The 230,686-nt window shown below is 55.0% G+C and carries 188 protein-coding genes, 3 tRNA genes and 5 pseudogenes (2 of these 196 only partly in view); 89 read left to right on the top strand and 107 right to left on the bottom strand.

Annotated features, from left to right (window positions below):
• Positions 1-1,053, bottom strand: the 5' portion of a protein-coding gene (locus AAGD24_RS03595) for a patatin-like phospholipase family protein (protein WP_199446909.1). The gene continues 1,152 nt to the left of window position 1, outside the view; 1,053 of the gene's 2,205 nt are visible here — the first part of the coding sequence; the start codon lies at positions 1,051-1,053; its stop codon lies beyond the left edge, outside the window.
• A 12-nt stretch (positions 1,054-1,065) separates the two neighbouring features.
• Positions 1,066-1,677 (bottom strand): hypothetical protein, encoded by a 612-nt coding sequence (locus AAGD24_RS03590; RefSeq protein ID WP_036205590.1) that lies wholly within the window; start codon positions 1,675-1,677, stop codon positions 1,066-1,068.
• A gap of 219 nt (positions 1,678-1,896) precedes the next feature.
• Between AAGD24_RS03590 and AAGD24_RS03585 the strand changes: the two genes are divergently transcribed.
• The gene (locus AAGD24_RS03585; protein ID WP_036203070.1) at positions 1,897-2,259 is read left to right on the top strand and encodes a hypothetical protein; all 363 of its coding nucleotides are present in this window, start codon (positions 1,897-1,899) and stop codon (positions 2,257-2,259) included.
• Positions 2,260-2,269: 10 nt separating this feature from the next.
• On the opposite strand, the gene AAGD24_RS03580 is transcribed toward AAGD24_RS03585, so the two are convergent.
• On the bottom strand, positions 2,270-5,098 hold the full coding sequence (locus tag AAGD24_RS03580) for a transporter substrate-binding domain-containing protein (protein WP_091642220.1): 2,829 nt from the start codon (positions 5,096-5,098) through the stop codon (positions 2,270-2,272).
• Between the two features lie 141 nt (positions 5,099-5,239).
• On the opposite strand from AAGD24_RS03580, the gene AAGD24_RS03575 reads away from it, so the two are divergent.
• Entirely contained in the window at positions 5,240-5,473 is a 234-nt protein-coding gene (locus tag AAGD24_RS03575; protein ID WP_036203064.1) for a DUF2789 domain-containing protein, read from the top strand.
• A 1-nt stretch (position 5,474) separates the two neighbouring features.
• On the opposite strand, the gene AAGD24_RS03570 is transcribed toward AAGD24_RS03575, so the two are convergent.
• The 7 genes from AAGD24_RS03570 to AAGD24_RS03540 all read right to left on the bottom strand — a co-directional run bounded on the left by AAGD24_RS03570 (position 5,475) and on the right by AAGD24_RS03540 (position 14,325).
• Entirely contained in the window at positions 5,475-7,151 is a 1,677-nt protein-coding gene (locus tag AAGD24_RS03570; protein ID WP_041332620.1) for a GGDEF domain-containing protein, read from the bottom strand.
• A 48-nt stretch (positions 7,152-7,199) separates the two neighbouring features.
• Complete coding sequence (gene xerC / locus AAGD24_RS03565; protein WP_052479374.1) at positions 7,200-8,153, bottom strand: tyrosine recombinase XerC; 954 nt, start codon at positions 8,151-8,153, stop codon at positions 7,200-7,202.
• Between the two features lie 2 nt (positions 8,154-8,155).
• Positions 8,156-8,902, bottom strand: a complete 747-nt coding sequence (locus AAGD24_RS03560) for a DUF484 family protein (protein ID WP_036203058.1) — start codon at positions 8,900-8,902, stop codon at positions 8,156-8,158.
• Positions 8,903-8,918: 16 nt separating this feature from the next.
• Complete coding sequence (dapF, locus tag AAGD24_RS03555; RefSeq protein ID WP_052479657.1) at positions 8,919-9,884, bottom strand: diaminopimelate epimerase; 966 nt, start codon at positions 9,882-9,884, stop codon at positions 8,919-8,921.
• A gap of 14 nt (positions 9,885-9,898) precedes the next feature.
• Positions 9,899-11,149, bottom strand: coding sequence for a diaminopimelate decarboxylase (gene lysA / locus AAGD24_RS03550; protein ID WP_036203055.1), 1,251 nt, complete (start codon positions 11,147-11,149; stop codon positions 9,899-9,901).
• 38 nt (positions 11,150-11,187) lie between these two features.
• A complete protein-coding gene (locus AAGD24_RS03545) occupies positions 11,188-11,367 on the bottom strand; it encodes a lipoprotein (RefSeq protein WP_041332617.1) in 180 nt (59 codons plus the stop codon).
• Positions 11,368-11,454: 87 nt separating this feature from the next.
• The gene (locus AAGD24_RS03540; RefSeq protein WP_199480619.1) at positions 11,455-14,325 is read right to left on the bottom strand and encodes a class I adenylate cyclase; all 2,871 of its coding nucleotides are present in this window, start codon (positions 14,323-14,325) and stop codon (positions 11,455-11,457) included.
• 134 nt (positions 14,326-14,459) lie between these two features.
• Here AAGD24_RS03540 and AAGD24_RS03535 point away from each other — a divergent pair, with 134 nt between their 5' ends.
• Positions 14,460-16,904 carry an EAL domain-containing protein gene (locus AAGD24_RS03535; RefSeq protein WP_136634172.1) on the top strand — a complete coding sequence of 815 codons (2,445 nt, stop codon included), beginning with the start codon at positions 14,460-14,462 and terminating at the stop codon, positions 16,902-16,904.
• On the opposite strand, the gene argH is transcribed toward AAGD24_RS03535, so the two are convergent.
• Positions 16,905-18,296 (bottom strand): argininosuccinate lyase, encoded by a 1,392-nt coding sequence (gene argH, locus AAGD24_RS03530; protein ID WP_036203046.1) that lies wholly within the window; start codon positions 18,294-18,296, stop codon positions 16,905-16,907.
• A 131-nt stretch (positions 18,297-18,427) separates the two neighbouring features.
• On the opposite strand from argH, the gene AAGD24_RS03525 reads away from it, so the two are divergent.
• The 6 genes from AAGD24_RS03525 to AAGD24_RS03500 all read left to right on the top strand — a co-directional run bounded on the left by AAGD24_RS03525 (position 18,428) and on the right by AAGD24_RS03500 (position 24,460).
• Complete coding sequence (locus tag AAGD24_RS03525) at positions 18,428-19,522, top strand: sensor histidine kinase (RefSeq protein ID WP_051946537.1); 1,095 nt, start codon at positions 18,428-18,430, stop codon at positions 19,520-19,522.
• Positions 19,523-19,528: 6 nt separating this feature from the next.
• Positions 19,529-20,284 carry a LytTR family DNA-binding domain-containing protein gene (locus tag AAGD24_RS03520; protein WP_085681696.1) on the top strand — a complete coding sequence of 252 codons (756 nt, stop codon included), beginning with the start codon at positions 19,529-19,531 and terminating at the stop codon, positions 20,282-20,284.
• Between the two features lie 85 nt (positions 20,285-20,369).
• Positions 20,370-21,311 carry a hydroxymethylbilane synthase gene (hemC, locus tag AAGD24_RS03515; RefSeq protein WP_126810665.1) on the top strand — a complete coding sequence of 314 codons (942 nt, stop codon included), beginning with the start codon at positions 20,370-20,372 and terminating at the stop codon, positions 21,309-21,311.
• Positions 21,292-22,104 (top strand): uroporphyrinogen-III synthase, encoded by an 813-nt coding sequence (locus AAGD24_RS03510; RefSeq protein ID WP_075195005.1) that lies wholly within the window; start codon positions 21,292-21,294, stop codon positions 22,102-22,104. Before hemC ends, AAGD24_RS03510 begins: the two co-directional genes overlap by 20 nt.
• A gap of 2 nt (positions 22,105-22,106) precedes the next feature.
• Complete coding sequence (locus AAGD24_RS03505; protein WP_085681698.1) at positions 22,107-23,225, top strand: uroporphyrinogen-III C-methyltransferase; 1,119 nt, start codon at positions 22,107-22,109, stop codon at positions 23,223-23,225.
• Positions 23,222-24,460: a heme biosynthesis HemY N-terminal domain-containing protein gene (locus AAGD24_RS03500; protein WP_036203032.1), complete on the top strand. Its 1,239-nt coding sequence runs from the start codon at positions 23,222-23,224 to the stop codon at positions 24,458-24,460. Before AAGD24_RS03505 ends, AAGD24_RS03500 begins: the two co-directional genes overlap by 4 nt.
• Positions 24,461-24,477: 17 nt before the next feature.
• On the opposite strand, the gene AAGD24_RS03495 is transcribed toward AAGD24_RS03500, so the two are convergent.
• The 3 genes from AAGD24_RS03495 to rho all read right to left on the bottom strand — a co-directional run bounded on the left by AAGD24_RS03495 (position 24,478) and on the right by rho (position 28,513).
• Complete coding sequence (locus tag AAGD24_RS03495; RefSeq protein ID WP_151983149.1) at positions 24,478-25,482, bottom strand: 2Fe-2S iron-sulfur cluster-binding protein; 1,005 nt, start codon at positions 25,480-25,482, stop codon at positions 24,478-24,480.
• A gap of 1 nt (position 25,483) precedes the next feature.
• Positions 25,484-26,971, bottom strand: a complete 1,488-nt coding sequence (ubiD, locus tag AAGD24_RS03490) for a 4-hydroxy-3-polyprenylbenzoate decarboxylase (protein ID WP_036203027.1) — start codon at positions 26,969-26,971, stop codon at positions 25,484-25,486.
• 279 nt (positions 26,972-27,250) lie between these two features.
• Complete coding sequence (gene rho, locus AAGD24_RS03485; protein WP_036203025.1) at positions 27,251-28,513, bottom strand: transcription termination factor Rho; 1,263 nt, start codon at positions 28,511-28,513, stop codon at positions 27,251-27,253.
• Between the two features lie 367 nt (positions 28,514-28,880).
• Between rho and moaB the strand changes: the two genes are divergently transcribed.
• From moaB to AAGD24_RS03465, 4 genes are read left to right on the top strand one after another with little or no spacing between them, the layout of a single operon-like run.
• The gene (gene moaB / locus AAGD24_RS03480) at positions 28,881-29,453 is read left to right on the top strand and encodes a molybdenum cofactor biosynthesis protein B (RefSeq protein WP_036203020.1); all 573 of its coding nucleotides are present in this window, start codon (positions 28,881-28,883) and stop codon (positions 29,451-29,453) included.
• A 3-nt stretch (positions 29,454-29,456) separates the two neighbouring features.
• Positions 29,457-30,671, top strand: coding sequence for a gephyrin-like molybdotransferase Glp (gene glp, locus AAGD24_RS03475; protein WP_085681704.1), 1,215 nt, complete (start codon positions 29,457-29,459; stop codon positions 30,669-30,671).
• Entirely contained in the window at positions 30,668-30,937 is a 270-nt protein-coding gene (gene moaD, locus AAGD24_RS03470; protein ID WP_051946533.1) for a molybdopterin converting factor subunit 1, read from the top strand. The genes glp and moaD overlap by 4 nt, the downstream gene beginning before the upstream one ends.
• A gap of 1 nt (position 30,938) precedes the next feature.
• Positions 30,939-31,385, top strand: coding sequence for a molybdenum cofactor biosynthesis protein MoaE (locus AAGD24_RS03465; protein ID WP_036203014.1), 447 nt, complete (start codon positions 30,939-30,941; stop codon positions 31,383-31,385).
• Between the two features lie 216 nt (positions 31,386-31,601).
• Here AAGD24_RS03465 and trxA read toward each other — a convergent pair whose 3' ends face one another.
• On the bottom strand, positions 31,602-31,928 hold the full coding sequence (gene trxA / locus AAGD24_RS03460) for a thioredoxin TrxA (protein WP_007153552.1): 327 nt from the start codon (positions 31,926-31,928) through the stop codon (positions 31,602-31,604).
• 424 nt (positions 31,929-32,352) lie between these two features.
• On the opposite strand from trxA, the gene ppx reads away from it, so the two are divergent.
• The gene (gene ppx / locus AAGD24_RS03455; RefSeq protein ID WP_226910024.1) at positions 32,353-33,813 is read left to right on the top strand and encodes an exopolyphosphatase; all 1,461 of its coding nucleotides are present in this window, start codon (positions 32,353-32,355) and stop codon (positions 33,811-33,813) included.
• Here ppx and AAGD24_RS03450 read toward each other — a convergent pair.
• Positions 33,810-35,765 carry an ATP-binding cassette domain-containing protein gene (locus AAGD24_RS03450; RefSeq protein ID WP_379866590.1) on the bottom strand — a complete coding sequence of 652 codons (1,956 nt, stop codon included), beginning with the start codon at positions 35,763-35,765 and terminating at the stop codon, positions 33,810-33,812. The two genes, ppx and AAGD24_RS03450, sit on opposite strands and share 4 nt — an antisense overlap.
• Positions 35,766-35,813: 48 nt before the next feature.
• Between AAGD24_RS03450 and AAGD24_RS03445 the strand changes: the two genes are divergently transcribed.
• The 3 genes from AAGD24_RS03445 to AAGD24_RS03435 all read left to right on the top strand — a co-directional run bounded on the left by AAGD24_RS03445 (position 35,814) and on the right by AAGD24_RS03435 (position 37,540).
• A complete protein-coding gene (locus tag AAGD24_RS03445; RefSeq protein WP_091642217.1) occupies positions 35,814-36,344 on the top strand; it encodes a DUF2390 domain-containing protein in 531 nt (176 codons plus the stop codon).
• Entirely contained in the window at positions 36,338-36,724 is a 387-nt protein-coding gene (locus tag AAGD24_RS03440) for a hypothetical protein (protein WP_036203003.1), read from the top strand. Before AAGD24_RS03445 ends, AAGD24_RS03440 begins: the two co-directional genes overlap by 7 nt.
• A 105-nt stretch (positions 36,725-36,829) precedes the next feature.
• Positions 36,830-37,540, top strand: a complete 711-nt coding sequence (locus AAGD24_RS03435; RefSeq protein ID WP_036203000.1) for an FKBP-type peptidyl-prolyl cis-trans isomerase — start codon at positions 36,830-36,832, stop codon at positions 37,538-37,540.
• 73 nt (positions 37,541-37,613) lie between these two features.
• Here AAGD24_RS03435 and AAGD24_RS03430 read toward each other — a convergent pair whose 3' ends face one another.
• On the bottom strand, positions 37,614-38,096 hold the full coding sequence (locus AAGD24_RS03430; protein WP_041332608.1) for an Rsd/AlgQ family anti-sigma factor: 483 nt from the start codon (positions 38,094-38,096) through the stop codon (positions 37,614-37,616).
• 105 nt (positions 38,097-38,201) lie between these two features.
• Positions 38,202-38,708, bottom strand: coding sequence for a disulfide bond formation protein B (locus tag AAGD24_RS03425; RefSeq protein ID WP_036202995.1), 507 nt, complete (start codon positions 38,706-38,708; stop codon positions 38,202-38,204).
• Positions 38,709-38,869: 161 nt separating this feature from the next.
• Here AAGD24_RS03425 and fliL point away from each other — a divergent pair, with 161 nt between their 5' ends.
• Positions 38,870-39,322 (top strand): flagellar basal body-associated protein FliL, encoded by a 453-nt coding sequence (gene fliL, locus AAGD24_RS03420; protein ID WP_085681708.1) that lies wholly within the window; start codon positions 38,870-38,872, stop codon positions 39,320-39,322.
• 36 nt (positions 39,323-39,358) lie between these two features.
• Here the strand turns inward: fliL and rmf are convergent, their stop codons facing one another.
• From rmf to AAGD24_RS03400, 4 genes are all read right to left on the bottom strand, one after another.
• Complete coding sequence (gene rmf / locus AAGD24_RS03415) at positions 39,359-39,571, bottom strand: ribosome modulation factor (RefSeq protein WP_036202988.1); 213 nt, start codon at positions 39,569-39,571, stop codon at positions 39,359-39,361.
• A 153-nt stretch (positions 39,572-39,724) separates the two neighbouring features.
• Positions 39,725-41,278: a glutamate--cysteine ligase gene (gene gshA, locus AAGD24_RS03410; RefSeq protein ID WP_379866587.1), complete on the bottom strand. Its 1,554-nt coding sequence runs from the start codon at positions 41,276-41,278 to the stop codon at positions 39,725-39,727.
• Positions 41,279-41,346: 68 nt separating this feature from the next.
• On the bottom strand, positions 41,347-43,677 hold the full coding sequence (locus AAGD24_RS03405; RefSeq protein ID WP_091642212.1) for a Tex family protein: 2,331 nt from the start codon (positions 43,675-43,677) through the stop codon (positions 41,347-41,349).
• Between the two features lie 47 nt (positions 43,678-43,724).
• Entirely contained in the window at positions 43,725-45,461 is a 1,737-nt protein-coding gene (locus tag AAGD24_RS03400; protein WP_075194994.1) for a GGDEF domain-containing response regulator, read from the bottom strand.
• A gap of 143 nt (positions 45,462-45,604) precedes the next feature.
• On the opposite strand from AAGD24_RS03400, the gene rep reads away from it, so the two are divergent.
• From rep to AAGD24_RS03385, 3 genes are all read left to right on the top strand, one after another.
• Positions 45,605-47,623 (top strand): DNA helicase Rep, encoded by a 2,019-nt coding sequence (rep, locus tag AAGD24_RS03395; RefSeq protein WP_075194993.1) that lies wholly within the window; start codon positions 45,605-45,607, stop codon positions 47,621-47,623.
• 105 nt (positions 47,624-47,728) lie between these two features.
• Positions 47,729-49,993, top strand: coding sequence for a galactose oxidase-like domain-containing protein (locus tag AAGD24_RS03390; RefSeq protein WP_041332604.1), 2,265 nt, complete (start codon positions 47,729-47,731; stop codon positions 49,991-49,993).
• Between the two features lie 17 nt (positions 49,994-50,010).
• Positions 50,011-50,541 (top strand): hypothetical protein, encoded by a 531-nt coding sequence (locus AAGD24_RS03385; protein ID WP_286811076.1) that lies wholly within the window; start codon positions 50,011-50,013, stop codon positions 50,539-50,541.
• Positions 50,542-50,622: 81 nt separating this feature from the next.
• Here AAGD24_RS03385 and AAGD24_RS03380 read toward each other — a convergent pair whose 3' ends face one another.
• Positions 50,623-51,036: a cytochrome c5 family protein gene (locus AAGD24_RS03380; protein ID WP_036205573.1), complete on the bottom strand. Its 414-nt coding sequence runs from the start codon at positions 51,034-51,036 to the stop codon at positions 50,623-50,625.
• A 195-nt stretch (positions 51,037-51,231) separates the two neighbouring features.
• Here AAGD24_RS03380 and AAGD24_RS03375 point away from each other — a divergent pair, with 195 nt between their 5' ends.
• Together AAGD24_RS03375 and AAGD24_RS03370 are read left to right on the top strand one after the other, a co-directional pair.
• Positions 51,232-51,564, top strand: a complete 333-nt coding sequence (locus AAGD24_RS03375) for a hypothetical protein (RefSeq protein ID WP_036202970.1) — start codon at positions 51,232-51,234, stop codon at positions 51,562-51,564.
• A gap of 10 nt (positions 51,565-51,574) precedes the next feature.
• Positions 51,575-52,744: a phospholipase A gene (locus tag AAGD24_RS03370; protein ID WP_036202968.1), complete on the top strand. Its 1,170-nt coding sequence runs from the start codon at positions 51,575-51,577 to the stop codon at positions 52,742-52,744.
• 162 nt (positions 52,745-52,906) lie between these two features.
• Here AAGD24_RS03370 and AAGD24_RS03365 read toward each other — a convergent pair whose 3' ends face one another.
• From AAGD24_RS03365 to AAGD24_RS03310, 12 genes are all read right to left on the bottom strand, one after another.
• Positions 52,907-54,265 (bottom strand): phosphomannomutase, encoded by a 1,359-nt coding sequence (locus AAGD24_RS03365; protein WP_379867388.1) that lies wholly within the window; start codon positions 54,263-54,265, stop codon positions 52,907-52,909.
• A 12-nt stretch (positions 54,266-54,277) separates the two neighbouring features.
• Positions 54,278-54,754, bottom strand: a complete 477-nt coding sequence (gene bfr, locus AAGD24_RS03360) for a bacterioferritin (protein ID WP_007153572.1) — start codon at positions 54,752-54,754, stop codon at positions 54,278-54,280.
• Between the two features lie 129 nt (positions 54,755-54,883).
• Complete coding sequence (locus AAGD24_RS03355) at positions 54,884-55,090, bottom strand: bacterioferritin-associated ferredoxin (RefSeq protein WP_007153573.1); 207 nt, start codon at positions 55,088-55,090, stop codon at positions 54,884-54,886.
• Between the two features lie 96 nt (positions 55,091-55,186).
• On the bottom strand, positions 55,187-56,479 hold the full coding sequence (pepQ, locus tag AAGD24_RS03350) for a Xaa-Pro dipeptidase (RefSeq protein ID WP_228210342.1): 1,293 nt from the start codon (positions 56,477-56,479) through the stop codon (positions 55,187-55,189).
• The gene (locus AAGD24_RS03345) at positions 56,472-57,386 is read right to left on the bottom strand and encodes a LysR family transcriptional regulator (protein WP_151982903.1); all 915 of its coding nucleotides are present in this window, start codon (positions 57,384-57,386) and stop codon (positions 56,472-56,474) included. Before AAGD24_RS03345 ends, pepQ begins: the two co-directional genes overlap by 8 nt.
• Positions 57,387-57,443: 57 nt before the next feature.
• Complete coding sequence (locus tag AAGD24_RS03340; RefSeq protein WP_036202954.1) at positions 57,444-58,463, bottom strand: ABC transporter ATP-binding protein; 1,020 nt, start codon at positions 58,461-58,463, stop codon at positions 57,444-57,446.
• Positions 58,460-59,458 carry an ABC transporter ATP-binding protein gene (locus tag AAGD24_RS03335; protein ID WP_085681715.1) on the bottom strand — a complete coding sequence of 333 codons (999 nt, stop codon included), beginning with the start codon at positions 59,456-59,458 and terminating at the stop codon, positions 58,460-58,462. Before AAGD24_RS03335 ends, AAGD24_RS03340 begins: the two co-directional genes overlap by 4 nt.
• Before the next feature lie 4 nt (positions 59,459-59,462).
• The gene (locus AAGD24_RS03330) at positions 59,463-60,395 is read right to left on the bottom strand and encodes an ABC transporter permease (RefSeq protein ID WP_036202948.1); all 933 of its coding nucleotides are present in this window, start codon (positions 60,393-60,395) and stop codon (positions 59,463-59,465) included.
• The gene (locus AAGD24_RS03325; RefSeq protein ID WP_075194986.1) at positions 60,392-61,441 is read right to left on the bottom strand and encodes an ABC transporter permease; all 1,050 of its coding nucleotides are present in this window, start codon (positions 61,439-61,441) and stop codon (positions 60,392-60,394) included. Before AAGD24_RS03325 ends, AAGD24_RS03330 begins: the two co-directional genes overlap by 4 nt.
• Positions 61,442-61,516: 75 nt before the next feature.
• Positions 61,517-63,079, bottom strand: a complete 1,563-nt coding sequence (locus tag AAGD24_RS03320) for an ABC transporter substrate-binding protein (protein ID WP_305937431.1) — start codon at positions 63,077-63,079, stop codon at positions 61,517-61,519.
• A gap of 154 nt (positions 63,080-63,233) precedes the next feature.
• Positions 63,234-63,959, bottom strand: a complete 726-nt coding sequence (locus tag AAGD24_RS03315; RefSeq protein WP_151982907.1) for an LrgB family protein — start codon at positions 63,957-63,959, stop codon at positions 63,234-63,236.
• Entirely contained in the window at positions 63,952-64,317 is a 366-nt protein-coding gene (locus tag AAGD24_RS03310; protein ID WP_075194983.1) for a CidA/LrgA family protein, read from the bottom strand. The genes AAGD24_RS03315 and AAGD24_RS03310 overlap by 8 nt, the downstream gene beginning before the upstream one ends.
• A gap of 75 nt (positions 64,318-64,392) precedes the next feature.
• Between AAGD24_RS03310 and AAGD24_RS03305 the strand changes: the two genes are divergently transcribed.
• From AAGD24_RS03305 to AAGD24_RS03270, 8 genes are all read left to right on the top strand, one after another.
• On the top strand, positions 64,393-64,935 hold the full coding sequence (locus AAGD24_RS03305; protein WP_036202925.1) for a YaeQ family protein: 543 nt from the start codon (positions 64,393-64,395) through the stop codon (positions 64,933-64,935).
• Between the two features lie 172 nt (positions 64,936-65,107).
• A complete protein-coding gene (locus AAGD24_RS03300) occupies positions 65,108-66,292 on the top strand; it encodes a thiamine pyrophosphate-dependent dehydrogenase E1 component subunit alpha (protein WP_036202922.1) in 1,185 nt (394 codons plus the stop codon).
• 1 nt (position 66,293) lies between these two features.
• Complete coding sequence (locus AAGD24_RS03295) at positions 66,294-67,271, top strand: alpha-ketoacid dehydrogenase subunit beta (protein WP_036202919.1); 978 nt, start codon at positions 66,294-66,296, stop codon at positions 67,269-67,271.
• A gap of 26 nt (positions 67,272-67,297) precedes the next feature.
• On the top strand, positions 67,298-68,908 hold the full coding sequence (locus AAGD24_RS03290; RefSeq protein WP_036202916.1) for a dihydrolipoyllysine-residue acetyltransferase: 1,611 nt from the start codon (positions 67,298-67,300) through the stop codon (positions 68,906-68,908).
• Between the two features lie 9 nt (positions 68,909-68,917).
• Positions 68,918-70,756, top strand: coding sequence for a protein kinase (locus AAGD24_RS03285; protein ID WP_036202912.1), 1,839 nt, complete (start codon positions 68,918-68,920; stop codon positions 70,754-70,756).
• 302 nt (positions 70,757-71,058) lie between these two features.
• Positions 71,059-71,135, top strand: a tRNA-Arg gene (locus AAGD24_RS03280).
• A 412-nt stretch (positions 71,136-71,547) separates the two neighbouring features.
• Positions 71,548-74,631: a DISARM system SNF2-like helicase DrmD gene (drmD, locus tag AAGD24_RS03275; protein ID WP_379866581.1), complete on the top strand. Its 3,084-nt coding sequence runs from the start codon at positions 71,548-71,550 to the stop codon at positions 74,629-74,631.
• Positions 74,631-78,599, top strand: coding sequence for an Eco57I restriction-modification methylase domain-containing protein (locus tag AAGD24_RS03270; RefSeq protein WP_379866580.1), 3,969 nt, complete (start codon positions 74,631-74,633; stop codon positions 78,597-78,599). Before drmD ends, AAGD24_RS03270 begins: the two co-directional genes overlap by 1 nt.
• Here AAGD24_RS03270 and drmC read toward each other — a convergent pair whose 3' ends face one another.
• From drmC to AAGD24_RS03245, 5 genes are all read right to left on the bottom strand, one after another.
• Entirely contained in the window at positions 78,600-79,370 is a 771-nt protein-coding gene (drmC, locus tag AAGD24_RS03265; protein ID WP_379866578.1) for a DISARM system phospholipase D-like protein DrmC, read from the bottom strand.
• 54 nt (positions 79,371-79,424) lie between these two features.
• Positions 79,425-81,224, bottom strand: coding sequence for a DrmB family protein (gene drmB / locus AAGD24_RS03260; RefSeq protein WP_379866577.1), 1,800 nt, complete (start codon positions 81,222-81,224; stop codon positions 79,425-79,427).
• A 5-nt stretch (positions 81,225-81,229) separates the two neighbouring features.
• The gene (drmA, locus tag AAGD24_RS03255; RefSeq protein ID WP_379866575.1) at positions 81,230-84,661 is read right to left on the bottom strand and encodes a DISARM system helicase DrmA; all 3,432 of its coding nucleotides are present in this window, start codon (positions 84,659-84,661) and stop codon (positions 81,230-81,232) included.
• A complete protein-coding gene (locus AAGD24_RS03250) occupies positions 84,654-85,901 on the bottom strand; it encodes a DNA cytosine methyltransferase (RefSeq protein WP_379866574.1) in 1,248 nt (415 codons plus the stop codon). Before AAGD24_RS03250 ends, drmA begins: the two co-directional genes overlap by 8 nt.
• A gap of 221 nt (positions 85,902-86,122) precedes the next feature.
• Positions 86,123-86,368, bottom strand: a complete 246-nt coding sequence (locus AAGD24_RS03245) for a helix-turn-helix domain-containing protein (RefSeq protein WP_379866572.1) — start codon at positions 86,366-86,368, stop codon at positions 86,123-86,125.
• Positions 86,369-86,518: 150 nt separating this feature from the next.
• On the opposite strand from AAGD24_RS03245, the gene AAGD24_RS03240 reads away from it, so the two are divergent.
• The 5 genes from AAGD24_RS03240 to AAGD24_RS03220 all read left to right on the top strand — a co-directional run bounded on the left by AAGD24_RS03240 (position 86,519) and on the right by AAGD24_RS03220 (position 90,397).
• Positions 86,519-86,758, top strand: coding sequence for a hypothetical protein (locus AAGD24_RS03240; protein WP_379866571.1), 240 nt, complete (start codon positions 86,519-86,521; stop codon positions 86,756-86,758).
• Entirely contained in the window at positions 86,751-87,947 is a 1,197-nt protein-coding gene (locus AAGD24_RS03235; protein WP_379866569.1) for a tyrosine-type recombinase/integrase, read from the top strand. The genes AAGD24_RS03240 and AAGD24_RS03235 overlap by 8 nt, the downstream gene beginning before the upstream one ends.
• The gene (locus tag AAGD24_RS03230) at positions 87,937-88,224 is read left to right on the top strand and encodes a hypothetical protein (RefSeq protein WP_379866567.1); all 288 of its coding nucleotides are present in this window, start codon (positions 87,937-87,939) and stop codon (positions 88,222-88,224) included. The genes AAGD24_RS03235 and AAGD24_RS03230 overlap by 11 nt, the downstream gene beginning before the upstream one ends.
• A 582-nt stretch (positions 88,225-88,806) precedes the next feature.
• Positions 88,807-89,163, top strand: a complete 357-nt coding sequence (locus tag AAGD24_RS03225; protein ID WP_379866565.1) for a multiprotein-bridging factor 1 family protein — start codon at positions 88,807-88,809, stop codon at positions 89,161-89,163.
• A complete protein-coding gene (locus AAGD24_RS03220; RefSeq protein ID WP_379866564.1) occupies positions 89,153-90,397 on the top strand; it encodes a type II toxin-antitoxin system HipA family toxin in 1,245 nt (414 codons plus the stop codon). The genes AAGD24_RS03225 and AAGD24_RS03220 overlap by 11 nt, the downstream gene beginning before the upstream one ends.
• A 210-nt stretch (positions 90,398-90,607) precedes the next feature.
• Here the strand turns inward: AAGD24_RS03220 and AAGD24_RS03215 are convergent, their stop codons facing one another.
• The 5 genes and pseudogenes from AAGD24_RS03215 to AAGD24_RS03195 all read right to left on the bottom strand — a co-directional run bounded on the left by AAGD24_RS03215 (position 90,608) and on the right by AAGD24_RS03195 (position 99,602).
• The gene (locus AAGD24_RS03215; protein WP_379866562.1) at positions 90,608-93,679 is read right to left on the bottom strand and encodes a hypothetical protein; all 3,072 of its coding nucleotides are present in this window, start codon (positions 93,677-93,679) and stop codon (positions 90,608-90,610) included.
• Positions 93,676-96,096, bottom strand: coding sequence for a hypothetical protein (locus AAGD24_RS03210; protein ID WP_379866560.1), 2,421 nt, complete (start codon positions 96,094-96,096; stop codon positions 93,676-93,678). The genes AAGD24_RS03215 and AAGD24_RS03210 overlap by 4 nt, the downstream gene beginning before the upstream one ends.
• The gene (locus AAGD24_RS03205) at positions 96,089-96,568 is read right to left on the bottom strand and encodes a hypothetical protein (protein WP_379866558.1); all 480 of its coding nucleotides are present in this window, start codon (positions 96,566-96,568) and stop codon (positions 96,089-96,091) included. The genes AAGD24_RS03210 and AAGD24_RS03205 overlap by 8 nt, the downstream gene beginning before the upstream one ends.
• 826 nt (positions 96,569-97,394) lie before the next feature.
• Positions 97,395-98,437 (bottom strand): annotated as a pseudogene (locus AAGD24_RS03200) (IS3 family transposase); the annotation flags it as partial.
• Positions 98,438-98,576: 139 nt separating this feature from the next.
• Positions 98,577-99,602 (bottom strand): permease, encoded by a 1,026-nt coding sequence (locus tag AAGD24_RS03195; RefSeq protein ID WP_379866556.1) that lies wholly within the window; start codon positions 99,600-99,602, stop codon positions 98,577-98,579.
• Between the two features lie 71 nt (positions 99,603-99,673).
• Here AAGD24_RS03195 and AAGD24_RS03190 point away from each other — a divergent pair, with 71 nt between their 5' ends.
• On the top strand, positions 99,674-100,567 hold the full coding sequence (locus AAGD24_RS03190) for a LysR family transcriptional regulator (protein WP_379866554.1): 894 nt from the start codon (positions 99,674-99,676) through the stop codon (positions 100,565-100,567).
• A gap of 170 nt (positions 100,568-100,737) precedes the next feature.
• Here the strand turns inward: AAGD24_RS03190 and aceF are convergent, their stop codons facing one another.
• The 4 genes from aceF to pobA form a co-directional block, all read right to left on the bottom strand.
• Positions 100,738-102,423: a dihydrolipoyllysine-residue acetyltransferase gene (gene aceF / locus AAGD24_RS03185; RefSeq protein ID WP_379866553.1), complete on the bottom strand. Its 1,686-nt coding sequence runs from the start codon at positions 102,421-102,423 to the stop codon at positions 100,738-100,740.
• 10 nt (positions 102,424-102,433) lie between these two features.
• On the bottom strand, positions 102,434-105,112 hold the full coding sequence (aceE, locus tag AAGD24_RS03180; RefSeq protein ID WP_379866551.1) for a pyruvate dehydrogenase (acetyl-transferring), homodimeric type: 2,679 nt from the start codon (positions 105,110-105,112) through the stop codon (positions 102,434-102,436).
• Positions 105,113-105,418: 306 nt separating this feature from the next.
• The gene (locus tag AAGD24_RS03175) at positions 105,419-106,858 is read right to left on the bottom strand and encodes an aldehyde dehydrogenase family protein (protein WP_379866549.1); all 1,440 of its coding nucleotides are present in this window, start codon (positions 106,856-106,858) and stop codon (positions 105,419-105,421) included.
• Between the two features lie 104 nt (positions 106,859-106,962).
• A complete protein-coding gene (gene pobA / locus AAGD24_RS03170; protein ID WP_379866547.1) occupies positions 106,963-108,132 on the bottom strand; it encodes a 4-hydroxybenzoate 3-monooxygenase in 1,170 nt (389 codons plus the stop codon).
• 434 nt (positions 108,133-108,566) lie between these two features.
• Here pobA and AAGD24_RS03165 point away from each other — a divergent pair, with 434 nt between their 5' ends.
• Together AAGD24_RS03165 and AAGD24_RS03160 are read left to right on the top strand one after the other, a co-directional pair.
• A complete protein-coding gene (locus tag AAGD24_RS03165) occupies positions 108,567-109,340 on the top strand; it encodes a sulfite exporter TauE/SafE family protein (protein ID WP_379866545.1) in 774 nt (257 codons plus the stop codon).
• Positions 109,341-109,594: 254 nt separating this feature from the next.
• A pseudogene (locus AAGD24_RS03160) lies at positions 109,595-109,756 on the top strand (IS256 family transposase); the annotation flags it as partial.
• Between the two features lie 21 nt (positions 109,757-109,777).
• On the opposite strand, the pseudogene AAGD24_RS03155 reads toward AAGD24_RS03160, so the two are convergent.
• The 7 genes and pseudogenes from AAGD24_RS03155 to AAGD24_RS03125 all read right to left on the bottom strand — a co-directional run.
• A pseudogene (locus AAGD24_RS03155) lies at positions 109,778-110,924 on the bottom strand (IS3 family transposase); the annotation flags it as partial.
• A gap of 378 nt (positions 110,925-111,302) precedes the next feature.
• Positions 111,303-112,547, bottom strand: a complete 1,245-nt coding sequence (locus AAGD24_RS03150; RefSeq protein WP_379866543.1) for a DcaP family trimeric outer membrane transporter — start codon at positions 112,545-112,547, stop codon at positions 111,303-111,305.
• A 100-nt stretch (positions 112,548-112,647) separates the two neighbouring features.
• On the bottom strand, positions 112,648-113,616 hold the full coding sequence (locus AAGD24_RS03145) for a PDR/VanB family oxidoreductase (protein WP_379866541.1): 969 nt from the start codon (positions 113,614-113,616) through the stop codon (positions 112,648-112,650).
• Positions 113,617-113,677: 61 nt separating this feature from the next.
• A complete protein-coding gene (locus AAGD24_RS03140; RefSeq protein ID WP_379866539.1) occupies positions 113,678-114,985 on the bottom strand; it encodes a TRAP transporter large permease in 1,308 nt (435 codons plus the stop codon).
• The gene (locus tag AAGD24_RS03135) at positions 114,985-115,497 is read right to left on the bottom strand and encodes a TRAP transporter small permease (RefSeq protein WP_379866537.1); all 513 of its coding nucleotides are present in this window, start codon (positions 115,495-115,497) and stop codon (positions 114,985-114,987) included. Before AAGD24_RS03135 ends, AAGD24_RS03140 begins: the two co-directional genes overlap by 1 nt.
• On the bottom strand, positions 115,497-116,543 hold the full coding sequence (locus AAGD24_RS03130) for a TRAP transporter substrate-binding protein (protein ID WP_379866535.1): 1,047 nt from the start codon (positions 116,541-116,543) through the stop codon (positions 115,497-115,499). The genes AAGD24_RS03135 and AAGD24_RS03130 overlap by 1 nt, the downstream gene beginning before the upstream one ends.
• 347 nt (positions 116,544-116,890) lie before the next feature.
• A complete protein-coding gene (locus AAGD24_RS03125) occupies positions 116,891-118,147 on the bottom strand; it encodes a LysR family transcriptional regulator (protein WP_379866533.1) in 1,257 nt (418 codons plus the stop codon).
• 246 nt (positions 118,148-118,393) lie between these two features.
• Between AAGD24_RS03125 and AAGD24_RS03120 the strand changes: the two genes are divergently transcribed.
• The 8 genes from AAGD24_RS03120 to AAGD24_RS03085 all read left to right on the top strand — a co-directional run bounded on the left by AAGD24_RS03120 (position 118,394) and on the right by AAGD24_RS03085 (position 125,474).
• On the top strand, positions 118,394-119,509 hold the full coding sequence (locus AAGD24_RS03120; RefSeq protein WP_379866531.1) for a 4-oxalomesaconate tautomerase: 1,116 nt from the start codon (positions 118,394-118,396) through the stop codon (positions 119,507-119,509).
• 37 nt (positions 119,510-119,546) lie between these two features.
• Positions 119,547-119,906, top strand: a complete 360-nt coding sequence (locus AAGD24_RS03115) for a hypothetical protein (protein ID WP_379866529.1) — start codon at positions 119,547-119,549, stop codon at positions 119,904-119,906.
• Positions 119,907-119,908: 2 nt separating this feature from the next.
• Positions 119,909-120,748, top strand: a complete 840-nt coding sequence (locus AAGD24_RS03110; protein ID WP_379866527.1) for a class III extradiol dioxygenase family protein — start codon at positions 119,909-119,911, stop codon at positions 120,746-120,748.
• A gap of 73 nt (positions 120,749-120,821) precedes the next feature.
• Entirely contained in the window at positions 120,822-121,850 is a 1,029-nt protein-coding gene (locus AAGD24_RS03105) for a Rieske 2Fe-2S domain-containing protein (protein WP_379866525.1), read from the top strand.
• A 21-nt stretch (positions 121,851-121,871) separates the two neighbouring features.
• Positions 121,872-122,831 carry a D-2-hydroxyacid dehydrogenase family protein gene (locus AAGD24_RS03100; protein WP_379866523.1) on the top strand — a complete coding sequence of 320 codons (960 nt, stop codon included), beginning with the start codon at positions 121,872-121,874 and terminating at the stop codon, positions 122,829-122,831.
• 47 nt (positions 122,832-122,878) lie between these two features.
• A complete protein-coding gene (locus AAGD24_RS03095) occupies positions 122,879-123,904 on the top strand; it encodes an amidohydrolase family protein (protein ID WP_379866521.1) in 1,026 nt (341 codons plus the stop codon).
• On the top strand, positions 123,901-124,608 hold the full coding sequence (locus AAGD24_RS03090) for a 4-carboxy-4-hydroxy-2-oxoadipate aldolase/oxaloacetate decarboxylase (RefSeq protein WP_379866519.1): 708 nt from the start codon (positions 123,901-123,903) through the stop codon (positions 124,606-124,608). The genes AAGD24_RS03095 and AAGD24_RS03090 overlap by 4 nt, the downstream gene beginning before the upstream one ends.
• Complete coding sequence (locus tag AAGD24_RS03085) at positions 124,605-125,474, top strand: amidohydrolase family protein (protein WP_379866517.1); 870 nt, start codon at positions 124,605-124,607, stop codon at positions 125,472-125,474. The genes AAGD24_RS03090 and AAGD24_RS03085 overlap by 4 nt, the downstream gene beginning before the upstream one ends.
• A 77-nt stretch (positions 125,475-125,551) precedes the next feature.
• Here AAGD24_RS03085 and AAGD24_RS03080 read toward each other — a convergent pair whose 3' ends face one another.
• Positions 125,552-125,911 (bottom strand): hypothetical protein, encoded by a 360-nt coding sequence (locus tag AAGD24_RS03080; protein WP_379866516.1) that lies wholly within the window; start codon positions 125,909-125,911, stop codon positions 125,552-125,554.
• A gap of 350 nt (positions 125,912-126,261) precedes the next feature.
• Between AAGD24_RS03080 and AAGD24_RS03075 the strand changes: the two genes are divergently transcribed.
• Complete coding sequence (locus tag AAGD24_RS03075; RefSeq protein WP_379866514.1) at positions 126,262-127,455, top strand: multidrug effflux MFS transporter; 1,194 nt, start codon at positions 126,262-126,264, stop codon at positions 127,453-127,455.
• 413 nt (positions 127,456-127,868) lie between these two features.
• Here the strand turns inward: AAGD24_RS03075 and AAGD24_RS03070 are convergent, their stop codons facing one another.
• From AAGD24_RS03070 to AAGD24_RS03040, 7 genes are all read right to left on the bottom strand, one after another.
• Entirely contained in the window at positions 127,869-128,267 is a 399-nt protein-coding gene (locus AAGD24_RS03070) for a VOC family protein (RefSeq protein WP_379866512.1), read from the bottom strand.
• A gap of 272 nt (positions 128,268-128,539) precedes the next feature.
• Positions 128,540-128,977, bottom strand: a complete 438-nt coding sequence (locus AAGD24_RS03065; protein ID WP_379866510.1) for a hypothetical protein — start codon at positions 128,975-128,977, stop codon at positions 128,540-128,542.
• 571 nt (positions 128,978-129,548) lie between these two features.
• A complete protein-coding gene (locus AAGD24_RS03060) occupies positions 129,549-130,085 on the bottom strand; it encodes a metallophosphatase domain-containing protein (RefSeq protein WP_379866508.1) in 537 nt (178 codons plus the stop codon).
• Between the two features lie 109 nt (positions 130,086-130,194).
• The gene (gene ovoA, locus AAGD24_RS03055) at positions 130,195-132,423 is read right to left on the bottom strand and encodes a 5-histidylcysteine sulfoxide synthase (protein ID WP_379866506.1); all 2,229 of its coding nucleotides are present in this window, start codon (positions 132,421-132,423) and stop codon (positions 130,195-130,197) included.
• A 34-nt stretch (positions 132,424-132,457) separates the two neighbouring features.
• Positions 132,458-133,174, bottom strand: coding sequence for an RNA polymerase sigma factor (locus tag AAGD24_RS03050; protein ID WP_379866504.1), 717 nt, complete (start codon positions 133,172-133,174; stop codon positions 132,458-132,460).
• 12 nt (positions 133,175-133,186) lie between these two features.
• On the bottom strand, positions 133,187-133,630 hold the full coding sequence (locus AAGD24_RS03045) for a plastocyanin/azurin family copper-binding protein (protein WP_379866502.1): 444 nt from the start codon (positions 133,628-133,630) through the stop codon (positions 133,187-133,189).
• Between the two features lie 375 nt (positions 133,631-134,005).
• A complete protein-coding gene (locus tag AAGD24_RS03040; RefSeq protein ID WP_379866500.1) occupies positions 134,006-134,419 on the bottom strand; it encodes a hypothetical protein in 414 nt (137 codons plus the stop codon).
• A gap of 241 nt (positions 134,420-134,660) precedes the next feature.
• Between AAGD24_RS03040 and AAGD24_RS03035 the strand changes: the two genes are divergently transcribed.
• A complete protein-coding gene (locus tag AAGD24_RS03035) occupies positions 134,661-136,187 on the top strand; it encodes an Ig-like domain-containing protein (RefSeq protein WP_379866498.1) in 1,527 nt (508 codons plus the stop codon).
• Between the two features lie 136 nt (positions 136,188-136,323).
• On the top strand, positions 136,324-137,763 hold the full coding sequence (locus AAGD24_RS03030) for a PepSY-associated TM helix domain-containing protein (protein WP_379866496.1): 1,440 nt from the start codon (positions 136,324-136,326) through the stop codon (positions 137,761-137,763).
• A 196-nt stretch (positions 137,764-137,959) separates the two neighbouring features.
• Here the strand turns inward: AAGD24_RS03030 and AAGD24_RS03025 are convergent, their stop codons facing one another.
• Positions 137,960-138,148 (bottom strand): hypothetical protein, encoded by a 189-nt coding sequence (locus AAGD24_RS03025; protein WP_379866494.1) that lies wholly within the window; start codon positions 138,146-138,148, stop codon positions 137,960-137,962.
• Positions 138,149-138,792: 644 nt separating this feature from the next.
• Between AAGD24_RS03025 and AAGD24_RS03020 the strand changes: the two genes are divergently transcribed.
• The 4 genes from AAGD24_RS03020 to AAGD24_RS03005 all read left to right on the top strand — a co-directional run bounded on the left by AAGD24_RS03020 (position 138,793) and on the right by AAGD24_RS03005 (position 142,605).
• A tRNA-Arg gene (locus tag AAGD24_RS03020) sits at positions 138,793-138,869 on the top strand.
• 319 nt (positions 138,870-139,188) lie between these two features.
• Entirely contained in the window at positions 139,189-140,175 is a 987-nt protein-coding gene (locus AAGD24_RS03015) for a hypothetical protein (protein ID WP_305937432.1), read from the top strand.
• Entirely contained in the window at positions 140,172-142,211 is a 2,040-nt protein-coding gene (locus tag AAGD24_RS03010) for an ATP-dependent helicase (RefSeq protein ID WP_379866492.1), read from the top strand. The genes AAGD24_RS03015 and AAGD24_RS03010 overlap by 4 nt, the downstream gene beginning before the upstream one ends.
• A gap of 130 nt (positions 142,212-142,341) precedes the next feature.
• On the top strand, positions 142,342-142,605 hold the full coding sequence (locus AAGD24_RS03005) for a hypothetical protein (protein WP_379866490.1): 264 nt from the start codon (positions 142,342-142,344) through the stop codon (positions 142,603-142,605).
• On the opposite strand, the gene AAGD24_RS03000 is transcribed toward AAGD24_RS03005, so the two are convergent.
• The 6 genes and pseudogenes from AAGD24_RS03000 to AAGD24_RS02975 all read right to left on the bottom strand — a co-directional run bounded on the left by AAGD24_RS03000 (position 142,594) and on the right by AAGD24_RS02975 (position 156,249).
• The gene (locus AAGD24_RS03000; protein ID WP_379866488.1) at positions 142,594-146,001 is read right to left on the bottom strand and encodes a DEAD/DEAH box helicase family protein; all 3,408 of its coding nucleotides are present in this window, start codon (positions 145,999-146,001) and stop codon (positions 142,594-142,596) included. The two genes, AAGD24_RS03005 and AAGD24_RS03000, sit on opposite strands and share 12 nt — an antisense overlap.
• Before the next feature lie 6 nt (positions 146,002-146,007).
• Positions 146,008-147,192 carry a restriction endonuclease subunit S gene (locus tag AAGD24_RS02995; RefSeq protein ID WP_379866486.1) on the bottom strand — a complete coding sequence of 395 codons (1,185 nt, stop codon included), beginning with the start codon at positions 147,190-147,192 and terminating at the stop codon, positions 146,008-146,010.
• On the bottom strand, positions 147,189-148,673 hold the full coding sequence (locus AAGD24_RS02990; RefSeq protein ID WP_379866484.1) for an N-6 DNA methylase: 1,485 nt from the start codon (positions 148,671-148,673) through the stop codon (positions 147,189-147,191). Before AAGD24_RS02990 ends, AAGD24_RS02995 begins: the two co-directional genes overlap by 4 nt.
• A gap of 47 nt (positions 148,674-148,720) precedes the next feature.
• Positions 148,721-154,225, bottom strand: a complete 5,505-nt coding sequence (hhe, locus tag AAGD24_RS02985) for a DUF4011 domain-containing anti-phage protein Hhe (protein ID WP_379866482.1) — start codon at positions 154,223-154,225, stop codon at positions 148,721-148,723.
• A gap of 616 nt (positions 154,226-154,841) precedes the next feature.
• Positions 154,842-155,975 (bottom strand): annotated as a pseudogene (locus tag AAGD24_RS02980) (IS3 family transposase).
• A gap of 67 nt (positions 155,976-156,042) precedes the next feature.
• Positions 156,043-156,249 carry a helix-turn-helix transcriptional regulator gene (locus AAGD24_RS02975; protein WP_285391513.1) on the bottom strand — a complete coding sequence of 69 codons (207 nt, stop codon included), beginning with the start codon at positions 156,247-156,249 and terminating at the stop codon, positions 156,043-156,045.
• Positions 156,250-156,399: 150 nt separating this feature from the next.
• Here AAGD24_RS02975 and AAGD24_RS02970 point away from each other — a divergent pair, with 150 nt between their 5' ends.
• The 5 genes and pseudogenes from AAGD24_RS02970 to AAGD24_RS02950 all read left to right on the top strand — a co-directional run bounded on the left by AAGD24_RS02970 (position 156,400) and on the right by AAGD24_RS02950 (position 159,133).
• Positions 156,400-156,636 (top strand): hypothetical protein, encoded by a 237-nt coding sequence (locus AAGD24_RS02970; protein WP_379866480.1) that lies wholly within the window; start codon positions 156,400-156,402, stop codon positions 156,634-156,636.
• Positions 156,629-157,855, top strand: a pseudogene (locus AAGD24_RS02965) (Arm DNA-binding domain-containing protein). Before AAGD24_RS02970 ends, AAGD24_RS02965 begins: the two are co-directional and overlap by 8 nt.
• Positions 157,845-158,159 (top strand): hypothetical protein, encoded by a 315-nt coding sequence (locus AAGD24_RS02960; RefSeq protein WP_379866478.1) that lies wholly within the window; start codon positions 157,845-157,847, stop codon positions 158,157-158,159. The pseudogene AAGD24_RS02965 and the gene AAGD24_RS02960 overlap by 11 nt, the downstream one beginning before the upstream one ends.
• Positions 158,160-158,225: 66 nt before the next feature.
• Complete coding sequence (locus AAGD24_RS02955; protein ID WP_379866476.1) at positions 158,226-158,597, top strand: hypothetical protein; 372 nt, start codon at positions 158,226-158,228, stop codon at positions 158,595-158,597.
• Between the two features lie 125 nt (positions 158,598-158,722).
• Positions 158,723-159,133, top strand: coding sequence for a hypothetical protein (locus AAGD24_RS02950; RefSeq protein WP_379866474.1), 411 nt, complete (start codon positions 158,723-158,725; stop codon positions 159,131-159,133).
• 50 nt (positions 159,134-159,183) lie between these two features.
• Here AAGD24_RS02950 and AAGD24_RS02945 read toward each other — a convergent pair whose 3' ends face one another.
• The 4 genes from AAGD24_RS02945 to AAGD24_RS02930 form a co-directional block, all read right to left on the bottom strand.
• The gene (locus AAGD24_RS02945) at positions 159,184-162,249 is read right to left on the bottom strand and encodes a tyrosine-type recombinase/integrase (protein ID WP_379866472.1); all 3,066 of its coding nucleotides are present in this window, start codon (positions 162,247-162,249) and stop codon (positions 159,184-159,186) included.
• A complete protein-coding gene (locus AAGD24_RS02940; RefSeq protein WP_379866470.1) occupies positions 162,246-164,846 on the bottom strand; it encodes a hypothetical protein in 2,601 nt (866 codons plus the stop codon). The genes AAGD24_RS02945 and AAGD24_RS02940 overlap by 4 nt, the downstream gene beginning before the upstream one ends.
• Complete coding sequence (locus AAGD24_RS02935; protein WP_379866468.1) at positions 164,839-165,345, bottom strand: hypothetical protein; 507 nt, start codon at positions 165,343-165,345, stop codon at positions 164,839-164,841. Before AAGD24_RS02935 ends, AAGD24_RS02940 begins: the two co-directional genes overlap by 8 nt.
• Positions 165,346-165,491: 146 nt before the next feature.
• On the bottom strand, positions 165,492-165,731 hold the full coding sequence (locus tag AAGD24_RS02930; RefSeq protein WP_379866466.1) for a hypothetical protein: 240 nt from the start codon (positions 165,729-165,731) through the stop codon (positions 165,492-165,494).
• A 285-nt stretch (positions 165,732-166,016) separates the two neighbouring features.
• Between AAGD24_RS02930 and yhhA the strand changes: the two genes are divergently transcribed.
• The 4 genes from yhhA to AAGD24_RS02910 all read left to right on the top strand — a co-directional run bounded on the left by yhhA (position 166,017) and on the right by AAGD24_RS02910 (position 170,543).
• Entirely contained in the window at positions 166,017-166,196 is a 180-nt protein-coding gene (yhhA, locus tag AAGD24_RS02925) for a YhhA family cyclophane-containing RiPP (RefSeq protein ID WP_379866464.1), read from the top strand.
• Between the two features lie 10 nt (positions 166,197-166,206).
• The gene (gene yhhB / locus AAGD24_RS02920) at positions 166,207-168,384 is read left to right on the top strand and encodes a cyclophane-forming radical SAM/SPASM peptide maturase YhhB (RefSeq protein ID WP_379866462.1); all 2,178 of its coding nucleotides are present in this window, start codon (positions 166,207-166,209) and stop codon (positions 168,382-168,384) included.
• A complete protein-coding gene (locus AAGD24_RS02915; protein WP_379866460.1) occupies positions 168,338-169,360 on the top strand; it encodes a hypothetical protein in 1,023 nt (340 codons plus the stop codon). The genes yhhB and AAGD24_RS02915 overlap by 47 nt, the downstream gene beginning before the upstream one ends.
• 592 nt (positions 169,361-169,952) lie before the next feature.
• Positions 169,953-170,543 (top strand): hypothetical protein, encoded by a 591-nt coding sequence (locus AAGD24_RS02910; RefSeq protein WP_379866458.1) that lies wholly within the window; start codon positions 169,953-169,955, stop codon positions 170,541-170,543.
• 158 nt (positions 170,544-170,701) lie between these two features.
• Here the strand turns inward: AAGD24_RS02910 and AAGD24_RS02905 are convergent, their stop codons facing one another.
• From AAGD24_RS02905 to AAGD24_RS02880, 6 genes are all read right to left on the bottom strand, one after another.
• Entirely contained in the window at positions 170,702-171,163 is a 462-nt protein-coding gene (locus AAGD24_RS02905) for an antitoxin Xre/MbcA/ParS toxin-binding domain-containing protein (RefSeq protein WP_379866456.1), read from the bottom strand.
• A 63-nt stretch (positions 171,164-171,226) separates the two neighbouring features.
• On the bottom strand, positions 171,227-172,663 hold the full coding sequence (locus AAGD24_RS02900; protein WP_379866454.1) for a sigma-54-dependent transcriptional regulator: 1,437 nt from the start codon (positions 172,661-172,663) through the stop codon (positions 171,227-171,229).
• On the bottom strand, positions 172,653-174,182 hold the full coding sequence (locus AAGD24_RS02895) for a phosphatidylserine/phosphatidylglycerophosphate/cardiolipin synthase family protein (RefSeq protein ID WP_379866452.1): 1,530 nt from the start codon (positions 174,180-174,182) through the stop codon (positions 172,653-172,655). Before AAGD24_RS02895 ends, AAGD24_RS02900 begins: the two co-directional genes overlap by 11 nt.
• Positions 174,182-175,300: a hypothetical protein gene (locus tag AAGD24_RS02890; RefSeq protein ID WP_379866450.1), complete on the bottom strand. Its 1,119-nt coding sequence runs from the start codon at positions 175,298-175,300 to the stop codon at positions 174,182-174,184. The genes AAGD24_RS02895 and AAGD24_RS02890 overlap by 1 nt, the downstream gene beginning before the upstream one ends.
• A complete protein-coding gene (locus tag AAGD24_RS02885; RefSeq protein ID WP_379866448.1) occupies positions 175,297-177,885 on the bottom strand; it encodes an AAA domain-containing protein in 2,589 nt (862 codons plus the stop codon). Before AAGD24_RS02885 ends, AAGD24_RS02890 begins: the two co-directional genes overlap by 4 nt.
• A gap of 1,465 nt (positions 177,886-179,350) precedes the next feature.
• Positions 179,351-179,776, bottom strand: coding sequence for an NIF family HAD-type phosphatase (locus AAGD24_RS02880; protein ID WP_379866446.1), 426 nt, complete (start codon positions 179,774-179,776; stop codon positions 179,351-179,353).
• A gap of 864 nt (positions 179,777-180,640) precedes the next feature.
• On the opposite strand from AAGD24_RS02880, the gene AAGD24_RS02875 reads away from it, so the two are divergent.
• The 3 genes from AAGD24_RS02875 to AAGD24_RS02865 all read left to right on the top strand — a co-directional run bounded on the left by AAGD24_RS02875 (position 180,641) and on the right by AAGD24_RS02865 (position 182,280).
• A tRNA-Arg gene (locus AAGD24_RS02875) sits at positions 180,641-180,716 on the top strand.
• Between the two features lie 514 nt (positions 180,717-181,230).
• Positions 181,231-181,497 (top strand): hypothetical protein, encoded by a 267-nt coding sequence (locus tag AAGD24_RS02870; RefSeq protein ID WP_127402251.1) that lies wholly within the window; start codon positions 181,231-181,233, stop codon positions 181,495-181,497.
• A 411-nt stretch (positions 181,498-181,908) separates the two neighbouring features.
• Positions 181,909-182,280, top strand: a complete 372-nt coding sequence (locus AAGD24_RS02865; RefSeq protein ID WP_126810677.1) for a GreA/GreB family elongation factor — start codon at positions 181,909-181,911, stop codon at positions 182,278-182,280.
• 28 nt (positions 182,281-182,308) lie between these two features.
• Here the strand turns inward: AAGD24_RS02865 and gdhA are convergent, their stop codons facing one another.
• From gdhA to AAGD24_RS02845, 4 genes are all read right to left on the bottom strand, one after another.
• A complete protein-coding gene (gdhA, locus tag AAGD24_RS02860) occupies positions 182,309-183,655 on the bottom strand; it encodes an NADP-specific glutamate dehydrogenase (protein WP_126810678.1) in 1,347 nt (448 codons plus the stop codon).
• A gap of 13 nt (positions 183,656-183,668) precedes the next feature.
• Entirely contained in the window at positions 183,669-184,061 is a 393-nt protein-coding gene (gene rnk, locus AAGD24_RS02855; protein WP_127402254.1) for a nucleoside diphosphate kinase regulator, read from the bottom strand.
• 618 nt (positions 184,062-184,679) lie between these two features.
• Complete coding sequence (locus AAGD24_RS02850) at positions 184,680-185,048, bottom strand: VOC family protein (protein WP_075196083.1); 369 nt, start codon at positions 185,046-185,048, stop codon at positions 184,680-184,682.
• Positions 185,049-185,163: 115 nt separating this feature from the next.
• Entirely contained in the window at positions 185,164-185,616 is a 453-nt protein-coding gene (locus tag AAGD24_RS02845) for a hypothetical protein (protein WP_075196084.1), read from the bottom strand.
• A gap of 233 nt (positions 185,617-185,849) precedes the next feature.
• Here AAGD24_RS02845 and AAGD24_RS02840 point away from each other — a divergent pair, with 233 nt between their 5' ends.
• Positions 185,850-186,008 carry a hypothetical protein gene (locus AAGD24_RS02840; protein WP_164732082.1) on the top strand — a complete coding sequence of 53 codons (159 nt, stop codon included), beginning with the start codon at positions 185,850-185,852 and terminating at the stop codon, positions 186,006-186,008.
• A 353-nt stretch (positions 186,009-186,361) separates the two neighbouring features.
• On the opposite strand, the gene AAGD24_RS02835 is transcribed toward AAGD24_RS02840, so the two are convergent.
• The 3 genes from AAGD24_RS02835 to AAGD24_RS02825 form a co-directional block, all read right to left on the bottom strand.
• Positions 186,362-187,078 carry an RNA polymerase sigma factor gene (locus tag AAGD24_RS02835; protein ID WP_075196086.1) on the bottom strand — a complete coding sequence of 239 codons (717 nt, stop codon included), beginning with the start codon at positions 187,076-187,078 and terminating at the stop codon, positions 186,362-186,364.
• A gap of 12 nt (positions 187,079-187,090) precedes the next feature.
• Positions 187,091-187,534: a plastocyanin/azurin family copper-binding protein gene (locus AAGD24_RS02830; RefSeq protein ID WP_379866442.1), complete on the bottom strand. Its 444-nt coding sequence runs from the start codon at positions 187,532-187,534 to the stop codon at positions 187,091-187,093.
• Between the two features lie 375 nt (positions 187,535-187,909).
• Positions 187,910-188,323 carry a hypothetical protein gene (locus AAGD24_RS02825; protein WP_075196088.1) on the bottom strand — a complete coding sequence of 138 codons (414 nt, stop codon included), beginning with the start codon at positions 188,321-188,323 and terminating at the stop codon, positions 187,910-187,912.
• A gap of 241 nt (positions 188,324-188,564) precedes the next feature.
• Between AAGD24_RS02825 and AAGD24_RS02820 the strand changes: the two genes are divergently transcribed.
• The 3 genes from AAGD24_RS02820 to AAGD24_RS02810 all read left to right on the top strand — a co-directional run bounded on the left by AAGD24_RS02820 (position 188,565) and on the right by AAGD24_RS02810 (position 191,703).
• Positions 188,565-190,091, top strand: coding sequence for an Ig-like domain-containing protein (locus tag AAGD24_RS02820; protein ID WP_083637234.1), 1,527 nt, complete (start codon positions 188,565-188,567; stop codon positions 190,089-190,091).
• An 810-nt stretch (positions 190,092-190,901) separates the two neighbouring features.
• Positions 190,902-191,117 (top strand): hypothetical protein, encoded by a 216-nt coding sequence (locus AAGD24_RS02815; protein ID WP_036202898.1) that lies wholly within the window; start codon positions 190,902-190,904, stop codon positions 191,115-191,117.
• Positions 191,118-191,265: 148 nt separating this feature from the next.
• Positions 191,266-191,703 carry an RrF2 family transcriptional regulator gene (locus AAGD24_RS02810; RefSeq protein WP_379866439.1) on the top strand — a complete coding sequence of 146 codons (438 nt, stop codon included), beginning with the start codon at positions 191,266-191,268 and terminating at the stop codon, positions 191,701-191,703.
• Positions 191,704-191,710: 7 nt separating this feature from the next.
• On the opposite strand, the gene AAGD24_RS02805 is transcribed toward AAGD24_RS02810, so the two are convergent.
• Positions 191,711-192,889 carry an NnrS family protein gene (locus AAGD24_RS02805; protein WP_126813037.1) on the bottom strand — a complete coding sequence of 393 codons (1,179 nt, stop codon included), beginning with the start codon at positions 192,887-192,889 and terminating at the stop codon, positions 191,711-191,713.
• A gap of 198 nt (positions 192,890-193,087) precedes the next feature.
• On the opposite strand from AAGD24_RS02805, the gene AAGD24_RS02800 reads away from it, so the two are divergent.
• Entirely contained in the window at positions 193,088-193,462 is a 375-nt protein-coding gene (locus AAGD24_RS02800) for a SirB2 family protein (RefSeq protein ID WP_075195309.1), read from the top strand.
• Between the two features lie 155 nt (positions 193,463-193,617).
• Here the strand turns inward: AAGD24_RS02800 and AAGD24_RS02795 are convergent, their stop codons facing one another.
• The 3 genes from AAGD24_RS02795 to AAGD24_RS02785 are packed head-to-tail and all read right to left on the bottom strand — an operon-like array spanning position 193,618 to position 195,885.
• On the bottom strand, positions 193,618-193,827 hold the full coding sequence (locus AAGD24_RS02795) for a DUF3565 domain-containing protein (protein ID WP_075195551.1): 210 nt from the start codon (positions 193,825-193,827) through the stop codon (positions 193,618-193,620).
• Positions 193,828-193,836: 9 nt separating this feature from the next.
• The gene (locus AAGD24_RS02790) at positions 193,837-194,949 is read right to left on the bottom strand and encodes a putative sulfate/molybdate transporter (protein WP_228210339.1); all 1,113 of its coding nucleotides are present in this window, start codon (positions 194,947-194,949) and stop codon (positions 193,837-193,839) included.
• 51 nt (positions 194,950-195,000) lie between these two features.
• The gene (locus AAGD24_RS02785; protein WP_213479948.1) at positions 195,001-195,885 is read right to left on the bottom strand and encodes a helix-turn-helix transcriptional regulator; all 885 of its coding nucleotides are present in this window, start codon (positions 195,883-195,885) and stop codon (positions 195,001-195,003) included.
• Positions 195,886-196,001: 116 nt separating this feature from the next.
• On the opposite strand from AAGD24_RS02785, the gene AAGD24_RS02780 reads away from it, so the two are divergent.
• The 7 genes from AAGD24_RS02780 (at position 196,002) to AAGD24_RS02750 (ending at position 201,589) form a co-directional block, all read left to right on the top strand.
• On the top strand, positions 196,002-196,700 hold the full coding sequence (locus AAGD24_RS02780; RefSeq protein WP_036202883.1) for an ABC transporter permease: 699 nt from the start codon (positions 196,002-196,004) through the stop codon (positions 196,698-196,700).
• Positions 196,697-197,440, top strand: a complete 744-nt coding sequence (locus tag AAGD24_RS02775) for an ATP-binding cassette domain-containing protein (protein WP_036202880.1) — start codon at positions 196,697-196,699, stop codon at positions 197,438-197,440. Before AAGD24_RS02780 ends, AAGD24_RS02775 begins: the two co-directional genes overlap by 4 nt.
• Positions 197,441-197,508: 68 nt before the next feature.
• Positions 197,509-198,315: a substrate-binding domain-containing protein gene (locus AAGD24_RS02770; RefSeq protein ID WP_085681740.1), complete on the top strand. Its 807-nt coding sequence runs from the start codon at positions 197,509-197,511 to the stop codon at positions 198,313-198,315.
• Between the two features lie 65 nt (positions 198,316-198,380).
• The gene (locus AAGD24_RS02765) at positions 198,381-199,250 is read left to right on the top strand and encodes a formate dehydrogenase accessory sulfurtransferase FdhD (protein WP_036202874.1); all 870 of its coding nucleotides are present in this window, start codon (positions 198,381-198,383) and stop codon (positions 199,248-199,250) included.
• A complete protein-coding gene (gene mobA / locus AAGD24_RS02760; RefSeq protein ID WP_036202872.1) occupies positions 199,243-199,830 on the top strand; it encodes a molybdenum cofactor guanylyltransferase MobA in 588 nt (195 codons plus the stop codon). The genes AAGD24_RS02765 and mobA overlap by 8 nt, the downstream gene beginning before the upstream one ends.
• Entirely contained in the window at positions 199,827-200,330 is a 504-nt protein-coding gene (mobB, locus tag AAGD24_RS02755) for a molybdopterin-guanine dinucleotide biosynthesis protein B (protein WP_379866435.1), read from the top strand. The genes mobA and mobB overlap by 4 nt, the downstream gene beginning before the upstream one ends.
• Complete coding sequence (locus AAGD24_RS02750; RefSeq protein ID WP_228210337.1) at positions 200,327-201,589, top strand: molybdopterin-binding protein; 1,263 nt, start codon at positions 200,327-200,329, stop codon at positions 201,587-201,589. Before mobB ends, AAGD24_RS02750 begins: the two co-directional genes overlap by 4 nt.
• On the opposite strand, the gene AAGD24_RS02745 is transcribed toward AAGD24_RS02750, so the two are convergent.
• The 4 genes from AAGD24_RS02745 to AAGD24_RS02730 are packed head-to-tail and all read right to left on the bottom strand — an operon-like array spanning position 201,590 to position 205,608.
• Positions 201,590-202,066 (bottom strand): DUF6505 family protein, encoded by a 477-nt coding sequence (locus AAGD24_RS02745; protein WP_091644564.1) that lies wholly within the window; start codon positions 202,064-202,066, stop codon positions 201,590-201,592. It abuts the gene before it with no gap.
• Positions 202,063-202,722: a biotin/lipoate--protein ligase family protein gene (locus AAGD24_RS02740; protein WP_379866433.1), complete on the bottom strand. Its 660-nt coding sequence runs from the start codon at positions 202,720-202,722 to the stop codon at positions 202,063-202,065. Before AAGD24_RS02740 ends, AAGD24_RS02745 begins: the two co-directional genes overlap by 4 nt.
• A 41-nt stretch (positions 202,723-202,763) precedes the next feature.
• Complete coding sequence (locus tag AAGD24_RS02735; RefSeq protein ID WP_151982932.1) at positions 202,764-203,609, bottom strand: Mrp/NBP35 family ATP-binding protein; 846 nt, start codon at positions 203,607-203,609, stop codon at positions 202,764-202,766.
• 19 nt (positions 203,610-203,628) lie between these two features.
• Positions 203,629-205,608: a 4Fe-4S binding protein gene (locus AAGD24_RS02730; protein ID WP_075195320.1), complete on the bottom strand. Its 1,980-nt coding sequence runs from the start codon at positions 205,606-205,608 to the stop codon at positions 203,629-203,631.
• 149 nt (positions 205,609-205,757) lie between these two features.
• Between AAGD24_RS02730 and AAGD24_RS02725 the strand changes: the two genes are divergently transcribed.
• The 9 genes from AAGD24_RS02725 to AAGD24_RS02685 all read left to right on the top strand — a co-directional run bounded on the left by AAGD24_RS02725 (position 205,758) and on the right by AAGD24_RS02685 (position 213,140).
• Positions 205,758-206,336 carry a DUF3305 domain-containing protein gene (locus AAGD24_RS02725; RefSeq protein WP_379866430.1) on the top strand — a complete coding sequence of 193 codons (579 nt, stop codon included), beginning with the start codon at positions 205,758-205,760 and terminating at the stop codon, positions 206,334-206,336.
• Positions 206,336-206,968, top strand: coding sequence for a DUF3306 domain-containing protein (locus AAGD24_RS02720; protein ID WP_075195322.1), 633 nt, complete (start codon positions 206,336-206,338; stop codon positions 206,966-206,968). Before AAGD24_RS02725 ends, AAGD24_RS02720 begins: the two co-directional genes overlap by 1 nt.
• 107 nt (positions 206,969-207,075) lie before the next feature.
• Positions 207,076-207,687, top strand: a complete 612-nt coding sequence (locus AAGD24_RS02715; protein ID WP_085681747.1) for a molecular chaperone — start codon at positions 207,076-207,078, stop codon at positions 207,685-207,687.
• A gap of 41 nt (positions 207,688-207,728) precedes the next feature.
• Complete coding sequence (locus AAGD24_RS02710; RefSeq protein WP_075195323.1) at positions 207,729-207,917, top strand: twin-arginine translocation signal domain-containing protein; 189 nt, start codon at positions 207,729-207,731, stop codon at positions 207,915-207,917.
• 86 nt (positions 207,918-208,003) lie between these two features.
• The gene (locus tag AAGD24_RS02705) at positions 208,004-210,889 is read left to right on the top strand and encodes a formate dehydrogenase subunit alpha (protein WP_075195324.1); all 2,886 of its coding nucleotides are present in this window, start codon (positions 208,004-208,006) and stop codon (positions 210,887-210,889) included.
• A 15-nt stretch (positions 210,890-210,904) separates the two neighbouring features.
• Positions 210,905-211,513 (top strand): formate dehydrogenase FDH3 subunit beta, encoded by a 609-nt coding sequence (gene fdh3B, locus AAGD24_RS02700; RefSeq protein ID WP_007153241.1) that lies wholly within the window; start codon positions 210,905-210,907, stop codon positions 211,511-211,513.
• Between the two features lie 85 nt (positions 211,514-211,598).
• Entirely contained in the window at positions 211,599-212,771 is a 1,173-nt protein-coding gene (locus AAGD24_RS02695) for a formate dehydrogenase subunit gamma (RefSeq protein WP_126810689.1), read from the top strand.
• Positions 212,768-212,893 (top strand): hypothetical protein, encoded by a 126-nt coding sequence (locus AAGD24_RS02690; RefSeq protein ID WP_379867392.1) that lies wholly within the window; start codon positions 212,768-212,770, stop codon positions 212,891-212,893. Before AAGD24_RS02695 ends, AAGD24_RS02690 begins: the two co-directional genes overlap by 4 nt.
• On the top strand, positions 212,886-213,140 hold the full coding sequence (locus AAGD24_RS02685; protein ID WP_379866426.1) for a sulfurtransferase TusA family protein: 255 nt from the start codon (positions 212,886-212,888) through the stop codon (positions 213,138-213,140). Before AAGD24_RS02690 ends, AAGD24_RS02685 begins: the two co-directional genes overlap by 8 nt.
• Positions 213,141-213,183: 43 nt before the next feature.
• Here the strand turns inward: AAGD24_RS02685 and AAGD24_RS02680 are convergent, their stop codons facing one another.
• On the bottom strand, positions 213,184-213,723 hold the full coding sequence (locus tag AAGD24_RS02680; protein ID WP_036202834.1) for a cytochrome b: 540 nt from the start codon (positions 213,721-213,723) through the stop codon (positions 213,184-213,186).
• Positions 213,724-213,941: 218 nt separating this feature from the next.
• Here AAGD24_RS02680 and AAGD24_RS02675 point away from each other — a divergent pair, with 218 nt between their 5' ends.
• On the top strand, positions 213,942-215,627 hold the full coding sequence (locus AAGD24_RS02675) for a SulP family inorganic anion transporter (RefSeq protein ID WP_041336686.1): 1,686 nt from the start codon (positions 213,942-213,944) through the stop codon (positions 215,625-215,627).
• Positions 215,628-215,654: 27 nt separating this feature from the next.
• Here AAGD24_RS02675 and AAGD24_RS02670 read toward each other — a convergent pair whose 3' ends face one another.
• From AAGD24_RS02670 to uraD, 4 genes are all read right to left on the bottom strand, one after another.
• Positions 215,655-217,811, bottom strand: a complete 2,157-nt coding sequence (locus tag AAGD24_RS02670; RefSeq protein ID WP_379866424.1) for an EAL domain-containing protein — start codon at positions 217,809-217,811, stop codon at positions 215,655-215,657.
• Between the two features lie 40 nt (positions 217,812-217,851).
• Positions 217,852-218,763, bottom strand: coding sequence for a diguanylate cyclase (locus AAGD24_RS02665; protein ID WP_036202825.1), 912 nt, complete (start codon positions 218,761-218,763; stop codon positions 217,852-217,854).
• Positions 218,764-218,771: 8 nt separating this feature from the next.
• Complete coding sequence (locus AAGD24_RS02660; protein ID WP_379866422.1) at positions 218,772-222,383, bottom strand: CHASE domain-containing protein; 3,612 nt, start codon at positions 222,381-222,383, stop codon at positions 218,772-218,774.
• Between the two features lie 139 nt (positions 222,384-222,522).
• On the bottom strand, positions 222,523-223,038 hold the full coding sequence (gene uraD / locus AAGD24_RS02655) for a 2-oxo-4-hydroxy-4-carboxy-5-ureidoimidazoline decarboxylase (RefSeq protein WP_041334489.1): 516 nt from the start codon (positions 223,036-223,038) through the stop codon (positions 222,523-222,525).
• 524 nt (positions 223,039-223,562) lie between these two features.
• Here uraD and AAGD24_RS02650 point away from each other — a divergent pair.
• Positions 223,563-224,318 carry a GntR family transcriptional regulator gene (locus AAGD24_RS02650; RefSeq protein ID WP_041334486.1) on the top strand — a complete coding sequence of 252 codons (756 nt, stop codon included), beginning with the start codon at positions 223,563-223,565 and terminating at the stop codon, positions 224,316-224,318.
• 53 nt (positions 224,319-224,371) lie between these two features.
• On the opposite strand, the gene AAGD24_RS02645 is transcribed toward AAGD24_RS02650, so the two are convergent.
• The 6 genes from AAGD24_RS02645 to AAGD24_RS02620 form a co-directional block, all read right to left on the bottom strand.
• Positions 224,372-225,685: a glycerate kinase gene (locus AAGD24_RS02645; RefSeq protein WP_085681753.1), complete on the bottom strand. Its 1,314-nt coding sequence runs from the start codon at positions 225,683-225,685 to the stop codon at positions 224,372-224,374.
• Between the two features lie 129 nt (positions 225,686-225,814).
• Positions 225,815-226,702 carry a 2-hydroxy-3-oxopropionate reductase gene (locus AAGD24_RS02640; RefSeq protein WP_085681754.1) on the bottom strand — a complete coding sequence of 296 codons (888 nt, stop codon included), beginning with the start codon at positions 226,700-226,702 and terminating at the stop codon, positions 225,815-225,817.
• A gap of 35 nt (positions 226,703-226,737) precedes the next feature.
• On the bottom strand, positions 226,738-227,514 hold the full coding sequence (gene hyi / locus AAGD24_RS02635) for a hydroxypyruvate isomerase (protein ID WP_085681755.1): 777 nt from the start codon (positions 227,512-227,514) through the stop codon (positions 226,738-226,740).
• An 88-nt stretch (positions 227,515-227,602) separates the two neighbouring features.
• Positions 227,603-229,378, bottom strand: coding sequence for a glyoxylate carboligase (gene gcl / locus AAGD24_RS02630; RefSeq protein ID WP_213479961.1), 1,776 nt, complete (start codon positions 229,376-229,378; stop codon positions 227,603-227,605).
• Positions 229,379-229,488: 110 nt separating this feature from the next.
• Entirely contained in the window at positions 229,489-229,986 is a 498-nt protein-coding gene (locus tag AAGD24_RS02625; RefSeq protein WP_041334478.1) for an ureidoglycolate lyase, read from the bottom strand.
• A 20-nt stretch (positions 229,987-230,006) separates the two neighbouring features.
• Positions 230,007-230,686: the 3' portion of a bifunctional allantoicase/(S)-ureidoglycine aminohydrolase gene (locus AAGD24_RS02620; protein ID WP_227517975.1), read on the bottom strand. 157 nt of this gene lie beyond the right edge of the window; 680 of the gene's 837 nt are visible here — the last part of the coding sequence; its start codon lies off the right edge, out of view; it ends in the stop codon at positions 230,007-230,009.

Raw genomic sequence — 230,686 nt, 5'->3', positions numbered from 1 at the left:
CCCCGCCAGGCGAGAACGGTCGTCAATGCGAATATCGGTGATAACGCCCGGGTTGAACGAGTGCGCCTTCAGGCGACCGCGAAATCGATCCCACTCATCATCACTGACGCTCAGATGACGAAGTTCCCCTGCGTGACCACGAGCACTGCTGGCGCCCAGCTCAAACAGCGCCGGAGCCTCATAGAAATCTGCTGAGGACAAGCCCTGCAGATCCGGTCGCATCAGGATGTCCTGATCATCCAGCAACTTGAGCTGCCGCTCGGTGTTTTGCCGCGTCATCATGGTGGTCAACTGACCAACCACAGAGAACGCCTCGCGTATGTCCTCCCGCTCCAACAGGGGATCGGTGATGTCCACGGCAATGACAATGTCGGCCCCAAGCTCATGGGCCACGCTGACCGGCAGGTTATTGGCCACACCTCCATCCACCAGCAAACGCCCATTCAGTGTGACCGGCGCATAGACGCCGGGAATACTCATGCTGGCGCGGATCGCTTCCGACAGGTTGCCACTGCCGATCACCACTTCCTCGCCGGTTTCCAGGTCCGTGGCGACGGCCCTGAACGGGATGGCCAGTTCATCAAAATCTTCAACCAGGGCTGCATCACGGGTGAGCTCATTGAGGATAAAACCGAGGTTCTGACCGGCGATGATACCGCCCCCCAAATGCAGGCCGTCCATGCGCACACCGATGCCGGGCGAGACCGGGTAGCGCCAGTCCTGACGCTTGCGCCTGACAGGCTTGTAGGCACGGCCCGGGTCGTCACGAAAACTGGACACCCAGTCCATCTCGATAAAGCGCTCTTCAATCTCCTGGACCTCCATACCAGAGGCATAGAGTGCCCCAACCGCGGAGCCGGCACTGGTGCCCACCACAATGTCCACGGGCACCTTCAATTCTTCCAGCACTCGCAGCACACCCACATGGGCCATGCCCTTGGCCCCTCCGCCGCTTAGCACCAGGCCCACTTTCGGCCGCCCTACGTCGGCCATAAGGGGCATAGCTGCGAGCACGGCAAGCAGGAGGGCGGTCAATCTGGCTGTTAACATCATCCCGTCCGACTGTCAGGCATCGTCTGTGGGATCCTCGTCCGCCAGGGACAGGTGAGAGACATCAGGTACAACCGGTGGTGGAACCTCACGCTTCACGCCCAGGTCACTGCCCGGAGGCGCCAGTGTCCAGTCGTCCAAATGCTGGAACATGGGAGCGGGAGCCTCCCGGTGTTCCTCAAGCGTGACGCCAACGGGGTCAAGTGTCAGCCCGGACCCGGAAAGAATGCTGTCGACTTTATCGCCCGCCACTGGCAAGCGGTCGCCCGGCTCCACGGCAACGGCGCTCCCGGACCCGGCATCAGTACCCGCTGCCCCTGCTGGGGGTGTTGCAGGGGCAGGTTTTGGCTCAGCCTGTGGTTGAGCGGCGGGCGCCGCGCGCTCGGCTGCAGAGGCAACGGCGCCCTCCATGGGCTGCACATAAGCCACCATGCCGTGCTTTTGCAGCACCGCGCGGTACTTTTCCGCCTGGACTTCCTCCAGTTTGTTGCGGATAACGACTGGCTGACCGCTGAACATACGCTCAATCTGGTCCACCGTTGCCTTGAACAGGGTTCTGGCATTACTGCGGGCGGTTGCCGGGTCGGTTCCCGGTGTGCATTCACCTTTGAAGACGAGTTGGAACATCATCCTGCCTCTATGCGCTTCTGTTTTTATCCATAGTAGTTGATCCTGGCAGGCTGCGGAAATCCACACCCAGCCGATGGATTCTCTGAACATTGCAAACAATTGAAAAATTCGTGCAAAAAATACGCAAACCTGTTCGCACTCTGCGATAATCATCAGTAACTAAACGTTACATATGTTTACATTGATCGACGAACCGATTCCAAAGGAGCGGCTCTCATGGCCATCAAACGCATCACCGGCGCTCTCAGCCTGTTACTGGCACTGGCCTCGCAACCGGTCATGGCAGGCAACCTGGACGTGTTGCTAAGTGGAATCTTCCCCGATAAACAAGCTACTTACATTGGCTATGAAAGCATTGAGCGTGAAGACATTCCCGCCACATCGGCCGTCGAGCGTAAATACCTGATCGTCGATTTCAGATTCGAGTCCGAGCCCCCTCAGGAACAGCTTCAGGCCAACGTACACCGGGTCTGCATGGCTCTGCTGAAAGATCGCGAGCTGATTCGCTCGCTGTCCGACTCGGGCTACGACATGGTCGCTGTCGCCTTTGACCGCAAGTCGCAGTTCGACTGCCTCTGACACTGTCCAGTCACTGATCCCGTCCCAGAAGGCGCGGAAAGGATTCGAGAGCACTGTTCACGGAATCCAGGTTAAACGCCTCCACGTCCGCCAGCAGTTTCTCTCCATATCGGGTAACCGAGGGCGAACGGAACCGCTTACCCCATTCCAGCACCCGGTTGGCAAAATCCTTCATCTGTTCCGGATCGCCGCTTTCACGTACCGTCTCCCACTCGTCGCCAAAATCCCGTGCAAGTTGCTCCTGCAACCATCCACGCTCCTGCATGCTGAGCGTCTGTGCCAGCAGTCGTTCCGACTCCTGGGGCGTACCATCTTCTTCGGCCTGGGCACCGGTTGCCTCAACCCGAGGAAGCTTGACCGTAAAGGTGGAGCCCGAGCCAGGCTCACTCTCAACCTGCAGTTCACCGCCCATCATGCGCACCAGCTTGCGGCTGATGGCCAGGCCCAGCCCCGTGCCCCCATAACGCCGCGTGTTCTGCCCTTCCTGCTGCTCAAAGGCGTCGAAGATCTGCTCCTGCTGGCCGGGAGGAATGCCGATGCCGGTATCGGACACCGTCACAACCAACCGGTAAAAGCAGCGACGATCTGCCTCACTGGCCACCTCTTCGACCGGCTGCTTCTCCGATGACTTCCGCGGTGTGGCCGTGGCGCGGACCGTCACACCACCTTCATGGGTAAACTTGATGGCATTGCCAACAAGATTGAAAAGCACCTGCCGCAGTCGTGTTTCATCCAGCATCATCGCCGCCGGCATCTTGGAGTCAACGCTGACTTCCAGCGAGATACCCTGCTCGGTGGCGCGCAGGTCGAATATGTGGCGTACATCACTGAGCAGCCGCCGCACCGACACCGCCGAATACTCCAGCCGCATCTTTCCTGCTTCGATGCGGGACAGGTCCAGGATGTCGTTGATCAGCATCAACAGGCTGCGGCTGCCCGCGCGAATGGCATCCAGGTAATTCCGCTGCTGGGGATCCTTGACGGTATTACTGAGCAAGTCGCTGTAGCCAATCACCGCGTTCATCGGCGTGCGGATCTCATGGGACATATTGGCGAGGAATTCGCTTTTCGTCAGGCTGGCCGCCTCAGCTTCCCGCGCCAGGCGTTCCGCCTCCAGCTTGGCCGCCCGAAGTTCGTCTTCGCTGCGGCGTAGTGCGTTTTCAGATCGGATTCGCTCGTCCACCTCCCGTGACAGTTTGCGGTTCCAGTATAGGAAGATCAGCACCACCACTAAGGCGATAAGCACGATCCGGCGCACCACGGTGTAGTCCGTTTCCTGCTCGATATCCAGGTGGATCCAGCGATTGTAGATCGACTCGGTCTCGGCCGCGTCCAGACTGCCCAACGCTTTATTGAGGATACGCTGCAGTTCGGGCCGCTCCTTGCTGACGGCAAACCTCAGCTCATACTGGTAAGGCGTAATGCTCGTTATCCGAAGGTTGGACAACCCCAGGCGGGCAACGGTATAGCTGACTGCCGGAATATGAGTCACCATGACGTCGAGGTCGCCGTTGGACAGGGCCAGCAGCCCTTCCTCGATGGACGTCATCGGATACAGATCGAGATTGGGGTGGTTGATCAATAGGTAGTCATGCCCCGCCTGGCGGTTAACCACACCCACCTTTTCGTCTCTCAGCTCCCTCAATTCGCCGATAAAGCGACCGTCGTCACGGATGGCAAGGGCAATGGGAACGGTCAAATAGGCACGGCTGAACAGGAAAGATTCCTCGACCCTTGGGGTTCGGGACATTGCGGGCAGTATATCCACCTCCCCCGAACGCAAAGCGTTTTCCTCATCGGCGCTGTTGTCCATCACCTGACGGCTGAAGCGAATGTTCAGTTGTTCTTCCAGGCGTTTGACCAGATCCGGCACGAGCCCGGCAGACTGACCATTCTGGGTATACTCGAACGGCGGCCAATCCGGCCGGAAGGCCACTCGAAGATTCGGGTTTTGATTGAGAAATGCCCTCTCGTCAACCGACAGGGAAATGGCGGAGGGATCCAGTTCCGGCAACTCGGTCTGCAACCACGACTGGCGGATCGACCGGTGCTCACCGTGGTCAATCGCCAGAACTGCCTGGTTGAGCACCCGATACAACTGGTCGCGCTCCTGGTCATTCTCCTGGTGACTCTCCGCTGCCATTTCCAGCACCACGTCGACCGATTGCTGGTTCAGCAGCGTGGCCACCCCAACCCCATTGACCATGGCAGACTGCAGATAGTCCGACACCACCGGAACCGGGCCCAGAAACGCATCCGCCTGTCCTGACAACACCCTGCCAACGGCTTCGCTGATACTGGAAACCGGCACGGGTGAAAAGCTATCGACAGGGTCAAGCAATGCGAACTGGTTGGGATCGTTGGTGATCAGGGCAATGTTCGCGTCCTCAAGGTCCGAGAGCGTGCGAATGCCTGCATCATCGGCACCAACGAATATGCCATAGGTCAAACTCATCAGCGGCGAGGAAAGCACTACATTGGAAGGAGGGGAACGATGGGCCAGATGGGTACTCAACCGGGCATCCAGGGTCCCATCCTGCAACCATTCACCGAGTTGTTCTTCCGGAGCCGACACCGGCTCAATAGGCACACCAAGCTTCTCTGACAGCCGATTGAGGTAATCAATGAAGATGCCCGCCAGCTCCCCCTCGCCGGTATCAAACACCAGCGGCACCTGACCACTTCGCACCCCGACCCGGAACGATTCTCTCTCCGCCAGCCAGCGCAGATCCTCGCTACCCAGCACCGGCGCCGGAGAGGGTTGCGGCGGCTCAGCAGCGGGCACGCCGGGCACCAGAATAGCGGTCAGCAACAGCACAAAATGAAAAACGGACCTCACTGGATATCCTCACCGGTTCGGCTACAGTTCAGGGAACCATACCCGTAAATTCTTCCGATTGCATTCAGCGGGTTACCCGATCTACTCTGATCGTGCCCACAGCGTTTTAAAGCACCGGCTACCTTGGGGAGAACCATAACCATGGATACCAGCAAACACGATTTCAGCACGCTTTTTGAACAACTCGGTATGCCATCCGACAGCGTCAGCATTGAGAGTTTTATCGCCCAGCACTCGCCACTGCCCCCGGAAATTGCGTTGCAGGATGCCCCTTTCTGGTCGGAAAGCCAGTCACATTTCCTCGAAGAGGGCCTCGAGGACGACTCTGACTGGGCGGAAATTATCGATGAGCTCGATGCCCTGATGCGGCACTGAGTCAGACATCACGTCCTGCAATAAGCACCTGGTCGCGGCCGGAGTCCTTGGCGAGGTACAGAGCCTTGTCGGCCCGGTCGAACACATCGTCCTCGTCATCGTCCCCATCAAATTCCGCTAGCCCTGCCGAAAACGTCACCGACACCGGTTCTCCCCGGAAATGGAACGGCAGCTCCGCGATATGCCCGCGCATGCTATCCAATACCGACCGGGCGTTGTCCACATTGGTTTCCGGCAACAGGATCACGAACTCTTCCCCGCCAAAACGGGCGATGAAGTCGGTTGCCCTCAGCCGCTCACGGAGGGCACGGGCAACCAGTTGCAACACGCGATCACCCGCCTTGTGGCCATAGGAATCGTTCACACGCTTGAAAAAATCAATATCAAGCACACAGACCGACAGTGAATGACGATAACGCTGCCAGCGCTGATACTCGAACGACAGTCGCTCCTGCCAGGCTTCCCGGTTGGGTAATTGGGTCAGGACATCGGTAAGGGCTTTTTCGCGTTCCTCCCGGAGTTTTTCCCGGACCTGTTCCGACTGGGCCTCCATCGTCACCAGTTTTTCCTGCATGAGCTCCAGTTGCAGCGACAGGTTGCGCTCGCGCTCGGACTCCTGCTCCCGAAACCGCTCGACGGCCCCACTGATCGTCTCGAGGTGCTGGCTCACTGAGTCTTTCAGCCCGTCGAAGTCAACGCTGCTTTCCACTTGCTGGCCGAACGACCATAGCTCCTGGCGGATATCGCGATCCAATTCCTGCGAGGCATCCAGTCGCCCGGCCTGGGCATTCGCCTGCTCAGTAAAACACTGGCGCAACGCGTCCAGCCGTTCATCGAGACGCCGAAGGAAGGCCTCAAACTCCCTTTGCCCCCGGGTAACCGCGGCGATTACCAGTTCCGCCACGCTGCTCAGCCCCTCCCGCAGCTCATCCCAGTTATCGCTGCTCAACAGCGATTCCTGTAGCCGTCGGGCTCTTGCCTCCGACGCAGCCTCCAGTGTCACCTGATCCAGCATATGCCCCAGCAGTTCACCAACCCGCCGTGCAATCTTCAGGCGTTCGCTATCTTCTGTGCCAGGCATCGCCAGTTCAACGGCAGGCGAAGCCAGCGTGTTCTCGGCGGCTTCCGCCAACATCGGCTGGTCGGACGGCTCCTGGCTTCCCCGGCCACCAAACAGCCGGCCAAACCGACTTCGTTTGCGATCCTGCCCGTCACCGCTGCCCAGCCCAGTTTCCAACACCAATGCCAGATCGACCAACCATCCGGTCGCATCGAGCTGAAGGGTTTCCGGTTTCCGGAGTCGCTTCTCCAGGTCTCGAATACGGTCCTTGCCGGATTTGAACATAGGATGGGAGCGCAGTTCCGACAGCAACTGCTCGAATGTGGTTCTCAGCCGGTCCGTGGATTCAGACTTGCGGTCGTCCAGGGCCGCCACCTGACGGTCAATTCTCTCCTGCAAATCCCGCCAGCTGTCTGCGTTGAGAGGGGGCTTTCGTAACTCGTCACGAACCCGTTCCAGCAAACGGTCCAGCTCCGCAGTCTGTCCTTCGGACGCCAGACTGGTACGCACCAGCATACGCTGAAGCAGGTTTCTTTCAGCTTCCCAATGCGATTCACGCTGTTCTGAAGATTCAAGTGCCTGGAGGTACTTATCCTTCCAGGATGGGTCCGATGACATTTAGCGCTCCTGGCCCTTTTACTGGACGCCTGTTCCGTGACTGATGCCTCAACGATGCTCCGTTTCCTGCCTGTTACCGCGACGGCGAGCCCTGGGATGGCTCTGATCGTAGACCTTTGCCAGATGCTGGAAATCCAGATGAGTATAGACCTGGGTCGTCACGATGTCCGCATGGCCCAGCAACTCCTGCACCGCTCGCAGGTCACCACTGGACTCCAGCATATGGCTGGCGAAGGAATGCCGAAGCAGGTGGGGATGCAGTCTTTGGTCCGCCCCTTTCGACATTCCCCACCGGCTGAGGCGGGACTGGATACTGCGAGTACTGAGCCGATCACCTCGCCGGCTCACATACAGGGCATTCTCTCCGTCTGGCGCCATCGCTCCGCGCACGTCAAGCCACCGAGCCAGCGCCTCCAACGCCCTTCGACCAACCGGCAGGAGGCGTTCCTTGCGCCCCTTACCCAGCACCCGGACCTCCCCACCTCGGACGTCTACGGATTGGAGATCCAGCCCCGCCAGTTCCGACAACCGCAGCCCTGAGGAATACATCAGCTCGAACATGCTCAGGTCGCGAATTTCCAGCGGATCATCGGGCGTTGCGTCCAACAGGTGATTGAGCTGGTCCACATCCGCCACCTTCGGTAGACGCCTACCGGACTTCGGAGCCCGGATGTCCAACGCCGGATTGTCGACAGCCAGGTGTTCCCGTAACAGGTATTCGTAGAACCGGCGGATGGCAGACAGGTGACGAGCGATACTCCGACCGCCCAAACCTTCACGGCTGAGCTGGGCAACGTATCGTCGCAAGTCGTGGCTGGTGACCGACCGCCAGGCCGGTGACGGTAGATGCTCAACCCACGCAGCAAAGCGGTTCAGGTCATCGCGATAACTGCCGCAGGTGCGTGGTGAGTGTCGCTTCTCCGACGCCAGATAACGCAGGAACGCGGCCACAGGCTCTGCCAGTGTGGCAGCCGGGCCGGTTTCCTCGTCAGCCAGCGACATGGTCAGCGGGACTCCGCGACCACATCGGTGACAGGCAACGTGGCGGCATGCCTTTGCAGGATAGGCGGCAACAGACGGCTCAGGGTGTCGCTGATGTAGGTCAGGAAGAGTGATCCCATACTCTGGTCGAAGTACCCGGGTTCGCAACTACCCACGGCAAACACCCCGACCAATTCGTTGTTACGCAGTGGCACTAACGCCACGGAGGCAATGGGTTCCTCCCGGTCCGGGAACAGGAAACTGCGCTCGCTCTCACGGAACTGGCCACAAACGGCGCGATCCCCTTCCAGCAAGCCACCCAGGCGCGCTTTCGCCTCATCCGGCGACACCACGTGTAGGGCGCCTTGCGCCGCTGCCGGCAACTCGCTGTCGGTGAAGAGAATCACCGAGGCCGCGTCCAGACCGAAATCACCACGGATACTGTCATCAATCGCGGCGGCCATATCATTCAGGTTGCGGGCCTCGATCACCTGCATCAGCAGGCGCTTGCTCTTTTCGAACAGACGGTCGTTGTGGCGTGCAATGGACACCAGCTCTACCAACTCGCGACGCAAGGTGTCGCGCTGTTCGCGAAACAGGTGCACCTGGCGCTCTACCAGCGAGATCGCCCGGCCGCTGTCGTGGGGCAGGGTCAGGCTGCGCAGGAGCTCGTCCTGATCAATAAAGAAATCGGGGTTATTCCGCAGATAATCTGCGACGGCTTCCCGGGTGAGCCCTTCGGCCTTCTTGTGGGCCGTTTGTTCTGTCATGCTGCTCTCCTGATGGTCAGGGCCTTGATGTGGCCGGCTGGCGATGGCGATTGTTCTGTCGGTTGGTACCTGATTTTGCATCGCTGTGCCGCGTGCTCTTACGTCGTTTCGGGGGCTGGTCTGCCGGCAGGCGAAGCTGACCCTCGAAAACGCTGGCCGTCGGGCCTTCCATCATAACAGGGGCCCCCTCACCCTGCCATTCGATGACCAGGCGCCCGCCTTTCAGCTCGACGTCCACCCGGCTGTCCAGCAGCCCTCGCAGGCAGCCGGCGACCACCGCCGCACAGGCGCCACTGCCGCAGGCCATGGTTTCGCCGGAACCACGCTCGAACACCCTCAGGCGAACGCGGGTCCGGTCAATAATCTGCAGGAACCCGATGTTGGCCCGCGCCGGGAACCGCGGATGGCTCTCAAGCCTGGGGCCAAACTCGCCTACCGGGGCGGTATCCACGTCATCCACCAATAGCACCCCATGGGGATTGCCCATGGAGACGGCACTGAGTTCCACGGTATCACCGCCGAGTTCCACCGTGTACACGTCCTTGCGGCGGTCGGCAGCGAACGGGATGGCCGGAGGATTGAGTTCAGGAACCCCCATATCGACGGTGACCATGCCTGCACGTCCGACTCTCAATTCGATAACGCCCTTGGCGGTCTGAACCCGGATCACCTTCTTGTTGGTCAGGCGCTGGTCGCGGACAAAGCGGGCAAAACAGCGGGCCCCGTTGCCGCACTGCTCGACTTCCGAGCCATCGCTGTTGAATATCCGGTAGCGGAAGTCCACATCGGGAAGCCCCGGGGGTTCAACCACCAGCAGCTGATCAAAGCCAATGCCGAAATTCCGGTCGGCCAGTTCGCGGATCATCTCCGGGCGCAGGCGAAAGGGCTGGCTGATGGCGTCCACCACCATGAAGTCGTTCCCAAGACCGTGCATCTTGGTGAAGTTAAGCATTGGGCCCTGATTGCGCCGGGACTGACTCATCTCCGCCTCTCCACTCATTCCGGCAAACAGCTTTCTGGGCCAAGCTGTTCTTCCAGGGTTTCCCGCCGACGCACAATGTGCACCTGTTCACCATCAACCATCAGTTCCGGTGGACGGTTACGGGTGTTGTAGTTGGAGCTCATCACAAAACCATAGGCCCCGGCGGACCGAACCGCCAGCAAATCGCCCGCCTGGAGTCTCAGCTTGCGATCCTTGCCGAGGAAATCACCGGTCTCACACACCGGCCCAACCAGGTCCCACGCTTTCTCGTCACCGTCGTTGCGGGGCGTTACCGGGACAATGGATTGCCACGCGCTGTAGAGCGCGGGACGAATCAGGTCGTTCATTGCCGCATCTATGATGGCGAAGTTGCGATGTTCAGTGCACTTGAGGAATTCCACCCGCGTCAGCAAGATGCCGGCGTTGGCGGCAATGGACCGCCCCGGCTCCATGATCAGCTCCAGCGACCGATCGCCCAGGCGTTCCGCCAGCGCGGTCACATAATCCGACGGTTGCGGCGGCTGCTCCTGATCGTAGGTGACCCCCAGGCCACCGCCCATGTCCAGATGCCGGATATTAATATTCTTTTGCGCCAGGGCATCGATCAGTTCCAACACACGGTCCAGCGCATCGAGGAAAGGTGACACCGACGTGAGCTGCGAGCCGATGTGACAATCCACACCTTGTATGTCCAGGTTTGGCATGGCAGCGGCACGCTCATAGACGGCCGGAGCTTCCGCAATGTCGATGCCGAACTTGTTCTCTTTCAGCCCCGTGGAAATATAGGGGTGGGTACCGGCGTCCACGTCCGGATTCACACGCAGGGAAACCGGCGCCCTGACACCGAGCTCACCCGCCACTTCGTTCAGGCGATCCAGTTCGGTGTCGGACTCCACATTGAAACAGCGAACACCGGCCTCGAGGGCGCGGCGCATTTCCCAGCGCTGTTTGCCGACCCCGGAAAAGACGGTTTTCGCAGGATCCCCGCCAGCACGGATCACCCGCTCCAGTTCTCCGGCAGACACAATATCAAAACCGGCGCCGAGCCTTGCCAACACGTTCAGCACGGCGATATTACTGTTGGCCTTGACGGCGTAGCACACCAGGTGTGGCCGACCGGCAAGCGCATCATCATAGGCGCGGTAATGGCGCTCGAGGGTGGCGCGGGAATAGACATAGGCTGGCGTACCAAAACGCCGGGCAATGTCCTCAACCGCCACGTTCTCAGCGAACAATTCACCGCTGCGGTAATTGAAGTGATCCATGGATTTCCTGAGCCTGTTATCGGGGCAGCCTGCCGAACCTAGTGGTCTTCAGCCGGTTCGCTGCTGTCGTGTTCGCTGGATTTCTGACTGGGTGCGGCCTGCTCGGTTGCGGCATCGTCACTGGCAGGTGCCTGACGATACAACGGCCCCTTCTGGCCACACCCAACCAGAAACACGACCATCACCAGCAGGAACGTAAGTGTCTGTCCTGGCTTCATGGGTAGCTGCCCCCGTTGTCTGTATGCACGCAGTATACCTGAGTGAGGCCGCGCCCGGCGAGATGCTACCACCCACGATTCCGGATACTACAGATGCCGGTTCAGCAAATCTTCCAACTCGGTACGGTAGTAGAGATACTGGATGGTCTGGATATGCTGCTGGTATATCTGTGGATCCAGGTCATGGGGTAGGTGAACATCCGTCAGGTAGACCGGGTAGCGCTCGTCACTTTGGCGGAGCGAACGAATATAGTGGGCCACCGCGGGTATCAGCTGGTCTCCATACTCCTGGACGGTAAATTCCTGGTCGCCACAGAAAATATCGAAACGCACCTGAGAGTCACCCTCCTGAATACCGATAGCCTGTACATCCAGCCCGGGCAGGCGCACGTTGCTGTCGGCGTCCGGCCGCCTCTCCGCACGCCACTGACTGTCGCGAAGCACCATCTCATAGCACTGGACACCTGCAACATCGGTCACGGCGTCCAGTTGTCGCAACTGCCGGCGTTCAATCAGGTTCTCCAGGAATCGCAGCAAGGGCACCAGCAGGAAGCGACGATTGGTGTAACCCTGCTGCCAGCAGAACACCGATCCCAGTTCATCCACGACCCACACCTTCGCGGTCTCTCCTGTGACCCGGTAGAACACCTGAATGTTATCCGGCTCGCTGGCATGGCACACGGCGCGTAATGGCAGGTCATCCAGCAAGGCGTATTGGTCAAACACCACTGGCACGTAGGATTCCTGCGGTTTGGACAGATACGCCATCAGTGCTTCGTTGCTGTCCAGGGCCACGAATCCGGGCTCAGCGCCACTGAATTGAAGCAGGAAGTATCGCCGATCCATCTCGATGACGTAACGCAGGGGATGAGGGCCAACACCGCCGGCGAAGAAATAACGCATCACGTCCATGAACAGCTCGCGTACGCGCCGGGCTATGGCGGCTCCGTGGCCTGTGCTGTGGCTATGAACCATGATATCCGGCAACCGGTCCGGAGCGTTGGCGACTGATGCCAGCACGTTTTTGAGGCACTGCACCAGCGTGTCTCCGGCAGCGTAGTGCTGCAAACTCACCTCGTGCCAGCTATTGAAGGTGACCTGGTCAATGGTATTCACAAGGTTTTCCCGTCCACCGCTGAAGCCCAGTGAATCGTGACGGGCGCTAAGCTTGTGCAAGCCCCGCTCGGTCAGATAGGCCTGAGGGTCGACCCCGACATTGACAAACAGCAGGTTGCGCAGCGGGTGCACACCCCGGGAAAGCGCCTCCCGGCCAGCCGGCTCCACCGGGAATGGCAGGAACGCACCAAGTGCATCCAGCATTTCCCGCAGTTCTGCCACCGAGGCAATGCTGCTGCCGGCTCGCACATTCAACCGTGTGGCCCGGGTCAGCAAGCCGTTGTAATAGCCCCACACCAACAGTTCACTGAGATTGCCCGAACGGCGTATGACCGGTTGCCAGAGCGCATCTGACGGGTCCTCAAGATCACGGTATAGCAACCAGCCGTCGTGACCAGCCGAACCACCCTGTTCCGACTGGTGATGGAACGCAAGATTCTCTTCTGCCAGGGAGGGGGCTAGCCCGGGGTTGATCTGCTCTACCTTCCCGGCCTTACGCTGAAACGCCGCATACAACTTACGCCCCAGCAGGTTCATGTCATTGCTGGTGATGGCCGCACGGGTGCCATGATCCCGAGCCAGCCGAGACAACAGCCGGTAGCTGTGGGTCAACTCGGCCACCACGGCCCGCCGAAGGGTGACCACGTCCTCTGCGCGCCAGCGGATCCGGTTGTCCAGGTTTTTCAACTCAGCAGCCGACCAGCCCCAGGAGTCCACCAGGGCCTGCAACAGCCTGGCTCTCCAGCCTGAGAGGGTCTGTGCCGAACGGGTAAGCGGCAGGCCTGCCTTGAGATAAAGGCTCTGACGCACCAGGACCAGGCGTTGGGGGGCATCTTCTTCAAGCAGCCACTGCTCAAGGCGTTCGTAAAGCAGTACGTAGGGATCGAGCCGGTCAGGGTTGGTTTCACCGGAATACACCGCCGCCTTGAAGACCCGGGACAGCAGTGGTTTCTCATCGCTCTCTTGGCTCTCATTACTACGGGCATAACACTCGATCAGCAGCAGCTTGAGGATCGACTTCCAGGGCATGTCGATGCCTTTGTACAACTGCCAGACTCCAGCCCCCAGAAACTCTTCCTGCGGTATCGAGGACACGGGGCCGAAATCAATGTACTCATCACCCCGGATAAAACGGCAGTCAATCAGCTGCCGGGCGCACTCGTCATAGCGTCGCTCATCCTCCACGGGGACCAGCCACCACAATGGATAACGGCCGCCAAGATGAATGCTCGTGCGGTAGAATTCGTCCAGCAGCAAATAATGCTGTGAACTGCCGCAGTTTTCCCCGGTCACTTCCGCTCGCTGCCTTCCGGCACGCCAGTCAGCGGCGGAAAACACAAACACATGAAGCTCAACCCCCAGGCTTTCGGCCCAGATGGACAGACTTTGAGCCTTACGTTCCAGGCAACGCACGCCCCGCTCCGAGAGATCCGGGCGATGACACAGCCAGATATCCAGATCACTGGCCACCGAATGGCCCAGGGTCCCGGGGCTGCCCATCAGGAAGAGGGCTTCCAGGTCTGGTTTTCTGCGCCCCTCGTCCTTGAGTGAAAAGGTTCTTGCCAGGCGCCGGGCAGCGTTCAGCGTGGACTCAGGGGGCCGATAGTGGCTCAGTCCGTAAGGGCAGTCGCTGTCGAGATAGCCGGGCAAAGCCGGGTGATTAAGATGGAACACCAGTGGCAACACTTCAAGGACAGCCTGTTGCCGATAGGTCAGGGCCGAATGGGCACGATCCCAGCGCTCCCGGTTGACAGCCATGAACCGGTCCCGCAGCCGGCGCAGCGTTTTTCGGTCTATACCCTCATCAAAGTCCAGGGCAATAGGAGCGGTTTGGATGGTCAAGGCGACTCCGCGGGAGAGGTTCTTTCCGATACCATTATCAGTATGATGACCGAATCGTGGCAAAATCGGCAAAAAAATAAAAGCGGGAGAACATTAGCACGCTCCTGCCACAACCTGGCTGAGGCTTTTCCGTCGTGAAAGAATTCTTTATCCGTCGAGACCGTTCCGACACCCCCCAGGGTGCCGAACGTCGAACCCTGATCCGCATCAACGACGACGGCGTGATCCTGTTCGCTGATCATCACGCCGAGGCAGTGTTGGGCTACGACGCCAGCGAACTGGAGGGTCGCAAGGTTCAGTGCATCCTGGCCGCACGCCAGGACGATCCCTTTGCACCGGCCCATCGCCACCGAATTGATAATGGCGAGTCGATACTGATCACCTTCCGCCACAAAGAAGGCTTTTTCTTCACAGCGGGTCTCAGCCTGCGCATGGACATTCGCGATTCCGACCAGGCCGCCAGCGCATTTATAAGCCAGCGGGACCATTCCCCCATCGACCACCGCCTGATTCGGCTGACTGAAACTTCGGCCGGCGTTGGCATCTGGGAGCTGGACCTCCACAGCAATGAGCTGATCTGGACGGACGGCATGTATCATTTGCTGGAATTAAGACCCGGTAGCGAAATCACGCCCGAACAGGCACTTTTCTACTGCCAGTCCAGCCAGGGCAGGATACGCGCCCTGTTCCGTCGCTGCATCCGCACCGGGCAGCCCTTCTCCCTGACGCTGGATCTGATAACCGCGCGACAGAACGTTCGCCAAGTGACGTTGACGGGCCGGGCCCTGAAAGCCGGCGAACGGATACAGCGACTGGGCGGAACGCTGGTTGACCACACGCCTGAGCGCAATCACACCCTCGCCCGCCAGCAGGCGGAGCAAATGCTTGGCGCCACGATCAACGCCACCAACGACCTGGTGGTCGCCGTTGATCGCCAGCTAAACCTGTTGCATTTCAACCGCGCCTTCAGTCGCCAGTTCGAGATTACCTTCGGCCTCCGGCCGGAATCCGGAAGCAACCTGAGCGCCGTATTGCAGGGCTTCCCCAACGAACGACGGCTTATCGAGCGACTCTGGCACCGCGCCTTCGAACGCGACAGCTTCGTGGTGGAAATGCCCATGGCGCAGCAGCACCGGGAGCTGCCCCTGTACGAGATCCACTATCAACGCCTGACTAATGACCAGGGCGACGTGATTGGCGCCGTTCATGTGGCCCGGGACATCAGCGACCGCCTGCAGAATTCCTCCAGCAGCGAATACCGCGTCCAGCATGATCCGGTCACCGGCCTGATGAACCGCAAAGCCTTCCTGGGCCGCCTGCAACGAACACTGGAGCAGAAGCCACGGCGGGAGAGCAGTGACAGCCTGCTCTATCTCGACCTGGATGGGTTTGACCACTTCAACGACATCGCCGGCAGCGGCACCTGCGACCGTTACCTGCGTGAGCTGGCCGGCAATCTCGGGGTCAAGATCCGACAGCGGGATGCGCTGGCACGACTGGCCGGCGACACCTTCGCCCTGCTGATCGAAAACTGCCCCGAAGCGCGCGCCCGCAAGATTGCCGACAGCATTCTCGAGCTGATCGGCGGCTTCGTGTTCCACTGGCAGGACAAGCAGTTACAGACAACGGCCAGTGGCGGCCTGCTGTTTCTGGACGACGACGCGCCCACCGATTCCGAACAACTGCTGACCCAGGCGGCTGACCTGTGCCACACCGCAAAAACGTCCGGTCGCAACCGGATTCATGCCGCCCGGGCCATGTCCCTGTCGCTGGACGAGGGCACGGCCAACGAGGTGCTGGCACAAATCCAGCAGGCACTCGACAGCGGCTACCTGAAGCTTGAATACCAATCGCTGCGCCCCGTGGCCAGCGTTACGTGGGGCGACCACATCGAAATACTGACCCGGATTCCCGGTGAGACGCCTGACAGCCCTCCCCTGACCCCGGACGCTTTCCTGCCCGTTGCCGAACGATTTGACCTGGCCAAGCGCCTGGATCGCCAGGTGATCCGTCAGACCCTGGCCTGGCTCGAACAGCACCGTCTGCTGGAGCCGCGCCTCAAGTACTGCGGCTTCAACCTGTCCCTGGCGAGCGTACTGGATGACTCGTTTGCGGACTTTATGGAAGCCGCACTGAAAGGATCACCCTTTGCCCCGGAATGCTTCTGCCTGGAGATAAGGGAAGCCCACGCCACCCAATACCCGGACGATGTCGCGGTGCTGTGCGACAGCCTGCACCGCATTGGCTGCCGGGTAGCGCTGGATGGTGCGGGAGCGTCGGTGGAAAGTTATGGCCTGGCGGCAAAGCTGCCGGTGGACATCATCAAGCTGGACCACAAGATCATGCAGCACCTGAACGACGATCCAGTGCAGCAGGTAATGGTAGAGGCGCTTCATAAAATAGCGGAAGCCTCGGGCAAGGTGACGGTCGCCACCTTCATTGAGAACGACGACACCCTCCGAAAGGTACGAACCCTTGGAATTCACTACGGCCAGGGCTTCCGCCTCTACCGGCCACGCCCACTGGAGGAGCTGAAACCGGTGGAGGTTACCCTGACCACGGGGAAGATCGGCGGCTAGCTAGAGTGCCTGGCGCGCGCGTGCGACTGCAGCGCGCACCTGCTTCGGCGCAGTGCCGCCAAGGTGATCACGCGCCTGCACGGAGCCTTCCAGCGTCAGCACATCGAACACGTCTTCGCCGATGACGTCGGAGAAGCGGGTGAGTTCTTCCGTGGTCATCTCCGAGAGGTCACGCCCTTCGGCAACGCCAAACGCAACCGCTTTGCCCACAATTTCATGGGCATCGCGGAAAGCCACGCCCTTCTTGACCAGATAGTCCGCCAGATCAGTTGCGGTGGAGAATCCCCGCTTGGCCGCCACGCGCATGTTGTCGGCCCGCGCTTCGATGGCCGGGATCATATCCGCGTAAGCCTTGAGGCAGCCTTTCACGGTGTCCACGGTATCGAACAACGGCTCCTTGTCCTCCTGATTGTCCTTGTTATAGGCCAGCGGCTGGCTCTTCATCAGGGTCAGCAAACTGATCAGGTGGCCGTTCACCCGGCCGGTCTTGCCACGTACCAGTTCGGGCACGTCCGGATTTTTCTTCTGGGGCATGATCGACGACCCGGTGCAGAAACGGTCCGGCAGGTCGATGAAATCAAACTGGGCAGAGGTCCACAACACCAGTTCTTCGCTGAAGCGCGACAGGTGGGTCATCAACAGGGCGGCAAAGCTGCAAAATTCGATGGCAAAATCCCGGTCACTCACGGAATCCAGGGAATTCTCACTGGCCCGATCAAAGCCCAGCAATTTTGCAGTGATGCCGCGATCAATCGGATAGGTTGTGCCCGCCAGCGCCGCAGCACCCAAGGGCATCACATTCACACGCTTGCGGCAGTCCTGCAGGCGCTCGGCATCCCGCACCAGCATTTCGTACCAGGCCAACAGGTGATGACCGAAGGTAACCGGCTGAGCGGTCTGCAGGTGGGTAAATCCCGGCATGATAGTCTCGGCTTCGCGCTCGGCCAGATCCAGCAGGCCGGCTTGCAGGCGCCGAAGCTCTTCGGCGATGACGTCGATTTCGTCGCGCAGGTAGAGGCGAATATCTGTGGCCACCTGATCGTTGCGGCTGCGACCGGTGTGCAACTTCTTGCCCGTGATGCCAATCCGATCCGTCAGTCGCGCTTCAATGTTCATGTGCACGTCTTCCAGACTGACCGACCACTCAAAGGTGCCGGCCTCAATGTCCGCCTTGACGGCTTTCAGGCCGTCAATAATAGTGTCACGCTCTTCCACAGTCAGCACACCCACTTCCGCCAGCATGGTGGCATGGGCAATGGACCCGGTAATATCGTGATGGTATAGGCGCTGATCAAAGCCCACGGAAGCGGTGAAACGCTCCACAAAGGCATCGGTGGGTTCGGTGAAACGACCGCCCCAGGGTTTCTCGGCGCTCTTGTTCTGATCCGTCATGGTCTATCTTTCCTGCTGACAGCCCGGCATCATTCTGCGGGAATGGGTAAATGGAATATCGCAGGATTATAGCATTCCGCGGCGCCCAGTTGCCCTCCCCTAATCAGGAACAGGAATCAGGAACAGGTCCAATGGCCGCAAGACACAACAGGGAACGCCCAGCCCAGGCAGTCGCGGACAGCGACGCCGATTTCTATGTGCCGGACCTGTGCCGGGTCAGGGCCGTTTTCCTGCTGGTGGTCACCAGTGAACTGCTGGTGCTGGTGCTGTCCATCGTTCAGGCCGAAAGCCACTGGATTGACTGGAACTACTTCGGCCTGCTGTCCCTGTTCGTGCAATGGACGGTGCTGACCAGCGCCGCCCTGATCTGCCCCATGCGGCGCTGGCTCTCACGGCTGACGGTTACCCGTGCCACAACGGTGATTGTTACCATCGTGATGCTGGATGTGCTGGCCTTCAGCCTCTTCGCAGACAGCGTGCTACACCCGCAACCCGGCCTCGAAGCCTGGCAGGGCGTGGCCAAGAAACTGCTGCTGGCGCTGTTGATCACACTGATGGTGCTGCGATACTTCTACCTGCAGTTCCAGTGGCAACAACAGCGGGAGTCAGAAATGCAGGCCCGGCTGACCGCCCTGCAGGCACGAATCCATCCACACTTCCTGTTCAACAGCATGAACACCATTGCCAGCCTGATTGTCGTTAACCCGGAACGGGCCGAAGACGCCGTGCTGGATCTGTCCGAACTGTTCCGCGCCAGCCTGCGCACCGGTGACCGCCTGATTCCTCTGAGCGCCGAACTGGACCTGTGCAAACGCTACCTGGCCATTGAAAAGCTTCGTCTTGAAGACCGGCTGACACTGGAATGGCATATCGAAGATGGACTGGAACAACAGGCCATCCCTCCCCTGACCCTCCAGCCACTGGTCGAAAACGCCATTTATCATGGCATTCAGCCCCGTCCGAACGGAGGTACCGTAAAGGTTGAGGCCTACCGCAAGGGCCCCTCGGTCTACCTGATGGTGCAGAACCCGCGCCCGGATTCTGACCAGGGTAGCCACGAAGGCAACCGAATGGCGCTGGCCAACATTCAGTCCCGCCTGCACGCTCTGTTCGGTGAGCCCGCCGTGCTGAAACACAGCCACCAGAATGATATCTATACTGTCACTCTCCGGCTGCCATGGCAGACAGCGAGTGGCAACGGAAAACCGGCAACAGGGAGCAAGTAGGCAAGCATGGGCGACAACAATCACCGCAGCGTACTGATTGCCGACGACGAACCTCTCGCCAGGGAGCGGATACGCCGACTGGTGGAGGCGTTGCCTGGCTACAATGTCTGTGACGAGGCTGGCGACGGCGACGAAGCACTGGAGAAAACCGCGCGCCTGGCGCCGGACATCCTGCTGCTCGATATCCGCATGCCGGGTACCGATGGCATGGAAGCCGCCCGACGGATGGCTTCGTTGGAGGCCCCTCCGGCCATCATCTTCTGCACCGCTTATGATCATTACGCCATCCAGGCGTTCGATGTACACGCGGTGGCCTACCTGCTCAAACCGGTACGTCGTGAAGCGCTGGCTGACGCCCTCAATCGGGCTGGCCGAGTCAACCGGGTGCAATTGCAGGCGCTGACTGAAAAGCAATCGGGTACGGATGAACAGCTGGCCATCCGCACCCACCGCGGGACTGAACTGATCGACATCCAGGGCATTCTGTACTGCGAAGCCGATCAGAAATACGTCACCATCCATCACCTGCGCGGCGAAACCGTCACCGATTACACCCTGAAAGAACTGGAAAGCACCTACTCGCAATACCTGCTGCGAATTCACCGACACACCCTGGTAGGCGTGCGCTATATCCGAGCGCTGCTGAAACAACGGGATGGCCAGAACCTGATTGATCTGACAGACCAGCACGGGCAACTGCCCGTGAGCCGGAGACACGCCGCCTCTGTACGGCAATGGCTAAAGGAGCATCGCCCCGGGTAGCCTGGGCGCACAACATTCGGCTCCACAATTTGCCTCACAAAGAGTACCCTTGGCGTACCATTTTTCAGATCCGGCAACGTACACCATGTCAAAACGAACCCTTCGCATTGCAACCCGCAGCAGCGCACTGGCGTTGTGGCAGGCGGAATTTATCAAGTCTGAACTCGAGCGGCTCCACGACAACGTGATCGTGGAACTGGTCAAGATCAAAACCCAGGGCGACAAGATCCTGGATGTGCCGCTGGCCAAGATTGGCGGCAAGGGTCTGTTCGTCAAGGAACTGGAAGAGGCCATGCTGGCAGGCAGTGCCGACCTGGCGGTGCACTCCATGAAAGATGTGCCGATGGAGTTTCCGGAAGGGCTGGGGCTGGTGGCCATCTGTGAGCGGGAAGACCCCACCGATGCGTTCGTCAGCAATGACTACGATAACGTGGACGCCCTGCCCCACGGCGCCGTAGTCGGCACTGCCAGCCTGCGCCGGGAAGCCCAGTTGCGTGCCTACCGGCCCGACCTGGAAATCCGCACCTTGCGTGGCAACGTCAACACCCGCCTGGCAAAGCTGGATGCCGGCGATTACCAGGCCATCGTCCTGGCCAGCTCCGGGCTCAAACGCCTCGGTTTCCATGACCGTATCCGCTACTGCCTGCCAGACAGTATATCCCTGCCTGCCGTGGGCCAGGGTGCGCTTGGCATCGAATGCCGCCTCGATGATGCCGAACTGATCGCCATGCTGGAGCCCCTGGATCATCGCGACAGCTCGGACCGAGTGAAAGCGGAACGGGCCCTGAACCGGCGATTGCAGGGCGGCTGCCAGGTACCCATCGCGGCCTACGCGTTGCTGGAAGACGATGACATGCTCTGGCTTCGGGGACTCGTGGGCGCCGTCGACGGCACCCAGGTATTCCGCGTTGAAGGCCGCGCGCCCCGCAGCGAAGGCGAGCGCCTTGGACGCGAACTGGCGGAAGACCTACTCGCACTGGGTGCAGACAAGGTACTGGCTGACATCTATGGCCACACCCCAACCTGATTCGCTACCCCTTGAGGGCCGGCGGATACTCATCTGCCGGCCACAACCGGAAGCCGACCGGCTGGCCTCGCGCTTTTGCGATGCCGGCGCCGATGCGCGGGTCATGCCGCTTATCGCCCGCGAGCCGCTCCCGGAAGACCCCGCAACCCGCACGCTGATCCTCAACTTGGACGAGTTCGCCCACGTCATTGCCGTCAGCCCCTATGCCGCCGCCTTGCTGCTCGACTGGCTGGACGAGTGGTGGCCCCAGACACCCACCGACATCCACTGGTACGGCGTCGGGGCAGGAACCGCCACGGTGCTGAGCAACTATGGCCTGGAAACGCGGCAACCGGAAACCGGCCACACCAGCGAAGATTTGCTACAGTTGCCGGAGCTGGCCACACTGGAGCACGAAAAGGTTCTGGTGGTGCGCGGACAGGAAGGCCGGGAACTGATCCCGCAAACCCTGGAACGCAGAGGCGCGCGAGTCACCGTGCTGCCCCTTTATCGTCGCTTCTGTCCCGACTATGATAAAGCGACGCTGAACGCGATGCTGAACGACTTTTCCCCCGAGGCCATCGTCACACTGTCGGGAGAAACATTGAACAATCTCATCGCACTCAGTGACAATACCGGCCATAATCTTGAAAACACTTTACTGGTTGTCCCCGTTGAGCGGATTGCCGAACAAGCACGTCTGGCCGGCCTCCGGCGAACGTGTATACCAGGAAGCCTTGCCGATAGCTCGATTGTGGCTGCAGTTGCAGAACAACTTGCCAGCCTGGACGGAGGCTCCGGAAACACCAAGTAAGGATGCCCGTGACAGAATCAAACGCACAACTGCCTGCCCCGATCGAAAAGCATCAGCAAACACGGCAAAAACTGTGGCCCCTCTGGATCATTACACTACTGGCGCTCGCCCTGGCCGTTGCCCTGGCTCTTTGGAGCTGGCAGCAATGGAACAACTACCAGGCACTGCAACAGTCCATCACCGATCTGGAGAGTGACACCGAGCAACTGGACCGGATGTACGGCCAGACCGGCAGCGAGCAGAGCCGTCGCCTGCAGGCGCTGGAAGACAAGCTGTCTGAACAGCGTGAACTGATCGCGACCCAGCAACGGCAGATCGACCACAACGCCCGTGAACTGCTGGAGGCCGGAAACCGCACTCGTACTGACTGGCTGCTGGCCGAGGCGGAATATCTGCTGAGGGTGGCCAACCAGAGGCTCATGATCGAAAAGGACATTCGCGGGGCCTTGGCGGCACTGGAATCCGGTGATGAAGTTCTGGCGGAATCAGACGATATCGGCGTTTACCCGGTTCGCCAGCAACTGGCCAAGGAAATCCTGGCGCTCAAGGGCATTGTCGATGTCGACCGCACCGGGCTCTACCTGAAACTGGAAGCGGCCATCGACAGCATCCACCAACTGACAGACAGTGCACTGATTCATGATCGCGCCCCAGGATTTGTCAGTAGCGGCGAGAACCCGGAAGCCGATGCTTCCGGGCAGGGCCTGGTTGCCGAGGGATGGCACAAGGTCAAGCAAACCCTGTCTCAGGTGGTTGTGGTCCGCAGGCTCGATGAGCCGGTCAAACCCCTGCTGTCTCCGGAGCAAAGCGCCTATGCACGGCTCAATCTGCAGTTGATGCTGGAAGAAGCCGAGCTGGCCGTACTTCGCGGTCATCAACAGCTCTACTCACGCTCCCTGACCAAAGCCAGCAATGCCATCAATAATTGGTACGACAGCAGCAACACCCGCATCATCGCGCTCTCGCAGACCCTGGAGGAACTCTCACAAAAGAACGTTGACCCGGAACTGCCAGACATCAGCCGCTCACTGGAACTGCTCAAGGCGCGACTGGCCGGTCGACTGGACAACGGAGAGGCCGAAAAGAATGGCAGCAACGGTGAACAGGGAGACGCATCATGATCCGCATTTTGCTGATCATCCTGGTCGCCTTACTGCTGGGCACCGGGCTTGCGCTGGGGTTGCAGTACGACCTTGGCTACATCCGCATCAGCCTGGGCAACTATCTGATTGAAACCAATTTCTGGATTGGTCTGGCGTTGCTGGTACTGCTGGTGGCAGCCTCCGTGCTAACCATCAATCTGTTCCGTCGACTGCGCCATGGCACCGGCATGGTCGCCGGCTGGCTGGCCCGCAGCAATGAACGCCGGGCCCGGCGCCGAACCACTCAGGGGCTGCTGGCCCTGGCGGAGGGTAACTGGCCACGTGCCCGCAAGCTGCTCACTTCTTCAGCAGAGCACGCGGACACGCCACTGATCAACTACCTGGCAGCGGCCCAGGCCTCGTTTGAATCCGGCGATCACGAGGCCGTTGACGAACTGTTGCGCAAGGCCTTTGAAAGCACCCCGGGCTCCGACATGGCCGTGGGCATTACTCAGGCCCAACTGCAACTGGCAGGTAACCGACTGGAGCAGGCCCTGGCAACCCTGGTGCGGCTGCGCAAGCAGGCGCCCCACCATCCGTTTGTACTCAAGTTGCTGAAAAACACCTATGTGCGCCTGGAAGACTGGCGTGAGCTGTCCCGCCTGTTGCCGGAAATCCGCAAGCGCAACCTGATGGAGAGTGAAGAACAGGGCGACCTGGAACGCCTGGTTTGGCAAAACCTTCTGCAGCGTGCCGCAGAGGAGTGCCGCCGCCACTCGGGTGAGCCTTCAGCGTCCCTTGAGCCTCTCACCAAACTTTGGGATGAGCTGCCAGGGTTTCTCCGCCGTGACGAACACACCATTCGGGAGTATGCCCGGCTGCTTGCCGATCTGGGCGACGAAGCCCAGGCTGAAACCCTGCTGAGGAAAGTCCTGCGCAATCACTGGGGTGATGAACTGGTCAATCTTTATGGCCGCGTAAAAGGCCTGAAGCCGGATGAGCAGTTGCTGGTAGCGGAGCAGTGGCTGAAGGATCGTCCCAACAATGCAGAGCTGCTGTTGGCACTCGGCCGTCTGAGCCTGCGCAACGAGCTCTGGGGCAAGGCGCGGGAGTATTTCGAAACCAGCCTTCGGCTACGCCGCAGCCGTGAAACCATGGCCGAGCTGAGCCGCCTGAATGCTCACATGGGCGAGGGTGAGAACAGTGTGAAGCTGTTGATGCAGGGATTGGTTAACGATAGTGGGTTGCCGGATTTGCCGATGCCCAAGGCCTGAGGGGCTGGCCCCGGGTCTCAACCTCTCGGGGCGTATTCCAGTACATCGGAGAAAAATGCTTCCTGCGGCAACCCCACCTCCAGTAACGCATCCATCAAGGTATAGACCATCGTCGGCGAGCCGCTGGCGTGAACTTCCACGTTGCTCCAGTCCATGCCCGACGCCAGCACGGTTCGCACCAACTGGTCGTGGTGGCCACTCCACTCGTTGTCTTCGTCATCCCCTACCACGGGCAGGAAGGTAAAGGGCGGCCATTCTTCCTGCCACTGCTGGGCCAGGGATCGCAGGTACATATCCTCGTGGCGGCGAACGCCCCAGTAGAACTTCACAGGCTTGTCGTAAGACGTGTTCTGCAGGTAGTCCACCAGGCTCTTCATTTGGGCAAACCCCGTTCCGGCGGCGACCAGCAACAGCGGTTTGTCCGGCGCGGACGCCAGGCACGCGCGGCCGTGGGGTAATTCAACGGTCACCTCTCCGCCAGAGGTCAATGCATCAATCACTTTCTGTGCAGACACCCACTCCGGTGTCGCCTGAATGTGCAGCTCAATCAATTCTTCAGACGGACTGCTGGCGATGGAAAAATAACAGGGGTCTGTATCCGGCAGATTCACGGACAGGTACTGGCCGGCGTGAAACGACAGTTCCCGGCGACGGGGCAGTTGCAGTTCCACACGGTAAACATCGTGGCTGATGGAACGAACGTCCACCACCTTTGCCTGGAACTTGCGAGGCTGGTTGTCTCCGGCTGCCATAACGGCGTCTATCTCCAGTTCAAGGTCACTGAGCGCCAGGGTGCGACACATCATCAGTCGCCCGGTGACCGGAATTGTGTGTTGATTGCGGGTATTCAGGGCCTCGCCACTGACCAGGCGAGCCTCACAGAGCTCGCACACGCCATTGCGACAGGCGGCGGGAACCGCAATGCCCGCCCTGCCGGCTGCCGTAAGCAGCGTCTCGTCGGCGGCTGCGGTAAAGGACAATACCGCCGGCACGAGTTGAATACGACATTCACGGCTGGCCATATCAATCGGGGCGATCGGATGAAACTTCAATCCCCAGGCTGTCCCAGATGTCGTCCACACGCCTTTTGACGTCGTCGGACATGGTGATGGGCGTGCCCCACTCCCGATCAGTTTCGCCCGGCCACTTGCTGGTGGCGTCCATCCCCATTTTCGAGCCCAGCCCGGACACCGGCGAAGCGAAGTCCAGGTAGTCGATGGGAGTGCTCTCAACCAGCGTGGTATCCCTGGATGGGTCCATGCGAGTGGTCATGGCCCAGATCACGTCTTTCCAGTCCCGTGCGTTTACGTCGTCGTCGGTAACGATCACAAACTTGGTGTACATGAACTGCCGCAGGAATGACCATACTCCCATCATCACCCGTTTGGCATGGCCGGGGTACTGTTTCTTCATGGTCACCACTGCAAGACGGTAGGAGCACCCCTCGGGAGGCAGGTAAAAATCCACAATCTCGGGGAACTGCTTCTGCAGGATGGGAATGAAGACTTCGTTCAGTGCCACACCCAGAATGGCGGGCTCATCGGGTGGGCGGCCAGTGTAGGTACTGTGGTAAATCGGGTCCTTGCGGTGCGTCACCCGCTCCACGGTGAACACCGGGAATTCATCCACTTCGTTGTAATAACCGGTATGGTCCCCGAACGGGCCTTCCGGCGCTACGTCGTCCGGATAGATGAACCCTTCCAGCACAATCTCGGCACTGGCCGGCACCTGCAGATCGCTGAGACCACACTGCACCAATTCGGTTCTTCCGCCGCGAAGCAGGCCAGCAAAGGCGTATTCCGATAACGAATCCGGCACCGGCGTCACCGCACCCAGGATGGTCGCCGGGTCCGCCCCAAGGGCGACGGCCACAGGATAGGGTTTACCCGGGTTGGCCTTCTGGAACTCCTGAAAATCCAGCGCACCTCCACGATGGCTCAGCCAGCGCATGATCAGCCGGTTACGGCCAATGACCTGTTGCCGGTAAATACCAAGATTCTGGCGTTCTTTATGGGGCCCACGGGTTATCACCAACGGCCAGGTCACCAAAGGCCCTGCGTCCCCGGGCCAGCAGTGCTGAACCGGTATCTGGTACAGATCCACCTGGTCCTTTTCGATCACCACGTCCTGGCAGGGCGCCGAGCGAAGCACTTTGGGGCTCATACGCATCACCTGCCTGAACAGCGGCAGTTTCTCGATGGCGTCTTTGAAGCCCTTGGGAGGATCGGGCTCTTTCAGGAAGGCGAGCAGCTTGCCGATGTCCCGCAGCGCGGTCACGCTGTCTTGCCCCATGCCCATGGCCACGCGTTTCGGCGTACCAAACAGGTTGGCCAGCACGGGCATGTCGTAGCCTTTGGGGTTCTCGAACAACAACGCGGGGCCACCTGCCCGCAGCGTGCGGTCGCAGATCTCGGTCATTTCCAGGTGGGGATCGACTTCCACTGAAATACGCTTCAGCTCTCCCAACTTTTCAAGCTGGCCTATGAAGTCTCTCAGGTCGTTGTATTTCATCGGCTACTCCGGTTGATTCCGGCATTGTACGCGAATTCTGGTTATTTGGTTCGGCTCTGGCCTAGGTTTCAGCTTTGGTGCAGGAACAGGAGATGGGGAGACGTGCGCGCGAGAAGTCTGGTCGGTAACGCCGGGGATCGTCTCCCCGGACCGTGCATTGCCAAGGATGGCAATGCCGAGCCCCCATGGATGGGTTCACGGCGTGTCCGGGGAGACGATCCCCGGCGTTACCAGCCCCCAAGCTCAGTGCGCAAAGAGGGCCCGAACCGAAACCAAAACTTAACGACGCTTCATCGACTGGAAGAATTCGTCGTTGGTCTTGGTTTCACGCAGCTTGTCCAGCAGGAACTCAATGGCACCGGTATCGTCGTCCATGGAGTGCAGCAGCTTGCGCAGAATCCAGATGCGCTGGATATCCGCCTCGCTCATCAGCAGGTCCTCACGGCGGGTGCCAGAGCTGCGAATATTGATGGCGGGATAGGTGCGCTTCTCGGCAATCTTGCGATCCAGATGGATCTCCATGTTACCGGTTCCCTTGAACTCCTCATAGATGACTTCATCCATCTTGGAGCCAGTGTTGACCAGCGCGGTGGCAAGAATGGTCAGGCTGCCGCCCTCTTCCACGTTACGGGCCGCACCAAAGAAACGCTTGGGCTTCTCAAGGGCGTGGGCGTCCACACCACCGGTCAGTACCTTGCCGGAGGACGGAATCACCGTGTTGTAGGCACGGGCCAGACGGGTGATGGAATCCAGCAGAATCACCACGTCTTTCTTGTGCTCGACCAAACGCTTGGCCTTTTCGATGACCATCTCGGCCACCTGCACATGACGGGCCGGGGGCTCATCGAAGGTGGAGGCGATCACTTCACCACGCACGGTGCGCTGCATCTCGGTTACTTCTTCCGGACGCTCGTCAATCAGCAGCACCATCACATGGCACTCTGGATTGTTACGGGTGATGGACTGGGCGATGCTTTGCATCAGCAGCGTCTTACCGGCTTTGGGCGGAGACACGATAAGGCCGCGCTGGCCCTTGCCGATGGGCGCTACCAGATCCAGTACCCGTGAGGACAGATCCTCGGTGCTACCATTACCGGCTTCAAGCATCAGACGCTCGTCCGGGAACAGCGGTGTCAGGTTCTCGAACAGGATCTTGTTTCGGGCGTTGTCCGGCTTGTCGAAGTTAATCTCGTTAACTTTCAGCAGGGCAAAGTAACGCTCGCCGTCTTTCGGCGGGCGTATCTTGCCGGCAACGGTGTCACCGGTTCGCAGGTTAAAACGGCGAATCTGGCTTGGCGACACGTAGATGTCGTCAGGACCGGCAAGGTATGAGGCGTCGGCGGAACGGAGGAAGCCGAAACCGTCCTGCAGAATTTCCAGTACGCCGTCACCATAAATGTCTTCGCCGCTTTTAGCATGCTTCTTCAGGATCGTGAAGATGACATCCTGCTTGCGCGAGCGAGCCAGGTTATCGAGGCCCATCTCTTGCGCAATATCGAGCAATTCGGGCATGGAGTTCTGCTTGAGTTCAGTAAGGTTCATAGGTTGTTAGATAGTCAGGAATGGAAGTAAACGAATATTGAAATGAAAGGGGTGCCCCTAAACGGATTGATCGGATATACGTTGAACTTGGTGCTGGCCAGATGGAGCAACCGGTGTAGATGGAGTCCGGAAAGGTACTGAAGCCAGAGACAGGAAGAACAACCGTTCGCCGGGCAAGAGCGATCATCAGCCACCTTGCGTACCAATGTCAAGTAATGTCGCGCATTTTTGAACCAATTTCTCCTTAAGGGGTCGCCCACAGCCTCCGAAAATGCCCCGTATCCCTCTGATGAATGTCTCCCCTTCCATTCATCATTCCCAATAGAGATACTGTTAGACAGACCTATAAAAACTTTGGAGAGCATCCATGAGTATCGACGCCACCGTCGAACTGAAACCCCTGAGTATCGCCCTGCTGACGGTGTCCGACAGCCGGGGTGAAGCGGAAGACTCATCAGGAAAGTTCCTGGAGAACAGCATCATTGAAGCGGGCCACCGACTGGTTGCCCGACGCATCCTGCCGGACGATGTCTATCTCATACGGGCGCTGATGTCCGGCTGGATCGCCGACCCGGAGATCAATGTGGTGATCATCACCGGCGGCACCGGCTTCCATGAGCGCGATAGTACGCCAGAAGCGGTCTCCCCATTGCTGGACAAGGCCATCGACGGCTTCGGTGAGGAGTTCCGCCGGCTTTCCGCCAGCGAGATTGGCTCTTCCACGATTCAGTCCCGAGCCTTTGGCGGATTGGCCAATCACACGGTGATTTTCTGCCTGCCCGGTTCAACAAGTGCCTGCCGCACCGGCTGGAACGGCATTCTCGTCAGTCAGTTGGACAGTCGCCACGGCCCCTGCAACTTCTCAGACCTGGCCCTCGGCAAACCGGACAAGCCTCTCAGCCGGATCGACCAGGTTATTGGCGAGCGCTCGGAGCGGTAATCCATGGCAAGCTCTGACCTGACTCCCGTTGAAGAAGCCATTGACCATCTGGTTGCCCGGGCGCGCCCGATCACGCGCTCGCAAACCGTGGCACTGACAAACAGTCTGGACCGGGTTCTGGCCCGGGACTACACAGTTCCGGCGGATGTACCACCAGCGGATAACAGCGCCGTCGACGGTTACGCCGTGCGTGCCGGGGATCTTGCTGGCGGGGAACCACTACCGGTGTCCGGGCGCACAGCTGCTGGTGAAGAACGCCTGACCCTCAAGCCTGGAACGGCCGTGCGTCTTTTCACCGGTTCGGAAATCCCCTCAGGCGCGGACGCGGTCATCATGCAGGAACGGGTCAGCGTTTGCGGCGACGGTATCACCGTCAATGGGCCTGTCAGCGAAGGCCAGAATATCCGTCGCCGTGGCCAGGATCTGGCTCAGGGCGAGCTGGCATTGGCGGCGGGCACCAGGATCCGCCCCCAGGAAATGGGCCTGCTGGGCTCCATTGGTACGGCAGACGTTGCCGTGTACGCAAAACTGAAAGTCGCCGTTCTCACAACCGGTGACGAGTTGGTGGATCCCGGACAACCACTGGGGCCTGGACAGATCTATAACAGCAATCGCTACACCCTGCTGGGATTGCTGGCGAAAGCAGGCTGCGAGGTGGTGCTCTGTGAGGCCCTGAAGGACGCTCGGGAAGCGACCCGCAAGACTCTTGAGCGGGCCGCAGCCGAGGCCGACCTGATCATCACCAGCGGCGGCGTGTCGGTGGGCGAGGAAGACCATGTTCGGGCGGTGCTGGAGGAATCTGGCAACCTGTCCCTGTGGCGGCTTGCCAGCAAACCTGGCAAACCAATGGCCTTCGGTACGATTGGCGACACGCCGGTGCTGGGCCTGCCCGGCAACCCGGTGGCCGTGCTGGTCAGCTTTATGGTGATGGGCATGCCGTTTATTCGCGCCTGCCAGGGCCGAACGGGGGTTACTGGTGGCGGAGAACAGATCCCGGCCGGATTTTCGACGGAGAAGCCCTCAATTCGTCGACAATACGTCCGTGCCCGCAAGAGCATTGGCGATGACGGCCTTATGATCACGGCCTATCCCAACCAGAGCTCCGGCGTCCTGAGCTCTGCCTGCTGGGCTGAGGGATTGGCTGTGGTACCTGAGAACACGACCATTAACCTCGGTGACCCTGTTACCTATTACTCGTTTGCGGAGCTGCTGGAATGACCATGGCTACGGATAATTCTATTACGGTGAAGTTCTTTGCCCGCCTGAGGGAGGAACTGGATACAAGCACGCTGACGGTTGAGGCCCAACCCGGGCTGACTGCCGGTCAACTGCTGCACAGCCTTGCTTCTAAAGGGGGGAACTGGGCCCAGCTGGACGGCGCGCAACCGGTGATGATTGCGGTCAATCAGGTAATGACCAAGCCTGACAGGGCGCTACAGCCCGGTGATGAAGTGGCCTTTTTTCCGCCAGTGACAGGAGGTTGATGTGATCCGCGTCCAGCAACAGGATTTTGACCCGGCTGAAGAGTACCGTGCCCTTCGAAACAGCGGTTCCGGCACCGGGGCCATCGCGACGTTTACCGGACTCGTTCGGGACAGTGGTGACCTGAGCGGTGTGACGGGGCTGTTTCTGGAGCACTATCCAGGGATGACGGAGCAGGTTATCGAGGGACTGGTTCATGAAGCCTCACAACGCTGGGATGTGCGGGACGCGCGGATTATTCATCGGGTGGGATCGCTGGCATTGTCTGATCAGATTGTGTTTGTGGGGGTGTGCAGCGCCCATCGTGGTGATGCATTTGCGGCCTGTGAGTTCATCATGGATGCACTAAAGACGTCGGCGCCGTTCTGGAAGAAGGAGATCACGGGCGACACGGAGCACTGGGTTGAGCAGAAGGCTGCTGATCTGGACCGGACTCAGAGTTGGGATTAACTCCGAGACTTTGTGGCCAGACGGCGAGCAATTCCGAACACCCCTTCCGAAAAACGCTTTGAATACGTCCGTGTACGCTTGGGCTCCGCCATCCTTGGCTCCGCACATTTTCGGAAGGGGTGTTCGGAACTACTCGCCTGACTGGTTGTTTGCCTGGCAATAAAAAACCGCCCGTGAGCGTTTGCTCAGGGGCGGCTTTTGGCCAACTCGCAGCAATCAGAGGTTGCTGTCGAGGAACGCAGCCAGCTGTGACTTGGACAGTGCGCCTACTTTGGTGGCGTCCACGTTGCCGTTCTTGAACAGCATCAGGGTGGGGATGCCGCGGATGTTGAATTTGGGCGGGGTCTGCTCGTTTTCGTCGATGTTCAGTTTGCAGACTTTCAGCTTGCCTTCGTACTCTTCAGCCATCTCTTCCAGGACTGGCGCGATCATCTTGCATGGGCCGCACCATTCTGCCCAGTAGTCGACCAGTACCGGTACGTCTGACTGCAGTACATCCTGCTCAAAAGAGGCATCTGTAACGTTTACAATATTTCCGCTCATTTCAGTTTCCCGATTCGTGCACCCACCAGCGGCTCTGGCCGCCTGAATGATGCTGTTGACTGTTCTGACAGTTGCCGCAAAAGGCTTGGGGCAACCGATTTCCTAAATTATTGTAAGCCTTACTTTACGCGATTGGTCAGGCGTATGTGAAGCGCTTCGTTCCACCCCGGCACTTCGGATTACCCTCATCCTGAGCAATACCGCCCCATTGCGTTACACCGCATATCGCTTATAGTAATCCCCAGGCATGGTGGTTAAACGTCCACTTTCGCCCTGATAACAATGGTTACATGAACGCTGCCGAGTTTCCGGCATGCAGTCTTTCAAGCTCCCTTCCCTCTATTTAGGGCCTGGCAGAAGGAATTCATTACACGTGACGGCCAACTCTTCCGCCACCCCGCCAGAACTGCTCGCTGCAATCGATATGGGCTCCAACAGTTTCCACATGGTGGTCGCCCGCCTGGTTCACGGTGAGATCCGCACCCTGGAGAAGATGGGGGAGAAGGTACAGCTCGGTGCCGGGCTGGACAGTCATAACCGTCTGACCGAAGACGCCCAGGAACGTGCCCTGGCCTGCCTTAGTCGTTTTGCCCAGAGGCTTCAGGGCATGCCACCGGAGGCGGTTCAGGTGGTGGGCACCAACGCGTTGCGGGTGGCGCGCAACGCCCATGAATTCATGACCCGGGCGGAAGAGGTGCTGGGATACCCGGTGGAGATCATTGCCGGCCGGGAGGAGGCCCGTCTGATTTACCTGGGCGTATCACACACCCTGTCGGATGACAGTGGCCGGCGACTGGTGATTGACATCGGGGGCGGTAGTACCGAGTTTATCATCGGGGAACGCTTCGAACCCCAGGAGCTCGAAAGTCTGCACATGGGCTGCGTGTCGTTCCGCAACCGATACTTTCCGGACGGCAAGATCACCCGCAAGCAAATGGATAAGGCCGTTACCCACGCCGAACAGGAACTGCTCAACATCCGTCAGCATTTCCGCAACAAGGGTTGGCAAAGCGCTGTAGGGTCATCCGGCTCAATCAAGGCGATTGCCAGCGTGTTGACCAGCCTCAGGATCACGGACGGCACCATCACCCTGGACGCGATGATGGAACTCAGGACCCGGCTGGTCGACATGGGCAAGGCTGAGAAACTCGGGGACCTGGGCGTCCGCGCCGATCGCCAAAGTATCTTCCCCGCGGGGTTTGCGATTTTGATGGGCGCGTTCCAGTCGCTGCGGATAACCGAAATGACGTTCGCTGATGGCGCCCTGAGGGAAGGCCTGCTGTACGACATCGCCGGCCGGATTCAGCACGAGGATGTAAGGGTACGAACAATTCAGGCCCTGCAGGAACGCTACCACGTAGACCAGGAACACGGCAGCGCGGTGGAACACACCGCCATCGCGGCCTGGAGACAGGTGGCGAGCACTTGGGAGCTGAACACAGCAGTTGATGAAGAAGTGCTGCGCTGGGCCTGCCGGCTGCATGAAATCGGCCTGACCATTTCACACAGCCAGTACCACAAGCACGGCGCCTACCTGTTGCGGTATTCCGACCTACCCGGCTTCAGTCAACAGTTTCAGCGCGATCTGGCAACCCTGGTTCGTGGGCACCGGCGCAAGTTCTCTTCCGCCATTTTCGACGGGCTGAACCCCGAGGACATTCCCCGTCTACGCTACCTGTGCGTGCTGGTTCGACTGGCAGTGCTATTGCAGCATCCGCGGAATCATGAGCAGCCGCCCGAATTCCGCCTGCACCCGTCCACCAATGGTCTGGCCGTGGAATTCACTGAAGGGTGGCTGGATGAACGCCCGCTAACCCTGGCCGATCTTGAAAACGAACGGGATTACCTGGCCAAACAGGATTTCACCCTGGAGGTGAAATCCTAGGGCGTTAGCTCTGCCTCAAGGCTCTCGACCGTTTCGCTGATTTCAAGCCACTCGGCTTCTACCTCTGCCAGACGACTCTTTGCTGCGGCCTGTTGACCCAAAAGCTCCTTTAGCTTCTGCTTACCCTGATCGGCATAGAGCTCCGGCTCTGAAAGGCTCTGCTCCAGTGTCACCAACGTGGACTGGAGCAGATCCATCTCTTTCTCCAGAGCCCCCTGTTGCTTGCGATAGGGGCTAAGTTTCTGGCGAATGGCCGCCTCCGCCCGCTTGCGGGCCTTGCGATCTTCGGCGTTCTCACCCGCACCACTATCCGCAGCCAATGCGTTACCGCCTGCAGCGTGGACCTCACTACTTTCCCGGCGTGGAGCTTCGGTTTCGTCCTTGCGACGGTCCGCCAGCCAGCGCTCATAGTCTTCCAGGTCGCCTTCGTATTCCGTAACCCGCCCCTCGTTCACCAGCCAGAAGTCATCAACCGTGTTACGCAGCAGGTGACGATCATGGGAAACCACCACAATCGCCCCCTCAAAGTTTTGCAGCGCCATGGTCAGGGCCTGACGCATTTCCAGGTCCAGATGGTTGGTGGGCTCGTCCAGCAGCAACAGGTTGGGCTTTTGCCAGGCAATCACCGCCAGCGCCACACGGGCCTTTTCACCACCGGAGAATGAGCGAATAGCACTCAAGGCCTCGTCGCCGTGGAAGTCAAAGCCGCCCAAAAAATTACGGACACTTTGCTCGGAGGCTTTCGGAGCCAGCCGCTGCAGGTGCAGGAACGGGCTTGCGTCCAGGTCCAGCGACTCCAACTGATGCTGGGCAAAATAACCGATCGCCACATGTTCTCCCGTGGTCCGCTCACCCCGCAACAGGGTGCTTTGCCCCCGCAGGGCATCCATCAACGTGGACTTGCCCGCACCATTGGGGCCCAAGAGACCAATACGACTGCCCGGCAGCAGTGACAAGTTGATACCTTCGAGTACAACGGCGTCGCCATAACCCGCCGCGCCGTTACGAATCGACATCAGCGGATTGGACACTTTATCGGCTACCGGAAACTCGAAACTGAACGGGGAATCCACATGGGCCGGAGCAATCTTTTCCATGCGCTCCAGCGCTTTGACCCGGCTCTGGGCCTGGCGGGCTTTGGTGGCTTTTGCTTTAAAACGATCGATGAAACGCTGGATCTCGGCGATTCTTGCCTGCTGGCGCTCATACCCGGCCTGCTGCTGGGCAATGCGCTCACTGCGCTGGGTCTCAAATGATGAGTAATTACCCGTATACAGGTCCAGCCGCCGCTGGTCGAAATGCACCAGGTGAGTCGCCACACGGTCCATGAAGTCCCGGTCGTGGGAAATGAACAGCAGGGTGCCCTCGTACCGCCGCAGCCAGTTCTCAAGCCAAAGACAGGCGTCCAGGTCCAGGTGGTTGGTGGGCTCGTCCAACAACAACAGGTCGGACGGGCGCATCAACGCCTGGGCCAGGTTGAGGCGTATCCGCCAGCCGCCGGAAAACGAAGACACTGGCCGATCAGCGTCGGCATCCGAAAACCCCAAACCTCTCAGCAACGCTTCCGCGCGGCGAGGCGCAGACCAGGCTTCATGGATGTCGAGCTCGCCATGAATACGGGCAATGCGGTGATCGTCACCCCGCTCTTCGGCGTCAGCCAACTCTGACTCCATGCGTCGCAGATCATAGTCGCCATCCAGCACAAAATCCCGGGCCGTGCGGGACGAGGCGGCCACTTCCTGAGCCATGTGAGCGATTCGGCACCCTCCGGGCAAAGACGCACTGCCCTGCTCCGGCGCCAGCTGCCCCAGCAATAACTGGAACAAACTGGACTTGCCAGCGCCATTGGCACCCACTATCGCTACCCGTTGGCCGGGCTGGATGGTCAGGTTGACGGCTTCTAGCAACCAGACGCCACCTCGTTGTAAACTGAGATCGGTTATCGTAAGCATAACGTAATGGTATCAAGGAACGTTTGATAAGGAACCGGCCTGGCCCCTATGGCGTGTAGCGGTAGCAAGATACCTGAGGATGCAGATCCGGAAAACCCATTGTGGCGGTTTGCCTGCCGTTTCTGGGAGTCCTCTGCAGCACGGGATGCGTGCCTCGGCCTGCAAGACCGAGGCTGGAGCGTTACCCGGATTCTCTGCGCAGCGTGGCTGGCCACCTCAGGCAACGTGCTTCCGGGCACTGAGAGCGCGCAGGTAACCGCATGGCGGCGCCAAGTCACGGAGCCGCTTCGATCAGCGAAGAAAACCATTACGAAGAATGACCCCGGCACTGCTATTGTAAGAGAGTGCATCGCCCGTAGCGAACTTGAAGCGGAACGGGTGGAGTTGGCCTTGGCCTATCAGGCTCTGGTTTCAAACAAACATACAGGCAGCGGTGAGGCAACAATGGCCAATCTGGCCCTCAGCAACTTGCTCGCCGCAGCACCAGAGAAGACAATGGATAACGAGACCGGCAGCTTGCTGGACATTTTGACCAGAGAACTGTCGACCCTCGTTGAAGGAGATAACAAGCCATGTTGATGAAATGGCTAATCCGGCTGGCGTTTCCCGCTCTCGGCGTCCTGGTGGCACTGATGTTTTTCGGCCTGAATGACCCCGCCGAAACCACCAGCAAACCCGCAAAGGCCGAAACCAACGCCGAAATTCCCGCGTTTGAGGGCCTGGTTCCCTCACCGGTTCCAACTGAAGGGCCCGACATCGTCTTCAAATGGAAGGATAGCGACGGCAGCTGGCACTACGCTGACAAGCCACCCGCGCAAGGGCCCTGGAACGCGCTGGCAATAGAGCGATCTGAAAGCAAGAGCGTACGCCCGCCCGTGTCCGACTCGGAAACCGATTGGCAATCGCCCTATCGCGCACCTTTTTCGCTCGGCCCTGACACTGCCAATAACGGTAGTTGAGATTACTCCCTTCCTTAACACATGTTCAGTGGCATCTGGCGACAGAACCCGTTACCTTTTGTGCGTTCCCGATCATTCAACGCAAGCTTAACTAAGGACGATGTAATGAGAAAAACCCTGATCGCACTGTCTGTGGCCGGTGTCATGGCAGGCTGTTCTTCTTCCCAGGAAGCGGTTCCGGAAGATCCGGCGCTGGAATCCACGGATGAGAAAGTCAGCTACGGCATGGGCCTGGTCATGGGCCAGAGAATGAGCAACGACCTGCCGAACCTTAAGATGGAGCAATTCCTCCAAGGCATTCAGCACGGCCACGACGGCGATGAAGAACAGACGCGAATGAGCCGTGAGGAAATCCAGGAAGCCCTGATGGCCTACCAGACTCAGCTCCAGGAGCAGGAGTCGGCCCAGGCGGAAGAACTGGCGAAGAAAAATCAGGAAGCCGGGGAACAGTTCCTCGCGGAGAACGCCAAACGCGACGGCGTCAAAACCACGGAATCCGGCCTGCAATATGAAATCCTGGAAGAAGGCGATGGTGAAAAGCCGACGGCCGAAGACCGCGTGCAGGTGCACTACACCGGCGAGTTAATCTCAGGCGAAGTGTTCGACAGCTCCCGCGAGCGCGGCGAGCCGGTCACCTTTGGACTGAACCAGGTCATACCGGGCTGGACCGAAGGACTGCAACTGATGTCTGAAGGCAGCAGGGCGAAACTCTACATTCCTTCGGAACTGGCTTATGGGCCTGGAGGAAACCAGCGGATCGGGCCCAACGAAACCCTGGTCTTCGACGTGGAACTTCTGGAAATCAATCCGGAATAAATAAGCCGCTTGGCAACAACGGCCACTCCCCCCATCTCCTTTTGGAATCGGGGGGAGGTTTCAAGCCTTCACCTCAAGCCGACGACATTACCTTGTCAGCATGAGCATTGTGCAGATGCTCAATCAGGAAATCTTCCATCTCAAACCGGCTTTCCAGAGTTTCACCGAGCTCTGATAGCTGCTGGAACAAATCGCGAACTTCGCTCTCCGTCAGCGACTGCCCGTTAAGGCGATCGTTGAAATTGAGTGCCGTTTCCGTGGTCTGCTCAATTTTCGGGTACAGCTTTGCCGCCAGCTCCAGTCCACCGTCGTTAAATTCACGGGCTTCCTGAACCAATTGCTCGTAAATTTCGAAGTGCCCTGCCGACACGTAATCCACCAGCACCTCACACAGCTTTATAAATTTCGTGCGCAGTGCCTCTGTCTGGGAATAGTCCGTCGTACCGGACAAATCGCAGTAGTGTACCAGCAGTTCCTGCCTTTCTTTCAGCCAGCGATCAATCAGCTCGCTGACGCCACCCCAACGCTCCCTGGCATTACGGCAATTATCCAACATGACGCCTATCTCCGGTTACCGCGTTCTGGTTTGATTTCTGTTGTATCGAAACTCAAGTGTATCGAAACTCAAGTTACCCCATGCCAGCGGTCGGTCGCAACCGTTTCATCCCTGTATCCATTCCGGCTTTCTTGGGGGCCGAAACAGCATCACCAGGCCGACAATCACCAGCAACAAGAAAAAGATGGCCGTCCAGCCAGGAATACTGAGCCCCAGGAAACGCCAGGTCACTTCGGCGCAATCGCCCGTGCCTTTCAGCGCCGTGGTCAACACCTCCATCCAGGGCAACACATCCAGCATGTAATCCACCGATGGCCCGCAGGCCGGCACCTGATCCGCCGGCAGGCTTTGAAGCCACAGTTGTCGGCCCGCCATCGCCAGGCCAGCACCGGCGCTGACAGACAACAATAACCCATAGACCCTTGCACCGAACCCATGGGGGCCATGGAGCGCTGCCAGGAGGCTGACGATGCCAGCGGCCATAAAACCGAATCGCTGCAGCCAACACAGAGGACAGGGCTCCAACCCCATAACGTGCTCCATGTAGAAGGCCACGCCAAGCAGCCCGGCGCATAGCAGGAATATCAGAAAGAAAACGGCTCTGGAGTTCAAAGGGGTACCTCGGGTTAACGTTCAGGTCAGTCTGTCGCCCGCCTTGGGCGGTAAAGCATCGGATGCTGCAACCGCGCATCGAGCCTGCTATTCTCCCAGCATCAGGTGGCGGCTGCGTGCGCCCAGCCACTTAACCTTAAACCAATACGAACTTCAAGCCTATGACACTTAAGCCAAAGTACCTTCTGCTGGCCCTGTTTTTTGCCTTTCCCCTGGCTCCAACCGCCTTTGCCCAAGAGGAAGAAGGGGGAGACGAGACACAGGAAGAGCAGGAAAAGGAACCAGCCATCACGGACTACATCGAAATGGATCCGCCCTTTGTCACCCACGTGGGGGACCCGGGCACCAAACTGACCTATCTCAAGGCAGCGGTTACCATCAGGGCGTCGAAGGAAACCACCCGTCCGGCGGTGGAGGCACACATGCCCAGGCTACGTCATGAGCTGGTGATGCTGTTCGGGGAGCAGACTGACGCGGAACAGCTGTCCTCGACAGAGGGACAGCAGTCGCTGCGTGAAGAGGCCACGAAGAGAATAAACACGGCCCTGGAAGAGCAACAGACCGGTGAGAGCATTACCGGTGTGCTGTTTACGGAGTTCGTTGTACAGAAGTAATACAACGGCCGGGTGAGCAGGCGGCAAGCACAGGTATCAGGCGATGCGGGAGAACAGGTCGTCGACCGGCCGCGCCTCATTGGTAACCTGTTCAGCGTCTTCCCATCCTGCTTCCCAGGCGGCAACAACAACTTCTCCGCGATAGGGACAGCGGCTGCGTTCCATGCCCATAGAGGCGGCCATATAGCCCTGGCGATAGGCTTTATTCAGGGACTCAACATCCCACCCTAACTTGATGTCTCTGGCCATACCGGTTCTCCCTTTACCTGTAGCCACCATCAGATGCTGTCACTCTGCTTACAGAAATTAACAGCGCTAACCGAAGCTGACAAACGTTAATTACGTTTCTGTGCGACAGGTCCGGGGAGAGTGTGACGCCCGACCGGGAGGGGCACTCCCGGTTCAGGATTGCAGGTATTGCTCCAGGAATTCTCCGAATGGCTGGTTTTCGGCTTGCTCCATTTCATCCTGCTCGGAAAGCGAATCAGCGGTCATCTTTTCAAACGCCGCCATCACATCCGGTGACAGACCTTCCCCTCGCAGCGTTTGCTGGTGCTGCCTGGACATTTCCAGCCCCCATTCCCGGTGACCCATGCCGGAAGCCTCCATGGCTTCAAGCACCTTCGCTGAAGGTAACTCACGCGGATCGTCGAGCTTGGCACGCTGGTCATCCAGCGCTCGCTGATAGGTGGAATCTCCGTTCAAGCTGTCCAGCTGTTCTGCAAGGGGGGCAAGACGGTCCATCAGGGCAATGGCAGCGTCACCGACCCGGCCGCGTTCACCGGAGCGACAGATCGTCAGGTCCGGATTCCGGCCCCTAGCCACCACATCCTGGTAATTGTCATCCAGGCGATCGCATTCGTCATCGTCAATTCGGGGGCCGTCTGACAGCAGGCAATCCAGCAGGAACAGGTCAAGAAAATCGATCTGGCTTTCGTTAACGCCAACCGGGGAGAACGGATCCAGGTCCAGGCAACGCACCTCAATGTACTCCACGCCCCGTGACTCCAGGGCCTGTATCGGCTTTTCCCCACGCTCGGTGGTGCGCTTTGGCCGCACGGCGCTGTAGTACTCGTTCTCAATCTGCAGCACGCTGGTGTTGATCTGGATGAATTCGCCGTCGCGCCGGGTTCCGATCTTTTCGTAAGCTGGCCACGGGGTATGAATCGCCCTGAACAGAGTGTCGGTATAGGTCTTCAGTTCATTGAAACAGATGTTCAGCGATGCCTGAGCGTTGTTGTGATAGCCCAGGTCGCCCATGCGCAGCGATGTGGCCTCGCGGCCATACCAGGTATCATCGCTGAACCTGCTCAGGTCATGACGTACACCCGCCACAAAGCTGGCATCCAGCGCCGGAGAAGCGCCGAACAGCAGCATCAGCATCCAGCTGCGACGACGGAAATTGCGGATCAGCCAGAAATACTGGTCCGACTTGAAGTCCTGCAGGCTTTGTTGGTTACCAAGGGCGTCCTGCCAAAGCCTCCAGAAACTGTCAGGCAGCGACAGGTTGTAGTGGGCGCCAGCAATGCTTTGCATCATGCGACCGTAACGCACGGCCAGCCCCTGGCGATACACATGCTTCAAGCGACCGATATTGGCAGTGCCATACTCGGCAATGGGAATGCTCGCGTCGCCGTCCAGCTCACACGGCATACTCGCGGCCCAGAACACCTCATCCCCAAGATTGCACTGAACGAAGCGATGGGTATCCCGGAGCGAATCGAGCATCCCTCGCGTGGTATCGAACACCGGGGTAATCAGCTCCAACAAAGCTTCGGAGTAATCCGTGGTGATACGGGGATGGGTCAGTGTGGAACCCAGCGAGCGGGGGTGCGGAGTCTGTGCGATAAAGCCGTTGCGATCGACCCGCAGGCCTTCTTTCTCAACGCCTTTTCGAAATCCGGCCCATTGGTTGGCCGTGAACTGCTGAAAAAGCTGATGGCGGGATTCACCCATGAATGACTCCTGCTTGAATGGCCGCCGGGAACACCGGCGGCCATTACGGTAGTGTGTAGCGGCGCGGGTTAACGGCCGTCTTTGCGGGCCGACGCCAGAGCCTGTGCCAGCGCTCCGGCCATGGCACCCTTTTGCCCGCTGTCTGCGCCCTTGTGGCGGTCATTTCTTGCGGAAGGTTTGCCACCTTTACTGCTGGAGCCGGCGCGGTTGTCGGATTTCTCCCCGGGCTGGTCATCCATACGCATGGAAAGCGCAATCCGCTTTCTCGGGATATCCACGTCCATCACTTTCACCTTGACGATATCCCCTGCCTTGACCACTTCCCTCGGATCTTTCACGAAGGTATTCGACAACGCAGAGATATGCACAAGGCCATCCTGATGGACGCCGATGTCCACGAACGCGCCGAAGTTGGTCACGTTGGTGACCGACCCTTCCAGCACCATACCCGGCTTCAGGTCATTGAGGGTTTCCACTCCCTCCTCGAAGCTGGCAAAGCGGAACTCCGGCCGGGGGTCACGGCCCGGCTTTTCCAATTCCGTAATAATATCCTTTATGGTCGGCAGACCAAACTGTTCGGTGACATAGTCCTGCGGGTTCAACGAGCGCAGGAAATCGGCGTCGCCGACGATACCTTCAATCTTGCGATTGTTCTGGCGGGCAATAGCCTCAACCACACCATAGGCTTCCGGGTGCACCGACGAGCGGTCCAGCGGATTGTCGCCCCCCGCAATGCGAAGGAAACCGGCCGACTGCTCAAAGGTACGATCACCAAGGCGGGACACTTTAAGCAACTGCCTGCGATCACGGAACACGCCATTCTGGTTACGAAAATCGACGATGTTCTGGGCAATACTCTGGTTCAGGCCGGACACCCGTGCCAGCAGGGGGATGGATGCGGTGTTGAGATCCACACCAACACCGTTAACACAGTCCTCCACCACGGCATCCAGGCTGCGGGCCAACTGAACCTGAGACACGTCGTGCTGGTACTGCCCCACACCGATGGACTTGGGTTCGATCTTCACCATTTCCGCCAATGGGTCCTGCAACCGGCGGGCGATGGAGACCGCCCCGCGAATGGTCACGTCCAGGTCCGGCAGTTCGCGGGAGGCGAATTCAGAGGCGGAATAGATCGAAGCACCGGATTCGCTGACCACAATCCGCGCCAGCTTCAGCTCCGGGTAACGCTTGCTCAGGTCCGCGACCAGCTTTTCGGTTTCGCGGGAGGCCGTACCGTTACCAATGGCCACCAGTTCAATGCGGTACTGCCGACACCAGCTCGCCAACTGTTCAATGGACTGATCCCACTGGTTGCGGGGCGCGTGCGGGAAAATACCACCGTGCCCCACCACCTGGCCGGTGCCGTCGATGATGGCCACCTTCACACCGGTGCGCAGGCCGGGGTCCAGCCCCAGTGTGGCGCGGGGGCCCGCCGGCGCCAGTAACAGCAGATCCTTGAGGTTGGCGGCAAACACATTGATGGCCTCGGTTTCTGCCGCTTCCCGCACCTGGGCCATAAGGTCGGTTTCGATCTGGGTCGACAGCTTTACGCGCCAGGTCCAGCGCACCACTTCCGACAACCAGCGGTCGGCCGCACGGCCGTTGTCACGGATATGCCAGCGCGCGGCAATACGCTGTTCCGCCGGATGGGGCTGGCGACGGTCGTCTTCCGCATCGCCAACCACAATGGAGTAGGTAAGCACGCCTTCATTGCGCCCCCGGAGGATGGCAAGCGCACGATGGGATGGCACCTTTTTCAGCGGCTCGACATGGTCGAAGTAGTCGCGGAACTTGGCACCTTCATTTTCCTTGCCGTCCACCACGGTGACCTTGAGCTGCCCCTGCTGCCAGATAAAATCACGCAGCTCACCCAGGAGTTCCGCATCCTCGGCAAAGCGTTCCATCAGAATGTAGCGGGCACCATCAAGCGCGGCCTTGGTGTCGGTAACACCGGCCTCATCATTGACATAGCCTTCCGCTGTGCTCTCTGGCTCCAGCGTGGGGTCGTCATACAGGGCGTCGGCCAGGGGCTCCAGACCGGCTTCACGGGCAATCTGCGCTTTGGTTCGGCGCTTGGGCTTATACGGCAGGTAGAGGTCTTCCAGGCGATTCTTGGTGTCCGCCGAATCGATGCTGGCACGTAGTTCATCGGTCAGCTTGCCCTGCTCCTCAATGCTGTTGAGGATCGTGGAACGACGGTCTTCCAGCTCACGCAGATAACGCAGGCGGTCTTCCAGGGACCGTAACTGGCTGTCATCGAGCGAACCGGTGACTTCCTTGCGATAACGGGCAATAAAAGGAACGGTGGCGCCACCGTCCAGCATTTCAACGGTGGCATTCACCTGCTGTTCACGAACACCCAGTTCGTCAGCAATGCGCCTGATGATACTGTTCATGCAACCTCATCTGATGCTTACGAGTCAAAGCGCAAAGGTACAGCGGCTTATTGCTGCAGGCAAGCAGCGCGGCTACGGTTGTCCAGGAATTGCACAAGATCTGCCCATGGCATGGGGCGCGCGTAGTAGTAACCCTGAATTTCATCACAGTGTTGCTGGCGCAGGAATTCCAGTTGTCCTTCCGTCTCCACCCCTTCCGCCACCACGCTGATTTGCAGGCTGTGAGCCAGGCTGATAATGGCACGGATGATATGCTCGGCGTCGGCAGACTGCCCCAACTCCTGAACGAAAGACTTGTCGATTTTTACGAGGGATATAGGCAGGTGCTGAAGATTGCTGAGTGAGGAGAACCCGGTTCCGAAGTCATCCAGGGCAAAACTGATACCCAGTTGATTGAGCTCCCGCAGACATCGCTGGGCATATTCCGGGTCATGCATCATGGCGCTTTCCGTAAGCTCCAACTCCAACAGACTGGTGTCGATATTGGCATTGAAGATAATGCGGAAAATGGTTTCGGTCATCTTGCGATCATGGAACTGACGGAACGAAAGGTTCACGGCAAACACCAGCCCCGGGTGCCCGAGATCTGAACACTCCTGAAGACGCTTGCAGGCCTGCTCGATCACCCAGTAGCCGATAGGAACGATCAACCCGCTGCGCTCTGCCACTGGAATGAATTCGTCCGGCCCCACCAACCCCCTTTCCGGATGATTCCACCGGAGCAGGCACTCCACCCCCCGAACTTCTTCCGACGCGAGGTCGATACGCGGCTGATAATACACTTCCAGCTCATTGCCCCGCAGAGCGTTACGGAGATCCGCCTCCAGGCGCAGTTGGTATCCGGCCGTTATGTGCAACTGACGATCGTAAAACCGGTAACTGGTACCTGGGTCGCGCTTGGCTTCAAACATGGCTCGGTTGGCACGTCGCAGAAGGTTTTCCGGGCTGTCACCCGCTTCCGGGTAGGTGGCCACACCGAGGCTGGCGCTGACGACGACATTCTGGCCGTCAAGGCTGAATGGTTCACCCATCGCAGTCACGAGCTTGCGGATGATCTGGGTAATATCCAGGGAGTCTTCCACTTTCTCGACAATGATCGCAAACTCGTCGCCGCCAATGCGCATCAGCGAATCCACTCGCCGCAAATTCTGTCGCAGCCGTTCCGCCAGCTTCAGCATGATCTGGTCACTCTTCTGGTAACCGAAGGATTCATTGAAGCTGCGGAAATCATCCAGGTTGATGTGCAACAACGCCAGCCGCTGGCTGGCACGCTCGGCCCTCAGCAATGCCTGTTGCAGGCGATCGAAGAACAGGTCACGGTTGATAAAACCACTGGCCACTTCCCGGCCCAACTGGCCGTGAGCGGACTCCGAAAGCTGCTGCCGATACCAAAGACAGCGTACCGCGCGGCGCAGCCCCCACTCTTCCAATGACTGGCGACTCAGGTAGTCCGAAGCGCCATTGGCAAGCAGGTCAACAGCGCGCTCGGAGGCTGGCTCGGCACTCAGTGCCAGCACCGGTTTTTCGTTGCTGGACACGGACAGGTACTGCAGGAAAGCGTCTTCGGAACCGCCATGAAACACACAGTCCCAGAGGATAACGTCAAAATGGGTATTGCGAATCAGATCATCGCAGTCGATAAGATCCGGGCACCAGGTCAGGTCCGGTTCCATTTCACAATCACGTGACAGGAGCGCACCCAGCCAGAGAAAATCCGCATACTCCGGCGTCAGCACCAGCAGCCGTACATGGCTGGGATTGGGTTGTTTTACTGCCAGGGTCATTAAGAAGCGTCCCGTTCCTCGTGATCAAACATCTCCGTTCCCTCAAGAATAGCTGATAGATCGTCAAGGTACAGCATGTCTGCCTAGTGTAGAATGTTTGCTTCCCAGGTTATCTCGGAATTTCCCGGATTGGCGCAATTATTGTGAACAAGCTCAACCCCCGACAGAGTGAAGCCGTCCGCTATGCGGAGGGTCCTATGCTGGTACTGGCTGGTGCTGGCAGCGGTAAGACCAGCGTGATCACCCGCAAAGTGGCTTATCTGATCGAACACCTTGGCATTCCAGGGCGTCATATCGCCGCCGTGACCTTCACCAACAAGGCCGCGCGCGAAATGAAAGAACGTGTCGGACGCCTGGTGGATCGCAAACTGACCCGGGGATTGATTGTTTCCACCTTCCATAACCTCGGGCTGAACATGATCCGCGAGGAGCACGAGCACCTGGGCTATCACCCCGGTTTTTCGATCTTCGATGCGGAAGATGCCAAGGCCCTGCTGCAGGACCTGATGATGCGCGAGGCCAGCGCGGATGCCGGCGATGAACTGTCTGACGTGCAGATGACCATCTCGTCCTGGAAGAATGCCATGCGCAGCCCCCAAGACGCCTGGAGCCGGGCCGCTGATGAGCGGGAGCAGCGTATTGCCATCATTTACCGCCACTACAACGAATACCTGAAGGCCTATAACGCGGTGGATTTCGATGATCTGATCCTGCTGCCGGTACAGCTGTTCCGCGACAACCCCGAGGTGTTGCAGAAATGGCGGCGAAAAATCCGCTACATGCTGGTGGACGAATACCAGGACACCAACCTGTGCCAGTACGAACTGGTCAAGCTGTTGGTGGCAGAACGGGCCGCCTTTACCGTCGTTGGTGATGACGACCAGTCGATCTATGCCTGGCGCGGCGCCCGGCCCGAAAACCTTGCTCAGCTCAAGGAAGACTTCCCTAGCCTCAAAATCGTCAAGCTGGAGCAGAACTACCGTTCCACGGTTCGCATCCTTCGTTGTGCCAACACGGTCATTGCCAATAATCCCCACGTGTTCGAGAAAGCCCTGTGGAGTGATCATACGGTCGGGGACGAGCTAAGAATCGTCCGCTGCCGCAGCGAAGACGCGGAAGCCGAACGGGTGGCCACGGAAATTCTCGACCAGAAACTCAAGAAAGGCCTGGCTTTCCGGGACTTCGCCGTTCTCTATCGGGGCAACCACCAGGCACGGCTGCTGGAAATGAAACTGCAGGCTTACCAGATCCCCTATCACATCTCCGGTGGCCAGTCGTTTTTCTCCAAGAACGAGATCAAGGACGCCATGTCCTATCTGCGTCTGTTGGTGAACCCGGATGACGACGCGGCATTCCTGCGCGTCGTGAACGTGCCCCGCCGGGAGATCGGCCCCCGCACGCTGGAACAGCTCAGCCATTACGCCCGCTCCCGCAACGTCAGCCTGTTTCGTGCCCTGGGCGATATGGGTGCCGAAACCCACGTTACCGAGAAGGGGCTGGACCGTCTGCGGCGCTTCGCTCACTGGGTGGACAACACCTGCGAGCGCCTGCACAGCGAAGATCCGATTCCGGTGATCAAGCAGTTGTTCACCGATATCGAATACGAGGAATGGCTGCACCTGCATTCCGGCTCGCCAAAACAGGCGGAACGGCGAATGGAGAACATCTGGTATCTGGTGGAGTCCATCCAGCGCATGCTGGACGACGGCAAGGGTACGGCCGACGAAATGGGCATTGAAGACGCCATCAGCCGGCTAATCCTGCGCGACATGATGGAGCAGCGCGAAGAAGAGGACGACAGCGACAAGGTCCAGCTACTGACCCTCCACGCCTCAAAAGGCCTGGAATTCCCCCACGTGTTCATCATGGGTCTGGAAGAGGAAATACTGCCCCACCGCTCCAGCATTGAGGAAGGCAATGTCGAGGAAGAACGGCGACTGATGTACGTGGGTATCACCCGAGCCCGGGAAACCCTGACCCTTACGTTTGCCGCCCAGCGAAAACAGTACGGCGAAAAGCTGGAAACTATTCCAAGCCGGTTTCTTGATGAGCTGCCCGAGGACGACCTGAGATGGGAAGGCACCGGCGACCTGGACGTGGAAGCCAACCAGCAAAAAGGTAAGGCCACCCTCAGTGCATTACTCGGCGACCTCGGAAGCTGAATTTCACGTTTTTTCACAATCCCTGCAACCTTATGACCTCCTGATCCGTAACAGCCTAGGGAGCTTTGCTTCCGGCAAACACAAAAACAAGATCAGGAGAACACCATGTCCCGTCGATTCAATCGATTATCAAGCGTCACCGGTTCGCTGATTCTGCTCATCGCAGGATCAGGCACCGCCAACGCGGGCCTTCTCGGCAGCCTGCTGGGCGGCTCATCCGAGGACTCAACGACCCAGACTGAGGAACCGGCAGCTCCTGACAGTTACAACAGCAAGGGCACGTTCAGTGAGCCCTTTGCGGAACCCACCATTATTGTGGATGGTGAAGCTGTCGAAACGGACGAAAAATGCATTACCCGGGCTGATGGCATGGATGAGTGCAAACCCGCGGCCGGCACCATGGCACTTCTCAAAGACGGTCGCCTGCTTTACCTGAACGCCCTGGAAGGCACTGAGAACGTTGAGTTATCCATTGTTGCGGAATTTGGCGAAGTGTCCGTCAACGATCAGACCCGCGTTCTGTCGCTGGATGAAAACGACAATCCATCCTGGATCAAACCCTCTCCCCTGGACGCCGGCGCCAACCCGGATGGCAACGACAGTGAAACACTGCTGAATGGCACCGAGCTGGATGGCCTGCTCGATACCGCCGACAACACCAGCGCCAACGACGGCGCCCTGTTCTGCTCCGACGTCATCGGCCTGGCCAACGGTGATGTGATGGCCGTTGGCGGCACCGACTACTATTCCGAGCCAGGCATTGATGGCCTGCCTCTTGGGGTGGCGGAACTGGAAGGTATCAAGAATTCGAGAATATTCGACGAGGAGACCAACACCTGGCGCCAAAGTGGCGATATGACCTACGGGCGCTGGTATCCATCACTCGTAACCATGGGCAACGGCAACGTCTTCGTCGCCAGTGGTGTCACCAAGCTGCTGAAGCCAGTGTACCCGGATGAGCCACTGAACAGCGGACGCAACGTGGTGCAAACGGAGACCTACGACCCCTGCGCCGGCGCCTGGACGCAGAATCCGTCCACCGCTGATCGCTCCTTACCGCTCTATCCACGCATGCATCTGCTGCCGAATGGACACATCTTCTACAACGCTGGTGGCCAGGCCTTCAACCCATTCGGCCAGGGTTACGACCAGGCATTGTGGAACATTGTCGCCAGTTTCAACCCAGATACCCAGCGCTGGAACGACATTGGCTATGCCGGCCTCCCACTAAGGCTGGATGAAGCCGGGCTGGGTCAGTTGAGCAGCACCCTGAACATCACCAACCTGTCGCTTGATCAGGTCGGCTCACTGCTTGGCGATGTTCTCGACTCGCCCACGGATTTGCTGACCAGCGCAGCCGATCTTGGGGTATCTGAAGAAGATCTGCGCATGGCGATCGCCGGTGGTATGCGGGGCTCCACGTCGTCCACCATGTTGCCGCTGAAACCAGACGCCAGCGGTAACTACAATGAAGTGGAACTGCTGACCGCGGGCGGCGTACCCAGTTATGCAGTACTGACGAACCCCGGCGGCTACCTGCCCACCGACCAGACCCGCATCGATACTGTCACCACCAACGGCGACGAAATCGGCTACGAGTCGCGTTTGGCCGGCCCACTGAATCAGCCTCGCTGGTACGGCACAAACGTTGTGATGCCCGACGGCACCGTGATGGTGTTCAGCGGCGGCAATCGTGACGGTGTGGTAGCGCCCGGCCTGGAAGGCCCGATCCGCACCGCCGAGCAGTTCAACCCGGAAACCGGAGAATGGACGGAAATGGCTACCGGCCACCGCGCCCGCACCTACCACAACACTGCGGTACTGATGGAGGACGGCCGCGTTATGGTTGCCGGCCACTCACCAATCAACACCGCTTACCTGACATTCGTGGATCTTCAGGATTTCGGACTCGCACCCTATGACGGCCGCGATCCGAGTTTCGAAATCTACACTCCGCCCTACGCCATGCGGGACGACCGCCCCAAAATTAAAAGTGCACCCAGCAATCTGACCATTGGCGACCGATTCAACATCAAGGTCGACCAGGTGGATCAGATCGACAAGGCCCTGCTGATTCGCCGTACAGTCATGACCCACGTCATTGACGGTGACCAGCGTGCCATTGAACTGGTCATGGAGCGGGGCCCTGGCAACAAGCTGACTCTGACCATGCCCGACAACCACAACGTGGTGCCCGCCGGCGAATACATGCTGTTCGTCAGCAAGGACACCCCAGATGGCCGCGTACCCTCGGTGTCCGCGCCGATCACTGTGGTGAATGAGAATCTCGCCTGCATGGCGCCCACGCAGGTGGCCAGCGATACCACCACCAGCGGTGGCATCATTGAGTCAACCCTCGAGCTGCTGTGACCGTCAGGAGGATTGTTATGAAACACATCGAACAGGTCGGAGCTCGCCTGGCGGCCCCGGTGTTGTTCGGCCTGGTGTCCCTGTCAGCCTCCGGGCAGGCAGGGGCCCACGGTGCACTGGAGACAGAGGACGTTCCGGACGGCATCGTAAAGGCTCGAATAGCCCATCAACCCGACATTCCCGGACTCAGTGCAATCATTCTGGATGCACCGCGCCCGGGCATATTGCTTCGATATCAAGGTGAAGAACCTCTGACCGTATTGGGCACGGACGGGGAGGCGTTTATACGATTTACCCGAACCGAAGTCACCGTTAATACGGAGAGCCCCAGTTGGAAAGCGCTACCAAACCAGTCGGCGGAAACGAGCCAGACGTCCTGGGTGACAATGTCTCAATCCGGCGCTTTTGGCTGGCTGGACTCCCGGCTCAATGTTCTGCATGACAGCAACAGCGCAGATGGACCCAAAACCTGGTCAATTGCAGTGACAACGCCCAAAAACGGCACTGAGCGAATCGAAGGGCAACTGACCTATATGCCCATTCACTAACGGGCGAACATTCCGCTAACCAATAAAAAGCCCCCGTAATATCGGGGGCTTTTTGATCTACCGTGGGCCGGAGTACAGTTGCTACTGGCTGGCCTCAACCATGTGCTCGACGGCGCTCTCGATTTCCTCATCAGAGCACCCGGAACAACCGCCCTTGGCCGGCATGGCATTGAAGCCGTTGATCGCGTGATTGACCAGTGTGTCCAGTCCTTTTTCAATACGGGGTGACCATGCGGCTGTGTCGCCCTTCTTGGGAGCGCCTGCCGCGCCAGTGCTGTGGCAAGCGGTACAGGCTGCATCGTAAACGTCACTTCCAGAACGAGGGCCCGAGCTTGCGCTTGCAGATGGAGCAGCTGCCTGCCCACAGTCTTCACCCTGGACGCACACTTCGCCAACCGGGGCAATGCGAGCACGAATTTCATCTTCAACATTGGCCATTACGGCACCTGCGGTCAGGCCGAAACCAAGCAATACGGCAGCCAGGACTCTCTTCATCATCACAATGCACCTCACAATTGGGCGTTATAATCGTTAGTGCACGCATTATAGCGACTGCGGCAGGCCAAAAAAACCAAACTGCAAAATGAACCCCCGATTTCAATCAATTTTCGTTGCCATTTCGTAAGTCAGAGGGCTCCGGAAGCACTTTCCGGGTACCATGCACCAAACAGATACCGAAGGTTCGAATGTATGCCTGATACCAACCAGCCACACCCCTGGCGAAAGCCATTACTGATCACCGAGTTTACCGCGGTAGCCATACTGCTGGCGTCCATGGGCTGGTTTTCCAGCCGCGCGGCAGAGGGTGCCGCACTGAGCCCTGTGTGGTTATTGATTCCCGCCGCCGCAAGTCTTGCGGTATTCATCAGTTTTATCGGGCTGATGTACCTGCGCTGGGTGGTTGCAGCAGCTGCTGAACGCAAACCCCGGCATAAAATCGTATTTTCCCTGCTGGTGATGACGCTGCTCGGAGTATGGGCTTACGGCGTCGCCAACACCTGGATCAGTGTTTCCAACGCATAAGGACTGGACCATGCCCATCGTTCGCCGCCCTGAACTTTTGAGGTTTACTGGCTTGCTGTTGTCTCTGAATCTGTTCCTTCCCGGAACGGCCACCGCGCAGGACGAGCCCCCCGGGAACCGGAATTTTGAGGGAGTGAAGCCGGAAGACTGTGCCCTGATCAAGGATGGCGTTCAGCGTCTCGCATGTTACGACGCCATCAATGACCCGGCCAGCGCTCGCAATGGTGCCTCTGATGAGAGCCTGGACGCCATCGACAAGTCGACGGAGGCGCTGCAGTACGAAGAGGCAGCGAATGCGGAAAACGGCGATGCAACACTGGGGCCCGCGGAAGAAAGCACGACAGGAGAGGACGGAGAAGATACCGGCGTGATGTCGGCGATCCTGAACCGTTATGTCGCCGCAGAGAAGGCTATTTTCTCGTTTTCCGGCAGTTTTGTTGGCCATCGGCCGATGTATATCCTGCCGTTCAGCTATATGAAGAATGCCAATCGTGAACCCACAAATCCGAGACTGGGCGCAACCGATTACGACTATGGCATCGACAACCAGGAAGCCAAGTACCAGATCAGTTTCAAGGTACCCTTGTTGACTGGCTGGCTGGATGACCGCACGACGCTCTGGTTCGGCTACACCCAGAAATCGTTTTGGCAGGTGTATAACACGGATGACTCAGCGCCATTCCGGGAAACCAATTATGAGCCGGAAGTCTTTGTACGCTATGAGACGAATTATGACCTGGGCCCTGGCAGGCTGAATGGTGTCACGCTGGGCTTTAATCATGAGTCCAATGGCCAGTCGGAACCCCGTTCCCGCAGTTGGAACCGGATCGTGGGGTCGGCAGCCTACAGCTATGATCGCTGGCTGTTCATCCTTCAGCCCTGGTATCGACTGCCGGAGGATGACAGCGAGGACGACAATGAGGATATTGAGCGCTATCTGGGCTATGCGAACTACATGGCGATCTACAAGTGGAGTGAGGATCGAACGCTGTCGATGAAGCTGATGAACAACTTGCGGTCAGACAACAAGACGTCGATTGAGTTGGGTTATAGCTTTCCGATGGGGGATACGATCAAGGGGTATGTCCATTATTACAATGGCTATGGTGAGAGCCTGATTGACTACAATGAGCGGATTCAGCGGATCGGCATCGGGATTATGTTGAACGACTGGCTTTGAGTGGTTCCCGGCTTTTGCCATTGGTGCAAGACAGTCCGGCATGGTTCCCTCTCCCGAAACACGCTCCTTGCGGCACATCCATGTGACGCTTGGGCTTCGCCATCCATGGCTCCGCACAGTTTCGGGAGAGGGAACCATGCCGGCCTGCCCCAAAATTCGGAGTTAGCCTTCCTTGTTCAACCTTTGCATTTCTGCCAGCAGTTCTGCCGTTTTTTCCTTCATCAACGCAATATCCCCCCTCGATTCCACGTTCAGGCGAACCACCGGTTCGGTGTTGGACATTCGCAGGTTGAACCGCCAGTCGTCGAATTCGATGCTGGCACCGTCGACGTGGCTGACACTTTTGGCGCCCGGGCTGTATTTGGCCTCGATGGCGGCAATGACCTTGGGGGGATCATCGATCGTGCGGTTGATTTCGCCGCTGGCCGGATAGGCCTCGATTCGGGCGTCTATCAGGGAGGACAGCGTCTGGCCGGACTGGCACAGGCGTTCGGCGACGAGCAACCAGGGGATCATGCCGCTGTCGCAGTAGGCGAAATCGCGGAAGTAGTGGTGGGCGCTCATTTCGCCGCCGTAGACTGCATCTTCGTCGCGCATGCGTTGTTTGATGAAGGCGTGGCCGGTTTTGCTTTCGATGGCTTCGCCGCCAACGGCGTTGACGAGGTCGATGGTGTTCCAGGTCAGTCTTGGGTCGTGGATGACTTTACCGCCGCCGGTTTTGCGGAGGAACTGGTCTGCCAGCAGGCCGACAATGTAATAGCCCTCGATGAAGCGGCCGTTTTCGTCGAAGAAGAAGCAGCGATCGTAGTCGCCGTCCCAGGCAATGCCCATGGCAGCGCCATACTCCACAACCGCATCCGCGGTGGCGGCGCGGTTTTCTTCCAGAATGGGGTTGGGAACACCGTTCGGGAAATGACCATTGGCCTGGTGGTGCACTTTGACGAAATCGAACGGCAGGTGTTGTTCCAGCTCGTCGACAATCAACCCCGCCCCGCCGTTACCAGCATTGACCACGATGGTTTTGGGCTTGAGCGATCCTGCCGCTATATAACCCAACAGGTGATCGATATAGGCGGTAACCACTTCCAGCGGCTCATATCGTCCCTGTTCCGGCGCATCACCGAAGGGCTCAGGCACCCGGTCACGGATGTCATTCAGGCCGTTGTCGGAACTGATAGGGCGCGAGTCCGGCCCCACCATCTTCATGCCATTGTGATCACGCGGGTTGTGGCTGGCGGTGACCATGATGCCGCCGTCCATTTTGTAATGGCTGGTGGCGAAGTAGACCAGCTCGGTACCACACAGGCCGATATCGAAAACGTCGGCACCGGCGGCCATAAGGCCGGAGCAGAGGGCGTCGGCGATTTCACGGCTGGACAGCCGGATGTCGTAGCCGACGATGACTCTTTTCGCCCCCGTCACTTCCACATAGGCGCGACCGATGCGTTCGGCCAGCTCTGGGTTAAGCTGGTCCGGCACTCGGCCACGAAGGTCATAGGCTTTAAAACAGGACAGATCCATTGTCACTGATGTTTACTCCGCGGCGGACGACTGAAGCTGGATGTAGTTCTGGATACCCATCTTGCCGATCATGTCGAGCTGGGTTTCGAGCCAATCAATGTGCTCTTCTTCGCTGTCGAGGATGCCACGGAACAGTTCACGACTGGTGTAGTCCTTCACCTGCTCACAATGAACAACCGCATCTTTCAGGTCCTGATGGGCGATCATTTCCAGTTTGAGGTCACAGGACAGCATTTCCTCGACGTTTTCACCGATCAGCAGCTTGTTTAGGTCCTGGAGGTTAGGTAGCCCTTCCAGAAACAGGATGCGTTCGATCAGCAGATCCGCATGCTTCATTTCGTCGATGGACTCTTCGTATTCCTTGTCCGCCAGTTTGGTGATACCCCAATCCTTGTACATGCGGGAATGGAGGAAGTACTGGTTGATGGCGGTCAGCTCGTTGGCGAGTACTTTATTCAGGAACTGGATGACTTTCTTGTCGCCTTTCATGACGGATCTCCTTTCGTGAGTGTGCGATCCTTACAAGGATAGTCTTTCACGCGGGGAGAAAAAATCACATTTAGGAATCAGGTGCAGGCAAGAACGGATTCCGCACTCTCCCTATCACTACCCTATCCGTCAGGCGGGCTGGGCTAGCATGTCAGCCATGGCCAGGTAATCGGGGGTGCGGCTTTCGCGGAGAATCTCCCGTGCTGTACAGGCACAACGACCGCATTGCGTGCCAACACCGAGCTCCTTGCCAAGCTGGCGCATGGAACTGACGCCATTGTCGGCGGCTTCACGGATTTCTCGGTCTGTTACACCATGGCAGAGGCATACATACATAGGAGCATCTCACTAACGATAACAAAGCTAGTGATAATTATTGTCATTTGCATGCAGCTTTGCAAGCCCAAAGAGCGATTTTTGTGCAAATTCTTTTTAACCGCCCGCCTCACGGGTCAGGTTTCTGGCGCCATCGTGTGTAACGACCACATTATCCTCAATGCGAATACCGCCGCACCCTCGTAATTCATCGATCACTGAACGGTTAAAGTTCTTCCCCAGTGGCCCATCCAATACCGGGTCCAGCAATGAAGGAATGATATAAAGCCCCGGCTCTATGGTGACGACCATGCCTGCCTCCAGGGTCCGGGTCAGGCGTAGGAATGGGGCGTCTGACGGCGGCGGTTCTTTCTTGCCAGAGACGTCATGCACCTGAACTCCCAGGAAATGACCAATACCGTGCGGAAAGAACGCCCTGGTAACGCCCTGCTCCACCAGGGTTTCGTCATCCACCCCCTGAACCACTCCGGCGGCATTCAACAGTGCCGCAATGCCTTGGTGGGTCTTGCGATGGATCGCCACATACTCCACGCCGGGTGCAACCATCCCGCACAGCCGTTGCTGCAATTGTTCCAGCCCCTGAATCAACGCGGCAAAACGTCTTTCCCCTGCCCCGGGCGTGGTGCGGGTAATGTCGGAACAGTAACCGCGAAAACGGACACCGGCGTCGATCAGAAGGCTGCGGGGACGCGCAGGGGCTTCGGTGTCATAGTATTGGTAATGCAGGGTGCCGGCGTGTTCATTCACGCCGATAATACTGTGATACGGCGCTTGGGCTTCACGCTGCCCGGTCGTCTGCTGGTAGGCCAGGTTTATTTCAAACTCACTGCCTCCGTCCAGAAACGTCTTTCGGGCCGCCCAGTGGCCCTGCATGGCAATGTGGTTGGCACGAGCCAGGCAGGCTATTTCATACGGGGTCTTATGCACCCGGGTTTCGTCCAGAGCAGACAACAGGCCCTCCGGATTATGCTCCCCATCAACCCCGGACAACTGGGACGGGTCGCCCACAACGGCAAGCCTGCCATTGACGTTCATTACCGGCGCTTCCCGACGATCACTGGAACGCACCTCCATCGACTGCAGCCAGGGCTCGTCCGGCAATTCCGGAGTGGCATGCCAGAAGTCCACGGGGTGATAAAGACTGAGCAGCGGCTTATGCCCGGGCCGGATAAGTAACCAGCTGTGTTCCTGCCCGGTCAGCCCGGTCCAGTGCAGGAAGGGGCCATAGCCCTGAAAATGCCATGCCTGGTCGTCACCATAACGCACGGGTGCGGCGCCGGAACTGATCAGCAGGCCGTCATAACCCTGCTCGGCGATGGCGTGCTCGTAACGCTGCTGGAGCGTGCGAATATGATCCGTCTGCAGTGACAGTAACTCGGTGTCAGACATGCTTGTTTTCCAGTGTTTTCCAGAGGGTTAGCAGATCGTCGGAACGGGGCTCACGCAGGCGAATCAAGCGGATCTCCAATGGCACATCGCAACGCTTGTCCCCGGCCCGGGTAAGGCTGCCAAAACGCTCGCTCTTTTCCGTCATTCGTTGTGGCAGCCACCCCATGCCAAAGCCCTGTTTTACCAGCGCCTTGATACCGGCCGATTGGGTATTTTCATTCAGTGGCAACAGGTTGGCTGGCAGCTTGCGCCTGTTCAGGTGCCCCTCGATGGCAGACTGCAGGAACCCCCGGGAGTGATAAGCAATCAGCGGGACGGGCTGTTCCGGCGTGCCCGGCAGCGCAAATCGTGGTTGCCCGTTTTCATCGGCCACACTTACAGGCACCAGAAATTCCCTCGCCAGCGTCACCCATTCGTAGCGGTCCTCGCTCAGATGATCCTTCCAGGGCAGATCCTCATGCCAGTAGCACAGCACCAGGTCACATTCGCCGCTATCCAGCGCATCCAGAAACTGCTCCCCCACCCAGTTGGTGGCTTTCAGGTTCAGTTGTAGCCGCTCGGCCAATCCCTCCTGCCGGGCCCACCCCTGATAAAAGTGGGAAAACAGCCCCTGGGTTGATCCCACACTGATCCGGGCAGACGCCTCGGACTCCATGTCGCTGATCCGGTCTTTGGTTTCACGAACGTCCCGCGTTACGCGCTCGCACAGCTCAACGAAAGCCTCCCCCGCCGGTGTCAGCGACAATGGCAGGGTCTGGCGGTTGATCAGTGTTGCCCCCATGGCTTCCTCGAGAAGCTTGATGCGGCGGCTGAACGTCGGCTGGCTCACATGCTGCAGTTCAGCGGCACGTGAGAAATGACGCGTTCGGGCCAGCGCCATGAAGTCTTCAAGCCAGCGTATTTCCATGGTGTTACCAGCGTCGGGAATGGTTGTCAGGCATCATAGCCCATCGTGGGGAACTGGCTATAGCCGCCCTTCCTCCACCGCATGACACGCAACCTGGGCGCCGCCATCCGTCGCTATCAACTGAGGTATTTCCTGCCGGCATCGGTCGTCGGCATACGGGCAGCGACCATGGAAGACGCAACCTGACGGCAACTGCACCGGTGTCGGAACCTCGCCCTGTAACCGGATATGGTTGGGCCGGTCGTCCTCCAGCTTTGGAATAGCCGACAGCAACGCCTGGGTATATGGATGCCTCGGGGTATTGAACAGCGTTCTGGTATCTGCCAACTCGCATACCCGGCCAAGGTACATGACCGCGACCCGGGTACCAAAATGCTCTACCACGGCCAGATCATGAGTAATAAAAAGATAGGTCAGGTTGCGGCTTTCCTGAGCTTCCATCAGCAGGTTGAGCACCTGCGCCTGAATAGAGACGTCCAGCGCCGAAATCGGTTCGTCCGCAACGATGAACTCGGGGTCGACCGCCAGCGCCCGGGCAATGGCAATGCGCTGGCGCTGACCGCCGGAAAATTCATGACCAAAACGGCTACCCCAGTCCGGGTCGATCCCCACCGACTCCATAACATCCTGCACCTTGTCACGGATCTGGGACTCCGAGGCATCCGGCTGATGAAAGCGAATTGGCTCTTCCAGGGTTTGCTGGATGGTCATCCTCGGGTTCAGCGAGGCGTAGGGGTTCTGGAAGATCATCTGCATCTTGCGGCGGTACGGCAGCACCTCTTTACCGTCAAGATTGTCGATACGCTGGCCGTCGTAGTGGATCTCACCAGCGCTGGGAGACAACAACCCCATAACGGTACGGGCCACGGTCGATTTACCACAGCCGGACTCACCCACAACACACAACGCTTCGCCTTTCTGGACCTGCAGATCAACGCCATTGATCGCATGCACGGCTTCCTGTTTGCGGTGGAAACGACCGCCTTTGAATGAGATCTGCTCCAGCAGGCCACCGGAAAGATCAAACTTCTTCTCCAGGCCGCGTATATCGACCAGCGTGGATGACGGGGAGGTCACGATTCCACCTCCTGCATGCGTTTCTCCTGCTCAATAAGGTTGCTGACTTCGTAACAGGCCACATCCACATTACCCGACCGAACATACTCCGGCATCCGACGCTTGCACTGATCAGTGGCGAAGGAACAGCGTGGGTGGAAGGGACAGCCTGTGGGCACATTCTTCAGGGACGGCATGGAACCCGGGATCTGGAACAGCCGCTCGCCGGGCTCACCCATCTGGGGCAGCGCGTTGATCAGCCCCTGGGTATAGGGATGCTGGGCATCATTGATGATTTCGCGGGTGGGCCCTTGCTCAATGATTCGGCCGGAATACATCACCAGCATGCGCTGGGTGACCTGAGACACCACACCGAGATCGTGAGTGATCAGCATCAGCGCCACGTTGTCCTGCTCGCACAGCTCCAACAGCAACGCCATGATCTCAGCCTGAATCGTCACATCCAGGGCCGTCGTCGGCTCATCCGCGATGATGATTTCCGGGTCCAGCAGCAATGCGATGGCGATGATAACGCGCTGGCGCATGCCGCCAGACAGTTCATGGGGGTATTGATCCAGGCGCTTGTCCGGCGACGGAATCTGTACTTTGCGCAGCTTGTTCAGGGCGATATCCCGGGCCGCCCTGGTGCTGATCCGGCGGTGCGCCTTGAGCGCTTCCACCATCTGGGTGCCAATGGTCAGCACCGGGTTCAGGGTCATCATCGGGTCCTGGAAAATCATGGCGATGCGGTTGCCGCGAATCTTGCGCAGTTCCCGCTCGCTCATGGCTGCCAGGTCCTTACCCTCGAACAGGATCTGGCCAGCGGCAATGTAGCCGGGCCGGGCGATCAGGTTGAGAATGGAGAAAGCCGCTACGGATTTACCCGCGCCGGATTCCCCTACCAGCCCCAGGCGCTCGCCCTTGTCGAGGCTGAAACTGATGCCACGCAGAGCGGTAAGGTCCCCGCCACGGACAGCGAAGCGGGCCTCAAGATCTTTTACTTCCAGCAATGGCATGGCGTTACCCCTTGTACAGCCGTGGGTTCATGACATCCCGCAACCAGTCACCCAGCAGGTTGATGACCAATACGAGTACCACCAGCACCAGACCGGGGATCAGGGTGATCCACCAGGAACCACTCTGGATGTAGTCAAAACCGGATTTGATCAGCGAGCCCAGCGACGGCTGGGTTTCCGGCATGCCCAGGCCCAGGAACGACAACGCCGCCTCGGAAATGATCGCGTTGGCGATCTGTACCGTGGCAATGACGAAAATCGGTGACAGGGTATTGGGCAGGATGTGGCGGAACATGATCCGGCGGGTGCGAAACCCCATCACCTTGGCCGCATCCACGTATTCCTTTTTCTTCTCCGCCAGTACCGAGGCCCTCACTGTACGGGCAATCTGAGGCCACTCTGCCACACCAATGATGAAGATCAGCATGTAGATAGCGACTTCGCCGAACATCAGATTGCCAAAGCTGGCCTTAAACACGGCACCGACAATGATCGCGACCATCAGGGTAGAGAACGACAGCTGCACATCGGCAATCCGCATCAGGATGGAGTCGACCCGACCGCCCAGATAGCCCGCCAGCAGGCCAAACAGGATGCCCAGCGCCGCTTGCAGGACAACCGCGCCAAACCCGATCAACAACGACACCCGGGTGCCGTACAGAATGGTGGAGAGCAAATCCCTGCCCTGGGCGTCGGTGCCCAGCGGGAAGGCCGGATCGGAGCCATCCAGGCCGACCGGTGGCAGCTCGGAGTTCATGATGTTGATCTGGGCCAGGTCGTAGGGGTCGGCCGGCGCCAGCAAAGGCGCAAAGACGGCCGCCAGCACCATGGACAACAGCACGATAAAGCTGGCAATCGCCACCTTGTCGCGCTTGAAGCTGTACCAGAGGAAGGACTCGCGAAAGCGATCCCAGCGTGAAAGAGTCGCCGTCGTCATGCTTTCTTACCTGTCAGTTTTACGGTGGGATTCACCAGACCGTAGATCAGATCCACCACGGTATTGGTAATCACGAATATCAGGCCTACCACCATCAGGTACGCCACGATCAGGGGAATGTCGCTGCGGGTGATGGCCTCCAGGAACATCAGCCCGACACCGGGCCACTGGAACACGGTTTCCGTAAGAATGGTGTAGGCCACCATGATGCCGATCTGCACACCGCCCACGGTAATCACCGGCAGCATGGTGTTCTTGAGCGCGTGCAGGAAATAGACCCGGGAAGAGCTCAGGCCCTTGGCGCGGGCGTACCGGATGTAGTCACTCTGCAGCACTTCCATCATCTCTGCACGGATCAGGCGGATGAACAGCGGCAGCATGATGGACGCCAGCGATACCGACGGCAGGATCAGGTGCAGGAGGCCGCCCTGGGAGAAAAAGCCGGATTCCCAGGTGCCGAACAGCGGCGTCAGGTCATCACCCCGACCGTAGGACGGCAAACCGCCTTCAGTGGATAGTGCGGCGTTCAGCCACTGCCCCCAGCCTGCATCCTGCGGGAACCAGTCGACGGTGATACCGATCGAGAAAATCTGAATCAGTACGATGGCGGTCAGGAACACCGGAATGGAAATCCCGACGGTACTGACCCCCATGAAGAATTTGGATAGCCATGCCTGAGGGCGAATCGCGGCGAACACCCCGATGGGCACCGAGAACACAATAATAATCAGGCTGGCGCCGATCACCAGCTCGAGGGTGGCCGGCAGGTGCTCGAGGATTACGTCCATGGTGGGCTTTCCGTAAAAATAGGAAATACCCAGGTCACCCTGCAGGGCGTTACCGGCAAACCGGACGTATTGCACAACCAATGGGTCATTCAGTCCCATTTCCTCACGGATCGCTTCCCGCTCATCCTGCGAGACGGACATGCCCACCATCTGTTGAAGCGGGTCGCCCAGGCCATCCTGAATGGCGAAAGCAATCACACTGATCACGAACATGACCAGTACGGCCTGGGAAATTCGCTGAACCAAAAACGCTAACATGAAAAATTCCGGGTCAAGCTGCAAACAAAAGGCCGGCTCCAGGCTGATCCGAAGCCGGCCCGCCCATAAAGGCTGTTACTCCACGACCAGGTCGCCCAAGTACGGGAAGTTCATCACGTTGAGGATCGGTTCGATCTTCACGTTCTTCTTGCTGGCCCAGGCCAGGTCCTGCCAGTGCAGGGGAACGAACGCTGCGTCGTCATACAGGCGCTGCTCCACCTCTTTCAGCATGGCGGTGCGCTTGTCCAGATCCGTCTCGACGTTGGCCTTGTTGACCAGCTCGTCGATCTCCGGGTTGCAGTAGTTACCGGCGTTGTACTGGCCCGAACCGCTGTGCGCATCCGGGCAGAAGGTCAGGAACTCGTAGAAGTTGGCGGAGTCCTCGGTGTCTGCGTGCCAGCCGATCATCATCATGTCGGCGGCGCGGGCGTCATACTCCGGCCAGTATTGGGCTTTCGGCAGCGTTTTCAGATCCACCTTGATGTTGATACGCGCCAGCATGGCGGCAACCGCCTGGGCGATCTTGTCGTCATTCACGTAACGGTTATTGGGCGCCATCATGGAGATGGTGAAACCGTCTTCATAACCGGCTTCTTTCATCAACTGCTGGGCTTTTTCGACATCAAACCGCGTTGCCAGGGATTCATTGTGGCCCTGGTAACCTTCCGGCGACATCTGAGCGGCCGGGGTAGCGAAGCCCTTCATGATCTTGGCGGCAATGCCTTCCTGGTTGATGGCATAGGCAATGGCCTCGCGCACTTTCGGGTTCTTGAACGCTTCCACCCGGTCCTGATTCATGTGGAACAGGATGATGCGGGTACCGCTCATGGTCACCAGATCGGCGTTCTTGTCACGGCGAATACGCTCCAGATCGGTCGGCGGCACCGGTGCAATGAAATCCACACCGCCAGACAGCAGCGCGGAGACACGGGTGTTGTTTTCCTTGATCGGAGTCAGCACGATCTTGCCGACGTTACCCGGTGACTCGGTATCCCAGTAATCGTCGAAGCGTTCAAACTCGACACGCACGCCCTGCTGACGACCGGTAATGACATAAGGGCCTGTGCCGGACAGATTCTCGGAAGCAAAAGAATTGCCGTGCTTGGTGATGGCGCTCTTGTCTTTCCCGCTTTCGGTCTTACCGGTGTAAAACTCGCTGTCCAGCGGGAAGATGTAAGTCGCGGTGTTCAGCAGCAGCGGGTATGGCTCGTTGGTCACCAGCTCAAAGGTGTAGTCATCAATCACCTTGAGTTCGCTGAACGGTTTGAAGATGGCTTTGTAGTCCTGGCTCTGCTTCAGGCGATTAAAGGTGAACTTGACGTCTTTGGCGGTCAGCTCGTTGCCAGAATGAAAATTCACACCTTCACGCAACTCGAAGCGCATGGTGTTCTCGTCAATACGCTCCCAGCTTTTCGCCAGACGCGGCTCGAAGCCGAGATCCTTGGTCCAGCGGATCAAGGGATCAAAGGTCATGTGGCTTAACTGCAACATGCCGCCGGAGAGCTGTTCGTGAATGTCCAGGCTTACAGGGTCGGCGTCGTACGCCATTTTCAGTTCCTTGTTCGCCTCGGCAGACATCGCCATCGGGGCTGTTGCCAGGGCCATGGAACCAACAAAAGCAGTCAGTAGTGTTTTCATCGCGTTTTCCGTCGCTGTTTTAAGAATTTTTGCGGCACATCGGCGCAACTTCACGCCAGATGTCTGCGCTAAAAACTAGTCGTGGAAAACCCGAACAGCAATCGAAATTGCGACTTGGCGTTATTCGTGAAGTGAATGACCCTGTTTGGGGCGCTTACCAAAGGCGAAACGCCAGCGGCAGAATCAATGCGGTGAACACCCCTGTAAGCCCCATTCCCAGGGAGGCAAAGGCACCGGCTGTGCGACTGATCTCGAACGCTCGCGCCGTTCCCACCGCATGGCCGTTCAGCCCGAGCGCAAAACCCAGAATGCGGTCGTCGGTGATCGACAGCGCCCTGGAAAGCAGGTCGACAAAGAGCGTTGCGACAACACCGGTCACCAGAAGCCCGCCCATCATCAGCGGCACCGAACCGCCCAGTTGTTCGGTAATACCAATGGCAATGGGCGCGGTCACCGACTTCGGCGCCAGGGACGCCAGCACCAGAGGTGTCGCCCCGAGAGCCCAGGCGATCACGACCGCATATACGGCCGCCAGGGTGGCCGCTATTGGCAGGGTGCACAGAATCGGACGCCACAACGCCCGCACGTGGTGCATCTGCTGGTACAACGGTATACCGAGCGCGACGGTGGCCGGCCCGAGCAACAGCATCAGCCACTGGGCACCCTGCTGATACCGGGTGTAGTCCAGCGACAATAGCGCGATGGTGGCCGACAACAGGAAGGCCGAAAGCACCACCGGTGGCAACCAAAGCGGGCGCCCCATCCTCCGGAAAAGCCAGTTGCCCGCAAAGAAAGCGCCCAGGGTTAACCCAATCGCCAGTATCGGGCTCGCAGACAGGGTATTGGGAAGCGCGAGAAAACGCTCCAGGAGATCAGTCATCCGACGCTCTCCGCTGCCCTGCCTTGACCAGAGACGCCATCAGCAGCAGCGTGGTCAGCACACTCAAAAAGGTGCCCACCAAGAGCGCCCCCGCCACCGCCAGCCACTGGCCGCTGAACTGATCAGCAGAGAAGAACACACCCACCACGCCCGGCATGATCAGCAGCACCAGCACCGAAATCAGTCCCTGGCTCGCCGTGGCCAGGTCATCACTGACACTGCCCTTAAGCATCAGCGTGATTGTCATCAGAATCATGCCCAGCACACCGCCGCTGACCGGAATCAGGAAAACCAGTCGCAAGGCTTCGCCAAGCATGAAACATAAAACCAGAGTCAGGAAACCCCGCAACATCGACATATTGTCATGCTCATCAAGTAACGAATTGCTCTACACTAGCCCATACCCAAAGTTTGACACCAGTTCGGATACCCCATGGCGCTCAAGGCAACCATCTTTAAAGCAACACTGAACATCGCGGATATGGACCGGCACTATTACGGTGACCACCACCTCACCATCGCCCGCCACCCGTCCGAGACCGACGAGCGCATGATGATACGCCTGCTGGCTTTCATACTGAACGCCAGCGAGAGCCTGGAATTCACCAAAGGGATCAGCACGGACGACGAGCCGGATCTGTGGCAAAAAAGCCTGAGCGACGAGATCGAACTGTGGATCGAGCTCGGCCTGCCCGACGAGAGCCGCCTGCGCAAGGCCTGCAACCGGGCGGATCAGGTTATCCTGTACACCTACGGTGGCCGCGCCGTGCCGCTGTGGTGGGAGAAACACCAGGGCAAACTGACTCGCTTCGACAACCTCACCATCATCGACCTGCCGACAGACGACACCGAGTCTCTGGCTGCCCTGGCTGAGCGCGGCATGAACCTGCAATGCACCGTCCAGGACGGCACCGTCAATATTGGCAATGACGACACGCTCGTCAGTGTGACACCCCTGCCGCTCTACCCTGAGTAAAAAATCCCCCGCCGGGGTCTACCAGAACGATCCAGTTTACGTTAAGGTAAACTTTAGCCGATATTGACCCGGGCCGCACCAGGTTCCGTCAGTTTGGCTATACTCAAAGCAAGCATCGACACCCTCACAAGGGGTGTTTTGTTCCTCAGGCCACTACCCCAGGAAGAGGATTATGACAACAACAAAATCCAAAGTTGTTTATAACCCGGTTTTTACCGACGGTGCGGAGTTCCGAATTCCCACCTTCAAGTTACTCAAGCAGGACGGCTCGCTCTACAAAGGCGCCAAGGCTCCTGAGCTCGACAAAGACAAAGCCCTGCGCATCTACCGGGCGATGGTCACCACCCGGATTCTCGACGAACGCATGCTCGCGGCCCAACGGCAGGGGCGCCTGAGCTTTTACATGCAGTGCACCGGCGAGGAAGCCGCGGTTATTGGCAGTACCGCCGCACTGGATGACGCCGACATGATCATGGCTCAGTACCGTGAACAGGGCTCTCTGACCTATCGCGGTTTTTCTATTGATGAGTTCATGAACCAGCTGTTCGGCAACGAACTGGACTATGGCAAAGGTCGCCAGATGCCAGTTCATTACGGTTCCCGCAAGCTGAACTACATGACCATTTCCTCGCCACTGGCCACGCAAATCCCTCAGGCCACGGGCTACGCCTACGGTCAGAAACTGGCGGGCGAAGGCCACTGCACCATCACCTACTTTGGCGAAGGCGCCGCTTCGGAAGGAGACTTCCACGCTGCCCTGAACATGGCCGCCGTCCACCGCGTTCCGGTTATTTTCCTGTGCCGGAACAACGGCTACGCCATTTCCACCCCCGCCGCCGAGCAGTTCGCCGCTGACGGCGTGGCACCCAGGGCCTACGGCTATAAGATGGACGTGATCCGTGTTGACGGCAACGACATCCTGGCCGTGCACGAGGCCACCAAGGAAGCCCGCAAGCTGGCGGTGGAACACAACCGGCCGGTGCTGATTGAAACCATGACCTACCGCCTGGCGGCACACTCTTCTTCTGACGACCCCTCCGGCTATCGTAGCAAGGACGAGGAAGCGGTATGGCGCGAGAAAGACCCTATCCTGCGCATGCGTCTCTGGCTCGAACGCAAGAAGTGGTGGAGCGAGGACGATGAGAAACAGCTGCAGGAAAACATGCGCCGGGAAGTGCTCGAAACCATGAAACGGGCACAGAAGCGGCCGCCACCCGCGCTCGACACCCTGGTGAGCGACGTCTACGACGAGGTACCGCCGGGGCTGGCCGAGCAATTCGACAAACTCAAGGCGCACATCCGCCGGCATCCGGACGAATATCCGAAAACCGCAGAACAAGCAAAGGGAGGTGCGTGAGATGACCCAGATGAATATGCTCCAGGCCATCAACAACGCCCTCGACACTGCCATGGCCGCCAACGAGCGGGTGCTGTGTTTCGGTGAAGACGTGGGCATTTTCGGTGGTGTATTCCGCGCCACCAGCAACCTGCAACAAAAATACGGCAAGGACCGCTGTTTCAACACGCCGCTGGTCGAGCAGGGCATCGTCGGTTTTGCCAACGGCCTGGCCGCACAGGGTTCCGTGCCCGTGGCCGAGATTCAGTTTGCCGATTACATTTTCCCGGCCTTCGACCAGATCGTGAACGAGTCGGCCAAGTTCCGTTATCGCTCGGGCAGTCTGTTCGACGTGGGCGGGCTAACGATTCGTGCGCCCTACGGCGGCGGCATCGCCGGCGGGCTTTACCACTCACAGTCGCCGGAAGCCTACTTTGCCCACACACCGGGCCTGAAAATCGTGGTGCCACGCAACCCGCATCAGGCCAAGGGCCTGCTACTGGGCGCCATCCACGACCCCAACCCAACCCTGTTCTTTGAACCCAAGCGTCTCTATCGCGCCTCCGTCGGGGAAGTGCCCGACGAAGATTACCGGCTACCGCTGGGCGAAGCCGAAGTGATCAAGGAAGGCACCGATATCACCGTGTTGGGCTGGGGTGCGCAGATGGAAGTGATTGAGCACGCCGTCGAACGGGCGGAGAAAGAAGGCATTTCCTGTGAAGTCATCGACCTGAGAACCATCCTGCCCTGGGATGTGGAAACCGTAGCCAAGTCGGTGCTCAAGACCGGGCGCCTGGTCGTCACCCACGAAGCGCCACTGACCGGTGGTTTTGCCGGTGAAATCGCGGCGACCATACAGGAGCGCTGCTTCCTGTACCTGGAATCCCCGATCGCTCGCGTGACCGGGATGGACACCCCCTTCCCGCTGGTGCTGGAAAAAGAGCACCTGCCCAACCACCTGAAGGTCTACGAGGCCATCAGGTCGAGCGTGGATTTCTAGGTTGATATCAGGACAGGAGAGCAATCATGAGTGATTTTATACTGCCCGATATCGGCGAAGGTATCGTGGAGTGCGAACTGGTCAAGTGGCTGGTCAGCGAAGGCGACATCATCGAAGAAGACCAGCCGGTGGCCGAAGTCATGACCGACAAGGCGCTGGTGGAGATCCCGGCGCCCTATAAAGGCAAGGTGACGCGCCTCTATCACAAGGAAGGGGACATCGCGAAAGTGCACGCCCCGTTGTTTGAACTGGTGGAGGAAGGCGGCGACAGCCAGCAAGATTCAACGCCTGAGCCCAAAGCCCCGGAAACGGCCAGCGAAACGCCGGCAACCCAGGCACAAGCCAGCTCCGGCGAAGCAGATGGCGACGACCCAACGGAAGACTTCATCCTTCCGGACATCGGCGAAGGCATCGTCGAATGCGAAGTGGTGGAATGGCGCGTGGCCGAGGGCGACGAGATCGAAGAAGACCAGCCGGTGGTGGACGTCATGACCGACAAGGCCATGGTCGAGATCACCGCCCCCAAGGCCGGCCGTGTCACGAAGCTTTACCATAAGCAGCAGGAAATGGCGCGGGTGCATTCTCCGCTGTTTGAGTTCGTTCCCCGTGAGCGTGACGAGCCGGCCCAGGCCCAGAAAACGTCACACGCAGCCCCGGAAGCAGAATCGAAACCAACGCCAACCACCGCGCAACCCGTCGTATCCCGCAACCAACCGCGGACGCCGGCCAGCCCGGCTGTACGCCGCATTGTTCGCGAACACGACCTGGACCTGGCGGACATCGCAGGTTCCGGCAAGGATGGCCGGGTACTGAAGGCCGATGTACTGGCTCATCTCGACAAACCCGCCACAACCTCACCGGCACAGGACAGCTCCGGCGAGTCGAAACCGGCAAGCTCAGGCGGTGAGCGCCGTCGGCCATCCCGGGAACAGGAAGTGCGCGTTGAGCCCATCCGCGGCATGAAAGCCGCTATGGCCCGCAGCATGGTTACCTCGGCGACCACCATTCCCCACTTCATCTACAGTGAGGACATCGATGTCACCGACCTGCTCAAACTACGGGAGCAACTGAAACCAGAAGCCGAAGCCAACGGATCAAGGCTGACTCTGATGCCCTTCTTCATGAAGGCCATGGCCCTGGCGGTGCAGGAGTACCCGGTACTCAACAGCCGCCTCAACGACGACGTCACCGAGATCCACTACCAGCCGCAGTGCAATATCGGCATGGCCGTGGACGGCAAAGCCGGGCTGATGGTTCCCAACATCAAGGGTGTGGAAGACCTGACTCTGCTGGGCATTGCCGACGAGGTAGCTCGCCTGACCGAGGCTGCCCGCTCGGGCCGTGTCAGCCAGGAGGATCTCAAGGGTGGCACCATCACCATTTCCAATATTGGCGCTTTGGGTGGCACCTACGCCGCCCCGATCATCAACCCACCGGAAGTGGCGATTGTGGCCCTTGGCCGTACCCAGAAACTGCCGCGCTTTGACAGCAATGGCCAAGTGGTCGAGCGGTCCATCATGACCGTGAGCTGGGCAGGCGACCATCGCATTATTGATGGCGGCACCATTGCACGCTTCTGCAATCGCTGGAAAGGCTACCTGGAATCGCCGCAGTCGATGCTGCTGCATCTGGGCTGACGGAGTATCATGGCGCAGAAGACGCAACTGCAGCAGTTCTACATCCCAGAAGAGCAGTCGATCTATCTGCTCAGCCATGACGATGCCAAGAAGCTCAAGGACTGGGTGGCGCTCTGCGCCGCCCAGCTTCGCCAACTGGGTTACCAGGACATCGAACTGATCGGCAAAGGCGCCTACGGCTTTGTATTCGCGGGCCGCCTGCCACACCAGGACAGCGCCGGCCCCGAACACGTCTTCAAATTCACCCGCATCAACCTTCCCCAACACCTGCAGGACCGCCTGGAAGATGAAGCTTATATCCTCGAGCAGGTCCGGCATCCGAGGGTGCCTCGCCTGGTTGCCTATCAACGAGCCCACAACCAACCCATCCTGGTGATGGAACGCGCGGCAGGCCTGAACCTGGAAGAGGTGTCCCTGCGGGAGGGCCGGCTGAAACCCAGACTGGTCATGCGGATTGCCGACCAGATTGCGGATATCCTGCGCAACCTGCGCCGCGAGAATGGCCCCTCGGGGCGCCCCATCGTGCACGGTGACATCAAACCCTCGAACCTGGTGTTTGACGCCAGCACCGAAAACATTGCCCTGATCGACTGGGGCTCGTCGGTGTTCGCCCAGCTGGACGCCAACCAGCAGTTCCTCACCACCAACGTGATGGAATTGATGTCCGATAACCTGCAACAGACCAACGCCCGGCTGGGGGATGTCTACTTCATCGGTGAGGAACAACTGAACGGTGGGCTGTCTTCCCCTCGCTTTGATGAACAGGGCGCTGCGGGCACACTGTATGCGCTGGCATCCGGCCAGTCTTGCCGGTTCGGGCACCAGGCCATTCCCGCCGCGTCCCTCGGGCTGCCGATGGAGTTCGCCCGCATGCTCGACGGAATGCTGTCCCCGGACCCACAGACCCGGCGAAAAGCCGGTGACTACTACCTGAACGAAATGTCGCGAATGGCACGCACGGTGATGATCGATCTCACGGAACCACCGCTGGCCCCCATGGTGCCGGTGTGGACCCGCGCCTCCGATCATGAAATCGACACGGTCGTTTACAGCTCCCGGAAGTCTTTCCTCCGCCAGGAAGGCGCCCCGGAAACCCTCAATGATGTGAACGATGTGCAGCTGGACCGCTACTATAAAAATTTCATGCAAGGCATGGGAGAAACCGAAAAAGCCTTCCTGGCCGCCGTCAGCCGACTGGGGCGGTATCCCGTCGAAGGAGGACTCGCCGTGCGCTGGGAAACCGATGGCGTTTATATCGACACGTCCCTGAACCTGCACGACCCGACACTGAAAACCGCGTTTATCCGCGCCGTCAACAACATGGTGTACCTGGCCCAGGCCATCTACCGCCAGGGGATTTTCAAGAGTTGCCTGTTCAACGCCCGCAACACCCTGCACATCGACCGCGCCGAACCCGACCAGCCTTTCGTGCCCGAGCCCGGCATGCAATTGAAATACGAAGTCAGTGCCGCGCCGGAGGTGGAAGACGAGTCACGGGTTCATTCCTACTTCGAAGACGGCCCCGACCCGGAGGAATTCCTGGTGCTGCCGCAAACCATCATCACCGCGCTGGAATCCCTCAACGACATCCACCACACCGGCATGATCATCTTCGAGGCCCTGCCCCGACACCTCAAGATCCACAGCCATTACCGCCTGCTGGACCCGGACCGGGAAAGTGAATTCAGCCGCCTGCTGGATGAGATACTGTCCGCGGTCGGCCAGATCACTGGTCTGGGCGTTTCCGGCTTTATGAAAATGCCCTACAAGGACACCCGCTTCTTCCCTCATATCGAACGGCTGCCGGAGCGTTACTACCCCAAAAACCCCCGGACAACGAATGGTTGATTCAAGGCCCTTGACTGAACTCTTTGATACCAACAGGGCTGGACAGAGAACACCATCACACGTAAGATTGCGCACTCGAAATTGACGCCAAAGCGTTAGATTTCATCCGCCCGTAGCTTTTATGCTGGGAGCGAAGCGAGACAGTACAGCTGAGTCATGCGCAGCATGACCTCTAGACTTCTCGAACAAAGTGTTAATCCGCCCGTAGCTCAGCTGGATAGAGCGTTGCCCTCCGGAGGCAAGGGTCACTGAAAAAATCTGGAACCGAAGGCAACGGTCAAACTTGCCAACTTTGTTGATAACCGCCCGTAGCTCAGCTGGATAGAGCGCCGCCCTCCGGAGGCGGAGGTCAGAGGTTCGAATCCTCTCGGGCGGGCCATTAACTTGGCAATTCAATGAGTTATTACCCCCCCCCTCTTTTTATCCTGTGTCATCCGCACCTGAGTCCTTGAAAATTCTCCGCACTAATCCCCTGACTTTTGCACGAACAGCTCCAAAGACCGATTTTTTCTCTATTTTTTCGTGTGTGCCCAAATGGTGCCCTGGCAGTGCCCTTCGTTTTCCAACCAACAAAGAAAACCCTAACGTCGTGACCTTTGCCCCTTATTTGCGGTAACTTCCTAAGGCACATGAAAAAGCAGACCTCATCAATGGCGCTTTCAGATTAAATGGGAGTGACAGGTTGCATCTGCGCGCCCGCTTTATTGCTCGGGCGATGATCTTACTTTGTTGCGCCGCAAGCCCCCGCACCAGGGTTGTCCAAATTATCAAATCACTGAAATCGGGAAGATATGCAGAAGCTAGATGCAGCTCCAGAACAGGGACAAATAGTCAGATTGCGCCACAAAATCTGGGCGGTCACGGCAGTCAACAGAACGAAAACGAAGACGGATCAGGCTATCCACAGGGTCACGCTTGAATGCCTCAGCGACGACGCCCTTGGAGAGAATATCCACGTTATTTGGGAACGAGAGGTTGCACCATCTTTTGTTGAGTCGACGTCTCTCCCCAGCATCACCTCAAACGACGACCCCAAACTTTTTGATGCGTTCATTCGATCCCTCCAGTGGGGCGCCAGCTCCTTAGCAGTTGGTGATATGCTCCAGGCACCTTTCAGAGGCGGGGTACAAATGGAGGAGTATCAGTTGGCACCGGTAATCCGTGCCACCAATATGCCCCGAGTTCGTCTTTTGCTAGCCGATGATGTTGGTTTAGGTAAAACCATCGAAGCCGGACTCGTCACCCAGGAGCTTATACACAGCCACAGAGCAAGCCATGTCTTGATAGTCTGCCCGGCCCACCTCAAGATAAAATGGGTTGACGAAATGGCAGAGAAATTTGGCCTAGAGTTCAAAATCATTGACCGCGACTCCGTACTAAAAATGAGAAAAGAGTACGGACCGAGCATAAACCCCTGGGCTAGCTTTCCTCGCCTTGTGACTTCGATTGATTACTTGAAGACTGAACATCCTCGCCGCTTGTTCGATGAGTTAACTCAGCGACGAGTTGATGAAAACCCTAACCGTCGTCCCTGGGATCTACTGATACTGGACGAAGCTCATAATGCTGCTCCGTCTGGAAAAAAACAGTATGTTCGTGATTCAGAGCGCACGCAGCTCCTCCGATCAATTTCCGAGCGGTTCGAACACAAGATGTTTCTCACAGCCACCCCACACAATGGCTACCGCGAGAGCTTCACCGGGTTGTTGGAGATCCTGGATAATCTTCGTTTCTCGCGGGGGACAGACCTCGACAAGACCCAACTCTCCGCCGTCACCATCCGGCGGCTCAAACAGGAAATCTCTAATCCAGATGGGACACGTCGCTTCCCTCAACGAGTAATTCTGCCGCGCGACGAATCCAATGACCCCCAGCTCTATGTGACTTTGAAGGGCGAGGAGCAAAGGCTTTTCAATTTGCTCAAGACTTATACGGAAAGTCGCTTAGAGTCTGCGAACAAACGATCTGAACGACCACTTCAGTTCATTCTCACTCTCCTCAAAAAACGAGCGCTGTCGTCACCCTTAGCCCTTCGAGAAAGTCTTGTCGTCCATACACAGAACGCTGGTGTAAAGGGAGAACTCCAGATCGGTGAATCTTTGTTCACGAATTTGGAGCAGAAAGAATCTGAGGACTGGAGCGATGACGAAGACAAAGAAGACAACCTAGAAGCTGCTACCGATGCCGCATCAAAGCTAATCGGCGAATTAACCACCGATGAAAAAGGCATGCTGGCGAGTATGTTTGAAATTGTCGACCGTCAGGTTTCACATTTCTCCACTCAGGAGGACAGCAAAGCAGCCGCGCTTGTCGCCTGGATCAATGAGAATTTGCGCCACGACAATCAATGGAATGGTGAGCGAGTCATCATCTTTACCGAGTACAAGCACACCCTCAATTACCTTGAGCGCATCTTGGAAAAACATGGCTTTCGTGATGCGACCAGAACCATTATTGGTGGCATGAATGACGGTGATCGAAAACTAATTAACGATGAATTTCAGGCGCCCGATAGTGAAACCAATGTGCGAATATTGCTGGCCACGGACGCCGCTTCTGAAGGTGCAGACTTCCAAAAGCACTGCCGCAACCTCATCCACTATGAAATTCCTTGGAATCCCATTCGCTTGGAGCAGAGAAACGGCCGTGTTGACCGACACGGACAAAAAGCAGATGAGGTTAGAATTCATCACTTTGTCTACAAAAACCAGGAAGACTCTGAGTTCCTTAAACACATCGTCGATAAAGTCGAAACCATCAGAAGCGATCTCGGGAGCGTCGGAGCGCTAATCGCGGACAACGTAAAGAAAAAAGCTCTTGGCCAAGCCGTCAATCTTACTGCTGTAGATGATGATGCGCGCCGACGAATCGCACGAGAAGAAATGGCCATTGAAGCGCATGAAAATGAAGGCGTTTCACAGATGGTCGAGGCATTGAACAAGGCCAGAAGCGCACTTGATATATCTGACGATAATCAGCTCGAATTACTGCGCCAGGCGTTAAGTCTTGAGGGCTGTGAAGAGGCTATCGATCACTTGGGTAGTGATGAGTTCGTCTTAACTCAGGTTCCGACATCCTGGACAGAATGCAAAGCTTACGTCAGCAGAGATTTCCTGCAAAAGCGCCTTTCTTTCAACCGCAACAAAGCAAGAGAAGACGATGCGGTTGGAATCGTACACCTTGACCACCCACTGATGCGGAGGGCAACTTCTACGTTCAGAGTCCAAATGTGGGGCGCGTTAAGCTCACACAGTCGATTAAACAGAGTAGTCGTATCTGAATCCAGCGAGGTCACTACTCCGGCAGTCATTGCATGGGGCCGACTGGTTCTGCTGGGGCCGGAACACAATCGACTGCATGAAGGCGTGGTTCGTTGCGACCTCGCCCTCCGCGAGGACACGGTCGTAAGGCAGGAAGTCCGTCGTCCGGACGATGCCAAACGCTTTTCCGGTGACATCGGAACTGTTGAAACGCTAATAGCACCGCACATTGAAGCGATAACGGAACAACTATCTTTCAAGGCAGAAGAGGAAGCCAGCAGGCTGATTGGCACCCTTAATGATCGGGGAGAACTCGCTCGGAAACATGCACAAAGTCTTGCGACTGAGCGCATATCCTCGATCAGAAAAGCCATCAAAGAATGGGACAAGCGGCAGAAAGAGTTGAACCTGCAGTATGGATTCGAAGGCGAAGATTGGAGCACTGAAGCCTTGGAAGAAAGAGAAAGACACTTTGACCAGCTAAAGATACGCCTTGAGGAACTCGTGAAAGAGCGAGAAACAGAACCAAAACGTCAGAAAGATCTATACAAAGTAACAGATCAAAGAATGTACCCGGTTGCCTTGGAAGTCATCCTTCCTGGGGATGGCCATTGATGCCCACGAACAAGCGAGTCGCCAGCCGCCAGCATCGTTGGCTTTCCAGTGTCGAAATTTCAGGCGTGGTCTTGAGTGAGCCAGTGTTGGCAGACGCCGGCAACTTCAGATCGCTCGACAAAGCCGAAATTGCAGCTTTCAGGAAACAACGCGAAATTTGGAATCTTCCGAAAGGCATGGTTGAGGGTAACGGCCAGCCTGCCTGGATTAACTTCATCCTCAAAGATTTCCTCGGTCTCAACGATCAAAACTACTGGCAGGTCGGTGCGTCCATTCCTGCTGACAAGGTAGTCAACCTGCACGAGCAGCAAGAAGTACTGCGTCCCAGCCGCGTTCTCTTGGACGAAGACAGCGCCATCATGCTGGTCATTGAAGTGCCACGAGAGCAATCACTGGACAAACCATGGCTCCATGAGAGAGGCCGCTGGAAAGCATCGCCCACCACCAAACTCGATCGTTTGCTGCGTGAAACTGGCGTAGAAATCGGCTTGCTGACAAACGGTGAATCCTGGCGCCTTGTTGTTGCTTCACCGTCGGAAACAACGTCCTGGATGACCTGGACCACGCAGACATGGAACGACGACCCTCTTACGCTGGCCGCCTTTAAGGATCTACTTGGTGAATCACGATTTTTCGCTGGGCCTCGGGATCAAACAATTCTTGAACTAATAAAGCAGAGTCGAGAACGGCAACTGGATGTCGCAGACCAGCTTGGTAATCAGGTTCGAACCGCGCTTCAAATCCTCGTTCATGAGTTCGACAGAGTCGATGCTGAACTCGATGGCCGTTTTCTGCGAAATTATAGCGAAGCGGAGATTTTTGAGTCTGGGGTCGCCTTTATCATGCGCCTCATTTTCACATTGTACGCCGAAGAGAATGGCTTGCTTCCCCACGGCAATGTGGCTTACGACCGATCTTACGGGGTGCTCCATCTGCTAACCGAGCTGGAGGATACCAAACGCCTTGCCCCGGAAAAGCTCAAGCGCTCTTACGCTGCCTATGCTCGCTTGCTCGCCAGTTCGAGACTTTTACATGATGGTAGTGTCGATGCGGATATTCGCGTCGCCGCTCACGGAGGTCAGCTATTCGATCCCGCGCGTTATCCCTTGTTAGAAGGGATGACGAAAGACGGTGGGTGGCCAACGGAAATCCCGGAACCTCCCAAGGTCAAAGATGAGGCAATACGCGACATCCTCCGCAGTCTTAAATACGCAAACGCGGACGGCGTGCGTCAGCTCGTTAGCTACCGGATGTTAGCGGTCGAACAAATTGGGCATATGTACGAAGGCCTGCTAGATCGCCGCGTAGCCAGAGCGCCTGCCGACCAAACGCTCCTATTACTGCAGGGCAGCACGAAGATTCCCGAACCAGAGCCAGCGAACTCGGACGATTTTTGGAATAAAGAACGCGAAGACTTAATCAAAGCTGTCAGCCGTCATACCGGCAAAACGTCAGGATCGGTCAAAAAGGTTCTAGATCGAAATCCTGACAGGCACACGTTGGTGAACTTCGGCACTGATGATTCTGAACTTCTAGAGCGAGCCAAGCCGGTGGAGCGCTTTTTGAAACCGCTGGGCATCATCCGACCGTGTGGGCTCTACGTCACTTTCGGCCAGAACCGAAGATCGAGTGGCGCCCACTACACGCCGCCTACACTCACCGAGCCCGTAGTTCGCAGAACTCTGGAACATCAAGTTTATGTCAATGAAGAGGGCAAGCCTGGCCTGTTGGTTGAGCCCAAATTGATCAAAGCGCCCACAGAAATATTGGGTCTCAAGGTTTGCGACCCTGCCATGGGTTCTGGCGCATTCCTTGTGCAGGCAACACGCTATCTCGCCGAAAGGTTAGTGGACTCTTGGGAACGAATGGCAGCCAATCAGCCTGACGCAGTTCTTACTATGCCATTTGCCAAACCCTCGCAGGGGAAGCCTGGTGAAAGCCTTATGCCGGATTCGCGGGAGGAACGCTTGGTATTCGCTCGTCGTTATGTGGCAGAGCGCTGTATCTATGGTGTAGACATGAACCGGCTCGCCGTAGAGATGGCCAAACTGTCGCTATGGCTCACTACGTTGTCAACTGATCGACCGTTTACCTTTGTCGACCATGCTCTCAAGCAAGGCAACTCATTGGTTGGACTATCACCTGAGCAGATACGAAATTTTACCTGGAAACCAGTCGGCAACGATTTTGGCCCATTGTTCGCCGATCAGACTGACCAAGGTCTTGACGCAGCGGAACAACATCGGGAAGCAATTCACGCCATACCCGATCACGAATTTATCAAAAAAGAGAGAGAAAACCGCATTGCGGAAGAATCTCTCACAAGCGCACGTAAAAAAGCCACGCTCGCTATAGCAGCCTTCTTCAACGGTTCTAGCAAGAAGCAGCGCGAGGCAAAACTGATCGAATATCAGTACTGGCTAGACCGGCTAGGTGATGATGAATCAGCCGCCGAGGAAATTGAGAAAATCCTGAAGGGCCTTACTTCTGGTGACAAGCCAATTCAGCCCTTCTGTTGGCATATAGAGTTCCCCGAAGTTTTTCATCGAGAAAATGGTGGCTTTGATGCCTTTGTGGGAAACCCTCCTTTTGCCGGGAAGAATACCACCATCGAGGGGAGCCGCGACTTCTTTATTGAATGGCTTAAGCTTCTACATGAGGAGTCCCATGGGAACTCAGATTTGGTTGCACATTTCTTCCGTCGTGCCTTTAATCTGCTCCGACGTAGTGGAAGCTTTGGCTTAATAGCAACCAAAACCATCCGGCAAGGTGATACCCGTAGCACGGGGCTTAGATGGATAATCAATCACGGCGGTCTTATCTACAACGCTCAAAGACGGGTGCCATGGCCAGGAAAGGCGGCCGTGATCGTTAGCCTCATTTTTGTCAACAAAGGCAGAGTCGAACGCCCAATTTATCTCGACAAAAAAAGAGTAGAGCAGATAACAGCCTATCTGTTTGACAAGGGAGATAGTGAAGATCCGTTCGTTCTTTACGCCAATTCCGAAAAAAGCTTTCAAGGCAGTATTCCTCTGGGCTTAGGTTTTACCTTCGACGATTCGGACAAAAAAGGGGCTGCTAACTCCATTTCGGAAATGAATCGACTTGTTGAGAAAACCCCGAAAAATGAGGAGCGAATTTATCCCTATATTGGTGGGGCTGAGGTCAATGACTCCCCAACTCATCAACATCATCGGTATATAATTGACTTTTCTGATTTGGATGAAGAGCAGGCTAAGCGTTGGCCTGATCTGTATGAAATCGTGAAGCTGAAGGTTAAACCTGCAAGAGACAAGCAAAAAGACAAAGGTGGTAAGGAGTTTTGGTGGAAATTTCTTCGATCCCGACCAGCTCTTTACAATGCGATAAAAGATCTCTCCAGGGTTCTTGTAGCTGGGCAAACAAGTAAATACCGAACATTTACTTACCTACCTAGCGGCATGGTCTACGATCAAAAACTCATCATTTTTGCAGTAGAATCTATGGCTGACTTCTGTGTCATGCAGTCACGCTTTCATGAAGAATGGGCATTATTTTTTGGCTCTTCCATGAAAGATGATCCTGTCTATACCCCATCAGATTGCTTTGAAACGTTCCCATTCCCTCCGTATAACGGACAGGAACTATCCCTCAAATCGGCAGCTGATGATTATTTTGGTTTTCGCAAAGAGTTAATGGTGCAAAACAACCAAGGACTAACCAAAACGTACAACAGGTTCCATGATCCTGACGAATGTTCGTTGGAAATAACGGAGCTTAGGCGCTTGCATCAAAATATGGATGAATCGGTATTAAAGGCATATGGCTGGGAGGACCTCAAACTTAGTTATGTCTTCGAGCCAGATTATGAAGTTGAGGAAGGCAAAGCTGTTCCCTGGCGCTACCGCTGGCCGGATGAACTTCGTGATGAAGTGATTGCGCGACTATTAGCGCTCAATAAAGAGCGTCACGAACAGGAAAGGCATTAATCATCCATACGGCACAAGAACTTGCTTGTGCCGTAGCAGCTCAAAATGCTGAGCAATTCGTTCACTTGGTTGCCCCTGCGCTCGGACCCCCATCTCCATGTTGCGATCCAAGGCATACATTGTGAGGTTGGCAGAGGTCACTAGTGCGTCGTTACGATCGGCCACAAGTACTTTAGCGTGCAGCTTGAGGTGCTTGTCGCCGGGCGGGATTCTCCAGGTTAGCAGCTTCGGCTCCTCAACACCTTTGGGCCACAAGGCCACCAAGGTATCGCGATTGTTTTTACCGTAACCTTTTTCCCTCTCATCCAGCACCATGGTGACCTTCACCCCTCGCGCAACCGCGTCGGCCATTAAATCAATGATGTCATTGATAATGCCCTCGCAATCTTCCTTGCCAGCCAGCCAATACCCCACTACTAACAGCTCTGACCTAGCCGCCAAAATAATATCCTGCACCACTTGACGGGTCGCTCGGAGATAGGAACCTTCCACTTTGGGGCCAGTCCACACTACTTCGGTTTGAGTAGCCTCCCTGTCTGTAAGTGCTACGGCTTCTTTTATCGTCTCTAACTGGAGGGCGAAATCAGAGTTGCCGAGGGCAACGAAGTGACTCGCCCAGTTAAAGACCAAACCGCGAAGGGCCCTATCTACTGCTCCTCGCCCAGCGGCCAACTTGGCAATGCTAGCCGCACCGGACTCTGAGGTTAGGGCTCCCGAATCCAAAGCTCTTATGACTTCGTCGAAGGCACCAGCATTGATTAGCTGACGCACACTCTCCGCCGTTGTATGTGCCGACTTGCCTCGGGGACTGGACATAGCGAGGCCCTATTTGAAATAAGCCATATCGTTGTACGCCATCGTGGGCACGAGGAAATTGCGGTCCAGGAAGCGGTTGAACGCTTCGCAGGAAGTTTCTGGAGCCAATACACAGGCATGGCAGGCCGCTCCGTTGATGGTGGCGTGAACGTCTGGTTGATGGTCAGCACAGAGCGGATCCGATGAGCACCGCTTGGCATTTTTCAGTGCGCTATGAATCAAATTTGGAAACCGCTCCTTCGTCCCCAAATCGACCAAGCCGCCGAGACTACCCTCAGAGTCAGCGCTTGCGGTGTATAGCAGAATTCCAGCCATCTTGCGTTCAGGGTCAGTACTACTATAAATCCGCTCACGCACAGACGACTCGGAGTAGCCGCAATCCAGCGCGAGCTGGCGCATTAATACGTGGGCCAAGCTGTGCAGCAACAGATAGCGCGCGCCAGGGAAGTCATCCGCATCTACTCCGCGCTCTTTGGCCCATTCCCCATATTTTTGCTCGATGGCCGCTGCCCGTTTTTTTACTGCGGACCGGTCTTCCCAATTAGCCAAAGTTTCTTCTTTTAATTCAATGAAGATACCTTCACCCCGTACCTCTACTGCAGGCAGCCAGTCCTGACGTTCCTTGTAAATCGGTGCACGCGACGCACCCATGCCGTCGTCATCCATGCCAGAGGCGTAGTCAATACGAGTAAAACTTGTAAGGGCCCGCACTTCCAATAGTTTGCGGGCCAATACAATCCGCTCGATTTCTTGGGACAAGAAATCGGGTACCTCGCCCGCCTCCAAGAAGAAATCTGATCGGTCGCCCTGATTGCTCCCCTCTATGTCGCGAAATGCATTCCACTCTGGCAAGCGAAGATCAATTTCATCTGTCTCGATCTCGCCACGCTCTTTCAGTAGCGTCTGCCATATATCTTCCGCCTTAAATTCTGCAAGGGCCGGAAACATATCCATGTCGAGGAGCGTTTGCAGCTTCTCTGACGAGTCGATTTTTTCAACCTGATGCTGCGGGCACTTCTTCAATGCCTGACCAATCGGGCTGGCGGCCTCTTTGATGGCCAAGGCGCTGCGAACGAGTGGAAACCAGCCATTGGTAGCGCCACGCTGTATGGCTCTCAATTGACCAGCGTGTTTGCACTCTTTTGGATCCTTATTTTTTATACCAAGCCATGGTCGCTTCCGAGTGCACTCTCCCAATGCCATGCCCCGATTTTCACCAAAAGCATCACTCACGCTTCGTTTGGCATCACATGCGCAATAGACCCAAATGTCAGACACGGATCCCGTGGTGCCCGAGTAGACGAGCCGCATACGCTTTTTACATGTGCTTTCCGCATCTCTGTGGACATAGGCCCGCCATGGGAAATCGTCGATATGCCCACTAGGACAGGCGACGACAAATGGTGCAGGAGTTGTAGGAGCGCGGAATCTTCCCCTACCTTTGCAGTTAGGTGCTTTGCATTCCATTTCCTGTGTTTTTTCATTGTACTCAACTAGCTCTTCACCAGGCTCTGACAGAGTCGCGCATTCCGGATGAGTGCATACTTGAAATCGCGGAAACAGAAACGTTGGCACGGTTCCACGCTTGGTAAAGTAATTGCCGCTCGCGGGTTCCGCCGAAAAAAAACGTTTAACCTTAAGGGCACGCTGCAAACGAGGCTCGTGAATCGCCAGATCTTCATCAAGTCGCCAACCGTCAATGCCAGCGACGATGACTGAAAGAGTCTGCAAATCCACGATCGCGCCTGGACCAAAAGTTGTGATTACCTGACTGGGGCGAACGTCACCAATAGCTCTTTTACTCGACATCCTTGTTACTCCTCGTCACTCAAATAGAACGCAGCCGTTGGCTCGACTTCGCGCAAAGACCCGGGAGTTGGCCACTGCCCTTCATTATCTGTCCCAGATGTCCTCAGCAATACGCGTGAGTTATTCGGTGGCCGCTCATCACTTTTTAGCCAGGAGTAGCGCAATAAATCATCCGCATAGTGGGCCCAATCATCACGACTGGACATGAGCCGCTCGTTTACAAGCTTTGCGTTTTTCTTTCCAACGAGATCTGCCGCCCTAGTTGTGACATCGGTAATCATTAGATCCGTGTCGGTCGAAGCAGGATCAAAGTTCTGAGCATGGACTTCTCTGGCCATGTTCTGCCCACCCAAACGCTGCATTGCCGCAAATGCACCACGCAAGCCCCGGTCTAGCGCACGTGAGGAGAATGGGGTCACACTGATGGCTTCAACATGGCGATAAAGCGCCGCGTGATAGGCACGAAAATGTTCGTAATGAGAGAGGTCCCGAGCACCCAGCCAGTTGTACATAGTAATAACCAAGCCTGGGTGTTTTCGCCCTACTCGACTGGTTGCCTGGATGTACTCAGCGGTGCTTTTAGGTTGACCGGTAACAACCATCAGGCCCAACCGATCAATATCCACACCCACGGAAATCATATTGGTGGCAAGCAAAACATCGACGGGGTACTGCTTGCCTTTCTCGCGAGGGAATCGATTATCCAAACGTTTCAACAACCCTGGAATGCGCCATGAGTCGAGGCGACTTGTTAGTTCGTCTGGATCATTGATGTAACGCTGCGGAAACCCTCTCTGTTGGGCCAGGTACCGGAGGCGCTTTTTGATATCATCTTCAACCAGCCTACGGGCACCGCCGAGGGCACGCAGACTATTGAAGTAACCCACAACAGTGGCGTACGGGTCTGCTGCCTCGTGGTCGCGAGTGATTTCTGCCTCACCCGCTGCAAGCAACGCCGCATAGACTCGCACAAGCAGAGTTTTTGTACTGGAGCCGGGCGCATTTAAGCCCACATATAGACGACCCGCCGTTTTGTCGTCGTCATTTTTAATTGTCTGTTCTTTGGCAAAAAAGGAATCCTTGGACGACAAGCCACTGGGTGGAAATATCGCAAGATCACGATTATATAGCTGACGGATTTGCTCGCGAGCTCGCCGTATGGTGGCTGTTGATGCAATGATTTTTGCCGGTAGAGCGACCCCAGTTTCAACTTCTACGCGTGTCAGGAAATCAACGGCGGTTTCGTAAAGCCCCACCATTGTTCCCAGCGGGCCAGAGATAAGGTGCAGCTCGTCCTGAATGATTAATTCTGGGGGCATTAATCGACGTGCAGTTTGCTCGTCTTTTACCACTCTCTGGTTAGGTCTGTCGCCATGGCCCGGTGTTAGGTGGCCATATGTTGGACTGTATCGATCTCGCAAACCAAATAGCGCCTGAGTTTCGCCTTTGAATGGCATGCGGGCAAACTTATCCACAGTAGCGATGACCAGTGACGGACATTCCCGATAGATCTCATCATCAACAACCACCACTGGTAGGCCCTGGTCATTGGACTTACGGGCACAAAACTCACACTTCGGATTAGGGCACCGGACGAGGGTTCGCAGACGAGTGTTATCAAAATCATAGGTCTGATTTTCCGGCTTTCCTTGGGGAGTTACCAAAGAGGTGCCACAACGAGGACATGAAACCAATTGAATCGGGCTTCCGTCTCTCGGTTTCTTGCCCTCATCCAAGAACTCAAGAGCCTTGCCGGAAGCTTTGGCGTCGTTTGGAGTCGTGGCCTTACCAACCCAAAGCCCAATCTTGAAGGGCTCTTCTCCCCACTTCTCCGGATCGCTCTGACGTAGCAGCTCACAGGAACAGATCAGTGCCGTTGCGCGCTGGAACTGTTGGACCGTCAACAACCTCAGGGTGTAACGCATGATAATAGCTACACCGGCGCTGGAATCGAGTCCGTTGACGTCACCGCGGAGTCGCCGATGAGCCAAAGTGAATGCTGCAAGGCCAAGGTAGGCTTCGGTCTTACCGCCACCGGTAGGAAACCAGAGAAGATCAACGAGTTTGCGATCTGCAGCGATCTTTTCTCCCGCCTTGGGCTTATTCACCATGCTCGCGATATTCAGCAGAATGAAGCCCATCTGGAATGGTCGCCAAGACCGGTTGCCTGGCTCGTCGAAGTCCCCCGGCTTGCCAACCAATTCTCCGTTGTCTCGATTTCGACTCGCCCAACTAGCGTGAATACGCTGGTCCCACATCACATGGTTGGCAAACAGAAATGCGTCAAAGGCTTTCGGCTCATCTCTAATGAGCTCTAGACCTTCGCGCATCCGGCGGGCTGCATCATCACACGCCTCTATTAGAACCTTTGTCGTATCCTGGTTCTCCTTCGTGGAGACAAACGGAGCACCCTTTGCCTCTTTCTTTCTATTTGAAACCCACTGCTCGTAGGCCAAAATTAAAGGCTCGACAGCATCGAATGCCTCTCCTGGAGTGGAGCAATTACTATGCTTCCACATATCCAAGTTCAAACCGGCAATGTCGCCGCTTTGAGCAATCAAACTCGGAACTTCAAAATTGGGGATAAAATCAGTGTAAAGGAGGCTCGCTCGATCACTTTCCGCACTAACGCCTTCCCACCCTGCTGCAACTCCGTGGCCCGTGGCGAATTCTTTCGCATCTCGATATAGCAGATTGGCTGTGGCGATTTCCGGATCCTTAGAAATATCTTTGTCGAAGCCCTTTGCTATAAAGATCGGGGCTTCATCAGCTGAAAATACTTTCAGCTTCGGCTGCATCAGCCATTGCTCGTCCTTAGCCCTATCGGAATCCTCGCCTTTAGGGCGCCTATTGACGAGGAAAAGGCTTATTGCTTTGGCCCCATCAATGTGATGAACAACCCCTTCTAGAAATACCTGCCCATCACCATCTCCATCCTCACCTGCTCTTCTGAAGCCTTGCGGCGTAACACTCACATGCTTAGGAGCATTAGACTTAGATAAGGGAATTGGTTTGAGCTTGCCGATAGCATCGACTGGTATATCTTCAACTAAGACTGACCGCTCGTACCGCTGCCAGTGAGTTCTGCCTTCGGACTCGTCCTTTTCACGGCGATAGTCGCCCCACGACACATTGGCATTAATGGTGTTTGTATCATTTGGAACAAGGAAGGAGAGCCCCATGGAGGAAGGGCTAAAGCCAACAATCAGCGGAGGCTGAGCCTCAAACTCGCCTCCTTCATCATCATCGTTCCCGGCCGCGATTTCCTCGTTTTCCAGCTCTGAAATTTCTGATTCTAAAGGGGCTAGTCGTCCAGCTATGTATCGAGTGGTCGGGAATTCAGTAATTGCCTCATCTGCAGAAGTGGGCCCCATTAACTCACGCTCAAGCGCCTCAAGAATTCGTGAGCGCGACTCTCGTTTGCTGCTATCAGGCATAAACGTCTTCCTTAGGTTCGCGTTTTTGTGCTCCTGGACCTTTCCCTGTTCCGGGGTGGGCATCGTAAGAGCCACAGAGGGACAAATATTTCTCGGGTACAGCTTTGGCTTTTTCCGGTAGAGGGCAGTCGACTCTTCTCTCTGGGATAAGCCTTAACCTTTTTCGTACACGCTCACCAAAGAACTGACGCCGAATCTCTAACCCCAACAATTCCCCAATCGCAGGCGGGACGGCATTGCCAATCTGCTTGTGAGCCGCTCGCCGATCTCCGGAAAACTGATAATCGTCTGGAAACGTTTGGATTCTGGCGAGTTCTCGGATCGACAACAAACGCCCTTTCCAATGAAATGGTCCAGTTGCAGGACCGGGCTGAGCTTGGATCGTCCAACTCGGTTTATTTTTGGCTAGCTTAAGAAGAAATGACCAAAATCTAGTTCGCCAGCCAAACAGCGGGACCCCTCCCATCCTCTCTGTGTGCCAGAGATAGTTTTGCCCTTCAGGAATCGTCGGAAGCAAGTCGGCCCACTTGCCTGAGGGTTTGACCTCCTCAGGCCAGATATCGACATCCAAATCACCAATGGCATCCCACGCAGCTGAGTGGAGATTTCCCTTGCCCTCAAATTTCTCGGGACTGAAATGGGTGGGTTCAGGCAGATTAAAGTCGGAACCGTCTCGGCTGGCAATAATGAAAACCCGCTCTCTTAATTGAGGAACTCCGTAGTCAGCCGCATTCAACGCTATAACGTGAGGTATGTACTTCGTTTTCTTCAAACTGTTGATTTTATCTAGCTCATCCACCAACAGCTGAAGCCCTTCATCCTTCTTTGAAAAAGCTATGCCTTTGACGTTCTCAAGCAAAAGTACCTTTGGTTGCGCTTCTCGGACTAAATCTAAGTATGCTCGCAGGGTTTTTGCTCGGGGGTCAGTTAGTCGACTCGTGTCTCCTGTTACCCAGTACCCTGATTTTGAGAATGGTTGGCATGGTGGTCCGCCAGCCAGAAGCGTGAGTTCTGTAGGCTCCACCCCAGCCTGCTGCATCACTTCAGCGGGTGTAAGTTCGTGAATATCCCCTGGAGTAGCCAATTTCCATGTGGGATGGTTCGCAAGAAGTGTCTCCCGGGAGGCATCGTCAATTTCAACGCAGAGCTTATTCCGAAACCCAGCAGCCACGAGTCCAAGGTCCAGTCCTCCCGCGCCACTAAAAAGGGAAATCATTGTTTTAATCGGCTTACTGCTCACGCATTGACTCACTTATAGTTTGTTTTATGAAAAGTAGCCCTTTCCGGTCTCACTCTCATGGGAGTGATGCAGTCAAACCGGAATTGCCTAGAAACATTGGAAAAATGTCAGGTAATGGAAGTTGAATTCTCAACTCCGACGAAAAAGTCCAAAGGCCTATCAACAGGCTTGAACGAGGGCCCCGGGAACTCTCCCCTTCTATTGTTCGACATAAGCCAATACTAGTGTTCTTTACTCTCCACATCGTCAACGTCTACGAACTGGGCAACCACTTGGAGGTCTACTTCAAAGTACTTGCAAAGCTTGTCCAGAATGTCGGTTGTGGTGTTGTAGCCACGCTGGTTCGCTATTTTTGAAAGGGTGGTTCTATGGATTCCAGTCTCTTTCGAAACCTCATCCAATGTAACCCTACGATTTTCTTGAAATCCTTTCTCTGCAATCAGCTCTTTCAGGCGGAATCTAATCATTGGGGCGTCCTTAGCTAATCACTGAATTCTACCGAATGAGCTGCCCAGTTTCATCCAACGTTGAACAAAATCTACAAACGACGCTTGACAGCGTCGACCTTTCGCATACTATGTAGCGTGTACGCATCATAAAGCGCAAAGGAGCTACATATGAAAAGTACAGAATACCTTACAACTGAGGAGCTTGCGGAACGCATTCGTTACGACGCTCGGACCATCCGGGAGCGTCTGAAAGATTCTGTTCTGCTTGAGGGTGTGCACTACATCAGGCCGTTTGGCGGCCGGAAAATTTTATATCTGTGGGAGCCGATTGAGAGGGACATGTTCGAACACTCTGGCCACCACTCCCTTGCAATTCCTATGGCTAATGGAGGGCGCCTGAATGGGTAGCGTTCGAGCGCGTGAATCTACGCAAAAGTTGTTTTTCGACTTCACGTACCGCGGAAAGCGTTGCCGAGAGCAGACCGCTCTCGACGACACGCCTGCGAACAGAAAGAAACTTCTGGCGATTCTGAAAAGAATCGAGGCGGAAATCACTCTGGGGATTTTCGAATACAACAAGTATTTCCCCGATAGCCCGAGAGCGCAGGAATTTACGCGGCAGGCTGAGTTGCGGCGGGCTCGGGCGGCTCACGACACGCCGCTTTTCAGTGAGTTTTCACAAACGTGGCTGGACGAGATGCGAATTCAGTGGCGTCGCTCCTACATCACGACGATTGAGGGAACACTGGAGAACTATCTGATTCCAGAGTTCGGAGAGTCGGAGGTTGGCCACATCACCAGGCAGGAAATTCTTTCGTTCCGGGCGTCACTCGCCAAAGTAGAAACCCGGAGCAAAAAGCCACTTTCCGCCAGCCGTATCAACCGCATCATGACGCCTTTGCGCATGATTCTGGGAGAGGCGGCCAACCGGTATGAGTTTACTTCACCTTATCAGGGGATCAAATCACTGAAAGTGCCACGGTCGGATGTGGAACCCTTTTCGTTGGAAGAGGTACGGCTGATTCTGCAGACGGTCCGGGAAGATTTCAGGAATTACTACACCATACGTTTCTTCACTGGACTCCGGACTGGTGAGATCGATGGCTTGCAGTGGGACTGTGTCGATTTTCAGCGGCGGCAGATTCTGGTTCGCCAAGCACTGGTCAACGGAGAAATTGAGCAGACGAAAACCGATGGCAGCTACCGTCACATTGAGATGTCTCAGCTGGTGTTCGACGCCTTAAAGGATCAGCAAAAAGCGACCGGCGACAATATCTTTGTGTTCTGTAACCGCGAAGGCAATCCCCTCAACCATAACAACGTGACTAAACGCATTTGGTACCCACTGCTCCGCCATCTCGGGCTACGTAGACGCCGTCCTTATCAGACCCGTCACACCGCTGCCACATTGTGGCTTGCTGCGGGCGAAAATCCGGAGTGGATCGCTAGGCAGATGGGGCATACCACAACGGAGATGCTCTTCAGAGTGTATTCGCGATATGTGCCAAACCTTACTCGGAAGGACGGCTCAGCCTTCGAAAGACTTCTTATTACCGAATTCGACAGTAACCCCCGGGAGGCTGGCAGTGACGCCTAATCTTAAACTAATCCAAAATAGCAACAGCTATTCAGTTCCCGATCAGCAGTCAGTTGAAAAGCTTGCAGAAGCCTTGAATAGAGCCCTCCAAATCCAAAATGGATGTGGGCTTATCTATTGGTTAGGTACTGGGGAAGAGGAATCCAATGCGCAGGCCCTTCGGACATGGGTACGCGCTCAGTTGCTCGATCATAGTCTAGTTCCGACCCGTCAGACGCTGGTATTTCTGATGATGGAGCTGGAAAAATCGCTGAATCGCTGGGAGGCAGACCGATGAATCGCTTCGCCAAGCTCATTTGCAAGTCATCACACGAAGTTGGGACTTACCTCGTTGTTACAATCGCTATCGGGGGCAGTCAAACCAAAGCGCCGATTGTCCAACTTCGTCTTCACTCGGAATTTGGAGATATCCGAGCATTTCTGTTTCCTTACGAGCCAGGGAGTCCTCTTCCACGAACGAACCAAAGGATCTTCGCACTCTTACTGATTCTGCATTTCGGGCAACCACCATATGGGTTCATCCAAGAGTTCGTTCCTTTACCCGAGATATTCTAAAGTTAAACGTAGCGGCCCGTGATTCCACGAATACCACGGGCCTTTTATTCGACAATTGCTGTGATGAATTTCTAGAAACACTGATTACGCCATTGCCCAGTGACTCCCTCCGTCGGTCGTGGTCATTCCCCATCGAAGTAGGTTGGAGTAGCTCTCGCCAGAAAAAGCACAAAAACATTCATCAATGAACGATGAACCAGTCTTAACATTCAACAATGAATGGAAGTTGCTATCAAAAGAAATAGAGACTAAAATCATTCAACAATGAATGATAAGCTCCGCTCACACGCCATAGGTGAATGGAATGCCCCGAAAAAAAGTCAGAAATTATAGCCTTTATACGAAAGAAGCCTGCCGCCTGCTGGGCATACTCATTAGGAACGCACGAAAAGAAAAACGCATGTCCATCGAAGAGCTGGCTGAACGAGCAAGCACCTCGCCCAACTTTGTCCGCCGTGTCGAAAAAGGGGGATTAACTGGTGAAATCGGGGTGGCGTTCGAACTCGCATTTATCGTTGGAGTGCCACTTTTCCAGCCAGAGAATACAGACACTCCAAACCCCAAGTATCTGAACTACAAGATCAGTGAAGCCCTTCAAAAAGAGGCTCTTCTTCCCCAATCAGCCCGAAAGCCCAAGGAGACTGTGAAAGATGACTTCTAAGGACTCGCGAGATGAGCTCTACGTTTGGATCTGGCTACCCGGAGAAGTCGACCCCGTAGCGGCTGGCCGAATCTATCGGACTAAACAGGGCAACCTCTATTTCAATTATGGCAACAGCTATTTGCAAAATCAGAAGGCAATATCTCTGAACCCAGACGAATTGCCCTTGCGAAAAGGCTCACACCGCCCAGTGAACGATATGACTATGCCAAGTTGCCTCAGAGATGGCTCACCGGACGCCTGGGGACGCAGGGTCATCATTCACCGGATGATGGGTGGTGATGTCGACACTGCTGAATTGGATGAACTGACTTACTTAATTGAATCCGGCAGTGATCGAATCGGCGCTCTGGATTTCCAAGAATCTCCACATACGTACGTAGCGCGAGAGACTGACAACGCGTCGATCGCTGAACTACTTGAGGCTTCTGATCGCGTACAAAAAGGCCTCCCTTTAACGCCAGAGCTGGACCGGGCACTGAACCACGGCACGTCGATTGGCGGTGCCCGCCCGAAAGCTTTGGTGCAAGATGGCAAGAAGAAATACGTCGCTAAGTTTTCATCAACCACGGACACCCAGAATGTCGTGAAGGCCGAATATGTAGCTATGCGACTGGCGGAGCTGGCCGGAATCAACGTCGCTCCAGTGCGGATGGAGTCGGCTGCTGGTCGGGATGTGCTGCTGGTTGAACGCTTCGACCGCGTCCCCAAGGGTGATCAGTTTCAACGAAAGCTCATGCTCTCTGCCCTGACCCTTTTTCAGTTAGACGAAATGTACGCCCGCTATGCCAGTTATGAGGAGCTTACAGATCTGATCCGCCAGAAGTTCCACAACCCAACGCAGACCCTGCAGGAGCTGTACCGTCGCATGGTGTTCAATATACTTTGCGGCAATACGGACGACCATGCTCGAAATCACGCGGCATTCTATGATGGCAATGCCCTAGAACTCACACCCGCATACGACATCTGTCCGCAGAATCGATCAACAGGCATTGCCAGTCAGGCTATGGCACTCATTGATGGCAATAACCAAAGCACGTTAGCTCTGAGCAAGAAGGCAGCTCACAAGTTCAATCTCACCGAGGTTCAGGCCAATGAGAACATAGAATCATTGCAAGTGACGATTAGAAACTACTGGGATCAGGCTTGTGAAGAAGCAAAAATGACCGACGTGGAAAAGAAATTCTTCTGGAAGAGGCAATTCCTGAATCCTTCTATCTATGAAGAGTGAGGCCATAGCGAAAACGCTGTTGATAAGCTTGGCGCGTCAAAAATATAAACCTAATAAGAGCCACTCAGCGTCCGTCCAGATGGAGCATCACACGTCAGCCCGAATGTCATATAAGGCCTTATATGACATTCCTCAGTACCCAACACTCCGCACGAGCGCTGCAAGTAAATACTGTCTGGGGTGCGTTCTCTTCGGGACAAGTGGGCGGACCTAGATATGCTCGAACTCGCCTTCCTCTCCCCACCCAAGAGCAATTGCAATCAAATATAGCCCAAGTCTGACCCCCCAATCGCCTGGCCTGCTGTTTATTCTTTTAGTGTCGCTCCTTGCAGGCGATCTGCCCTTGAAAGCCAATATAGAGAGTTCTATTCGCCCCATCTGTCCGAGCGCCGCGGCCACCTCGTCTTTCATTTGGAACGGATAGCAAGAAAACCCTCTTAGCCAAAAATCCCAAGCTGCTTTTCGTTCAGCAGAATCCACAGATGACGGCATAACCAGTTTCAATCGAAAACGTGGAATTTGCTTGACGTCATTTCCTGACCGAACGGTTGCCTGAACATCAAGGATCTCGAGCGCCCGAGCAAACTTTCGTAGAGATGTCTTATCACGGAATGTGATTTGAGCCCTACCCGAGCTGCCATGATCCAAGAAGTACTTGACCGCCCAGCGAGCAACCCTTTTTTGGCGCTTAGGCAACCCCTCATAGGACCTAACCAATGTTAATGCCGACCGTAAATCTTTCTGTTTTGCAGGAAAATCAAATATAACTGGTGCCGGATTCGGCTCAGCCCAGGATGTAGGACGATGGCGATAGTAATCGTGACCCGCGGTACCGTATTTAATGCTAAAAATCTGTTTTGCACGCAGGAGACTTCGTTCTATCGTCTCAGGGCGTAAATTGAACCTCTCCGCCAAATCATTTATCGAAGAACCTCGACTTTGATAAATTTGAAGCGCACTCCAAAGGTCCAAGACCCATTCCCGTTCGCGGAAGGCCTTTCTGCCCCGAATTTGAATCCTCTTATGCTCTGGTGCGCACCAATTCGAGATATCAATTTCGGGTGTAATACGACTGAGTTTTCTTTGGGCAACCCCTTGCAGAGAAACCGCTCTCAGCGACAAGTCTTTGGATAATCTCTGGATTTGCCGCTCGGTCAGTCCGAGTAGGTGGGACAATTCTATAACGGAGAGATGAGGGCTTATCAAATGCAATCGTTCAAACATGACCCACTCTGCACTATGCACGTAGTGAGTCAGCGACATCTCGACAGTCGCATGTCCCACCATGACATGTAGCGCCTTGGCGACCTTCTTCGATTCTCCAGTTCCGTTTCTGGCATTGAGGATGTCCCGCCTTTGCCTCAGCACCCATTCCCGAGAACTGGGCTCGACAGCATTGGGACACATCCAAGCTGTGAAGCTGTGCGTGGCGAAACTATGGCGCAAATGGTGAAAGCGAGCATGACAATTGCCGGTAATGACTTGCAGGACCGATTGCAGCGGGTCAAATATGTCACTGGCGTCAATCAACATTCGCTGGGGATTCTTTGTTGAGAAAAGGTGTGAGTCATCGGCATTGCCCGAATCAAGCTTCCAACGAATCCAATCTTTGATGACGAATAACTCCCAAGGCTTCATTAGGAGGTATATCGGGCTTCTCCGGTTGGCCGCATTAGTTTTCAGCGCCACTGCCCTCTTCCCTGCCAGCAATATCTCCGCTTGCGATCCCAGCTCGATGTCATCTAGCCTCAGCCAGTAAACTTCACTTCGTCTCAGGCCGCATCGAAACCCGAGGATGAGTGCAATCAGTTGGCACGTTGCGAGTTCCCACGAGTCGCTATTCTTTGACCTACTGCGCTGATCATCAAAATACCTATACGCAGCCTGGTACTCTGGCTCGAGCAAAATATTCGAATCTACTTGAGGTAATCCTCGTGCACTGCTGCTAACAACCAGGTTCACCCCGTCTGTTTCATTTGCACCATGTATCTCCATCAGAAATCGATGAAACTCGGCAAGACTTTTTTGCACCATCCTCTGCGAACCAAGAGACTCCTTGGCATCAAGCAGTTGCGAATAAATCTCTCCCCACTCAGAGCCCAGAAAATGCAAGCATTCGCTACTTCCGATACTGCTCCGCAATCCGTTGAGTATCGAAGAGAGTTCAAGACCAATGGAACTCGGTTTTAAGCGATTGCCCCACTGGTTTTCAGTCGTCAGCAGATGACTCACCCACTCTGCAAGTAATTGAGCTATCGGTGATAGCGTTCGCGTACTTGCCTCTAGCAGCGCGCCTACACGATCCCTCGCAACCGCTCTCTTTGATTCTGTGCGCAAAATTCTTCGCACATGCGCCCAGAACTGGCTCTCGCTCTGCGGATTCCCGGTGACTGGTTTTACGGACGCGGCAAAACCCCGACGCTGTTCTCTTCGTGGTTTCCTTGAGGCCTGCTGATCCAATTCGGAAAAGGAGCACCTCGGTGCTTTGCCGGTGAGGTATCGGCGAAATGCGATAGGTGACAACGTACGATTGTCGATAACGCCCCTCGCGCAGTCTGCCAGTATGGGAGATATATCCGAACTCAGTTTTGCCGACACGGTGTCCAGCAACCGAGTAATTGGCATTCCGTGGCGGGCCCAAACCTTCCGCTTTCTGAAAAAACTTGCGATAACTCGGTGCGGGTTGGGTGCGAGAGGTAAGTCGGACGCCCATTGGAGGTGGAATTCTTTAGTGTACCAAGTCACCAAGAGCACCAGCGTTAGCGGGTCAGGACGCCAAATCTGCTCGACCCCGCTTGCGTGCTCAAGCTCGAACCAATAGTGGTTCTGGTAACGGTTTGGTAGTTCTCTAAGGCCCATCATCAAGGCGTGAAGTTTGCCCGCATTGATACATCCTCCGAAACGCATGGCAGAGAAGAGTACCAGCGCCAAAACATCATCCATGTGTAGAGAATCCACGGCGGCCACCGTATTTAAAAAGCACTGGTCCAGCTCCGCTAGATCGACCAAATCTCTGCGGATCTGCTCGTTGAGTCGAGCGGCTGGTCGCTTCAGCCTAGACAGGATGGGGTTGGGAAGATTAATGGGTTCTCGTTGGCAGGCTTGCCTCAGGTACACCATGATTTTCGGCAAAATTCGGCTGGCTTCAGCCAAGCCACACTGGGCGACGAGTGGACTGATCAGAGCCTTGCTCCCGACATTCTCAATCCGCTTGAATTGTTCCAACCAATCCAAACCGTACAGTTGTTCACAGAACGCTGGAATTTCAGCCGCCGAAATCAAGAGGACAACCCCGGAAGGAGCCTCAGGCCTAGCTCCTTGATGATGCTATCTAACCCTCGCCTCTGTTCCCGATACAGCTCAGCTGAGGTCACGCAGGAGAACTTCCCCCAAGCTTGCTCGCCAAAGCTAGCATGACCCAGTAGCGCATCAACCGCCTCAGGAGCCACTTCGAGTTCAATCAGTCGAGTCCGCAGATACTTGCGGAAAGAATTAAAAGGCAGGTTTGTTGACTCTTGCAGATAAGGACTGATTGTGGATGGCCGGACTTCGACCAAGCCTCCGTGAGGGTCTAGAAAAAAGGACCAAAAAGACTTTTCAAACCCCAACAAAGAGAAGGTTTCGTAGTTTACGAGAGCCAATCGTGCAAGAATCCTCTGGCGATGACGCTCATACCTCTTCGTCACTTCCCACGCCATTGGATGCAACTGAATAGAGCGCGTATGAAACTGATCGGAGCCATCCTTATCGCGGAATATGGCAATTCCATCCGATGTTATTTTCTCTGGAGATAACAACGGCTCAGTGACTCCTCTCGCTCCAACGAGTATCGCCTGGATTACCGAGCAAAAAACGGTAAACCAATTGTGAAGCTCAACCCAGGCTTCCTTTTTCAGACCTAAACTTGCTCGCCAAAACTCAACTTTTGCACCAATTTCCTCAACGACCTGCTTGAGTGCATCGGACGTTGGGCAGTATCTGGCTCCCAAAAAGTGATCCTCGTTATTTGCTGTAAACGCCGCTGGTCGCAACGTTCTATTCAATCCTTCCAGAACATCATCGCAAACCAAGGCGTAGACCTTTCTGTAATAGTCCAGAGCCAAAGAGGTGTAGAACGTTCTGGCCGAAGCCGAGTTAATGGGATTCCCAAACAGATAACTTGCCTGGACCGGCTCGTAGCGTCCGGCCGTTCTGTAGAGTAGGTATCGCTCGACCCGCTCTAGGGTGTGTCGCGGTGAAATCGACTTGAGGAATCGTTTTGTTCTTTCCCCTAGGTTCCGCCTATTGTTAAATAGTGCTGCTCCTGTCCCACTGGCAAAGACTCTTTCCAGAATCTGTTTAAAGCCAAACCGATCTGGAATCTCAACGAAATCACAGCGGACCCACCGTGACGATGCTTCGGCCGCCTTGTCGGTCGAAGTCCGATATTCGGGCGCCAATGCCGGAATCAACCATGTCGATGAGGAGAGGTTAAAATACAGAATCTCTGATTCCCCCCTCACAATTTTCTCTTCCGAAGTCACTAGAGTCAGATTCTGAGCTCGCCCCATCCAACTACTAGTCGCAAACATCGCTGCCACCAGAACCTTTTCAATGCCATACTTCTTATCGGTCGAAACGTCGTCCAAAGCTCTGAACAAATGCTTGAGCTCACGTTGAGTAAACTGGCTGATGCTGAATGGCAGGAATTGACTGTGTGTTTCAATTCGTTGCGCCATACCCCGCATCCGTATTCGGTTTTTGAACTCCCTTGCGTACAGTGGGAGAGTATCGCTATCTGACAACAGATACTCTTCCTGAGACTCCAATTCACTCGGCTCCATATCGAGGATTGCAAGCTCACTGAGGTTATCCGCCTCATTGCTTTCTCGCCTAACCAAATGGATTGAGTTCTCCGGATTTAAGAAGTCACCGAAAGCGGGGACGCAGCACTGAATCCAATTATCAGCGAGCTGTTGCGGGCCGCGGACGGACCAGCTGCGATTACGTACGATGATACTTCCTCGCTTCTTTGTAACCGCTCCGACCGAATGAGCACCGCGCGCGACATCAATCGAGAGGATCGCCTTTCGTGCAAGCTTTGAGATTTCCAAACCGCGTCGGCGATCTCCGACCTCAAGATTTTTTTCGTATCTGGCGTAATACCCAATGCGATTTTCCATTTCGACAAAACTCTTTCGAACGTCTCGTAATGAGCAGAGTTCTGCCGGATTAATGCCTCCCAGCCAGTTGCGGCCCAAATTCGATTCCAACATCGTTCGAACTGCAAACTGATATTGATAAAGGATTTGCTTACGCCTTTTCGCATCCAAGTGGGGCGAACTCCAAATAACAATGCCGGCTTGCTGCAGTCGACGAAGGGTTGCGCCAGTGCTGTCCTCAAGAGAAAAGAAGAGCAAACAATAGAGGGGCGCCTTGGTCAGGAGACCTCGAAGCGAGATGGCGAACCCCGTTCCCGCTGAGCAAAGCAACAATCTTTGATGATCCGGACTGCCCTCAATAGCTCGTTTGAGAGAGAGGCAGAGCGGTTCGAGCCGATTCATCTGCTCATAGGGGAACCCTTCGAAGCCACCTATCTTGCTAACTCTGAGTACGACGGAGAGAACGTTGTACAGCGCCTTGGGGTTGTCCGGAATATCGAAAAGCGCAACCAGCTCTTCCAACTGATCGGATTCTACCCCCATGAGATCTTTAAGCATCACTGCGTCCTTGGAGGAGACGTTTGACGCCCCGAGAAGAGTTCAAATCCGGATGGATCTCATCAAGCCTACAATGATTGAACGCTTCACAAAGGCGTTCGATCTGTTTCTGGGGCTTGGAGCCTAGGCCCAGCAGTAATGGCGATCCCAGGATATCGATAAGGGCAAGCTGACGAATCTCATCTCCATCCAGTCCTGAAACGACACATACTCGAATGGCCTGTTCAGGTTTAAGGTGAGCGATAGCAAGTTGATAGGACCTAAACCCTGCGACGATTCGGTATCCCTTTTTTTCATTCTGCTGCACAACTGGTGGATGCAGCATCAGTAACGAGTCGACAGAAGATTCTGAAAAATTGCGAATACACCAGGAATGAAGACACCCTGCGAGTTCGGGCGTGAGTTCCAACGCTTTAGGATGAGGGCCCGCGATCTCTCCTATTTTCACCTTCAATAACCGTCTCTTTAGCATGGCGATTCTCCAATTTCTGAAAACCTTCAAGTAAGAGACAATTCAAGATGCTGTTATCCGTTAAAAGCTCAGGCTTAAACTGGAAAGAGGTTTCCACAGTCGGGCCTCAAAACTAGGGGCGGGGACGTACTTCAGGCTGTTGCTATGTATCGGACGCCCAGTGAAAGCCTTGTTCGATTCAAGCTCTGAGACGCGCTATTTAAGCTGGTCTCGGTGAACCAGCCAAAGAATTCGGCCATCAAAAAGTCTTCCATTCATTCCGAAGTTCGCAGAACAACCTGCAATATTTTTACCTTCGATTATCCGAGATTCCGGCAGCACCCGATAAACTAAACCTAGTATTCGCGGGAATCGCCACTCACCTGAGTTTTCGGATCAAACTGCTTTTGTTGTCGAGGGTAGTTTCGGATGGATTGTTCTTCTTATTTATCAGACGCCCACTGGACCCGCTACTCAAACCCGCCTTCTCCCTGTACAGCTGGTAATTTTTTCGGTTTTCGGACGCCCAGTGAAAGCCTTGTTCCGTTCAAGCTCTGAAACGCGCTATTTCAGCTGGCGTCGGTGTGCCAGCCAAGGAATTCGGCCATCAAAAAGTCTTCCATTCATTCCGAAGTTCGCAAAACAGCCTGCAATATTTTTACCTTCGATTATCCGAGATTCCCGCTGACCTGCCCCCAGTCTTTAATCCAACTGCTCCCTAGTAATGTCCGTTACTGACCCTGACCCCGTTTCAGTACCGCTTATTGTCAGAAAAATCCGGCTCTAATTGCTGCTTCAAACCACCTGAAACAGCGTGTTTTCGGGCGTAGTCAGAAGGTGTGGGTCACCCCAATGCGGAGTGGGGTCTGACTTGATTGTAGAACGTTCTCCAGGCCTCAATCTTCTGCTCGGCATCGGCTAGTGACAAAAACCAATTCTCGTTCAGGCACTCCTGGCGCAGTCGGCCATTGAATGATTCCACGATGGCGTTATCAGTAGGTTTCCCGGGCCGTGAGAAATCGATTTCTATTTGCCTCTCATAAGCCCAGCGGTCCATGACCTTGCCAGCAAATTCGGATCCATTGTCTGCCTTCAATATCTTCGGATTCCCCCGGAAGCGAGCGATCCGCGTCAGTGCTTCTTTGACGTCTTCGCCTTTCAGGCTTTGTCCGACGATGATGCCAAGACACTCCCTGGTGAATAGGTCAATGATGGTCAGCAACCGCAGCCGGCGGCCGTCAAACAGGGCATCCGATACGAAGTCCATGCCCCAGATGTGGTTCGGAAACTCGCCCAGCGGTATCGGCTGCCTATTCTTTGCGGCCTTGTTTCGTCTGGGCCGCTTCAGGCGCAGTGACAGGCCTTGTTCGCGGTACAACCGGTAGACGCGTTTGTGGTTGTCCTGCCACCCCTCCCGCTGCAACAACACATGCACACGGCGATAGCCATAGTGGACTCGCACCTGAGTGATTTCCCTGATCCGCATCGACAGAGCGGAGGCATCCCGCGCCACCGATTTGTAGTGGTAGGAGGCCCTGGAGAGCCCCAGGACCGCACAAGCCTGCCGCTGGCTGACCCCGAACCGCTTCTGGAGATCATCGACCAGCTGACGCTTGCGAGGCGGACTCAGATCTTTTTTGACAGCACATCCTGAAGCATGGCCTTGTCCAGGCTCAGGTCGGCCACCACCCGCTTGAGGCGCTGGTTCTCCTCTTCCAGCTGCTTCAAACGTCGAAGCTCGGAAGGCCCCAGGCCGCCAAACTTCTTGCGCCAGGTGTCAAAGGTCGCGTCCGAGATGTTGTACTTTCGGCACAACTCTTTGCCCGGCAGGCCAGCCTCGGCTTCCTTTAGAATGGGAATGATTTGTTCTTCGGTGAATCGCTTCTTCATGTTCATCGTCCTCTCTGGTGATGAACATTACTGAGATCACGATGGATTAGAAAGTTGGGTGCAGGTCAGCAAAGCGAACATTCAGAAACCGACCCCAGCCGATCATTTTTTTAACTTCGCCAATGATACAGACCTCAAATCAAGTCATTCCGTCGTATGACCAACCGACGGCTAACGACCCGACTAAAGCCAGGAACATATAAAACAGAAATGGCTTTAATTTCAGTACCGGGAAAATTGCTATTGCTCCCCAGATGCTGACCACACTACCTGAAACCAGAAAAGCCATTGCGGCACCAGGCGACATGCCGTGATCGATTAAGCCCCGTGTAAGAGGGAGCGCCGCGTAACCATCAAGATAAGCCGGAGCCCCAACAAGAACCGCCAACGGTATCGCCCAGCTTGATTGTTTGCCGACATAATCTGCCAGAGCCGCTTGGTCCAAATGCATTTGCATCTGAAATTCGGCGGCAAATGCCAGACCCAGGCATATCACGATAAGTATAGTCATTGCCAAAACTTCGGTGTTGAATTGCTGGATTCTTGCTGGGTCTTTCCAAATGGCATATTCAGTTCCGGTAGACGCACAATGTGCTTTTTCTCCGAGGCGCAGAGCAAGACTCACCTCTCGTAAGGGAGCTTGTATCCAGAGTCGGTTGGATATAGCGGTACTCGCGAGACCTCCAAAGACACCAAGCAGAAACGCGGCGATGGTCTTGGCGATAGCGAACTGAACTCCAAGAGTTGCTGCCGTTACCGAAAACATTGCTGGGTCTGTCACTGGTGAAGATAGCCAGAAGGCCATCACCGGAGCTAGAGGTACACCAGAGGCGAGCAATCCTCCCATTAAGGGCAAGACCGTTACGCCACAGACCGGAGTCATTGCCCCGATCGATGAGGCACTTATGATCGCTGTTAACCGATTTCCCGCAAATGCCGTCCTAATACGGCCACCCGCACCACTGGCGTTCACCCACGCCGAAACGAGAATACCGGGGATGACTAGGTAAGATACCTCCAGCATACCCTCCACTACGAAGGAGGCCGTGGCCACAAACCTGTATGGCCAGAAAACAGCAGCGACCAGACAAGTAAGCACGCCCAGAGTTGTCCATTTATAATTTTTCCAAACAGACGAAACATTTTTGGTGACTACTTCACTCATGATTCTGACCCTCTCCGTCTTTGCAATTGATAGTGGCAGAGAGGTAATCTTTAATGAATCGAATAATTTAAATGTATGCTATGAGCTTTACTGATACTCCAATAAACACTGAAAAACTCAACAGCGACCTGCTGCGAACCTTTCTGGCGGTTGCAGAAACCGGCAGCTTTAGCAGAGCTGCCGAGCGTATCTTTCGCTCGCAATCAGCGGTCAGTCTTCAAATTAAGCAATTGGAAAATTCTTTGGGCCAAGCCGCCTTCCAGCGCCTTGCTCGTGGGGTGGTTCTCACACCCGCCGGGGAGAAGTTGTTCCCGTTTGCTCGAAAAATCGTGGGTCTCTTGGATGAAGCTATTGGTGAGTTGAAGGGAAATCAGTTGCAAGGCTCAATTCGAATTGGGATTCCTGACGAGTACGGAGGCACACTGCTTCCCGGTGTAATTGCCCAATTTTCCCGAGACCATCCTCAAGTCGAACTCTCGGTTCGATGTAGCTTAAGTGCAAGTTTTCCTGAAGCTCTCGCAAAGGGTGAAATCGATATAGCGGTATACGCTGTTGAGGCTCCTCTGAATGATGCGTTGCTATTGAGGCGCGAGAAAACACACTGGGTCACTTCGAAGAATCATCTGATTCACGAACAAAAGCCCGTTCCTCTCGCTTTGTTTGACCGTACATGTTGGTGGCGTGATCGGGCGATTGAAGCTCTGGATAGATCTGAAAAAAACTACCAAGTATCGTTTAGCAGCGAGAGCGTAACAGGTATCGCTGCAGCTGTATCAGCCGGTGTCGCGGTTGGGGTTCTCGGAGAAAGCTCATTGCGAGACGATTTCAGAGTTTTAACACTAGTCGATGGGTTCCCTTCAATGCCAGACTCATCCCTAGTTCTTGAGCAACGCGAAGGCGCAAGCGAACCTTTGTTGAAAGCTATGAGCGATGCCATAAAAAGGGCTTTCGGGACACATAAATAGAACCATGTAAACATCCCTTTTTACACCCACCGCTCATGGGCTGTTCTGCGGGTGATTGCGCCTGGCTGCCCTGGTCGCAAAGCGAACGTTCAGGTGCCTTTCGTAAATTCCTCTTTTAAAGGGATGGGAGTGTCATTGTTACTGAATCACGTCCAATCACCAATAGCGGTCTAAAGAAGCAGGGAGCGAATATCCCCCAACAACTGACTCAACACCGACGTAAACCGGGCCGCATCCGCCCCATTTACCGCCCGGTGATCATAGGACAGCGACAGCGGCAGCATCAGCCGAGGCTGAAAGTCCTTGCCATCCCAGACCGGCTTCATCGCCGCCTTGGACACCCCAAGAATCGCCACCTCCGGCGTATTCACGATCGGCGTAAACGCCGTGCCGCCGATACCACCCAGACTGGTGATGGTAAAGCAGGCGCCCTGCATCTCGGCCGGTTTGAGCTGCTTGTCCCGCGCCTTCTGCGCCAGGTCCGCACTTTCTGCCGCGAGCTCCCAGAGCCCCTTCTTGTCGACATCCTTGATCACCGGCACCATCAGCCCGTGAGGCGTGTCCACCGCAATACCAATGTGAATGTACTGCTTGCGGATCACTTCCTTGCGGTCCATATCCAGCGACACATTGAACTGCGGCAGCTCCGCCAGCGCCGTGGCGCAGGCCTTCAGCAGGAACGGAAGCGGTGTCATCTTCACACCTCTCTTCTCGCCGGCCGCCTTCTGGGCCTTGCGGAAATCTTCCATGTCGGTGATGTCCGCGTCCTCGAACTGGGTGACGTGGGGCACGTTCAGCCAACTGCGCTGCATATTGTTCGCCGTGGCGAACATCATGCGTGACATGGATTCACGCTCAATCTCACCAAACTGACTGAAGTCAGGCAGTTTTACGCCAGGAATACCGGCACCACCACCGCCAGCCACCGTGCTGCCCTGCTGCGTCTGCTGCAGCTGGCTTTTCACGTAGGCCTGAACATCGTCCTTCAGAATGCGACTCTTCGGGCCGGAACCCTTGATGCGAGTCAGATCCGCACCGAATTCACGGGCCAACTTGCGCACCGCCGGGCCCGCATGAACCTTGGCACCCGGTGCCGGTGGTTCGTAGGTTGCCGAGGACTGTTCCGGCTTCGGTTCGGAAGGCTTGCTTTTCGATTCAGGCTGACCTTCCTGCTTTTCCTTGCCGGAGGACTCAGACGCCTCGGACGATGAGTCCTCCTCGCCTTCGTCACCACCCTCTTCCACAATGGTCATTTCAACCAGATCGAGACCTTCGGAGATCTTGTCGCCTTCGGACACCAGAATCTTGCCGATCTTGCCGGCATAGGGAGACGGAATCTCCATGGTGGCCTTGTCGGACTCCACGGTGACCAGCGCATCGTCCGCCTCAACCTCATCACCTTCGCTGACGTTGATCTCGATCACCGGCACATTGTCGAAGCCGTCCAACGCGGGCACCTTCACGGTTTCCTTACGGGAACCACCGGATTTCTTCGGTGCCGGCTTTTTCTCTTCAGACTCGGCTTCCTTATCGTCCGACTTGGCTTCCGCCTCGCCTTTATCATCGGACTTGGCGTCTTCGCCAGAATCCTTGCCGTCATCCGAGCCACCATCGTCGCTGCTGGCTTCCATCATGCCGACAACGTCGCCTTCCTTGACCTTGTCACCCACTTTGACGGTGATCTTGGTAATTTTTCCGGCACCCGGTGACGGCAGTTCTACCGATGCCTTGTCGGACTCCACCGTCAGTATCGGATCTTCCTCTTCAACCGAATCGCCCTTACTGACGAGCACTTCGATAACCTCGACCTCGTCTGCACCGCCGAGATCCGGAACCTTGATTTCCTGTTCACTCATGGCGGTCTCCTTAGCTCAGCACCGGGTTCGTTTTGTTGCGATCGATTCCGTACTTGCGCATAGCGTCGAGAACCACGTCATTCTTGATTTCACCGTCCCGTGCCAGGGCTGCCAGCGCGGTCACTGCCACGTAGTAACGATCCACCTCAAAGTGACTCCGCAATTTCTCGCGGGTATCACTGCGGCCGAAACCGTCGGTGCCCAGGGTCAGGTAGGTTTTCGGAATGTAGGCACGCACCTGCTCGGACAACAACTTGATGTAGTCCGTGGACGACACCACCGGTCCCTGTTGTTTCTCCAGGCATTGTGTGATGTACGATTTCTTGGGCGTGTCATCGGGGTGCAGGCGATTCCAGCGCTCAATGTGCAGGCCGTCACGGGCCAGTTCGTTGAAGCTGGTCACACTCCAGATATCAGAGGCAACACCAAAGTCTTCTTTCAGCAGTTCCGCCGCCGCTCGCACCTCATTAAGGATGGCACCGGAGCCCATCATCTGAACTCGTGGCGTTTTCTTACGGCCCTTGGTTTCAACGGAATCCAGCAGATACATGCCCTTGATGATGCCGTCTTCCACTTTCTTGCGGTCCTTGCCTTCAGGCATGGCGGGCTGCTCGTAGTTTTCATTTTCGATGGTCAGGTAGTAGAAGACGTTCTGATTGTCTTCAAACATTTCCTTGATGCCATGCTGAACCACCACGGCCATCTCATAGCCGTAAGCCGGGTCATAGGCCTTACAGCTGGGAATGGTCTGAGCCAGGATGTGGCTGTGGCCGTCCTGGTGCTGCAGGCCTTCACCGTTCAGCGTTGTTCGCCCGGCGGTACCACCCACCAGGAAACCGCGAGCCTGAATGTCACCCGACGCCCAGGCCAGGTCGCCCACACGCTGGAAGCCAAACATGGAGTAGAAAATGTAGAACGGTATCAACGGGAAGTTGTTGGTGCTGTAGGAGGTCGCCGCTGCCATCCAGGCCGCCATCGAGCCGTCCTCATTGATCCCTTCCTCAAGTACCTGACCTTTCTTGTCTTCCTTGTAGTACATAATCTGGTCACGGTCTTCCGGCACGTACTTCTGGCCTTCAGAGGTGTAGATGCCCATCTGGCGGAACATGCCCTCCATCCCGAAGGTACGCGCCTCGTCCGGTATGATCGGAACAATTCTCTTACCGATGCGCTTGTCCTTTGTCAGAGCCGTCAGCAATCGCACGAACGCCATGGTGGTGGAGATCTCACGACCGTTGGAGCCTTCCAGCAGGTTCTTGAAGGTATCCAGTGGCGGCGTCTGCAACGGCTGACAGTCCTTGCGACGCTTGGGATAGAAACCACCCAACTCTTGCCGGCGCTTGTTCATGTAGACAATTTCCGGACTGTCCGGCGCCGGCCGGTAGTAGGGCACGTCCTTGAGCTCTTCGTCCTTCAGCGGCACCGCAAAGCGATCACGGAAGGCCTTCAGTTGCTCGATATCGAGCTTCTTGAGCGAGTGTGCCGTGTTTTGCGCTTCGCCGGCCGTACCGAAGCCATAACCTTTAATGGTATGGGCCAGAATCACCGTCGGCCGCCCGCCATTGTTGTGAATGGCATGGTGATAGGCGGCATAAACCTTGTAGGGGTCGTGGCCACCGCGATTAAGCCTGTTGATGTCCTCGTCGGTGAGGTTCTCCACCATCTTGGACAACTCCGGGTATTTGCCGAAGAAGTGCTTACGGGTGTAGGCCGGACCGTTGCTCTTGAAGTTCTGCAGGTCGCCGTCAACGGCTTCGTCCATGACACGCTGCAACAGGCCGTCCTGATCCTTCTCGAACAGGGGATCCCACATGCGGCCCCAGACCACTTTCAGTACGTTCCAACCGGCTCCGCGGAACACGCCTTCCAGTTCCTGGATAATCTTGCCGTTACCACGCACAGGGCCGTCGAGACGCTGCAGGTTACAGTTAACCACGAAAATCAGGTTGCTGAGGTTTTCGCGGCCAGCCACAGAGATGGAACCCAGGGTTTCAGGCTCGTCGCACTCGCCATCACCGACAAAGCACCAGACCTTGCGGTCCCCCATGTCGATCAGCTCGCGGCTGTGCAGGTACTTCATCACGTGGGCCTGATAGATGGCCTGGATCGGCCCGAGGCCCATGGACACCGTTGGGAACTGCCAGTAATCCGGCATCAGCCAGGGGTGCGGGTAGGATGACAGGCCGTCGCCGTCAACCTCTTCCCGGTACTTGTCCAACTGATCTTCGTCAAAACGCCCTTCCAGGTAGGAACGGGCATAAATGCCGGGAGAGGAGTGGCCCTGGAAATACACCAGATCCGATTCACGCTTCTCGTCACCGCCGTGGAAGAAGTAGTTGAAGCCAACATCATACAATGTGGCCGCCGAGGAGAAGGATGACACGTGCCCGCCCAGATCACCCGGGCGCTGATTGGCCCGCAGCACCATGGCCATGGCGTTCCAGCGGATCAGCGAGCGAATACGCCGCTCCATGAACAGATCACCCGGCATTCTGGATTCCTGGGTGACAGGAATCGTGTTGCGGAAGGGCGTGGTGATGGAATAGGGCAACTCAGTGCCGTCGCGGCTGGCTCGTTCGGAGAGCCTTTCGAGTATGTACTTGGCGCGATCAACGCCCTCCTGTTCGATCAGAGACTCCAGCGCATCCAGCCATTCACTGGTCTCTGTTGGGTCTTCATCCCTATGCATATGCATATCCTTCGATAGCCAAGGTCGGTGAAATAAGATGTGGGCCTATCAATGCAGAGCCATTACTGTGTGGTACATCAGTTTATTGGCACTCATGACGAGCTGACCCACCACAGTCGCAACGTGCATTAAGTCTGCAAGTCGCGGAAAATACTCTGATGAGCGAGTGCCCCCTACTGGAAGCAGATTTTTGGGTCGGTTTTCGCCGGTTAGCCTTCAAAGTTACGCCCCCATTACCTCTAAATTGACAACTGCTGCCAACGTCGGTGCGCTGCCGCTCATTCGCCAGACAAGCCACAGAGGAAGTTACAGTCGAATCTCTTGATAGATATGCTTCATCTCCAAGAAATCATCCAGACCACCTGGCCCATGCAGGCGCCCGAATCCGCTCTGGCGGTAGCCACCGGTCTCGGTCTCAGCTCCTATACGCAAGTGACTATTGATCCAAACTGTTCCGGCTTTGAGACGACGGGAGGCTAGCTGTGCCGTCCGGAGGCTTTGGGTGTATACACTTGCCGCAAGGCCATAGCGGGTGGCGTTCGCCTTATTGATCGCTTCTGCCTCACTCGTGAATGTCTCAAGCGTTATGACAGGACCAAAAATTTCTTCCTGGACGATGGAGAGATCAGTAGACCCGGCCGCGATAATGCTAGGGCTACAGTAGGCGCCGCCGGAAAATTTCCCGCCCTCAAGCGCTTGGCCCCGCAGTAGAATTTCAGACTGCCGTCCTGCGTCTTCCACCACCTGTAGTACCCGGTCTCGGTTAGCGACATCGATTAGAGGCGCCAAGTGCGTCGCAGGGTCCGAACCCGGGCCGATCACAAGGCTTCCGAAGGCATGGGCAAGTTTGTCTGCCAATTCATCGTAGTGCTGTCTATGCACCAGCACTCTGCTGACAGCCATACACATTTGCCCTGAAATGGGGATGGAACCGTGAACAATTTCAGGAACGGCGGTACTGAGATCCGCGTCAGCAAATACCAAGGCTGGCGCTTTGCCGCCGAGCTCCAGGCTTAATCGCTTCAGCGTGCCCGCCGCCCCTGCCATGATCGACTTCCCGGCTGCTGAGGAACCTGTAAAACTAATGCAGTCGACATTTTCCGATGCCGCGATGGCCTGACCAACAACGCTTCCCTCATCGTTATTGACGGAATTGACCACACCTTTGGGAAGGCCTTTGCACGCCTGCAAGCACGCCATCATCAGATGGTTGACGTTAGAGGTCTGAGGCGCAGGTTTAATAACTACTACGCACCCCGCTGCAAGGGCGGGCGCTATGCTGCGAACGAGTAAAGCAGCGGGAGCGTTCCAGGGCACAATTATTCCGACGACGCCGACAGGTTCCCGCAGAAATATCGACAGCTTACCCGCGTCAGTTTCCTGAACCCGCCCAGAAATCGTTCGAGCCAGACCTGCGTAGTAGCGGGCCTCACTCACACAAGCATGAACCTCACCGATCGCTTCCCGGCGAATTTTGCCGTTCTCCTTGATGATGACTTCAACCAACTCCTCCGCATTGCGCTCGAGTTGGGCGGCGAAGTCCAGCAGGACTTCAGCCCGGAGTCGAGGCCGCATTGACCAGGTTTCAAGCTCGAACGCCTGCCGGGCAGCGCCAATGGCCTCTTCAACAAGGCCACTGTCGCCTAGATGGTACTGGCCCGCCGGCTCTCCACTGGCCGGGTTAATAGTGTCTTTCAAGGTGCCATGTGCAACCCAGTTACCGTCGATCAAATGTTTAGCTACCACCGGGGGGCCTCCTCTCGCCATAGTCAACTGAGGCGTTGTCTGGCAGTGTCTGGTTGCGTTTCTCTGTGCTGCGTGCGATGTACATCAAAACCCTTGGCAACAAATCAATCAAGCCCACAGAAATTCTCTGCAATCGTCGTCTGGGCGGCCTTGGATTCGGCCACGTACTCAAGTTCCGCAATCTGGAGCTTGCGTGCGAAGAGGTCATCGGAAAACTTGTGCATCAGGTTTGTCATCCACCAGGAGAAGCGTACGGCTTTCCAGATGCGGTCAAGTGCTTGGTCGGAGTAGCTGTCGAGCAGCTTGCGCTCGCCATTGCCATAGAACTGCTTGAGCCCTTCGAACAGCTGCTTTGCATCAGCGATTGCCATGTTGAGGCCTTTAGCACCTGTTGGAGGAACAATGTGCGCCGCATCGCCAACCAGGAACATCTGACCGAAGCGCATGGGTTCCGCCACAAAACTGCGCAACGGTGCGATACTCATCTCCAGCGCCGGGCCCGTTACCAATTTGTTTGCCAGGTCATCCGGCAGCCTGCGCTTGAACTCATCCCAGAAGCGTTCCGCATTCCACTCATTGATGTCTTCATCGATAGGCACCTGGATGTAGTAACGGCTACGTGTCTTGGAGCGCAGGCTGCACATGACGAACCCTTCCGGATGATTCAGCCAGACAACCTCATCAGACACAGGGGGAACGTCAGCGAGAATGCCCAACCAGCCAAATGGGAAAGCGAACTCATAAGTATCAATTCTATCCGCCGCAACGGACTTCCGGGAAACCCCGTGATAGCCATCGCAACCTGCAATAAAGTCGCAACTGACTTCGTACTTTTCACCATCCTTTTCGTAAGTGACCCTGGGATTTTCAGAGTCAAAGTCATGCAGCGCGACGTTCTTGACTTCGTAGTGGGTAATACCACCGCTTTTCTCTCGAGCGTCGATCAGGTCCCGGGTGACCTCGGTCTGCCCATAAACAGTCGCGGTTTTACCTGCGAGATCAAAGTCGATACGCGTGCGTCCCTTGCCCCACAGCAGGTTGTAGCCAGTCTGTTTCAACCCCTCACTTTCCAACCGCTCCCCAGCGCCGGCTTCCCGTAGCGTTTCTACCGTTGGTTGCTCCAGCATGCCTGCGCGGATGCGGCCAAGCACATACTCCTGGCTCCGGTTCTCCAGAATGACGTGGTTTATTCCCTCCTTTTGAAGGAGCTGGCCCAGAAGCAGACCAGAGGGTCCGGCTCCAATAATGGCGACCTGAGTACGAAGCTGATTCATGTTCCTGATCTCCTGGCAAGAATGATATGTTTGCCACGTCTTGGTATGAACACACCCGAAGTCGAGTTGCGATTAGTGCATTCCCTTAACCTTGCGTAGCTGAGTAACAAATTCCACAGTATTCGGTAAAACCGCCTTTAACCAATGCCAAGTTCGCCGATAGGTATAAGCAAAAGTTCACCGCTCGTTAGAACCACTTGAAGTCAACGTATCCTGAAACCCGCCACCAGACCGGATAGGCATACCGCGGCGCTGGATCCCTGAACCAGCCAGCGCCAATACCAACTGTTATGGGAATTAGCGCATTTGGCATTAGCCAAGTTTGCGAGCCCATGCTTAGCTATGCCCATGTATACATTCAGCAGTGAGGGTGGCATAGCTCCAGATCCACCTTCCTTTGTTTCTCTTAACCAGCTGCGGTGGATCGAACTCCATTGACCTCCATTTCAGATCAGGTATTGGAATTCTTTTGCGGGCCTGGCGGGTTAGGCGGACTTGAATGTGCGGGGCTGATGCTGGTCAGTTTCTCGACTTCCGGCATTACTGCAATGCTTGGCATCGGTGGAGGAGTCCTGCTTCTGGCGGTATTGGCCTCAGTACTTCCCATCCAAGTTGTTGTTCCGGTTCACGGCGCAATACAATTGGGCTCGAACGCCACCCGCGTCGCAGTCTTCCGTCGGAACATCGACAAAAGCTGGCTACTTACTTTTGGAATCGGCGCGGCTTTTGGAATCTATCTAGGTGCGTTGGTGGGGCCCCTGCCTGAACCAATGCTCAAAGTCACTCTGGCGTTCTGTTTGCTCCTCAGCCTCTGGCCATCTCCTTCTGCAGGCAGACCGCCGTCGGGACGTTTGTTGTTCCTTACGGGCTGGGGTACGAGTTTTCTTACAATGTTCGCCGGCGGTACGGGGCCGTTGGTCGCAGCTATTCTCATAGGCCGCAGTGGCCGGCAAACCGTTATCGGTACCCACGCAGCCCTCATGTCACTGCAGCATTCGATGAAGATCGCCGCCTTCAGCTTCTTGGGTTTCCAGTTCGACAGCTGGGTTCCCTTCATCACGGTAATGATAGCGTGCGGGTATCTCGGTGCTGCTGTCGGGATGAGGCTTTCCCTGCGTCTACCCGAGACATTATTTCGCTCTGCTTTTCGGACAGTAATAGTCCTATTGGCGGCGCGTTTGATCTGGACTGCTCTTTTCGCGGCCTGACAATCTACTCATAGGGTCAATGCGAGGAGGGATCATGGAATGCTTTTCAGTTAAAACGCCAATGGTGATAAGCCGCTGTCTAGCGATCATAAATCGTATTTTTGCAGCGAGATATACGTCCTCAGAGTTAAAGAATGGCGTTCGTCAGAATACGTGAGGCGTTTTTTGTGTCACCGTCCGAGCCTGTAAACCAAATTGTGTAACTATCAACGACTGAGTAATCATTTTAAAACGATACCATCATGGGTACACAAGTGGACCAAGAAAAACCCAAAGCCCTGGCCGCAGAGCTGGCCAAAGACATCAAGTCAAAGAAAGACCTCGAAGCCTTCACCCAGCAACTCGTGAAACTTACCTTTGAACCCGCACTCAATGCCGAACTGGATGAGTTGCTCGGTTATCAGAAGCATGCCCCCTGACAAGCCCCCGATATCCCAGACACCTGACAGCTGCTTGAAATACTGCTTTTCGAAGTCCACCGAGGACAACCCACTGTTGTTGCCGTGCCGGCGTATCGAGTTATAGAACATCTCCATGTAATCGAAGATATCCTGGCGTGCTGTTTCCCGATCTTTGTAGATTTTCCGTTTTACCCGTTCGCTCTTGAGCAACGAGAAGAAGCTCCCTGCAACGGCATTGTCGTGGCAGTTCCCGCACCGACTCATGCTAGGTTTCAACCGATGATCTTTCAGGAAGCCCCTCCATTCCCGGCTGGTGTACTGCGATCTCTGGTCGGAGTGGGTCAGAACCTCCTGTTTGGGGCGGCGATTCCAGGAAGCCATCAGCAGCGTATCCATAACCAGATCAGTCGACATTCTTGATTTCATAGACCAACCAAGGATTTGTCGTGGGAACAGATCCAGAACAGCGGCGAGATACAAGAAGCCCTCATGGGTTCGGATATAAGTGATGTCAGTCACCCATCGCTCGTTCGGCTCCTGAGCCTCAAAGTCGTGATTCAGGTGGTTGGGCGCAACGTGGGCAGGCTCTCCGCCGTAATAACCTTTGTGACGTTTTTAACCACGCTGAGCGCGGATACCTTCCGTCGTCATCGATCGGTACACCCGATTTTTGCTGCACTTCTCACCGAGATCTTTGAGATCCAAGGTGATATTTCGGTAGCCGTATAAACACCACTTTCGAGCCACGCCTGCTTTATTAGCCCGACGAGGCGGCGATTGGCCTTGGCTCGGGGGCTTTCAGGGTTATGCAGCAAGCATAGAAACCGCTGAAATGGACATTCAGAACGCTGCACATGACCCGTACTTGGAACTGCTTCTGGTAAACCCTGATGAAGCGATACTTTACTCGGACTCCTTTGCAAAGAACGCTGCTTTTTTAGTATGTTGCGTTCCTCCGTCACCCGACGCAGTTCGGCCCGCAACTGGCGAAGCTCATCCTGCTGCTCGGTGATGTGCTGATGCTGACTTCCAGGATCGCCATACAGCTTGATCCATCTATAAAGAATAGACTGCCAGAGGTGATCCCCAGTCTACAACACCCGTCGGGGCCCCTATAGCCCCCTTCAGTGATTTGCTTGACTGCCTCAATTTTGAATTCTTCGGAGCATCGCTTTCCGCTCACCACCAACACCTGTAGATTTGCGTTTAGTGTAACGCTACCAAGCGTCTACTGTATCGGGGGGCTTGCCAAACTGCTCCCGCAATAAGGCATTCTCCTCGGCCAGGGCAGCGTCAGAAGGCAGGTTGGGATTGGGTGGGGAAGCCATTGAATTTATGGTCGATATTATACCGAAAGTCCGTCTTCTCTACCCCTCGCAATACCCAGCGCGCCCGGATGCCACGCCACCACGCTACTGGTGTAAGCCTCAATTCGCGTTTGCATTTTCAACCACGGGTTCAGGGCTACCTTCCGGGATACGTTGAAGGCCGGAGGGCGGCAGAACCGCCCCGATTGCAGTCTTAGCAGATCGAAATAGTCAGTTTGCTTATTTATAGCCTTTCAGAATTGAGTCATCATCATCGCGTTGATTCGATTAGCGTTGCCGTCCCTACCATCGAATCGCTCCGATCTGGCGTGGATATATTCCAAACCGAGACTTACCCGCGGCACTATATCAAAGAAGATGTTTGCCCATGCTACGTCCACTCGCCGCCGCTCGATCGCCGCGAGACTGTCTGGTACATCGCTGCGCTGAACACGTGAGTAGGCAAACGTACTGGATAGACGGGGAGACCACTTCTGCTCCAAAGCTAGATAGCCCGAAGCATGTTTAATTGGCTCGACCTTGCCACCTTCAACATAGCCATCCGTCGTACTGGGGCTCATATAAAAGCCTATGCCTTCACCAACCCATAGTGCGGTTTTGAGTTTGGCAGACTGCCACAAGGGTTGAGCAAACTGAGCATATCCCCCCCAGCTGAACGCAGAATCGTCGATGCCGGAACTCTCCACGTCTAGCTCACGTACCATCCCAGCTAGGGCAAAGCGGCGACCGAACTCATATCGAGCGGTAAGTGCAGGTGCACTGGAGTTCCCGTCGATACCGATATCGTCTCGCGGTGTTGGATTTCCGCTCGCGTTTACCAGCTTGACATCGTGATCTTCTAAAGACAATGTCAACTGATGACTTTTCGCAGGCTTCATCGAGTAACGAAGCTGCGTGGTGCGACGGAAGGTACCCCCGGTCGGGCTGCCCAACTTAACAATTCGTGGCGAACCAATGAAACTCATAACATTCGACCAAGTTCGACCCGCCAAAACTGGGCCAAGCTCCATATATGCGTGTCGCAGCTGATTCAATTCGCCTTCACCAAGTCCGGGACGCCCCAGGAAATGGCTTTCGAAATAAGTATTTAGTTGACCATAGTCGGTGGCCGTACTCGTACCAATGTTGATGCGCGACTCCAATGCGTGCGCTGAGAACTTACCATCAGTTTCCCGGGGCGTCACATCTGCCAAGAATGGGTTAGTTACCTCCCCCATATCGTTATCCATATCGTAGATGAAATCCGCTTTCAAATAGCCACCAAGCCGGATATCTGTTTCAGTACCTGGAAACCGGAAAGTCGGGCGCCAGTTCCAGGGGGGGCCGATCCGGCTCAGTTCACCACTCCTAACCACTTCGCCGGGCTCGTACGAAGGATAAGGCCCCTTTGGCGCCTGTGCATACGCTGCACCTACGCTCAAAGCTAGAATTGGCAGTGAAATAATCGTTTTTTTAAATGCTTTGATTGAGTGATACATTAGATTCCTCTCTTTATTGTAATTGGACTTAATGTTTTATTTGCTAACCTCCATGTAATAGGTTTCCCCGACACCATTCCCTGCCGCGTGGTTTCTTGCTCTAGAGATCCAGCACTAGCTTCCTTCCTTGAGCTCGGGACACACAGACCGTCATCTTGTCTCCGGCCGCTTTTTCTTCATCAGTCAGATACATGTCCCTGTGATCTGGGTCGCCTTCAAGGACCCCGGTCAGGCAGGTTCCGCAAATTCCTTGCTCACAAGAGACCTCGACTTCAATGCCGTTTTCTGCGAGCACTTCGACCACGCTTTTGTCTTCCGGGATCAGGTAAGTGCGTCCTGATCTCGCCAGGGTGACTTCGAACTCACCGGTGGGGCCTGACAAGGCTTCGGGATCGGCATTGAAATATTCCAGGTGTATTGCCTGTGGCGGCCAATGAGTCGCCGCGATGTCTTCCACCATGTCCATGAAGGGTTTGGGGCCGCAGATATACATCTGCCCGCCTTCTGGACGATCTGCGAGGGTATGACGCAAATACGCCTTCGTCGCATCCGGCTCAAGCGCATAGTGAAAGTGAACTCGGTTGCTGTATACGCCCCGCCCCCCCAGCAATTCATGAAAGGCCGTATGCTTAATAGAACGGGTGAAATAAAGCAGGCGAAAGCTAGCGCCTGCCTTTTCCAGGTGCCTCGCCATGCTGAGGATGGGCGTGATTCCTATGCCACCTGCGATAAGGGTATAATGGCTGGCCCCCTCATCAAGCACAAAGTTATTGCGGGGCACACTGATCGTGAGCTGGTCACCCTCTTTGATCCGCTCGTGCATGCCCGATGAACCGCCGCGGGACTTTGCTTCACGTTTGACGGCAATAAGGTAGTGGTAAGTGTCGCCGGGGGCATTGCATAGGGAATACTGCCTAACGATTCCTGGCACCACATGGACATCAATATGCGAACCCGGGGTGAAGTCAGGGAGCTTTTGTCCCGCCGGGTCGACAAGCTCGAACGAAACGATATCGATCGCCTCCGGTCTGACTCTGTTGACTCTCACTGTTAACGTTTTATTGCTCATAATTCTTTCTCTCGTTTATCCAGGCCCGGCCCACTGATCCCGCCGTACCCAGAGTGCTCTCCTAGTGACCAAACATGGTGTCAGGGATCATAAGCGCGAGTTGAGGAAACAGAACGACAATCACCAGGCATAGCCCCATCGCAAACCAGAAGGGCAAGACGCCGACATACATCTGCGACAGGGGAATATGAGGCGCTATGCCCTTGACCGCGAACACATTCATCCCCACCGGCGGGGTGATAAGACCCATCTCCAGCACGATGACGACCAGCACCCCGAACCAGATCGGATCAATACCAAGTTGTGCGATGATGGGGAGGACAATCGGCAGCGTCAGGACGAGCATCGCGAACCCTTCCAGAAACGTTCCGAGGATCACATAGGCAACCAAAATGATCGCGAGGGTGCCGTATACTCCTAGCCCCAGCTCCATCATCTGCGAGGCCAACGCCTGAGGTATTCCCGACAGCGCTACAAATGGGCTGAATACATGGGCCGCAATGAGGATCAGGTAGAACACCGCCGTGGTACGCGCTGTCTCAACCAGAACCGACTGGAGGTCCCTCCATGACAGTTTGCGTCGCAACAACGCGATCAACAGCACCAGGAATGCACCAACACCTGCTGCCTCGACAGGGGTAAAGGCCCCGGCATAAATTCCACCGATGGTGATGAATGCGACGATCATCAATGGCGCCGCCTCTCTAATGGCGCACAGACGCTCCCTGAGCGGCGCCGCTTGCTGGGATGGCGCGTAGTCAGGCCGAATGAACGTCACGCCCAGAATAGCGACGATAAAGAGACCCATTAACAAAAGACCCGGAAGGATCCCCGCCATGAACAGCCGCCCGATGGATTGTTCCGACAGGATGCCGTAGATGATAAACCCGGTAGAGGGGGGGATGAGTATCCCCAGCGTGCCTCCGGCAGCGAGAGCTCCGGTAGACAGCCGGTGGTTGTAGCCGAGCCGCTCCATCTGAGGTAGGACGACTCGGCCCATTGTGAGCGCGGACGCCAGTGAAGAGCCACTGACCGCGGCGAATCCGCCGCATCCCAGGATAGTGGCGGAGGCCAAGCCTCCGCGATAATGTCCAACAACGGCTTGGGCCGCATCGTAGAGATTGCGGCTAAGGCCGGATATGACGGTCAGGTTCCCCATGAGTATGAACAGGGGGATCACCGAGAGAGTATAAGATGACGCGATATGCCAGGTTTCTGCAGTGAGAGTTCCCATGGCTGCGTTAAACCCGGTGGATGCCGTAATCCCACCGAACCCTACCGCTAGCAGCGAGATCCCTACCGGTACGCGGAGAATCAGCAGGACGAACAGCACAATCATCCCAATGAACCCGATGGTTAAGGCGTCCATCACTTCGGCTCCTTATGGGCTTCAGAAGTGGTTACCGTCCCGTCAATACTGCGCCTCGGAACACGGAGCAACTGCGTGAACAGGACAATGGCATAAAGTGCGGCGCTGAAAATGATCACGCCATAGAAGGGCCAGATCTTGATTTGCAGAAGATTGGTGGTTTCCTCCCATTCACGAGCGGCCTTCAGCCCGTGCACTGCCCCCCAGACAAGCAAGACCATCAGAGTCACCCCTAGCACTCGCGCCACAATGTCACCGATCAGGCGGCCTATGGTGCCCAGCCGCCGTTCGAACAGGTCAACAGCGATGTGGCCACCCGTTACGGCGCAGTGCGCCAGCCCCAACATGGTCGCTGGCACCAACATCATCTGCATTGCTTCCTTAGCACCAAAAATGGGTGCATTGAAGGCGTACCGCAGGACCACATTGAGGACGATAAAAAACATGATCCCGAACAGAATGCAGCCCGCTATTAATGCGCAATGCTTCGCGAGGCGTTCTATCAGGGACATCACTGAGCTCCCTTGGAGGTAGCCGCGTCACCACCCTGATAGGGCTGTCCCATCAGCTCGACAATCTTTTCCGCGTTGTCTACACCTTCGCTTTCCAGCTCTTTTACGGTCTGCTTGATGGCCGACTGTGAGAGCTTTCGGAATGCGGCGGTACCCTCAGGTGTTAGCTCGACTATGTTTTTATCCGCGTTGCGGATAGTCGCCATGCCTTCCTTATGTTGCTCCCGATAGGACTGGCTCGACTTCTTACTCATTTCATAGCCAGTGTATTTGTCGATAGCAGCCTGCTCGGCATCAGTAAGGTTTTCGTAGGAATCTCGATTCATCAACTGGAAGACAACGGATGTCGTCGAAGGGACCCCGACGGTGTAGTGATCGAACACCTCGTGTAGTTTGAAACTGTTCAAGGTCGAGCCCCCGAGCAAGGCGCCATCGATAACCCCAGTCTGCGCTGCGCTGTACACCTCGGTGATCGGCATGGAAACCGGCGTGCCGCCCCAGGCCTCTATCGCCTTACCGACGTTCGATGACGGAACGCGAATTTTCATGCCGTCAAGGTCGGCCGGTGTGCGCACTTCCTTGTTCCGCAACATGAGTATCGCGCTCTCGCTGGTGAAGACGGCCAACGGCTTGACCTTGGCATACTCGTCTTCAAGCAGCGGCATTGCATTCCACAGGCCGCCAGTGCCCTGCTCATCCGACTCGGGCACACCGGGGAGTTCGATTAGCAGGGTCTTGGGAAAATGTGAAGAGGTGTAGCCGGGCAGACCGTGAACGATATCCGCTACACCCCTGACGACGCGCTTGTACTGTTCAGTGCCGCCGGAGCCCAACTGACCAGCCGGATAGATGTTGAGTATCAAGCTACCGTCAGTAGCCTCGGCCAGTTGCTTGGCAAGCGGTTCCCAAACATTTTTCTGAAGATGGTGATTCGCGGGTACAAAACTCGCCAGGTTCAGTTCCGTGGCTTGGACACTCGAAAATGTAAGTCCAGTGATGATCCCACCGATGAGTAAAGTTTTGGCAATTCTGTTAGTGATGCTCATAGCCTTCTACCTCATGCCTATCAGTCTTGTTTTATGGGGCTGCCAGAGAGCCTGTCGACCCTCCTCATTCTCCCCTTCTTTGTACTTTCACGTTATGCGCATGCCTTTAGCTTGACCAATACCAAGTGCGCACCTCTCCATAGATAAAAGTTTACGCACCTCGGCTGACCGCAGTAGAGGCATGTATATCAGGTTGATATATCGCGGTTTCCTGGACAGGACACATCGGAGAAACGTTAATCAACCATTTGGTTGATAAGAAACAATCGGAGAGATATCGAATTGGAAGCGGCTCACCGTACTTCGGAGAATTACTTCTAGCTGTGCGGAAGCCGTCCGTGCTTATACTAGGAGAGTCTCGCAGAGCGTTCGGCTTCGTTCTCTTTGCGGATCAACTGATCACTCACTGCGCGGAGGGACTCTATGAATGCCGCCGAGGCAGGCGGTAAAGACATATCGGCCCGGACGCTGAAGCCAATGGATCTGGCTGTGCCTGGAAGCTCTATCGGCAGCACTTCAAGAATTCCGAACTGCTCTTCAAAATGGATTTGCTGGCGCGTGACGATAGCAATCCAATCGTTTCGCAACAAAAGTTCGCGCGTTGCTATGGAGGAACTACACTCTACGACCGCAGTGGGCGGCGGAAGCTTGGCTTGGCGGAACAACATCTCAAATTTGGCTCGAGCGGGTGTGCCTTTGACGGGCACAACCCAGGAAGCACGATTCAGATCTTCCATGCCAATGTGGGATCGGCCCGCAAGCGGGTGACCTCGGCGTACGACGATCGAAAGCGGCGTTCGATACAATACATCTTCTTGGACGTTCTTGGCCGGAGCAGGCTCGCGCAAGGCGCCGACAACAACATCGAGGTCACCGCAGTGCAGTCCGTCCAGCAGGGTACTGTATGGACCCTCCACAATGGAAAACCTGAGTTCTGGATGGGTCTGAGAAAGACGACTCAAAGCCTCCGGAATCAAAAAGCTCCGGGCTAGCGGCATGCTACCAATCGCGACGCGTCCCGTCAGCGTACCCGACCGAGCCTCCATTTCTTCGCAGACGTAACGTAACTCGTGCAAAACCAGCTTCGCCTGCCTCACCAGCAGAGCGCCAGCTTTGGTCAGGACCATACGCCCCGGACGTCGTTCAAATAGCGGCAAACCCACCAACTCTTCAACATCCCGGATAGCTCGGGCCACCGCAGTCGTGGAATGGCCGAGCATCGCCGCCGCAGCGGTTGCGCTGCCGCTGTCACCTGTTGCGACTAAGGCGCGCAGATGCCTCAACGCTGCATGACGATAGAACGGCACCTCTGTGCCTTGCATTTCAGGCAGGAACGATAACTCCTGACTGGCCTGTTTTAATTGCTGGCGAATTCGTCGAAAGCGATCGAATATCGACCCTGCCTGAGTATGGGGGACGATTCCATCGGGACGCCGCTCAAACAGCTCTACACCCAGACGCTCTTCGGTGACTTTGATTAAACGACTGAGTGCAGGCTGCGAGATGAACAGTGCCGGCGCTGCCCGACTTACACTGCCCTCCTCTAGCACTACCAAAGCGGCGCGAACACCCCGTAAGCTGACTGTACCCTTTTCTTCCATCATTTACTTACCTCGACCGTAGACCGCAGACAACATAGCACAGTGCCACCAGCTCTAGCATACAGCCTGGGAGATAGCTATGCGTGAAGTTTATTGCATGGGCTTTGACGCATTGAGCATTGGCCGCCACGAGAACGGACGGGAATACTGGAACCAAGCAGATTAATAACAGTAAAGGGCAATCGGGAGCATCGGTCGAGTCGCGTTAGTCGGCCACTCCCTACGCCGGTCGACAATAGCGGAGCCGATATGCAAACGCGAATACCTTGTACTCTTATGCGCGGAGGAACCTCGAAGGGCGCCTATTTTCTGGCTTCTGACCTTCCTGATTCGCCGGAACTCCGGGATCGGGTATTGCTCTCGGTAATGGGCTCGCCCGATAGACATCAGATTGATGGGCTGGGTGGAGCAGATCCCCTCACGAGCAAAGTTGCGGTCGTCTGTGCCTCTGACCAGGAGGGTGCCGATGTCGACTATCTGTTCGCACAGGTAAAAGTGGACCTGCCCGAGGTGGATATCACTCCCAATTGCGGCAACATGCTGGCCGGGGTCGGCCCGTTCGCGATTGAGCGTGGGCTGGTCAAGGCTGATTCCGAGACCACTCGGGTACGGGTGCACATGGTCAATTCAGGCAACATCGCCGATGTCATCGTACAAACGCCGGGGGGCAACGTCACCTATACGGGCGAAGCGCGCATCGACGGCGTCCCCCACACTTCGGCTCCGCTACTCATCGACTTTCTCGACACGGAGGGCTCGGTTTGCGGCAGCTTATTGCCAACGGGGAACCGAGTAGACGAAATTGAAGGCATGCGGGTTACCTGCATAGACAACGGTATGCCTGTCGTTCTGCTACGGGCAACAGACTTGGGCAAGACGGGATACGAAGACCCTGAGGCCCTGAATGAGGATCAAGTTTTTCGCGAGCGGCTGGAAGCCATTCGCCTGACGGCTGGCCCCATAATGAATCTAGGTGATGTAGCCAACAAAGTCGTTCCGAAGATGTGCCTTGTAGCCCATCCCCGGGCGGGCGGCGTGATTTCCACACGGACCTTTATCCCCCATGTCTGTCACCCCGCCATTGGCGTTCTGGGCGCTGTGTCCGTGGCGACTGCGTGCGTACTGGATGGAAGCGTGGCGAACGAACTGGCCGAACTGCCAGTTGGCAACCCCAAGCTCATGCCGATTGAGCACCCTTCTGGCGAGTTCACGGTGGAAATCGATGCAGAGGAGACACCGGATGGTCCCGTGTTCAGGCGCAGTGCGCTCCTGCGCACCACCCGGAGCTTAATGGAAGGGGATGCGTTTGTTCCCCACCACATTTGGGATGGCAAGGCCGGTAAAAGCGCCGAGCCCGACACCTGAACAGATTCATTGAACTGGCAACCCAAAGGGAGAGCCTATGAAACAACAACTTGATCGTTCGAATCCGATTCCCGATACCCGGGTTTTCGACTTGCGCGAATCGCGCAGAGGGTACCGCATCAACAAGATGTGCGACTCATTGATCGACGAAAATAACCGGGCAGCTTACAAAGCAGACGAAGAGGCCTACCTGAAAAAGTGGGGACTCACCGAAGAAGAGAAAGACCTGATTCGCGATCGCGACTGGGCTGGACTGAATGAGGCGGGTGGCAACATCTACTACCTGCTCAAGCTGGGCTTCGTCGTCGACCACGGTCTCTACCGTATGGGTGCGCAAATGCGCGGGGAGACCTTTGAAGAATTTCTGGCCGGACGCAACGCCAAGGGGGCGAGATAACCATGGGTAAGATCATTGCCGGAATCGGCACCTCACATGTTCCATCCATAGGCGGCGCATACGATCGCGGCGCCCAGGCTGATCCTGACTGGAAGCCGTTGTTCGATGCTTATATCCCGGTTCGGGAGTGGCTTGAAGAACTGAAGCCCGATGTCGCTATCATGGTTTACAACGACCACGGCGCTGACTTCTTTTTCGACAAGTACCCAACGTTCGCCGTGGGCTGTGCCGATCAATACGCCGTCGCGGATGAAGGTATGGGTGTACGGCCTTTGCCACGGATTAAGGGTGACTTCGAATTCTCCCAGCATCTATGCGAATCGCTGGTCTACAACGAGTTCGATCTGACGATGTGCCAGGAGATGGCCGTAGAACACGGCTTTCTGGTGCCGATGCACCTGTGCTTCGAACACAAGCCCGACTGGAATGTCGCCGCCGTGCCACTAGCCGTCAATGTGCTGCTGCATCCGCTACCGACGGCCCGTCGCTGCTACCGACTCGGCCAGGCGATCCGCCAGGCAGTTGAGTCGGACGAGCGAGACCTGAGGGTGGTCATCCTGGGTACCGGCGGCATGTCCCATCAACTTCAAGGGAAGCGTTTCGGGGAAATGAACAAGGAGTTCGACCAGGAGTTTCTGGACCGCATAGAAAACGACCCTGAAAGCCTTGCGGACATGACGCACCAGGAACTAATGCAGAAAGCCGGCGCAGAAGGAATCGAGCTGATTATGTGGCTGATCATGCGCGGCGCGACATCGGACAAGGCACGTCGGGTGCACCGGAACTATTACGGGCCGATGACCACCGGGATGGGGCTGATCACCTTTGAGGAGCCTGAATAGGCGCTACGCCTAGCCCAGCTTACTGCTTGCTGGGTTTCCGCCTAATACTCGAAATAGATAGGAGCAATCCATCGTGGAAAAATTCGTACGCAACGCTTGGTATGTCGCCGCTTGGTCAAAGGAAATTGGCAACACCCTGTTCTCTCGGCGGATCCTTGACGAACCGGTAGTTATGTACCGTACCAGTGATGGCACTCCCGTCGCCATGCTCGACCGCTGTCCACACAAGCTCACCCCTCTGTCCCTGGGACGAATTATCGACGACCGGGTGCAGTGCGGCTACCACGGCCTCGAATTCGACTGCTCCGGAAAGTGCGTGTATGTCCCCGGACAGAACAGAATACCGCCGCAAGCAAAAGCCAGGACCTTCCCATTGGTCGAACGCTATAACGCGCTCTGGATCTGGATGGGTGACCCCGAACTTGCCGACCCGGACCGCATCATTGAAGTGCAGCGATACGACGAGCCAGGCTGGGCCGTCATTGATGGGCAATACCAGTATCACCGCACCAGCTACCTGAACATCGCCGAAAACCTGGTGGATCCAGCGCATACCACTTATGTCCATCGCCAGACCATTGGCAACCCCGCAGCGGGTGAAGTCCCGGTCACTGTCGAGGTAAGCAAGGACGAGCGTGGTAACGATTACGTGCTCGCTTATCGCTGGACCAATAACGCCGAGCCACCACCCATCGATCAGAAGCTGGGAAGCTTCAGTGGCCTGACTGACCGCTGCCAGTATTACTACTACTACCTACCCTGTGTGTCTCGGGTTGATGTAGTGACAATGGAAGCGGGCCAGGAGCAGAGTGAAGAAAACAAGGACAAGGGCTTGCGCGCTTTCAGCTACAAGATGCTCACACCGGAGACGGAAAACCGGACGCACTTCTTCTGGATGCATGTACGCAATTTCAGGATCAACGAGGACGTGAGTACGTTGATTGAGGGAATGAATGCGACGTTCCAGGAAGACAACGAGATCTCCTCCGCTGTGCAACGGGAGCAGGAAGCTACCGGTGATCTTCAGTACGCATGGCTTGGGATTGATGCGGCGCCCTCACGAGTACGGAAAATGCTCGAGAAAATGGCGTCACCTGAGTAAGAAACGCGAGACACAAAGCACATGATCATAATCATTCCAGATGACTACCAGTCGGCGGTGCCGACACTGAACTGTTTCCAGAAACTCCAAGGGCACGACGTACGGGTGTACCAGGACACTCTGAAGTCTGTTGACGAGCTAGCGGAGCGGTTTGCTGAGGCCGAGGCGCTTGTGCTGATTCGCGAGCGAACCTCCATTACAGAAGAGCTCCTGACCCGTCTGCCGAACCTTCGCCTGATCAGCCAGACCGGCGGCGGCATCGCTCACATCGATCTCAATGCTTGTGAGCGCCGGGGGGTCACTGTAACCGCAGGGGCCGGCTCGCCAACAGCGCCAGCGGAGCTGACCTGGGGCTTGGTCCTGTCCGCTATGAAGTATATTCCCGAACAGGTCGAGAACATGCGGTCCGGACACTGGCAGACCCGGCTGGGAGCCAACCTGCATGGGCGGACGCTGGGGATCTTCGGATATGGAAAAATAGGCAGTATGGTTGCCGAGTACGGCCGGGCCTTTGGCATGCGCGTCCTGATTTGGGGGCGCGAAGGTTCGATCAGCCGGGCTAGGGAAAACGGTTTCGATACAACCGCCAGGAAGTCCTCACTGTTCGAACAATCCGACGTGCTCTGCCTGCATCTGCGCCTGACCGGCGAGACTCGAGGATTGGTTACTAAAGCCGACCTTGCCGGCATGAAGCCGACCTCGCTTCTGGTGAACACCAGTCGGGCAGAGCTGATCGAGCCGGGTGCTCTCGTTGAAGGGTTGAAAGCCGGCCGACCGGGTTTTGCCGCAGTGGATGTCTATGAAGACGAGCCGGTGACGGACCATCCCCTCCTGCATCTCGACAATGCGCTCTGCACCCCGCACATCGGTTATGTCGAACGTGATCACTACGAGTCGTACTTCGGCACCGCTTTTGATCAGGTTCTTGCTTTTGCGGCAGGCCGGCCACTGGGCGTCATCAGGGGCCCGGTGGCTACCTAAACGTTTTTCTACACCGAATCATCACAAAATCTATAAGGAGTGGGTACATGATTATCGATTGTCACGGCCACTACACGACAGCGCCCCAAGCGCTGGCGGACTGGCGCAAGCGCCAGATCGACAGCCTTTCCAATCCAGCTCTGGCGCCCTCCCCCGGAGAGCTCGTGATTAGTGACGACGAGCTGCGGGAGAGTGTTCTCAACGCACAGATCCGCATCCAGCAGGAGCGCGGGACAGATGTCACTATTTTCTCGCCACGCGCCAGCTTCATGGCACATCATATCGGCGACGCGAATACCAGCGAGACTTGGGCATCAATCTGCAATACCCTGATTCACCGCGTCACTACGCTGTTTCCGAACAACTTCATTGGCGCCTGTATGCTACCGCAGTCCCCAGGCGTGCCTCCGGAAAACTGCATTTCGGAACTTGAGCGCTGTATTGAAGAATACGGATTTGTCGGAGCGAATCTCAACCCGGACCCGTCGGGCGGCTCCTGGAAAGAACCACCGTTAACTGACCGCTGGTGGTATCCGCTCTACGAGAAATTGGTGGAGCTTGATGTTCCCGCCATGGTGCACGTTAGCACGAGCTGTCGCAGCTGCTTTCACACCACCGGCGACCACTACCTGAATGCGGACACCACCGCATTCATGCAGCTCCTAAAGGGCGACTTGTTCAAGGACTTTCCTACGCTGAAGTTCATCATTCCGCACGGCGGCGGTGCCGCGCCCTATCATTGGGGGAGGTTCCGGGGTATGGCCCAGGATATGAAGCTTCCGAAGCTGGAAGACAAGCTGCTGAATAATGTTTTCTTCGATACATGCGTCTACCACCAACCCGGCATCGATCTGCTGACCCGTGTTATCCCGGTGGACAACATCCTGTTCGGTTCTGAAATGGTCGGCGCCGTGCGGGGCATCGACCCGGAGACCGGGCACTACTTTGATGATACGAGGCGCTACGTAGACGACGTAAGCGGCCTTACCGCAGAGGAGCGACAGAAAATATTCGAAGGCAATGCACTCCGGGTCTATCCCCGGCTTGCGGCGGCACTGGAGAAGCGAGCATGACCGAGTTAGGTGTAGTTTACCAGTCAATCGAACGCGCCGACCCAGCCGCTGTCGAGCGACTGTCCCGCCTGGGTGTGGCAACAATACACGAAGCACAGGGGCGACTGGGACACATGCGGCCTTACCTGCGCCCCATTTACAAAGGTGCCCGAACCTGCGGCACGGCGGTGACTGTGCTGGCCCATCCCGGCGACAACTGGATGATGCATGTAGTTGCAGAGGTTGCCCAACCCGGCGACGTCGTGGTCGTGGGACTAACCTCTGACAATACCGACGGAATGTTCGGCGACTTATTGGCGACTTCATTCATGGCCCAGGGCATCAAGGGGTTGATTATAGACGCAGGTGTGCGGGACATCTCTGATCTTGAACAGATGGGCTTCCCTGTTTGGTCACGAGCTATTTCACAAAAAGGCACCATCAAAGAGACCATCGGGTCAGTAAATATTCCGGTGGTCTGCGGTGGCTGTCTGGTTCACCCCGGGGATGTAGTCATTGCCGACGCCGACGGTGTCGTGGTGGTACCTTCGGCTCAAGCCAGCAAAGTCGCTGACATGGCGGAAACGCGGGAGGCCAAAGAACAACACAAGCGCGAGCGCCTCGCGGCGGGAGAGTTAGGGTTGGACATGTACAGCATGCGAGACCGTCTCGCTGAGGCAGGTCTCCGTTATATCAATCAAAAACAGCAGGAGCAGGAACAGTGAAAACCATCAAACCTTACGATGAGAATCCAGTCAACCCAGCCTATAAAATGCCCGCGGGCGCCTGCGATTCCCATTGCCATGTTTTCGGCCCGGCCAACCACTTTCCCTATTCGCCAGTCAGCACCTATACGCCCAAGGATGCCGGATTCGAGACCCTGCGAGCCCTCCACGATCATCTGGGAATCGAACGGGCAGTCATAGTACAGGCAAGCTGCCACGGCACCGACAACCGCGCCATGATGGATGCAATCGCCCGTAGCAACGGCCGATACCGTGGCGTCGGCATGGTCGGCGGCGACGTTACGGATGCGGAGCTTGAAGCCTTACACCTGGGCGGGGTCCGCGGCATAAGATACAACTTTGTCGCCCACCTCGGTGGCGCACCAGATCCCGATGTCTTCGATCGCATGGTCAACAGGGTGAAGGGCCTGGGCTGGCACGTCGTACTGCACCTCGATGCCCAGGATATCCCGTACTACCTGCCTCTGCTGAACTCCCTGCCGATTCCGTTCATTATCGATCACATGGGCCGGGCAAAAGTTGCCGACGGAATCAAGCAGCCGCCCTTTCAGGAGCTGCTAGCATTGATGCGCAACAACGAGAGGTCCTGGGTAAAGATATCCGGTGCCGAGCGCATCTCCAAAGCCGGGCGACCATTCGCAGACGCCATTCCGTTCGCCAGCGCTTTGATTAAAGCCGCGCCGGACCGGGTGTTGTGGGGCACTGACTTCCCCCACCCTAACATCAGTGGAGACATGCCCAACGATGGCGAACTGGTGGATCTATTCGCCCGGTTCACGGATAACGACGACCTGCGCACCCGCATACTCGTAGACAATCCTGAACGTCTCTACTGGGCTGATTAAGCCAACGCTTCAACATCGAGCGAAAGCAGCCTAATCCGAAAAGCCGAGATGTCCATCCATCAAATCTCGGCGCCTTTTCAGACGACGCGTACTAAGGAAGGTCGTCCCCGAACCGCTCTAACAGTAAAGCGCTCAACACCTGCAGCTTCGTAGAGCGCTGTTATACCTTTGGGTAGATAAGTCAGATACCGTGCGCGATATTGTGTCCGCATTGTTGCCAGATCGCTACGGGCCCGCAGCGGATCCAGGTAGTAGTCCTGAAGCTGAGCAAATCCTGGGTCTGTCTTCACGGCGTCCAGCAATGCCGGAACGGAGTTGGAGCGCCAGTTGCGTGTGAATTTTAACTCCTCTCGCTCGCCGTTTTCGCTGAACACTCTGCAGGAATTGGGGCCGAGTAGACAGTTGTGATCCACCAGTTCAGCCAAGGTGTGAGGCATACCGCAAGTTCCAGGTAACCGGGACTGGCACACGGGTATTCCCGCCAAGCACGGAGTCTTCGTAACAGCAAAGACGAATCTTTTAGGAGCCCATGTAAACAGCCAAGTTATAGCCTTTGCTGAACAGGCCGGCATTCTAAATGCTATGCATATTGGCCAAGGAAGGGCGAATGCCATACAGCAAAACAGATCACTCCGTGCCCGCTTATGTAACAGGCGATCACGACACGGTTCCATCTTCGTTCCTGGATGCCACCCAGCCAAGAGGTCAAATACGCCAAAACGGTGGGTCATCATCAAACGTAATGTCATCGTCTTCGTGAACTTTCTTACCTTTTAAGGAGGCGGATTTGTCGCACTCTCAGCTTGCTTTACTGCTAGGAATGACCGTAGCCCTAGGGCCTTTAGCGCTTGATGCTTATCTACCAGCATTCCCAACTATTGCAAACGACCTAGGGGTCTCTCATAGTGACCTCGCGCTGACGCTTAGCGCATATGTAGGTACCTTAGGATTAGCGCAACTGGTCGGTGGCCCACTATCCGATCGCTATGGCCGGGGCCCCATTTTGCTCGTAGGCTTGACGGTTTTCGCTGCTTCAGCCGTGATGATTTCAAAGGCTGATTCGCTCGGGAGTCTGGTGCTTTGGCGTATTGCTCAAGGTATCGGTGGTGCATTCTGTGCCGTTTCGGTACCAGCGATTGTCCGGGACCAAGTCGGCGGTCAGGAGGCAGCGAGATTGTTTGGACTGATCGGTCTCACCATGTTTATCGCACCAGCTGCAGCACCATTCTTGGGGGCATTGGTACTGATTATAGGGAACTGGCACGACATTTTCCTGCTCTTGGCAGGCTATGCCATTTTACTTGCATTTGCGCTGCGATTTGCGCTGTTTCCCCGGCTGCAACGAAGGCCACCTGTAAACACTCCGATTCATACTATGATTACCAATTACCTGCGGGTCCTCCGGCATCAAGCGACAATGCGATTTGTCGGCATTCAGGCCCTATGTTTCAGTACTCTGTTACTGTTCATAACCCATTCCTCGTTCATTTATCAAGAATGGTACGGCCTTTCAAACGGCATGTTCTCCATCTTATTTGCCGCAAATATTGCCCTGATGGCAATGTTGAATCTGATTAATCGCTGGTTTCTGAGAAAATATGTATCCGTCGAGCTTTTGCGAATTCAGGTGATACTACAGTTTTTGTCACTTGTGGCCCTCGTAACTGTGGTTGGTCTCGGCGGCCCTCTCTGGTTGGTAGCCGCTTGCATCATTCTCGCTGTTGGCTGGCAGGGCGGTATCATTCCTAACAACATGGCAAATGCTCTGGAGTTCTTTCCTCATATCGGCGGAACTGCCGCTGCCTTGTTGGGTGCTTCACAGTACACCATTGCTGGCGGCATCAGTGCCCTGTCCACAACATTTGGTGGCGACACCCTGGTACCGATAGTAGTTAGTATGTTGATATGCTCAGCCTGTGCAATGGCCCTGGTCCTAGGGGCACCGCAAGCGGTAGCTGCTGAAAAGGGCACGGTGGTTTAAGTCCTCAGGAAGCACTGATTAATCAACGAACGACAGCGCATATTGGCAAACCAGAGGAATGCGGCCTGAGAAGCAGTGCATTGTCTCGTTCATTGGCAACATGCCGCCAACGCGGACGTCCCTCATGCCGAATCAGATTAACCGCTTCATCTTGTGCCAACTGGATTTTGGCCTTGATTTACTGATCGGTGCTTTGCGTTTCCCGACGCTGGCCAACGATATTGTTCAGGGATAACCACCTCGCCATCGTTGATCGAAAAACCACTCCATGCACCAGGCGAACTTGCTGAAACTGAAACTTTTAGTGCATTAAAGGTCAACGGACCTCACCCTTTTTGTTCTGACACTCGGCTTCGGAGAAGTTTATCTGATCCATGGCGACACCGAATCATATGCGGTTGGCGATGGCCATATCATCGCTGGCTTTTAGACTCATTCAGAGCCTCCTCAACTCCTATATTTACAGACCAGAATTCGATCCGATTACCTTCCGGATCGTGAATATGAATGACCCTTGCGCCCCAAGAATGATATTTTATAGGTGAGGGAGAAAGACCTACCTCATTCAAGTATATATGTGCAGCTTCGATATCACCTACCTCGAGTGTAATGGTGACTCCTTTACCGTCATTGCTATCAACTGAGGCTCTTGATTCATCTGCAATGCTTATACGAGATACGGCATTTAATTTGAACTCAACAAACCAGTCAAGATAAGTCGTTACCTGCAACCCGATTTGGTCTTTATAAAAGGCGACACATTCCTTCCATTTCCTACAATACAAGATCGTGTTGGATGTTTTTATACGCATTTTGCATTCCACTCTTCGGTGTAACCATAGCACTTTTGTTTAGCGACGTCTTGAAAAAGGTGTCAAGTGAAGGCTCCAGGCTAGGCCGGAGTGCTATTCTAAAAAATATGGACACACTGATTTGTTATTGGACTTATACCTTTGTGGTAGGAATTCCCAGCCTACAATTAGAGCATAGGAGAAATTATCACCAAAAGCCAACGTTATCCCCCGACTTCAAAGACGAAGCGGTCTGACAAATACTAGAGTGATCCGCTGGTCAAAACTTCACTCTAATCAATAGAAACTGAGTAAGTTTCGAAGTTCCACAGAAGATAATGACCCTCACTCACCAGTATTCCATTAAACGGAAGATCGTAACTGTACTCTATAAAATCTTGTCGGATCATTTCACGTATTGAATATGAATCGAGCCCAAGAGGACACGCTCGATACAGCTCTTGCACAAATTTATATAACCCCTTCATGTAAAATAAAATGGGAATAGAAGCGGATAACCTTATGCCATAAACAGTCGGTTTCATTCCGGCTACTATATAATCGTAAAAGGCCTTCTCTGCCCACTCTTTTTCTTCCTCTTTCCTTGCCGAAAACCATGCAGAATTATCCAATATTAACCCCTCTGAAAAGAGTTCTCCATTCCAAAGAGTAAGCCCTCTTACTGAACGTATTTTGTAGTTTTTCATGAATGAAAAATTTGCAGTGTACATATACATTTCCACCTATGCTTCATTATCTTTTAAAGCGAAGGCATTACAGGCTATTGGATCTATTATTCTGCACCACATGAGTTCTTGACGAGCTTATTAAAACTCTGATCCATGTTCCTCGTGACATCCAATCGCAACACATAAAACAGTTTAACGCCGGCCGCCCATAGCGGTATCGAAATATGAGCGATGACCTGACCCATTAGCGAAAATCTCGATGCCCAGGGATAGGCTATGAGTACTGAAACAAAAAAGCCCAAAACAGAAATACTTAAACCCCAACTTGATGCAATCAGTAGGTTTCTCATTCTCAGCTCCTCAATAACAAACCAGTTTTAACTCAATATATTTTAAAAAATAGTGAACAGGAAGGTTTTTACCCGGCAGGAGATGACCTAGGTACATTCCGGATAATTTTCGGGAATAATGTTATGTATTTCTTTAGATTGGCGCCGCTAAGCTGCTTCTAGATATCGACAACGACAGCAGAACGAACCGGTTCGAATCGTTCACTGCATATGCTTGCGTTCACATAAAGCGGTGCCGCCCTCGGCGTCAACTCGCACATACCTCAGCATTCATGGATGTGCCCAAAAAGGTGCGCTTTGAGAGAGAGTTTCTGTACACGTTTCCATAAATCCTCGCATCCAACATTGAGGAATCGTTTCCGACCACACACCATGTCCAACATGCCATGAGGTGGACCATGGGTAATCAAGACATCTGTGTTCTGAGCGATTAGATCCCAGTGTTCGGCGATATCGCTTCCGCGCTCCTTATTAAAGGCCCAATTGAGGTGGGCCGGTGTATAAGGACTTCCCCAGAATCGCAAACCATCCAGCTCGACACCGCTGTCCCGCAGATAGACAGCATTGGTCACAAAGTTTTTCGCCTGTTCTGGTTCTCTCTCGAAACACCAGTCGTGGTTGCCCGCGATGAGGATTTTGTGCGTATGACTCTGACGGCCAAACCAGGCATCAAGCTGCTCCAGTTTCTCCAAAGTGTCGCGTCCAAGAGCATCTCCGGCGTGTATCAGCACATCACCATCAGGAATAGGACGAATGTGTTCATGAAAACCATGCGTATCGGAAATGCACACCAATCTCATAAGCTTCCCTTGTTGTACCAGACTGGCTCATCAGCTCGCGTTAATGAATATCGAATGTGAGGATTCTAGATTTATTTCGATATCCATTGTGGCATGGTTTGCCGGCGAGTCAGGAATCAAACATCCGCCGCTTCCAGATCGTCAGTTCGCAGTAGACAAGCTCAAATCGATTCTGGGTTTCCCGCCGCACAAAGGGGATGTGTTGAGGTTGGTTTATCAGCTCGAACCAGGGCTGCAGTTTCTGCTTGAGTCCTTCGAAGGTAGTCAAGGACTCGCCGTCTTTCTTGAAACCGCCTAACCAGTTTTTTCTCGGTGTCAGACGCTGATCCCAATCGTAGGATGAGGCAATCACAAGGATGCCCCCTTCATGGAGACGCGTGGACATGTCTGTCAGAAACTGCACGGGGTCATGAAGACGATCGATCACGTTCAAGGCCAGTATCAGGTCAAAGCCAACCAACGATGCCCTAAGGTTGGACGCATCGCTCTGGCTGAAGTGAACCCTTGACGCGGTTTCGGCAAGGCTCAGCTCATTCAGATTGGCTTCCCGGTAATCGACCAGGTCGCCTTCAGTAGGGACAACATAGCGGACCTGTCCGGTTTCGGCGATCTGCCAGGCCTTCTGAATGTAATTCGCGGAGAAATCCACGCCCTCCACTGTTTCGAACAGTCGTGCGAGCTCGAAACTGGACCGGCCACACGAACAACCAATGTCTAACGCCCTGCCTCGTCCGTGTACAAAGGGCAGCATCTCTTCAACAACGTTCTGATGAAAGTTGGAAACCCCCAAATAGGTTGGACCGTAGTGAAAATCCAGTTCCTTTGAGATCGCGTTTTCCTGCTCATAAGGCACATATTGCTGTTTCGGCGAAGCGTTCGAGGCTATATACCGGAACCCCGCATGCTGGAAAAAATGCGCTCGGAATGCGTACCGAGATGACAGTCGTGCCTCGTTTCCCGTTGAGATCCAGGACCCGCCTTTCATCAGTATGTGCTGGTTATCAAACGTAGGCGTCGTGAAATCGTCGTACAGCGGGTGGACTTTGAAGCCTTCGAAGGGGTAAGTCGCAGTTTCGGTCCATTGCCAAACGTTGCCCACCACATCAAACCAGGCACCGTGTTGGAACCAGTTGACCGGACAGGAAGACGCCCCATAGTCCAGGTGCAGATTGCTCTTCGCGCGCTCATCCGCGAGCTCCATTACACCGGCCTCATCGACCAGTCGATACCATTCATCTTCCGTTGGCAGGCGAATCGGAGATCCGGTTTTCTCGGACTTCCAAACACAAAAAGCCTTCGCTTCGTGAAAGTTCACCTCGACGGGCCAATCCCATCTCATCGGAACCTCTTCGGTTAACAGACGCAAATGCCACTCACCACGCCAAACCCAAAACGTAGGACGGGAAACGTTCGAAAATTCCCGCCATTGCAGCCCCTCCTCAGACCAATACTTATCGGTGAGGTAGCCGTTATCCTTGAAGAAGTCGAAAAATTCCCGATTGCTGACTAGGTACTTCGATGCCTCGAAGGATTCGACTTCGGCCTCGTGTGTCCCGTATTCGTTGTCCCAGGCGTAATACTCGGCCTGGTTATCAATGCCAAGGGTTACTGTGCCGGCGGACACGGGAAGAAGTTCGTTGGGCGGTGCGCTGCCCGAATATGGCACCGACGACCAGAGAGTGTGCTTTTTCACCCGGGAGAGTTGGTGTTGACGCAGAAGAACCGACGATGTTTCGAGATGAATGCGTTCGTGATCAATCCCCATGAGGATGGGCCAAAAGGCGCTATCCCAATCAATCGGCAATGACATTGGAAGGCTTCGGATGAGGTTGGCGACGATTTTTCGAACCGTTCTCCGATAGGCCATCACTTCCTCCAACGGCGGCCAGTCGTAATGGGATTCATCGAGATCGTCCCAACTCATCTCGTCAACGCCAACGGCAAACATCGATTCAAACTTCGGATTGATCCGTTTTTCAATGGCCTTCGCCAGCAATAATTTATTGATGAAGAATACCGCGGTGTGGCCGAGATAAAAGATCAGTGGGTGTCGCAGAGCAATGGGTCTTTCATAGAACGCCTGTTCGTCTTTTAAAAGGGTGAACAGGGACTCGTACCTATCAAACGTTTCTTGGAATGTATAAAGAATTTCCTTTCGCTTGGTGTCCACTGGCCCTTTTACTAAATTCACAGATCTCGGGAAGAAGTCACCGTTCATTTCGGACTGAATGAAAGCATTAACTTTTGGAGCAACGGAGTCCATCGACACTAACACCTCAAAAAATTTGACAGTAGCTGCCCTTTCGGTGAATGAGCGTCGGACAACTACAAACCGCATTTAGATCTTCAATTGAGCACGAATAGGACAATCACTAACTGGGAGGACGGATAAAATCAGCAAGCAGCTCGACAACGGAATCCGCCATATGGGCGCAACGGGCGCCATCAAATGGATAGACCGTTTCAAACCCACCCTGGATACGCGACTCCAGTAACGACTTAAGATATCGCCTTGCGCGGAACAGGCGTGTTTTGACCGTCATAACGGTAATACCGAGGTCCAATGCGATGTCGGCCAACGCCATCCCTTCTGCCTCTCTGAGAACAAACACAACCCGAAGGTGACTAGGCAGTTCAGATACTGATGCCTCTAACCACTCCCGGAACTGTGCAACCCCGTGCTCGTCTTCAGGGGAACGTTGTCTGCTGCCTGGAAACGCTATGACTGATGCTTCCTGATGAAATTCTTCCGAGACCGAGTCGTATTCTTCGGTCGGATGACGTTTTCTCAATCGCATTCGGGCAGCATTCAAAGCGATCTTAGTGGCCCAGGTTGAGAGTTTCGCATCCCCACGAAATTCGGCAATGCGGGAAAAGGCAATGAGATAGGTTTCCTGGACGATCTCCTCGGCCTCGGCATCGTTATCCATAATGCCTCGGGCGATACGAAACAGACGCGGATTAAGCCTTCTGATCACCTCCCTTACAGCCGTTTCATGCCCCTGTTTTGCCAGTCTTACAAGCTCGTATTCAGAGGTTTGCAAGCCAATGGTGGGCTTGGGTGATAGGGAATCGACAGAAATTTTCATAACAAGACCTTGTCAGCTTTCATTAACAATATCGCGGATCGAAGGGAATTGAGTCGCTACATGCCTACTCACTCCGCCCGCACGCAGAGCGGAACTATCCCAATCCACCATTTCAGGCGTTCCAACGACGATCCGCCCAACCATAGCCGCCATTTCATGCGGCACGCAGTAATAGTCATAAACACCAGGAATCGTCAGCGTCAGACTGAATTTCTGGTTCGGAAGCAAATAACCACTATCGAACGGTTTGGCAGCCTTTGGCATCCGCCGCACCCGATCAAAATACTCTGGGTGATACGCGGTCACCGTATGAGAATTCCCGGGATCCTGATTGACGAAGGTAATTGTTGTGCCTGGATCTACCGCAACCCCCTTCGGACCAAACCAAACCCTTTCGCCTCTGGGTGTGCCTTGCATCTTGATAACAACCTGGTTTTCGCCAGCAGCCTCAGTCACACCACTACTCAGAAGTAATAGCGAGCCCGACAACTTCAGAAATCTACGCCTTGAACAGTTCATAGTCAGATATCCGGCGGGCAGTCCAATCGGCATTTGAGAAACGTCTTACTGATCAGATGCTCTTATTTCAAAAAGGTTACGCGACAAACGTACAAATATTTTGAATTCCTATGGTCATCAACGACCTCTATTCGCAAAACAAGGGGCGTAAGTTTCAGCACCCAGGCTGAGCCAGGGTTGGTCTTGCATGCTTTTCCCGTTTCATTCAAACCCAAGTAAGCGTTCTGCCTGCGATCCCAACCCAGTTCAGCCGTGTTATGCCATAGACCCTCCTTGTGCTCTCAGATAACCAAAAGGGAGACAACTTGTCGCCTATTTGGCCAAACGATCTTTGGCACCCTTGTCGTGGAATAGCACGACGTGAGCATGCGGACTTTCCACGCCGGGATGCCCTGCGTTGTAGTAGATGTCAACAGCCGTCACTTCATGAGATCCGATCGCCAGGTCATCGTAAGCGACACCGTTTTTCAACTCATCAAGGGGCGTCATGTAGACGGTAGCCGACAACTTTCCATCGTGGTCATAGCTCAAGAAAGGACCGGCGGGCAAAGTGTCCGGATCAACGAAAAGTGTCCCCAGGCCCGGCAGGAATGCAGGCAGCGGCAACACATCGCTCACCTGAACATAGGGCCCCTCCGGCGGCATTTGGGCAACCTTGTCTTCGTCATGGGCCAACGCGCCGGCCGCCAGACTCATACCCAACAAACCGATCAGTAACTTTTTCATAGCCATTCCTCGTTCGTGAATAATTAATGTGGCAATGAACCAGATGCAGCTCTGACGGAAAGGTTTCAGGCTTTTTTGTCGATAGTGCCATCAAGGCAATGCATTTAAGTGCCACCCAACGTCCGTACGCTTTCGGTAACCTTTTCCAATTTCGTGCATCTGTCGCTTTAGCCAGCCCTGAATAATCAGGGTTTGGGTGTACTTACGTGCGCCGTTACCGGCCTAATGAAGGAAACGGGATATGAACAGCAATAAGAAACACCTACAGAGTGTAGGCGCCCTGGTGGGCGCAATTGGTATCGCAACATTGGGTGGGTGCAGTGATGGAGGTTCGACACCTTTCGCTGTGCAAAGCGTCAGCCCGGCAGCCGGGGCTGAACTGATTCCAGTTGACACCCAGGTTGCGATCACCTTTAACCGCTCCCTTGAGAGCGCTACTTTTTCGGCCGCCGAGGTTCGCCTTGAATGTGACGAATCGGAGGTCACGTTTGCCGATGTCATCTTCCAAAACAACGCGAGGACCGTTGTTTTAGCCCCAGATACTCTCCTTCCCGAAAACAAGGACTGCGAGGTACAGATTGCTGCGGACGTGGAGGATGCGTCCAATAACGCGCTTGGAAAAGTCTTTGGATGGACGTTTGGGACTACTGCACGCCCGGAAACTCTTGCGCTCGGAAAAGAGATATTCCGCTATGACACCTTTGGAGATGAGCGCTTCTGGACGGATTTACTGGAAATGCACGATGTCATTCAGTCAGCCGTTGATCCGGTCACAGCCCTTTCTGTGGGACTGAAAGTGGATGCTGAAGCACTTCCCGAAGCGGTAGTTGATGGAATCGCCCAAGGAACCATCGATCTGGAATCACCTGAAACCACCGTTGCATTACTCAAGCTGGATGCGGTAGTCGGTGTCAAAGGCACCGTGGAGGAGGTGAACGGCGTGGATACGCTCACCAGGGTCGGTGTGACCTGCGCGTTGTGCCATTCGACCGTGGATGATTCCTTTGCCCCCGGGATTGGCAAACGGCTTGACGGATGGGCCAACCGTGACCTGAACCCGGGGGCCATCATTGCCTTGTCGCCTGCACTTACTCCCGCACAAAAAGACATCTACAATTCCTGGGGACCAGGGATGTACGACGCCAGGTTCAATCAGGACGGCATCAGCAGTCCCCACGTCATCACGCCTGCGTTTGGTCTAAACGGTATTGAAAAGACAACATCCACTGGAGATGGTGACGATATCGCCTATTGGAACCGATACGTCGCTGTCACTCAGATGGGTGGGGAAGGTTCCTTCTACGAGCCGAGAACCGGAGTTAATGTAACCAACGGCACAGAGGACCGTGTAACAGATAAGCTTCCCGCGCTACAGGCTTATCAACTGTCGCTGCTCTCGCCAGAACCTCCCGAAGGTTCGTTTGACCTTGCCGCTGCAGCCCGTGGAGAGGAACTGTTCAATGGCCAGGCTCAATGCTCTTCCTGCCATAGCGGGCCGAAGTTCACAGACGCGAATAGTCGTTTGCATGATCCATCGGAAGTTGTGAGTGAACCCGAGCCCGACGGAGCTCCGGGGTACGCATCGCGAAGTGCAACCAAAATGTACCGTACAGCTCCGCTGGAAGGCATCTGGCAACACCCGCCCTATTTCCATAACGGAATGGCCGCAACGCTTGCCGATGTCGTCACACTCTATAACGACCGAAAATCCCTTGGTCTCGATGAGGATCAGCAGAGCGATCTCGTCGAATATTTGAAGTCCTTATGATGAGCTGAAAGTGAAAGGTGTACTGCGGTTGCTTCGAACAACCGCAGTAAAAACTCTGGCTCGAGATATGCCTTCATGGCTGCTCAGGCCTCTCAGCACAGCCCTGTTAAAACCTCGGAACGTGAACGTAACCTAAATGATGAAATCTCCCCTTGAACAGGACATTGGTGGGGGCATAACACCTGCCGCCCAAAAACCAGCAGAACTTTACCAGGTTGCCTCCCGCTGGCACTTATACACGGGGCTTGTGGTTGGGCCATTCCTGATGGTTCTGGCACTAACCGGTCTCATCATGATGTTGTCTGCGCTTACCTCCGGCGTGAACGGCGAACTTATACCCGTGAAATCAGAAGCCGGGAAAGCGCCCGTTAGCTTGTCGGTGCAAGAAAAAACCGCACGTCAGATACTGCCTCATGGTAGCGTAATCGAGGTATTGGTAGGACAGGAGCAACTGAACGCGAACGTGTTTGCGATCGAACAGCCTGGTGTAGGCACAATGATGGTAGCCGTTAATCCGTTCTCCCCAGAGGTCATTAGAGCGTGGTGGCAAGGCGATCGTTTATATGACATTGCGAAATCTATCCATTCAACGCTGATGCTTGGAACCGTGGGCGATATTGTTCTTGAGGTGGTCGCGGGTTTTGGGGTTTTGTTATTGATATCTGGTTGCTACCTATGGTGGCCTCACGGCGGGGGACTTTACGCTAGCTTTGTACCAAACTTTAAACGACGAGGACGCGGATTCTGGAGAGAGCTGCACCAGGTCATAGGTGTTTACTCCGCCGCATTCATTTTATTGTTCTTGCTGTCTGGAATGTCTTGGACGGGTATCTGGGGCGGTAAATTTGTGCAGGCCTGGAACACGTTCCCTGCCGAAAAATGGGGAATGACGTTCGTTAACGATGATCATCATTCTTCCTCAGACACCGAACGCCTGAGCCCTGTTCCTTGGACTCTAGAACAGAGCCCAGTGCCAAAGTCTTTAAGCCATCACCATCGTGAAACCGTAAAGGCTTCCACGGCATTGAATATCGAAGGCGTGAATAAAGTAGGTATTGAGACCGGTTTCGGCGGTCGTTATCGAATCAAATATCCTCAAAGCGCTGAAGGCGTCTGGACGATCAGCCAAGATACAATGAACGGTGACGCCAAAAACCCTTTCTCAGATCGAACTGTACACATTGATCAGTATTCAGGCGACTTATTAGCTGATATTCAGTTCTCGCAATACCCGCTAGGGGGTAAAGTTATGGCGGTATCTATCCCGCTGCACATGGGACTGATGGGCCATGCAAACATTGCTCTAAACCTGCTCGTTTGCATCGCGGTGTTGAGCCTGCCTGCAGTCGGCATTTACCTGTGGTGGAAGCGCACAACTCGCCATCCGGAAACCCAGTTGGCGACAAACGTTCTAGATACCAACAAGAAACTGCAATCGGGGAAAGTGGTACTCTGGTGCGTCGGCGTAGCGTTCCCAATGGTTGGGCTTTCACTGATCATTCTTTGGATAACTGATTATTTTGTTGTTCAAAAGTTAAAGAATGCCCGCGAAAAACGTCTCCGTGAGATCGCCTGATAGTGGACCGGGGTAAGTCCACCAGTAGCGTCGAATCCAACAGCTCAATCAACACGCCACCTCATTTGGATGTAGAAAAAACACGTTTATCTTTCAGACTCTAGAAGCTCAAAAGATTGAAGGGAAGGAGTGGGAAACTTCGTACTTCTGCTGCATTGCAAAACTACCAAGGGAACATCCTCGGAAATTGAGGGGGCTATTTCAAGTCGAGCTTTATCATCCGACCTTCAGAATCCGCAATGTACACTTCACCTCTAATCGCGTACGGCAAAGGCTGACCAAGCTCTTGGGCGTTCACCTCGTCGTAGAAAGTCCGAATGATTTTGTCGTGATTCTTACCGGCATTGCGGCGCATCTCACGAAGCTTTTCTGCTGTGGTAGCCATATCAATTTCCTCCAGAGCTGACGGGAAAACTGTGCAATGCCGACCTAATCTCGGAGCATTCGTCGATCGCCACGAAGATTAGAAGCACATCATCTCCTAGTCTACCTCAACCGTATGAGGTTTAGCAGCTCACCTTCCCTTAACTCTTGCTGTTCCTCAAAGGGCACCATTCACGCAACAAGATTAAGCTTGGCGCTTCAGGTGCGGGCAAACAAACCACGACTCTCTCTGGGCCTCCAATCGCCACCCGAATTTCTGATGGAAGGGCTATTTCATTCCGACTTGGCAATGGGCCGTTTGTGACATTCTGATAACGCGACAGCGCCCACGAAATGTAGTCTCTGTTGGGGATTTCTAATAGCAGGCGCTCAACAATCAAACCCACGGGAATCGTGAGGCAATGGTCATAATTGAAGCGGCAAATCCGACACTCTGTGCCTAACTTCGTTCGACTTGTTTTGTCTCACGTCGATCTTAATCGGGCAAAACTTCCTTTGAGTTCCGAGATTTTTGGCGTATTTACAACGATTTAACACCTACTGGGCCTTTGGAACCCTAGCCAAACCTATGCCCTCCGGAGGCAAGGGTCAGAGAAAAAATCCGGAACCGAAGGCAACGGTCAAACACGCCAACTTTGTTGAAAACCGCCCGTAGCTCAGCTGGATAGAGCGCCGCCCTCCGGAGGCGGAGGTCAGAGGTTCGAATCCTCTCGGGCGGGCCATTTTAACGGCAGATCAGCACGTTACAGCTCCCGATCTTCCTGAGCACTCCCGATTCCCAAATCCGAAATCACCCAAGTTTCAAATCAGGTAATGACCTTTGCCCGGTTTATGAAATTGTTCTGTTTGGCACACGAAATAGAGTCTGTGTCCAAATTGTGTCCATGGTGTGTCCAAGGTTATTACGGCGCTTCCCAGCAATTAAAAACTTTGACCTTTGCACTGAAAGGGCTAATCCCAGACCAATCTGATATCTTTCATGGCCATTAACCGATCTCAAGGCCTGGTCTTGAATGATTTTTTCTGGGAGGCTACGGTGTAATGACGACACAAGACAACCCAGTACAATACGCTTACGCTCTGGATGATCAGGGCATTTTCACGCACATCAGTGATGCCGAGCGATCGAATACCTACACCTGTCCAGAATGCAGAAGCCCCTTAACCCCGGTATTGGGCGAAATCAATGCAAAGCATTTCCGCCATTCCGAAGAATGTTGTGCCCTAGAGAGTTACCTTCACAGATGTGCCAAAGAAGCCTTCTTTTACTGTTACAAACAGGCGCTCACCGAGTCGACACCTATTAGACTGGAACTCAAACGAACCGTTTACTGCAATAGCGCTCGTTTGAAGTTGCTCAGAAACGAGAAACCTCAGTGCCAGAAAGGCGTGCCTGCATGCTACAACTTGACGCAATTCTTCGACCAAGTACAACTGGAAAGGCACGATAGTAATACAGGATTGAAACCGGACGTTATGCTCAGCGATCTTTCAGGCAACAAGCGCTGTTATGTGGAGATCTGTGTTACGCACTCCTGTACTCAAGAAAAGATCGAAACTGGCATTCCAATCATAGAATTTAAGATTGAGTCCGTAGCCGATATCCAGATGCTGCTCAGTGGTTCCTATTCAATCAATGACAAACGTCTTAACGCCTATAATTGGCGTCCTCCGACTCAAACAGTGAACGTCTGTAGCACCCCGTGCACCTATGGTGATATTGCGATGTCCGTCTGGAGCCTAAGCAATTCTGGCCGAGTGAACGAGCAAACACTGCCATTCAGTGAAGTAGATCCGCTCGCAAATTCATCCACGAACACATGGCCCAGGTCGGTAAATTTAACCGAGCTGTCAGACAATCTGCGTTCCTTTTTGCGCCATGCAGATCCGGGCTCGCTGTTTCCCAACTGCCTCATGTGCAAACACGCCAGTCAGTGGGACAGCGGCTATATGCACTGCAATAGTAAAGCCAAGCTGGTTCCGTATACCGAGGCTCGCCAGTGCATTAATTACGAGTCCGGCCCATGAAGAAGCGTCTAACATGGGAACAGAAAAGAATTGTCGCCCATGAGAGAGGTCATGCCCTGGTTAAGGCCGTGCCTGGCAGTGGCAAGACAACCACGCTGGTTAAACGCGTTGAGCGGCTGGCCAAGTCTGGAGTTGATCCGCGCCAAATTCTGATATTGATGTACAACAAATCCGCACAGCAGAGCTTCACAGAAAAATTAAAAGTGGCCCTTGGGGCTCAAGCAATCCCTGAAGCCCGTACTTTTCATAGTCTCGCCTTGAAAATCGTCCATTACGGTGAAAATAAGGAAATTATAAAAAAGAAAACACTCCTCACTCCTGAGGACAATCGCTACGGTCAGTTGGTGAAAGAGGCATACCGAGATGGATTCGCGTATGAGGGGAGTTACATTCAGTCCAATGACCTTGAAAATTTGGAGCTTTTCATCGCTCGATGCCGTGCAGGAGCAGTGACAGCAGATGATGCGGCTCAAGACCCAGCCTTCAGCACTGTCAAACCAGAGTATGTCAGAGCATACAAGAGATACTGCGATCTGCTTGAAGAAAATGGTTTCCGCACCTTCGATGACTGCCTGATCGAGGCTGCATCCTTGCTAAAAAGCAGTTCAGATTTAGGAACACGCTTCACGCACATCATTGTTGATGAGTATCAGGACGTTAACTTGATTCAGCACAACATGGTCCGCCTATTGGCCAAGCCCGATACATCAGTAATGGCTGTTGGCGATATTAATCAGTGTATCTATGAGTGGCGAGGTGCCCGGCCTGACTTTATCGGTGGCCTGTTTGAAAAGCACTTCGAGAACACGAATATCTTTCATCTTTCATGTACTTTTCGTTTCGGTCATGAACTTTCCTTGATGGCCAACTCAGTGATTCGGCGTAACTCCGCAAAACTGACCAAGCTGTGTGTCAGCCACCCTGACACTCCGAGAACTAGGGTCAAACTACATTTCGATGACTGTTTATCCAAAGTGCTGTCACATCTGCCATTAGAAAACGGCTCTCAGGCTATCCTCTCGCGTACCAAGGCGAATCTGGCCGAAGCCGAGATCGCATTACGCTTATGCGGATTGCCATATCGCTATTTAAGTGGCTCCTCCTCGTTACACACCAGGGCGGAGATCGGACTGCTGGTTATAGGAATGTCATTGTGTGTTTATGGCGACCTAAGCTCACTTGAAGGTCATTCGAATCAGCATGCTCTGGTTAATGGCTTTCTAAGAAATGCCGACTTCAAATGGAATAAGGGCCAACTCAAAAAGGCGCTTGATCTCTTGTCAGCCCCCGAGGCTGATCTGTTAACTGTTCTGGGAGGGGTACTTGAAAACTATGGCCACCAGAAAAAGCGGTTTGACGAGTTCGTCACTATCCGAAATTCAGCTGACGAGAATACGCCAGCGGTTGAAGTATTCTGGCACCTCAGACAATCAGGACTCATTGAGGGAGTTGGCTCGGAGGGAGTATCTCGCACAGGATCAAACGATCAGCAACGCGGTATCGTCAGGATTCAGGAGCTATTGGAGTCAACCCAAATAACTGCCAAGGAATTTCTAAGTCTCATTCTGCATCCCGGGCAATCGTTTCAAAACTGTGAGCCCTTTGTATTGTCTACGCTTCACGGCGCTAAAGGCCTGGAATGGGACAATGTAGTGGTCATTGGTCTACATGAGGCAGAGTTTCCTGGTGGCAAGCCCGATAACGATTACAAATCGCCAGCATCTTCAGATGATCCCCTGACAAAAGAAGAACTTGAGGAACTGCGCCGACTATTCTATGTCGGAATAACCCGAACCAAGCGGCAACTTAACTTGGTGGTTCCAGCTGATGAGAGGCTGACCAAATGGCTCAACAACGGCTGGGATTCCTCACCGAAAGGATCAAATACTGCTACACGCTTTGTTTACGAAGCGGGCTCGACTGCCTGTGCGCAAACCAGTGATGCGATCTCTAACCATACAGTCGACAAGATGAAGTCAGAGTTCAGCAAATTTCATCAATGGTATCTGAGGGATCTTCAGCGCCTGAAAGTCTAGGAAAGGGACAACGATGTCTTGATGCCTTGGAACGGGTAGAAGCGAATAGCTTCTCCGAACTGGAGCACGATAGAAGAAGGCAAACAGTCATTCTTGATATACCCCATTAACTTGAGATAAGGGCTGGATAATGGAGCTGAAAATTATCATAGAAAACCACGAAGGCGACGTGCTACCCGGAGTTCATGTCGGTTTCAGCGCTCCCGAATATGATTTTATGGACGCGGGAGAGGAGACGGGGTCGGATGGGGCAATCAGCTTTGATTTACCCGAGACATACAACGACCAGATCTACATTTTAATTTATGTGGATGGCATGAGGCATTGGAGCCACTATGTCGACAGCACTGGAGAGACCCTCTATTTGAAACACGACACTCAATCACCCAGTTGAGGCTTGGCCATCCATCGGTCGAGTATCGTTGATAGCGTCAAAAATACCCTCAACCACATGATCCTTGCCCGCAAACAACGCCTCCGGACCACCAGCATGAATTGATGTAAAAGGCGGCTCATAGAGTGCGGAAGGCTCGATCACTCCACGAGAGGCCAGCTGCTCAATAAGTGTCTCAACAAATCGGATCTGGGAACCTGTCAGGCTTGTGTCTGAGAGAAATTCTGAAAACGCCTGCTTTGCCGTCGCTTCATCCATCCCAACCAAGCTTCGCACGAAGTAAGGCAACGAAGGCGCGCCGGTTCTTTCCAGTAAGCCGGACAGCAGCGTTTTGCCATCGTCCTCTCCCAGCCGAACCAGCATGTCTTCCAGAGCTTCCAGGTCCTGCTGCGTAAGCGGCTTGTTGGTTCTCAGCCGGTGGATGACGATGTTGTCCAGGTGGCTCGTCAGGTAGTCGCGAACCTTCTTCTCATACTGAACACTGGTCATCCTTGGCATCGGGACCGCAGGATCATCACGCACGCCTATAATCTCGTCTTTGAAATCCGTATAGACGACCTTGCGCTCACGCTTATCGAGAAATGGCACCAGGCCCCGGAGCTTCAAACGCAGCTCTTCCAGCGTCGGTACATCCATGCTTTGCCAAAACGTGGGATCCTGCATCGCCTGCAGGTATTCCAGTTGCTTGGCTACAGCCGGGATACCGGTTTTTTCTTCCAGCAGCATGGCAATTTCAATTACTTTTTTGCGGTGGCGCTCGAAGGCGGTGTCGTCCCCTGTTAGCACGGCCTGTTGAAGCCGTAATGCCGTTAAGTCGAACATCCTTGAGCGCAGGTCGTCGAACTCCAGCTCCGTGGGCAAAGCCGCCACATCATTGCTGAGAACTTGCCGGTCTTCTTCGCTGAGTTGCTCCCAGGCTGCCCTGTCCTTGAAGCGCTCTACCTGCTCACGCTTCATACGCACGATGAAGTTCTCTTCGTTCATCGCCGAGACTTCGCTGTAGAGACCTTCGGTCAGGTTACCCGTTACCTTTGAATCCGGGTCCAGGTCGGGCACTTGCTGTAACTGCCCCAGCAGCTCGATACGCGCTCGAAACAGGCGAACGCTCAATGGCTCACTGCCCGCGGCATCGATTCCGTTGGGGTTTTCATGGAAAAAATCGAAGTTGTAGCAGAAGTCGAAAATCCGGAAATCCGCCTTATCATCCCCCGGCCCATACAGATCCGGACATAACCGGGTGCCACGCCCGATCATCTGCCAGAACTTGATCTTGGAATACACGGGTTTAAAGAACACCAGGTTCACCACTTCAGGAACGTCGATGCCGGTATCCAACATGTCCACGGAAATGGCAATGTGAGGCGCCTTGTCCTTCAGAGAAAAGTCATCGATCAGGCTCTGGGCATAGGTGCCTTTATAGGAAATCACCCGGGCAAACTGCCCTGCGTGCTTGGGGTAATGATGGTTGAAACGCTTCTCGATAAACTCGGCGTGGTCCTGATTGCGGGCGAAGATAATCGTTTTGCCCAGCCGATCGCCCCCTTCCACACGATGGCCGTTCTCCATCAGGTGCTGAAGCCCTTTATCGACGGTATCTTTGTTGAATAACCAGTTGTTCAGCGCAGAGGCATTCACTCTCTCGGGAATCAGCGTGCCTTCCGGGACATTGTCGCCCCATTCCAGCTCTTCCCACTGCTCTTTCTCGTCTTCGTCCAGCGCCTCATAATCAATGCCTTCCCGGGGGAAACGCAGATCCACCTGCTGAACCCGTGGCGGAACCAGGTAACCGTCACTGACGGCCTTCTCCAGCTCGTAGGCATCCGTGGGTACACCCTGCTCCAGATCAAACAGATCGTAGGTGTTGCGATCTACCTGTTCACGGGGCGTAGCTGTCAGACCGAACAATAGGGAATCGAAGTACTGAAAAATAGCCTTGTAACGCTGATAGACGGAACGGTGGGCCTCATCAATGATGATCAGGTCGAAATGGCCAACGCCAAAGCGCGCCTCATCCGAATCCGGGCCTGCATTGGCATCAATCAGCCCCATCATGGTGGGGTAGGTGCAAACGAAGACCCGCCCCTCGGTGTCTTTATCCGTAACCAGGTTGACCGGGCTGGACTCAGGCAGGTGCTTCTTGAAGGCATTGGCCGCCTGTTTTACCAGCGACACCCGGTCTGCGAGGAACAGCGCCCGCTTGACCCAGTTAGCTCGCTGAAGGGCGTCCACTAGTGCTATGGCCGTTCGCGTTTTACCCGTACCCGTCGCCATGACCAGCAAGGCTTTGCGTTGAGAGCTTTCAAGCTGCTCAAAGATGCTACCGATGGCGCGCTTCTGGTAATAGCGCTCCACGATATTGGTATCAAGTGTTGCGACATCCAGCGGCTTTCTGCTCTCGTGACGACGGATCAGCCGAGTCAGTTCGTCTTTCTTGTAAAAACCGGCTACCTGCCGAGGCGGATAGGCCTGATCGTCCCACAACCAGGTGTCGTAGCCGTTGGTGTAAAAAATCAGCGGCCGCTGGCCATGCATCTGTTCCAGGCAGTCTGCATAGAGCTTGGCCTGTTGTTGGCCCACCAACGCATCCACGGTGGTTTTCTTGGCTTCCACCACCGCCAGCGGTTTACCATCATCGTCCCAGAGCACGTAGTCCACGTAGCCGATACCCTTATCGTTGGGCATCCCGGTGACTTCGTATTCCCGATCCCGCGACTGGTCCAGGGGCCAGCCAGCGCGGTGCAGCTCTAGGTCGATCAGGTAGTGACGGGTTTCCGCTTCGGTATAGTCGTGGGTATCCGGCTCCTGCTCACGGGCCTCTCTCAGGGCAGCTAACTCCTGTCGCAGGGCCTGAAGCTCGTGGTCCAAGGCATCTCGTTCTTTCTGCTGTTTCAGCGCAGCTTCATGCTGGGCGGCCAGCTTTTCTTCCAGTGCCTTGAGTTCAGCGCGCGGAACCGCCTCCGCCTTGTCCAGCGGTTGCGGCACCCGATCATCACGCCAGGCCGCACCCTCGCGGGAAGCCGAGGGGGCATAGGTGCGCACCAGCCAGTAACAGACGTGATGAAGTTCCTTCACTACCTGCATGGCGCTTTGGGTTTCGATCGGTTTGGTCTGATGCACGGCAATGTTGCCGACTTTCTGAATCACCCGGGCTTTCTGGAAGACCGCCTCAGGCAGCAGATTCATAAAGGTAGGTTCGTGCAATAGCGCGCCCAGTTTGTTGTCATAGGGCATCCGCAAGCTGGCATCGTGGCGATAAAGCCAGTGCACCGCCGACTCCAAGCCAAAACGAGCATGGAAACAGGCGGCGCGGGGGTCACCGAGAATATGGCCTTCCGCTAGCTTGGCAGCTTGACTCAGATCCTTGAAGTCACTGGGCAGGAAGGCGAAGTTGGTCATGTCCGATCAAAGCTCCCCATCGAAGGCGCGGGATTGAAGGGAGGCAAAGAGGACGTCCAATCCGTCAAAATGGGTCTGCATCTTAACCTTTTGCTGCTCAACAGATTCGACGATCGAGGCGAATCTGCGCTGTAAACTAAGCGGTGGCAAAATAATTGGAAACTCTTCGAGATGCTCTTTGTTAATTTGTCTTTTGTCGATTCCTCCAACACATACTCTCCTGATGTATTCCCTATATTCCTTAGTTGTCAGTATGAATAAAACGAATTTATGTATTGCGTTCTTTTTCAATCTTACCAAATAGACATGCCCATTTATGTTTGCACTATCATCCTCACCCGCAAAAATGGCTGCTCTACCTAAACTGCTATTTTCCGTATTAAACCTGCCCGTCTTCGTAATGAGAATGTCCATCTTCTTCAGGCTACTTTTTCCCATGCTGCGGTGAGTTTCTTCGTCGATGTAGGCGATGTCATTTAACACCAGCCTGTTTCCCCAAACATTTTGGCTCCTGAAGAAAGTAATTCCCTCTGGCTTATAAACTTGTTTTCCACCCGTTGGAGTACTGCCACTGACTATGCGATTAGACAAGTCTTTCAGCTTTACCACTTCCCATCCCAACGAATTGGAGACTGGGTCGCCGAACATACCGAGAAAGGTGGATTTCAGGAGCGTATCGAGTTGGGTGAGGGACTCGCGGCGCTTGACCCGCAGCGCGTCCGCCGTACTTAGAATTTTCGCGATGCGTTTTTGTTCTGCCATGGAGGGTAAAGGAAGCTTGAGCCCACTTAGATCTTTTTTATTGAATCCTGCTTGAGCGGCTCTGCCACCAAAACCTGAAACCGCATTTTGAAATTTATCCGAATTCAGCCAGTGATAGAGAAACCCGCGATCTACCCTTTCTTTGTCGTATTTGCACTTCGCCATTGCGACGTTATATGCGCCTGAGAGGCCCGTCAGAATCCGCCCTATTGAGGCGCCATAGCGAGCAATGAGAATGTCGTCGCTGTCACACTTCTTGAGACTACTCTTATCTTTTACATATTCGATCTTTGGGTTGTAAGGTTGAGTAAAGTCTCTGATCTGCAGCATCCTCACATAGCCCTCTGCAGGCGACGAGAGCCACTCTGATTTGGGCGGCTGGGTCCCGCCCTGAATGTCGCATTCATCCATAAAGGGAACGAATTTCATCGAAGGAGCTCCTCAAGCTTCTTCCGACCAGCCGAAATCTCCTCCTCCAGCATAGCCAGCTGTTCCAGGATTGCTTCAGGCGAATCGTACTCAACCGCTTCATATATCACCTCCTTGTAGCGACTAATCGAGAGGTCATAGTCGTTGCTAAGGATTTCCTCGCGAGGCACAAGGAAACTTTGATCGGTGCGCCTACGCTCGCCTTCATTTTCGCGGTTTTGCCAGCGAGCCAGTAGATCAGGCAGGTCAGTCTTGTCAGTCTGAGGGCTGCGTTTGTCGTCCAAAGAGAACCCATCCGCCTGCATGTTGTAAAACCAAACGCTGTCGGTACCACCGGAGTTCGTTTTGGTGAAAATCAGAATGGCCGTTGAAACCCCGGCATAGGGTTTGAACACGCCGGATGGCATTGCTATGACGGCATCCAACTTCTGTTCTTCCACCAGAATCTTGCGAAGACTCTTGTGCGCTTTGGATGAACCAAAAAGCACGCCGTCAGGGACGATTACGGCCGCTCGACCGCCAGTTTTTAGTAGCCTGAGAAACAGAGCCATAAATAAAAGCTCTGTTTTCTTGGTCTTGACGGTTTGCAGCAGGTCCTTTGCGGTCGATTCGTAATCCAGACTGCCTGCAAAAGGCGGATTGGCCAGGATCAGGGAGTATTTTTCCTCATCCGCATCATCTGCTTGAGCGAGAGAGTCTTTGAAGCTGATATCCGGATTTTCGACACCGTGCAGCAGCATGTTCATGCTGCCGATGCGGAGCATGGTGGTGTCGAAGTCGTAGCCGTGAAAGGTGGCCTCGTTAAAGCGACGGCGCGTATTTTCGTCCTTATAAATCGCTTCGCTGTGGTGCTTTTGAATGTATTCGGAAGCGGCCACCAGAAAACCGGCGGTGCCACAGGCGGGATCGCAGATGACGTCCTTTGGAGTGGGTGCCGTCATGTCCACCATCAGCTTGATGATGTGACGCGGAGTGCGGAACTGACCGTTCTGGCCTGCGCTGGCGATTTTGCCGAGCATATATTCGTACAGGTCACCCTTGGTGTCGGCATCGCTCATGTCGATGCTGTCGAGCTGATCCACCACGTTCGCAAGCACCCTGGGGGTGGGCATCATGAAGAGCGCGTCTTTCATGTGGTGGGTGTAGGTGCTGCCGCCCTCACCGTCTTCATCCCCCATGCTGCCGAGCGTCTTTATAAATGGAAAGACCTGATCGCGCACGGTATTGAACATTTCTTCTGGGGCAAAATCTTTAAAGCGTGACCAGCGAATACTGCTCTGGTCACGCCGATAGATGGGATCGACGATGGGTTTTCCGGTACGCTCGGACTTTCGTTCTTTGAGGGTCTGGAGTTCGTCAAGACGTTTAATGAATAGCAGGTACGTCAACTGCTCGATGACGGATAAAGGATTCGATATCCCGCCAGACCACATAGTGTCCCAGATTTTATCGACTTTGGATTTAAGTTCGCCGGTGATCATGAATGCGTTGTTTCTCTCTTGATTAAGTTAAGCCAGAGCTTGTAGGCCTAGCTGAGAAGGTCGCCCTGAGACACCTCGGAGCCAGCGATGATATCCAATACCTGCGCAAGGTAGGTTTTCGCTTCTTTCGGCTCCGTGGCCTTTCGAAGGTACTCCGGGATCAGCTCCACAAATTCAGACGATGCAACAGGCTCATGCTCAACCAGCGCCTCAATCATTGAGGGGCGCAGCAACCGTCTGTCTTTGGGTGTATTGGGAAATTGCTTCGCGATGATGGTGTCGCCAAACGCCTCCAGCCTGCCACGCAAATCTGTTTCGTCATCCAGTAAGGCGATGACTTCCGTTGCCTCAGCCTCCGGCGCACTTTCTGCTTCTTCGATAGGCTCTGCATCCAGCTCAAAGGATTCTTCGGCTTCAAGCTTTTCGGTTTTAAGGCTGTGCAGTTCCCGAATGATGGGTTCCAGTTCGCCCTGGGGGTTACTGTACCAGTCCGTGGACCAGATGCGACGGATTCTCCAGCCGAGTCGTTCGAGAACCTCCTGTCGTAGGCGATCGCGGTCACGTGCTGACTTGGCCGAGTGATAGGTTGCGCCGTCGCATTCGATGCCCATCAAATAGCGGCCGGGTTTGCCTGGGTCTTTCACGGCAAGGTCGATAAAGAAGCCAGCGACACCTACCTGTGGCTCGCATTGAAAGCCAGCCTGGTGCAGAGCTTCAATGACGGAAATCTCGAAGTCGCTGTCAGGCTCTTTGCCAGTGTGCAACGGCGTTCCGTCCATGCTGCCTTTTTCGGCGAAATCCAGGAAATTGCGCAGGGCAATGACGCCACGCTTAGACGTCTCCGAGATCAAGATATCTTCAGCGCGCATGGAGCTAAAGATATGCATCCGTTTCTTGGAGCGGGTGAACAAAACGTTCAATCGCCGCCAGCCGACATCGGAATTTATCGGGCCGAATCTCTGATAGACGCGACCACCAATTTCACTGGGGCCATAGGTGCAGGAGATGAAGATGACGTCACGCTCATCACCCTGCACGTTTTCAAGGTTCTTGATGAACAAGCCATCTTCCATGTTACGAAGTTTATCGACGGCTTCAGAGACGTCATCGTCGAGTTTGCATTCTTCCTCAACAGCGCGCTCGATTTGCTCCCGCTGCTTTGAACTCATGGCCACGATGCCAAGAGATTCATTTGGGTGTTGATGCGCGTGTTTTACGACGGCTTTAGCGACTACCCTCGACTCTTCGACGTTGTACTGGTTAACGAATCGGCCGCCTTTCACATAGCTGAATTTAACGCCAAATTCCGTAGCCTTTGCGTGTGGCGAAGGGAAGATGACCAGATCGTTTTCATAGAAGTGTCGATTAGAAAAGGCGATCAGGCTCTCGTGTTGAGAACGGTAATGCCAGCGTAAACGCCGCATTTTGAAAAGCGGCATGGACGCATCGAGGATGCTGTCAGTTTGAGCAAGAGCGGCACTCTCTTCATCGTCGTCCATCATATCCTGACGATCGAAGAAACTGGTCGGGGGCAACTGTTTAGGGTCACCAACGACAACCAGCTGGCCGCCTCTGGCAATGACCCCTAGCGCGTCTTCTGGCTTCACCTGAGAGGCCTCATCCATGACTACGAGATCGAACTGAAGCTGGCCGGGCTTTAAATAGTGCGCCGCTGACATGGGTCCCATCATGAAGCAGGGTTTCAAGGCCAACAGCGAGTCACCTGCACGGTTGATCAACTGACGTATCGGGATGTGACGGGTCTTTTTGCCAAGCTCATTCTTAATCAGTGCCATTCCTGTGTACTCAGACTTTCTACCGCCTGCATTACCTTCCGGCACATGGCGTTCGGCCAGAGCACTGGCGATTCGCTTACGTTGCAACGTCTTCAGTTTTTGATCGTATTCCCGGAAGGTGCCTTGCAGCGCTTCCTGGCTTTTGCCCGAGACTCTTTGCAGATGCGGACGTTTCTGTAGGATTTCTCTGGCTAGCTGGTCAAATATCGCGAGATCCAGTGCAGCCGAAGCGTCAGCGACTTTAAGCTTGCCACTGGTCACCATTTGCCAGATTGGCTCAAGTCCCTGGGATCTCATTTCGTTCCGAATGCGCACGAAGTTGATCCAGTCGTTGAGCCACTCCGGTTTTTCCATTGCCAACCGGTTACGCGCGCGAAGCTCTTCAATATCCCACTGATCGTGATTGAACCACTGGGTTGGGTTCAACTCTGCCTTGCTCTTGAACTTTTCGAACGCCTCTTCCTGAGACTGCCAGACCGAAAAGTAATCTTGGGCTTTAGCTTTCAGTCCTTCGTAAGCCTCGTGGGTCTTCACCGACAGAATGACATTTCTGAGTGGCTCAAACCTGAGCTTAAGGCGAACATAATTCGCAAAGTCCAGTGTCTCACGGATACTTTCCAGTGCTTCCTGGTTTCGAGCGCCAGGCCCGACAGCAAGTTCAACCTCGGGAGCAAAAAGCTCCTGCAGCAAAGTGCTTTCTCGAAATCTTGCTTGCTCGCCTTGCAGCGTTCTGAGCTGATCTACCCGGGACTGAACGTCTGCAATGGTGAATTCTTTATCCTGAAACCATTGCTGAATGATCTCCACAGCCGGTTTGAATCGACGATGCTCGGCTAGCAGTGATCCCTGCTCTCCGGTTAGGACCCGGTTCCGGCTCACTTCCTGCTCAAGTCCAGGCATGGTGGACTGCATTTCATCAAGTGCATCAAGAACACTCTGAAGCTCAGCGTCGAACCCTTTTTCTTTAAACTGCTGAGCGCCTCTCAGCAGTTTGCTATTAAGGGTGAGAATTCCGTCTCCAATGGCGACCTTCGGCCCAAAGCCGATTCCATAGGTTTCTCGGACCTTTTTATACCAATGGCGTAAACGGGTAAGCTCATCGACTGATGTGTCGAGGCCATCGAATTCAGGCCCAATCGCCCGCTGGAATCGCTTTGAGTCGAAATTAACCAAACCGTGGGAGTATTCGATGGCTTCATTCAACACTGCCCCAATCTGGTTAACTTTCATTCCTGGGTTTACCGCGAGTTCCTTCAGACGCTTACGGACTCGCCACCAGTTGCCAGAAAACCACTTCCCAATGCCCTCACGTACTGCCTGAACCTGGAGCGCTTGCAGTTCTGTAGGTTCTGGTAGCCGGTCCAAATCCATGACCTTTCGAACTGATTCGCGGAGCGGCAAGAGATGACGAATCTGCTGATCAAGTTCCGCCAGAGCAGGATCAATATCATCTTCGTCGAAATGTTCTGAACGAAGGCTTATCAGAGAGCTATCGAGAGCACCGATAACTTCAATCATTTCAATCGAGGCACTTAGCCCCTCAACCGTTGGTTGAAAAGTTTCTTTCAATGGTGAGGGCAACGCAGACTCAAGCTGGGCCAACTGTGCAGCGAGAGGCTGCATGTCCGCTTCCAACTTTTCCAGCTTCATGGTGGCGCGAACAACGTCAGTAAATCCGACCGCTTCGCCAGCACCCGTGAGTCGACTCAAGTTTGGAAATGCAGGAATGGATTCGCCATCCGCCAAACCAGAAAGCTTCTGTTTGGATATGATTTCAGAGAGCTCTTCGTAGTCTTCCTGAATACTCCCGTGCAACCGGAGCAGCTGCTCAACTTCAGACGAGGTCTGCTCGTCAAGACGCTCTAAAGCTTGGAAAAGCTCCTTTCTCGACAGTTCTGGCAGGTCTCGCAGATCCAGGGCAAGCGCCTCGCAGTCCTCCAGTGTAGAGAGCAAAGAAACATCGACCTGAATGGCTTCTGCCAATTCCAAGGTGCGGGCCTGAAGCTGTTCGAGGGTGCTCTGCCATTCTTCCACAACAGAAACGACCTGTTGAGACTCGAACATCTGAATGTTGGTATTCTCAACGCCAGACCAGGGGTGCTCATGAAGGTTGGCATCCAGCCCCACCTGATCCAGCATCGCGGTAAAGATCTTCTGGAATTCGTTGACCCGGTCAACCAACTCTAAACGCTTTACGTCTGTCAGTCCGTCTCCAGAGAGACCGTCAACATGAACCTCTGCTGGACTGATCGCTAACTCTTGCCGATAACGCGATGCACCGCTGAGAATTTCATGAATAGTTCGGTTGGTATTGGCCCATGATTCGTTGATTTCCTGGGCATACTGATTGAGGCCTTCCTTAAGTTGCTCATACCGCGTGATTTCGGCGTCGATATTCTGTGTAGATCTGAGATGCTTTTGTTGAACTACCCGCGCATTTATATCTTCTAGCACTTTGCGCTTTTGGGATTTATGGCTATGGAGCTCTAAACAGAAATGCCCGAGGCCCGCTTTGTCGAGTCGAGTCTTAACGACATCCAGCGCAGCCATCTTTTCAGCGACAAAGAGTACTTTTTTGCCACCGAGCATGGCGGCCGCGATTAGGTTGGTAATGGTCTGCGACTTGCCGGTTCCTGGAGGGCCCTCCACAACGAGATTCTCTCCGTTAACCGCGTCGATAAGCGCGCTGTGCTGAGAGCTGTCAGCATCATCAATCAGTGGGAAGTAGTTATGAACATCTTCAACCCTATCAATGTCGTGTTCGGCGGAGTTAGCACCACTTTCTCCATTTTTAGTGGCTGAACTTTTGAAGAAGCGCTGAACAATCGGATGTTGAATCAGGTTGCGCTCATCTAGTGGCCAACGCCTTGGATCCAGGTCGAGATACATCAGCATTTTGCCAAAATTAAGAAGAGCCAGCGCGCCGTATCGTCGAACAGCCCAATTCGGTTTTGTATTCTTGATTAGCGCGGCTATTTGATCGAGATAGTCCTCAGGAGAGACTTCATCCTCAACTTCCGGAAGCGCAAGTCCAAAATCGAGCGCAAGCTTTTCTTTCAGCGATAAGTTCGGAAGGATATCTTCGCCGGTGTAACTCAAGGTGTACTGATAGGTTCCACTTTTATGATCCAGCTTCCCACGGCTTAGATGTACCGGAACCGTGAAAAGCGGCGCCAGTCTGGTTTTCGAAGTATCATCCTTCTCCGTCCATTCCAGAAAACCGAGCGACAAATAAAGAATACTAGCGCCCATTTCCTCTATAGCAGTTTGTGCCTTGCTGCGGATCGCACGCAATCTGGATTCCATTTCTGGCGGATAGAGCAGGACTTGGATCGCATCATCCTGGTGCTTTTCATCACCCGAAGCATCCTCTTCCCTTGGTAGCTCATAGTTAACATCAAAACCAAGGACCTTTGCCCATTCTTTGGCATCGGGATTAGGCTTTAATTGCCTCTCTTCACCGGTTTCTTCGTTGACCTCAAGGTAACCATGCTCAATCAATTGTGTGCGGGTAGGAGGCGGAACGGGCTGGAACTTGAGCTCGCGATCGGCAAGCAGCTCTTCGCACAATTGATTGGGGACTTCATCAATAATCCGCAGGGCTGAGCCCTTCTGCTGGATCGGGAAGTTCAGTAGCCTGTTCCGAGCAGTGAGATCCAAAAGCTTTTTACGCATGAGTTCCAGCGACTCAAGCACAAAGGGATCTGCAGAATTTAGAAAGTTATCCGCCGCTTGCTGTTCTTGTTCTTCTGACATGGGTCGGCTCGATTCCTTTGCTCGTTTCGGTTTATTAGTTCTGGGTTCCTCGTGCTGTGTCACATCTGCCTTAAGGGGATGCACCTCACGGGACTCGCCTGACTGTTGGCCTGCCAAATCTAAGAGGTACTCTACTCGACGCTTGAGCTGTCGCGCTGCACCGGTTTTTCGAAAATTCAGTTCGAATAGGACAGTTTCTAATAGGGTTTTGTCCTGTGCATTCCCGTTGACGAGTTTGCTCAATCGACTGACATCTAACGCGAGGTAAGGCCGCCGCTCCATAGTGCCCCTGGCTAAATTAAGTGATTAAATCTCAACCAAAGTGTCATCTTTTACTACAGCTTGGTAGGGGTAAGTCAATCTTCGTTTGTAATCTCAAAACTACGATTCTAAAGGAGCAAGTCAGGCAGACATGTGAAAACTTAATTGCTTACTCTTCAATGAAATAATCAGTGTCGACCTGCTTCACCTCATAGACGTCTTTCACGCTTACACCCAGGTTGTTTTCAATCATTAGCTGAGCCAGCTCCCGGCCATCGATCAGGTACTGCCATTGCCTGTACTACTCCCTGCCAGAACTTTGGACTTCCCCCGATACACATGACACCCCCCAGCCTCAAACGGAGGCCATTTCAAAGGCCTCCGGGCTGACGCCACCCAGGTGGGTGTGACGTCGGACTCGGTTATAAAAGACTTCGATGTAGTCGAACACATCTGCTTTGGCCAGGTCACGGGTTTTGTAGATCCGTTTCCGAACGCGTTCCTTCTTCAGGCTGCTGAAAAACGATTCAGCCACCGCATTGTCCCAACAATTGCCCCGACGACTCATGCTGGGGTCCAGGTTGTGGGCGCGACAGAACCGGTGCCAGTCATCGCTCCCGTATTGTGAGCCTTGGTCTGAGTGGACCAGGACTTTTTCCTTCGGCCGCCGTCGCCAAACGGCCATCAGCAACGCATCCACCACCAAGCTACGGTGCAGGGTGTTTCATGGACCAACCCACTACACGACGCGAGAACAGGTCTACAACCACCGCCAGATACAACCAGCCTTGCCAGGTGCGGAGGTAGGTGATGTCAGTCACCCAGGCTTTGTCGGGGTGGCTTACGGTGAATTCCCGCTGGAGCTTGTTCGGGGTAAGAATAGACGGTCTTCCGGCGATCACGCGCGGTGCTTTGTAGCCTCGCAGCGCCTTGATTTTGTGCGCTCGCATCAATCGGGCGACTCGATGTCGGCCGCAGGTTTCACCGGCTTCCCGGAGGTCCAGAAACACCCGTGGTGAACCGTACACGCCGGAACTGCCTTGGTATGAGGCCAGGATCAATCCGAGCAATCTCTGGTTATCCACCGCCCGATCCGACAGCGGTTTGTGCAACCATTTATAAAAACCGCTGCGAGCTACCTGGAGCACACGACACATAGTTTTGGTGTTGAACTCGTGTCGGTGATCGTTGATAAACCGGTACTTCACTCGGGCTCTCTGGCAAAGTACCGAGCGGCCTTTTTTAGGATATCGCGCTCTTCTTCAACCCGGCGCATTTGGGCCCGCAGCCTGAGAATCTCGCTTTTGGCCTCGACCAACTCAGCGGCCTGTTCATCAGACTTATCCGGTTTCACCGCCTTAACCCATTTGTAGAGGCTGTGAGCCGAGACTCCCAGTCGTTGCGACACTTCGGCTACGGTATAGCCCCGTTCCAGCACTTGTCGAACCGCTTCGTTCTTGAATTCCGGGGGATAACGTTGGCTGCTCATGACAATTCCTCCTATGCTCTAATCATAGGCTAGGAGTGTCCACTGCACCGGGGGAAGTCCACTTTGCTTACTGCTTGTCCACAAACTCAAACAAATCACCAACGTCGCAGCCCAGATATCGACACAGAGCTTCGATAGTTTCGAGCTCTACGCGACTCGCGGTCTCGTGATAAAGCCGGGTGATAGTGCCCCGGTTAACCCCAGTTTCTCTCGCCACGTCGACGATTTTGAGCTTCTTCTCACCCATCAGTTTGGACAGATGGCACTTAATCATTTGGCCCACCAAAGAACAAATTAACCCGCAGGAGATCAAAAAGACTTGCAAAAGGTCTTTATGAGTGCATAATGATCTATAGGAGAACATTTTGAAGGTCAACGTAACCTTTTTGTTCTCCACAGCTGACAATATCAAAGGAGTTTTCTTATGTCACAGGAATATCTCACCACTGAAGAACTGGCCGAGCGGATCAAGTACGACACTCGGACCATTCGCGAGCGTTTGAAAGATTCGGTCCTACTTGAGGGGGTGCATTACATCCGGCCATTCGGTGGTCGCAAGATTCTCTATCTATGGGAGGTAATAGAGCAAGACATGCTGAATCACTCAAACAACCACGCATTTGCAGTACCGATGGCCGGAGGAGGTGTTTGCCGTGGGTAGGATTGTTGAGCGCCCGGAAACGGGCAAACTCTTTTTCGACTTCAGATATGGGGCAGAGCGTTGCAGAGAACAGACAACGCTCGATAGCACGCCAGCAAATCGAAAAAAGCTCGAAAGCATACTTAAGAAGATCTAAGCAGAGATCACGCTGGGCACTTTCGAATACCACCGCTACTTCCCGAATAGCTCCAAAGCTCAGGAGTTCACGAAGCAAGCAGAAGTTCAGCGGGCCAGGGAGGCACATGACACGCCGCTGTTCGAGGCTTTCTCAGAGGATTGGCTGGAGGAAATGAAAATCCAGTGGAGGCGATCTTACATCAACACAATGGAGGGAACATTGAAGAATTACCTCAACCCCCATTTTGGGGAAAAAGAGGTTGGCCACATCACCAAGAAAGACATTCTCGAATTCCGGGCCTCACTCGCCAAAGTTACAACCCGGAGCGGTAAACGTCTTTCAGCCAGTCGTATCAACCGAATCATGACGCCTTTGCGCATGATCCTTAGCGAAGCAGCCAACCGATATGAGTTTAGCTCACCCTACCACGGGATTAAATCGCTAAAGGTCCCCAGGACCGATGTGGAACCGTTCAGCATTGATGAAGTTAAACAGATCATCAATACAGTCCGGCCGGATTTCCGGAACTACTACATTGTTAGATTCTTTACCGGTATGCGCACCGGGGAAATCGATGGTCTTCAATGGGACCACGTAGATTTCCAGCGGCGGCAGATTCTTGTGCGTCAGGCGCTGGTCAATGGACGCCTGGAGTACACCAAGAACGATGGCTCCTTTCGCACCATCGAGATGTCGCAGATGGTCATTGATGCACTGTCCGATCAGAAGCGGGCAACAGGCAACATGGACTTTGTTTTCTGTACCCGTACCGGCAGCCCACTGACTCACAACAATGTCACCAAACGTGTGTGGTATCCGCTGTTGCGTTATCTGGGGCTAAGGGAGCGCCGCCCCTACCAGACCCGTCATACCGCGGCGACGCTCTGGCTGGCCTCCGGCGAGAGCCCGGAATGGATCGCCCGGCAGATGGGCCATACCACCACCGAAATGCTGTTTCGGGTCTACTCCCGATTCGTGCCCAATCTGACCCGACAGGACGGTTCGGCGTTCGAGCGCCTGCTTCGACAGAACTTCGACAACCAACCCAGTGTAGAAACAACCGAATCCAATGAGCGCAGTGAGGTGAGCCATGAGCAGTAAAGTCGTAGCGATTAGCCCTAATCACGATGACCTGCAGCATCAACCATCGACATCACCCACTCGACAGGATGTTCGGAAACTCGCCTCGGCGCTGGTTATCTCTCTGAACATTGCGCCAGGGAAAGCACTGGTCCTGTCACTAGGCCATGGTCAGGAGGCCTCCAATTATGAGGCGGTCGAATCCTGGGTGCGGGCAATGCTGGCCCGTGAACAGCTCCCTGCCGGAAGGCTGGCTCTACAGATACTGCTTCCAGCCCTGGAGGCTCAACTGCACACCATTACCGAAACGCTGCCCCAGCTTTAACCAAAAAGATCCCTCTCCGAATATTGCGAATTCCGTAAGAGAGGGATACCTCGAAGGAGTCCCACAATGACGTTCAATCCGACCATCGCTCTTTTACTATTCATTGCCTCTGTTGCCGTTGGCGCACTGCTCATTTATCTCAAGATCCATTTGGGTTACCGGCGACCTGACCAACAAGACTCGATCAATGCCCCCGTTCCAACAGACGAACGACTCATATTGTCCAGCGAGGGTTTTCAGGTGTATCGACCGGAAAGTCCTGCCCCAGGGGAAAGTCCAGTGTATTACCTGAATGTTGATGACCGAATCATCATAGACATCCGCGACGCCTCTGCAGATCGGTACGCCAGTATTCGCTGCGTGATACCCCAGAAGGTACTGCAAAACCTGGCTGCAGCTGTGCTTTCAGATTTAGACGAGGGAGGCACCCAAGTATGAGCACGCCGAATCCACAGTGCGACGATTAGGGCTAATAACGCATCCACTCTAGAAAGTCCGGCTCACTCAACCGTTATGTGACTGAGTGAGCCTGCCTTTCCACCGCTTCAATCAAAGGAAACTTTATGATTCACCCGATGGTTTTAGTATTTGCAATCATTACGGTCCTAGGCATTTGCTTCGCCCTGATTTATCTATCCATCCACCTGTACACCCGCTCTGAAGACAAACGCCTTGCGCTCGAGCGGGACCAATACGACACAGCCGTTGAAGTGGCTACTGGGGAGGATTACTCAATTCGCCATCAACACAATGAAGAGGACCAGAGCCACAGTGTTTACCTATCCATAACCGGACCGAAGTCCCATGGCATAGAACCGGCCACAATGGGTTCACCTGCCAGCGTCCGGATTGAAACCAACGCTGAGGTTATGGATGAGATGGCCATAGCCTGGATCCGCTACCGCGGCTTGGGTGGCGCTGTCGGAGGGCCGGTTGGCAAAGAGCTGGGCAGCCCTGAAAATCCATGGACCTAGACAGCGTCGATTGCCAAATATTCTGTAGCCTCGGTGCATCGGCCAATGCTCTAAGCAGACCTGGGGTTTAAAACCGGCATAGCAGTGGCTAGCATCACCATGAAATACCGATAGCCAAAAAGCCGATCATCAAATTCATCGCACTCAGTGCCAAAATCGGGTGCGATGAATAGCCAGTCAGCTACCGCCTTGCTCTGCTTGTTTGTCGGCTCACGCCGTTTGATGGTATCCCTTGCTGTCAGCCCTAACGCTCGTTTCCAGCCTGCCAAGGGAACGGAGCGGCCCCTCGGATCACAACAGACGAACTGGAGTTGCCGACGACGAAAGCCGATAGCCTCAAGGAATTGTAGATACTTTCGAGCCATCTCCGGTTTGTCCGGGTCACGGAAGATCAACGCGTTCCACGTTTTCCACTGATTGTGGATGTAATAATCAACTACCTCCCACACGCTTTCCGAATTCTCTTTGAGCAACAGTTCCACCCGATCTGTGAACTCCTGATAGGCCTCTTTACTGGTCTGGGTGCGGGGTTCGGTATGCAAGTCCATTGAATCTTTCACTGAATTTTCACAGGCTGCTGTCCTCGCTACAAAGCGATGTCGTGAACTTTTTATCCGTTTGTCGTTACTCCTCAGAGCGGCCAGATAATCACGTTGGCTTTCGATCAGAGAGCACTCCTCTTCAGACAGCCCAAATCTCTCGGCCAATACCTTTTTCTCAATTGGTGTGCCTTGGCGGTACTTTAGATAGCGTTCGACACTTGCCAATGTGAATTGGAGCGTCCCTTCCTCGGGCTCACTCCTCAAATTCGGCTTTGCGTTGGGTAGCAGTTCGTTCACTTTGCGCGGATGATCTGCCCTGACTCTTTTCAGAAGCCCAGCAACACCTGCATTCTTGAGCAACCGATAGGCGGACGACTCGGGCACTCCAGATGCCGCGACCAACGTCTTTTCTGTGAACACAGCCCTTCTCTCATCGATTGCCAAACCTGCCAGATCCAGCGTGTGAACGTAGTGTTCGAGACTCATGTCTGGCCCTGCGTGACCAAGCAAACGAGCGACCGAGTACAAGTTCACTCGATGCCGTTCGCCCAGCAACCGCTCCTGCAAATCGTTTGATTGATTGAGCCACTGCTCAGTCAAAGGCTGGTCATGAAACAATTCACAATGCTTTCCGTGCTGGGCCAGTGACAACCGCAGATACGTCCAGCTGGCGAAACTATGGCGGAGATGGTGATACCGCAACGATGGATCCCCCGCAACCTGGCGCATGATGCCGTGGATAACCGGAATCACTTGCTCCTGGTCAATTGGAACTGGCGCTTTTTGGGGGATGGAAAACAAGGCCTCACAACGCGAGAACACCTGTTCTTCGGAACGTCGATGATTTACCCAATCGCGCAGAAGCTTGAGTTCGTCCTCATCGAGCAAGGCCTGGACCGGCATTTTTCGCTTTGCGTTTTCCGTTTTCAGTCGATGCCCATGATAGCGCCGGACGATAATCTCCGGGCGCCCTAACAAATGGACATCACGAATGCGCAATGCCAGAGTCTCCATCCGTCGCAGGCCACACCGAAAGCCCAGTACAAAAATCAGCTCGGCAATGACCGAAAGGCCGGGGGCTTTTAACTCGAGATCCGCATCGCGTATACGAGCGCGGATCTCGTGATACTCATCCAGCGAGATGATGTTGGCATCCACGGGGTGGAGGATGGATCCTCCACCCAGATTCATTACCTCTGACAGCTTTGGCACGCCGTATTGATGATGCAAGAAGTGGTGAAATTCGCGAAGTCCTCTACGAAGCTTGTCGGTAAAACCGGGGTTCTGACCATCCGAGATGACTTCAACGTACAACTCTTCCAGTTCTGTAGCGTCAAAGCTGGCTATATCTTCATCTCCACTGAGTGCTGCGAGACGCTTACCGGCCTGGGTCAGATACTGCCGAGTGGTGGACAGGGCTATTCCTTTACCAGAGGAGGCAGGCTTCGTGCATAGAGCGAGCGCCCATTCCGTCAACAAACGTTCCGGTTTACCAACGCTGTAGGTTCCGTCCTCTAAAAGCTTTTTGAGCTTCTGTGCGGCACACTCTCTGTCTTCCCCCTTTAACGCACGCCATAGCGCTGATGCCCACTCAAAGGTCTCTGTGACGGGGTCTTCTCCAGCGTCAGTCTTCGAGCCCCCCTCCACCTTTTCCAAATGCATGAACGGAATTTCGGGGTCATCCGTTCCCGGGTATACATGATGCAATCGTTGCCAGGCTTCCGGTCGCAGTGAATGGCTGATATGCCGGCGAGCCATATAAGCCCCGACATCCATCGGCACCTCATGGTAATTGAGGGCCTTGCTGGCGCGGATAAACTCGGAAAAATTGCGCGGAGTGTTTTTGGCGCAGCAATCGCTATCCTCAAACCATGACTTGATGAGAGGCCACAGAGACTTTGCCGGGGACTGGGGCTTGGGAAGCTCCTCCGGATTGATCTTGAGACGCAGAAAAATCGATTCGGAAACCGCATCCGGCAACCACCGTCGACGCTCCAAATTGGCTGATCCTCGCCAGGGTAACTGCAGATCGATATACGCGCGACCTCCGACAACTGTGAGCTCGTGAGAAGCTGCCTTTAGCAACTCCAGTAGTGCACCGGAATCCACAACACCGCTATTGAGTGAGGCACTGACCAGTAGCGCCCCGGCTCCGAGGCGCGAGTCGATAGCAGGTGCTGATTCGAGCCAACGGCTCAGACAAAGGCGCCAGTCCTCTGCACCCTCTGCATTGATTGGTGAAAAATCGGTGAAAACACTGGGCTGGGCTTCCAGCCTGATGGGAACGGCAGGTAATGGAATACTATTCCCCCCATTCCGGTTGGCGTACTCCACAAACAGCCGAAGCACTTTGCCGTATCGGGTGTCTTGTCTCTTTCCCAGCGACTCATGGACCTCATTTTCGAGTTCCCGCATTTCCTGTGCGCTGCAGGTCTTGCTCAAACGCCCGGAAAGAAACTTAGCGGCTTTGGACGGGCTATCGGCGAGAAACTTTTGAAGCTTTTGCGCCGCCTGCCGTGTTTCTGTCTCGAGTTCCAGTGCAAAAAAACTTTCCCAAATCAATTCAATGGTCATTGTCCGACACCTCCAGCGATCAGTCGACTGGCCACAGGCTCGAACCCTAGTTCGCTCAGGATCGGCTCCAGATAAAGCGCCATCATGGCTCGATAATTTTTCACCGAAAGGGAGGAGTAACTACACCATGGTTCCTCCCCATAACTTGCGTGTCCCATGAAGGCATTGACGTAGTCTGCAGGACACCCTGCTTCCTTCAGCTCGGTTCTCAGGAAGCGTCGGTGCGCATTGGCCGGCAATCCGAGAAAATCCTTGAGATAAGGCACCAGTGTGCGTGGACGCACCTCTTGTGTCCCGGCTCGATCTTCGCTCAGTGGGAGCAAGAAACAAGGCTCTACTTCGATTTCTCCTCCACGCTTAAGCCGGAAGTCATTTGTCGCGAAAAGCACCTCTAGGTGGCGTTCGTAATGCTCCAGCTGACGCCACACTACGTCGGGCAAATAGCTGAGCCGAGACTTATGCTTGCGCTCGTTATCCTTGTCACTGATGACGGTGACGCTCAGGTGGCCGTTCACCTCTTCCAACGTCAGGAAGGGTGTCTTCACAGCGCGGTAGCCGGTGGAGAAAGCCAACATTTGAACCGTGTAGAAGGTAAACAGGTTGTGGTAGCGAGAAAACGAGGGCCAGCCCTCATAGCTCCGATTGGATTTCAGCTCACCTTTTAACTGCGCCACCGCATCAACGACGGCGGGTTTCGCAGCGCATGCGCGACTCCCCACGTAGTTGGACATATGGGTGGCTCGCTCCAAGTGGCGATCAAAGTCTGTGTCTACACCCAACTCAGCCTGGCTTGCCAGTTTCCGGGGCGTCCTGAGATAGACTTCAACCAAATCACCCTCTCTCGGGGTGAAGTAAAACGATTTCGTTTGGGCCAGAGCATGAGGCTCACCGGTAATCGCCACGGCGTCCACCACATCACCGGTTTCGGCAACGATGGCATCAAAGAGCACACGCTCCCAGTTCGTCCAGGTAACCCGTTCCGATTCCCCAGCCTTCTCAACAAGGTGTTTGAATGCTTCACGATGTTGTCTGACAGAACCTCTGAAAACCTTCGATTTAGGCGAAGGTGTCTGACCTCGAGCTTCCATGAGGCGGAGTACCCAGTCACCAATCCCACCCACATCCGGAAGAAGGACATGCTCAACGCGCGGACGCACGACCTCTTTCGGTTCGTTTAACTGCGTTTTGTATTCCGGGAAAGTACTTTTGACCCGCCATTGGTGCTGGAATGACGACGAAATGAGGCACAGGTCGGCGCGGCTGCGCTGGCGACCGCCCTGCTGCACGCGGAGCGCTACCGCTTTCTCCCATGAACTGCCTGTCCAAAGGACGATCAATATCAGCAAGGCAAGTTCAAAAAAACCCAGCTGTTCACTGGAGCCAGATACGAGTGCCTCTCTCGTCAAATAGCTTTTCGCAGCCATGGCCACACTGTGAACTTCCTGGACTGTCAATGACTGGTAGCGCCAGGGCAGGTACTGATTAGCCATGGCAATGTGACGGGCCTGATTGCGGGCTCGCAGAAACGAGGTCGCCGGGTTGCCGGGCTTTTTACCCAGATCATCCTGGTCATCACCCGGATCGGCGTAAAAGTACGTGCCCTCCTCATCGTCGAACGGAGGATCGTCCCATTTCAGTGCTTGGCTTATCGATTTGCCACGTTTGCCGGAAATAGACGGCACGAATTTATGGGGCACCCCCTCTTCCCCTTTTACGTCCAAACCCTGAGCAATCTGATCGAAATCAACATAGCCCGACTCGCCTCCTGACCCACCGTCACCCTCCTCACGATTGTGGTTGCCCCGTCCAGACCAGGTTTTATAACCATGGGCACGCTGAATAAAAAAGCTGAAATAACGCAATCCCTCCTGCCGCTTCTGCTTCTCTCGATCGATTTGGCGGATATCCTCAGTGAGACCTGCCGGTATCAGGTTATGCAGGTCAGTACTGATAAACTTACCGAATGCTCTGGGAGGCACAAACGGATCGAAAACCAACAACTCATCTTCGGCAAATCCATGACTCAACTCTCTAACGGTTTGACCCATGGCACTGGCGGACTTCGGAGAAGCGAGCAAAGGGTCTCGCTCCGCATAGGACTCATAAGCCTCCAGGGAATACGTCTCGCACACAGCAGCTGAATATGCATAAAGGGCCTGAGCTTGCAGCGCCGCGTAATGAGAACGAAGCTCAGGCTTCTCCTGGTAATTCCAGAGTGCTGAATACAAAGGGTGCCTGGTGACGCACCTGTTGAGCAGTGGGTTATCCCCTGCCTTCCGCGGCCTCTCGTCGAACTGTGGGCCAATGGCTTCCGTCAGGGTATCGGCATGCTCGACAACCCATCGTGAAAGAGACCGCCACGCCTTAAAATCAACGTCACCTGAATGGCTCGACCATTGCTCGCATGGAAGTCGGAGAATCTCGATGAGATTCCGACTGATCTGAACAAAGCAAAGCAGGTATGGATGCGCGTTGATCTGATAAAAGAAATCCCTGACGAGTGACGATGGATATCCAGCCTCTTCCGCCTTGCTGATGAAAACCTGATGTGCCTGGCTATCCTTTGGAGCTATCCACTTCATTGCCTGTTTAGCCATGGGACATCCTCCCTTTACCAACACGCATGGCTCGGCGATAGGCCGCTTTCGAGGGAAAAAGTGGAGCCAACTCCAGCTCTTTTGGCCACTCCATCACGATGTTGTGCAAACTGGCACAGTCTTCTGCCGTTAATCCGTACGCCACATTGAGGTACATCAGCTCCAATAGCTGATTACGTTCCCAGTACTCACGGTCCATTCGTCCAAGGATCAATTCAACGGGCACCAGTTGGTCTGAATCGAGCCAGGCCCGGCACAGCTCCCACATCCGGATATTGCCAACACACCGATAGTTGTTTCGATGCTTATGGACCTGAATCGGAAATGTCGTCAGCAATGACAAAAATGATGACAGATCAATATCGACAGCATTTGGTTGCGCCAGAGGGTGAAGGCGAAACTTTTTCCTGGCGTTCTGGATGCTATCGTGTAATTCGGGGATATCGCCAATGGGGAGAAGGGATTTCTCCGAGGTCAAAATGCGCGGTTTTTTGGTCATAAGTTCTCCGTGTGAAACGAGTGCAAGTGTCGTTTTTCACAGAACTTACGGCCTGGGGCTTATTTGGAAGAAAACGTAACTATTTGTTTATTATGTATTTATTGTATTTTTACGAACTGTAACATAAACTTTTCAGGATTTTTCAGTCATTTCTGACCCTTGCCAGAGCTTCCAGACTTCACATCAGCACAACGCATCTCCTCCTCAGGATCAATGTCCCCCTCCCAACACCCGTCGAGAGGCCGTTCGTACTTTTTCACGGAGCCCCGCAGGCGCTCCAAAGGCTCTACTTCTTGAGGAAGCGGCCGGGCCAGTTCGTCAGCATGGGCCCCTTTGGAATCAAGGTTCTCCAGCAGCTCCTTTTCATTGAACCTTCGGTCTTTCATGGAGATCTCCCTTTTTAGTATGCGTCGATGGCACGTTCGATAGTCTATCAGGCCCTTAGCTGCGGCAGCTATCAGAGGTCTTATACCGTGGAGCTTCTCGCAAGCCACCGGCGGACAGAAAAGACTCAGCAACAGTGCAACTACAAAAGGGCTACCTAAGTTACTACTCCTTAAGATGAACGCCCAGTCTCAAGGTAACTCGCTCGCCATTTATCGCTACTGCTTGAAATCCATGAGATGGCACAGCTATGATGGAAAAAAGTTAACTTATAAGGAAATGGCATAATGTCTTCTGAAGCACTTAAGATTGATAAATCGAAAATGGATATTCGCTCTGGCCTTGCAAAGAAAACGAGCACTAACGCCGCCATCCAACGGCTACGTTCACGCGTGCTGGCTGAATCAGACGCCAGCCAAGTTGTCACTAGCTATGACCGCATGCACCACCGCCATAATCGCTCATAAGTGAAACCGCATGGATGCCGCAATATTTTCTTCGTTTCTAGTGAAGGTGGCATCGCGATGTAACCTAGATTGCGATTACTGCTACGTTTATCACCATGCTGATCAAAGCTGGCGATCCATGCCTAAATTCCTTTCCGAGGAGCACAAGCAAGCCTTTTCTAGGCGTCTTTCAGACTATGCGACAGAGTGTGGCTTAAATCATTGTGTGGTTATCCTCCATGGTGGTGAGCCCCTCTTAGCGGGCGCAAAAACACTCGCCGACTTTGCGGAACTCTTGCGAAGTAACTGCAGCATACCTGTAGATGTAAGCATACAAACAAACGGTTTGCTGCTAACAGAGGAAGCTCTCGCCATTCTGTCCAAAGCCGATATAGGCGTATCACTGAGCCTGGACGGCCCTAAAACGGCGAATGACAAGCATCGACTGACGCATAACCGTCGATCCAGCTTTGAGCAGACGGAGCAGGCGCTGAAGCGCCTTCAATCCTATCCTTCAATTTTCGCCGGCGTCATCGCTGTCATTGATCCATCAACAGACCCCCTTGATCTATTTCAATACTTCGATCAATTTAATATTCCTCGCTTGGATTTTCTCCTACCCGACGCACATTGGCTCCGCCAACCACCTGGGCGGGATCAAGACCCTGCTCTTTACGAACAATGGCTGGTGAGAGCATTTGACATCTGGTTCGACCAGTATGCACATATCTCACTTCGAACATTTGAGGCGCTCCTCGATATGAGCGCGGGACTGCAGTCAGGAACAGATGCCTTCGGCTTTGGAGATGTAAGCCTACTTTCGATTGAAACAGATGGAACTTATCACGACCTTGATGTATTGAAAGTAACGCAAGATGGCGCCACGCGCTTGTTTGGAAGCGTTCTAGACACGCCAATCTCTGATGTTGCCCGCTCAGCTCCTGTTCAGGAGCATCGCAAATATCTGCGCAAGGACGGGTTGTCAAAAACATGTCAGTCTTGCGAAATTGTGGATATCTGCGGGGGAGGTTCCCTCCCTCACCGATTTGGTGACAATGGGTTTGTTAATCCGACTGTCTATTGCAACGAAATGAAGCGGCTGATTGCTCATATCGACTCTCGTCTGCAAGCGCACCTTGCCACCGAAACTGAAGAGAATGAGTCAAAGCCACTACCCGACTGGTTTAACTTAGAACAGTATGAGCTCGCTGAGACTGGCAAGGATCCGATGAACTGGCTTTGCAGGGGAGCACAAAATGATGCCACTGCCTGCCTGCGAAAAGCGCTAAGTTTTTTCGCTCATGATGACAAAGCCAAGCAACTCCAGTCAGTTGATGACGAGGTGTTTGATGCCGTGTCTATGCACCCAGGAACGATCGCATGGTCAAACGCGGTCATTGCTAAACAGCATGGGCATGCTTTGCTAACGGTGGACGGACAGCCGATAGAGGTGACAGCGGATTATCTTTACGTATTGCTCGAACGTGCCCGCTCCTGTGAAACAGAGCATTTGTTAGAGGCAGGTCGCGATGACCTGTGGTTGAGGGCACCATTCGGCCATGCCATCTCATTTGAGAGCCAAGCACTATCAATTGAAGGTCGGGATTTGGTCAATCATGCGATGGAGATTATTCGCAGCTGGCGCCCAGATCTTGCAGCAGAAATCAAGAAAGCTTGCAGCGCCATACAGTTCGTAAGAGACCCTACAGCTGACCCTCGCAAAATTGTCTCGTTCAGCGACAATTCGGTACCGGGCGCTTTGTATGTCTCGATCTGGCAAGGTGATCAATTAATCGACCCGTATGATCTCGCGGATTCGCTGATTCATGAACACCGCCACCAGAAGCTCTATCTGCTTGAGCGCTACGCTCCAACTACAGTGCAGAGCTCCGCTTTGGTCGTCTCGCCCTGGCGAGAAGATCTGCGCCCACCTTCAGGCCTTCTCCATGCAGTATTCGTCTTCGTAGAATTGCGTCGCTTTTGGCTACACGTTATGCGATGCGGCCCTGCAGAAATGAACTCGCGGGCTATTAACCAAATCGTAGATACGGATAACCATTTACATCAGGCCTTCGCCACTTTGGATGAGTGCCTATTCACTGAGGTAGGCCAAAGTTTAGTCAGCGTGTTAAAGCGCGCTGCAATAGAAGGGAAAGAGCCGGATGAGTACCTCACCCATTCTGATACCGCTATCCAGACTGTCTTCTGATCGCTACCGGCAACATGCACAGCTCAGAGACTACTTCTGCGACAAAGACGCGAAGGCCCATGAAGTAGAGGGCCAGTGGTTATTGACGCTGTGCTGGTCAAATGACCCTTTACGCTATGTAGATCCTCACCTCGACGAGGGGCTAGCATGGTGGGGCTCGGATATTCATTACCAAGACATGGCAATGGCACGAAAACGACGTGGCCGCGTTATGCTATCTCTTAATGACACGTGGACGCTTGAAAGCTGGAGTAAATGGTTAAGCCAACAGGCAAATCATTCAGGTGAGAATGTCGTAGTGTTACATGTGGATGATCACAAAGACCTCGCCTCCCCTAGGCTATTTCATCAGGCAAATGGATACCTTGATCCCATTGATGATCAAGTAGTCATACTAGACCAGCCTGATACGGTGACGGGTGCCATTCTCAGCGGTGCTTTGGGTATGGGTAGTTTTTTGACTCCATTCCTACACTCCTTTCCGAAGACTGAAGTACGTCACTTGTGTCAGCCTCCCAAGTGTACCGACACAGTCGATTCGATTATTCATTATGAGTGGGAGGCTGATACTTTACTCGAGCCATCGAAGCAACGCCCTGCTATTAAGCTCCTTCAAGATGGCCCCGGGAGTGGGCCAGGACGCTACCGCTTCACGAACGATCTTAAGGCGTGGCTACAAGGAGTCTCTGCCAACGACAAAGATATCCTTCTGCACATTGACATGGATTATTTCTGTAACCGGTATGATGGTGACAGCGATGCCGTTGAAAAGCCGGGGGCACTTGATCTGCCCTTAGATCAAGTGATGGACCGCATTGACGCTGTGACAGCAGCGTTGCGTGAACATGATCTAATCGACCGCCTGGTCGATATCACCATCGCATTTTCTCCAGGTTTTTTCCCTGCTGAGTTTTGGGAGGCGAGTTGTGACCGGTTGTTGAGTGGTCTGGGGGAATCTCCATGGCACGACAGATAAAAACCAAGAAGCCTAAAGCGCGAGCTATTAAAACACCGAAACCACCTCGTGTTAAAGCGAAATCAAGGCTGCCTCCGGTGGAACCCAGTGACGTCGAGCTTGTTCGCACTTCGGGTTCACGTGATCGGGGTGGCGGCTTAGATGGTGAAAGGTGGGTCATAATGGCAGAGGGTAGAAGAGCAGGCACTGCTTACATAAATATGGTGACAGACACTATTCGAGGGCTCCATGCCTCCTTTCATATCTTCTTGAATCGACCTAGCCAAGGACGGCAAATAGGACGAGTGGCCTATAGACTCGGGTGCGAGTCCAGCGCCCATGATGTCATCTATGCGCACATGAGAAAATCAAATGCTGCTTCGCGCCTGGCTGCCTTACATGCAGGATTCAGTGATGCAACGTCAGAAAACGACTCCCAGCTGGTTTTAGTTTGGCGTCGCACCCTAAATGCCATAAAAGATGATGTTACAGATTCGCACGGTAGTTCCGGGCATGAGTTTACCGGTTAAACTATGTGCGTATTTAATCCCGAAATGCGATTTTCAACGTCTCAGCCACAAAGAACGCCGATTAGACATGGAGAGGGTATTCGTTGAGCACCATCAACCTCGATTTTGATGAAAAAACCAATGACATTATTATTTGGAACGGCCAAGTGGTAATGTCTCGCACGGAAGAGCAGTACTTTGAAAAGTTGTTTGCCCGGCTCGAATACTTACAGCCTAAAAGCGTCCTTGAAATAGGGTTTGGACTGGGGATATCCTCCGCTCTAATCCAAAAGTATTTAATGCCAGAACAGCACGACATTTATGAAATAGAAAGCAATATTTATAATGACTTAGAACGATTCGCAAATAAGCATACAACAGTACGCCCATTTTTTGATGATTGGCTAAACGCGACAATCCAACAAACTTATGATTTCATTTTTTACGATCCGTATGACTACTTTCCAGATCAGGATCGCGATTCTTTCCGGCGCATGGAAGCCCAAATGCGGCTAAAAAGCATCCTTACACCCACGGGCGTCCTCTGTCATCCTCACTTCGGAGACGGAGCGGTGCCAGATATTCAAGGATTCGATACCGTTGTTGTCGATCGCTTTAAAGTTAATTCTATAAGGATGGCAGATAATACCGAGTGCCAAGATGTTGCAATAGTTTATCACTTAGCAAAGGCTTGATACTTGTGATACGCAATTTGATTCAGCAAGCCTAGATATTTTAGTTCGCTACAATCACTAAACCGGCGGAGCCGGCTCCTGACCCTAATCGCACCGCTCAGCCCCAGCGACGGCAGTTTCAACACTAACATAGCGGGATTTACACACATGGAGCTAATTCACGATGGAATGCCGTGCTCTATCCGCCCGATAAGGGTCTCAACTTCATGAGCCCCGATTTCAGTTGTGGCGTGCTCGAGCGGAGTTTTACTCCTGAAAGCATAAGCCGGCCTATTCAGCCACTCACGGGCAGAATCGATATCACCGTGGAAAAGAGTGCTGGCTAACGTGTAGAGCCGCACGTACCGGTACACCCTGTCGGCCTCGTCGCCCCTAAGCACCCCTGAACGCTTGCGCCGATAGAAGGTAGAGCGAGATATCTTCAGGAGTTTCAACATGTCTTTACAGTCGATATTGAGCCAGTCTGCCAGCCCAGGCACCACACCTGTGGGCACCTCACCGGACCTAATAGCCTCCGGTGTAAAGGAAACTTTGAGCTCTGTGCCGGTAGAGCTGATCAGTTCTTGAAAAATCAGATCGGCATTCAAGGAGAGTTTTTTCCCTTTATTCAAAGCCACCATGATTCTCCAGCTGGGCCAACGTTAAACAGCGTGTCGTTTAGTGATTGGAGACAGATCCATACCTCACCGAGTATCTGCAGAGGCATCCTTCTGCAGTGTTTTTCGATCACAATCTAAAGCTTCAGAGGCAGCAGTCCAGCTTCCATATTGCTCAATTGCCCAAGTAGCTAACTTCTTACGGAACCATCGTAGCCGCTCAAACCTTGTTCCGGAACCAAGAAATATCGTTTCCGATGATAAGGAATCTTCCTGTCTCGACCACTCCCCTATGGCATCGTCAATTCGTGTTTGGTCGCCCAAAGGGCACCAGGCCATTATCAACAAAGCAAGGCGTTGTAGGTCCCGTAGGTTCCCGGGCAAGGAACTTCGGAGCAGCGTCTCTTTAATCTCCTCCGACCAAGGTGGATTTGGAGGACCATGATTCGATATTTGGAGCTCTCGCCATACGCGACTCCAATCGTCGTGTAAGTCCTCACGACACTCCCGAAGAGGAGGGATAGACACAACCAGGTGACTCAGTCGGTCAAACAAGTCAGGGTCCAGGCGCTCCCGAAGTTCCTGCACGGGTAGGTTGGAAGCACAAATGACTTCGAAATCCGCACTCTCTTCTTGGTCACTTCCTATTGGCCGATAACGGTGGAGTCGATCCTGAAATACTCGCACAAGTTTTCGCTGTACAGGCTTTGGTAAATCCTGAACTTCGTCTAGAAACAGAACACCACCATCAGCTTCCTTCAGAATGCCTTCCCGTTTTTCACCTGCCCCCGTGAACGCTCCTTTCAGATGGCCAAAGAGAAAGCTTTCGGCCAGATCGCTATCCAAGCCTCCACAAGGCACTGTAGCCACCTTGGAGCGCTGCTTGAGCCTGCTGACAAATGTTTCGACCAGCCGGCTCTTACCGGTCCCTCGCTCTCCCAATAACAGCACGGGTGCGCCCGGCACCTGAGAATACCTGGCAAGTCGCTCTAGCGAATCACGCCGGGCTGCGGAACGAGCCTCTGGCTCGTATACCGCAAGTTCCGGTTCCCGGTACTCAAGTTCGTGAATTTCTGACAAGTACGTCGTGATCGGAAAATCCACTTCGTCAATACGAGTCCGTTTCGTCTGCTTGCTATACTGCGACGACCAAAGTCGGCAATCCGGAGGTAGACTTCCACCGGCATGCAGAATCAACCACACGCTATGCATAGCAGGGGTGCCAGGCGAGATATTAATGTGTAGTTGGTGGCCTAAGTCGTGCAGTCGCGGCAGGATATCCTGCCGCACTCGGGAGTATATTTCGGCATGGTGCGTCGGGTCCTCAAGTGGTACCTCTATAACCCTCAGCAGCGCACCATCCAAGGTTGAAGGAAAGGTATCCCCTTTTTTGCCCTGCACCAGATAATACACTTCGGCAATAGTAATTCTTCGATTGCTCAATGCCTTAAGTGTCCGCTCAAGCACTTCAAGCCCAGCGCGCTCAGCGTGCCAGCATAACAAAACGCCTTTGTCAGCTGTCATGACGCAAACGCTCCGCATCGATCACTACAGCTGAAGCCTTAGCTGTTGCCTTAACCGACTTCGCTTCCGGCAGCTGATCCGGAGTTTCTATTGCTACCACCTTGCGACCATCCGGCTCCTTAAAAACTGGAAGCGCAAACGGAATGGTATTTTTTGACTTATCTTTCTCCTTACGGCGCTGCGGCTTTGATTTGGGCTTCAACAGCGGCGCGGTAACCTCCCAGTGATAGTGAAGCTGATGCACATTGGGGATCGACGGCCTAGTCGGAAAGTCTGGCCTGAATTCAAGATCGTCTGCCGACTCAGATTGATGCGCCCCCAAGTTGATGTCTTCTTCTTCACAGACATCAACCTCAGTGAACTTGCCCTGGCTCCATACTTCGACCCTACCCACCAAGCTCCCTAACAGAGGGGCTAATTCTAATGATGCCGGTGCTTGGAATATCCATTCATTGAGGTGCTCCCTAAGCCATTCCGAGCGGGAATCCGATAGGTGAACCCCTATCTCGAAGCCACTGTCCAACCCATGACATTGAAGATTGGCAGACATTACAAGCGCCTGACCCGAGTCAGCCCATATCGCTTTTGCGTGGAGCCACCTGAAAGCAATGACCGTTGCACCGGCCTCTCGAAGTGCTATCAAAGCAGGCATTGAAGCGGGCCTTTTCCTGGCCAGGACAGTAACCCTCAAGCCCTCTCGAGCCCGTTCACACAAACGCTGAACGACAGGATGATTGGCATCCCAACCGAAGCTACAGACGAGCAACTCGTCCGTCGCACTGTCAATTACTGACAGCGCGCACTGATATATGCCTTGTTCTTTCTCGGTGGTTGCTACGATCCCACTCCCGAGCTCCGGATAATCGACGACGCCCAGCGGTTTTACCGGCCTGAATTGCTCATCGGGTCCGGCCTTCTCATGCGCAGCAGTCTCCCACATTGCCCACCGAAGTAAATTGGCAACTTGCTCCGCCTCTGCCGAGGTGAGGTCCACCGCCAGTTCAGGATTTCGCTCCAAAGCGGCTTCCGTAAGATTCGCGGTCAGCAAAAGGCCAGAGCCGGTATCCGTATACGGATCAACCAGAACAACTTTGGCATGGAACTGTGGTGCCGAACGAAAAAGAACGTGGCCACTCAGGCGCGAGAGCATTTCTTTATGCTGTTTGATAACGTGCTTATCGAACGATTCCTCACTGTCATCATTCTCCAAGCGAGTTTCCGACGCCAGCATGACATAAACTCGAGTGCCGCGATGGGAGGCCGCCAGCAGGGCGTCCTCAATTTCCCGATCTGCCAAAAGAAAACTCGATAGAACAATCATTTGATGAGATCTCTGAGTCATCTTTACTATCTCTTCTGCGATCATCCTCATTGGGCCCGACTGATACACATCGTAAATGGCTTCGACGCGCTCGAATTCGGATTCAGGTTCCATTACCCACGTTGGCGGCAGCGTGTACTCACGTTGATCGATGGTCTCAGTGTGCTCTTTCTTCCAATGGTTCATTCTGTCGTTCATTAAAGCCCCCAATCCTCTGATGCCACCAAGTGCCAGCACTTTGCTGTCGGTCGGTTACCTCGGTCCGCCCAAACCACCTTCGTCAACTCATCTCTTTCGGGCAAAGTGAGAGCGAACTCCGCAAAAGGCTCTGCTGCCTCTTTAACCCATTGCTGATATCGCGAGTTCGTTGCGTAATCATTGATCCGATCTCGTAGGCGCCAGTCCGCCCATTTCTCTGCATCCCCAGCTAATAGTGGAAACAAGGGCACATCATGGACATCAATGTCCTTAAACTGACCAACACCGGGAATCATCGGGTTCTTGAACGTCAAATCCCGGGTTAAACGCTCTCGCTCAGAAATCTCACTTTCACTGAAGGCGACTCTCAAAGCCTTTCGATCTCCATCCCATCGAGACCAAAGCGCAGCCGGCTCAAGCAGACTCTTCCAAACCTGATCCGGCTCAATGTCGGGAGCTTTCAGAACCGAATCAACGGATTGACCTGCCAAATCTCCCCGCAGCCTCAAATCTCCTTTTCTGACATCCCACTCCAGCTCCAGAGAAGCCTGATCCGGCACGCATTCAGCCTTGCTTTGCATTTTGTCGATACGACTGGATTCTGCCGCTTTACCCACCGCATCAAAGGCTCGGCCTTCACCTCTTTTCACCCACTGTGGCAGCTCCCTAAATGCCCTCTCAGAACTTTTTTGCTTATCTTTGCCCCACACCTCATCGAGGGCACTGGGTTCGTCCCAGGCAACTACCTTCAGGATCGGATGATCAAGCATGGAGTCCTCACTGGCCCATACGGTCCAGGTGCCCTCCTGAGGGACATAAACACGTTCCGTTGCTATTGCGCGCTTACCCTCCTCACTGAGAGAGTATGATCCTTCGTTTGCTTTTTTCAGCAACCCATAGCTATGAGCAACTTTTAGAAGGCGCTCAGCAACCACTCTCCTGGAATTCCGTTCGAAAAAAAGGTGATCGGCGATATCTTTCGGGTCAGTTTGCTCAACCTCTTGCACACGGAGCAGCATGGGCAGAAGGTCACTGCGCTTCTTCGCAATAGCAACCTGCCCGGACACACGCCAACACACTACATTGAGCGTCCGACGAAGAATTAGTTTGTTTTTCATAAGCTATTCTCCCCCGGCATAGCCCAAGGTTCCTTGTCTGCAAGGATACCGAGCACACTCTGTTTAGCCCTTCGCATGGCTTTACGATTGCCTATAACGACTCGTTGATAGCGAGCTCTGGTCAGCGCCACATTCAGACGGTTGGGACTTTCCAGAAAGCTGGTGGGATGGTCGTTGGCCAAACTGATGAGGACCAAGTCCGCCTCATGACCCTGAAAGCGATCTACAGTGCATAGCTCTATCTCCAAATACGGCTTCTGTTTTTCACCACGGTGGAAATGGCGCATTTTCCCCATCATTCCAGTCCATCGACGCAGGTGCTTTCGGATTTCTCTCTCTTGGCCGCGATAAAAAGAGAGCACGGCAAGAACCCACGGTGTGCCATCAGACTGTGGGTTTTTCTTGGCCCAACGATCAAATGCAGTTACCTCATCAAGAACAACTTTCGCTTCTGGAGGGTTGGAATTGGTTTTGCTGTTAAATTTCCCCTTCACTTCAAGCCAGAGAGCACGATGTTCATACCGCGAGTACCCCCACCGCCGACGATCAGCCATATCTTCCGGGGTCTGTAATGCTTTGCCTTGGTAGATGTGGTTCCGAGAAAATTCGGCAATCTCATCATGCATCCGGTGCTGCGTGCTCAAAAGTACATGCCGCCTTGCCAATACATCAGTTGGTAGACCGTCAGATAATGCTGTGCCCTGTCTCTGGTTCTTGTCTCGCTCAAATCCATAACGAAGGGACTCGAGAATGGAGGGCAAGGCAACCCGCCTGACACGTCCGATACCGTCGAATACGCTGTCACGGCCAGTAGCTAAATCATCCGCCGGCAGCAAATGGTCAATATCCTTGCGATACCTTTCCGCTGTTCTGCTCCGCACTCCCGATTCAGAATCTTCAGCAAAGCGTTGCTCATATAGCCTGGCTAGCCGCCAGCTCAGTTCCGTTGACCACTCAGGTAGTTCAGCGACTCTTTCACGATTGACCCTTCTCCAAGCGCTGACCTGCCTCCGCAGGGGCTTTAGCGACGCCTGAGGAGCGCGGACCGTGTTGGTATCAAGTGGTAAGTTATCAAGGTGCATTTCAAGCTCTGACTCACTGTCCACAATAATCGATGAGAAGGCAGCTTCGTCGTCACCTGCACCCGCGACATCCACACCTCTCGCCTGCGCCTGACTCAAATACTTTTGCCCGTCTGCCTCGCTACCGACTGCAACAACTGCCGACCGGTGCTTATTGAGGTTTCTCTGAGCCGCTAAAAACACATCAACACAAGCCTCACGAGCCACTTTATCAGGCAAACATGTTTCTACATTGCACGCCATGGCCGCATCATCGACATAGGGCGACAGCTGTTTTGGATCGCCAACGATAACCCATCGCTTGGCCAGCAATGCGGGAACAAGAAATTCCTGAAAGGTCGTTTTCGAGGCCTCGTCTACGATCAGCATGTCAAAGTCGGCAGAATGGCTCCTGCGATTTTTGATATCGGGATGTTGCAAGATACCGATGGTCGTCCCACAGACAAGATTTGAGGCATCGAGCACCATTCTTTCTAGCTCAGAACTACCGTGTCGTAGAGTCTCAAGGAAAGCTTTCTGGGATTCTGAACGATGTGCCCTGCCCTTCAATTCACGCAGCAAGCGATCCCGTTCAGTTTTCACGAAAGCGTCCAGCTGCCAGGGACGCGCCTTATCTGAAACGCTACTACGATCACCTACCCGCACGGGTATCATCATATCCCTGTGCGGGTTGTGCTCATCCATCAGTCGTTCCAACACATTGTCGACAGCCACATGGGTCGAGGCACACAGCAGCACCCTGTGCCCCCTGCTGACAGACTGAAGAATTAATTCGCAAATGGCTGTTGTCTTCCCAGACCCTGGAGGTCCCTCCAGAAACGCAAAATCAGGCGTTGCCAACGCTTTATTGACGAATCGGCGCTGCTCATCGGTCCCTTGACGTGTTTCATCTGTCAGCACGCACCAGTTGGCTACATCGTCCTCTATAAAAGGCGACCACTTGGCATGTCCGAGTGATTCAAACAACCGGAGCAAAGGGATGTGAGCATCGGAAGGGCTATCTTGAAGTCGTTTAAGCGCTTCCAATTGCCGAAACAACGTGTATGTTTCAGGCCTCAGAATCAGCTGGTCAGATGCGGGGCGGTGCTCCAAAAGTAGTTGGTAATTGTCGACATCACGATCCAGCACCTGAATACGGTTGTCTTTACTGAACGTATTTCGTCCAAAGGAATTTTTTTCCGCCCCCTCGTGCACTTTTACCGCAAAAACTTCACGGTTGTTCTCGTCCATGAACGCCTTGAAGCTCGATTCGGGTTCGTTCGGACGATCTTTTGGTTCCTCTAGCTGGAGCCAGAAACCGTCCTTTTGTTCTAAAGCATCGGACCCTCTCGACTCCGGCGGAAGCCCATCCTTCCATGCCAAACGAACGACGGCGGCATCACTTTCCATGTACTTTTTGGTCCGACCCAAAAAATCATGGAATGTCTTGAGCCCGAAGAAAGCTCGTTGCATAAGTACATCAGGACGACCGACGCCCAGATTCTGGTAGTGGAGTAGCGCCACGTTCTTCTCCCTATTAGAAAGTTGGAAAACATCGCTCAACTTGCGACGCTATATGGAATAGCAATCACCATACCAGAATCTTTATTTTTTATTTTCTATATTTTTTAGTTAGATACGAATCATAGGAAAATTTAAATGCGGATTTTTATTCCTATGCTGGGTATTTTTATACCATCTTGAACCACTCTATAGGCTTGTAGGTTCGAGGGCGAGCACAGCACAAGCTAGTTCTTTTTTCCTGAATCCAGGCTTGGTGCAGAAATACACCGCCTTGTACCTACCACCTAGCCCGAATTTCTAGGGAGGGGAATAATGGTAGGTACAACGCTGTCTAATTTTGTCCTGCTGATCTGGGCGCAGCCCTCGACATCCATATCGGATTGATTCTATTTTGGTTTTTGAGATACCACGCACTATACCTACCATCTCGTTCAGCACCGAAATTCGCCCCTATGGCCCCTGAAATTCAACTCGATTACCCACCGTCAGTTGAGAAGTCAGGGTCCACAGGTGGTAGGTACAGCGCTCTCTATTTTTGTTTTGATCAGCGCACCACAGCATAGACAGCTATCATCCATCTGATTTAAAAGGGATTATTTAAATACAGTGCGCTGTACCGACCATGTAGCTCGAATTGCGAGGGAGGGGATAATGGTAGGTACAAGGCTGCCTAATTTTATCCTGCCGATTTCGGCTCAGCACGGGAGAACCACATCCTTTTGATTTAATTTCAGTTTTCTAGATACACCGCTCTGTACCTACCACTTCGTTTTGCACCAACATTCGCCCCTATGGCCTTTGAAATTCAACTCGTGTACCTACCATCGGTTGTGAAATATGTGGCTACAGGTGGTAGGTACAGTGCTGTCTACTTTTATTTTGATGAGCGCATCACAGCATAAGCCTTTACCATTCGCTTGATTTAAATGCAGTTTTAAAGATGCACCACGCTGTACCTACCATGTAGCTCGAATTGCGGGAGAGGTGGAAAATGGTAGGTACAACGCTGCCTAATTTTATCCTGCTGATTGCGACGCAGCTTAGGACACCCCGCATCATTAGGAAAAAGTGACCTTATTTTTCTAGCAATGAGCGGTACTGGAATGAGGTAAGGGGCATTTAACCGTAAGCTCGACAACTGCAAGGAGAAATGTTGAGGAGCGCTGACAAAAAGCTGGCGCTCTTCTTGTTTCTGGAAATACATTTTTATGAATCACCTGGCGTATATGGGTGCCCCTAGACACCCATACGGCTCACTTTTTCGCCGCTCGAAAGTGCCCGTCTGTAACCGGAAACATCGAACTAGTAATGGAAACAGGATCGGAAACACCGAATTCATGGACTGTACCCGGAGTCAAAGAGCGACGATGCGAACGGAAATCCAGGGGCTCCTATTAGCAAACAGCTGGGTGTACATGACCTTGTGCATCTCCACACCAATTGAAATCCAGCATGCAGGACCATCTCATTTGGTACGTTCTCGAATGACTCCTAAGACACGCTCAAGCTCACGATCGTCCACAGAGTATGGAGGCTGGAATTCAACAACAGGTACCCACCAATCAAATTCACCATCTGCGATCACGTCTCGCTGATCGTCAACTAGAACGCTATCGCTGTATTTAGAAATATCCGGGACAAGCTGCTTCGACTTGATGGTGGCTTCCGGATGCATGCTACCAAGCTTCAAAAACCATTCGGGGGCAGATCCCTCACTCACAAGGATTCGCTTGATTGCCTCGGTACGCTCCCTAGAAACGCTTGTGTACAGAATTACATCAGCAATGGCCGATATCTGCTGGAGAAAATTATAAAGTCCAGGACGCGGGATCTGGCTGACAGCGTTGCTGATTAGCGTCCCTTCTAGGTCAAGACAAACCAGACTGTTCACGAAATAACCTCTCGCAGTTGGATACCATGATGGTCAAAGGTCTTTGACCTGAACAATCACCGGGTTGAGATTATACCCTCTAACCAACCATTCTCGCGGTGACAAACAGCAACCCGAAGTGTCCATGTCCAGGTCTCGGTTTTCAGTGGTCATGAATTGGCAGACAGTGACAGGATGAACTCCGGGGCTCAATGCTCCCATAAGTTCATCAAGATGGGGGATCAAACCACATGTGGAAAACTGCCACCGAGGGAAGACCCAGCCTCCTGTTGGACGTGCAATTTTGTGCAGCTCTAGCTGTCGAGACTGAATCTTTTCACACAACCTCTCCCTGGATAGACCCAACAAATCTGCAGCATCATCCTCATCCAACACATCCTTCAGGAGACACTGCCACTCCCGTTCCAGAAGCTCCTGTCCAAGATCGGATACTATTTTGTTTCGGTCGGCAGGCTAATCAAGCCCACTCACACCACCCTCGCGAAGAATCGCTTTTTCTCTCGAAGAAAGCCCCATTACTTTTCCTCTTAACGTCCCGCCGTATCGGGTAAGTAATTGCCCTTTACGCCCCTTAACTCCACGACGCACATAATTGCATTCTAGTACAGTGCCTCTGAAATCCGAGTGTTAATGATGGCTAAAGCAACATCGCCGGCTTGGTTTCGACTGTGCTAAAATTATCCGCCGGCTAGCCAGTCTATCCATCCAAAATCTGAGCGACCAACGGTCATTTTCAGCACATCACAAATTCTCACCCTGTGCCCAAATTAGTCGGCGCTATGTGAGCTTGTTCGTCCTCAATCGAAATACACTAAATCGCAAAAAGCCTTTAACAGCAACGATTTATACCGTTCTCAGACATAGCCGGCCGATTTAAAGCGTGTAAGGTATTGCCCTCCGGAGGCAAAGGTCTCAGGTTCGAATCCTGACGGGCGGGCCATTATCATGAAGGACTTGCGTGCAAACGCAGGTCCTTTTTTGTTGTCTGTACCTAAATGGTGCTCTGCCAGTGCCAATATTTCTGAATTGCTTGTCATCAGCGGCCGGACTGATTCGTCGTCTTGCCAGTTATTGTAAGCTCCACTCTTGCCTTTATTTTAATTGTTGCTATGGTTGGGATTCAGGACACATTGAGAGCAGCCATGTTTTCACGAAAGTATCTCTTGACCACCTTCCATTAGTAAGCGAGCACGGCACGCTCTGTGCTCGCAACCATTAAAGTTACTGAAAAATAACATAAACGATCTCCTCCGTTGGACTAGCGCTATTAGGTACATCGCCTGAAAGCATAGTAGTAACTAATACTGAGGGGGATTCAGGCCAAAGTTGCACAAGGCATTTTTCGGAACAACAACAATAAAAATAGATTAGGGAGGCTCCGCGACTGAGCCTCCCATTTTCTGCTCGTTTTCGAAAAATGCTCACCAAATAATTATTTGGAGGCTTTGATCTTCATGAACGTAATAGTTTTTTTGTTTCGAAAATATTTTTTTGGATTAATAAAAAAACAGCAGGCTACTGACGCGTTACGTTTTTTTATTGACTCTAACTACTGGAACATCAACGAACCGCTGCCCCACCCACATGAGCTTTCAGAACTCTTGGATTTTAACGAAGACATAACAATGCATGGACTCTGCCGCCTGATCGGCGCTGGCGTTATTTTTGAGGGCGAAGACGGACGACTGTACATCAGGACGAGCACCGAAGACACACACTGATATTTTCTTAGTATTTCTATGTCTGCAACCGGAACCACTAGAACCTTATGAGCACACGTCACCTTCACTTGATTAAATAAATAAAGAAGGTAGCCTATTGGCAAACCCGAAAAATACTAAAGGTGATCAGATTGCATGAATAAAATGCCGACCAGTTTTTATAAAGCGCCTATCGGCAGCGCTATTTATAAATGAGAGCATGAAAATGAGTAAGGAAAAACCGAAAAAACAGGCTAAAAAAACATTGAAAGAGAAAAGAAAAGATAAAAAACAAAAAAACGCCTGATTAGCAATAGGGGAAAGGGTCAACCTTTCCCCTTCAATAACGGTTTTCCCGATCATATCATCTGCGTTTACTTATCGAACTCTCACACCTTATATGAATTTATCATTTTTCTGATCAGAGGTTTTATGAACATTGATGCTGGTTTTCTTGTGTCTTTAGATACTTTGGGAATCATGAGAAGAAAGTGTCGTCGCCTGATAAAAGCGATTATTCTTGGAGAGAATGAAATGGCAATGATTGGAAGCTGGGTCACGATTATAGATTGTGCAGATTCCCAGCCTCATGAATTCCGGTTAGTGGAAGCTATTGGGCCAAGGGACGCTCATCCGAGGGACCTGCCGATAGACTCATCTCTTGGACTCGCGCTGTTTGGCAGCAGGCCTGGCGACTACATAAAACTGAGCGTCGGCGGCGAGGAAAGTGGCATCGTCATTTTATCCATTAACAATGAAAAGTTGGAAGCGAACGCAAAAATGGCGACATTTGACGAATTTTAGCGTTCTAACGATTCAAGATTGCTTCGACTCAAATAACACCGAATGCCAACATCGCATCAGCCACCCTACAGAACCCTGTGGTGTTGGCACCAAACACATAATCTCCGGGCCTGCCATACTCTTCGGCCGTCTCGAAACAGGCTCGGTGGATTTCAATCATGATGTCTTTCAAGCGCTGTTCGCTGTAATCGAAGCTCCAGGAATCCCGGGAAGCGTTCTGCTGCATCTCCAGAGCGCTGGTTGCGACACCACCGGCATTGGCCGCTTTTGCAGGGCCAAATAAGGTTCCAGCCTCACGGAAAAACTTCACTGCGTCCGGGGTGCACGGCATGTTGGCACCCTCGGCGACGGCCATGACGCCATTGCGAATCAACGCCATCGCGTCTGAGCTGGTCAGTTCGTTCTGAGTTGCGCACGGGAGGGCAACCTGACAGGGCAACGACCAAATGGACGCTCCCGCCACAAAATCACTGCCGTTCTGACGACGAGTTGCATAGTCGCTAATCCGACCACGTTCCGCTTCCTTGATCTGGCGAACCAAACCGACATCAATTCCGGCAGGGTCGTAGACGTAGCCCTCCGAGTCGGAGCAGGCGATAACCTTGCCACCGAACTGCTGAACCTTTTCCATCGCATAAATTGCGACGTTCCCGGAACCAGAGACCACCACCTCTTTGCCCTCCAGTTCCATTCCCTGAGCAGCCAGCATTTCCCGGACAAAATAAACGGTTCCGTATCCTGTCGCCTCCTTACGAACACGGGCTCCGCCCCAGCCCAACCCCTTCCCGGTCAACACACCGGATTCGTAGCGGTTGGTCAGGCGTTTGTATTGGCCGAACAGGAAGCCAATCTCTCTGGCTCCAACGCCTATATCGCCTGCTGGTACGTCGGTGTACTCACCAATATGTCGGTACAACTCGGTCATAAAGGACTGGCAAAACCGCATAATCTCATTGTCAGATCGTCCCTTGGGATCGAAATCCGAACCACCCTTACCCCCTCCGATTGGCATCCCGCTCAGAGAGTTTTTGAAGATCTGCTCGAAACCCAGGAATTTAACCACGCCCAGATTGACGGAGGGATGAAACCGCAAACCACCCTTAAACGGCCCAAGGGCCGAGTTGAACTCAACCCGAAAACCACGATTGATTTGCACCGTTCCTGAGTCATCCACCCAGGGAACCCGGAAAATGATCTGCCGCTCTGGTTCACAAATTCGCTCCAGCAGCTTTGCTTCCTTGTACTCCGGGTGCTTGGCGATTACCGGCGACAAAGACTCCAGAACTTCCAGAACAGCCTGGTGAAACTCTGGCTCCGCAGGGTTTCTCAGGACCACCTGCTCGTAAAGCGCTTCAAGGGTGTCTTTTTGATGCATGGGCCTTCCTTGTTTAGTTTACGTGAGTCACATGGATGATTTTCAGACTGAGCGTTTTCTTGCCAGCCAAGGGCCAATCAATACGATCACCTACTCGAAGCCCCAACAGGGCCGCACCTGCCGGAGCCAAGACGGATACATGCTCTTCATCTTCATCTGCCTCTGGCTGTCTCGGATAAACGAGCCTGAGCTTATACTCGGCGTCGTTCCCCTCATTTTTAAAATGGACCAAAGAATTCATGGTCACGGTGCCAGCAGGAAGGTTTTCGGTCTCAACCAGAGTGGCCCTATCAAGCTCCTGCAAGAGCGCTTCAGCTGTAGCATTGCCATTTGGCTGTTTTTCCAACATGGCAGATAAGCGATCAAAATCATGGTCTAAGACATAAATAGCTGGACGTTCGGACATACCGACTCCTCTAAGCCTGGAATGCAATATTCAATTGGTGTGCTTGTTCAGGGGGGCTCGCCGAACTCGGCGATTAGTACGACGAATTCAGCGGAAATAGTGAAAAGCGGCAAGACACAACGCCCCCTCGGACAACATAGTCCGATGAAATTTAAGGGGTGCAGTGTTGGGAAAATTCATAGGTTTCTTACCCAGGAAAATGTCTTTCTCAGTCCCACAATAACCCAAACCCAAAATTAAGCAAACGGGTCCACTTCACTCTTCAATTTCACCAGCGATCCCAAGCGGCTCGCCAGTTCGCTTTTTGAAATGGACAGCAACATCTTTTAACGCCGCAAAGACTGTCTTGCTGTGAAGTCACGATCAATGGCCAACCTTAGCAACAGCGTGTGGGCTGGGGGAGGGACAGTCCTTCGGGACCAACAGGCTGATCGTAATGTACGTTCGTATGAACGGCGCCATCGAGCAGCACGGCAGATAGCGGATAAGGAGGTCGTGCGTTCTGGCGCTCGGCTTCGGAGAAGTTTATCTGATCCATGGCGACAACGAATTCTATGCGGTTGGCGATGGCCCTTTTGTCGCGGATGTTGAGACTTATTCAGAGTCTCCTTAGCATTGTTATTTAGCCCCCAAGTTTATAGACCAGAATTCGATCCGGTTGCCTTCCGGATCATGAATATGAATGACTCTTGCTCCCCAAGAATGATCTTTTATAGGTGGAGGGGAAAGGCCCGCCTCATTCAAGTATATATGTACAGTTTCGATATCACCTACTTCGAGTGCAATGGTTACTCCTTTACCCTCATTGCTATCAATTGAGGCTCTTGATTCATCTGCAATGCTTAAACGACACGCCTCATTTAATTTGAACTCAACAAACCAATTAAGAGACATCCTTACCTCAAACCCGATTTTATTTTTATAAAAGTCGACACATTCCTTCCACTTTCTACAATAAAAGATCGTGTTGGCTGTTTTTATATGCATTTTGCATCCTGATCTTCGGTGTAACCATAGCGATTTTGCTTAGCGACGCCCTGACAAGGACGTCAGATGAAGATCGCGGGCTAGGCCGGAGCGACCGACTGGCCACCACTTCACTCTAATCAATAAAAACTGAGTAAGTATTGAAGCTCCACAGCAGATAATTACCTTCACTTACCAGTATTCCATTAAACGGAAGATCGTAACTTAACTCGATAAAATCTTGCCGGATTATTTCACGTATCGAATATGAGTCCACCCCAAGAGAATTCGCTCCGAGAGAACCCGATCCATACAGATCGTGTGTGAATCTATATAATCCTTTCATATAAAATAAAATGGGGATCGCAACAGATAACCTTATGCCATTCACAGCCGGCTTAATTTCGCCTAACATACTGTCGAAAATGGCCTGCCTTGACCACTTTTCTGCCTCCTCTTTCGTGGCCAAAAACCATGCAGCATCATTCACCATCAACCTTTCTGAAAAGAGCCCCCCATTCCAAAGAGTAAGCCCGCTTACTGAACCTATTACGCAGTTTTCCATGAATGAAAAATTTGCAATATACATATTAACTTCCACCTATGCTTCGATAATTTTAAAGCGCAGGCATTACAGGTTATTGGATCTATTATTCTGCGCTACGCGAGTTTTTGGCGAGCATATTCAATCTCCGCTCCATATTTCTCAGGGCATTTAATCTCAACACATAGAACAGTTTAACGCCGGCCGCCCATAGCGGTATCGAAATATGAGCGATGATCTGACCCATTATCGAAAACCTCGATGCCCAAGGATAGGCCATGAGCACTGAAGCAAAAACTCCTAAAACAGAAATACTTAAACCCCAGCTCGATACAATTAGAAGACGTTTCACTCTTACCTCCTCAACAATAAATCAGATTCAACCCATTATATTTAAAAAACAAGGAGCAGAAAGGTTTGTTCTCCACAGGAGATGATCTAGGTACATTCCGGATAACTTTTGGGAATAACATTGTGTATTTTTTAGGTTGGCGCCACTGATTTGGTTCTCTCTCGAAACACCAGTGGTGGTTGCCCGCGATGAGGATTTTGTGCGTATGATTTTCTGACGGCCAAACCAGGCATCAAGCTGCTCCAGTTCCTCCAAAGTGCCGCGTCCCATCGTATCTCCGGCGTGTATCACGCACCTCCCCATCAGGATAGACTTCGCCAGTAATAGTTTGTTAATGAATTTCCTTTCGCTTGGTGTCCACGTGCCCTTTCGATGAATGCGCGTTGGACAACTACAAACTGCATTTAGATCGTCAATTGAGCCGGAATGGGACAATCACTAACTGGGAGGACGGATAAAATCAGCAAGGAGCTCGACAACGGAATCCGCCATATGGGCGCAACGGGCGCCATCAAATGGATAGACTGTTTCAAACCCACCCTGGATACGCGACTCCAGTAACAACTTAAGATGTCGTCTTGCGCGGAACAGGCGTGTTTTGACGGTCATAACGGTAATGCCGAGGTCCAGCGCAATGTCGGCCAACGCCATCCCTTCTGCCTCTCTGAGAACAAACACAACCCGAAGATGACTCGGCAGTTCGGATACTGCTGCCTCTAACCATTCCCGGAACTGTGCAACGCCGTGCTCGTTTTCGGGGGAACGTTGTCTGCTGCCTGGAAACGCTATGACTGATGCTTCCTGATGAAATTCTTCCGAGACCGAGTCGTATTCTTCGGTAGGCTGACGTTTTCTCAATCGCATTCGGGCAACATTTAACGCGATTTTAGTGGCCCAGGTTGAAAGCTTGGCATCCCCACGAAACTCTGCAATGCGGGAAAAGGCAATGAGGTAGGTTTCCTGGACGATCTCCTCGGCTTCGGCATCGTTATCCATAATGCCTCGGGCGATACGAAACAGACGCGGATTAAGCCTTCTGATCACCTCCCTTACAGCCGTTTCATGCCCCTGTTTTGCCAGTCTTACAAGCTCGTCTTCAGAGGTTTGCAAGCCAATGGTGGGCTTGGGCGATAGGGAGTCGACAGAAGTTTTCATAACGAGACCTTGTCAGCTTTCATTAACAATATCGCGGATCGAAGGGAATTGAGTCGCTACATATCCACTCACTCCGCCCGCACGCAGAGCGGAACTATCCCAATCCACCATTTCAGGCGTTCCAACGACGATCCGCCCAACCATAGCCGCCATTTCATGCGGCACGCAGTAATAGTCATAAACACCAGGAATCGTCAGCGTCAGACTGAATTTCTGGTTCGGAAGCAAATGGCCACTACCGAACGGTTTGGCAGCCTTTGGCATCCGCCGCACCCGATCAAAATACTCAGGGTGATACGCCGTCACCGTGTGAGAATTCCCAGGATCCTGATTGACGAAGGTAATTGTTGTGCCCGGATCTACCGCAATCCCCTTCGGATCAAACCAAACCCTTTCACCTCTGGGTGTACCTTGCATCTTGATAACAACCTGGCTTTCGCCAGCAGCCTCAGTCACACCACTACTCAGAAGTAATAGCGAGCCCGACAACTTCAGTAATCTACGCCTTGAACAGTTCATAGCCAGATACCCGGCGGGCAGTCCAATCGGTATTTGAGAAACGTCTTACTGATCAGATGCTCTTATTTCAAAAAGGTTACGCGACAAACGTACAAATATTTTGAATTCCTATGGTCATCAACGGCCTCTATTCGCAAAACAAGGGGCGTAAGTTTCAGCACCCAGGCTGAGCCAGGGTTGGTCTTGCATGCTTTTCCCGTTTTATTCAAACCCAAGTAAGCGTTCTGCCTGCGATCCCAACCCAGTTCAGCCGTGTTATGCCATAGGCCCTCCTTGTGCTCTCAGATAACCAAAAGGGAGACAACTCGTCGCCTATTTGGCCAACCGATCTTTGGCGCCCTTGTCGTGGAATAGCACGACGTGAGCATGCGGACTTTCCACGCCGGGATGCCCTGCGTTGTAGTAGATGTCAACAGCCGTCACTTCATGAGATCCGATCGCTAGGTCATCGTAAGCGACACCGTTCTTCAATTCCTCAAGGGGCGTCATGTAGACGGTAGCCGACAACTTTCCATCGTGGTCATAGCTCAAGAATGGACCAGCGGGCAAAGTGTCCGGATCAACAAAAAGTGTCCCCAGGCCCGGCAGAAATGCAGGCAGCGGCAACACCTCGCTCACCTGCACATACGGTCCCTCCGGCGGCATCTGGGCAACCTTGTCTTCGTCATGGGCCAACGCGCCTGCTGCCAGACTCATACCCAACAAACCGATCAGTAACTTTTTCATAGCCATTCCTCGTTTGTGATTAATTAATGTGGCAATGAACCAGATGCAGCTCTGACGAAAAGGTTTCAGGCTTTTTTGTCGGTAGTGTCATCACGGCAATGCATTAAAGTGCCACCCACCGTCCGAAAACTTTCGGTAACCTTTTCCAATTTCCCGCATCTGTCGCTTTAGCCAGCCCTGAATAATCGGGGTTTGGGTGTATTTACGTGCGCCGTTACCGGCCTAACGAAGGAAACGGGATATGAACAGCAATAAGAAACACCTACAGACAGTAGGCGCCCTGGTGGGGGCAATTTGCATCGCAACATTGGTTGGGTGCAGTGACGGAAGTTCGCCTCCTTTCGCTGTGCAAAGCGTCAGCCCGGCAGCCGAGGGTGAACTGATTCCAGTTGATACCCAGGTTGCGATCACCTTTAACCGCTCACTTGATAGCACTACTTTTTCGGCCGCCGAGGTTCGCCTTGAATGTGACGAATCCGAGGTAACGTTTGCCGATGTCAGCTTCCAGAACAACGCGAGGACCGTTTTTTTGACCCCGGATACTCTCCTTCCCGAGAACAAGGACTGCGAAGTACAGATCGCTGCGGAAGTAAAGGATGTGTCCAATAACACGCTTGGAAAGGTCTTTGGATGGACGTTTGGGACAACGGCACGCCCGGAAACTCTTGCGCTCGGAAAAGAGATATTCCGCTATGACACATTTGGAGATGAACGTTTCTGGACGGACGTGCTGGAAATGCACGATGTTATTCAGTCAGCCGTTGATCCGGTCACAGCCCTTTCTGTGGGACTAAAAGTAGATGCGGAAGCACTTCCTGAAGCTGTAGTTAATGGAATCGCACAGGGAACCATTAATCTGGAGTCACCTGCGACCACCGTTGCATTACTCAAGCTGGATGCGGTAGTCGGTGTCAAAGGCACCGTGGAGGAGGTAAACGACGTGGATACGCTCACCAGTGTCGGTGTGACCTGCGCGTTGTGCCATTCGACCGTGGACAATTCCTTTGCCCCGGGCATTGGCAAACGACTTGACGGATGGGCCAACCGTGACCTGAACCCGGGTGCCATTATCGCCTTGTCGCCTGCACTTACTCCCGCACAAAAAGACATCTACAACTCCTGGGGGCCAGGGATGTACGACGCCAGGTTCAATCAGGACGGTATCAGCAGTCCGCATGTCATCACGCCTGCGTTTGGTCTGAACGGTATCGAAAAGACAACATCAACCGGAGACGGCAACGATATCGCCTATTGGAACCGATACGTCGCTGTCACCCAGATGGGTGGGGAAGGTTCCTTTTACGAACCCAGAACCGGGGTTGATGTAACCAACGGCACAGAAGATCTTGTAACGGATAAGCTCCCGGCGCTACAGGCTTATCAACTGTCGCTGCTCTCGCCAGAACCTCCCGAAGGTTCATTTGATCCTACAGCAGCAGCCCGTGGAGAAGAGCTGTTCAATGGCCAGGCACAGTGCTCTTCCTGCCATAGCGGGCCCAAGTTCACAGACGCGAATAGTCGTTTGCATGATCCATCGGATGTTGTGAGTGAACCGGAGCCTGACGGAGCTCCGGGGTACGCATCTCGAAGTGCAACCAAGATGTACCGCACAGCTCCGCTGGAAGGCATCTGGCAACACCCGCCCTATTTCCATAACGGAATGGCTGCAACGCTTGCGGATGTCGTCACGCTCTACAACGACCGAAAAGCCCTTGGTCTCGATGAGGATCAACAGAGTGACCTCGTCGAATATTTGAAGTCGTTGTAATGACCTGAAAGCTGCTAGGCGGTTGGCTCTCTATAACCACAATGAATGGAGAACTGGGACAGTGTCTTGATCACTGCCCAGGCCTCACATCTCAATTTGGTGCCCCCCCCCCCCCCCAAAAAAAACATGACGCCAACGATGAAAGTACCCAATGATCAGATCACTAGCGGGCTTATTACATCTGTTTCTCCAAGACCAACTGAGCTTTATCGGTTTGTCGCACGCGGCACTAGCCGTCGGACCACTCTTGATTGTTCAGGCCCTAACCGGTCTCGCCATGATGTTGTCTACCCTCATTTCGGGCGTAAACGGCGAGCTCATTCTTGAGAACGCTGGGGGTTTCGGGGTTTTGTTGCCGATTTTCGACTGCTACCTCTGGTGACCTCGCGGAAGGGGGGGCTCTCCAGCTTTGTACCGAGGGAAGTCCAGCAAACGGGTGCAGCTTTGAACTATTCAGTTTCACCAGCGACACCAGACGGCTCGCCAGTTAGCTTTTTGAAATGGATAACAACATCTTTTACTACCGATAATGTGAACATCCCGGTTTTAGTTGCCCAACGATTTTTTCTCGCAAATTCTCGGTCGACCCCCTCTCCGCCAATCTCTATCAACTCCTGGCCCGCGCTGCATCGCCAGCGTCACGCCTTGCTGATGTAACAGTGCCCGCTGCCGCCCTTCGACGCGATATCTCTAGCGGGCTATAAATCCAATATCAGCGTACGTAATTCCACGCAGCCAACTGGCTTGCAAAGCTCTGGTCATCGATCTATATTTAAAATGTATTTTTAATATATGTTTATGAGGTGATGCATGGACAAGGTACTTGGGTTTGCCAATACGGCATTGCTGGTAGCCGTCCTGGCGCTGATTGTGACGGTGCTAGTTTCTTATCCGTTCGCGGACCATCTGAGCCTGCAGGCTCAAATCGCGGCTCATATCGGCACGCTGATTTTCGCTACGCTGGTGAAGCTGTCCTATATTCTGCGGCTGATTTCCCTGAAAGCGTTGGGAAGACCCGTACACTAGCGACCGCTAGCCAGCGGGCTGGGGTATCCTGTACGCCTCTGACGCTACGATGTGGCTTTTGGCGGGATGGGGTATATTCTTCTGCGGTCCGCTCTTTTTCCTCCTTACCCGACCGCCTTGCTAGTCGTTACCCATCAGGAGTAGTTACATGCACATCACTCGGTACACCGATTATTCGCTGCGGGTATTGATCTACCTCGCCCTTCAGCAGGAGCGGCTGGTCACCATCCAGCAAATCGCCGACAGTTACGACATCTCCAAGAACCATCTGATGAAAGTGGGGCACCAACTGACACTGAAGGGCTATATCGAGAGCGTTCGTGGCAAGAATGGTGGTCTGCGTCTGCACCGCAGACCGGAGGACATCAATATCGGCGTGTTGGTGCGTGAAACCGAGCAGGACATGAACCTGGTGGAGTGCTTTTCCAGCGACAACCAGTGCTGTATCACTCCGGTGTGTGGGCTGAAGAACATCCTGGCAGAGGCTCTGCGAGCATTCCTTAACACCCTGGATCAGTATACCCTGGCGGATATCCTAACCGAACGGCAAAAACCACAGTTGTTACGTTTATTGCAGATTGCTTGAATTAATCTCAACCTTCGCGCCCGTCGAATCTGGGCTTCATCAAAATACCGGTATAGCGAACCAGAAACAGCGTAAACGCCAGCACCCACAATGCTCCGCTCATGCGTACACCAAGCACCCAGTCGATACCGCCAAACGCCGTCGTCACGCGAACCAAGGCTGCCAGCTGTATCGCAATAAAGGCCGTCACCATTCCCGGCGGTAAAGCCAACGGCCGACCTGTATGCCCGAGCGCTACGCGGGCAACAACACCCAATACCAAGCTGCCGACAACACCCAGTCCCGCCGCATGCCCCCATGCGCTGGCCGGCCAACCCAGCAAGTGATAGCCGGCCAGCAACACTAGTGATACCGGTATCCAAAGCAGCGATACATGGAGAATCCATAGCAGTGGGTTACGGGCGACAAGCCAACCTCGCCAGCCCACCAGTCGAGCCAGCATGAACACAGCTGCAGCAATGGAGGCAGCGCCAGTGGCAACATTAAGCTCCGCCAGCTTGAACGCCAGCACCGCTATCATGCTCAGAACCGCGAGCAGGTCGAGCCTCGGGATAACCCGGATCACTGAAGGGTCGCGACCCTGCTGACGCAACCACCCTGTGGAAAATGCCGGCGTGATACGACCACCAATGATGCCGGATAATGCCATGGCCATAATCAGCCCTCCGGCGATAAATTTAGTGCTCAGAGTCACCACAAAGGCGATCTGCATACTCCAGAGCAGACCCAATATCATCAAAATCACGAGTTGGCGCCGCTGACGGGCCTGCCAGATCCGCCAGCCGGCATCGAGCATAACCAAAGGCAGGAAGGCCAGATTAACGACCTGCAGCAGAAGATCAGGTAGACCGCCCCCCAGCAACAGCAGTAGTCGCCCGGCAAGCCAGACCAACCAGAGTCCCAGCAACCGGGCTCCATGTGTACGCTCGGTATTCGTCCAGACACAGACCGCCGTGAGCAGAAAACCCGCGATCGCGGCGGAAAGGAAGCCAAACAACATCTCGTGCTGGTGCCAGAGTATACCCGGCATCGCCAAGGGGGGCTGAACCACACCCGTGGCCACTAAAATCCACAGCGGCACGAACACGATGGCGATCAGCGTCAGCGAAAGGAAAAATATCCTGAACGGGTAGCTGAATAGTTGCCTTACGGAAGGCTTGGCAGGATTGGCCGCAATGGTCTGCATAGCACTCAAACTCCTAGAAACAGTTTGATTGAACGACCAGGGAAGTTTATCTTTTATAAAATGTATTTTATATAAATCTTTATAGGTAAATCCATTAGCAGTTAGCTTAAAATTGACCGGAATTTTTAGCGGAGCGCCACGAACAGGCATCATCATGACGTTCGCGCCCGCAGATTGAGCGCAAACAGGAGACGCTTAGTGCACTGGTATACCTTGCTGAAAACTCTTCACGTGACGACAGCTTGCCTGACCGCAGCGTTATTCACTCTTCGCCTGGCTCTCGATGCCTCTGGACGGCCAGGCTGGCGTACCACGCCACTGAAGTGGCTTCCCCACCTCAACGATACCGTGTTACTGGCTGCAGCCTTGGGCCTGCTAGTCGTTACCGGCTGGATGCCGTTCGTTCACCACTGGCTTACGGGCAAAATCTTGCTGCTACTGGGCTATATCATCGCCGGTCGGTTTGCCATGAGACCCCAGTACCGTTTTTCAACTCGACTGATCGCGAGCATCCTTGCCCTCGCTCAATTGGCGCTCATATTCTGGCTGGCGCTGAATAAGCCGATGTTTTAACTCAATCGAGCACAATGCCTTCATCGAAGCCCCCTCCTCTGGTGTACCAGGGCACTTTTCAACGGACAGCGCCGCCTATATCTCCATGTAAGTCGCCGATTTTCCGATCATTTTATATTATTAAACGGGCTTTCCCTGTGTCGTTGATAACCTGATCACGGTTGGCTATCCGGCGGAGCACCCTCCTCACATTTTCTGCAGTCAAGCTCAAGCCCCAGCCTCGACTTTCTACCTTCCACTGAAGTGACCCAAGGGCGGTTCACCCACGGCGGCGAATGACGCACATGCTGATTGTGGCCGCACGCCAACTGTGCAACCCAGTGGTTTTCCTTGTCTTTATGATAGCCAGTGATGGGTTGTTTCATAAGCTCCAATCACGCAAGAGACCGGGCTGGCCGAACCGCTTCCGCAACCATCCCCGCCAGAAGCCCGAAAAAGGGATCGGCCCAGACGGTCACCAATGCGGTTATCGCAATGACCGGCCAGCAAGACGGCTTGGCTGCCCAGAGACGTCTGGACACGGCAAGCTCAACGGCGGCTACCAACAACAAGGCACCTAGACCGGCTACCGGAATGGCGGCAATAAATGAAAAGCCGCCCGGCAGAAAAGCAACCATGAGCAAAGCGGTTCCCAGCAGAACGGGGGCCATGCCGGTCCGGGCACCGAAACGATGGTGCGCGGCCACGCCTCCGGCGCCATGACACATGGGCAAAGCACCGAGCGGAACGAGAAAAAGGTTGGCCAACCCCGTTGTCACGGACAGGCGGCCTGGCGACACGCGGTGCGATTGCTCGCCGAAGTAATCCCCAACCACCAGGGCCGTCAGTACGACGGCGTTGGTGATCGTAAGCGCCAACTGAGGTAACACCAGCACGGAGATCGCCTGCTGCCAATCGTTTATGCCTGGCAGTTGAGGTAGTGCAAATGGAACCGAACCTGCTGCGGGCAGAGTCAGTCCCGGCGCGCCCAGTACCGCGCCGATCACTAACGCCACACCAAGTCCTATCAGGGCTGCTGGCCAGTTCGGCAACACCTTGAGGGTGATGGCCAACACCGTCAAGGTGATCACACCCAACGGCAAGGACGTGGCCATCAACCCCAGGCTCATGTTGGCCAGCAGCAACCCCAGCCCCAGTTGAAGGCCGCTCAATACCGAGCCGGGCACAAGACGTGCCACACGGTTAATCCATCCGGTTGCGCCCAGGAGTAGTAGTACTGCTCCGATCAGCACGCCACTTGCCACCAGGCTTTGGGAAGTCACCTCGGTGGTCAGCAACAACGCAGCAACCGCTTTCATCGGTTGCACCGGTATCGGCAGCCGATAGTACAGCCCGGTTGCAATGTAGAACACGGCAAACCCCAGCAGTACAGGCACCGGTGCCAGCCCTGCCACGCCGATCGCCCCAAGACTCAGTGGCAGCAGGGTGCCGATGTCACCCAGCGCCCCGCTGACCTCCTTCACTGAATCTTTTGGGTTTAAGGGCATGCGGGCTCCTGGTTCATTGGCCTGTTTTTATTGAGTTATTATTGGCAACACTCACGCGTTATAGACAACATGTCCCAGCTCCGCGATGTCGTAACCGCCCAACGCCTCGGCGCGCTGTACAAATCGCTCGCTACCGGCAAACGACAGCAACCTCTGCATGGCCGGATCAAAGTAGTGGCGCCGGCGCATGGCCAGATCAAAATGCTCCTGTTGCAGCGGAATAAACGCCAATCCCTGGCGCCGGGCCGCCGCTTCGATTCCCACGCCAACATCCGCTTCGCCCTGGCGAATGGCCAAGGCGAGATCGTCTTCGCTGAGCGACGGATGCGTTGCCCACGTGAGGTGTCCGGCATCGAGGCGGTGGCGTGCCAGCAAACTCTGCAACAAATGGCTGACGCCGGCATCGGGCTGGCGATGGGCCAGACGTATGCCGGGGCGGGCGATATCCTCCAAGCGGGCAAGTCGGTGAGGGTTATCGGCGGCTAAGAGGAGCCCCTGCTGGCGCTTCGCCCAGCGAATCAGCACCAGGTCGCGCATGCCGCTCAACCCCAATGTGACAGGATCATTGTAGCCCCGGCTTTCAGCGTGCCAGATATGCATCCCGGCGAGCATTGCGCGCCCGGCGATCAATCGCTGTACGCCATCGCCACTCCCCTGACACAGCAGCGCCAGCTCCGCACCGCTCTCCTTCACCGCCCACTCCAACAATGGATCCTGGCTGCCCGCCAGAACCGGCGGGGTCGGCGAACTGACGGCGTCGTCACCCTCCAGATGGTTCATCAACCACAGATCAATACGCTGGCGTGGGAACAACAGCTTTCCCGTCACCCGCACACAGGGAATCACGCCCTGGCTGACCAGATCATAGACTTTGCGCTCTTTCAGACGCAGATACTCGGCAGCTTCGGCCGTGGTGAGGTATGCGGGAAGCGTCATCAATCTCTCCTGCTGCCTGGAAAAGCACTAAACTGTTTTTAGCTGCATATTTTTCAACAGGCTGTGCAAAGCGTAGTCAGAAACTCCACGATGCTCAATAACAAGGAGACGCAGCTGTGGAAAATAATGCGTTCTGCGTGGCGCTGTCGCTACTGCTAAACCTAGACGCTTCGCTCTTTCAGATCGTGGCGCTTTCGCTGCAGGTGTCGCTTATGGCGGTACTGATCGCGGCCGTTCTGGGGTTCCCCCTCGGTGCGGCGGTGGCACTGTGGCGATTCCCCGGGCGCGGCGTCATGATTGTCGTCCTCAACGCCTTGATGGGGCTGCCTCCGGTGGTGGCCGGGCTCGCCGTCTACTTGCTGCTCTCGCGAGCCGGCCCTCTGGGTGAGTGGGGGTTCCTGTTTACACCAGGAGCCATGGTCATTGCCCAGGTGGTCCTGGTATTGCCAATTCTTGCCGCGCTCTCGCGTCAGAAGGTGGAAGAGCTTCTGGGAGAGTACCGCGAGCAATTCATGTCACTGGGTATGTCGCGCTCACGCATGATGCCCACTCTGCTGTGGGATGCCCGTTTTGCGCTATTGACCGTTCTGCTTGCCGGTTTTGGCCGCGCCAGCGCCGAAGTGGGCGCGGTGATGATGGTCGGCGGCAATATTGATGGGGTCACGCGGGTCATGACCACCGCCATTGTGCTGGAAACCGGCAAAGGCAACCTGCCACTGGCACTGGGGCTGGGGATTGTGCTGCTGACGCTGGTCATGCTGATTAACGCAGGCGCCTATTTGGTGGGCGAACTGACAAGGAGACGGATAGGATGACGTCATTCAACGTTCCGCTCCTTGCCTCGGCCGCCCTCCTCCCGCCACCAACGCTGCGTTTTGATGGCGTCGCCTTCAACCAGCAGGGCAAGGCGCTACTGGGACCCTGCTCATTCACCCTGGACGGCACCGGCCCTACCCTGGTGATGGGACCCAACGGGGCGGGCAAGAGTCTTCTGTTACGGCTGGCGCACGGTTTGCTCTCACCCACTCAGGGACAGGTGGCCTGGTCACGTGGGGGGCGCCCCCGCCAGGCAATGGTGTTCCAGCAACCGGTACTGTTGCGTCGCTCGGCCCTGGCCAATCTCGTTCACGCGTTGGCCGTCAACAATGTCCCCCGCAAGACACGTACACAGATCGCCTGCGAAGCGCTTGAGCATTTTGGGCTTACCTCCTGCACAAACACGCCCGCGCGCGTGCTATCCGGCGGCGAACAGCAGCGCCTGGCACTGGCTCGCGCCTGGGTTCTTTCTCCTCAGGTGCTGTTTCTGGATGAACCCACCTCCGCACTCGACCCGGCGGCTATTAAAGGCGTGGAGGCGGCGGTACGCAAGTTTCATCAGCGGGGAACGCGCATCGTAATGACCACTCACGATCTGCATCAGGCCAGGCGCCTTGCCGGAGATGTATTGTTTCTTTCTGGTGGAAAGGTGTGCGAACACACCCCCGCCGACGTCTTTTTCAACAGGCCCGTCTCGCGGGAGGCACAAGCGTTTATTGCCGGAGAACTGGTGGGATAGTTTTACTCTGACGGTTTACCGGCTGGCTACTCAATGGAAGTTCCACACGCGCGAAAGGAGAAAACAAGATGAACAAAGGCTTAACCCTTGTACTCGCAGGTGTAACCAGCATGGGCCTGGCATTCAGCGCGTTCGCTGATGACTACATCACCCTGGCCTCAACGACGTCCACCCAGAACTCGGGGCTGTTCAACGCCATTTTACCGCAGTTCGAAGACCATACCGGTATCGACGTACGGGTGGTGGCAGTGGGCACCGGACAAGCCTTTGAAATCGCCCGTCGCGGCGACGCCGACAGCCTTCTGGTACACGACACCGCCGGAGAAAAGCGCTTTGTCGAGAACGGCTTCGCCACCGAGCGCGCCGATGTCATGTACAACGATTTCGTGCTGATTGGCCCCGCAGACGATCCGGCGAATATTGGTGAGGCGCAAAGTGCCGCTGAAGCCTTCGCGGCGATTGCCAATGCCAAGGCACCCTTCACCTCGCGCGGCGATGACAGCGGCACCAATCGCGCCGAGTTGCGCCTCTGGGAGAACGCCGGCGTGGACCCCGATGGCGACTGGTACCGCGAACTCGGCAGTGGCATGGGGCCAACCCTCAACACCGCTGCAGCGATGGATGCGTACGTGATGTCGGACCGCGCCACCTGGGTGGCGTTTGGCAACCGCCAGAACCTGAGGCTGCTTTTTGCCGGCGACGAAGTATTGTTCAACCAGTACGGTAGCCTGCTGATCTCCGAAGAGAAGCATCCGCATCTCAAGCACGATCTCGCTGAACAGTGGCACAACTGGCTGATTTCCGAGGATGGCCAGCAAGCGATAGCAGACTTCAAGGTAGACGGACAACAGCTGTTTTTCCCGAATGCCAAATAGGCTAATCTCTGGGGACGTGCATCGAGATTCAAGTCCGTGGCGTTCCTGGAAGAGCTATAACAACAATGACGATTAATCCGATACTGCCCGATCCCAAAGACCCTCGTTTGTCCCGCGCCGTCGAGGGCGTTGATGAAAACGGTCAATCAAAGTCCATCAGCGTGATCGAGGAGCGCCCTCTGACGATCTATCTGAACAGCCAGGAGATCGTCACCGCCATGACCATTGGCGATCACCCGGAGTATCTGGCCCTCGGCTTTCTCCTGAATCAAGGTATGCTAAAGGAAAACGATCAGGTCACCGGAATTGACTTCGACGAAGAGCTGGAAGTCGCCGTGGTGCGTACCGCAGGTGTTACCGATGTCGAAGACAAACTGGAAAAGAAAACCCGGACGTCCGGCTGCGCCGTGGGTACGGTGTTCGGTGACATGATGGCGGGGCTTGAAGGCCTGTCACTACCGGACACACCGGTGCACACCAGCACGTTTTACGATCTTTCCTACCAGATCAACCACACTCCCAGCCTGTACATGGAAACCGGCGCCATTCACGGCACGGTTCTGTGTCAGGATCGCCAGATTCTGGCCTACATGGAGGATGTCGGGCGCCACAACGCGGTGGACAAGATCGCAGGATGGATGTACCTGAACGGCATCACCGCCGCCGACAAAGTCCTCTACACCACGGGCCGCCTGACCTCCGAAATGGTCATCAAAACGTCCCTGATGGGAATCCCGACCCTGATCAGCCGGTCTGGCTTTACCGCCTGGGGCGTCGATATTGCCCGGCAGGTCGGGTTGACCCTGATCGGTCGGATGCGCGGTAAAAAGTTCACGTGCCTCAGTGGGCAACACCGCCTGGTGTTCGATCAGGACTTGTCACAGGTTCCTGACGAGGACAAAAAGCACCGTCGAAAAGGGGCCGAGCATGACTGATTGCGCGGTCATTCTGGCGGGCGGCCAGGCCAACCGGATGGGCGGCGGCGACAAGGGACGATTGATGCTGGGTGATCAGTCGTTGATCCAGCGGGTCATCGACCGGATTACACCGCAGGTGGATGCCGTGGTGTTGAACGCCAACGGCGATCTGAGTCGGTTTGATGATCTGGGGCTGCCGGTGGTGGCTGATTCGATCGCTGATTTTCCAGGCCCGCTGGCAGGTGTTCTGGCGGGCATGGATTGGGCGGCCGAACAAGGGCATGAATGGCTGATCAGCGTCGCTGCGGACACCCCATCGTTCCCCCGGGACCTGGCTGCACGGTTGGCCGGGCATGACACGCCGGTGGTGCTCGCGGCGACACCGGATCCGGAACGTGGTCGCCTGCCCCAGCCAACGTTTGGCCGCTGGCGGGTCGCGTTGCGGGATGATCTTCGAGCCGCCCTGAACGACGGCGTGCGCAAGATCCGCCAGTGGACACAAGCCCAGGGTGAAACCCTGGTGGTGTTCGGCGAGGACGACTTTTTCAACATCAATACACCGGAAGACCTGGCCTGGGCGGAGAAGCACCTGAAGTGAATGTCATCGGCATTGTGGGCTGGAAGAACAGCGGAAAAACCACGCTGGCAGCAGCCCTGATTCGCGAGCTGTCCAGCAGGGGGTTAACGGTTAACTCGATCAAGCACGCCCATCACGGGGTGGATGTGGACCAACCCGGTACCGACAGCTACAAGCACCGCGATGCCGGCGCTCGCGAGGTTATCCTGGCGGGCGGGCGACGCTTTGCCATCATGCACGAACTGCGCGGCGCTGAAGAGCCAACGCTGGATGAATTGCTGGCGCGGCTGGGCCCCTGCGACTGGGTGGTGGTCGAGGGCTTTAAAACCCACCCGCATCCCAAGATTGAAGTGCACAGGCAGGAAAGCGCCCGTGCGCCCCTCTACCCGGAGGACGACAGTATCATTGCCCTGGTGGCGGACTGTGTAGCGGACTACGCTGCGGATTTCCCGGGCCCCGTTTTCGATGTAAACAATGTACCCGCCATCGCTGACTTTATTCTGAGCCCAGGGACATCATGAACGGGAAAACAACGACTCCACTTCGTAACGATTGTTTCGCCCTGCCCCCCGGGGTGAACTGGACGCCGGTGGAAGAGGCACTGGAGCGGCTGCGCTCACGCCTACATCCGGTAGTGGAGGTGGAACACGCCGTTTCGCTGTCGCAGATCAATGGGCGAATCCTGGCAAGCGACGTCTATGCGCCTCGCGCTCATCCCCCAAGCAACAATTCCGCAGTCGATGGCTATGCCTTCGCAGGACCTTTGACAGACGTGCCCTGCAGCCTGCCCCTGATTGATGGCCGCAGCGCCGCCGGTGAACCGTATATGGGGAACGTGCCTGCGGGCCACGCCATCCGGATTCTGACCGGCGCGGTGATTCCGGCCGGCACGGATACCGTGGTCCTCGAGGAAGACTGCGAAGTCCGAGATGGCCAACTGCAGTTGAACGGCACGTTAAAAGCCGGCGCCAACGCACGCAAAGCCGGCGAGGACATCAAGGCACAGGATCGAATCCTCACGGCAGGCACCCGCCTGACGCCAACCCAGATTTCAGTACTTGCCAGCGTGGGTGTCGACTCGGTCGACGTCTATCACCGCCTGCGCGTCGGCGTTCTATCCACGGGGGATGAAGTAAAGCCCGTCGGCTCAGCCGTCACCGACTGGCAGATCTATGACGCCAACCGGCCAATGCTGAATGCTCTGGTGGCACAATTGGGCTTTGAGCTGGTGGACCTTGGTCATGTGCTCGACCGGGCCGAAGAAGTCAAAGCGGCGCTGGAGCGAGGCTCGGAACAATGCGACCTGATCCTCACCAGCGGCGGCGTGTCTGCCGGCGACGAGGATCACGTATCGAAAATGCTGAAAGCACACGGTGACATCAGTAACTGGCGCATTGCGATCAAACCGGGCCGCCCGCTGGCACTGGCCATGTTCCAGGGAACGCCCGTGGTGGGTTTGCCGGGAAACCCGGTCGCCGCCTGGGTCTGCGCACTGCGTTTTGGCGCGCCGGCGATGGCGTTGCTGGCAGGAGGGAACTGGTTCGAACCCCAGGGTTATCTCGTGCCCGCTGGCTTTTCCAAGAATAAGAAACCGGGGCGCAGCGAGATGTTGCGGGCCCGCGTTCGGGATGGACAGGTTGAGGTATTTGGCTCTGAGGGCTCTGGACGTGTAACCGGCCTGGCCTGGTCCGAGGGTTTGGTGGAGCTGGACGAAAGCGCCCAGCAGATAGAACCGGGCACCCTGGTGCGGTTTATTCCCTATGGCAGTTTCGGACTGTAATCAGTCAACGCTGCCATGTACGGCAAAGGCCTCCAGCGAGGCATCCTGCGGGCCCCGGGAGCGGTAGGTTTCCTCAACACCCAGTTCGGTGAGCGTGCGGCTGACCATCAACAGCGTGTTGTCCTCGAAGTCCTCACACATGCTGCGCATCTGATCGATTTCCTCACAGGCGACCGGATAGGCCGCATCGATATCCGGAGCGCCGTAACACTCAACAAACGTCTGCGCCAAGGTCTGGCGTAACTGCTCCAATTCCGCTTCGGTGATGTCGCACACGCCCACAAAACTGGCACGACCGCCTGACTCGATGCTGTACCAACCATTGCTGAAGGCCTGCCGGGCCTTGCCCTTCAGGTCCGCTTCGGTCCAGTTGGAAAACTCAAACCCGCCGGATATCGCCCATTCGCCGCTGGGAGCCGGCAGGTCAAATACATTGTCATCGGATACATCCAGTCGCAGGGTTCGGGCCAGTTTCATACGTGCTCCGCAAATTCGATCAAACTCACTGTTTCGGTCATGACATCCTGGCGCAACAGCATCCGGCCCTTTTCATCCAGGCCCACAAAGAGCCCAGGCTTTGGCCGGTCGATCATTTTGCCCAGGGTGTCACAGCGTGGCCGCCACTCATTGTGTATACGCTCAAAGCCACTGTCCATGAAGTAAGTCAGCCACAACAATGTGTGCTTGGACCAGCTTTCCAGAAGCGCCATGGGCGTGATCTCAACACAGCCTTCCTCGTGCAGACAGGTCTGGTTCGGCGTCTCGCCCGGCTCGCCGCCCACCGGCAAAAAAGGCACATCGATGCCGACCACCAGCCAGTTTGGATGAGCGCTGGGATCTGACACATCCGCAGCAAAACGGACACCGCCGCACACCGCGCCATTGACCTTGATACGATCGGGCCATTGGAAGAACACCGGCACTTCGGGCGGGGCCAGCGCGCCCAGACTTTCAGCCAGGCCTATCTGGGCCACGTAGACCACCTGGACAGCCTCTTCCAATGAGGTTTCCGGCGCCAGCACCAGGGCCGCGCGCAAGACGTCCACCGCGTCGGAATAGAAGATCGTGCCGGAATCAACTCCGGCAATGGCACGGCTGACGGCCTTATCAAACGGATCCGTCTGGTTTGGCACCCGTTCGCCTGTAAACAGCGGTGGTAAGCTCGGCGACACGCTCATCGCATGGCCTCGGCGTACACTTCGGAGGCGATCAGTTCATCGGCGATGCGCTGAAAAGCCCTCGACTGAGGGCTATCCGGCTTCGATACCACAATCGGGACACCGCCATCCGAACCAACGCGGATGTCCAGATCCAGCGGAATTTCGCCCAGGAAGGGCGAGCCCAATTTTTCAGCCTCCGCCCTGGCACCGCCGTGCCCAAACGGATGGTGCTCTTTGCCGCAACCATCGCAGATAAAAGAGGCCATGTTTTCAATCAGGCCGAACAGGGGCACATCCATCCGTTTGAACATATCGATGCCTTTGCGCGCGTCCATTAACGCGATGTCCTGGGGGGTTGAGACCACAACCGCCCCTGCGACAAAGAATTTCTGGCTCAGGGTCATCTGGACATCACCGGTGCCCGGGGGCAAGTCCACCAGCAAGACATCCAGCCGGCCCCAGTCCACCTGGTTCATCATCTGTTGCAGGGCACCCATCAACATGGGCCCGCGCCAGACAATGGCTTCATCCTCGGAGGCCATCAGGCCCAGGGACATCAGGGTCACCCCGTGATTGCGCAGCGGCAGTATGGTATTTCCGTCGGGGCTGGACGGCCGGCCTGACACACCCATCATGCGGGGCTGGCTGGGGCCGTACACATCGGCATCCAACAGGCCCACTTTCAGACCTTTCGACGCCAGTGCAACCGCCAGGTTGGAGGCCACGGTCGACTTGCCGACTCCCCCTTTGCCGGAGGCGATGGCAATGATGCGGTCAACGCCTTTCGGGTTCTTGTCCTGAGGCCGGGGAGCGTCGGTACCAATCAGGTTCGGTTTTCCTACTTCGGTGTATTCAACCATGTCGCGTCCTGTTTTTATTCTAGCTGTCCAGGTAGTCGTCTCTGGTGCGAACCCTTGGGCGCTCTCCCCCTGCCAGAGGCGCGTTTTCCCCGTGGAACTGAGATTTCACCCGACAGTCGTCACACATCTTTATAAGCTGGACGTTATCGGCGTTTTTGTACATCCAGTGCTGATTCTCCAGTTTTTCAACGATCCGGTTGATGGTGCTGGCAACACCGAAGGGCTTTCCACACTTGATGCATTCGAAAGGCTCCTCGCCGTGCAGTGCCCGGGCGCTTAGCGCCCCCTTGGACAGATCCAGTTGCGGCTTCAGGTTGATGGCTGTCTCGGGGCAGGTGCTGTCGCAGACGCCACACTGAACACAGGCATTTTCCGTGAACTGAACCTCCGGCCGGTCCGGATGGTCGCCAAGGGCGCCAGTCGGACACAGAGACACGCAGGCCAGACAGAGCGTGCATTTATCGGAATCGATTTCGATAGCACCATAGGGCGCGCCCTGTGGCAGGGGGATCGGCGCTTCAACACCGTCCGCCATCGCACTGACGGTAACCCGTGTGATGTCACGGCGGCCGCCAACCAGTAACACGGGCTCACTGACGCGGCCCGCATTGTCCCCTTCCGCACTGAGCTCGTCAGTCGCAACCACCCGGATCCGGGTGGGCGAATGGTGGGCACCGCTCACCATGGCCTGAGCCAGTTCCACTTCCGCGGCAACGGCCTGGCGGTCAGTCTCGTTGTCCGCCAGCAGCAGGACTTCCGCATAGCCGGCGCCCAGTGCGGCCAGGATCTCGGCATGGCCGATACGATCGATATGCTCAAGCCCCATCGGAATCAGGTCGTCCGCCAGCCCATCGCCGTACCGAGCCAGGTGCGCCATGGCCTCACCACCGGCGTCCAGGGTATGGAACACCAGCCGAGGGGATTCTTCGGTATGTTCACGATACACCCTGGCCATCACGTCCACGGCTTTGGTCAGGGCTTCGAACGGGCTTTCGTTCATGGTGATGGCTGAGGTCGGGCAAACAGCCGCGCAGGAGCCACAACCGGCACAGATATCCGAATCAATCTGCACGTGGTCACCGAACGAAAAAATGGCCTCGGTAGGGCAGACATCCAGGCAGCGGGTACAGCCGGTTTTGTTGGCCCGGGAGTGGGCGCACAGGGACTCTTCCAACCTGAAGTAGACGGTTTTCTCAAACTCACCAACCCGCTCCCGGGCTGTCAGGGCAATGCGCTCCAATTCCCCGGTTTTGGCGGGGTCGGCCCAGAAATAACCGTTGCGCTTCTGATGGCTGGGAAAGGCCGGAGCGCCACCACGGAGGTCGATAAACACATCGCATTCGCTGCTAGCGGTGGCCTGCACCTCGCCATAACCCAGTGCACCACGGCCGGCGGGATTCAGGGTTTGCAACTGGGCAAACTCCATTCTGAAATTGCCCAGTGCGCCATAGGCTGACGTCAGTCGGCCCCTGGCCACGTCGTAGGCGGCAGAGGGAAGCTGTATGGGGCCGGCATCGTTGACGATACAGGTCACCCCCAGCTCGTCCTGTACCAGCTCGGCCATTCTTACGGCCTGTTCGGTGGGGCCAACGATACAGCACACCCCGCTGGAGCGGATCGTTTTCGCAGGCGCAATCGGAGCCGGCAGCTGGGCCGCGGCAACCAGGGCCGCTTGCTTGGCATGCTGACGTTTGGGGTTTGCACTCGCGCTCCCCCAACCAGCCCGGTCCCGGATGTCGATGGTGCCCAGCGGCGCGGAGTGCCCGATTTCAGCTTGCACATCCTCGCCCAGACGCTCAAACAGGGCAGCCTGCTGGCCACAGGCAATGAGTACGTCTGCATCACCACCCAGGTGCTCAGCGGCCATCTTCATGTCGTGGCCGCACAATTGATCCACCGCGATTACCTGTTCAGCGGCTGCGGCCTTGCGCAGCGCCTCAGGATCAAAGGACTGTGTTTTATCGCAGCTGCATAGCAGTAAGGTCTTGTGTGCCGTCATCAGGAACTCGACTCTTTTCATTGTTGTTATACGTATACGAAACACTATAGCTCTTCGAGCATGCCACAGCCGTTTGTTTTTGGACAATTGGAAAGTTGGATATTTTTTGACCTCCTGCTAGCTTGAAGGAATAACAAAAGAGAGCAGCCATGAGCAGTCGCACAGATCATTGGAAACGCGCGTTACAAGTCGGTGCCGTCGTCCGCCAGTCCCCTGGCATAACCCAGTGGGCGCGGTATATCTGGAAGCCGGTGGCGGTCATACCGGGCGCCCCCGAGGCGTTCTGGAAAGAACTGATCCGTGAAGGCGATGACGTGGATTACCACGCAGGCACGGTGACCATGGAGCTCTTTCGCGCCGACGTGGAGGGCTACCTTGTATCCCTGAACATGGCCGTTCCCTCCGTCTGGATTGTCATGGATAAGGACCAGACCGGTCACTCTCCCTCAGGGTGGGCCGTCAGTTCCATTACCGCCAGTGCCCATGAGGCATTGGATGCACAGGACAGTGGCGAAAGTATCGTCGAGCCTGTGCCCATTCCCGAGTCTCTGGCGGCCTGGATCAAAGAGTTTGTCGATATGCACTACATCGAAGAGCCCTTCAAGAAACGGCGTCGTGACAGTGTCCAAGTCGATGGCATCGAAGACGCCAAAGGCGATCCGCGTATCCGGCAGGAGAGCGACGTCTTTCGCGCACCCGCCAACATCACAAAACCGAGGATTCAGTGATGGCTGAGTCACGCCTGCAACGTTGGTCGCGCAAGAAAGCAGAAACCGGTAATAAAACTGAGCCGGCGGCGCCCTCGGTCGAGTCCGAGCCGTCACCGGAAGAACAGGAACTCGCCATCAATCAGACCTTGCCCGAGCACGATGTATTGGAGAAGTACGGCTTACCAGATCCTGATGCCATTGAGCTGGGTACCGATATTACCGGGTTCATGCGCAAAGAAATCCCCGAACTGCTACGCCGCAGGGCCCTGCGATCACTTTGGAAATCCAACCCCGTACTTGCCGTGCTGGACGGGCTCAATGACTACGATGAGGATTTCACCAGCGCGGCTAGCGCGACCGGGGCCGTAAAGACCCTCTACAAGGTGGGACAAGGGCTGATCGACCGAACCAAAAAGGCGGGGGAGCAGGCTGATAAAGAACGCGGGGACTCCATCACAGAGCACACGGAGCAGGCCGAAACTGCGGTAACGATGGCGCCTCCGGAACCTGCAGAAGCCATCGAGGAATCCGAGTCCGACTTCGAAGAAGTTCCATCAGATACTGCTGGTCATACCCTACCAGTGGTCACCAAAACCGGGGAAGAATCGACACCGCGCTACCGCCCACGAATGCGTTTTGGCGATTCGTGAATCGTTAGCAACTGTAGTTGCGCCCGACACAAATCGGAGCTATATACAGTAGATCGGTGATTAAAAATTAGACAACAATAAACAAGAGACAAGAAGAGAGAGACGTCTTGGCCAACACTGCAGAAGTTCAGTGCCCTCGCTCGATCAGCGACGAAGATCGAGCCCGTGCCCAAATGTATCAGTTGCTGGGTGTCTTGCTGGGCGGCCCACCTTCAAGTGAGTTGCTGCGGGGACTGGCGACCTTAAAGGGCGACGACACTCCGATAGGAACCGCCTCCAGAAACCTCGCTGCCCTTGCCCAACGCACCACGCCCAAGGATGCCGAGCGGGAGTTCAACAACCTTTTCGTTGGCATCGGTCGTGGGGAATTACTGCCCTACACCAGTTATTACCTGACCGGCTTTCTCAACGAGAAGCCCCTTGCGAATCTGCGCAGCGACCTGATGGCCAGGGGCATCAAGGCAAGAGACAACGTTAAAGAACCGGAAGATCACATGGGCACGCTGTGCGAAATCATGGCCGGCATTATTGCGGGCGAGTTCCTGTGTGACAGTGACCAGCCTTCTCAAAAAGCCTTCTTCGACGCACACCTGGCGAAGTGGGCGGCACTGTTCTTTACCGATCTGGAAGAAGCGCAAAGCGCGGTTTTCTACGCGCCCGTGGGCTCGCTGGGCCGGGCTTTCATGGCCGTTGAGGCTGATGCTTTTGCCATTCAATAACTGGGACCTGCCTGGTCCCTTAACTCAGGTGGAGGTGTCCAATGGACAACCCGAAACGTGAAAACAGCCGCCGCCGTTTCTTGAAGGTGGCAGCAGCTGCAGCGCCTGCGGCTGTTGCGCTGGCAGTCTCCCCCAACGCCGCAGCCGAGGTGGTGAAAGAAGCCCCGAAAAGCAGCGGTCTGCGTGACACTGAACACACACGTAAGTACTTCGAATCGGCTCGCTTTTAAGGAAGCGTGTGTCATTCAAGGTTGCGAAAGGCTCTTGAATGGCCACACCTCCGTAAAACGAGAATAAAAAGAGAGAGGTAATTGACATGTTAAGAAAGAAAACCAACGGGGTAGCGAAAGGCCCCCGTGCTGGTTCTTTACTTTCATCCCTCGCTGCCAAAACCATGGATCGCCGTGGTTTCCTGGCCGCCTCCGGTGTCACAGTGGGTGGTCTGGCAGCTCTGTCACTAACATCCGGCCGCGTTGAGGCCGCTACCCCATCGACGGAAGGTGGGAAAATTGTTCGCAAAAAATCCGTGTGTACCCACTGCTCGGTTGGCTGCACGGTCGAGGCTGAGGTCCAGAATGGCACCTGGATCGGGCAGGAGCCTGGTTGGGACAGCCCCTTCAACCTGGGTGCGCACTGTGCAAAAGGCGCCTCAGTACGTGAACACGCTCACGGCGAACGCCGTCTCAAGTACCCGATGAAAATGGTCGGCGGACAGTGGCAGAAAATCTCCTGGGACGAAGCGATCAACGAGATCGGCGACAAGATGCTACAGATCCGCGAGGAAAGCGGTCCGGATTCGGTCTACTGGCTGGGAAGCGCAAAGTTCAACAATGAGCAATCCTACCTTTTCCGCAAATTCGCTGCCTACTGGGGCACCAACAACGTTGATCACCAGGCCCGGATCTGCCATTCGACCACGGTTGCCGGCGTAGCCAACACCTGGGGCTACGGTGCGATGACCAATTCGTACAACGATATCCACAACTCGAAAGCGATCTTCCTGATCGGTGGTAACCCTGCGGAAGCGCACCCGGTGTCGCTGCTGCATCTTCTCAAAGCCAAGGAAGAAAACAACGCGCCGCTGATTGTCTGCGACCCTCGCTTCACCCGCACCGCCGCGCACGCGGACGAGTATGTACGGTTTCGTCCGGGCTCAGACGTCGCGCTGGTCTGGGGCCTGTTGTGGCACATCTTTGAGAACAGCTGGGAAGACAAGGAGTTCATCCGCACCCGCGTGTACGGCATGGACGACATCCGGCAGGAAGTAAAGAAATGGAACCCTGAGGAAGTCGAGCGTGTAACCGGTGTGCCTGGAGCACAGCTTGAGCGCGTCGCTCGTACCCTGGCGAATAACCGCCCTGGCACGGTCATCTGGTGCATGGGTGGTACCCAGCACACCAACGGCAACAACAACACCCGCGCCTACTGTGTGCTGCAACTGGCACTGGGCAACATGGGCGCTGCTGGCGGCGGCACCAACATCTTCCGTGGCCACGACAACGTTCAGGGCGCCACTGACCTGGGTGTATTGGCCGATACCCTGCCCGGCTACTATGGGCTGGCCGCTGGCTCCTGGGCTCATTGGGCCCGCGTCTGGGAAGAGGACCTGGATTGGCTCAAGGGGCGTTTTGCCGTGTGGGACAAGGATGGCAAATCCAGAGCCATGATGAACGAGAAAGGCATACCCGTATCGCGCTGGATTGACGGCGTTCTGGAAGCCAAGGAAAACCTGGAGCAGCCCGACAACACCCGGGCTATGGTGCTGTGGGGCCACGCGCCCAACTCCCAGACCCGGATGCTGGAAATGAAGGAAGCCATGGAGAAACTCGACCTGCTGGTCGTGGTGGACCCCTTCCCCACCGTGTCTGCAGTGCTGCACGACCGTAAGGAGGGCGCTTACCTGTTGCCGGCGACCACACAGTTCGAGACATCGGGCTCGGTCACCGCTTCCAACCGATCGCTCCAGTGGCGTGAAAAGGTCGTTGAGCCGCTGTTCGACTCCAAGGTCGACCACGAAATCATGAAGCTGTTTGCGGACAAGTTCGGTTTCACCGATCGCATGTTCCGCAATATCGCCATTGAAGGCAATGAACCGGTCGTCGAGGACATCACCCGTGAATTCAACCGTGGCATGTGGACCATCGGCTACACCGGTCAGTCGCCCGAGCGGCTGAAAAAGCACATGGCCAACCAGCACCACTTCGACAAGACCACACTGCGTGCGGTGGGTGGCCCCTGCGATGGTGATATCTACGGCCTGCCATGGCCATCCTGGGGCACACCGGAAATGAACCATCCGGGCACACACGTGCTCTATGACATGTCTTTGCCGGTGTCCAAAGGTGGCCTTACCTTCCGTGCCCGCTTTGGCGTTGAACGCAACGGCGAAAACCTGCTGGCGGACGGCGTTTACTCGAAAAATTCCGAGATCAAGGACGGATACCCGGAATTCACCATGCAGATGCTGATGGACCTGGGCTGGGATGGCGACCTGACGGCCGAAGAGCGGGCCAGCATTGATGCCGTTGCCGGCCCCGAAACCAACTGGAAAACCGACCTGTCTGGCGGCATCCAGCGTGTGGCGATCAAACACGAGTGCGCGCCCTTTGGTAACGCCAAGGCCCGCGCCATCGTCTGGAACTTCCCGGACCCCGTGCCGCTTCATCGCGAACCCCTCTATACCAACCGCCGAGACCTGGTGGAGGACTATCCGACCTACGAGGACAAGACCTTCTGGCGTGTCCCGACCCTGTACGAGTCCATCCAGAAGAAGGACTTCAGCAAGGACTTCCCCATCATTCTGACCTCAGGCCGATTGGTTGAGTATGAAGGTGGTGGTGACGAGACCCGGTCCAACCCGTGGCTGGCGGAATTGCAGCAGGACATGTTCATTGAAGTGAATCCGCGTGATGCGAACAACATGAACATTCGTGACGGTAAGGATGTCTGGGTGTCTGGCCCGGAAGGCGCACGCATCAAAGTCAAGGCCATGGTGACCGAACGGGTCGGCGAGGGCGTCGCCTTCATGCCGTTCCACTTCGGCGGACACCTGGAGGGCAAGGATCTGAGGGACAAGTATCCGAAAGGCTCCGACCCCTACGTATTGGGTGAATCCACCAACACAGTTCAAACATACGGGTATGACTCGGTCACACAGATGCAAGAGACCAAGTGCACCCTGTGTTCGATTATGCCGGCATAACAAGAGGTGTAGATCATGGCCATTGAAGGACAAGCAAGAGCGAAATTCCTTTGCGATGCCGAACGCTGCATCGAGTGTAATGCCTGCGTAACGGCCTGCAAGAATGAGCATGAAGTCCCCTGGGGCATCAACCGTCGACGCGTGGTGACCATTGAAGATGGCAAGCCCGGTGAGCGTTCGATCTCGGTAGCCTGCATGCACTGTTCAGACGCGCCCTGTATGGCCGTCTGCCCCGTGGATTGCTTCTACCAGACCGAAGACGGTGTGGTTTTGCACTCCAAGGATCTGTGCATTGGTTGTGGGTATTGTTTCTACGCTTGCCCATTCGGCGCCCCTCAGTTCCCGCAAGCGGGCAACTTTGGCAGCCGTGGCAAGATGGACAAATGCACGTTCTGTGCGGGCGGTCCGGAAGAAGACAACTCCACAGCGGAGTTCTCCAAGTACGGGCGCAACCGTATTGCGGAGGGCAAGCTGCCGATCTGTGCGGAAATGTGCTCCACCAAAGCCTTGTTGGCCGGTGACGGCAACGAGGTAGCGGACATCTACCGCCAGCGTGTGGTGAACCGTGGTTTTGGTTCAGGCGCCTGGGGATGGGGCACAGCCTACGAGAAGAAGGGCGCGTAAGCCCATTGGATGTTTCCGGGGCCCTGGGGCCCCGGCATTCGTTAAGGCAACGGATTCTTTTTGTTCATTCCGCTGGAGTGCTTTCATGAACTGTAAACTATTCGGTGCCGCCGTTTTTGTGCTGGCGACATTGGTCTTCAACCCTGTGTGGGCGCAGGACGTTCCCGAGTCTGACCAGATGTCTACCGGGGGCGGCCAAACCCTCGAAGACATCATGGCCCGGCAGGAAAGACTGAAAGCTGACGGGGAATCCCGTTCCAAAGAAACAGGTAATCCCGCCAATGCGGCGCCGATCAACGAGCCACTGGGCACCCGTGGCGGGCGTTCCGATGCTGATGCCTGGCGCGGCATTCGCTACGACAACATCGACATTGAAACCCAGGTTCGCAACCCGGCGGCCGATGTTCTGATCCAGGACGGCGGCATGCGCTGGTACCAGTTGCGTGAAGGGCCGGTCATCACCTACGGCGGCGGTGCCATTCTGGGCTTCATCGCATTGCTGGTGGTGTTCTATCTCATTCGCGGCAGGATCAAAATCGAAGGCGGCCCTGCGGGCACTACAATTGAACGGTTCAAAGCCGTCGAGCGGTTCGGCCATTGGCTGCTGGCAGGCTCGTTTATCGCCCTGGGCCTGACGGGGCTGATCACCCTGATGGGGCGAAGCTTCCTGATCCCGGTCATGGGGGCCGACGCCTTTGCCACCCTGGCTGCCGGCTCCAAGTGGGTCCACAATAACGTTGCATGGGCGTTCATGCTGGGGCTGGTGATGACGTTTGTCATGTGGGTGGCCCACAACATTCCCAACAAGCTGGACTGGCAATGGCTCAAGGCCGGCGGCGGTATCTTTACCAAGAGCCATCCGTCCGCGAAGAAATTCAACGCCGGCCAGAAGATCATTTTCTGGACCGTGATGGTGCTGGGCGTCTCAGTGTCCCTTTCCGGGCTGTCGCTGCTGTTCCCGTTTCAGATGCCCATGTTTGCCGATACCTTCGGCATCATGAACAGTGTTCTGGGTACCAGCTTCCCGACCGATCTGGCGCCCCACGAAGAGATGCAATACGCCAACCTCTGGCACTCGATTGTCGCATTCGTGATGATGCTGGCCATCATTGCCCACATTTATATTGGCTCGGTTGGCATGGAAGGCGCCTTCGATGCCATGGGTAACGGCCAGGTTGATGTGGAGTGGGCGCGCCAGCACCACGATCTGTGGGTGGCCGAGGTTGAAGCCAAACAGGGTAAAGGAGGGTCATCGTGAAAGTCATGATTTCAGCGTTTGTCGCGGCGCTGGTGATTGCCTTTGCCGCCCCGCCCGTTCTTGACCAGTTCGGGTGGTCCTCCGCCGCGCAAACCAACAGTGAGAATGTGCGGCTTGACTGAACAGTCCCAGATGCATGAAACAGAGATTTACCAGATCGATGCCATCGGTTTGGTATGCCCACTGCCCGTTCTGCGTTTTAAGAAGCGCACCCAGGGCCTTCCCAGCGGCACGCAGGTTGACTTCCTGGCCGATGATCCCAGCGGCCGCCGGGATTTACAGGTGCTGTGCGAGCTGACCGGGCACCGGATTGAATGGGTCCGTGAGGAGGATGCCGGGGTGCTTCGGTACCGCATCTGCCTGGCTTAGCGATCGCACCGGAACAGGCCGGCTGCGGTCCTCGCATGCCAACTCAAACCATCCGGCGGAAAATACCATCCCCACGGAGCATATGACGAAAGGCCGCCGCGATATGGCCTGCGACCAGCACCCCCAACGTTATGGCGAGCCACCCATGTATCGCAAACAGGCTCCCAGCCAATTCCTTGTCCTCCGGCACAAAAGGCATGGCGGGCAGTCTGACATCGCCCACGATGCCCAAAGCCGGATACGCCGTCACACCGGCCCAGCCAAACAAAGGCGTAACCACCAACATGACGTAGATCAGGTGGTGCATGCTCTTGGCTGCAATCTGCAATGTGCGGGGCATGCTCTCGGGATAGGGTGGGCTTTTTACCCGTATCTTGACGACGATCCGCAGGATCATCAGTAGGAGCACGGTAAAACCTATGGCTTTGTGCCCACTGTACAAGGTATTCGTCAGCGCCCCCCAGATATCAGCTTCCGCACGCGACGCCATCCAGAGCCCGACGGGTATCAACGTCAGGACCATCAGCGCCATTACCCAATGCAGTACCCGCCAGCCCGCGGGGTATTTCTGGATCTGTTGCATACGCCTTCTCCATCAGCGAATTTATTCGTGCACTCTCCAGAGGCCAGCAGAGGCCAGAGGCGGTGCCATGCAGCCTAATGACAGCATAGATCATTGAGTCGAATTCTACTTTCTCTATCCCGATGCTGGTAATGTGCTATACGGTTATCAAAGCCCCTTAAATGGAGAGCCGGACCGGATACGTGCGTTACACCGACACGTTGCCAATTGGAATTGTTATGCGGGCATCCTCAAGTAAACTGATCGTCAGGCTCTTCCCCTTCCTGACATGGGCCAGACCCACGAGACGGCAGAACCGGGCGGACGCCATTGCCGGCATCACGGTCGGGTTGGTACTGATCCCCCAGGCCCTGGCATACGCCCAACTCGCGGGGATGCCGCCCGTTACCGGTCTCTACGCGGCACTGCTGCCGGGCATTGTTGGGGCATTGTTCGGTTCATCGTCACTGCTTGCGGTCGGGCCTGTGGCATTAACCAGCCTGCTGACCTTCGCGGCGCTGCAACCGTTGGCCGAAGCGGGGTCCCCGGAATGGGTGGTGATGGCCATATGGCTCGCCCTCTATTCCGGGCTCATGCAGTTTCTTATGGGCGCGTTCCGCATGGGCATTCTTGCCAACCTGATCTCGAACGCTGTCGTTCAGGGATTCGTGAATGCGGCTGCCGTCATCATTATCGTTTCACAGATCCCTGCCCTACTGGGCTTCGATACAGGCGCCGGCGGAAACTGGCTATCCACTCTCTGGCAGGAATGGCAACACGCCCCCTGGCGGCTGGTCGCAACCGCCGGGTTCGGCCTCGGTGGCGTGGCAGCGTTGCTGCTACTCGGAAAATTGACCGCGCGCCTGCCTGCGGTGATGGTCGTTACACTGATTGGCATCGCCGGCAGTTATCTGCTGGGATTTGGAGAGCTTGGCGGCTCGGTCATCGGTCCGGTCGGAAGCGGACTTCCCCAGCCTTCATTGCCTCTGACACTCTCCGTTGACCAGCACCTGGCGCTTCTGCTGCCCGCTGCGATCATTGCACTGATCAGCTTTACCGAAGCGATGTCCAGTTGCCGCACCATGTCGCGAATAACAGGAGAACCGTGGGACCGGAATCAGGAGTTAATCGGTCAGGGTCTGGCCAAAATGGCCAGCGGCTTCAGCGGTGCCTTTCCTGTCAGCGGTTCGTTCTCCCGCACGGCGCTGAACGCCTACAGTGGAGCGAAGACCGCGAGGGCGTCCCTGATCGCCTCACTGCTCGTGCTGATCTCTCTTTTCGGGTTTACCGAGCTCCTGTATCACCTGCCGACCGCGATCCTCGCCGCCATCATCATCGTGCCCGTCACCCGGCTGATTGATGTCCGCTCGCTTACCCGATTGAGCCGTGAAAACCCCAAGGATGGCATGGTAGCTCTCGTCACCCTGGTGGTGACACTGGTCACCGTGCCAAACCTGTACTGGGGAATTCTGGCGGGCATAGCGGCGTCTTTGCTCGCCTTCCTTCATCATCATGCCGTGCCGCGAATCATTGAGCTGGGGGTTCATGAGTCAGGTGGGTTTCGTGACCGACATCTTTACCAACTGCCGCCCATTGCCGAGGGGGTTCTCGGGGTGCGTATGGACGCCTCACTCACTTACCTGACGGCACCGGTTCTGGAGCGCTCCATCCGCAAGCGAGTGGATGCCGCCCCGGATTTGAGAACCGTGCTGATTTCTGCATCCTCCCTGAATCAGGTCGACTCTACTGGCCTGGATACCCTGCAGGACATCTGGTCCTTTCTGGATGCAAGAGGCATTACCCTCTACCTGTCCGGCCCAAAACTTCCGTTGAGGGAGGCCCTTTCAAGGACAGGGCTGGCCCAACTGATCAAAGAGGAGAATATTTTCGCGACCGACGCGAAAGCGATTGAGGCATTGACGTAGAAGCCGGGGCCATCTCAGACGCAGCGTTCAGTGCGACTTCTCGACGAAAAAGGTCCATAACGGTGCCGGGCGCCCAAAGAAGTACCCCTGTAAATACACCCCCGGATGGTGGGTTTTCAGGAAATCAGCATGTTCTTGCGTTTCCACTCCCTCCGCCACAACTCGAACATTCATGGATTCACCTATACGTTTCACCATATCGACGATATCGGCGGACGTGGAATCGTTCAGCGCCGAAAGCACAAACGACCGGTCAATCTTGATTTCCGATATGGGCAATCGGCGCAATTGGGAAAGCGAGGAATAACCAGTCCCGAAATCATCCAGCGAGAACGTGCAACCAAAGTTCCGTATCTTCTCCATCTTTTCGACAACGGCGTCCACATCTTTCACCATCACGCTTTCCGTCAGCTCGAACGTAATCAGCGCGGGCGGGTAACCCGAGTCTGCAACCAACCCGAGGATCGCCTCAGCAAAATCCTCTTCCGCCATGTGCTTGGCGGAAATATTGATTGAGCAGCGGAGCTTTCGCGAATCTGCTCTCATCTGAGCCAACATTCCCAGGCACACGCGAACGATATGGCGCTCCAGGGCGACAATTTGCCGGGTTCGCTCGGCAAAAGGAATAAATTCGCCGGGCCCCAACAACCCTCTTTCCGGATGATCCCAGCGAACCAGAAGTTCGATGCCCGCCAGTTTCCGGTCCGGGCTATGCTGAGATTGAGCATACATTGCAATTTCGTTCTCGGTAATCGCTCGGGCCAGTTCCGACTCCACCGCCATCTGCCGCCGGATATTCTCGCTCATGGAATCTTCAAACACCGCAACAGCCCGGTTCGAGTCCTTCGCATTTCGGTGCGCCGTTTCGGCATGGCGTAAAGCCAGGGATGGCATGTCGGAGCTTTCTGTTGGGTACAGCGCAATGCCACCGGTTGCCTCTATCGTCAACACCCCTTCCGAGCGATAAGGCACGGGTTCCCGCAGAGACTCCTGAATACGCTCGAACACCTGCAGGGCTATCCGATAGGCTTCATCCAACGTCCACTGCTTTGGTGCCAGCACGATTCCAAACTCATCGCCCGACAGACGAGCGATGGAGTCGTCTTCATGGCAGGCATTCCTGAGCCTCTCGGCAAATGTCTGAATGACAATATCACCGCAGTCGAAACCAAAGGTCTCGTTTACATATCGGAAGTTGTTGATATCAACAACGATCACCGCAGTGGCCATGCCACCGTGATGACACAACTTCAGCACGGTACTCAGCTGGTCCAGGAAAAGCGCCCGGTTGGGGAACCCGGTAACGGGGTCACGCCAGGTCAGCTCTTCCAGCCGCTGCTCGGTTTCTTTCAGGTTGGTGATATCGTTGAAGACCGTCACGTAGTGGGTCACCTGGCCGTCCTCGGCCCTTATGGTGCTGATCGTTCTCAGCTCCGGATAAACCTCGCCATTCCTTCTGCGGTTGTAGATCTCCCCCGACCAGTGATTATGTACCCCCAGATAGTCCAGGATACTGGTACTGTTATGGCGCTTATCCACGCGCACATCAAGAACGTCATGATAACGACCTAACGCTTCGTCTTCGGAGTAACCGGTAATACGGCTGTAGGAGGGGTTCACTGCGGTGATTTTGCCCTCGTGATCAAGCACCGCGATACCTTCCGAGGTCGACATGAAGGCCTGCTCATAGAGGTTCGGTGAGTCAGCGGCCCGGTCCCGTTTCTGTTCCTGCATCAGGCGCCAGTTCAACTGGTCCAGTTGATGCAATCTCTCGCTTAACGTTTGATTGAGCTCGACCATGTGATCGAGCATGCCCTTCAGGGAAATGTGCGTGCGCACTCTTGCCCGCACGGAGGGGAGGCTGATTGGCTTACGAATAAAATCCACAGCCCCCGCTTCGAACCCCTTCTCTTCGCTGTCAGTGTCGATAAGTGCCGTGATGAAGATAACCGGAATGTGCTGAAGCTCCTGGCGTTTCTTCAGCCGTCGACACATTTCCAGACCATCCATGTCTGGCATCATGATATCCAGTAGCAATAAATGAGGACGTTCTCCCCTATCGAGAAGCCCCAACGCCTGTTTCGCACTGGTGGCCACGATAATGTCATGATCGTTTTTCAGTGCATCCGACAACACGCGTATATTGGTGGGTTCGTCATCCACGACCATGATCTTGGGTTTCACCTGAAAGAGGCGCGTTCCAATCGAGTCGTCTCGGTCCAGCTTAGATAGCAGGTCTGACACAGCTACGCCCCCCTTCCCTCTTTGCTTCATAAAGATACTGATCCGCTGTTTCCTTCAACTCTGAAGCATTCGTCCCTTTGTGAGGAACGACAGCGTAGCAACCGACTGACACTGAAAAGCCAGGGCAATCCTGCCCGCTTCGGCGACACTTTTCGTGCTCGTTTGCCAGAACCTCCTCCAGACGTTTGGCCGCCCGAACCGTACTGTTGAGCGTGGCACCGGGCAGCATTGCTACAAACTCATCGCCGCCGAGTCTTGCCACCAGATCGCCCGCACGGCCGAACGCCTTTTCCATGGACGTCGCCAGCAGTTGCAGGCAAACATCACCCTGGGCGTGCCCATGTTGATCATTAATACTTTTGAAATGGTCCATATCCACCAGAGCAAGGCCGAGGGAAAGTTCCTGTCGAAGCGCCCTCCGCCACTCCAGGTCCAACTGCTGCTCAAACATCCGTCGGTTGCCGATCCCGGTCAGTGTATCCCGCAACGCCTGGGCGGCCAGCAAATTCGTCTTTCGCTTAAAATCAACAAAGGTTGAAACCTTGGCACTCAGAATGATCTTGTTGAAAGGTTTGAGGACATAATCAATAGCGCCTTCCCTGAACGCCTCTTCAATATCGCTGCTCTGGTCGGAAGCGGACATACAGATCACCGGCAGTTCCTGGTAGAGCGGGTCCGACTTCAAGCGTTTAAGAAACTCAATACCGTTGCCATCGGGCAGGTAGAGGTCGAGAAGTACAAGGTCCATGTCCGGCGAAAGGCATCGCTCTGCCTCGGCCAGCGTCTTGGCAACAACGAGTTCGCAGGCCGCCCCCAGTATCCCCACAAGACTGGCGATACCAGTGGGATTATCTTCCACAACAAGTACAACTGGCTGTTCTTCATTACTCATTGTCTGGCCTATCCCTCCAGTGGAACATCGTCCAATAGTGTGAGTGCGAGCGGGAAGTCATAGACCTCCAACGCTTGCCTCAGTTGGTTCGCCAGTTTCATCTCGCCGCTGGCAATGAGGTGATTCAAGATCACCCTCAAATCTTCATCTTCAGCGATACGATTGCCACCCAGTTTCGTCTTAACACGAGAGAGCACGATTTGTAACTCTGCGTCGGTTTCAGCGACATTGTCGCCAGAAGCGATCAAGCCAAAGTGCTGCTCCAAACGTCGGCTGTGCTCCAAGATCAGGTTGAGCAACTGGGGCAACATGGACAACGAGGTATGGTCCTCCTGGGCGTTCTCAATCAGACCAGCCACCTGCGCAAGCTCTGTATCGGCAATACTGGCAGCAGCCCCTTTGATCTTGTGCGCCATGTGACGGGCATCTTCCGCCAGCGTTGCCTTCCGGACATCAGCAACCATCTCCGCGGAACTGGCAATAAAGCTTCTGACACACCGAGTGAACAACGCTTGATCATCACTGAAAAGACGATCGTAAGCCTGACGTGAAATAAAGTCCGGCATGTCCGTTACCGCCACCTCCGTGTCGTTGAATACCTCACTCTCGTCGGACACCTCGGGCGTGTAAACCACTGACCGACGATCTTCAAAGTAGGTTTCCAGCAGTAACTGGATATCCTTGGGAACCACCGGTTTGGTGAGATAGTCCTGCATTCCCGCCGCCTTGGCCGTCATGCGGTCGTGATCGGAAATAGAGGCCGAGAGCGCAACGATGATCGAGTCATTTGCGTTGGCACAGCCATGGATCCGCTCGGTCACCTCCTGGCCGGTTTCACCGTCCAGGTGAAGGTCCATCAGTATAAGGTCGAAGCCCCTCTGCCCCAAGCGCTCAACGGCCTGGCCCCCTGTCTGGACAGACTGCACATTGACACCAAACGATCTCAGGTAACTCTCAACAATTTCGCAGTTCAAGGGCACATCGTCGACCACCAGCGCGGATAATCCGTCAAACTGGGGCTTGCCCCCTCCCCGCGAATCCGGCTTATTCCCATGTCTTTGGGAAAAGTGCTCGAAGAGCTTTGATGGCGTCAGGGGCTCAAAGGCCATGTGCCCGCCGGAACGCTCGAAGTCCGCCACCCAGTCCCGCCAATAGCCGGCAGAGGCAATGATCAGTATGGCCCAGAGCGGGTACCTGCCGGGATCGGTCAGGAGCTCGGTCACGAAACCGTCCAGCAGGCTCGGTTCCGTGCCTTCCATATCAATCAGGAAGAACCTGTCTTCGACGTCTTCAACCTTCGCAATACTCTCAAGGATAGCGGGCCATTGAGTCATATCATCGACGGTTTCAAGTGTCAGGCGCCAATGCTCCCGATAATCCTCGAGCAAGGCCAGATTGGCACGGAAACCGTAATGGAAGACGTGAATCGGCCTTCCCGTCCTCGAGGAACTTACTGTGCCATCATCCTGGGAGACACCTACAGGCACCAAAAGCCGGAAAGTCGAGCCCTTGCCAATGTCGCTCTCCAGGGTCAGCTCCGCCTTCATCAATAATGCCAGTCTTTGGCTGATGGCAAGGCCTAACCCGGTCCCACCGAAATTCCGGCTCGTGGATTCGTCCGCTTGCCGGAAGTTCTCAAAAATTCGCCCCTGGTCCTCGGGTTTGATACCCACACCGGTATCCACAACTTCAATTTGCAGATAGCCGCTTGCCTGACTCTCAGTCCGATAATCAATCCGGACATCGATACCGCCCTTGCGGGTGAATTTGACGGCATTACCGACAAGGTTGGTGCATATCTGGGAGATGCGTAGCAGATCGCCCGACACACGATTGGGTGTCGCGGGATCAATAGACACCCTGAGTTTTAGGCCTTTTTCTTCCGCAACAATGGCAAACAGGTCAACGCTGCGGTGAACCAGCGCATCGATATCAAATGGATGGATATCAAGCTCAATGTGATCCGCTTCGATCTTGGACAGATCAAGAATGTCATTCAGAAGTTGCAGGAGTGCCTCAGACGCCGAGAAGGCTTTCTTAACGAGCCGCCGTGGGTGATCCTCCAACCCGGCTTCCTGCAACAGCACCAGAACACCGATAATCGCGTTCATGGGTGTGCGGATCTCGTGACTCATATTGGCAAGGAAGGCCGTTTTGACGGTCACCGCCGATTCCGCCTCCTGCTTCTGTTCCTCGAGTTCCGCGTTCAGAACTTCCAGCTCCTTTTCACGCTGCACGATATCGGTTACGTCAATCGTGGTCGCCATGAAACACCGCTCACCCTGCAAAGTCACCGGGTGATAACTGACCACAACATCGCGGATCTCACCCTTGCGGTTTTCAAGCGAAGCACTGGCCTGAACGCTCTTCCCTTCCAGCGCCTGCTGATAATGTTTGCTGCGCTCTTTGACGAGGTCGGGGCCAAGCATCTGCTCCAGATTCTGGCCAATGGCCGCTTCTTTACTGAACGGGAACCAGTGTTCTCCGTAGGCGTTCATAAAACGACACGTGAGTCGGGAGTCCCAGACAGACACGGTTAATGGAAGGTGGTCAGTCAGCGTGTTGATGAAATTCAGGCTTTCCTGCAGCTCAGCTGTTTTCTCAACAACCTTACTTTCGGCGCGGCGGCGAGCATTGGCCATGAGCGCAAAGACCAGAAAAATCAGGGCATTGATAACAAGGCCGCTGACCAGAATGATAATGGGCTGCTTACCGGCATTGAACGTTTCAAAACGCCGGGTAGTCTGGACATCGAAATGCCACTGACGACCATACATATCGATCACGTAAGACGTCTCGAACATGGGAGTAGGGTCGTAATTGTCGCCACGGGTTTCAGCGAGTTCGCTGTACAGGCGGGATTCACCGTCCGTAACCCGAAAGTGAACAAGCCGGTTGACGTTGGCGAGCGTGCCTTCCATCAGTTTCGACATGATGAAGGGTGCGTAAACCAGCCCGCTGAACAATGACTCACGTTGATCGGCCGGTGGCACCTCTGCGGATTGGTAGAATGGCCGAAAGAAAAGGAACCCTGGTGTTTTTTTTTCATCCTGTACCAATACGATAGGGCCCGTGATCTGGGTTTGGCCGGTTCGCATTGCTTTGAGCGCGGCCTGGTATCGATTCGATTCATGAGCCATGTCGAGCCCGACGGCCGCGTTATTAGACGCCTCCGGCTCAATGTAGACAATGGGCCAGAAGTCATCGCCGCCATGGGAAGGATGCACCCGGAAGTAGGAACGCTCCTGTTGTTTTTCCGCGATATAGTTGCCCAGATTTTCCGCGGAGACACGCTCAATAACGCCGATACCATTGATACCCGGCAAACGCTCCTGAAGCGCCAGCACTTCGCTGAAGCGCTTCCACATTTCCAGGTTCACGCCGCCCTCTGAGGCACGGATAGCACCGGCACCGGACATCAATGCAAATTCGTACTTCTGCATCCGGTCCCGCAGCAGTTCATTAAGCTGTTTCACCTGATGGTCAAACTGCTCCCCGGCCTTCTCCTCTGCAATTCGGGACGAAACCTGCCAGGCGGTGAGGGTAAGCAGTAACGAGAGGGAAATCACCACCCAATGAAGTAAGGACAGTGACTGAAAGGACTTCCATGCGTTGAACATATCTCGGCCCACATCCTGTTAGGAACAACACGATAAAGTGTAGTTCAGTTTCGGAGTGAGCACGAAAGGATCTACGTCTCAAAAGACTAATAAATATATACTTTGAACCAGATGCACAAAAGGTTCGGGGTTCCGCCCACTACATGGCTTGCAGCCGGAATAAGGCAATTTTATTGATCTCGCTCAGGGCTCGCTGAAATTCCTGTTCGGGAGAGTTGTGAATGCGCTCTTCGAACGACGCCAGTATCTGGTGTCGATTACTACCTCGCACCGCCATCACAAAAATAAACCCAAACTTGGCTTTGTACGCCTCATTCAGCCTGACAAAGCGCTCAAACTCTTCCGGGCTGCAATCCTGAATGCCGGCACCGGCCTGCTCGGACGTACTGGAGGCTGTAAGCTCTCCACGCATAGCGGCTTTGCCTGCGAGATCAGGGTGGGCGTTGATCAAGGCCAACTGGGTGTCGCGATCCGCACTGAGAAGGATGTTGGCCATCCGCTCATGCAGGCTTTCGACCTCATCACATGTCTCATCGATGCCCATCTCATAGGCTTTATCCGCTACCCACGGTGAATGCTCATAGATGTCCGCAAATGCGGCTACGAAGTCCTCGCGCCCAAGGCTGGACGGAGTCAGGGTTCGAAAACGGCTCATTGTTTACTCCTGATACCTCAATGAATGCGATTGGCGCCCACGCTTCAGAGCGAAACACCATAATATCGTATACAATTAACACAGACACCAATGTGAGGCAATTCTTTTTGCAGGCCGGCAATATCTCTGGCTTCAGCATGGCGATCACTCACCACCACCAAGCCACAAAAGATCCACAAAAGACGACATTCATTAATTTATGGGATACAATATTTCTATATTGTGTATTCACTTATGATTGAATTATGTTACTCTTTGATAAGGTCATCGTGGCCACGGCGGGGAGGTGTTGTGACATTCGATCTGCGAACCTTACCCGCCCTCCTGCAACACACTCGACTTGCCTCAGTGTGTTTTTACCCGCCTCCCGGCGGGTTTTTTTTGCCCCTTCCCCAACCCCAGCGATGGCCTGGAGCTCCAAAAGGTGGCACGTGAGCGGATCAGGCTCGGCTAAACGGGGTCATTTCTCGTATACTATCCCACTACCGGATTTCGTACTTCCACCACCTCATTCGCGAGACATTATGAGCAAACAAGCGCAGCCCACCAAAAGCCCGAACCGAGCCGAGAAGAAACGGACGGGGGCGACAAGCGACACCATATACGCCCACATGTTCGACGCTATTCTTGAGCATCGCCTGGCCCCGGGAACGAAATTGAGCGAAGAGGCGTTGGGAGAAATTTTTGGAGTCAGCCGCACGATTATCCGGCGGGAGCTGTCACAGCTGGCACATGAGGGTGTCGTTTCCATTCGCCCCAACCGGGGCGCAATGGTGGCCAGCCCAAGCGTGGAGGAAGCCCGCCAGATTCTCTACGCAAGGCGTTTGGTCGAACGTGCCATCACAGAGCTTGCCGTTCAGCACGCCACTGAAGAACAGATCGATGAGCTGCGGGAGATGGTGACAGAGGAGCATGATTGCTTCGCCCGCGGGGATCGGGGCGCCGGTATTCGCTTGTCTGGCGAGTTCCACCTGAAACTGGCCGAGGCGGCAAACAACGCCCCCTTCGTTGGCTTCCAGCGCAGCCTGGTTTCGCAGACCTCACTGATCATCGCCCAATACGAAAAGGGAACCCGTTCGCACTGCTCCTATGATGAGCACAACCAGTTACTGGATGCGATATCCGCCCGTGACACCGACAAAGCCGTTTCGTTGATGATGCATCACATGGATCATATCGATGCGAAACTGAACTTTGATAACGAAAGCACAACCGATGACCTGCATGCGGTGTTTTCACACATCGGTTTTGCCCGGAAAAAAGCCGGCACAAAACAATAAGGCCCTGCCACGGCATCCGCGTACAGGACCGATATTAGTGCTCGGTGCTTCCCTCACATGGACTTCGGAAGCACCAGAATGGCCCGAAAATCATTAACATTGGTGCGAGTCGGACCCGTGATGATCAAGCCATCAAGCGCCTCAAAAAAGCTGTAGGCGTCGTTGCGGGCGAGATAGGTGGCAGGGTCAAGCTTCAAGGCCTGAACCCGCGACCAGTCATTGGGTCCGAAAATGGCGCCGGCGTTATCCTCGGAGCCATCAATACCGTCCGTGTCGATGGCCAAAGCGTGAATATTGGACGCTCCCTGAAGGACCGAGATGGCACCCAGGAGGTATTCGACGTTGCGACCTCCTCGCCCTTCACCGGACACCGTAACGCTGGTCTCGCCGCCTGAAAGGATCAACAGAGGTTCTTTGAGGTCTTTTTGCAGCTTCAACGCCATTGTCGCGTGCTCACCTCCGAGCTCCCTCGCTTCTCCTTCAAGATCGTCACCCAACACTCGAACATCCACACCGGCCAGATTTGCGGACGCTTCGGCGGCCCGAAGTGCATCACAGGCCCTGGCCTGAACGATCGTGCGGTCAAGTCCAAATTCGGGTGAATGCGGCTTGGGGGCAGTATCGTCGCTGACCAGGTGGCTGCGCACAGCCTCTGGAATATCAATGGAGTACCGCTCCAGTATTTCCAGGGCATCCATTGGCGTTGTCGCATCTGGAATGGTTGGCCCTGAGGCGATAAGCGCAGGATCGTCGCCGGGCACATCGGAAATCAGGTAGGTAATCACCCTCGCCGGATGGGCAGCGACAGCCAGGCGCCCACCCTTGACGCGCGAAAGGTGGCGCCGCACCGTGTTGATCTCCCGGATCGGGGCACCACAACGCAACAGCGTCTTGTTGATGGCTTGCTTTTGCTGCAGTGTCAGTCCTGGCGCCGGCAGCGTCATGAGTGCGGAACCGCCACCGGAAATCAAAGCGACAACAAGATCATTCTCGGTCAGCCCGGCCACCGACTCGAGCATACGCTGGGCAGCCTTCTCGCCCAATTCGTCCGGCATGGGATGAGAAGCTTCCAGTACCTCAATGTGACGACATTCCGCACCGTGTCCATACCGGGTAACAACGAGGCCGGAAAGGTCGGCGTCATCGTAGGTATCAGCCCACGTGCGCTCGAAGGCCGCAGCCATTGCCGCCGCCGCTTTGCCAGCTCCGATCACGACGGTACGTCCGGCCGGGCGCGGCGGTAGCTGGCCAGCCGAAAGCAGCGTATCGGGATGGACGGCGGAGACCGCCGTTGCGGCAAGCTGCCTGAGCCAGACATTCACTTCTGTCGGATGATCAAAGGACAGCGAATTGGACAAGGCGTGCATCTGCGGCTCCTCGCAACGGATAGAAATTAAAGAAACGACGTGGTACGCCGGCGCGCCCCAATCGCGCCCTAATGGCCGGTGCCGAATCGACACCGGCCATTGGGTTTGAGTGCAGCGCCGGCTGCTTAACTAGGCACCAATCTCGTGGTCTGCCAGTTTTTCCAGGGCCTTCACAATGCCTGCGTGATCCCAATCCGCGCCATTGTTCGCGGCGCAGGCCTGGAACAGTTGCTGGGCGTTGGCGGTGCCAGGTAGCGACAGGTTCAGGCTGCGTGCACTTTCCAGGGCCAGGTTGAGGTCCTTCTGGTGCAGGCGAATACGGAAGCCAGGGTCAAAGGTACGCTTGATCATGCGCTCTCCGTGGACGTCGAGGATCTTCGACTGGGCCAGACCACCCAGCAGGGCCTCACGCACTTTCGTTACATCCGCTCCGGCTTTCGACGCGAAAAGCAGACCCTCAGCCGCAGCCTGGATGGTCAGTGCTACCACGATCTGGTTGGCAACTTTGCAGATCTGACCGGCGCCGTGATCGCCAATATGGGTGATGGTCTTACCCATGACCTCAAGGACGGGCAGAGCCCGGTTAAAGCCTTCATTGGTACCACCTACCATAATGGTCAGGGTTGCGTTAACAGCGCCACCCTCGCCACCAGATACCGGGGCATCGACGTACTCACCACCAGCCTCGGTGATGCGCTTGGCAAATGCCTGGGTGGGGATCGGCGCAATGGAGCTCATATCGATGACCAGCGTACCGGGCTGGAGACCTTCAACGATGCCGCCCTCACCAATCAGCACTTCCTCAACATCGGGGGTATCCGGGACCATGGTGATGATAATCTCGGCCTGTTCCGCAACTGCCTTGGGGCTATCGACTTCTTTCATGCCCTTGGCCGCCAGACCTTCGTCCAGGGAGCCGTACTTAACGTAGGTCACCAGTTCGTGGCCTGCTTCCATCAGGTGTCCGGCCATGGGCCGCCCCATAATTCCGAGACCAATAAATCCGATCTTGCTCATAATCCTCTCCTTACTAACTTTTTTGTTGAATGACCTTATCGTGCGTTATCCAGCCAGCCGAGCCCTTCAAGCGTCGTCGTTGCAGGCTTGTACTCGCAGCCGATCCACCCCTGGTAACCCAGGCGATCAAGATGGCCGAACAGGAACGGGTAATTGATCTCCCCGGTGCCGGGTTCGTGGCGCCCTGGATTGTCCGCCAGCTGCACATGGCCGATTTTCGAAAGGTGCTTTTCGATGGTCGGGGCCAGGTCACCCTCCATGATCTGCATGTGATAGATGTCGTACTGCAGTTGCAGATTGTCGCTGCCCACTTCCTCAAACAGCGCCAGGGCCTGCTCCGTCCGGTTAAGGAAGAAGCCGGGGATGTCCCGGGTGTTGATGGGCTCGGCGAGCAACAGAATGCCTGCCGCTTTCAGTTTTTCGGCGGCGAAGCGGAGGTTGTCGATCAGTGTTCGACGGGCCTGTTCTTCGCTCACCGTGTTAGGCCGGATACCTGCCAGACAATTCAGTTGCTTACACCCGAGCACGGTGGCGTAGTCAATGGCCAGATCCACGCCTTCACGGAACTCTTCGACCCGGTCCGGGTGACAGGCAATACCGCGCTCACCAGCCGCCCAGTCACCTGCGGGAAGGTTGTGCAGCACCTGGGTGAGGCCATGGGCATCCAACTGCTTTTTGATGTCTGCCGCGGGAAAATCGTAGGGGAAGAGGTACTCTACGCCCTGGAAGCCTGCCGACGCGGCGGCCTGGAAGCGGTCGAGAAAATCCTCCTCGGTGAACAGCATGCTTAGATTCGCTGCAAACTTAGGCATTTTGGGGTCTCCTACTCGTCCATTTTTGGGTCTTCGCCCCCTCTACCTGTTGTTTTCCCACAGGTTCGGGGGCGATTGATTGCGTTGCTTAAGTCAGGCTGGCAATTGAGGTCGGCGCATCGGTGACGTTCTCTACCAGTGCTTCGAACTCGTTAACGCCGTCAAGATCGGTCCCCATGGCAATGTTGGTCACACGCTCAAGGATGATCTCAACCACAACCGGTACCCGGTGTTCCTGCATCAGTTGCCGCGCCTGTACAAACGCCGGGCCAATGTCATCAGGCTTGGTGACCCGCAACGCCTTGCAACCAAGGCCCTCGACAACCGAGACATGATCAACGCCATAGTCGTTAATCTCGGGGCAGTTGACGTTCTCGAACGACAGCTGCACGCAGTAGTCCATGTCGAAACCACGCTGCGCCTGACGGATCAGTCCCAGATACGAGTTGTTCACGAGGACATGGATGTAGGGCAGCTTGAACTGCGCCCCGGCAGCCAACTCCTCAACCATGAACTGGAAGTCGTAGTCCCCGGAGAGAGCGACGACCTCGGCCTCGGGATCGGCACGGCATACACCCAGGGCAGCTGGAATGGTCCAGCCCAACGGCCCGGCCTGACCGCAGTTGATCCAGTGCCGCGGCTTGTACACGTGCAGGAACTGGGCTCCGGCAATCTGGGACAGACCAATGGCGGTCACGTACCGGACATTCTTGCCGAACACCTTGTTCATCTCTTCGTAGACGCGCTGCGGCTTGACCGGCACGTCGTCGAAGTGAGTCTTGCGCAGCAGTGTCTGCTTGCGCTCCTGGCATTCCTGGGCCCAGGCTCCGCGATCCTTGAGTTTGCCTTCGGCGCGCCACTCCTTGGCCACGGTAATGAAGAGTTCCAGCGCCGCCTTGGCATCAGAGACAATTCCGTAATCCGGCCCGAAGATGCGGCCGATCTGGGTGGGCTCGATGTCAACATGAACAAACTTCCGGTCCTTGGTATAGGCCTCAATGCTACCGGTGTGCCGGTTCGCCCAGCGGTTACCAATACCCATCACGAAGTCGGACGCGAGCATGGTGGCGTTGCCATAGCGATGGGACGTCTGGAGCCCCACCATGCCGGCCATCAATGGATGGTCATCCGGAATCGTCCCCCAGCCCATCAAGGTCGGAACAACGGGAACACCCGTAAGCTCTGCAAACTCAACCAGAAGGTCGCTCGCATCACTGTTGATAACGCCGCCACCGGCAACCAGCAGGGGCTTGTCAGCCTCGTTCAGCAAGTTCAGTGCTTTCTCGATCTGCGCCCGTGAAGCCGACGGCTTGTAGGCAGGCAACGGTTCGTAGGTGTCCGGATCAAATTCGATCTCGCTCATCTGTACATCGATGGGCAGGTCAATCAGAACGGGACCTGGACGGGAGCTGCGCATCAACTGGAACGCCTGCTGGAACGCCCGCGGCACCTGGGCCGGCTCAAGGACGGTAACCGCCCATTTGGTCACCGGGCCGGCGATGGCCTGGATGTTCACCGCCTGGAAGTCTTCCTTGTGCAGTTTGCTGCGCGGCGCCTGCCCAGTGATGCAGAGAATGGGTATGGAGTCGCCCGTGGCAGAGTACAGCCCGGTGATCATGTCGGTGCCGGCAGGCCCTGACGTTCCGATGCAGACACCGATGTTGCCTGCTTTTGTGCGGGTGTAACCCTCTGCCATATGAGAGGCCCCCTCCACGTGGCGCGCAAGGACATGGTCAACTCCTCCAACCTTGCGCATGGCGGAATAGAACGGGTTAATCGCCGCTCCGGGCACTCCAAAGGCAATGTCGATACCTTCTTTCTTCAAAACGTGAACAGCTGCTTCTGCTGCGGTCATGCGAGTCATGGTGTTTCCTCCGAAGTAAGGTTGTTCTTGTATTCGAGGCGAAGCTCGTCCCGGCGCCTGAAACGTATGTGCACCGTCGGTAAAAGTTGAATGGAAAGTCAGCCGGTAGATCAGTCAGATAGGTCGAGGAGCACACGCACCTCCATTCCGTACTCGTCGCAGTTGTTCCCCGAGCCGCCGCGATCGATAACCAGGAATTCGCCTTCCCGATCCAACACCGACTGCACGGCGTGCCAGGTACCCGCGCGGTAATTCACTCCCTGGAAACCATCGGTGACAAAGGCGCGAACTTCATCAGGGCTGATCGTGTCGCCTGGGGGTGCGACAACAACCAGGAATCGCTCCTCGTGCAGAGGCATAAAGGCCTGGCTGCCTTGCGGGTGGCGCTCCAGGAACGACAGCTCCAGCGGTAACGTCACCGGCTGGCTGACAAAAATACTCACCAGAACCCGCGCCTCATCACCGAGCAGCTCCACTTTCGCCAGATCATGGTGGCGCTGGGTGCGCCCCGCATTGATGGGAAAGGAGTCAGCCGTGCGCCGGTCAATAACATCCCCGAATTCGGCGAATGCCTCCGGGCTCAACGGTTGTGCTTTGAGTTCCAGCATAAAAATGTCCTCGTCTCAGCTCAGCGCGAACCGAATCCGCTGAGTTTCATGTGCCGGTTCACGTCCTTGTAAAGCAGGTAACGGAACGGCCCCGGCCCACCGGCATAGCACGCTTGCGGGCAGAAGGCGCGAAGCCACATGTAGTCACCCGCCTCCACTTCAACCCAATCCTGGTTGAGGTGATAAACCGCCTTCCCTTCCAGCACGTAAAGGCCATGTTCCATCACGTGGGTCTCGGCAAATGGAATAACTCCGCCGGGCTGGAAATTGACAATGTTGACGTGCATGTCATGTCGGATGTCCTGCGGATCAACAAAGCGTGTTGTCGTCCAGCGCCCCTCAGTTCCCGGCATCTCGGTGGGCGTTATGTCGGTCTCATTGGTGACAAAAGCTTCAGGCACCTCAATACCGTCCACATGCTCGTAGGCTTTTCGCACCCAGTGAAAACGCAGCGGCGCATCGCTCTCGTTCAACAACTGCCAGGACGCACCCGGCGGGATAAAGGCATAGCCGCCCTCTTGCATCCGGTGTTGTTGGCCGGCGATGGTCAGGGTCATCTCGCCTTCAACCACAAACAGAACCCCTTCCGCACAAGCGTCCAGCTCTGGTCGCGAGCTGCCGCCCCCAGGGGACACCTCCATGATGTACTGGGAGAACGTTTCGGCGAATCCAGACAGCGGGCGTGAAAGCACCCAAAGCC

The sequence above is a fragment of the Marinobacter sp. M5B genome, assembly GCF_042604615.1.
In the GTDB taxonomy this organism is placed as follows: domain Bacteria; phylum Pseudomonadota; class Gammaproteobacteria; order Pseudomonadales; family Oleiphilaceae; genus Marinobacter; species Marinobacter salarius.
The sequence above is the reverse complement of the archived record's forward strand: the minus strand, read 5'-3'. Positions and strand labels throughout refer to the sequence as shown.

What these genes read in the sequence shown, in the direction of transcription:
- AAGD24_RS03000 (WP_379866488.1), bottom strand. Translation starts at nt 146,001, where the DNA reads ATGACCAACTTCGCCTTCCTGCCCAGTGACTTCAAGGATCTGAGTCAA.
- AAGD24_RS02710 (WP_075195323.1), top strand. Translation starts at nt 207,729, where the DNA reads ATGGACAACCCGAAACGTGAAAACAGCCGCCGCCGTTTCTTGAAGGTG.
- AAGD24_RS03300 (WP_036202922.1), top strand. Translation starts at nt 65,108, where the DNA reads ATGACAACAACAAAATCCAAAGTTGTTTATAACCCGGTTTTTACCGAC.
- AAGD24_RS03205 (WP_379866558.1), bottom strand. Translation starts at nt 96,568, where the DNA reads ATGCTAAAGAGACGGTTATTGAAGGTGAAAATAGGAGAGATCGCGGGC.
- AAGD24_RS02785 (WP_213479948.1), bottom strand. Translation starts at nt 195,885, where the DNA reads ATGACGCTTCCCGCATACCTCACCACGGCCGAAGCTGCCGAGTATCTG.
- AAGD24_RS02815 (WP_036202898.1), top strand. Translation starts at nt 190,902, where the DNA reads ATGGACAAGGTACTTGGGTTTGCCAATACGGCATTGCTGGTAGCCGTC.
- lysA (WP_036203055.1), bottom strand. Translation starts at nt 11,149, where the DNA reads ATGGATCACTTCAATTACCGCAGCGGTGAATTGTTCGCTGAGAACGTG.
- AAGD24_RS03575 (WP_036203064.1), top strand. Translation starts at nt 5,240, where the DNA reads ATGGATACCAGCAAACACGATTTCAGCACGCTTTTTGAACAACTCGGT.
- AAGD24_RS02890 (WP_379866450.1), bottom strand. Translation starts at nt 175,300, where the DNA reads ATGAAAAACAAACTAATTCTTCGTCGGACGCTCAATGTAGTGTGTTGG.
- AAGD24_RS03145 (WP_379866541.1), bottom strand. Translation starts at nt 113,616, where the DNA reads ATGAGCAATAAAACGTTAACAGTGAGAGTCAACAGAGTCAGACCGGAG.
- aceE (WP_379866551.1), bottom strand. Translation starts at nt 105,112, where the DNA reads ATGCATAGGGATGAAGACCCAACAGAGACCAGTGAATGGCTGGATGCG.
- AAGD24_RS02705 (WP_075195324.1), top strand. Translation starts at nt 208,004, where the DNA reads ATGTTAAGAAAGAAAACCAACGGGGTAGCGAAAGGCCCCCGTGCTGGT.
- AAGD24_RS03240 (WP_379866571.1), top strand. Translation starts at nt 86,519, where the DNA reads ATGAAAAGTACAGAATACCTTACAACTGAGGAGCTTGCGGAACGCATT.
- AAGD24_RS02775 (WP_036202880.1), top strand. Translation starts at nt 196,697, where the DNA reads ATGACGTCATTCAACGTTCCGCTCCTTGCCTCGGCCGCCCTCCTCCCG.
- AAGD24_RS03140 (WP_379866539.1), bottom strand. Translation starts at nt 114,985, where the DNA reads ATGGACGCCTTAACCATCGGGTTCATTGGGATGATTGTGCTGTTCGTC.
- AAGD24_RS02795 (WP_075195551.1), bottom strand. Translation starts at nt 193,827, where the DNA reads ATGAAACAACCCATCACTGGCTATCATAAAGACAAGGAAAACCACTGG.
- AAGD24_RS02990 (WP_379866484.1), bottom strand. Translation starts at nt 148,673, where the DNA reads ATGATCACCGGCGAACTTAAATCCAAAGTCGATAAAATCTGGGACACT.
- moaD (WP_051946533.1), top strand. Translation starts at nt 30,668, where the DNA reads ATGACCATGGCTACGGATAATTCTATTACGGTGAAGTTCTTTGCCCGC.
- AAGD24_RS02970 (WP_379866480.1), top strand. Translation starts at nt 156,400, where the DNA reads ATGTCACAGGAATATCTCACCACTGAAGAACTGGCCGAGCGGATCAAG.
- AAGD24_RS03450 (WP_379866590.1), bottom strand. Translation starts at nt 35,765, where the DNA reads ATGCTTACGATAACCGATCTCAGTTTACAACGAGGTGGCGTCTGGTTG.
- AAGD24_RS03135 (WP_379866537.1), bottom strand. Translation starts at nt 115,497, where the DNA reads ATGTCCCTGATAGAACGCCTCGCGAAGCATTGCGCATTAATAGCGGGC.
- AAGD24_RS02680 (WP_036202834.1), bottom strand. Translation starts at nt 213,723, where the DNA reads ATGCAACAGATCCAGAAATACCCCGCGGGCTGGCGGGTACTGCATTGG.
- fdh3B (WP_007153241.1), top strand. Translation starts at nt 210,905, where the DNA reads ATGGCCATTGAAGGACAAGCAAGAGCGAAATTCCTTTGCGATGCCGAA.
- AAGD24_RS02940 (WP_379866470.1), bottom strand. Translation starts at nt 164,846, where the DNA reads ATGGCTAAACAGGCAATGAAGTGGATAGCTCCAAAGGATAGCCAGGCA.
- AAGD24_RS03505 (WP_085681698.1), top strand. Translation starts at nt 22,107, where the DNA reads ATGCCCGTGACAGAATCAAACGCACAACTGCCTGCCCCGATCGAAAAG.
- rnk (WP_127402254.1), bottom strand. Translation starts at nt 184,061, where the DNA reads ATGTCCGAACGTCCAGCTATTTATGTCTTAGACCATGATTTTGATCGC.
- yhhA (WP_379866464.1), top strand. Translation starts at nt 166,017, where the DNA reads ATGTCTTCTGAAGCACTTAAGATTGATAAATCGAAAATGGATATTCGC.
- AAGD24_RS03295 (WP_036202919.1), top strand. Translation starts at nt 66,294, where the DNA reads ATGACCCAGATGAATATGCTCCAGGCCATCAACAACGCCCTCGACACT.
- AAGD24_RS03500 (WP_036203032.1), top strand. Translation starts at nt 23,222, where the DNA reads ATGATCCGCATTTTGCTGATCATCCTGGTCGCCTTACTGCTGGGCACC.
- drmA (WP_379866575.1), bottom strand. Translation starts at nt 84,661, where the DNA reads ATGCCTGATAGCAGCAAACGAGAGTCGCGCTCACGAATTCTTGAGGCG.
- rmf (WP_036202988.1), bottom strand. Translation starts at nt 39,571, where the DNA reads ATGGCCAGAGACATCAAGTTAGGGTGGGATGTTGAGTCCCTGAATAAA.
- AAGD24_RS02645 (WP_085681753.1), bottom strand. Translation starts at nt 225,685, where the DNA reads ATGCACGCCTTGTCCAATTCGCTGTCCTTTGATCATCCGACAGAAGTG.
- hhe (WP_379866482.1), bottom strand. Translation starts at nt 154,225, where the DNA reads ATGTCAGAAGAACAAGAACAGCAAGCGGCGGATAACTTTCTAAATTCT.
- AAGD24_RS02935 (WP_379866468.1), bottom strand. Translation starts at nt 165,345, where the DNA reads ATGACCAAAAAACCGCGCATTTTGACCTCGGAGAAATCCCTTCTCCCC.
- AAGD24_RS02765 (WP_036202874.1), top strand. Translation starts at nt 198,381, where the DNA reads ATGACGATTAATCCGATACTGCCCGATCCCAAAGACCCTCGTTTGTCC.
- AAGD24_RS03380 (WP_036205573.1), bottom strand. Translation starts at nt 51,036, where the DNA reads ATGAAGAGAGTCCTGGCTGCCGTATTGCTTGGTTTCGGCCTGACCGCA.
- ubiD (WP_036203027.1), bottom strand. Translation starts at nt 26,971, where the DNA reads ATGAAATACAACGACCTGAGAGACTTCATAGGCCAGCTTGAAAAGTTG.
- AAGD24_RS02945 (WP_379866472.1), bottom strand. Translation starts at nt 162,249, where the DNA reads ATGACCATTGAATTGATTTGGGAAAGTTTTTTTGCACTGGAACTCGAG.
- AAGD24_RS03080 (WP_379866516.1), bottom strand. Translation starts at nt 125,911, where the DNA reads ATGCCTCACACCTTGGCTGAACTGGTGGATCACAACTGTCTACTCGGC.
- AAGD24_RS02820 (WP_083637234.1), top strand. Translation starts at nt 188,565, where the DNA reads ATGAACAGCAATAAGAAACACCTACAGACAGTAGGCGCCCTGGTGGGG.
- AAGD24_RS03050 (WP_379866504.1), bottom strand. Translation starts at nt 133,174, where the DNA reads ATGAAAATTTCTGTCGATTCCCTATCACCCAAGCCCACCATTGGCTTG.
- AAGD24_RS02675 (WP_041336686.1), top strand. Translation starts at nt 213,942, where the DNA reads ATGCGGGCATCCTCAAGTAAACTGATCGTCAGGCTCTTCCCCTTCCTG.
- AAGD24_RS03010 (WP_379866492.1), top strand. Translation starts at nt 140,172, where the DNA reads ATGAAGAAGCGTCTAACATGGGAACAGAAAAGAATTGTCGCCCATGAG.
- AAGD24_RS02905 (WP_379866456.1), bottom strand. Translation starts at nt 171,163, where the DNA reads ATGGTGGCTTTGAATAAAGGGAAAAAACTCTCCTTGAATGCCGATCTG.
- AAGD24_RS02840 (WP_164732082.1), top strand. Translation starts at nt 185,850, where the DNA reads ATGAGCACTGAAGCAAAAACTCCTAAAACAGAAATACTTAAACCCCAG.
- ovoA (WP_379866506.1), bottom strand. Translation starts at nt 132,423, where the DNA reads ATGCGGTTTGTAGTTGTCCGACGCTCATTCACCGAAAGGGCAGCTACT.
- AAGD24_RS03405 (WP_091642212.1), bottom strand. Translation starts at nt 43,677, where the DNA reads ATGAACAGTATCATCAGGCGCATTGCTGACGAACTGGGTGTTCGTGAA.
- AAGD24_RS02730 (WP_075195320.1), bottom strand. Translation starts at nt 205,608, where the DNA reads ATGACGGCACACAAGACCTTACTGCTATGCAGCTGCGATAAAACACAG.
- AAGD24_RS03090 (WP_379866519.1), top strand. Translation starts at nt 123,901, where the DNA reads ATGACCGAGTTAGGTGTAGTTTACCAGTCAATCGAACGCGCCGACCCA.
- AAGD24_RS03125 (WP_379866533.1), bottom strand. Translation starts at nt 118,147, where the DNA reads ATGATGGAAGAAAAGGGTACAGTCAGCTTACGGGGTGTTCGCGCCGCT.
- AAGD24_RS03120 (WP_379866531.1), top strand. Translation starts at nt 118,394, where the DNA reads ATGCAAACGCGAATACCTTGTACTCTTATGCGCGGAGGAACCTCGAAG.
- gcl (WP_213479961.1), bottom strand. Translation starts at nt 229,378, where the DNA reads ATGACTCGCATGACCGCAGCAGAAGCAGCTGTTCACGTTTTGAAGAAA.
- AAGD24_RS02895 (WP_379866452.1), bottom strand. Translation starts at nt 174,182, where the DNA reads ATGAACGACAGAATGAACCATTGGAAGAAAGAGCACACTGAGACCATC.
- AAGD24_RS03440 (WP_036203003.1), top strand. Translation starts at nt 36,338, where the DNA reads ATGTTGATGAAATGGCTAATCCGGCTGGCGTTTCCCGCTCTCGGCGTC.
- AAGD24_RS03065 (WP_379866510.1), bottom strand. Translation starts at nt 128,977, where the DNA reads ATGTACACTGCAAATTTTTCATTCATGAAAAACTACAAAATACGTTCA.
- AAGD24_RS03325 (WP_075194986.1), bottom strand. Translation starts at nt 61,441, where the DNA reads ATGTTAGCGTTTTTGGTTCAGCGAATTTCCCAGGCCGTACTGGTCATG.
- AAGD24_RS03225 (WP_379866565.1), top strand. Translation starts at nt 88,807, where the DNA reads ATGCCCCGAAAAAAAGTCAGAAATTATAGCCTTTATACGAAAGAAGCC.
- AAGD24_RS02865 (WP_126810677.1), top strand. Translation starts at nt 181,909, where the DNA reads ATGAACATTGATGCTGGTTTTCTTGTGTCTTTAGATACTTTGGGAATC.
- AAGD24_RS03320 (WP_305937431.1), bottom strand. Translation starts at nt 63,079, where the DNA reads ATGAAAACACTACTGACTGCTTTTGTTGGTTCCATGGCCCTGGCAACA.
- AAGD24_RS03390 (WP_041332604.1), top strand. Translation starts at nt 47,729, where the DNA reads ATGTCCCGTCGATTCAATCGATTATCAAGCGTCACCGGTTCGCTGATT.
- trxA (WP_007153552.1), bottom strand. Translation starts at nt 31,928, where the DNA reads ATGAGCGGAAATATTGTAAACGTTACAGATGCCTCTTTTGAGCAGGAT.
- pobA (WP_379866547.1), bottom strand. Translation starts at nt 108,132, where the DNA reads ATGAATCAGCTTCGTACTCAGGTCGCCATTATTGGAGCCGGACCCTCT.
- pepQ (WP_228210342.1), bottom strand. Translation starts at nt 56,479, where the DNA reads ATGTCTGACACCGAGTTACTGTCACTGCAGACGGATCATATTCGCACG.
- AAGD24_RS03210 (WP_379866560.1), bottom strand. Translation starts at nt 96,096, where the DNA reads ATGCTTAAAGATCTCATGGGGGTAGAATCCGATCAGTTGGAAGAGCTG.
- ppx (WP_226910024.1), top strand. Translation starts at nt 32,353, where the DNA reads ATGGGCTCCAACAGTTTCCACATGGTGGTCGCCCGCCTGGTTCACGGT.
- AAGD24_RS02915 (WP_379866460.1), top strand. Translation starts at nt 168,338, where the DNA reads ATGAGTACCTCACCCATTCTGATACCGCTATCCAGACTGTCTTCTGAT.
- AAGD24_RS03355 (WP_007153573.1), bottom strand. Translation starts at nt 55,090, where the DNA reads ATGTATGTATGCCTCTGCCATGGTGTAACAGACCGAGAAATCCGTGAA.
- AAGD24_RS03130 (WP_379866535.1), bottom strand. Translation starts at nt 116,543, where the DNA reads ATGAGCATCACTAACAGAATTGCCAAAACTTTACTCATCGGTGGGATC.
- hyi (WP_085681755.1), bottom strand. Translation starts at nt 227,514, where the DNA reads ATGCCTAAGTTTGCAGCGAATCTAAGCATGCTGTTCACCGAGGAGGAT.
- AAGD24_RS02870 (WP_127402251.1), top strand. Translation starts at nt 181,231, where the DNA reads ATGAACGTAATAGTTTTTTTGTTTCGAAAATATTTTTTTGGATTAATA.
- AAGD24_RS03345 (WP_151982903.1), bottom strand. Translation starts at nt 57,386, where the DNA reads ATGGAAATACGCTGGCTTGAAGACTTCATGGCGCTGGCCCGAACGCGT.
- AAGD24_RS02810 (WP_379866439.1), top strand. Translation starts at nt 191,266, where the DNA reads ATGCACATCACTCGGTACACCGATTATTCGCTGCGGGTATTGATCTAC.
- AAGD24_RS03150 (WP_379866543.1), bottom strand. Translation starts at nt 112,547, where the DNA reads ATGTATCACTCAATCAAAGCATTTAAAAAAACGATTATTTCACTGCCA.
- rho (WP_036203025.1), bottom strand. Translation starts at nt 28,513, where the DNA reads ATGAACCTTACTGAACTCAAGCAGAACTCCATGCCCGAATTGCTCGAT.
- AAGD24_RS03005 (WP_379866490.1), top strand. Translation starts at nt 142,342, where the DNA reads ATGGAGCTGAAAATTATCATAGAAAACCACGAAGGCGACGTGCTACCC.
- AAGD24_RS02805 (WP_126813037.1), bottom strand. Translation starts at nt 192,889, where the DNA reads ATGCAGACCATTGCGGCCAATCCTGCCAAGCCTTCCGTAAGGCAACTA.
- AAGD24_RS03335 (WP_085681715.1), bottom strand. Translation starts at nt 59,458, where the DNA reads ATGCCATTGCTGGAAGTAAAAGATCTTGAGGCCCGCTTCGCTGTCCGT.
- AAGD24_RS03115 (WP_379866529.1), top strand. Translation starts at nt 119,547, where the DNA reads ATGAAACAACAACTTGATCGTTCGAATCCGATTCCCGATACCCGGGTT.
- AAGD24_RS03585 (WP_036203070.1), top strand. Translation starts at nt 1,897, where the DNA reads ATGGCCATCAAACGCATCACCGGCGCTCTCAGCCTGTTACTGGCACTG.
- AAGD24_RS02725 (WP_379866430.1), top strand. Translation starts at nt 205,758, where the DNA reads ATGAGCAGTCGCACAGATCATTGGAAACGCGCGTTACAAGTCGGTGCC.
- AAGD24_RS03315 (WP_151982907.1), bottom strand. Translation starts at nt 63,959, where the DNA reads ATGACTGATCTCCTGGAGCGTTTTCTCGCGCTTCCCAATACCCTGTCT.
- drmD (WP_379866581.1), top strand. Translation starts at nt 71,548, where the DNA reads ATGCAGAAGCTAGATGCAGCTCCAGAACAGGGACAAATAGTCAGATTG.
- AAGD24_RS03590 (WP_036205590.1), bottom strand. Translation starts at nt 1,677, where the DNA reads ATGTTCCAACTCGTCTTCAAAGGTGAATGCACACCGGGAACCGACCCG.
- bfr (WP_007153572.1), bottom strand. Translation starts at nt 54,754, where the DNA reads ATGAAAGGCGACAAGAAAGTCATCCAGTTCCTGAATAAAGTACTCGCC.
- AAGD24_RS02825 (WP_075196088.1), bottom strand. Translation starts at nt 188,323, where the DNA reads ATGAAAAAGTTACTGATCGGTTTGTTGGGTATGAGTCTGGCAGCAGGC.
- AAGD24_RS03040 (WP_379866500.1), bottom strand. Translation starts at nt 134,419, where the DNA reads ATGAAAAAGTTACTGATCGGTTTGTTGGGTATGAGTCTGGCGGCCGGC.
- AAGD24_RS02735 (WP_151982932.1), bottom strand. Translation starts at nt 203,609, where the DNA reads ATGGTTGAATACACCGAAGTAGGAAAACCGAACCTGATTGGTACCGAC.
- AAGD24_RS03435 (WP_036203000.1), top strand. Translation starts at nt 36,830, where the DNA reads ATGAGAAAAACCCTGATCGCACTGTCTGTGGCCGGTGTCATGGCAGGC.
- AAGD24_RS03305 (WP_036202925.1), top strand. Translation starts at nt 64,393, where the DNA reads ATGGCGCTCAAGGCAACCATCTTTAAAGCAACACTGAACATCGCGGAT.
- AAGD24_RS02850 (WP_075196083.1), bottom strand. Translation starts at nt 185,048, where the DNA reads ATGCATATAAAAACAGCCAACACGATCTTTTATTGTAGAAAGTGGAAG.
- gdhA (WP_126810678.1), bottom strand. Translation starts at nt 183,655, where the DNA reads ATGCATCAAAAAGACACCCTTGAAGCGCTTTACGAGCAGGTGGTCCTG.
- AAGD24_RS02845 (WP_075196084.1), bottom strand. Translation starts at nt 185,616, where the DNA reads ATGTATATTGCAAATTTTTCATTCATGGAAAACTGCGTAATAGGTTCA.
- AAGD24_RS03525 (WP_051946537.1), top strand. Translation starts at nt 18,428, where the DNA reads ATGGCCGCAAGACACAACAGGGAACGCCCAGCCCAGGCAGTCGCGGAC.
- fliL (WP_085681708.1), top strand. Translation starts at nt 38,870, where the DNA reads ATGACACTTAAGCCAAAGTACCTTCTGCTGGCCCTGTTTTTTGCCTTT.
- xerC (WP_052479374.1), bottom strand. Translation starts at nt 8,153, where the DNA reads ATGTCGCTGGCTGACGAGGAAACCGGCCCGGCTGCCACACTGGCAGAG.
- AAGD24_RS03310 (WP_075194983.1), bottom strand. Translation starts at nt 64,317, where the DNA reads ATGTCGATGTTGCGGGGTTTCCTGACTCTGGTTTTATGTTTCATGCTT.
- AAGD24_RS03570 (WP_041332620.1), bottom strand. Translation starts at nt 7,151, where the DNA reads ATGTCATCGGACCCATCCTGGAAGGATAAGTACCTCCAGGCACTTGAA.
- AAGD24_RS02750 (WP_228210337.1), top strand. Translation starts at nt 200,327, where the DNA reads ATGAACGGGAAAACAACGACTCCACTTCGTAACGATTGTTTCGCCCTG.
- AAGD24_RS03285 (WP_036202912.1), top strand. Translation starts at nt 68,918, where the DNA reads ATGGCGCAGAAGACGCAACTGCAGCAGTTCTACATCCCAGAAGAGCAG.
- AAGD24_RS02995 (WP_379866486.1), bottom strand. Translation starts at nt 147,192, where the DNA reads ATGAAATTCGTTCCCTTTATGGATGAATGCGACATTCAGGGCGGGACC.
- AAGD24_RS03430 (WP_041332608.1), bottom strand. Translation starts at nt 38,096, where the DNA reads ATGTTGGATAATTGCCGTAATGCCAGGGAGCGTTGGGGTGGCGTCAGC.
- moaB (WP_036203020.1), top strand. Translation starts at nt 28,881, where the DNA reads ATGAGTATCGACGCCACCGTCGAACTGAAACCCCTGAGTATCGCCCTG.
- AAGD24_RS03445 (WP_091642217.1), top strand. Translation starts at nt 35,814, where the DNA reads ATGGCGTGTAGCGGTAGCAAGATACCTGAGGATGCAGATCCGGAAAAC.
- argH (WP_036203046.1), bottom strand. Translation starts at nt 18,296, where the DNA reads ATGACGGATCAGAACAAGAGCGCCGAGAAACCCTGGGGCGGTCGTTTC.
- AAGD24_RS02950 (WP_379866474.1), top strand. Translation starts at nt 158,723, where the DNA reads ATGATTCACCCGATGGTTTTAGTATTTGCAATCATTACGGTCCTAGGC.
- mobA (WP_036202872.1), top strand. Translation starts at nt 199,243, where the DNA reads ATGACTGATTGCGCGGTCATTCTGGCGGGCGGCCAGGCCAACCGGATG.
- uraD (WP_041334489.1), bottom strand. Translation starts at nt 223,038, where the DNA reads ATGAGCCGTTTTCGAACCCTGACTCCGTCCAGCCTTGGGCGCGAGGAC.
- AAGD24_RS03375 (WP_036202970.1), top strand. Translation starts at nt 51,232, where the DNA reads ATGCCTGATACCAACCAGCCACACCCCTGGCGAAAGCCATTACTGATC.
- AAGD24_RS03385 (WP_286811076.1), top strand. Translation starts at nt 50,011, where the DNA reads ATGAAACACATCGAACAGGTCGGAGCTCGCCTGGCGGCCCCGGTGTTG.
- AAGD24_RS03370 (WP_036202968.1), top strand. Translation starts at nt 51,575, where the DNA reads ATGCCCATCGTTCGCCGCCCTGAACTTTTGAGGTTTACTGGCTTGCTG.
- AAGD24_RS03245 (WP_379866572.1), bottom strand. Translation starts at nt 86,368, where the DNA reads ATGATTAGATTCCGCCTGAAAGAGCTGATTGCAGAGAAAGGATTTCAA.
- AAGD24_RS03400 (WP_075194994.1), bottom strand. Translation starts at nt 45,461, where the DNA reads ATGACCCTGGCAGTAAAACAACCCAATCCCAGCCATGTACGGCTGCTG.
- AAGD24_RS02960 (WP_379866478.1), top strand. Translation starts at nt 157,845, where the DNA reads ATGAGCAGTAAAGTCGTAGCGATTAGCCCTAATCACGATGACCTGCAG.
- AAGD24_RS02955 (WP_379866476.1), top strand. Translation starts at nt 158,226, where the DNA reads ATGACGTTCAATCCGACCATCGCTCTTTTACTATTCATTGCCTCTGTT.
- AAGD24_RS03195 (WP_379866556.1), bottom strand. Translation starts at nt 99,602, where the DNA reads ATGAGTGAAGTAGTCACCAAAAATGTTTCGTCTGTTTGGAAAAATTAT.
- AAGD24_RS03100 (WP_379866523.1), top strand. Translation starts at nt 121,872, where the DNA reads ATGATCATAATCATTCCAGATGACTACCAGTCGGCGGTGCCGACACTG.
- AAGD24_RS02650 (WP_041334486.1), top strand. Translation starts at nt 223,563, where the DNA reads ATGAGCAAACAAGCGCAGCCCACCAAAAGCCCGAACCGAGCCGAGAAG.
- AAGD24_RS02975 (WP_285391513.1), bottom strand. Translation starts at nt 156,249, where the DNA reads ATGATTAAGTGCCATCTGTCCAAACTGATGGGTGAGAAGAAGCTCAAA.
- AAGD24_RS03520 (WP_085681696.1), top strand. Translation starts at nt 19,529, where the DNA reads ATGGGCGACAACAATCACCGCAGCGTACTGATTGCCGACGACGAACCT.
- yhhB (WP_379866462.1), top strand. Translation starts at nt 166,207, where the DNA reads ATGGATGCCGCAATATTTTCTTCGTTTCTAGTGAAGGTGGCATCGCGA.
- AAGD24_RS02640 (WP_085681754.1), bottom strand. Translation starts at nt 226,702, where the DNA reads ATGAGCAAGATCGGATTTATTGGTCTCGGAATTATGGGGCGGCCCATG.
- AAGD24_RS03060 (WP_379866508.1), bottom strand. Translation starts at nt 130,085, where the DNA reads ATGAGATTGGTGTGCATTTCCGATACGCATGGTTTTCATGAACACATT.
- dapF (WP_052479657.1), bottom strand. Translation starts at nt 9,884, where the DNA reads ATGAGTCAGTCCCGGCGCAATCAGGGCCCAATGCTTAACTTCACCAAG.
- AAGD24_RS03015 (WP_305937432.1), top strand. Translation starts at nt 139,189, where the DNA reads ATGACGACACAAGACAACCCAGTACAATACGCTTACGCTCTGGATGAT.
- AAGD24_RS02770 (WP_085681740.1), top strand. Translation starts at nt 197,509, where the DNA reads ATGAACAAAGGCTTAACCCTTGTACTCGCAGGTGTAACCAGCATGGGC.
- aceF (WP_379866553.1), bottom strand. Translation starts at nt 102,423, where the DNA reads ATGAGTGAACAGGAAATCAAGGTTCCGGATCTCGGCGGTGCAGACGAG.
- hemC (WP_126810665.1), top strand. Translation starts at nt 20,370, where the DNA reads ATGTCAAAACGAACCCTTCGCATTGCAACCCGCAGCAGCGCACTGGCG.
- drmB (WP_379866577.1), bottom strand. Translation starts at nt 81,224, where the DNA reads ATGTCGAGTAAAAGAGCTATTGGTGACGTTCGCCCCAGTCAGGTAATC.
- AAGD24_RS03110 (WP_379866527.1), top strand. Translation starts at nt 119,909, where the DNA reads ATGGGTAAGATCATTGCCGGAATCGGCACCTCACATGTTCCATCCATA.
- AAGD24_RS02665 (WP_036202825.1), bottom strand. Translation starts at nt 218,763, where the DNA reads ATGAGTAATGAAGAACAGCCAGTTGTACTTGTTGTGGAAGATAATCCC.
- AAGD24_RS03220 (WP_379866564.1), top strand. Translation starts at nt 89,153, where the DNA reads ATGACTTCTAAGGACTCGCGAGATGAGCTCTACGTTTGGATCTGGCTA.
- AAGD24_RS03290 (WP_036202916.1), top strand. Translation starts at nt 67,298, where the DNA reads ATGAGTGATTTTATACTGCCCGATATCGGCGAAGGTATCGTGGAGTGC.
- AAGD24_RS03560 (WP_036203058.1), bottom strand. Translation starts at nt 8,902, where the DNA reads ATGACAGAACAAACGGCCCACAAGAAGGCCGAAGGGCTCACCCGGGAA.
- AAGD24_RS02695 (WP_126810689.1), top strand. Translation starts at nt 211,599, where the DNA reads ATGAACTGTAAACTATTCGGTGCCGCCGTTTTTGTGCTGGCGACATTG.
- AAGD24_RS03510 (WP_075195005.1), top strand. Translation starts at nt 21,292, where the DNA reads ATGGCCACACCCCAACCTGATTCGCTACCCCTTGAGGGCCGGCGGATA.
- gshA (WP_379866587.1), bottom strand. Translation starts at nt 41,278, where the DNA reads ATGGGTGAATCCCGCCATCAGCTTTTTCAGCAGTTCACGGCCAACCAA.
- AAGD24_RS03495 (WP_151983149.1), bottom strand. Translation starts at nt 25,482, where the DNA reads ATGGCCAGCCGTGAATGTCGTATTCAACTCGTGCCGGCGGTATTGTCC.
- AAGD24_RS03330 (WP_036202948.1), bottom strand. Translation starts at nt 60,395, where the DNA reads ATGACGACGGCGACTCTTTCACGCTGGGATCGCTTTCGCGAGTCCTTC.
- AAGD24_RS03035 (WP_379866498.1), top strand. Translation starts at nt 134,661, where the DNA reads ATGAACAGCAATAAGAAACACCTACAGAGTGTAGGCGCCCTGGTGGGC.
- AAGD24_RS02720 (WP_075195322.1), top strand. Translation starts at nt 206,336, where the DNA reads ATGGCTGAGTCACGCCTGCAACGTTGGTCGCGCAAGAAAGCAGAAACC.
- AAGD24_RS03190 (WP_379866554.1), top strand. Translation starts at nt 99,674, where the DNA reads ATGTATGCTATGAGCTTTACTGATACTCCAATAAACACTGAAAAACTC.
- AAGD24_RS02660 (WP_379866422.1), bottom strand. Translation starts at nt 222,383, where the DNA reads ATGTTCAACGCATGGAAGTCCTTTCAGTCACTGTCCTTACTTCATTGG.
- AAGD24_RS03095 (WP_379866521.1), top strand. Translation starts at nt 122,879, where the DNA reads ATGATTATCGATTGTCACGGCCACTACACGACAGCGCCCCAAGCGCTG.
- AAGD24_RS03235 (WP_379866569.1), top strand. Translation starts at nt 86,751, where the DNA reads ATGGGTAGCGTTCGAGCGCGTGAATCTACGCAAAAGTTGTTTTTCGAC.
- AAGD24_RS03025 (WP_379866494.1), bottom strand. Translation starts at nt 138,148, where the DNA reads ATGGCTACCACAGCAGAAAAGCTTCGTGAGATGCGCCGCAATGCCGGT.
- AAGD24_RS02900 (WP_379866454.1), bottom strand. Translation starts at nt 172,663, where the DNA reads ATGACAGCTGACAAAGGCGTTTTGTTATGCTGGCACGCTGAGCGCGCT.
- AAGD24_RS03365 (WP_379867388.1), bottom strand. Translation starts at nt 54,265, where the DNA reads ATGGATCTGTCCTGTTTTAAAGCCTATGACCTTCGTGGCCGAGTGCCG.
- AAGD24_RS02835 (WP_075196086.1), bottom strand. Translation starts at nt 187,078, where the DNA reads ATGAAAACTTCTGTCGACTCCCTATCGCCCAAGCCCACCATTGGCTTG.
- AAGD24_RS02930 (WP_379866466.1), bottom strand. Translation starts at nt 165,731, where the DNA reads ATGAAAGACCGAAGGTTCAATGAAAAGGAGCTGCTGGAGAACCTTGAT.
- AAGD24_RS02790 (WP_228210339.1), bottom strand. Translation starts at nt 194,949, where the DNA reads ATGCCCTTAAACCCAAAAGATTCAGTGAAGGAGGTCAGCGGGGCGCTG.
- glp (WP_085681704.1), top strand. Translation starts at nt 29,457, where the DNA reads ATGGCAAGCTCTGACCTGACTCCCGTTGAAGAAGCCATTGACCATCTG.
- AAGD24_RS03270 (WP_379866580.1), top strand. Translation starts at nt 74,631, where the DNA reads ATGCCCACGAACAAGCGAGTCGCCAGCCGCCAGCATCGTTGGCTTTCC.
- AAGD24_RS03070 (WP_379866512.1), bottom strand. Translation starts at nt 128,267, where the DNA reads ATGCGTATAAAAACATCCAACACGATCTTGTATTGTAGGAAATGGAAG.
- AAGD24_RS02745 (WP_091644564.1), bottom strand. Translation starts at nt 202,066, where the DNA reads ATGAAACTGGCCCGAACCCTGCGACTGGATGTATCCGATGACAATGTA.
- AAGD24_RS03030 (WP_379866496.1), top strand. Translation starts at nt 136,324, where the DNA reads ATGATGAAATCTCCCCTTGAACAGGACATTGGTGGGGGCATAACACCT.
- AAGD24_RS03545 (WP_041332617.1), bottom strand. Translation starts at nt 11,367, where the DNA reads ATGAAGCCAGGACAGACACTTACGTTCCTGCTGGTGATGGTCGTGTTT.
- AAGD24_RS02625 (WP_041334478.1), bottom strand. Translation starts at nt 229,986, where the DNA reads ATGCTGGAACTCAAAGCACAACCGTTGAGCCCGGAGGCATTCGCCGAA.